This is a genomic window from Micromonospora sp. WMMA1949, assembly GCF_027460145.1.
Taxonomy (GTDB): Bacteria; Actinomycetota; Actinomycetes; order Mycobacteriales; family Micromonosporaceae; genus Micromonospora.
Genome location: NZ_JAPZBG010000001.1, coordinates 859301 through 1086965 on the forward strand (window position 1 = coordinate 859301; position 227665 = coordinate 1086965).

Sequence of the window (227665 nt, forward strand, 5' to 3'; positions counted from 1 at the left end):
TTTCGGCTGATCCGCCCGAGGGGCGGCCCCCTTACGTTCTCCGGAAAGGGGGACGCATGCTTGCTGGGATCTGGGCTGAGCCTCGCCCCACAGGTGCGCCGGTGCGGGTGTGGCGGGACTGGGCGCTGTCCTCGGCTCTTGTCGTGATCTCGGTCGTCGAGCTGCTGCTGCGCGACGACAGGGCATGGGCGCCGCTGCTGGTCGGTGTCAGCGTCGTGGTCGCGGCGTGCCTGCTGTATCGACGCACGCGACCGCTGGTCGCGGTAACCGTTGCCTTCGGAACCGTTCTCGCCTTCGACCTCGCGAGGATCGCGGTAATCGACGCCACCGGCCTGCTGGGCATCGCAGGGCTGCTCGTGTTGCCCTACGCCCTGCTGCGCTGGGGGGCAGGTCGCGAGGCTGCCCTCGGACTCGGCGTCATCCTCGTCTGGCTACCCGTCACCCTCGTCGCGGAGCAGACCTCACCCGCGGAGAAGGTCGCCGGTTACGGCTTCTTCCTGTGCTCGGCCGCGCTCGGAGCGGCGGTGCGCTACCGCGCCAGAAGCCACGACCGCGACGTCGAGCAGGTCCGGCTCCACCAGCGCAACGAACTCGCCCGCGAGCTGCACGACACGGTCGGCCATCACGTCTCGGCCATCGCCGTCCAGGCACAGGCAGGTCGCGCGCTGGCCGCCGCAGATCCGGAGCGCGCGCTGGCCACCCTGGTGACCATCGAGGAAGAGGCGTCCCGGACGCTCAGGGAGATGCGAGCCCTCGTGGGCGTGCTGCGCGACGGTACGGACGCCGATCTCGCCCCTCGGCGAGGAGTGCTGGACATCGAACGACTCGCTCGTCCCGGCGGCGAGGTGCTGGGCGTCCGCGTGCAGGTCTCCGGTGACGCCGAGGCCGTCGAGCCGGCAGTCGGCACCGCCCTCTACCTGATCGCCGCCGAGGCGGTCACCAACGCGACCCGCCACGCCCGCGGCGCCACCGGAGTCACCGTCGACGTCACCGCATCCCGCGACCAGGTGCACCTGCGGGTGCACGATGACGGCGAGGCGACCACAACCAGTTCCCCGCACGCCGGCTACGGGCTGCGCGGGATGGCCGAGCGGGTAAGCCTGCTCGGCGGCAGCCTCCGGGCGGGACCTGCCCCGGACGGCGGCTGGAGCGTCGACGCCTCGCTTCCTCGGACAGCGCGCGCGTCATGACCATCCGCGTGCTGGTCGCTGACGACCAGGACATCGTCAGGGCAGGGCTCTGCATGAGCGTTGCTTCCCAGGCGAACCGTGGCCGGCCTTCGGGAAGTCACTCCACACGTCGCCGGCGCGGCTGGTGCCCCCATGGCTACCCTGTTGACCGACCCTGACCCCCTGCGCGACGTCCTGCCGGTCGCCGAGGTGCTGGGTGCGGTGAGCCTAGCGTAGCGTCCATGTCGTGCTCCCGACCGAAGAGTGGCTGAGGGTCTCACTGGGAAGAGCGATCCTTAGGGCCTGTGCGGACGATGAGGTGCTGCTGCACCGCGATGCAAGTGAGCGGTCGATGATGTTTCGCGTCGGGCGCTACCTTGCACCTGAGGTCGAAGAGGGCTGGCCCGGCAGACTGTGGGTTGATCTTGAATATAACCGGTTGGCAGGGACAGAGAGGATCGCCAAGTCGGTGACCGGGTTGCTCGAGCCCAGATCGGACAACAAGGTGGAACGAGCGGCAGCCAGGAAGCGTTCGGTGCTGCCGGATCTCATCGTCCACGACCGCACTGGAAGGACGAGGGCTCATAACATCCTTGTCGTAGAGGCGAAAAAGCACCCAGCGAGTCAGAAGGCAGCCCATTTTGATCTAGAAAAGCTCTACGCGTACAAGCAGCAGCTGGATTACCAGCACGCTGTCTACGTCGAGCTCAACAAGGACCGACCACGCTGGCAGTGGATAGACATCCACAACGAGATGGTGATTGTTCCCATTCTGGCCTAGGCGCCGACCGGTCGGCGCCTGCAAGTTCTGGTTCCATCGCTGCTTGCCACCCGGCCGATCTTCCGATCGGATAGGCCCATGCCAGTGACCCGCGTTCCCTATCCATCGGCTCAGCCCGTCTACTCCGCCGTCGCGCGCTGGCGGGATCGCTGTCTGCTGGACGAGCGTTCGCTGTTTGCTGATCGAGTCGGGTCCAGCTTGGCGGACGCCCGAGTACTGATCCGGGACTTCGTTGAGCAGCCGGATGAAGGCAAGGACGACTTTCTCACTAAGTTGCAGGGGCAGATCGGCGGATCGCCGGCCACCGCGGTGCAGTTGGCGGCCGAACTGCTCTTCGTGCACCTTCTCATCGCCCGCGCTGACGCGGTGAGCGGATACCGCAAGCGGGAGATCGTGCAACGCGTCCTAGGGTTCGCCGCAGATACCGCCCCCCTGCCGAGCGAACTCGCGTCTGCCTTGGACGCTGGACTCGTGCGACCCGGACAAGCGTTCAACTCACGGCGCTGGCGCCAGTTTGGCTACCTCATCGAAGCGTTCGCTACCCTCAAAGAGCTTTCCCTCGGCGACCGACGATTGGCGCTGACCGACCCGGAGCGGTTCGTGGCCGCCCTCGACCAGATCGATGACCAAGGCGCCCTGATTCAGCGTCATGCGCTGGAACACCTGCTGTTCCCGGACGTGTTCCCTCCGGTGGTCAGCCGTGGCCATCGTGCCGACATCCTCCATCAGTGGCCTGAGCTGGCCGGGCCAGCGGACGCACCCGAGCCGGTACGCATGGCGCGCCTGGTAGCGCGTCTACAACCGAACATCACCTGGGGCGGTGCCGAGTGCGTCAACCTCTACCGCAGCCCTTACGTGTGGCAGTGGTCGGAGCCAACGCAACTGTGGAAGACGCTCATGCGGTGGGCGGAGCGGCTGCGCCAGCACGTGGATCTCGACGACATGGAGCGCCCGCAAAAGATCGCCACGGCCGAACGCACCGACCAGGCGGCAGATGCCCTGCGGGACGGCTCACCGCACTGGCCCGACCTGCTATGCAATGCTCTCAGTAAGGACACTAACCTGGTGGCCCGGCAAGCGCACCAGCCGTTCACCCGGTGGGTAGCGGCCGAGCCCGAACAGGCCGCCCAAGCGCTGCGCGAGCTATGGCGGGAGCCAAGCCCCTCGGCCATCGACCGGTTCCTCGCCCTTGTCCCGGACGCGGCCGCACACGGCACCGGAATCCGGTTGAGCATCGCCTCGTTCCTGCTCGGCTCGACTGACCCCAAGGTCTTTCCGCAATGGCGGGCTGCGACGGTGGATACCGCCTACCGTCTCGCCGGCTTCGCGAAGCCGCAGCCTACGGCGAGTGAGGGAGAGCGTTACGAGGTCTTCCTCAACTTCCTGGATCAGGTCAGGGACATCGCGCACCGGGGCGGGCTGGCGCTGCGGGACCGGCTGGACGCGGAGGGCCTGGTGTGGGCCCTGGTCCACTACGCGCCCAATGACGAGTGGACTACCGGCGAGCAGGAGGCTCTGACCGCCTGGCGTAGCGGCAAGGGGACGCCGCCTCCGCCACAATCGAGCACCATCGAAGAGACCGGGCATACGACAGACGCCGGGACCGGAGCCACGGCCGCCGGTCCAGCAACCGCCACCGCCGAGCACAACCCGACCGACTTGGCTGACCTCGCCCACGACCTGTACCTAGACGAGCCGTTCCTCGACGAAGTGGTTCAACTTCTGCGGGACAAGGGGCAGGTGATCTTCTACGGCCCGCCGGGCACCGGTAAGACCTTCGTCGCGCGGCGGCTTGCCGCTTGGCTGGCTGGCAACCCAGCCCGGGTCCGACTGGTCCAGTTCCACCCCTCATACGCCTACGAGGACTTCATCGAAGGGCTGCGCCCCCGTCCGGACCAACCCGGCTTTCACCTCGTCGACGGCCCCCTGGTGGAGATGGCCCGCGCCGCGGCCCGCGACCGCAGCCATGACTACGTACTGATCATCGATGAGCTCAACCGGGGGAACATCGCTCGCGTGTTCGGTGAGCTGTACTTCCTGCTCGAGTATCGGGACCAACCGGCCCGCCTGCTGTACTCCCACGATGACTTCCGGCTGCCGCCCAACCTGCACATCATCGGCACCATGAACAGCGCCGACCGATCTATCGCCCTGCTGGACACCGCCCTGCGCCGCCGGTTCTATTTCGTGCCCTTCCGTGCCGACCAGCCACCAACGTCCCAGGTACTGGCCAGCTATCTGACACGCAACCACCCCCACCTAACCTGGCTTGCATCTGCCGTCGACCGCGCCAACCAGATGCTCAACGACCCGGCGGCGGCCGTCGGGCCCAGCCATTTCATCCGCGACGACCTGGACGAAACCTGGATTCGCCGGGCCTGGGAACACTCTGTTCTGCCCACCCTCGAGGACCACTTCTATGGCCAAGAGCACCGGCTCGTCGAGTTTGACTTGGACCTGCTGCGAACGGAGGTAAATGCCCCAAGTGAGGACCCTCCGGCTTCGTGAGTGGACCACTACGCACGCCCTAGCCCTGACTGCACCCGAGCGCGACACCCTTCGCGCAGTCCTGCGCGCCACCATTCAACCCACAGCAGGCAGCACCGACCGCTACGACGTCACCCCGGGCAACACGATCGGCGCCGTTCTGGTCGGGGAGACCAACCTTTTGGTCGAACCGAAGATCCCGATCTCCCGGGTGCTGTTCCTGCTCGGCTACGCCGCCGACCCCGGTGCCTGGCGCCACGACGATGCCACTCTTGGCATTGCAAGCGATCTGGTCACCGGAGTCGTCGGCCTATTCACCACGCTCTGCGGCCGGGCACTACGGCGAGGCATGCTCACCGGCTACCACAGCGTCGAGGCCGACTTGCCCACCGTCCGCGGCCGCATCAACTTAGCCCACCAGCTCCGCGCTCGCCCCGGCCTGGACCTGCCGCTGGCCGTCCGATTCGACGAGCACGACGAGGACATTACCGAGAATCAACTGCTGCTCGCGGCCGCGCTCAAACTCCGTCACCTGCCCCTACGCGGCGACGCCATCCGACGGTCGCTGCACCGACTCATCGACAGCCTGCAGAACGTCACCGCCCTGACCTATCGCCCGACCGCTATACCCGCTGTGACCTGGACCCGGCTGAATCTTCACTACCGGCCCGCCGTAGAACTTGCCCGGCTGTTGCTGCGCATGCACGGCCCCGATCTCGCCTCCGGATCCACCGAGACCCCCGGCCTGACCATCGACATGGCCGTGCTGTTCGAGACATTCGTCCGCGCCGCCCTGCGAGACGCCCTCCACGCCAGCCCCGACCAATTTCCCTCGGGCGACGACTGCCCACCCCTGGCACTGGACGCGCAACGCCGCGTCCGGCTCAAGCCTGACCTGAGCTACTGGCCACGCGGCCAATGCGCCTTCATCGGTGACGTCAAGTACAAGCGGGACACTGGACCCGGGCAAAGCAGCGACCTGTACCAGCTCCTCGCCTACGCCACGGCTACCCAACTCTCAGCGGCCACCCTCATCTACGCGGACGGACCACCCGAACCCCACATCCATCAGATCCCCGCCGCCAAGGTGCACCTCTACGTCCAACATCTCGACCTCACCAAGCCACCGAAAGACCTACTCCAGCAGATTGAACATCTGAGTCTTTTCATTCCGGCCGTAGGAGAAGCGACCCATACTCCGACTGGCGGATGAGGGTTGGGGACCACTCAACTAGGCGGGACTTGGTTGCAGACAGGCGCGGTTCTGCGCTGCAGATGCCGTCCTTGAAGCCCATTGTCTTTCGTGGGCTCCCCCTGACACGATGCATGTGTGGTGTTAAGTGTGGGCGCGCTGCGCCGTGACATGAACGACCTCGCCGTTGAGACGTGGCGCAAGATCGAGACTGGCGACGAGCAAGGCCTGGCCTTCGGCGAAAACTCGTTGACCGACCACAATCTCTGGACGCTCGCTCAGAAGCATCCAGGCCTGAACGTGCATCGCTTCAGCCAGAATCGAGAGAAGGAGACGGGTGCAGACTGGGAGTGGTGGATCGGTTCTATGGCGCAAGGTTGGCTCTGCTTGCGCGTCCAAGCCAAGCGAGCCTATAGGCGCACCTACCCGGAGTTAGATCACGCCGGTAACGGTGACGACGATTACCAGTATGACACGCTCATCAATTCATGCGACTTGTTGAGGGGCGAGTATCCGCTCCATGTGTTCTATAATGGCTGGAAGCGGAAATACTTCGGACACGACAGTGGTTGGGCGGCTCCCGCCAAGTGGCGAGCATGTTCGGGCAATGCCGGACCGGGAAAGTGTTGGCACGCTCACCCTGTCCATTATGGATGCGCGGTTGCATCGTCATTCGCCGTGAAGGCGGTACATGATCTACGCTGCTCCAATCGCCGCATGGTGACAGCGCACCTCTCGTGGGCGCTGCCATGGTCATACCTTTTCGGACGCTCCCGCTTGGGGAGACGTGTACGCACGGGTGCGGCGGAGCCCAAAGTAGCGACGGCGACGCCGGAGTGGCTTGATTGGGTACAGGCTAACCTCGATTCGCTCGTTGACGAATTGCCCGCAGATGCCGATATGCGACCTCGCCTTCCTGGCTCGACACAGACCGACGATCGGCGCCAACGCCGCGCCGAGCAACTCCCGGCGTATGCCAATGCCGTTCGTCGAGGTACCGTTCAGGACTCTCTACAAGAGATCTCCTTTATGAGCCCCGTCGCCTCCTGCGTAATAGTTCTCGACATTGACGCCGAGGAACGGGGCGAGGCTGACAACCATACAGGGGGTTCTTTGGACTACGAAGCCTGGAAGGCTCGACAAGGCGATTTGGGATAACACCCAGCCGACGGACAGCGTATCGTGGGTGCGCGAGCGCAAGGAAATCTTGCGGCATGAGGGAGAACGCTAAACGCAAGCCCACTCTTCCGCCAGGACATATTCGTCGTAGGAAACGCGCTTCATCGGCTCGCCGGAGCCGTAGGGGGCGACTCTTCGCCGCGTCAGGGGATCGGTAGGGAGCACTGCCGCCTCCTCGTGCCGCAGGTGTCCGGGGGCGTGGATGCCCGATCACGGGGGATGCGCCGGGCACCCACGCCGGTGAGGACGGCCCACAGCGCGAACCGGGGGAATCGACCTCCTCGGAGACCTCCCATAGGTACCGTTGGGTAGTCAAGGGCTGACGTAGGTGGTCTACTCGTGTTGCCAACCGAGGGGAACATCGTGCCACCGCGTTACCGCTATGAGCAGATCGCCGACGACCTCGCCGAACGCATCGCCAACGGCGAGTTCCCGCCGGGCTCCAAGCTACCCAGCCGGCGAGAGTTGATCGAGCACTACGGGGTCACCGAGCCGGTGATCGACCGGGCTATGCAGGTGCTACGGATTAAGGGCATGACGGAGACGCTGCCGGGCGTCGGCGTCTTCGTCACCGAGTAGCCCCCTGAATCAGGCGGAGGCGACCCTGCCGACCGCAAATTTTCGCACTTGCCCGACGGCGCCTGCTCGCAACCGTGACCTCGCGCACCGGTCTGCTCTCGGCAATTGACGGCCGCCCTCCTGTAATCACTTCTACCAGCGTTGCCGTCGAGGGCCGCTATGCCATCTGCCATCGACACGGGGGTTCTCGCCGTCAGCAGAGAGCGCGATGATGTCTTCGTGAGTCCGCATCAGCGATATCTCCGCCCCAGAGCCACCTCCGCCCTGGTTGGCTTGATCACGGGCGTCGCCGTGGCATCCTTCTGGCACCAAAGGACGCGATCAACGCACAGCAGCCGCTGTTGCAGCTTCGACGCCTCGCCGCCAGGAAAGCCTACTGCGGGTGCCGCAGTTGAGACGACGAACCCCAAATCCGGTAACGAACCTCCGTTCGGTCCGCGTGTTGCCCAATTCAAATCTGAGCTTCGAGGAGACAACGAACGTCGCGTCCACGATGGCCCGGGACTGGCTCAACAAAATCGATCACCAGTTTGGCTCCAGCTAGTTCAGGTTATCGGCACAGTAGCCTCGCTACTCGTAGCCGGCTATGCAGCCTATGTCGCCGCTGGAGCGCTTAAGGAGCAACGTGAAGACCAGGGCCGCGCTCATGCGATTCAGGTTTCTTGGTGGGTCGGACCGCCTGAGGACACCAATACCCCATGGCCCGATCACCACGTCCTGTATGTGCAAAATCGATCACCCGTTCCCCTGATCTTCCCAACAGCCAATGTTGGACCAAAAGGTCCAGGAGAAAAGAAGTGGCTACCTCAGGTACCGCCGTGCACACTGCTCTCACTACCGGTGGAGGCCAGTACCATTTGGAACGTTAGCTTCACCGAGCAGGGCCGTTTGTGGCTGAGGACTAATACTGGTTTCCTTCGCCAAAAGAAGGCGCCGCAGATAGGGGAACGGTTCCCATGGAAAGGGACAATACCCGAGATGAGCCTCGGGAGTAAGTACAAGTTTCAACCGGCGCCAGATTGCGGGATAGGAAGATAATTTGCGACTATCTTGGACAAAGAAAAAGCATTATTCGCCTGCGGTCCACCCTGAACGACGTTGAGTTGAAGCGGAACATAGAGCCGCCGTCCCGCCACCAGCGGGATCGGCGTCCGACACCTGCTGTCACCGCATCTCAGGCTGCCATGGTTGGTGGTTGCTTGACGGCGTTTGACGGTGTCCTGTGCCCCTGTGTGCCCCAATCTGACGCACTCAGCCGCCCTCCAGCCGCTTGACCTCCGCGTCGACGTCGGCCAACACCTGCTCCAAGGTCGGGCACGCTGCGGCGTGCCATTCGCGTACGAACACATCGCCCGAGTCTCCTGAATGACTTCGGCATGCCATGCAGGCAGTCATGACAGGGCCAAATCGCGTATCCCTCTGCGAGTAGGTCGACGGACATAACTTGGAGCAGAGTAAGTGGTGTCTGGTCTCGGCTGCGGCGTCTTTGCCACCGTTCCTCCTCATACAGGTTAGGAGTATTGAGCCCTCTATTAGGGGTAGCCCCACTCCTCGTATAAATATTGCTCTAGGACTCTCTGACGCTTCTGCTTGAGCTCCTCAACACTCACCTTCTTTTCGCTAAGGTCCAGGGTTCGAAGAGGAAAGATCCAATGATTTAAGACGGTACTGAAGTCGTCCTTAGTAGCTGATGCTTCATCATATAGCTTGCCCTCAATCATCGACTCAAGAACTTGGCCGTTCATCCTGCGGACCTCTGACCAAAGCATGGAATCATCTATCGGCACGTCCTTCCATGCAGCAGAAACCACATCCAGGCCACCTCTGGAAGTTATACCCATGCTTGCTAAGCTCGATACCAGTTCAGGTAGCCTGGAGGACACCCAGCACATTGGATTTTCGCCTGGCCCCCACCAAATGAGGTCGTCCCCTGCTTCAACTAGATCCACGTACAAGACTCGCTCTCGCTCGGAGATCGGTTGATTGCGGAAGATCCAGTCCACATCGTTTGGCCCATCGAGGTAGTGCGATTCCCTCAACGAATTTATATATCCCCGAACCTCTCCGAGGCTGGCCGGACTCCCTTGATATGCGGACGCATACAGACAGCGCGCAAGGTGCGAATAGAACCAAGAAATCTGGGTGGACCAAGCCTTGCCGTTCCGTGGGTCGGTGCGCACTAAGTCCAGCAAGATCAGAACCTTCGCCGCTTCCTCCAAGTAAAAAGCCTCAACTATACCTGCGCCATGGGGTCGCTCAAGTCGCTCCAAGTGCTTCGCATCTTCGTATAGCCTAGCTACCTGCCGGGTTAAGGCTTCTAGGCCTTCAGCAATGAGGTCGAATCTTCTGTTTGCCGGGAGTTGCAAAATAGCTTTGAGTCGACGTGGCTCCATGACACTTCCTAATAGGTATAGACCCAAGGTCCACTAGCTCCGGCCGTCCATTGCAGCCCAGCGCCGCATTACAGGCTGCAAGATGTTCATCGGGCCGCTCGCGCTGATGATCGGGTCTTGGAAAATAATTTCTCCGTCCTCGCCTCGCGTAAACGGGATGATTTGCTCGTTAACTCTGCCAGATCGCGTAATTCCCACGATTTGCAAAGCTTCCTTCCTACCTGGCTGCTCACTGACCGGCTTGCCTTCCTGCCAGCCAGGTCCTCCCGGCAACCCAAGCCATATCTCGACGACCATTGTCAATCCATCAGCATTCAGCCGCTCAACCTCGTCCGCTACCAAGTTCATTGCGAGGAACTTGCCCTGTGGATGTTCAACAACAAGTGGGAGGATCGTAAGGACTTTTTCCCCCTTGAGAAGAGTGACGAACGTGGCATGGAACTTACTCGCAGAGAGCACACGCTTAGCCGCCTCTGCCAACCGCGGCACTCTCTCGATCGCGTCGCCATGCGCCCTAAAATCCCCGAACTTCGACTTTGCCAGTTCGAGAATGTCGTCGTTCTGCCTCAACATGACGTATCGAGGGCCAACATCCGCACCATTTGCTAGATTGATGTATGCGCTTCTAGTGTCATCCGATAGCCCCATGCATGGCGGGAATGGAACGAGGGATGCCGTGACGCAATCCGGCTCTCTGGCGGCCAGATCACATTCTCCGATGCCTGATCGATGGTGAGCCTCGGCGATGATCGACGCGATCCGACCATAAGCATAAGAAGTGGCCGCCAACAGTTCTCGATCAGGAAGAAGCCGGTCAACCCGCCGCCGCTGAATCGCCAGAAGCCCTTCGGGAGGCAACACTAGACTTCTTAGAACAGTCACCAGGATTTGTTGCGTCGTAAAGCGCGACGGAAGCGTCAATGTCTTCTCACGCTCTGTGAGCCAATCCAAGGTCACCTTCACTCTGGCCTCACTGTGCAATTCGAGGTCAGATTCCTTCACGATCCGGTTTCTCGCCTTCTGAACCCAACGAAGGACCGGATCACCTCCCACCTCTTTCTGCCACTCCCCATACCATTCCTGGAAGCCGTCTAGTTCTGCTTTTCTTTTCTGCAGCAACCAAGTCACGTTCCGAAGATTCTGGATCAAGGCATTCAGATTCATTCGGAAGTCTTCGGGACTCATATAGCCATCTGCCGTCCGATGCCAATGGACGTGACAATCCATGAGCCGCCGGTGAGCGTCGGGGATGGGACAGTGCGGGAGCATGCCCCACTCTACCCACAGATAACAGGTGCTGCGTCAAGCGAGAATTGACGCGTTAACGTCAAAAGCGCGACGGACTAGCCCTCACGACGAGGCCGTGGTGGGGATGCGGCGCGCGCACCCCGGGCAGGCCCCTGGCCTGCCGGCAACGCCGGCCCGAGGGGTCGCAGAGGCTCCGGGGTCAAGGGCGGCCCGCAGGGCCGTCGCGCAGCGACGCGAAGCGCCCTTGACCTTGGAGGGGCGGCCCGCACACTCCGCGCTGCATCCCCACCACGGCCGGCGGTGACCCGCGCTATGGCGCGGCGGTGCGACGGCCGCGGCGCCCCGGCCGGCTGCCAGCGCACCAGTTGCCCACCCCAACCGTCTGTCGTTCGGCGGCGGCCCTCCGGGCTTCCCCGCTCTCCGCGCCAGCTGCCGGCATCAGGCGTGATGGCCGCAGAGCGATAGCGGCGCGGCCGGCGCGCGCCCAGGCGGCGGCGCGTGCGGCCCGTCAAGGGCCGCCTTGATCGATGTAAGGAAAGTTCTCCCATCGGCCGGGCCGGCCGGGCCTCGCCCTGCAAAGATGACGGCATGGACCGCTTCGAGGGCCGGTGCTGGCTGGACTGGTGGGCGAACTCCTCCACTCTGCTCGGCAGTGTCGAGGTGGCCATCGTGATTGCCGCCGTCACCGGCGGCTGGGAGGCCGATGGTCGCCTGGTCAGCGCGAGCGACGAGGACCGCGAGGCGTTTGCGTTCCTCTGCGAACTCGATCCGGTCTTCACGCTGCGATTCGAAGACGGAAGCGTTCTCGCCGTCACCGTGCAACCCACGGACGGGCATCGCCGCTTCACCCTCACTGAGTACACCGGTCCGGTTCAGCGAGCGGTCGTCAACCGCATCGCTCTGTAGGCAAAACCGAACCTGATCGCTCGACGTCAGTTTCACGTGACGTTGACGTGTCGGTACCCGGTGCTACTCTGGCGCTCGTCGAGCACGCCAGCGCGGCTTTCCTGCCGGACCGCTGGACTCGACGTCGAAGATGCCGAGCGGCCGTCCTGCCGCTGATGCGGGCCACCTCCCCGCCGGCTCTCAATCGCACCGGCCGCCGTGCCGGTTCCCCGAATCCGCTGATCGGCCCAGCACGGTCCTCCTGCCGTCCACGATGGCCCGGATTCGCGCACCTCCACGGTGGGGCAGCCTGCGGCAACCCGCCGGATGCCGATATCCCAGGCTCCCCGCCCGTGCCCGGCCCATTACGTCCACGAGCGTGAAAGGACATGACCCATCGGCGGGAAGTGGTACCACCACGAATTCCGCCCTCCGGCGTGAGCCGCCCTCTCGGCGGTGCCAGGAGACACGACGAACACCACCACCAGCGGACATGCGTCCACGGCTGGTGGTGCTTCGTCTCCCGTCCCTGCCACCCCCGCACGAGGAGACCGCCATCTTCACCACCTATCGCCCCGGCCTCGCCGCCGGTCGTGACGTCCAGGTCCTGCACCGCGCTGCTACGCCGGGGTTCTCCGGCTGGCTGGAGCACACCCGCCCCGCCGGTGGCTGTGCTCGCCCTGTGCGCCTCACGGGCACCATCGCTGCCGTTGACCGGAACACCGGCCGAGTGCTGAGCGAGCAGCACACCGACGAGCTGCCCGACCGGACGCTCTACAAGGCGTGCGGTAACCGCCGCGAGTCGGTGTGCCCGGACTGCGCCTGGGTCTACCAGGGCGACGCCTACCAAGTCGTCTGTCGCGGCCTGACCGGCGGCAAGGGCGTTCCCGCCTCGGTCGGCCGGCACCCGGTCGTCTTCGCCACCTTCACCGCCCCGTCCTTCGGCCCGGTCCACCACCGCCACGTCCCAAACCACACCTGCCGCACCCGGCAGCGCTGCGACTGCCGCCCCGCACCGTGCCGCGCCCGCAGCAACGCCGGAGCCTGCCCGCACGGGCAGCCCGCGGCGTGCTTCGCCCGCCACGACGCCGACGATCCGCGGCTGGGCCAGCCGTTGTGCCTTGACTGCTACGACCACGCCCACCAGGTCGTCTGGAACTACTTCTCCGGCGAGCTGTGGCGGCGCACCAAGCAGGCCGCTGATCGCCACCTCGCCGCGCTCAGCCGCCAACGCGGCATCCCGAAGGTCGGCATCGTCACCGCCTCCGGCAAGGTTCGCTGGGTGCCGCCCGTGCGGGTGTCGCACGGCAAGGTCGCCGAAATGCAGCGCCGCGCAGCGGTGCACTTCCACGTCCTGCTGCGCCTCGACGGCGTCGACCCCGACGATCCGGACGCCCTCGTGCCGCCGCCGGACGGCATCACCGTCGACGACCTGGAAGACGCGATCCGCGCCGCCGCCCGGCAGATCACCGTCACCACACCCCCGCACCCCGACCAGCCGCAAGGCTGGCTGGTCGCCTGGGGCGAGCAGGTCGACGTCCGACGCATCAACAGCAGCGACGGCGAGCTGACCGACGGCAAGGTCGCCGCCTACCTCGCCAAGTACGCCACCAAGGCCACCGAAGCCACCGGCCACAGCTCCACCCGACTCACCCCCGCCACGGTTGACGACTACGCCGACCCCGGAGGCGACCATGTCGCCCGCCTCATCGACGCCTGCTGGCACCTCGGCCGCCCCACCCACACCGACACAACCGGCGGCGCCCCAACCGCCGACGACCGTCAAGCCAGCCTTGACGCCAAACCGAACGCTTACACCGGACTGCGCCGCTGGGCGCACATGCTCGGCTACGGCGGCCACTTCCTCACCAAAGCCCGCCGCTACTCCGTCACCTTCGGCCAACTCCGCGCCACCCGCACCACCTACCGCCGCGAAGAGGACGACGAACCGACCGACACCATCAGCGTCAGCACCCTCACCTACCTCGGCTCCGGCTGGCTCACCGAAGGCGACGCCCTACTCGCCAACACCGCCGCCCGCCAGCGACGCGAGAGCAGACGAGTCGGCCGAGAAGAACTCACCCACGAAACCTGGGTGGCCGCATGAGCCGACACCTGACCCCGCGCTGGTACTCCCCCGCTGAGGTCGCCGTGCTGCTCGGCTTCGGCATCTCCAAGGTCAAGATGAAGATCGCCACCGGCGAACTGCGCTCCATCAAGGACGGCAAATACCGCCGCATCCTCCCCGAATGGGTCGACGACTACATCCGCGAACAGGTCGAACGCCAGGAGGCCGCCTGATGCCCGGACGCACCCGAGCCAACGGCGAAGGCTCCATCTTCCCGTACCGCAACGGCTTCGCCGCGTACGTATGGGTCACCAAGCCCGACGGCCGGCGCACCCGCAAGTACGTCTACGGCAAGACCCGCGAAGCCGTCCACGACAAGTGGATCAAGCTGCATCAGCAGGCAAAGCAGGGTCCGGTGGCGACCAGCGTCCCCACGGTCGGCAGCTTCCTCACCTACTGGCTGACCGAGATCATCAAGCCGAACCGGGCACCCCTGACCTACGCCACCTACGAGACGTTCGTCCGCCTCTACATCTCCCCCGGCCTCGGAGCGAAGCGGCTCGACCGGCTCCAGTCCCGCGACGTGCAGACCTGGATCAACCAGGTCGCCCGCACCTGCCAGTGCTGCGCCCAGGGCAAGGACGCCGCCCGCCCCAAGCACAAGCGCCGCTGCTGCGCGGTCGGCCGCTGCTGCCAAGCCGTCCCGTCGACGCGGACGGTCAGCGACATCCGGGCCGCACTGCGGGCCGCCCTCACCCACGCCCAGGCCGAAGACCTCATCACCAAGAACCCGGCAGTGCCTCGCCACCGTCCGCCGCCGCCGAGGTAGGTCCTGGTCGAGCGACGAGGCACGGAAGTTCCTGGAATCCGCAAGAGCCGACGACGACCCGCTCTACGCCGCCTACGCCCTGGTCCTCGTCACCGGCCTCCGCAAGGGCGAAGCGCTGGGACTCACCTGGGCAGACGTCGACCTCGACGCCGGAGAACTGACCATCGGCCGCCAACTCCAACGCGTACGCGGACAGCTCCTGCACCGCGACACCAAGACCCAGGCGTCCGACGCGACCCTCCCCCTGCCCGACATCTGCCTCACGGCCCTGAAACTGCGAAGCGAACAACGCAACGAGGCTGAAGCAGCCGCCGGCAAGGCATGGCACGAAACCGGACTCGTCTTCACCACCCGCTACGGCACACCCATCGAGCCGCGCAACTTCCAACGCTCCTGGCAGACGCGATGCGACAAGGCGAACGTCAAGCCGATCACCGTCCACGACGCCAGACGTACCTGCGCCACCCTCCTGGCCGACCTCGACGTCCACCCCAGAGTCGCCATGCAGGTGCTGAGGCACGCCCGCTTCTCGGTAACGATGGAGATCTACACGCAGGTCTCATCGACAAAGACGAGAGACGCGCTCAAGCGCCTCGGCGAATCCCTGAGCCGCTGACGAGAACTGCTGTACAAAGCTGCTGTACGACAGCAGAAAGGCCACCTCCCGAAGCCGGGAAGTGGCCTTTGACCTGCGTGGGCGATACTGGGATCGAACCAGTGACCTCTTCGGTGTGAAGGAATGATCGCGAAGGTTTAGCCACGCCTCGCGTAAGTGCATCGCCTGCGTAAGAATCCTTGCCGTCCGTCGTCGTCCGCGAGAGTCCACACCGGTCGTCACCCAATTAGTCACCCACCTGTGCGTGGGCGTCGGCTACATCGGCTGGTCGAGATCCAGCGGAGGACCAAGAGCGGCGTCCAAGTCCGGGGGCGGACCGAGTGCGGTTTCTAGGTCGGGTAGCGGACCAAGCGCCGCATCCAGGTCTACGGGCGGGCCAAGCGCCGCGTCAAGATCTACCTCGGGACCCAGAGCTGCGTTCAGGTCGGGCATGTCAGGTTCGTTCCACATGCCTCTATGGTTACACAAAGTTAGCTCGTTGATCCACTCGGTGCGCGGCGGCTGTTGCCCCGCCCGCCTTCCTAGCCATCCCGTCGGCCTTCGTCCGCACACCGTGGATCAGGTGGGGCCTGCCCGGTCAAGGTGGAGCACCCTACGTCTGAACGACCTTGACCGGGCAGGCCCCGCCTGATCGGCTTGCCCCGGATGAAGGGTGCCGGGGTGGCGTCACCATCCCAGAGCGCCGGAGCGCCCCGCCGGAGGCACTGCCTGTGTCTCGTCTGCCATCACAGCCCCGGAACTGCCATCGACCATGGCGGCCCGGGGCTTCTTCGTATGTCGCGCCGTCGGCGGGCTATCACCGATCGCGCTGTGGCCGAAGGCCTAAGGCGCGAGCGGCGGGCCAACGGCCCGGCCCAGGTTCGGCGGCGCGCGCGGCCTGCGAAGCGGGCCGCCTTGAAGACGTATAGAAAGTTCTCACCGGCTACGTTCTCCCAAGACGCCAGCAAGTTGCATCCGATGAGGGGTAACTCTCGGGTCGGAGTTCTGATAAGAAGATTGCATGACCGACGGAATTCCCCTTAAGACACGCTTGCAGCCAGACCGCTACAACTGCGTCTGGCTGGTGCCCGACGAAAGCGGCCAGGTCAGGCGATTGGTCGGCGATTTGGAACTGTCCGCAGACCGTCCACCTGCGGGCAGTGCGTATGGGAACATCCCTTTGCGATTGGATCCCTCGCCGAGTGGAACGCGGTCTGCAGGTTTTCCACAGCAGCGCTCTTACCCAACATTACGCGGCGAGTTGCGAAATGGACTCGACGTTGTCTTAATCGAGGCAGAGACGTTTAGCATGAGTTTCGACGCCGCCTCGATCGATGGTCGAGCCGCCCTAGTTGGGTGGTGGCCAGCACCCCAGGAAACTCCCCTAGCTTTCGACGACATAAAGATTCAGGTCACAGGACTTGATGCAATTGCAGGCGTCGGGCCACTAAAGTCTTTCACCTTCCCTGCTGGCGGCCGGGCATTTTACGAGCACCCCTGGAAAGTCGAGGCAAACCCAGATAGCGAACAGACCTGGTCCGACGGCACCGCCACCATCGATCTCAGTTACGACGCTTCCTTGAGCATCGGGGATCCGTATTTCTACAGAATGTCGTTCAGCCCTGTGGTTCGAATAAAGCTGAGCGACCGCCTTACGTTCAACGAATGTCTAGAGAAATGGGTGGAACCTTTAAGGCGTCTGACATGTCTCGCAACGGGACGCGCGGAGAAAATCACATACCTGGCCATGGGTGTCCAGACGGAAGACCGATCGACCCGAGACGGACGTCTCCAGGTCTACGGGACGGGCATCACTCAGGATCCCTATGCGTCTCGAGAAAAAGACGTAAGGCAAAAGAGTCCGGCATTCGCCACCAAGCGCGATGGGATCTCTCTCCTGGGTCTCTTGCGCGGTTGGCAATCCCTACTCAATGAACAGCATCCACTCCTGGAAACGTACGGATCTTCGATCGGAATCCCTCAACAGCACCCACGCGCACGGTATTTGCTTTTGATTCAGGCGATGGAGGGTATGCATGGGTATGAGAACAAGGCCAAGAACGAAGCGCAGACTGCGGCTCACATGGCCAGGCGGGATGAGGCTCTCGGCTCCTTGCGCGAGGTTTCCGGGATCCCTCAGTCTGCAATGAGGTTCGTTCAGAGGTTCCTCGCCAAACGGCCTTTCTCTAATCTTGATACTTGCCTGCGGGAAGTTATTGAGTCGGTTCCCACTAATGTGATGCGCGAGCTTGACGATGCTGATCTGATCCGCTCGGTAGCAGCCGACTCCCGTAGTCCTCAAGGCACGCCCGGATCTCTCAGGATCATCCGTAACGATCTGGCGCATGGCACAAAGGGGTACCCCGTCTACTTACTGCATGAGGTCAGTCAGATTCTAGAGCGGGTTGTTCGCGCGCATTTGCTCCGCATCCTCGGCTGCGGGGAAGAAGTCCAAGCGCGCGTCGCGAGGGCTTCTCAGCATTAGGAGGCACGAGGGGATGCTGGATACTCGTCGGCGATAATGGAGAAGAGGAGAGAATCTCGCCATGCTCCGTTGGTAAAAACGTGGTGGCGAAGACGGCCTTCATACTGCATCCCCAGCCGCTCCGCGACCGCTACAGACGCTGCGTTGTCGGGTCCGATGGCAGCTGAGATCCTGTGAAGGCCGAGCTCACGAAAGCCGAACTGAAGCATTACCTGCGCTGCATCGGTGGCGTAGCCGTGGCCCCACTGGTCGGCACGGATGGCGTACCCGAGCTTCGCGGCCTTCACGCCGTCGAGGCCGAGCCTCGCGAAGCCGATCAGCTCGTCACCCGGCAGGGTTACCGCTAGGTAGTACTCGTTGCGGGGCTCTGTCTTGGCTCGGGCCACCGCTCCCTCGATCATCACTGTCGCGGCTTCAAGGTCGCGGTTGTCGAACGAGAGCCACTGGGTCACGCGCTCGTCGCCTACGAGGGCAAGAGAAGGGGCCGCGTCGTCGCTGCGGAATTCTCGCAGGATGACGGCGCGGCCCTTCAACGTCACGGGGTACATGCCCCGATCTTGCCCTACCTGGGAAGTGCCTTCAGCGGCGTGCTGGTGAAGTCCTCGATCTGCTGGAGCAGGTCACGCCCCTCGACCGACAGCCCAGCGCGGGTGATGGCCTGGTGCACGCGCTGCACCGAGTGGATGATCCCGTTGATGCGCTGGCTCGGCGGCAGTTCAAGCACCGGCCGGACGGCCTCGACGGCGCCCTCCAGATCCCGCGCGGCAATCCGTGCAATCGCCAGGTCTGAGTGTGATCCGGCCTGGTCACCGAAGGCCCAAGCGGGGTCGTTCGGGTTGGCGTAGGCGTTGACGGCGCGGGTGGAAAAGTCGACTGCCTGGTCCGCCTCGTTGGGCAACCAGGCAAGGGCGTCGGCGGCATAGTAGAGCGTGCGGGGTTGGTTGAACGTGCAGATGCCGCCCAACTCGTCGACCTCGTCCGGCTCGACGCGGCTCCACGCCTCCTCGGCTGCTCGGATCGCGCTGAGCGCCTTGGCGCTGTTGCCGAGCGCGGCGTAGCCGCGGGCTGCGCTGACCGGCAACCACACGGAGGTCGTACCGGCGGCGCTGGCGGCGATGCTGGTGCCCGCTTCCGCGTACCGGACGGCCTCGGCGTAGCGACCGGCCCAGTAGGCGACCATGGATTGCAGGCCCCGGAGCCAGGCTCTCAGCCCGTTGTGGTCGGCCTGGTCGGCGCAGAGCACGGCGGTACGCGCTTGCAGCATCGCGGCGTGAGGGTCGGCGAGGTCGTGGGACGCCTTGGCCAGGAGCCCGCTCGTGATGGCGGTGAGAAAGTGCAGTTGCCGAGCCTGCTGCGGCGTCTGCCTCCGCTCTAGGCGGTGTCTTCAAAGGATCTTGGTGTCGGATGATGTAGCGCGTGGGTCGTCGCTACGAGTTGTCTGACGTCGAGTGGGAAGCCCTGTCGAGGTATCTGCCGTCGGCGGTGACGGGTGGTCGGCCGCGGGTCGATGACCGGCGGGTGCTCAACGGGATCGTGTGGAAGATCCGGGCCGGGGCGGCGTGGCGTGATGTGCCGGCCCGGTACGGGTCGTGGCAGTCGATCTATACCCGTTTCCGCAGGTGGGCGCTCGATGGCACGTTCGAGCGGATGCTCGCCGGGATCCAGGCCGACGCGGACGCCGCCGGGGACATCGACTGGCTGGTGTCGGTCGACTCGACCATCGTGCGAGCCCACCAGCATGCCGCCGGCGCTAAAGGGGGCGCGGGGAATCGGACGAACCACAAGATCACGCCCTCGGTCGAAGTCGAGGTGGACTGACCACCAAGATTCACCTCGCCTGCGACGGCCTCGGGCGGACCCTGGCCTTCGTGCTCTCCGGCGGCAACGTCAACGACTGCACCCGCTTCATCCACGTCATGGCCGCCATCCGTGTCGAGCGACCAGGTCCCGGCCGGCCCCGGGTCCGCCCGGACCACGTCATTGCCGACAAGGGCTACAGCTCCAAGGCCATCCGGGCGGCCCTGCGCCGGCGCGGCATCCGGCACACCATCCCTGAGCGCGCCGACCAGCAGGCCAACCGTCGCCGGCGAGGCAGCCGCGGCGGCAGGCCACCGGCCTTCGACAAGCAGCTCTACAAGCGGCGCAACGTCGTCGAACGGTGCTTCAACCGGCTCAAGCAGTGCCGCAGCGTCGCCACCCGATACGACAAGACCGCGACCTCGTACCAGGCCACCGTCACCATCGCCGCCCTACTCCAATGGTTGTGAACCTTTGAAGACACGGCCTAGCAGAGCGAAGAGGGTGTCCTGGGTTTCGACCATGTCACCGAGTAGTTCAGTGAGCGGGCGCTGCGGGTAGGCCAGCGCCAGGCGCTGGACGTCGTCGCGGAGCTGCTCGACCGCTTCCGGGGTTGTGCTCTCGGCGGCGAGAAGGGTGAAGCGACGGGCTCGTTCGGCTGCCATTCTGATCAGACTCCTTTCGTTGCCGGGTGACGGCAGCACCAATGAGCCGTCGTCGGTAGCCGGCCGGGCTATGACAAGTTCCGGAGTCCAGGGCCGAAGGAGTTCTTCAAGCGGCATGCCGAACATCGCCTGTAGCGCTCGCCTGGTGGCGGGCGTTGCGCCGGCAGAACCCCGCTCACCTCTGGCCAGTCGGCCAAGGTGACGGGCGCTGATCGCGGCGGGCTCCTCAAGGCGGAGGAAGGCGTCGGCCATCTCCTCGTAGGTGCGCTCGCGTTGCTGGATGAGGTACTCCAGCATGGTTCGGGGCGCGCGGCGTGTGCTTGCCACCTGTCCCCCTCCTCGCTCTGGGCTCCTACGTCGACGGTCGCGCATCGCATGGCCGTCCCTCAACGGATGTCCTCCGGTTGTCCGCCGGAGGTCCGTCAGAGGTCCTGACCGGGGCCTCGATAGGTCCTGGCCGATAACGCCACTCTCAGTGTGAGCCAAAGAGGCACACCGTGACGAGCGGGTAGCGACGGGGAGGGCAGCGCCATGGCTAGTTCTCTGCTGATGCCAGCGATTGCCATGATCGTTGGGACGGCTCTGCTGAGCTTGCAGATCTACATCATGATCCGGATCAACCACGGCGCTACCCGAACCCGGCGGCGGGAGGTTCGTAAGACCAGCGGAAGCGGGGCGAGGGGCAGCATTCGCTACAGCGTCGGTGCTGCCCCGTCCCGTATCCTGAGCGGTGATGACTACGGCGACCGATCCCACCGAGCTGCCCGACGACTGGTGGACAGCGGCGGATTGCGCCGCCTACCTCGGGATCGCGCGCGGCACCTGGACGGCGTACGTGGCCCGGGAGCAGGCACCCGCCCCGGATCGGATGTTCGGCCGTTCCCCTGCCTGGCGACCCAAGACGGTCAAGGCCTGGGCGCAGTCGCGCCCGCGTCACGGCAAGTAGTTTCGATCCTTCCGCCTACAGCACCGGTGCTGTAGAGTCGCCTCCAATACAGCACCGGTGCTGTATGTAAGTGAAATAGGTGGCCCCAGCGAGTTGCACCTCGCTGAGGCCGGGCGCATCGGTTCCCCTGCGAAAGGACCACACGATGCCTGTTCAGCGTACCCGCGTCCCTGTACCTGCCGCCTCGGGTCACACCTTGGCGCGTGCGGCCTCCGTGCCCGTGCTCGGGCTTCCCGGCTCGCTCGCTGCTTCGACCCCGAATGAGGCCCCTGGACCGCGCCCCGTCGTCAATCTGTTCCCTGTCCCCGCTGCCGTTCCTGTTTCCGAGTCGTGCGCCGATCCGTTCAACCCGCGCTGTTCCTGCCCGGGCTGCTTGTCCCGCAACGCCGACGACGGCTTCGTCGTCACCAACTCGGGTCGGCGGTGATCGCGATGACTGTCACTGCGATCCGTTCGTTCCCGCGTCAGCCGGTGTCGGTTGATGTGGAGTCGCTGTCGCTGCGGGAGTTGGAGGTGGCGTTCTACGTCGCTGACTACCACCGCACGCCTGAGGAGATGGCGGCTGGTGGTGACGTGCTGCGCATGGTCGCCGCTGTCACGGCCGCCGTGAGCGATCTCGGGATCGACCTGATCCGTGATGTCGCGGACCTGTTCGAACAGGTCACCGTGCGCGGTGACATCGGTCTGCGGGACCGGCTGACCCCGGACCGCGCCCGGCTGTCCCACGCTCAGGGCACCGCCCGGTGCCTGCGCCGGTTGCTGACCGGTTCCGGCTCGGCGTTGGACACCGCTCGCACCGTCGAGCGCTGGCAGATGGCCTTGACCGGTGCCGAGTCTGAGGCGGTGGCGGCATGATGACCGTCGCCGTGATGCACCCGGCCCGGCAGCGTCGTCTGCTGCGTGGGTGGGAACCCGTTCAGCTCATCGGCCGCATGCGTATCGAGGCGGCCAGGGACGGCGTGATTCTGCCCAAGACGTACTTGCTGGTGCGTCTGCTGTTCCTGTGGGAGAACCACCGTCTCCCGCTGCCCGGCTACTACGCCGGTCTACTCACCCGCATTCTCGGTGAGCTACCCACCACCACCGACGCGCGGAGTGCCGCGTGACGGTGACCGCAACACCTGTGCTCCCGGGCGGCCTCGGTCGCCCGGGAGCACACCCCCACGTCTTCACCCGCCGGGCCGTCGATGCCGCCGACACGGGCAGGCTGCGCGCCCAGGACCCGAACTACTTTGCCTGGCTCGACCACGTGCGTCCGGCTGCCGCCTGCACCCGTCCGGTGCGGCTGACCGGCGAGTCGGCCACCGTCAACCCCGCCACCGGGGAACTACTGGCGCTCGCGTCGACTGAGGACATGCCGGACGGGCAGATCTACAAGCCGTGCGGCAACCGCCGCGCCGCCGTCTGCCCCTCCTGCGCCGAGGTCTACCGCCGTGACGCCTTCCAGCTCATCCGCGCCGGGCTGATCGGCGGCAAGGGCGTGCCCGCCGCTGTGGCCGGCCACCCGGCCGTGTTCGTCACGCTGACCGCCCCCTCGTTCGGGGCGGTGCACACCCGGCGTACCAGCAAGACCGGTCAGGCCATCCCGTGCCGCCCCCGCCGGGCCGAGACGCTGTGTCCGCACGGGGTGGATCTGCGCTGCGGCCGGTTGCACGCGGCCGATGAGAAGGCGCTCGGGACGCCGCTGTGCCTGGACTGCTACGACCACCACGCCCAGGTCGTCTTCAACCACGCGGCCGGGGAGCTGTGGCGGCGCACCACCATCGCCATCCGACGCGAGCTGGCCAAGACCGCCCGCGCGTTCGGGCTCCCCGCGGCCTCCTTCCGCCTCTCCTACGGCAAGGTCGCCGAGATGCAACGACGCGGCGTCGTGCACTACCACGTCATCATCCGCCTCGACGGCATCGAACCCGACTGCCCCGGCGCGATCGTCCCGCCCCCCGCACCGCTCGGCCTGCTCGACCTGGTCGCCGCCGTCGAGCACGCCGCCGCCTCCACCCGCTTCACCACCGACCCGCACCCGCACCAACCGTCAGGGTGGACCGTCGGCTGGGGTGACGAAGGCAAAGGCCGCTACGCCGACATCCGCCCGGTCCGCATCGCCGGGGACGGCGACATCACCGACGCCATGGTCGCCGCCTACCTCGCCAAGTACGCCACCAAAAGCACCGAAGCCACCGGCCACGCCTGCGGCCGACTCACCACCGACACCATCGACCTGTACGCCAACCCCGACGGCACCCACCCCGAACGCCTCATCGACGCCGCCTGGACCCTCGGCAGCGCACACGGCTGGACCCGGCTGCGGCGGTGGGCGCACATGCTCGGCTTCGGCGGCCACTTCCTCACCAAAAGCCGCCGCTACTCCGTCACCTTCCGCATCCTGCGCGACGCCCGCGTGGTGTGGCGCCGCACCGTCGAGCACGACCAGGACCAGGACGACGACGCCGAGACGACGGTGGTCATCAACACCCTGGCCTACACCGGCTCTGGCTGGCTCACCACCGGCGACGCGCTCCTGGCCAACACCGCCGCTGCCATGGCCCGCGAACGAGCAGAAGCCGCCCGCGAAGCCCTCCGCGAGATCCACGGCTGACACGTACGTGTCAACCAACCCACCCCTGCTTGACACGTAAGTGTCAACACCCGAGACCCCTCGTAGGAAGGACTCCCCGTTTGACCGCACCCGCCGTCGCGCCGGACAAGGCGCTGTACCGGATCACCGAGGCCATGCGACTGCTCAGCCTGTCCCGCACCGTGATCTACGAACAGATCCGCGCCGGTCGGCTACACACCGTCCGACAGGGCCGCACCCGCCTCGTTCCCGCTGCCGCGATCACCGCCTACGTCGACCTGCTCGAACTGGAAGCCATGAAAGGAGGCACCCGATGACCACCCGCCGCGCCCGAGGAGAAGGCGGCCTGCACTGGGACGAGTCCCGGCAACGCTGGATCGCCACCGTCACCGTCGGCTACACCCCGGCGGGCAAGCGCATCGTGCGCAAAGGCAGCGGCAAGACCAAGACCGAAGCCCGCACCAAACTGCGGGAGAAGATCCGCGACTACGAAGACGGGCTCGCCATCGCCGAGCACCACTACACCGTCACCGAAGCCGTCACCGACTGGCTCACCTACGGACTCAACGACCGATCCGCCGGCACGAAGACCAAGTACGAGATCCTGTGCCGCACCCACATCATCCCCGCGCTCGGCGCTCGGAAGCTCCGCGAGCTTGGCGCCCAGGACATCGACCGGTGGCTAGCCGACAAGGCCACCACCCTCAGCACTCGCACCCTCGGTGAACTTCACGGGTGCCTCAACCGCTCGGTCAAGCGAGCCATGGCCCGGGACAAGGTGAAGCGCAACGTCGTTGCGCTGTGCACCGTCCCGCGCGGCCAGGAGGGCAGGCCCTCCAAGTCACTCACTCTTGCCCAGGCTCACGCGGTGCTGAACGCAGCCGAGAGCACACGGCTACACGCCTATGTGGTGCTGTCGCTCCTCACCGGAGCGCGCACCGAGGAACTGCGTGCCCTGCGCTGGGATCACGTCGACCTGGACGGCCGACCCGATCTCGACCCGCCGTTGCCGCCTTCGGTGCAGGTGTGGCACTCCGTTCGGGCTGGCGGCGACACCAAGACGAAGAAGTCGCGACGGACGCTCGCCCTTCCCCAGCGGTGCGTCTCCGCGCTGCGGCTTCACCGAGAACAGCAGAACCGCGATCAGGTTAAGGCCGGAAAGGACTGGCAAGCACTCGGCCTGGTCTTCACGACGGCTGTCGGCACTGCCCTCGACGCGGCCAATGTCCGCCGGGCCTTCCGCCGCGTCGTCGCCCTGGCGGGCCTCGACCCGTCAGGCTGGACACCACGCGACCTACGGCACAGCTTCGTGTCGCTGCTGTCCGACAACGGCGTTCCGTTGGAGGCGATCGCTGACTTGTGCGGCCATGCCGGGACCACGGTGACCGAGAAGGTCTACCGGCACCAACTTCGGCCGGTTCTCCTCGGCGGGGCACAGGTCATGGATGCGATCTTCGGGCCTGCGGACCGATAGTCACTCAGTTAGTAACTCAGGAATGGAGAGAGGCCCGGATCATCAATGTGATCTGGGCCTCTACCTGCGTGGGCGATACTGGGATCGAACCAGTGACCTCTTCGGTGTGAACGAAGCGCTCTCCCGCTGAGCTAATCGCCCTCAGCGCGCATGACTCTACCCGATCACCTGCCCGGACCAAAAACCGGGCCTCAGTGCGTCGCGAGGTAGTGCAGCGCCTCCGCCACCACGTCGATGCCGAAGCTGTACTTGAGCGACAGCCACACCACCACCGACACGAACGCGAGCCCGACCGCCCCGAGCACGAACCGCACGCCCAGCGACTGCCTCTTCACCCATTGCGTCCAGGAGTTGACGTGCCGGCGGGTGAAGGCGAGCAGCCGTCGCGCCCAGTGGAACTCGACCGCCCAGACGCCGAGGCCGGCGATGACCAGCAGCCACCCGGGGCCGGGCAGTGGGATCAGCGCGATGCCGACCGTCACGACGATGGCGCCGAGGATGCCGATGAAGATCTTCAGGGCGACGCGGCCGGTGGGGTTGGCGCGGATGAGGTCGAGCGTGGTGTGCAGGCGCCCGCGCCAGCCCCGTCGCCGGCGGCGCTGCTCCATGAGAGCGCCTTGCGACCGCCCTTCCACCGGCACCTCGTACCCCCGACTTTCGGCTGCTCGGGCCGCACCTTTCGGCGATTCGGCCGTGGTCCGCGACGTCACCGAGGAGCCCCTCGTGACCATTTCCACCCCCAGTGTCGCGCGGGACCGTCACCCCTGCTCACGACTGGACGTTACCGGAGTAAGTCGACGACTGAACCACCCGTTGCCGGGCGGAACGACGCAGTGGGCGGAACCAGAAATCCTACGCCGGGCCGAGCGGTCCCGGAGGGGCTTTCGGAACCCCTTCCCACCACTGGGTGAAGTCAGCGTATGGCGGAGCGTAGCCAGGAGCAGCACCTGAGTATGGGAAAAGCGGGACACGCGCGTTCCGCAGCGGTGCCGGGGGGAGAACGTCCATGAGTGTCATCCGACCGACGACCGTAGAGGTCGAGACGTCGCTAAGGCTCGTCGCGCCTGACGCCACCGCCTTGCCGGTGCGTGCCAGTCTGCGTTACGACCCTGCTGACCCGTATGCGGTCCATGTCCTGTTCCATGCCGAGTCCGCCGGCGGCGAGGCGGTGAGCTGGTCGTTCGCTCGCGAACTGCTGGTCACCGGGCTCGACGAACCGGCCGGCATCGGTGATGTGCGGGTCTGGCCGTGGGCCACGCCGCGCGGCGACTTCGTCGCGCTCGCGCTGTCGTCCCCGGACGGCAACGCCCTGTTCGAGGTCCCGCGCAGCGTGCTGGTGCGCTTCCTGCGCCGGACCTACGTCGTCGTCCCGCGCGGCCGCGAGGCCGAGCACCTGGACGTCGACACCGCGGTGAACCGGCTGCTGGCCGGTCGCTGACACGGCGACACCCGGGGCCGCGCGGATCTGCCGAGTCCGCGCGGCCCCGGGCCGTCTGCAACCGGGGGTACGCGTCAGCCGCGCGTGGTGATCCCGCCGTCGACCGGGATGACCGCTCCGGTCAGGTACGCGCCTGCCCGCGACGCCAGGTAGATCGCCGTGCCCGCCATGTCCTCGGGGCGGCCGATCCGGCCCAGCGGCACCTGCTGCTCGATGGCCGCGCGCGACTCGGGGTCGTCCAGCGCGAACGCCATCATCTTGCTCTCGAACGGTCCGGGCGCGATCGCGTTGACGGTGATCTGCTCACCGGCGAGCTGGTGCGCGAGGCCACGGGTGAGCATGTGCACGGCCGCCTTGGTGGCCGAGTACGCGTACACCTCCATCCACGGCACCCGGATGCCGTCGATCGACCCGATGTTGATCACGCGGGCCGGGTCGTCGGCGTCCGCGGCGGCGCGCAGTTGCGGCAGCAGCGCGGTGGTGAGCCGGAAGACGGCCTTGACGTTCACCGCCCAGAGCTTGTCGAAGGCGCTCTCCGGGTACTCCTCCAGTGGCGCGCCCCAGGTGGCTCCGGCGTTGTTGACGAGCACGTGCAGCCGGTCGTGGCGTTCCCGCACGGCCTCGGCCAGCGCCAGCGCGCCCGCGTCGCTGCCCAGGTCGGCCGGGATCGCCTCGCAGTGGCCCTCGGCGGAGAGTTCCTTGGCGACCGATTCGCACACGTCCGCCTTGCGCGAGGAGATGATCACCTTGGCGCCGGCCCGGACGAAGCCGCGCGCGATCATCAGTCCGATCCCGCGTGAGCCGCCGGTGACCAGGACCGTCTTGCCGTCGACCGAGAACAGATCCGTCATGCCCATCCCATCGCCGTCGCCCGGCCGCGGGCCGGTCGGCCGGGGCCGCGTGGCCGGGTGCGCAACGCACGCCGGCCCGGGTCTTACCGATCGGTAACCTAACCGTCCGCCTCGGGTGCCGACAAGAGCGCCCCCGAGCGGGCGAAACCGTCGAGATGCAACGTGCGGGCGCTCCGGTTACCGTCGGGATGATGGTCACTACCGGTCAGCCCTCCCCGGCCACCCGCACCGGCCTGCCGGAGCTCCGCCCCGGCACCGACGAGATCGTCACCGGTGTGCTCGGCGACTTCCCCGCCGAGCCCGGCTGGCCCCGCCCGGTCCTGCTCGACCGTGATCTGCTGGTGCTGGTCACCCACGGCCACGGCACCGCCGAGCTGGACTTCCGGCCGGTCCCCTGCCGTCCGGGCACGCTGCTGCGCGCGCATCCCGGCCAGGCCCTGCGGTTCGTCGGCGCGCAGCTCGACGCGACTGTGGTGAGCTGGCGGCCGGAGGCGCTGCGCGGCCTCGACGTCGACCCGGACGCGGTGCCGGCCCACCGTCAGCTCGCCGGTGAGGACGAGGACGCGGTGATCAGCGAGGTGAGCCAGCTCGCCGTGGACGCCGACCGGCACGCGCTGGTGCCGGCCGCCGCGGCGCTGCTGCGCCACCAGCTCGCCGTCCTGCTGCTGCGGCTGAGCCTGCTGCCGCATCCGGGCAACGGCGCGACGCCCCGGGCCGAGACGGAGACGTTCCGGCGGTTGTGCCGCGAGGTGGAACGCGACTACCGGCACACCCGCCGGGTGGAGGACTACGCCGCCCGGCTCGGCTGTTCGGTGCGTACCCTGACCCGGGCCTGCCTGGCGGTGACCGGCCGCAGCGCCAAGCAGGTGATCGACGAGCGGGTCGCGTTGCAGGCGTGCCGGCTGCTGGCCGCCACCGACGAGTCGATCGCCGCGATCGGCCGGGAGCTGGGTTTTCCCGAGCCGACGAACTTCGGGCGCTTCTTCACCCGGGAGGTCGGGGTGAGCCCGGGGACGTTCCGGGCCGAGCGCGAGCGCCCGCTGCCCGTCCGTCTGGTGCGACCCCGGCCGCCCGCCGACTCCCCCGCCCCGACCGGCCAGGCATGATGGCACTGTGCAGATCTCCGCGCGCGGCGACTACGCGGTCCGGGCAGCCCTGAGCCTGGCCACCGCGTACCCCACCCTGCTGTCCACCCAGGCCATCGCGGCGGAGCAGGACATGCCGCGCAAGTTCCTCGAGGCGGTCCTGGCCGACCTGCGCCGGGCCGGGGTGGTCCGGGCCCAGCGCGGCGCCGAGGGCGGGTACACGCTGGCCCGGCCGCCGCGCGAGATCACCATCGGGCACGTGTTGCGCGCCGTCGACGGTCCGCTGGCCGGGGTACGCGGGCTGCGCCCCGAGGAGACCCGGTACGAGGGGGCGGCGGAGAACCTGCCCCGCCTCTGGGTGGCGGTGCGCGCCTCGGTGCGCCGGGTGGTCGACGAGGTGAGCCTGGACGAGCTGGTCAGCGGCCGGCTGCCGGCCCATGTGCGCAAGCTGACCGCCCAGCCGGACGCGTGGGAGCCCCGCTGATCACAGCGTGCTGACCACGTCGTCGTAGGACAGGCGCGGCAGTCGTTCCCGCCAGGCGTCCGGCGCCGGGCGGCCGAGGTTCATCAGCAGCAGCACCCGGTGCCGCCCGTCGGGGAAGAACTCCCGTTCCACCCCGGCCGCGTCGAACCCGGCCATCGGGCCGGCGGCCAGCCCGGCGGCCCGCACGCCGACGATCAGGTAGCCGATCTGGAGCGCGGCGTTGAACCGGGCCTGCGCCTCCCGGCCCGCCGGGTCACCGGTGAACCAGTCGCGGGCGCCGGGGCGGTGCGGGAACAGCTCGGGCAGCCGGTCGTGCCAGTCCACGTCGGCGGCGAGCACCGCGGTCAGCGGCGCGGTCGCCGTCTTGTCCCGGTTGCCGGTGCTGACGTACGGCAGCAGCCGCGCCCGAGCCTGCGCGGAGCGCAGCAGCAGCACCCGCAGCGGCTGGGCGTTCATCGCGGTCGGGCCGTACCGGACCAGGTCGTGGACGGCGCGGACGTGCTCGTCGCCGACCGGCTCGTCGGTGAACGCGTTTGCGGTGCGGGCCGCCCGGAACAGCAGGTCCTGGGTGGCCCGGTCGAGCGCGATCAACTCGTCGGCGGCGGTGGTCACCACGCCTCGGGCCAGTCGCCGAGCGCGCCGGCGCAGCGGTCGCCGTCGTGCAGCAGCGGGTCGCCGTCCTCGCCCGCGCCGAGGGCGAGCGGTTCGCCGAGCAGGATGGTGTGGTCGCCCGCGTCGAGCCGGCGTACCACCCGGCACAGCAGCACGGCGAGCGCGTCGCCGATCAGGGGCACGCCGAACGGCCCGGTGGTCCAGCCCGGGTGGGCGCTGAACCGGTCGATGCCGCTGGTGGCGAAGATCTGCGCGAGTTCCTGCTGCCCGGCGGCGAGCAGGTGCACGGCGACGTGCTCGGCCTGCTCGACGGTGGGCCAGGTCGAGGACGCGCGGCCGAGGCAGACCGAGACCAGCGGCGGGTCGAGCGACACCGAGGTGAACGCGGTGGCGGTGAATCCGGCCGGTGGCAGGTCCGCCCGCATCCGGTTGCCGCGCAGGCCGGGGGTGGTGACCACGGTGACCGTGGACGCCTGGCGGCGCAGCAGGCCGCGGAACGAGTCGACGTCGACCGGGCGCAGCTCGACGGTGGCGGCGCCGGGCCGGTCCAGGGTGGTCATGACGACACCAGCTCACGACGTGACGGTGCATGCACGTGGTCCACGAGAGCCTCCAGTCCAGGGGTAGCAGCTGCGGCGCTGTGTTCTCTCTCGGTACCCCCGGATGAGGGAAGCGATGCGGGGCGACCGGCACTCATGCTGCCGACCGCTCACCGCGCCGGTCAACGCTCTTCCAGAGAGTGAGACTTTCGTCGCTGGCATTGTTACTAACCGTCTCTACCAGCATCTACGACTCCTTAACACCTACCCGTTGAATAGAGATTCTGCCCGGTGGCAGTCCCACCGTCCAGAGCGGAGCGGGCAGGGTTTCGCGAATCGTTGATACGGGCATGTTCGATGCCGCGAAGGCATGCAGACGACTGCAGAGGCAGGGAGACGAAGGAGGCACCCCCGATGGGCGTCCAGTTCCGCAAGCGTAAGAAGTTCGGACCGCTGATCCTCCACTTCACCCAGAACGGCTTCTCGTCGTGGAGCATCAAGATCGGCCGTTGGTCCTGGAACTCGAACACCCGCGCCCACCGCGTGGACCTTCCGGGGCCGCTGTCGTGGAAGCAGGACAAGGCCTGAACTTCCCAGGCGACGAGCGGGGTGCCGGCTGACCGTCGGCACCCCGCTCGTCGTCTGCGCCAGGTTCGCGGTTCCGCCGGCCAGGGCGTCCCGGTGACCGGAGAATCGCCGCATGGCGGACGTGTTACTGCGGCGGTTGCGACGGCGGGCCCTGGCGGCCTGCGCGCTCATGCTGGTCGGCTACTTCCTGGTGCCGGTCGAGGCCGATCCGAACGGCCTGCGGCTGGCCCTGCGCTCGATCGGCACGGCGGTCCTGGTTGCCGTGATCGCGTTCCTGGTCACCGGCCAGGTCCGCCGCCAGCTCGTCAAGGACCAGCCGACCGGCCGGGACGAGGACCGGGCACTGACCCGGCTCGCGGTCGCGCTGATCGCCGGGCTGCTGGTCTTCGCGCTCGGCGACTACGTGGTGGCGAACACCCGGCCCGGCGAGTTCGTCGGCCTGCGGACCCGGGTCGACGCGCTCTACTTCGCGCTCGCGACGCTCACCACTGTCGGCTACGGCGACGTGCACGCCCAGGGGCAGATCGCCCGGGTGGCGGTGTGCGCGCAGATGGTGTTCAGCATCGGGGTGGTCGCCACCGGAGCGTCGATAGTGGTCAAGCAGATGACCCAGCGTGCGGGACGGCGCTGATCAGCACGTCCCCGCCGAGCCGGCCGTGCTCGGGGTCGCGGGTCACCGCGCCGGAGGCGAGCAGCGACGCCAGCGCCCGGTTGGCGTCGGCGGCCCGGTAGACGGTCGATGTGGCGGCGAAGCGGCGCAGCTCGGTGACCGTACGCGGGCCGGAGCGGGCCAGCTCGGCCAGCAGTTCCCGGCGCAGCGGGCCGGGGTCGGGGTCGAGGGAGATGTCGAGCAGCCGGCCCTGCGGGTCGGCCGGGTCGCGGTAGCGCACGCCCGCGTACTCGTCGACCGCCCAGAGCGCGTCCTTCACCGCCTCCAGCCCTCGGTCGGAGCCGGTGCCGTAGCCGAGCAGCCGCGCCGGGCCGTCCCCGTCGGGCACCAGCTCGACCTCGGTGACGAGCGGGAACCCGGCGCCGGTGAGCGCCGGGCGCAGCGACCGGCCGGGCTCGGTCACCAGCAGCAGCTCGGCCGGGCGTCCGGACGCGGCGGCGGCGAGCAGGGCCGGGTCCGGGTCCGGGTCGGCGCCGTCGGCCACCGTGAGCAGCGGCGCGCCGGCCGCACCGGCGGCCTTGAGCGCCACCGGCAGCCGGTCCGGGCTACCGGGGACCAGATGCACCGCGACGTCGGCGGGGAGCGCTGCCTCGGCGGCACCGAGCCGCGTCGGCAGGTCGGTGCCGTCGTCGGCCACCACCAGCACGGTCAGCTGCCGCCCGCGCAGCCGGTCGGCGAACTCGGCCACCACCCGCAGCGCCTCCTCCGCACCGGTGGCGTCACCTCCGGCGTACGCGAGCGCGAGCGTGGCCCGCCGCGCCCGGTGCAGCGCGGCGGGGAGCCAGTGGTCGAGCCGGCGGACGAGCAGTTCGCGCAGGACGGCGTCGGTGGACATGGTGCCGTTTCTACCGCACGGCGCGGCGGCCCGGCCGTGAACCCCGCTCAGACCGGGACGGAGATGCCCACGCCGCCGCGGGTCTGCCCGCCGTAGCGCTGCCGCTCGCGGTCGAGGTCGAGCCGCCCGATGCGGGTACGCGCGGCGAGCGCGGCGTCGTCGAGCAGGTCGGCCGGGACGATCCAGACGATCTCGAACTCCAGTCCGTCCGGGTCGCGGCCGTAGAGGCTCTTGGTGGTGCCGTGGTCGGACGCGCCGACCAGCGCCCCGGCGGCGGCCAGCCGCTCGGCGGTGGCGCCCAGCTCGTCGAGCGTGTCCAGTTCCCAGGCCAGGTGGTAGAGGCCGACGGTCGCCCGGCCGGCCTGGGACGCCCCGGCCGCCGCGCCGATCTCGAACAGGCCGAGGTCGTGGTCGTTTGTGGAGTCGGGCGCCTGGAGGAACGCGGCGCCGCGGAAGCCCTCGGGCGTCATCGGGACCCGGCGGAAGCCCAGCACGTCGCGGTAGAAGGCGACGCTGCGTTCCAGGTCACTGACGTAGAGGACGGCGTGGTTGAGTCGGTGGATGCCCATGCCACCGACCGTACCCCGGTTTTGTTGAGCGTTCAACTATCGGCGGTATGATGGGCGTCATGACCCGGTGGCTGGACCCCGACGAGCAGCGGACCTGGCGTGCCTTCCTGACCGCCTCCCGGGCGCTGATGGAGACGCTCGACCGCGAGCTGCAACGCGACGCGGGCATGCCGCACGCGTACTACGAGATCCTGGTCCGCCTCTCCGAGGCCCCGGACCGGCGGCTGCGGATGAGCGAGCTGGCCGAGCTGACCGGGTCCTCGCGCAGCCGGCTCTCGCACGCCGCCGCCCGGCTGGAGGCGTCCGGCTGGATCCGCCGCGAGGACTGCCCCACCGACCGGCGCGGGCAGATCGCCGTGCTCACCGACGAGGGCTTCGCGACCCTGGCCGCCGCCGCGCCCGGCCACGTCGAGGGGGTACGCCGGCACCTGTTCGACGCGCTCAGCCCGGCCCAGGTCGACCAGCTCCGCCGGATCAGCGAGACGCTCGCCGACCACCTGACGGATTCGGGACCAAACTGATCCACTCCGGGGCTTGTACATACCGTCGCCGGACGAGCACGATGGGGCGTGTCCTCCGGCTTCGCTGACCTGACCGTCCAGGCGCACCAACTGGTGTCCGAAGGCGACCTCACCGGCGCGGAGCGGCTGCTCGCCGACGCGCTCAGCGACGCCGATCCCCGCCCCGGCAACGCCTCCCCCGAGCTGGCCGAGGCGGCCGGCCTCCAGGCCCGGGTGCTGGTCGCACTGGGCGAGCCGCACTCCGCCCGCGGCTGGGCCGCGTTCGCTTACGCGGCGGCCACCCGGCTGTTCGGCCGCTCCGACGAGCGCACCGTCACCGCCGCCGCGACGCTCGCCGCGGTGCTGCACCGGGTCGGCAGCGACGCCCGGGCCGCCCGGCTCTATTCCGACGTGATCATCGAGCTGACCGCCCGCGACGGCCCGGAGTCGCAGCGGGTGCTGGCCGCGCACGCCGACCTGGCCACCGTGGAGTACGCGCGCGGCCAGTGCGAGGTGGCCCGTGACCGGTTGCAGGACGCCTGGGAGCTGCACCGGGAGGTCTACGGCGACGGCCACCCCAGCGGCATCAAGATGCTGGCGAAGCTCGGCGCGATGGAACGTGACTGCGGCCGGTACGCCGACTCGCACGAGCACCTGACGCTCGCCGAGGAACTGTGCCGCCTGCACCTGGACCCCGACGACCCGCTCGCCGCCCAGGTAGCCGGGCTGGCCCGGGCCGCCGCCGACCCGGACCACGTCTGCCCCGCGCCCGCCCCCGCCCCGGCGCCCGAGCCGCCGCCCGCCCGGACCACGCCGGTGGTGCCCGCCGCCCGGGTACCACCGCCCACCGAGGGCCCGCACGACCTGCCGCCGTACTCGCCGCCCGCGCTCGACGAACCCGTCGAGACGCCGCTCTACCACCCGCCCGGCCGGGCCGCCGAGACCGCGCACGTCCCGACACCGCGGACCGCGCCGGAGGCCGACGGGTTCGACGACTACCCGTGGCCGCCCGACGACCCGGCCGAGCAGCCGTGGCGCCCGGGCGCGGACCCGCTGCCGCCCACGGTGGTCGGGCTCACCGACGACGAGCCCGACGGCGTATGCCGGGTGCCGCCGCCCGCGCCCGAGGCGCCGTCGCGCTACCTGCCGGTGCACGTGCCCCGGCCACCGGCGGTCGAGCGGCGCACCCGGCCCTGGCTGCCGCTCGTGGTGCTCGGCGTGGCGGTGGCGCTGCTGCTCGGCACCATCGCGGTGATCGCCGGGGTGTCCCGGGTGGACGACGGCCGCGACACCCCGCCACCGGCCACCAGCGCGCCGCCGCCCGCCTCGGCCGCTCCCGCGCCGACCACGGCGGCGGCCGCCGCCCCGGGCACGCCGCCCGGGCGGTTCACGCTCACCGACCGGCGCGACAGCATCGTGCTGAGCTGGACGTACCCGGCCGGTGCGGAAGGGCCGGTGGTGGTCGCCGGGGGCCGCTCCGGGCAGCCGCAGGGCACGTTCGCGACGCTGCCCGCCGGCTCGGTCGACTACATCGCCTACGGGCTCGACCGCACCACCGACTACTGCTTCACGGTGGCGCTCGTGTGGTCCACCGACACCGTCGCCCGCACCGGGCCGGTCTGCACGAAACGCCGCTGACCGCTCAGTCCGCGTCCGGCTCGGCCAGCACCGGGAGCCGTACCGTCGCCCGCAGCCCCGGCGCGACGGCGCCGGGCGCCGCGTCGGCCAGCTCCACCGTGCCACCGGCCCGGCGCACCAGCTCACGCACGATGGCCAGGCCCAGGCCGGCGCCGCCCGCGTCGCGGGCCCGCGCGTCGTCGAGCCGGGTGAACCGCGCGAACACCCGCTCCCGGTCCGCCGCCGGGATGCCGGGCCCGTCGTCGGTCACCGTGATCAGGTGGTACGCCCCGTCCGGCCCGCTCACTGTCAGTTCCACGGTCGAGGAGGCGTGCCGCAGCGCGTTGTCCACCAGGTTCACCAGCACCCGGCGCAGCTCCCCCGCGTCCCCCTCGACCCAGCGCGGCACGTCCGGCGGCGTCAGCCGTACCGGCGGCGACGGGTAGCGTGCGGCCACGCCGCGCAGCAACTCACCCAGCTCGACCGGGCCGACCGGGGACGACCTGCCGTCCTGCTCGTCGAGGCGGGCCAGCAGCAGCAGGTCGTCCACCAGGCGGCTCAGCCGCTCGGTGTCGGCGAGCAGGTCGTCCGCGACCGCCGGCCAGTCGGTGTCGTCGCCGAGGCGGCGCGCCACCTCCAGCTCGGTGCGCATGTTCGTCAGCGGGCTGCGCAGCTCGTGCGCGGCGTCGGCGACGAACGCCCGCTGCCGGTCCCGGGACGCGGCCAGCCGGTCCAGCATGTCGTTGAGCGTGACCGCGAGCCGGTGGATCTCGTCCTGCCCGGCCGGTACGGGCAGCCGTTCCGCCCCGGCCCGCCCGGTGATCTCGGCGGCGCCGCTGCGCAACTGCTCGACCGGCCGCAACGTCGCGCCCACCACCCGCCAGGCCACCAGCCCGAGCCCCGCGACCAGCAGCGGGAAGCCCACCAGCAGCAGGTTGCGGACCACGCGCAGGCTGTGCCGCACGTCGGTGAGCGACTTGGCGACCAGCACCGTACGCGGCTCCTGCGGCGTGCCGGCCGGCACCGTGACCACCCGGACCGGGCCGGGCATCCCGGCGCGCCGGCCGTCCACCACCAGCCGCTGCCGCTGCCCGGGCCGCAGCTCGTCCGGGCCGAGCATCGGCACGAGGCGGTCCGCGTCGATCGAGGCGGCCCGGATCCGGCCCTGCGCGTCGACCACCTGCACCCGCAGCTGCCCGCCGGCCACCGGCAGCGGGTCCGGCAGCGCGTCCTCGGCGGTCAGCAGCGCTACCGCGTCGGCGGTACGCAGCGCCTCCTCGTCGACCGAGCGCTGCAGCGTCCAGCCCAGCGCGCCGACCAGCAGCGTCCCGCCGAACGCGAACCCGACCGCCAAGCCCAGCACGCCGAGCGCGAGCAGCCGGGCGCGCAGGCCCAGGCGCGGCAGCGGGCCGCGTACCCAGCTCACGTGGCCAGCCGGTAACCGGCGCCGCGTACCGTCTCCAGCCGCTCCCGGCCGATCTTGCGGCGCAGGTAGCCGACGTAGACCTCCACCGCGTTCGGCGCGGTGTCGACCGAGGCGTCCCAGACGTGGTCGAGCAGCTCGGTCTTGGAGACCACCTCGCCGGGGCGGCGCATCAGGTAGTCCAGCAGCGCGTACTCGCGGCTGGTCAGCACCACCTCGGTGTCGGCCCGGGTGACCCGGCGGCGGGCCGGATCGAGGCGCAGGTCGCCGACGGTGAGCACGGCCGGCCGCCGGGGCGCGCCACGGCGCAGCAGCGCCCGCAGCCGGGCCAGCAGCACCACGTACGAGAAGGGCTTGGTGAGGTAGTCGTCGGCGCCGCAGTCCAGCCCGTCGGCCTGGTCGTACTCGCCGTCCTTGGCCGACAGCATCAGCACCGGCAGCCAGCGCTGCTCGGCGCGCAGCCGGCGGACCACCTCGTAGCCGGAGAGGCCGGGCAGCATCACGTCGAGGATCATCGCGTCGTACTCGCCGTGCCGGGCCGCGTCCAGCCCCTCCGGGCCGGTGGCCGCCACGTCGACCACGAAACCCTCCGCCGACAGGCCCCGGCGCAGCGCCGCCGCGAGCCGCGTCTCGTCCTCCACCACCAGCAACCGCACCGGTCCAGGGTGCCACCATGGGGTCACCCGTAGGGGATCTCCTCAGCGTGGTCACAGCGACGGTCGCGCAGCATGGTGCGCAGGAGGTGCACACTATGTCCGTGATGAAGAACCGCGCCGTGCTGCGCTGGCTGGTCCCGGTGACCGCGGGGGTCGCCGTGATCGGCGGTGGCGCCGCCGTCGGCACGTTCGCCGCCGGCGCCGACCCGGCGCTGCCGCCGCGCAGCGCCGCCCAGCTCCTGGAAGACCTGCGCACGTCCCGCCTGGACGGGCTCTCCGGCACCGTGGTGCAGCGCGCCGACCTCGGCCTGCCGCCGATCGCCGCGCTCGCCGGCCAGGCCACCGGCAACGACCTGGCCGGCCTGGTCTCCGGTACGCACACGCTGCGCGTCTGGTACGGCGGCGAGGACCGGCAGCGGCTCGCGCTGGTCGACACGCTCGGCGAGCAGGACATCCTGCGCAACGGCCGCGACGTGTGGACCTGGAACAGCCGGGAGAACACCGCCACGCACCGGGTGCTGCCGGCCGACGCGCCGGACCGGGCCACCGTGCCGGCCACCCCGGCCGACGCCGCGGACCGGGCGCTGGAGGCGATCGACCCGACCACGGCGGTCACCGTCGGCCGCACCGCGACGGTGGCCGGGCGCAGCGCGTACGAGCTGGTGCTCACCCCGCGCGACAAGGCGTCCCTGGTCCACCAGGTGCGGATCGCGCTCGACGCGAAGGAGCACGTGCCACTGCGCCTGCAGGTGCTCGCCGACGGCCAGGACGAGCCGGCCTTCCAGGTGGCGTTCACCCAGGTCGACTTCCGCACGCCGGAGGCCGACCAGTTCCGGTTCAACCCGCCGCCCGGCGTGAAGGTCACCGAGGCGACCGAGGGCGAGCGGCCCGGACCGGCCGGTAAGCGGTTCGACCGCAAGGACGCCGAGAAGCCGGATGTGCGTACCGTCGGCACCGGCTGGACCACGGTGGTGGTCGCCAAGATCGGCGATGCGGCGACCGGCGACGGCGCGAAGCCCGGCGCGGACGCGCCGGACGCCCAGATGCTGGCCGGCGTGCTCGGCGACCTGCCGAAGGTCAGCGGCGACTGGGGCAGCGGCCGGCTGCTCAGCGGCAAGCTGTTCAGCGTGCTGCTGACCGACGACGGCCGGGTGATCGCCGGTCTGGTCACGCCGGAGCGGCTCTACGAGGCCGCAAAGGGCTGAGAACTGCCGTGCCCGGGGCTCGGTCGGCTGACGCCGGCCGGGCCCCGAGTCGTGTCCGGGCTTGGTCGGGTGGCGGCCGACGCGCTATCTTTCTCAGTTCAGGCACAAAAAAGGAATGGCTTCTGAATGCCATTCCTGCGGCAATTTTAGTCAATGAGGAGCCGGATTGTCAACGCACTCCGACGTGTCGGCTGACCTGCACCAGGACGACGAGATCGGCCGGGAGCAGGAATACGTCTCCATGCTGTACGACCGGCTGGACGGCATGCGGGAACAGGCCGCCCGGCGGCTCGACGAGGAGTTGCGCCACACCGGCGGCACACAGCAGGCCCGGTCGCAGCGCGACTCGACCGTGGCGATGTACGCCGACCAGGTCGAGCAGTTCTCCGCGGTGGAGAGCGGCCTGTGCTTCGGCCGCCTCGACGGAGACGACGGCGCGGTCCGCTACATCGGCCGGATCGGGATCTTCGACTCCTCCGGCGACTACGACCCGCTGCTGATGGACTGGCGCGCCCCGGCCGCCCGCCCGTTCTACCTGGCCACCGCCGCCAACCCGCAGGGCGTACGCCGCCGGCGCCACCTGCGCACCCGCGACCGGAAGGTGACCGGGCTCAACGACGAGGTGCTGGACATCGCCGCCGCCTCCCCCACCGCGCACGAGGAGCTGACCGGCGAGGCGTCGCTGCTCGCCGCGCTCAACGCCGGGCGGACCGGCCGGATGCGCGACATCGTCGAGACCATCCAGGCCGAGCAGGACCGGATCATCCGCGCCGACCTGCCCGGCGTGATGGTGGTGCAGGGCGGCCCCGGTACCGGCAAGACGGCGGTGGCGCTGCACCGGGCCGCGTACCTGCTCTACACCCACCGCCAGCAGCTCTCCACCCGAGGTGTGCTGCTGGTCGGCCCGAACGCCACGTTCCTGCGCTACATCTCCCAGGTGCTGCCCACGCTGGCCGAGACCGGCGTGCTGCTGCGTACCCAGGCCGACCTGTTCCCCGGCGTACACGCCCGCCGCGCGGAGCCGGCCACCACCGCGGCGCTGAAGGGCCGCGCGGTGCTCGCCGACGTGCTCGCTGCGGCGGTTCGGGACCGGCAGTGGGTGCCCGACGAGCCGGTCACCATCGAGCTGCCGCAGCGGGAGGTGCTGACGCTCGACCCGGAGACCGTGCGGCAGGCCCGCGACCGGGTACGCCGCACCGGCCGCCCGCACAACCTGGCCCGCGCCCTGTTCGACGTGGAGATCGTGCACGCGCTCGCCGACCAGGTGGCCGAGCGGATCGGCGCCGACCCGCTGGGCGGGGAGAACCTGCTCTCCGAGGCCGACCGCGCGGAGATCCGCCGCGAGCTACGTGAGGAGCCGGAGATCCGGGCCGCGCTGGACGAGCTGTGGCCGGTGCTCACCCCGCAACGCCTGCTCGCCGACCTGTACGCCTCGCCGGAGCGGATCGCCACCGCCGCGCCGATGCTCACCGACGCCGAGCGGGCCGCGCTGCACCGCGAGCCCGGCGGCTGGACGCCCGCCGACGTGCCGCTGCTGGACGAGGCCGCCGAGCTGCTCGGCGAGGACGAGCGCGCCGCCGTGGCGCGCCGGGAGCGGATCCGGGCGCTGGAACGCGAGTACGCCGAGGGCGTGCTGGAGATCTGGCGCGGCTCCCGCTCCATCGACGTGGAGGACGAGGCAGACGGCGGTGAGATCCTCGGCGTCACCGACCTGATCGACGCCGACCGGCTCTCCGAGCGGCAGGAGGAATCCGACCGGCTCACCACCGCCCAGCGCGCCGCCGCCGACCGGACCTGGGCGTTCGGGCACGTGATCGTGGACGAGGCACAGGAGCTGTCGCCGATGGCGTGGCGGCTGCTGATGCGCCGCTGCCCGAGCCGGTCGATGACGATCGTCGGCGACGTGGCGCAGACCGGGGCGCTCGCGGGCACGCCGTCGTGGGGCGAGGCCCTGGCGCCGTACGTGGCGGACCGGTGGCGGCTGGAGGAGCTGACGGTCAGCTACCGCACCCCGGCCGAGATCATGGCGGTCGCCGCCGACGTGCTCGCCGAGATCGACCCGGCGCTGCGGCCACCCCGCTCGGTACGCGCCACCGGCGTACCGCCGTGGGACCGGACCGTACCGGCGGACCGCCTGGTGGCCGAGCTTGTCGACGCGACCGCCCGGGAGGCCGCGTCGCTCGGCGACGGGCGGCTCGGCGTGCTGGTACCGACCGGCCGGGTGGCCGAGCTGGGTGGTGCGGTGGTGGCGGCGCTGCCGGAGGCGACGGTGGGCGAGCAGCCGGAGCTGGCGAACCGGGTGGTGGTGCTGACCACCGAGCAGGCGAAGGGCCTGGAGTTCGACTCGGTGCTGGTGGTCGACCCGGCCCGCATCGTCTCCGAGTCCCCGAGGGGCCACAGCGACCTCTACGTGGCCCTGACGAGAGCCACCCAGCGCCTGGGCATCCTCCGCACTCCTTAGCCCCCCCACCCACCGATCGACGCAGAAAGGGGGCGGCATCGGTGCCGCCCCCTCCGTCGTTCCGCCTCGGTCAGCCCGGGTTGGGCCGGTTGTCGGTGAAGTTGCCGACCTGGGCACCCGTGGACGAGTTGTCGCTCGTGGAGCCACCGGCCGGGGTGCTCAGGCCACCCGTACCGGCGTCACCGGTAGTCGTCGGCGCCACCTTGCCCGGGTGCTTCTCGGGCTGCCGGGCCAGCCGGCGCACACTCGCCGGACCCGCAGTACCACCGGTCGTGGTCACCGCGCCCTGGCCCCGGGTCGGTCCGCCGTCGCGCAGCACCGTCGGGTCGACGGGTACGTCCGCCGGGTCGTCCGGGTCGAGTTCCTGCCGCATCCGCTCGACGTCGGTCTGCGGCACCGTGACCTCGTCCAGCGCGCCCTCGCCGTACACGCCTCCGGCGACCCGCTGCTCGGCCCGCCGGGCGGCGTCCTGCCGCATGTCGTCCTCACGCACGTCAACCACCTCGCAGCTCTCTCGGGGTATCGGTATGGCGTGCCCGAGGGTGGGTGGCTGAAACCGGAACCGGCGGCGGGAGGCCGGGTTGGCACCCGGATGTCCGGTTCCTGAGCGGGGCGGTCATTCGACGACGACCGGCGGTTACCTTGTCTCCGGCGAGGGGTAGACCCAGGGTGCCCCCGCCACCGAGCGCGAACCGCGCCGTGGCCGACCTGCGGTAGCGGGGCGAGGGTATGCAGGTACGACTCATCAAATCCTGAGGAGGACCAGATGAGCACGCAGGCTGCATCCACCAGGCCGATGAACCGGCCGATGTCCGACGTCCAGAACCGGTCGAGCATGCAGGACACGTCGACCCGGCACATGCCGTCGATGCACGACGGCCACCGGGAGCAGATGCCGTCCCCGGGTACGGAGACGAAGCAGGCGTTCCTGACCACCGAGTTCTGGGTGTACGCCGCAGCTGTCGCACTCGTCGCGATCGCCGCGTTCTGGAAGGGCACCACCGCCAACGGCCTGAACATCAACAACCCGAACCAGGCCTGGTGGTACCTGACCGCGCTGACCGGCGCGTACCTGGTCAGCCGTGGCCTGTCGAAGGCGGGCAGCGCGCGCCGCTCCGGCAAGGAGCGCCGCGGACGTTGATCCGACGCCGCGCGAACGGCGACGCCCCCGGGATCCGTCCCGGGGGCGTCGTCGCGTGTGCTCACTCCTCGCCGAAGTCCCCGAAGTCGTCGCCGCCGCCGTCGAACGCGTCCTCGATCATCTCCCCGGCGATCATGCCGCCGGCGACACCCAGCGCGGCGCCCGCGACCACGCCGCCCATGCCCGGGCCGCGCCGCCCGTGGCCGGCGTAGCCATGACCCGGGTAGCCGTGGCCGCCTCCGTGCGGCATGCCGAAGCCCTGGGCCCGCATGCTGCCGTAGCGGCCGGTGGTCTCCCGCAGCCAGCCGTCGACGACCTGCACCCAGTCGGTACGGGCCGCGTCGGTGTGCGGGACCGAGTAACGGCCGATGACGTCGTGCCCGGCGCTGAGGAAGCCGCCGCGCTTGTCGCACTCCAGGATCACCTCGACGCCCTGCTGGCTGGTCACGAACGTCAGCTCGACCTCGGTGACCGTCTGCGCGTACTGCGGCGCGGCGAAGAACTCGATCTCCTGGTAGAACGGCAGCGTCTGCGGCACGCCGTAGATGTGGCCCCGCTCCAGGTCGGCGTTCTTGAACCGGAAGCCGAGCGCCTGGAACGCCTCCAGGATCCGCTCGTGGATCGGCAGCGGGTGCACCGACACCTGGTCCAGGTCCGACTTGTCGACCGCGCGGGCGACCGCCAGTTCGGTACGCAGACCCATCGTCATGCCGCGCAGGCGCTGGCCGTACACGTCGGTGATCGGGGTCTCCCACGGCACCGGCATCTGGAACGGGATCGACAGCTGCTGCTTCGGCGCCAGTTCGAACGCGCCGCTGACGGGCAGCCGGTGGAACTCCATGACGCCCGCGTACTCGTGGTCGCCGCCCTCGATCTCGACGCGGGTGACCAGGCCGAGGTTGATCTGCTCGATCCGCGCCGGGCTGTCGCCGCCGACCAGGTTCACGTGCCCGTCCAGGGTCAGGCCCGGCCGGGTGTTCGGGTTGGTGAGCACCGTGTCGACGCTCGGGCCACCCACGCCGAACGCGCTCAACATCTTCTTGAAGACCATCGGTCACTCCCGCTGAACGGCACTCCGACATGGACCGTCGGACGCTTCGTCAGGGCACCCTAAATGCCGCGACTGAGAAGTGGCTGTGAGGCACGCCGTGGGCTCAGCCTGAATCCACCGGGGTGTGGTCGGGGTAGGGCGTGTTGAACGAGTGAGGGTGCTTCCTGAGCAGGGAAAATCGTGGTTACCACACCAATGATTCACCTACGCAAGGAGCACCCTCGTGGTGTCAGCATCGCACAGCTTGGATCGGCTCGTTGTCAGCGCGGATGACGGTAATGCCGTGTCGGATGCGGGTCTGCTGGTGGCGGCGTCGTTGGGGCAGCGGCTGGGTCTGCCGGGGCTGTTGCGGGAGCATGTGACGGTGCCGGGCAGTCTGGGCGCACATCCGGACGACAAGTGCCTGACGGTGATCCACTCGCTGCTGGCCGGTGGGGACTGCATCGATGATGTGGCCGCGTTGCGGGCGGGGTCGACCCAGGCGGTTCTAGGTCACCGGGTGGCGGCGCCCTCGACGGTCGGGTCGTTTCTGCGGGCGTTCGGGTTCAATCACGCCCGGCAACTCGATGTGGTCGCCCGTCGGTTGCTGGCCCGGGCGGTGACCGTGGGGGCGTCACCTGGCCTGACCGAGTCGGTGACGGTGGACATCGACTCCACGCTGTGTGAGACGTTCGGGTTGGGCAAGGCCGGCGCGCGGGAGGTGATGCGCACTGGCCGGCGGGGCTATCACCCTCTGCTCGCGGTGATCGCCGGCACCGGCGACGTCGCGCACGCCCGGCTGCGAAGGGGCCGGTCCAACGACGCCACCGCCGCGCCGGTGTTCATCAAGGAGACCATCGGCCGTATGCGGGCCGCCGGCGCAGCCGGGGAACTGGTTCTGCGGATGGACTCCGGGTTCTACCTGCACGACGTGGTCGCCGCCTGCCGGGCCGCCGGGGTGCGGTTCTCCATCGGCGCCCGCATGATCGGCAACCTGAAGCACGTCATCCCCGCCATCGACGAGGACGCGTGGACCCCGATCGACTACTTCCTACCCGGCGCCGCCGTCACCGAGATCGCCTGGACCCCGTTCACCCAGGACACCCGCGGCCACGACCGACCCGACCCGGCCCCGGTCCGGCTGATCGTGCGCCGCACCCCCTGCACCGACGCGTTGGCCCGCAACACCGGCCGCGCCACCCAGCAGGCACTGTTCCCCGTCTACGACTACCACCCGTTCATCACCGACCGCGACGGACCGATGCTCGACCTGGAAGCCGACCACCGCCGCCACGCCGAAGTCGAACTGGCCATCCGCGACCTCAAACACGGCATGGGCCTGGCCCACCTGCCCACCAAAAGCTTCGGCGGCAACGCCGCCTGGCTGGTCCTGAACACCATCGCCCACAACCTGACCCGCTGGACCGCCCGCCTCGGCCTCGGCCTGCCCCGCGTCACGGCGAAGACCATCCGCCGCAAGATCTACACCGTCGGCGCACGCCTCACCCGCACCGCCCGCCGCCTCCACCTGCACCTACCCCGCGCCTGGCCCTGGGCCGACACGCTCCTCAACGCCCTGCACCGCATCCGCAGCCTGCCCCCACCCGCCGGCTGACCACACCAACACCGACCACCACGACCAGGACCACGGAGCAAGCCGGGCAGACCGGCAGACCTACCCTGCCCAGCACTCCCACCCATCAGCAACAGTCAATCCCACGCACCGACACGCCCATCTCACCAACCACCGGTGGATTCAGGCTCAGTCCGCCCGGACCACCACCAGTTCGCCGACCTGCTCGCCGAGTTGCCGGCGGGCCTCCGGCGGCAGGCCGCCGTCGGTGATCAGTACGTCGGCCTCCTCCAGCGGTGCGATGGTGGCGATGCCGATGGTCTCCCACTTGGTGTGGTCGGCCAGCACCACCAGCCGCCGGGCGGACCCGATCAGCCGCCGGTTCACCGCCGCCTCCAGCAGGTTGGGCGTGGTGAACCCGGTACGTGGGCTCATCCCGTGCACGCCGAGGAAGAGAAGGTCGACGTTGAGGGCGGCGATGGCCGCCTCGGCGACCGGGCCGGTCAGCGCGTCCGACGGGGTACGGATGCCACCGGTCAGCACCACCGTCTGGTCGGCGCGTGGGTTCTGGTAAAGCGCGTCGGCCACCGGGATGGAGTTGGTGACCACTGTCAGCCCGCGTACCTCGGCCAGCCGGGCGGCCAGCGCGGCGGTGGTGGTGCCGGCGGAGAGCGCGACCGCCATTCCCGGCTCGACCAGGTCGGCGGCCCGCTCCACGATGGCGCGTTTCTCGGCCTGCTGCCGGACGGACTTGGCGGCGAAGCCGGGCTCCTCGGTGGAGCCGGGCCCGGCCAGTGTCGCGCCGCCGTGCACCTTGTCGATGAGACCGCGGTCGGCGAGCACCTCCAGGTCGCGGCGGATCGTCATGTCGGACACCCCGAAGCGGCTGACCAGGTGCGAGACCCGGACGCCGCCGCGCTGGCGGATCAACTCCAGGATGGCGCTCTGCCGTTGCTGGGCGAGCATGGGTACCTCCTCGGCGCGAACGGCCACGTACCGGTCAGGCGGTCGCGGGCACCGGTGCGGGCTCCTCGCGGACCACCGCCACCTCACCCGCCGGCACCTCCAGGGTGCCGTCACACCTGACGCCGCCGAGCAGCTCGACGCCGCTGACCGCCAGCCGTGCCGGCTCGGTGGTGTGGTTGACCACGAACAGCCAGCTCCGGTCCGCCGAGCGGCGGCGGACCACCTCCACCCCGGGCGGCGCGCTCACCGGTGGACGGACGCCGGTCTCGTCGAGCAGGCGGGCCACCAGCCGGTCGGTGGCCTCGTCGTCGAGGCGGGTGCCGACGTACCAGGCGGCGCCCGCACCGACGGCGTTGCGGGTCAGCGCCGGCACGCCGGGCAGCGGCCCGTCGGTGTACGCGGCCAGCACCTCCGCGCCCTCGGCGTGCAGCCACTCGGTCCACACGTCGGCGTGGGCGCCGTCGTCGAGGCGTACCGTCTCGCCGTCGCGCAGCGGGAAGAACTCCTCGACGCGTACGCCGAGCAGGTCGCGGAACGCGCCGGGGTAGCCGCCGAGCCGGATGTGGTCGTGCTCGTCGACGATGCCGCTGAAGTAGGTGACCACAGCGGTGCCACCGGCCTCCACGAACCGGCGCAGCGCGTCGGCGTCGGCGTCGCGGACGAGGTAGAGCGTGGGCGCCAGGACGAGCCGGTAGCGGGACAGGTCGGCCGACGGGTGCACCACGTCGGCGGTGACCCCGGCCCGCCAGAGCGCGGCGTGCAGCGCCGACAACCGGTCGGTGTAGGTGACGTCGACGCTGGGATGGGAGTCGAGTTCGGCGCCCCACCACGCCTCGTAGTCGAACAGGATCGCCACGTCGGCGTCGACGCGGCTGCCGCGTACCTCGGCGAGCGCGCGCAGGTCGGCGCCGAGCCGGCAGACCTCGCGGAACACCTTGGTGTCCGGCCCGGCGTGCGGGACCAGCGCGGAGTGGAACTTCTCCGCGCCGGCCCGGGAGGCCCGCCACTGGAAGAACAGCACCCCGTCGGCGCCGCGCGCGACGTGGGCGAGGCTGTTGCGGCGCATCTGGCCGGGCGTCTTCGCCACATTGCGGGGCTGCCAGTTCACAGCGCTGGTGGAGTGCTCCATCAGCAGCCACGGCGCGCCACCGGCGACGCCCCGGGTGTGGTCGGCGGCCAACGCGAGGTTGACCTGCGGTTGCGGGTCGGCGGCGGTGAGGTAGTGGTCGTTGGCGACCACGTCCACGTCGGCGGCCCAGGAGTGGTAGTCCAGGTACTTGATGCCGGTGCCGATCATGAAGTTCGTGGTGACCGGTTGCGGGACGAGCCGGTTCAGCAGTTCCCGCTCGGCGCGCAGCTGGGCGCGTTGCTCGTCGGAGGAGAACCGCAGGAAGTCCAGTTGCTGCGTGGGGTTGGCGAACGTCGGCGCGGTACGTGGCGGGTTGATCTCGGCCCAGTCGTGGTAGCGCTGGCTCCAGAACGCGGTGCCCCAGGCCGCGTTGAGCGAGTCCAGGTCGCCGTAGCGCTCGCGCAGCCAGCCGCGGAACGCCTCGGCGCTGACGTCGCAGTAGCAGTGCACGTTGTGGCAGCCGAGTTCGTTGGAGACGTGCCAGAGCACGACCGCGGGGTGCCGCGCGTATCGCCGGGCGACGGCCTCGACCAGCGCGAGCGAGTGGTCCCGGAACACCGGCGAGCTGGGGCAGTACGCCTGCCGGCCGCCGGGCCAGAGCACCGTGCCGTCGGCCCGGCGGGGCAGCGTCTCCGGGTGCCGGTGTGCCAGCCACGGTGGCGGGCTGGCGGTGGCGGTGGCCAGGTCGACGCTGATACCGCCGTCGTGCAGCAGGTCGATCACCCGGTCCAGCCAGTCGAAGACGTACCGGCCGGGGGTGGGCTCGAGCAGGGCCCAGGAGAAGATGCCGACCGAGACCAGGTTGACCCCGGCCCGTCGCATGAGGTCGACGTCCTCGGCCCACGTCTGCTCAGGCCACTGCTCCGGGTTGTAGTCGGCGCCGTACCAGATGCCCTCACCGTGCCAGTTCCGCATGACAGCAGAGGTTGCCCCCGAACAGCACCCAAGTCAACACTTTCCAACATCGACTGAAGTTCCAACGTTTACCGGCTCTTTGCCCTGCCGCACCGGCAACAGCGACGCCTTTTTGCCCTCTTGACAGCGCCGCGCGAGGGGGTAGCTTCAAGCGCCACCGGCTGTTTTTGTTCGGACGTGTGGATTCTCGGTGGATCTGCGGCGGCCGACACGAACACCGCTCCCCGCCAACGATCACGGTCCATGAGCGCAGCGCACCTCTTCCACGCAGGAGGCACCATGTCCCGTCCCCGCTCGCAAGCCGAATACCTCGCCCGGCTCGTACCCCCGTCCGTCGCCGGCCTGAACCGGCGCTCGCTGCTCGCCGGCGCGGCCGGCGCGGGGGCGCTGCTCGGCACCGGTCTGCTCGCCGGCTGCGGCGACTCCGACTCCGGTTCCGGCGGCGACGCCAAGAGCGTCTCGCTCGGCTCGAACCAGTCGGACCCGAAGCCCAAGGACGTCGTCGCCAAGGTGATGGACGGCTTCAAGACGTCCGCCGGCGTGACCGTCAACATCAACACGGTCGACCACAACACGTTCCAGGAGAACATCAACAACTACCTGCAGGGCAAGCCGGACGACGTGTTCACCTGGTTCGCCGGCTACCGGATGCGGTTCTTCGCCGCCAAGGGCCTGGCCGGTGACCTCAGCGACGTGTGGGGCAAGCTCGACGGCTACTCCGACGCGTTCAAGAAGGCGTCCACAGGCGACGACGGCAAGCAGTACTTCGTGCCCGCGTCGTACTACCCGTGGGCCGTCTTCTACCGCAAGTCGGTGTGGCAGCAGCGCGGCTACGAGGTGCCCAAGACGCTCGACGACCTCAACACGCTCGGCGCGCAGATGAAGAAGGACGGCCTGAACCCGATCGCGTTCGCGGACAAGGACGGCTGGCCCGCGATGGGCACGTTCGACATCCTCAACCTGCGGATCAACGGCTACCAGTTCCACGTCGACCTGATGGCCGGCAAGGAGGCGTGGACCTCCGACAAGGTGAAGAAGGTCTTCGACACCTGGGCCGGGCTGCTCCCCCTGCACCAGCCGGACTCGCTCGGCCGCACCTGGCAGGAGGCCGCCCAGTCGCTGCAGCAGAAGAAGAGCGGCATGTACCTGCTCGGCCTGTTCGTCGGCCAGCAGTTCAGCGGCGCCGACCTGGAGGACCTGGACTTCTTCACGTTCCCCGAGGTCGACTCCACGATCGGCGCGAAGGCCCTGGACGCCCCGATCGACGGCTACATGATGGCCCGCAAGCCGAAGTCCAAGGACGCGGCGGAGAAGCTGCTGACGTACCTCGGCTCGAAGGAGGCGGCGGACATCACGGTCAAGAACGACCCGAGCACGCTCGTCGCCAACAGCGGCGCGGACACCGGCGCCTACACCGCGCTGCAGAAGAAGGCGGCCGAGCTGGTCGGCTCCGCCACCGAGATCGCCCAGTTCCTCGACCGCGACACGCGGCCGGACTTCGCCTCCACCGTGATGATCCCGGCGCTGCAGCAGTTCATCAAGGACCCGAAGGACATCAGCGGGCTGCTCACCAGCATCGAGAACCAGAAGAAGTCGATCTTCACCAGCTGACGGCGGAAGGGGGAAGGACATCATGTCCGACCTGCCCCTGATCCAAGCGGATCGCGCCGTGCCGCCGCCGGCCGCGACCACCACCAAGGGTGGTCGCGGCCGCCGGCTACGGCTCCTGTCCCGCACCGACCGCGTGGTCATCACGCTCATGGTGCTGGTACCCCTGCTGCTCGTCGCCGGCCTGGTCTGGCTGCCCGCGGTGGCGACGGTGCTGCTCTCCGGCACGAACTGGGACGGCATCGGCCCGATCTCCGAGATCGAGTGGGTCGGGGTCAAGAACTACGACGACGTGGTGAACATCTACCCGCCGTTCGTCCCCGCGGTGCAGAACAACCTGCTCTGGCTGGCCGCGCTGTTCGTGGTGGCCACCCCGTTCGGCATGTTCCTCGCCGTGCTGCTCGACAAGGAGATCCGCGGCAGCCGCTTCTACCAGACCGCGCTCTACCTGCCGGTGGTGCTGTCGCTGGCGCTCATCGGCTTCGTCTGGCAGCTCATCTACAGCCGCGACCAGGGGCTGCTCAACGGCGTGTTCGGCGGCGAGACCGACTGGTACGGCGACCCGAACGTCAACATCTGGGCCGTACTGGTGGCGGCCGGCTGGCGGCACGTCGGCTACATCATGCTGCTCTACCTGGCCGGCCTGAAGGGCGTCGACCCGTCGTTGCGCGAGGCCGCCGCGGTGGACGGCTCCTCGGAGACCAGCACGTTCTTCCGGGTCGTCTTCCCGGTGATGCGGCCGATCAACATCATCGTGCTGGTGGTGACGGTGATCGAGTCGCTGCGCGCGTTCGACCTGGTCTGGGTCATCAACAAGGGTCGCAACGGGCTGGAGCTGATCTCCGCGCTGGTCACCCAGAACGTGGTGGGCGAGGCGAGCCGGATCGGCTTCGGCTCGGCACTGGCGACGATCATGCTGGCCGTCTCGCTGGTCTTCATCACCATCTACCTCTGGACCGTGATGCGGGAGGACAAGCGATGACCGCCGTCTCCGCCGGCCGCCGCCGCCCCGTGCGGCCCGCCCGGGTCGCGCTGCACCTGTTCCTGGGTACGGTCGCCGTGGGCTGGCTGTTCCCGATCCTGTGGGCGGTGCTCACCTCGTTCCGCTCCTACGAGTACACCGCCGCCAACGGTTACGTGTCACTCGGCGGCTGGACGATCGACAACTACGTCACCGCCTGGCGTACCGCCGAGTTCGGCAAGCACTTCCTCAACTCGGCGTACATCACGATCCCGGCGGTGCTGCTCACGCTCTTTCTCGCCTCGTGCGTGGCGTTCGTGATCGCCCGGTTCAGCTGGAAGCTCAACATCGCGCTGCTCGGCCTGTTCACCGCGGCGAACCTGCTGCCGCAGCAGGCGCTGCTCATCCCGCTGTTCCGGATGTTCACCGAGATCCCGCTGCCGGCCTGGATGAGCGACTCGGAACTGCTCTACGACAGCTACTGGGGACTCATCCTGGTCAACGTCGCGTTCCAGTGCGGCTTCTGCGTGTTCGTGCTCAGCAACTACATGAAGGCGCTGCCGCACGAGCTGTACGAGGCCGCGATGGTCGACGGGGCGAACGTGTGGCGGCAGTACTGGCAGGTGACGATGCCGCTGTGCCGTCCGGCGCTGGCCGCCCTCGCCACGCTCGAGGTCACCTGGATCTACAACGAGTTCTTCTGGGCCACAGTGCTCATGCGGACCGGCGACAAGTTCCCGGTCACCAGTTCGCTGAACAACCTGCGCGGCGAGTTCTTCACCGACAACAACCTGGTCTCGGCCGGTTCCGTGCTGGTCGCGATCCCCACCCTGGTGATCTTCTTCCTGCTCCAGAAGCAGTTCGTCCGGGGTCTGACGCTGGGAGCCTCCAAGGGATGACGATCGTCCACCTGCGCCGCGCGCGGACCAGCCTGGTGCTCGACGCACGCGGCCCGGGGCTTCCCCGGGTCGTGCACTGGGGCGCCGACCTCGGCCCGCTGCCCGACGGGGATCTGCCCGCGCTCGTCGACGCCACGGTGCCGCCGGTGGTGCCGAGCAGCTTCGACGCGCCGACGGTGCTGTCGCTGCTGCCCGAGGCCAGTGCCGGGTGGAGTGGGCGGCCCGGTCTCGCCGGTCACCGCGACGGCCGGGACTGGTCGACGGCGTTCCGCCTCACCGGCCTCGACGTGCACGACGACCTCGCGGCGCCGCCGCCCCACCTGTTAGGAGGGGACCCTTCACATGCACCAGGCGTTAACAAGGGGCCCTTCCTTACCTCCGGGCGGGTGGTGGTGCGGGCGGCGGACCCGGGCGCCGGGCTGAGCCTGACCGTCGAGATCACGTTGGACGCGGCGGGTGTGCTGACCCTGCGGCACCGGCTGCGCAACGACGGCGACGGCCGGTACGAGCTACGGGAACTGACGCCCGTACTGCCGGTGCCGGCGGTCGCCACCGAACTGCTCGACCTGACCGGCCGCTGGTGCCGGGAACGCGCCCCGCAGCGGCACCCGTGGCCGATGGGCGCCTGGGTACGCGAGGGACGGCACGGCCGTACCGGCCACGACGCGACCCTGCTGCTGGTCGCGGGCACTGCTGGGTTCGGGTTCCGGCACGGCGAGGTGTGGGCGGTGCACACGGCGTGGAGCGGCGACCACGTCACCGCCGCCGAACGCCGCCCCACCGGTGAGTCCACCCTCGGCGGCGGCGAGCTGCTGGCACCCGGCGAGATCGTGCTCGGACCGGGTGAGGAGTACGCCACTCCCCTGCTCTACGCGGCGCACTCGGCCGACGGGCTGGACGGGCTCAGCGAAGCGCTGCACACCCACCTGCGGGCCCGTCCGTCGCACCCGCGCACGCCGCGGCCGGTGACGCTGAACGTGTGGGAGGCGGTCTACTTCGACCACGATCTGGACCGGCTGCGGACGCTCGCCGACCGGGCCGCCGAGGTCGGGGTGGAACGCTTCGTGCTGGACGACGGCTGGTTCCGCGGCCGGCGGCACGACCAGGCCGGGCTCGGCGACTGGTGGGTCGACGGCGAGGTCTGGCCGGACGGGTTGCAGCCGCTGATCGACCACGTACGCGGGCACGGCATGCAGTTCGGGCTCTGGGTGGAGCCGGAGATGGTCAACCCCGACTCCGACCTGTTCCGCGCCCATCCCGACTGGGTGCTCCAGGCGCCGGGCCGGCTGCCACCGCCGTGGCGCCACCAGCAGGTGCTCGACCTGGCCCACCCGGACGCGTACGCGTACCTGCTCGCACGGCTCGACGCGGTGCTGAGCGAACACGACGGGCTCGCGTACCTGAAGTGGGACCACAACCGCGACCTCACCGAGGCCGGGCACGCCGGGCGGCCGGGTGTGCACGGGCAGACCCTCGCGGTCTACCGGCTGCTGGACGAGCTGCGTGCCCGGCACCCGGAGGTCGAGATCGAGAGCTGCTCCTCCGGCGGCGCCCGGGTCGACCTGGAGATCCTGCGCCGTACCGACCGGGTCTGGGCCAGCGACTGCAACGACGCGCTGGAACGGCTGTCCATCCAGCGCTGGACCGGTCTGCTGCTGCCGCCGGAACTGATCGGCACGCACATCGGGCCGGAACGCTCGCACACCACGCACCGCGTGCACGACCTGAGCTTCCGCGCGGTGACCGCGCTGTTCGGCCACCACGGCATCGAGTGGGACATCAGCGCGATCGAGCCCGGCGAACGGGCCGAACTCGCCGCCTGGGTCGCGCTGCACAAGCGGCTGCGCCCGCTGCTGCACGGCGGCCGGGTGGTCCGGGTCGACCACCCGGACCCGGCCGTGCAGGCCCACGGCGTGGTCGCCCACGACAGCTCCCACGCGGTGTACGCGGTCAGCCGGCTCGCCACCTCCGCGGCCCAGGTGCCGGGCGCGGTACGGCTACCGGGGCTGGACCCGCAGCGGCGCTACCGGGTCCGCCCGCCCGCCGGAGTACCGGAGCCCGCACTGCTGGAGCTGTCCCCGCCGGGCTGGCTGGCCTGGCCCGGTGACGGCATCACGGTGACCGGTTCGGTGCTGGGGTCGGTCGGCCTGCAACTGCCCGCTCTCCACCCCGAACAGGCCCTGCTGCTGGAGGTGGTCGCGGCCTGACCCCGTCCACCCCGGTGATCAAGGAGTTCGTGTCGCCGCCGGCGTCCGAACGGGACACAAACTCCTTGATCAACCGGTTGGGGGGTCAGGCGGGGGTGCAGGTCACCGCGGGGGTGGAGTTGGTGCCCTGCCAGGTGCCGATGAAGCCGAAGCTGGTGCTCGCGCCCGCGCCGAGGCGGCCGTTGTAGTCGACGTTGCGGGCGGTGTACGCCGATCCGCTGTTGCTGACGCTCGCGTTCCACGCCTGGGTGACGGACTGGCCGTTGGCGTACGTCCAGCGGACCGTCCACCCGGTGATCGCGGCGGTTCCGGCGGTCACCTTGACCTCACCCTGGAAGCCGCCCTGCCACGAGTTGCCGACGGTGTAGGTGGCGGTGCAGCCACCGGACGGCGGGGGCGTGGTGGGCGGCGGCGGGGTCGGGCTGACGGTCGGGCTGGTCGTCGGGCTGACCGTGGGGCTGACAGTCGGGGTGACGGTCGGGGTGGTGCTCGCGTACACCGACGCTTCCCGGGAGGTGGCGGCGATGCCGTTGGCGCCGTTGAAGATCCGCTGACCCCAGCTGGTGAGCTGGGCCGGGTTGAACGCGGTCGTCATGTCCAGGTACTCCACGCCGCCGCCGTTGCCGCTCCACGACCAGCCGAGGTAGCCGATGCCGTTGGCCTGGGCGTACGCCATGATGGCGTCCTCGTCCGGGTTGCCGTCGGAGTGGTTGAAGCCGAACTCGCCGACCACGATGGGCAGCCCGGCGGTCCGGAACCGGCCCAGGTAGTCGCTGATCTCGGCGGCGGTGTCGAAGACGCCGTACATGTGGATGGAGAAGAGGGTGTTGCGCTGCGCGTCGGCGGCGAAGACGGTGCCCGCGTTGTCGCGCATGGTGAACGACCAGTCCTGGCCCCAGTTCGGCGCGTCCACCATGATCGTGTGGGTCAGCCCGGCGGCGCGCAGCCGCTTGATCGCGTTCGAGGTGTCGGTGGTCCAGGCGCTGTAACCCTGGTTGCCGAACGGTTCGTTGCCGATGTTCACGATGACGTACTTCTCCTGGCCCTTGAGCACGTCGGCGATGCTCAGCCAGTAGTCGGTGGCCTTCGCCAGCGAGGCGGCGGCGCCCTCCTCGCCGTACCCGGTGGTGTCGTGCACCTCCAGCACGCAGATCAGCCGGTTGGCCTTGCACAGCGAGATCACGTTCGCCACGTCGGCGGCGCTGTTCTTCGTCCACCGGTCGCCGCTGGCGAGCACCACCCGGACGGTGTTCGCGCCCAGTGCCTTGATGTCGGCAAACGAGCTGGTCTGCTGCGGGTACCAGGTGTGCGCGTGGTTGACCCCGCGCATGACGAACTCGACGCCGCCTGCGTCGTAGAGCCGACCGTTGGAGACGGAGAACCCGGTGGCGGCGTGGGCCGGCTGCCCGAGGGCGAAGACGGCGGCGAGGGCCGTCAGCAGGACGGCGCCCGCGACGGAGAGCAGTTTCTTCATGGCTGTCCTCAGGGGAAGGTCTCCCCCGTGCCCGAGCGGGGGTGCGGTGACGGTGACGAGGTGGTGGCGACTGAGCCCGGTAGTCGCCGCCCGGTTCCCGAACGGACGCAGGCATCAGCGTAGGGCGATGGAAGGCGGGAGGCAACCGGTTAAGCGGGATCGGCCGGGAGGCGACACCGCTTGACGTGCCCACCTGAACTGAACCGGTTAAGAGACGAATGCGAAAGCGGACAGCAGGGTTGACCCGCGCCGCGCGGGGTATCCGTGGACGATCCGCCCGGGAAGGAGACGTGCCATGGTCAACGTCGGTTACACCCTCATGTGCGAGCAGGCCGGCCCGAAACAACTGGTCGACCACGCCGTACGCGCCGAGGCCGCCGGCTTCGACCATCTGGTCATGTCCGACCACTACTACCCCTGGCTGGAGTCCCAGGGCCACTCCCCGTACGCCTGGTCGGTGCTCGGCGCGGTCGCCCACGCCACCAGCCGGGCCGAGCTGATGTCGTTCGTGACCTGCCCGATCCGGCGGTACCACCCGGCGGTGGTGGCGCAGAAGGCCAGCACCATCGGGGTGCTCTCGGACGGACGGTTCACGCTGGGCCTCGGCGCCGGGGAGAACCTGAACGAGCACGTGGTGGGCGGGTGGCCGCACGTGCAGCAGCGGCACGAGATGTTCGAGGAGGCGCTGCAGATCATCCGGCCGCTGCTCAACGGCGAGACGCTGACGTTCTCCGGCAACCACTTCGACGTGCCGGACGCGTACGTCTGGGACCGTCCGGAGCGGCCGGTGCCGATGGCGGTGGCCGCGTCCGGCCGGCAGTCGGCCACGCTGGCCGCCGAGTACGCCGACGCCATGATCGCCACCGACCCGCTGTCCCACCTGATCGACATGTACGAGGAAGCGGGCGGCGCGGGCCGGCCCCGCTACGGGCAGGTGGCCATCTGCTACGGCCCGGACGAGGACGAGTGCCGCAAGATCGTGCACGACCAGTTCCGCTGGTTCGGCCTGGGCTGGAAGGTCAACGCCGACCTGCCCGGCCCCGAGTCGTTCGACGCGGCCACCCAGTTCGTCCGCGAGGAGGACGTGGCCGAGGGCATCTCCTGCGGCCCGGACACCGACCGGCACGTCGAGGCGTTCAAGAAGTTCGTCGACGCGGGCTTCACCCACGTCGCGCTGGTCCAGGTGGGCGGCGACACCCAGCCGATGTTCCTCGACTGGGCCCAGGAGGAACTGCTGCCCCGGCTGCGCGAGCTGTGACCGTCGCACCGCTACCTCCCCCGCTGAGGAGTTGACGCCATGCGTATCGGGAACACCGAGATCCGTCCCGCCGGGGGCGGGCGCGGCTGCCTGCTGATGATCCTCTTCTCGATCGTCGCCTCGGTGGTGCTCACCGTGCTGCTCAACCTGGTCCTGTAGAACCCGGCCCGGCGCGCGCGACGGCGACCCCAGAATGGGGCATGCCCCTGCTGACCGCGCTGCCGCTGGCGCTGGAGATGGTCGCCGGGTCGAAGCTCGTCAGCGCCGTCGTCCTCGCCGCCGGCCGTCACCCGCGACGCAGTTCGGTGGCCTTCCTGGCCGGCGTCACGGTGGGCGTCCTCGGGCCGTTGACGCTCTGGTACGCGGCCTTCCGGGTGGTGCGGCACACCGCCGTGCACGGCATCGGGGTGGGCGGCAGCCGCCGGCTCATCGACTGGATCGTGCTGGGCCTGCTGGTCGTCCTCATGGTGGTCACGTTCCGCAGGCGGCGGCGCGACCGGCCGTCCGGATGGCTGCGCCGGTTGCAGGACCCGCGGCCCGCGTACGCCTTCGGTCTGGGGCTGCTGCTCGCCGTCGCCGTGCCGAGCGACGAGCTGGTCATGGCGTCGGTCGCGGGCAGCATGGCCGGGCACGGCCGGCCGTGGTGGCACCTGCTGCCGTTCGTGGCGCTCACCGTGCTGCTGCTGGCCCTGCCGCTGCTCACGCTGCTGATCTTCGGCGAGCGCGCGGAGCGGCTGCTGCCCGCCTTCCGGTCCTGGACCGACAGGCACTCCTGGCTGGTCAGCGAGGCCGTCATCGGAATCTTCGCAGCCTTCGTGGTGGCCGACCTGGCGGGGTCGTTCAGCCGGCCGTGAGGTCCACGTCGGCCAGCACCGGGTAGTGGTCGGACGCCGAGTCGGCGTCACCGTCGCGGACCACGCGGACCGCGCGGACCCGATCGGCGAGCGCCGGGGTGGCGAGCAGGTAGTCCAGCCGCATCCCGGCGAACTCGGCGCCGCCGTGCCGGGTCGGCACGGTCAGGCCGCCGGGTTCGTCGCCGCCGGAGCGCGGCCACAGGTCGACCAGCCCGGCGTCGAGCAGCCGGGCCACCGCGCGGGTGTCCACGGTACGGCCGTCGCGGCGCAGGTGCCGCCGCCGGTACGCCGTCGCCAGCCCGGCCAGCCGGGCGGTGTGGTCGACGGCGGGTTCCAGTGTGTTCAGGTCCCCGGCGAGCAGCGCCAGCTCTCCCCCGGTACGCCGCAGCGCGGCGGCGAGCCAGTCCGCCTCCATCCGCCGCCGCCCACCCGTGTACGGGTACAGGTGCGTGCTGAGCACGGTGAGCGGGCCCGCGCCGGTCGCGACCTGCACCCGGGCGGCGGCGTGGTGGAACGGGCGGCGGACCCGGCCGGCGCGCAGCACCCGCCACGGCGGGCGGACCAGCACCGCCACCGGCTGGCCGAAGCAGGAGCGGGCAAGGTACGCGGCCATCCCGAGCCGGTCGGCCAGCCCGCCCAGCGTGGCGTCCATGCCGCGCAGTTCCTGCAGCGCCAGCACGTCGGGGCGCTGCGCGGTGACGACCGAGACGATCCGGTCCCGGCGGTCGGTGCCGTCGCCGTCCCGCCCGCCGGTCCGGATGTTCCAGGTCATCACCCGCAGCATCGGCTCAGTCCGGCCGGGCGGCCTTGGCCAGCTCGTCGTCCAGCTCGTCCACCTGTTCGGACTCGATCGCCGGCTGGTTGCCCTCGGCCACGTCGGCGTTCGGCTTGATCACCCAGTACAGCAGCGACAGCCAGAGCGCGCCGAGCAGGATCGCGCCCATGAAGTCGGTCGGGTGGTGCATGCCCCGGTACATCCGGGAGGTGGCCACGCCGACCGGCATCAGCACGGCCATGCCCACGAACAGCCACCGCCACCACCTGTCGGTACGCGGGAACACGATGACCGCCATGGCGACCCAGAGGCAGATGGTCGCCGCGATGTGCCCGGACGGGAACGACGAGGTGGGCATCGGCCCGTCCAGGTTCTCCACCGGCGGCCGGGGCCGGTCCACCACGCGGGCGCTGGCCAGGAACAGGCTCAGCTCGCCGAACATCGCCAGCACCACGTACAGCACCGGGCGCCACCGCCGCCACACGGCCAGCACGATCGGGCAGAACACCAGCGAGACCAGCAGGATGGCGTGGGTGTCACCGAACTTGCTCCACCACCAGCTCAGCTCGGTGAGCACGTCGGTGTGCCGCTCGGCGAACCAGCGCGGCACCTCGGTGTCGAGCGTGTCGAAGAACGTGCCCTTGGCGTGGTAGCTGACGAACATGCCGAACGCGTAGAGCACACCGAAGACGAGCACCCAGCCGACCAGCAGCTCGGCCACCGCCGAGCGGGGGTGCTCCAGCACCTTCTCCTCGTCCGGCGCGAGCGCCAGGTCCTCGCCCGCCTCCGGCTCCAGCCCCTCGCGCAGCGGCGGCACCGGCCGGCCGCGCTCGCGCCGCCACAGCCGGAAGGCGTACGCGGTGACGCCCAGCCAGGCCGCGCCGAGCAGCCAGCCGCCGATCACGTCGGACACGAAGTGCACGCCCAGCGCGATCCGGGTCAGCCCGACCAGGAAGATCAGCAGGCCCGCGACGGCGATGGCGGGCTTGCGCCAGCGCGGCGACATGGCCGGCAGGAACACCAGCAGCAGCGCCCCGTACGCGACGAACGAGCCGAGCGCGTGACCACTGGGGAAGCTGTTGCCCGGCGCGCTGGCGATCGGCACGTCCACCACCGGGCGCAGCCGCCCGACCAGCGCCTTGAGCGACGGGTCGAGGATCAGCCCGCCGACGCCGGTGACGATCAGGTAGACCGCCAGCCGGGACTGGCGGCGGATCAGCAGGCCCACCACGGCGATGGTGATCAGCCAGATCAGCACCGGCCGTCCGCCCAGGTCGGTGATCGCCTGCAGCACGGTGACCAGCGGGCCGTGCGGCGCCACCAGGTCGTTGAACCACTCGGCCACCGCGTGGTCGGCGTCGCCCAGCGGGCTCCACCGGAACCGGACCAGCATGAGCAGCACGCCGAACCCGACTCCCGCGCCGGCCACGGCGAGCAGGCCCGCGAGGCTCCGTTCGGCGAAATGGCCCAGCGGCCGGCGCCCGGCTTCCTTGACCGCGGTCACACCGCACCTCCCTTGTTCTTCTGCGAGGCGCGCTGTACCCGATCGGCGTGTCCCGTACACGCCGCACCGGCGTGGCGTCAGAGCGAGGTCATGTCACCGGTGTCGAAAAGTTCCTCGCGTTGCGCCTCCGGCTCCCACAGGTCCGGCTTGGCGGGCTCCTCCACGCCGATGCGCATCGCTTCGAGCTGGGCCGCGAAGGCCAGCCCGCCGAACAGCGCGATCCCGGTGAGGTTGGCCCAGAGCAACAGGGCCATCATGCCGGTCAGCGCGCCGTAGGTCTGGCCGAATCCGCCGCTGTACTTGACGTAGGCGGCGAGCAGCAGGCTGGCCAGCCACCAGATCGCGATGGCGATGGACGCGCCGAAGAAGAGCCAGGACAGGCCGGGCTGGCGGCGCCGGGGCGCGTGCCGGAACAGCACGGCGACGGCGAGCACGGTGAGGCCGAGGCTCAGCGGCCAGCGGATCACGTCCCACCCGGCCATGGCGAGGTCGCCCCACTCGTAGTGCCGCCGTACCGACTCGCCCATCGCCCGGCCACCGACCAGGATCAGGAAGCCGGCCAGCGCGGGCACGCCGGCGACCACCGCGAGGACCGCGGCGCGCAGGTACTTCGCCAGCGCCGGGCGGTCCCGCTCGACGCCGTAGATCCGGTTGGCGCCCCGCTCGATCTGCGCCATCGTGGTGGTCAGCGCGACCAGCCCGGTGAGCAGGCCGAGCGTCAGGGCCAGCTCACCGGCGTCCTCGGTGCGCTCGCTGTCGGTCAGCAGGTCCTGCACCATGGCTTCGCTCTGGCCGGGCGTGATCGCCAGCACCGTGTCCGCGACGACCTTGCCGCCCTCGTCCACGCCCAGGTCGGTGATCAGACCGGTGAGCGCGATCAGGAACGGCACCACGGCCAGGCAGAGCTGCAACGCCAGCGCCCGCGAGTGGCTGAACCCGTCGCCGTAACGGAACCGGATGAACGCGTCCCGCAGCAGGCACCAGCCGCCGTGCCGGCGCAGTGTGTGCCAGGCGTCGTCGGCGGACAACTCGTTCTCGGTCATCAACCGGGTCTCGGGGACCAGCTTGGTGCTACTCACGCCGCGCCTCCTCGACCAGGTGCTCACCACGCTCGCCGACCGCCTCGGCGTCCTCCGCCAGGTCGGGGTGCTCCTCGGGACGCGGTACGCAGAGCCAGAGCGACTCCGGGCGGATGGTGGCCTTGAGCGAGCGGCCCGGCTCGATCAGGTCGCCGTCGAGCTGCCGGGGCTGCGCCCGGGTGCTGGTGATCTCGACCGACCGGGCCCGGAACACCTCCATCCCCGGCACCCGGTCCCGGCGGCGCAGCACCGCCCAGCCCATGGCGAGCCAGTGGCGCAGCGTACGCGGCGTCAGCACCGCCACGTCCAGCCAGCCGTCGTCCGGTTCGGCCTCGGTGAGCAGGCGTACCCCGCCCTGCAGGCGCCCCACGTTGGCGACCAGGACCGAGCGGGCCCGGCGGCGCAGCGGCGGCTTGCCGTCGATGCGCACCGACACCCGCATCGGCCGGTCGCGCAGGTGCCGGGCGGCGCCCACCACGTACGCGGGCCAGCCGATCCGCTTCTTGGTGGTCTCGGAGGTGGAGTCGAGCATCTGGGCGTCGAAGCCCATCCCGGCCATCACCGCGAAGCACTTGTCGCCGACCACGCCGACGTCGAGGCGGCGCATCCCGCGCTCGACGGCGACCTCCAGCCCGGCGGCCAGGTCGCCGGAGAGGCCGAGGTTGGCGGCCAGCAGGTTGCCGGTGCCCTGGGGCAGCACGGCCAGCGCCACATCGGTGCCGGCCAGCGCGGTCACGCAGGCCATCACCGTGCCGTCGCCGCCGCAGGCGAAGACGACCTCCGCGCCCGCCTTCACGGCCTGTTCCGCCTGCCCCCGGCCCGGGTCCTCGACTGTCGTCTCGTACCAGGTCGGGGCCGGCCACCCGGCGGCGGCGAGCGCGCCGTCCACGGTGCGGCGGAACTCGTCCAGGTCGGCCACCTTGACCGGGTTGACCACCACTGCCGAGCGCGGGGTGCGGTTCTCCGCGTTCACCGGGCGCTTGTCGTCTGCACCGTCCACGGCGTCAGTGTGCAGGACACGGGGCGTGACGGCGACCCGGCGCAGCGGGACGTTGCGAGGACCGCAAACAGGTTTGAAAACTCCGGTGGCCTCAGGCGGCCTCGCGCAGCGCCGCGTCGATGCGGCGTCGCAGGTCGTCGATGTCCGCGCCGGCCTCGGTCAGCACCAGCGCGGCCAGGCCGTTTCCCTCGCGGAGCAGGCCGAGCAGGATGTGTTCGGTGCCGATGTGCCGGTGGCGCAGCCGCAGCGCCTCGCGCAGCGACAGCTCCAGCACCTTCTTCGCCCGGGGCGAGAACGTGCCGTGGTGCGGCCGGCGACGCCACCACCGGCGCGGGCGCGGGGTCGCCTCGCGCAGCGCGTCGGGGCCGAAGGACTCCTCGATCCGGGCCACGATCGCGGCGAGGTCGATGCCGATCTCGCGCAGCGCCGCGGCGTCCGCCTCGCCGAGCCCGTCGACGCCCCGCGCGGCGTGGCGGACCACCGCGGCGCGCAGGGCGTCGGCCTCGATGCCGCCGGCCGCCAGCAGCCGGGCGGCCAGGCTGTCGCTGTCGGCCAGTACGCCGAGCAGCAGGTGCTCGGTGCCGACCGGCCGCCGCCCCTCGGCGCGGGCCTCGTCGAGCGCGTGGTGCACCACGGTGCGGGCCCGGTCGGTGAATCGTTCGAACATCACGCCTCCCAGCTGTCGCGTACCGCCGGTCGCCCGGCGTGCTTCTTGTGGACCGCCTGCCGGCTGACCTCGAGGGCGTCGGCGATCTCCTGCCACGACCAGCCCTGTCGCCGGGCGTTGTCGACCTGGATCACCTCGAGCCGCTCCAGCAGCCGGCGCAGGGCGAGCACGGCGCGCAGGCCGACCTTGGGGTCGGTGCTGCCGGCCGCCGCCGCGAGTTCCGTAGCCTGACTCATGCTGTCAATGTAGGTTGACAAGCACCCGCGTGTCAACCCCGGTTGACACGCGGCCCGGCACGCCGCCCCGGGGCGGGACTATGCCCGGGGCGGGGTGGTTCTGTTCGCGGTGGACGTCCGGTCGAACTCGTCGCGGTTGCGGACGATGTCGCTCTGGTGATCACGGACCCAGTGCACGAGCCCGCTCACGGCCTCACTCAGTGAGTGGCCGAGCGGCGTCAGGGCGTACACCACCCTCGGGGGCACTTCCGGGTACGCGGTCCTGGTCACGAGCCCGTCGCGGTTGAGGGCGCGCAGCGTCTGGCCAAGCATCCGCTGGGAGATGCCGGCGACCTGCTCGTGCAGCGCGGTGAAGCGCAGCGGGCCGGACGCCAGGGCCGTGATGGTCAGCAGCGTCCACTTGTCGCCCACCCGCGCCAGCACGTCGCGGACGAGCTCGATCGTCTGAACGCAGTCCGGCGCGATCCCGCGCTGCGCAAGTTCGGCACCAAGGACGCTTGCCATGCTCTTCCGTTCCTCGCGCGTCAGTAGCTGACTTCAAAGTGCGTATCGGGCAGCCGGACTAAATCCGTTGGACGCATGTTTCTTACTAATCGTAACTGGCGTGCGGTCACCCGTTCGTGGCCGTGACAGCGGGAGGACGGCATGGTCCGGCACGACACGTTCACGATCACGCGGCACCTCGACGGGCCGCCGGGCGAGGTCTTCACCGCCTTCGCCGACTCCACGATCAGGCGCCGATGGTTCCGGCTTCCCGGCAGCGGCGCCTCGTACGAGCACGACTTCCGGGTGGGCGGTGGCGAGACGGCACGCAGCATCTTCACCTCGCTGGACACGGCACCCGAGCGACTGGAATACCGGTCGCGGTACATCGACATCGCGGACGCGCGCCGGATCGTCTACGGCTACGAGGCCGTCGTCGACGACGAACTGCGATGGACCTCGCTGGTCACCATCCGGCTCGGCGCCGAGACGACCGGAACCCGCCTGGAGTGGACCGAACAGGTGACCTTTCTCAGATACACGGGGGACGGCAGTTCCGACCTCGCGCACCTGCGCGGCGCCAGCGTGCTGCGGCTGAACGGACTGGACGCCGCCCTGCAATTCGAATCGACGAGAACGGATAACTCATGACGAACATCGGGATCATCCTCGGCAGCACCCGCCCCGGCCGGGTCGGTCACCAGGTGGCCGAGTGGGTGGCGAAGCACGGCAGCCGGCACGACGGCGTCGACGTCGAGGTGGTGGACGTCAAGGACTACGACCTGCCGGTCTTCGACGAGCCGCAGTCACCGCTACTCGGCTCCTACACCCACCCTCACACGTGGCGCTGGAGCAAGAAGATCGCCGAGTTCGACGGATACGTCTTCGTCACTCCGGAGTACAACCGATCGATTCCCTCGGCGCTGAAGAACGCCATCGACTACCTCTACGGCGAGTGGAACAACAAGGCGGCCGGATTCGTCTCCTACGGCAGCAACGTCGGCGGCGCCCGCGCGGTGGAACACCTACGCCTCATCACGGCAGGTCTTCACCTGGCAGGCGTACGCACCCAGGTCAGCCTGTCACTCGCCACCGACTTCGCGGCATTCACCACGTTCACTCCTGGCGATCGCCACGACACCATGCTCCGCCAGCTCTTCACCGAGGTGGCCGTCTGGGCCGACGCGCTCGCGCCACTGCGCCGGCCCTGACCGCGCAGGCCGCTCACGACCACCGCCAGTACCAAAATGCGCCCTGAAGATTCCACACCCCGGCCCGTCCCGGTGTTAGGTTCCGCTGGTGTTCCGCCGCCGTCCGCTGGACCGGCCGGTCGAGTCCGCGCGCCGGCTCACCGCCGGCCGCCTCAGCCTGGAGATCGCCGGGGGCAGCGTGGTCGGGCACCGCTACCCGGAGAACTACGACGTGCTGCACGTCGACCCCGACCTGCCGCTCGCCGTGGTCTGCGACGGGATGGGCGACGGCGAGGGCAGCCGGGTCGCCGGCACGACCGCCGCGGAGACGTTCGTGGCGCAGGTCCGCGCCGGCTGGCCCGCCGTCGGCGCCGCCGCGCTGCGGACCGCCGTCGCCGAGACCCAACGGCGGGTACGCCAGGCCGGCGCCGCGCAGTCCGGCCTGACCGGGTGCACGCTCACCGCGCTCGTCATCGAGCCGGACAGCGATCAGGGCTGGCTGGTGCAGCTCGGCGACTCGCGGGCGTACCGGCTGCGCGACGGGCTGCTGGAACTGGTCACCGTCGACCACACCATGGCCTGGCTCGGGCTGCTGCACGGATGGTGGCCGGCCGACTCGCCGGAGGCGGCACGGGCGCGCTACCAGCTGCTGCGATACGTCGGCCACCCGGACCGGCCCGAGCCGGACCTGCTCGCCGTGCCGCTGCGCCGCGGCGACACCTGGCTGCTGTGCACCGACGGGATCAGCGACCAGCTCGGCTACCACCGGCTGCGGGACCTGCTCGCCGCTCGGCGCGACCCGGCGCGCACCGCCGAGGCCCTGCTCGCCGCCAGCCTGGACGAGGGCGGCGAGGACAACGCCACCGCCGTCGTGCTGCGCGTCCACCCGGCGCTGCCCGCCCCGCGCTGACCGCCAGTTCCGCCGACCCGCTCCGGCGCACCCGGTCCCGCGACTACGGTGGGTGAAAAGCACGGGTCGGGAGGTGAGCCGGGGTGGCCGCACCCAGCCACGGCGCGGTGGTGGTCGGCGTCGGCCGGTCCGAGGCCGACCTGGCGGTGGTCCGCACGGCCGCCGCCGAGGCCGCCGCCCACGACCGGCCGCTGCACCTGCTGCACGCGTTCAACTGGGCCGCGACGCCCGGCCCCGCCCCGGCCGGCGGCACCCGCACGGACGCGGAGAACGTGCTGGAGCACGCCGGGCAGGTCGTCGCCGAGTGCGCGCCGCAGGTGCCGGTCAGCGGCCGAATCGTCGAGGGCTCGCCGGTGGAGGCGCTGCTGCGGGTCGCCGACACCGCGTTCCTGATCGCGCTCGGTGACGGCGGCATGTCCGCCCACCCGGACCGCGTACCGCCCGACACGCCAGCGGTGGACGTGGCCGCCCGGGCCGGCTGCCCGGTGCTGGTCGGGCGCACCGAGCCGGCGCCGCCCGGGCCACTGCTCGTCGGCTTCGACGGGTCGCCCAGTTCGCAGGCCGCCCTCGGGTACGCCTTCGACTGCGCGCAACACCGGGGTGCCCGCCTGCTCGCCGTCCGGGTGATCGAGCCGGAGTCCGGCGACCGTGACGACGGGCGGCTGGAGGAGGCGGTCACCCGGCATGCCCGGCGGTATCCCCGCGTCGCCGCCGACTGCGAGACCGTCCACGGTGACCCGAAGTCCGTCCTGCTCGACCGGTCCCGCGCGGCGCAGATCGCGGTGGTGGCCGCCTGGGGAGACGGGCCGGTGGGGTCCACGCTGGGCGCGGTCAGCCAGTCCCTGCTCTACCACTCGCCGGCCCCGCTGATCGTCGTACGGGGCGTTGCCGCGGACTCCGGGGACGGGTCATGACGCCTGCGGGAGGCGGGACCAACGGCCCTGACCGGCGAGCCCCGAGGGGACGAGGCTGGACACGCCGGGGAAGAAGATGTGGTCCCCGAGTGGCAGCCGACTCCCAGCCACGAGAGGCTAAGGCAGCATGGACACCGCGGTGAACCTGCACAGCCCCCTGACCGAAGACGAGTTGCGTCGGCTGGACGCCTACTGGCGCGCGGCGAACTACCTGACCGTCGGCCAGATCTATCTGCTCGACAACCCGCTGCTGCGCGAACCACTCAAGCCCGAGCACGTCAAGCCGCGCCTGCTGGGCCACTGGGGCACCAGCCCCGGGCTCAACCTGCTCTACACGCACCTCAACCGGGTCATCGTGAACCGGGACCTGTCCGCCATCTTCGTCACCGGCCCCGGCCACGGCGGCCCGGCGCTGGTGGCGAACACCTGGCTGGAGGGCACCTACAGCGAGCTGTACCACCACATCCCCCGGGACGAGACCGGCATGCAGCGGCTGTTCCGGCAGTTCTCCTTCCCGGGCGGCATCCCGAGCCACGTGGCGCCGGAGGTGCCGGGTTCGATCCACGAGGGCGGCGAGCTGGGGTACGCGCTGAGCCACGCGTACGGCGCCGCGTTCGACAACCCGGACCTGCTCGTGGCCTGCGTGATCGGTGACGGCGAGGCGGAGACCGGCCCGCTGGCCGGGAGCTGGCTGTCGAACGTGTTCCTCAACCCGGCCCGCGACGGCGCGGTGCTGCCGATCCTGCACCTCAACGGCTACAAGATCGCCAACCCGACGGTGCTGGACCGGATCCCCGCCGAGGACCTGCGGGACATGATGCGCGGCTTCGGCTACGAGCCGTACCTGGTCGAGGGCGACGACCCGGCGACAGTGCACCAGCGGCTGGCCGGCACGCTCGACCGGGCGGTCGACGAGATCGCCGCGATCCAGCGCCGGGCCCGCTCCGGCGAGCACGTCGAGCGTCCCCGGTGGCCGATGATCATCCTGCGGACGCCGAAGGGCTGGACCGGTCCGTCCCGGGTCGACGGCAAGCAGGTCGAGGGCACGTTCCGCGCCCACCAGGTGCCGATCTCGCAGGTCCGGGACAACCCGGAGCACCTGGCCGAACTGGAGCGCTGGCTGCGCAGCTACCGGCCGGAGGAGCTGTTCGACGCCACCGGCGGTCCGGTCGCCGAGGTGGCCGAGCTGCCGCCGGCCGGTGACCGCCGGATGAGCGCCAACCCGGTCGCCAACGGCGGCAGCCTGCTGCGCAATCTGGAGCTGCCGGACTTCCGCGACTACGCGGTCGACGTCCCGACGCCCGGCGAGCCGATGGCCGGCGCGACAGGTGTGCTCGGTCCCTGGGTCCGCGACGTGATCGCCCGCAACCCGGAGACGTTCCGCCTGTTCGGCCCGGACGAGGTCGCCTCGAACCGGCTCGGCGCGGCGTTCGAGGTCACCGACCGCGCGTTCGTGGGCGCCGAGATCCCCGGCGACGACCACCTCTCCCCCGACGGCCGGGTGATGGAGGTGCTCTCCGAGCACCTGTGCCAGGGCTGGCTGGAGGGCTACCTGCTGACCGGCCGGCACGGCATCTTCACCAGCTACGAGGCGTTCATCCACATCGTCGACTCGATGGTCAACCAGCACGCCAAGTGGCTGAAGGTGACCCGGCACATCCCGTGGCGGGAGCCGGTGGCGTCGCTGAACTACCTGCTGTCCAGCCACGTGTGGCGCCAGGACCACAACGGCTTCTCGCACCAGGATCCGGGCTTCATCGACCACGTGGTCAACAAGAAGGCCGAGGTGGTCCGGGTCTACCTGCCGCCGGACGGCAACACGCTGTTGTCCACCATGGATCACTGCCTGCGCAGCCGGCACTACATCAACGTGGTGGTGGCCGGCAAGCAGCCCGCGCCGAACTGGCTGACCATGGACGAGGCGATCCAGCACTGCCGCCGCGGCCTGGGCATCTGGGACTGGGCCAGCAGCGACGAGGGCACCGAGCCGGACGTGGTGCTCGCCTGCGCCGGCGACGTGCCGACGCTGGAGACGCTCGCCGCCGTCGACCTGCTGCGCCGCCACCTGCCGGACCTGAAGGTCCGCGTCGTCAACGTGGTCGACCTGATGCGCCTGCAGCCGCCGTCGGAGCACCCGCACGGCCTGCCGGACAACGAGTTCGACACCATCTTCACCAGCGACAAGCCGGTCATCTTCGCCTACCACGGCTACCCGTGGCTGATCCACCGGCTCACCTACCGCCGGACCAACCATGAGAACCTGCACGTGCGCGGCTACAAGGAGGAGGGCACCACCACGACGCCGTTCGACATGGTGATGCTCAACGACCTGGACCGCTTCCACCTGGTCATCGACGTGATCGACCGGGTGCCGGGGCTGCGGTCGCGCGCCGCGCACCTGCGTCAGGACATGGTGGACGCCCGCCAGGCCTGCCGCGACTACACCCGCCGCTACGGCGAGGACGACCCCCGGGTCGCCGAGTGGCGCTGGATCCGCGAGAACGACCCGGCCGTGAGGAGTGGCGAATGAGCGGCGAGGAGATCCTGGTCGGCTACGACGGTTCCGCCGACGCGGTGATCGCCCTGAACTGGGCGCTGGACGAGGCGGGCCGCTCGGGACGGCCGGTACGCCTGGCGTACGTCTTCGAGTGGCTGACCGTGACCGGCTGGATCGGTCCCGGCGTGGCACCCGGCGTGTGGCCGGACGAGGCGGCCCGGCAGCAGGTCGACGAACTGGTCCGCAAGGCGGCGGCGGACGCCGCCGCCGACCGGCCGGGCCTGACCGTGCACGGCGAGGTGTTCGACGGCCCGCCCGCGCTGGTGCTCCAGGAGAGGTCCGCCGACGCCGGGATGCTGGTGCTCGGCAGCCGGGGCCACGGCGGCTTCGGCGGCCTGCTCGCCGGCTCCACGGCGGTCTCGGTCACCGCGCACGCCCACTGCCCGGTGGTGGTGGTCCGCGACGGCCAGGCCGCCACGTCCGGGCCGGTGGTGGTCGGCTCGGACGGCTCGGAGTCGGCGCTGCGGGCGCTCGGCTTCGCCGTCGAGCGGGCCGCCCAGCGAGACGTGCCGCTGCGGGTGCTGCGGGCCTGGGAGCCGCCGGGCGACAGGTGGGTGCCGCCGGACTTCGACCCGGAGCAGGTCGCCGCGAGCGAGCGCGCGGCCGCCGAGGCGGAGCTGGCGCCCTGGCGGGAGAGCTTCCCCGACGTGCCCGTCGAGATCGAGGCCGTCCCCGGCAGCGCGTCGGCGCTGCTGGTGGAGGCGAGCCGGTCGGCGCAGCTCGTGGTGGTCGGCAGCCGGGGCCGGGGCGGCCTGCGCGGCATGCTGCTCGGCTCGGTCAGCCAGCAGCTCATCCAGCACTCGCACTGCCCCGTCGCCGTGGTACGCGAGCGCTGACTCAGCGGCCGGTCGCGGTCGAGCCGTCCTCCGGGTTGAGCGAGAAGTAGTCCTCCTCCTCCTGGGCCAGGTGCAGGCGCAGCACCGCGTCCAGGCCGTAGAGCGCGGCGAGCAGGTCGGGCACCTCGTCACGGCGCAGCCGGCCGTCCGGCTGCGCCGTGAGGTGCCCGCCGATCCGCTCCACCAGCCGGACGATCTCCACGTGCGCCCGGCTCATCGTGGAGGTGGCCTCGTCGCTGCCGAGCGGACCGGCCAGCGCCGGGTAGAGCTGCCGGTCCTCGGCCGCCTCGTGCGGCAGCACCTCGTCGACCAGGCGCCGGTGCACCTCGCGCAGCGCCGGCAGGCACGCCGGGTCGTCCGGGCGGGTCGCCACCAGGTCGGCGGTGTCCCGCAGCTCTGCGAGCACGTCGCGGACGCCGCCGTGCTCGCTGGCGTACCTGTCGATCAGTTCGACGGTGTGCGCGGGCAGGTCCCGCCGCCGCAGGCCGCCGCCGAGCGCGCGCAGCGCGTTGAGGATCACCAGGACGTCGATGCCCTCCTGCAGGAACGCGCCGGCCACCGGGGGCAGCCGCCCCGCGGCCGCCACCAGCATCGCCAGCACCGCCAGTCCCATGCCGACGGTGGCGCTCTGCACCGCGATGCGGCGGGCGTACCGGGCGATCTCGACGGCGTCGGCGAGCCGGTCGAGGCGGTCCACGGTGAGCACCGCGTCGGCCACGTCCGCCGAGGCGGTCGCCCCGGTCGCGCCCATCGCCACGCCGACGTGCGCCTCGGCCAGCGCGGGCGCGTCGTTCACGCCGTCGCCGACCATCACGGTCACGGCGTGCGCAGACTCCTCGCGTACCCGCTCGGCCTTCTCCTGCGGCGAGCACCGCGCGATCACGTCGTCCACGCCCACGACCTGCGCGACCTGCCGGGCCGTGCCCGGACGGTCGCCGGTCACCATGACCAGCCGGGAAAGGCCCGCCTCGCGCAGCCGCCGCACGGTCCGGCGGGCGTCCGGGCGGACCGGGTCCTCCAGCAGGATCGCGCCGAGCGGCCCGTGGTCGTCGCTGACCCAGACCGCGGAACGCCCGGCCCGTTCGGCGCGCTCACCGAGCCGGCCCGCCCACTCCGGCGGCTCCCCGGCGAGCTGCCCGACGTGCACCATCCGCCCGTCGACGCGCCCGCTCACCCCGTGCCCCGGTTCCTCGGTGACCTGCGTCGGCTCGGCCAGCGGCAGCCCGCGCTCGCGGGCCTGCCGGACCAGCGCGGCGGCCAGCACGTGCGGGGAGAGCTGCTCGACCGAGGCGGCCAGCCGCAGCACCTCGTCCCGGTCGCCGCCCGGCGCCACCACCACCTCGGCCGCCCGGGGCCGCCCGGCGGTGAGCGTGCCGGTCTTGTCCAGCAGCAGCGTACGGGCGCGGCCGAGCTGTTCCAGCGACCCGCCGTCACGGACCAGCACGCCGCGCCGGGCCACCCGGGACAGCCCCGAGACCACGGCGATCGGGGTCGCCAGCAGCAGCGGGCACGGTGTCGCCACCACGAGCACCGCCACCGCCCTGGTGAACTCGCCGGACAGCAGCCACGCCAGCCCGGCCAGCACCAGCGTGAACGGCACGAACGCGGCGGCGTACCGGTCGGCCAGCCGTACCATCGGGGCCTTGCGGGCGGTGGCCTCACCGGCCAGGCGGACGATGCCCGCGTAGGTGCTCTCCGCCGCGTTGCGGCGGGCCCGCAGCCCGAAGCCGGCGCCCGCGTTGACGACACCGCTGGCGACCTGTTCGCCGGCCGCGCGGGTGACCAGCTGCGACTCGCCGGTGACCACCGACTCGTCCAGCGTGGCCGCCTCCTCGACCACTCCGTCCACCGGCACCACGTCGCCCGGCCCGACGACCAGGCGGTCCCCCACCTCGACGCGGTCCAGCGGCACCACCTCGATCCCGCCGTCCGGGGTACGCCGCCGCGCCTGCCGGGGTGCGCGTTCCAGCAGCGCCCGCAGGTCACGGGTGGCGCGACGCTGGGCGTACTCCTCCAGCGCCCGCCCGGTGGCGACCATCACCGCGATCACGGCGCCGGCCAGGTACTCCCGCACCAGCAGCGCGCCGAGCAGCGCCAGCACCGCGATGACGTCCACCCCGAACTGCCGCAGCCACAGCTGGCGCAGCGTCGTCCAGGCGGCGGGCACCAGGGCGACCACCGTGACCGCCGCCCAGACCAGCCGGGCGGCGTCGTGCGCGCCCGCGAACCACAGCGCCGCCCCGGCCAGCACGGCCACGGTGAGCAGCACCAGCGGCGCCCACTCGACCCGGGCCCACCGCCGGGCACGGGCCGGCTGCTCGGGTACGCACTCGCGTGGTTCGCTTCCCACGTGTGGATCGTCTCAGCCCGGACGTGGGACGGACAGGGCGATGCGGGTAATCCGGGGGATGGAACGGCGTCCCCACCCGCCCGTGGGGCACGATGGGGAAAACAGGAAAGGTCGTGACGATGAGCCACGAGACGCCGGCCGGCGATCGCCCGTTGACCACCGCGCTCGCGGAGGCCGCCGGAATGGCCGGCCACGCCCCCTCGGTGCACAACACGCAGCCGTGGCACTGGACGGTCCTGCCCGACGCGCTGGAGCTGCGGGTGGTCCGCGAACGGCACCTCAGCGCCATGGACCCGGAAGGGCACCTGCTGGTGGTGAGCTGCGGCGCCGCGCTGCACCACGCCCGGGTGGCGCTGGCCGCCGAGGGCTGGACCCCGGTGGTGGAACGGCTGCCCGACCCGGCCGAACCCGACCTGCTGGCCCGCATCACCACCCTCAAGCACACCGGCGCCGACCCCGACGCCATGCGCGTCGTGCAGTGCATGCAGGTGCGGCACACCGACCGGCGGCCGGTCAGCGACGAGCCGATCCCCACCGCCGCGCTCGACGACATCGAGCGGGCGGCCACGCTGGAAGGCGTGAACCTGCAACTGCTCGACGACACCCAGAAGATCCAGCTCGCCGGCGCCGCCCAGCAGGCCGCCGCCGTCGAGGCGGACAGCCCGGAGCTGCGCGAGGAACTGGCGTACTGGACCAGCCGGGCCGGCACCGGCACCGGGCTGCCGCCGGAGGTGCTGCCCGAGCAGGCCCCGCAGACGACCGTTCCGGCCCGCGACTTCGGCCGCGCCGGCTCGCTGCCGATCGGGCCCGGCCACGACAAGGCCGCCGTGTACGGGATCCTGTGGGGCTCCGACGACGAGACGATGAGCTGGCTGCGCGCCGGTGAGGCGCTCTCCGCCGCCTGGCTCACCGCCACCCGGCACGGGGTGTCGCTGGTGCCGCTGTCCGGTGTGGTGGAGGTCGAGGGCACCCGCGAGGTGCTGCGGCAGATGCTCTCCGGCCTGGGGTACCCGTACATCAGCATGCGGCTCGGGCTGGCCGACCCGAACCACGCCGGGCCGCCGCACACGCCCCGGCTGGACGTCGCGCAGACGGTCGACACCTCGGCGGTCCGCGACCGTCTCGCCTGACCGGTCTCGATCAGCGCGGCCACCGGGCGATACCATCGCCCGGTGGCCGCCGCACCCCAGTCCCCGCACGAGCACGTCGCGCCGTCGCTCGGGCTGACCCCGCTGTCCCGCGTCCGCCTGGACGAACTGCTCCAGGAGATGCTCGACCGCGTCGGCGAGGTGGTGACCAGCCGCGAGCGGCTACGGGCCCTGCTGGACGCCGTCGTCGGCATCGGGTCCGACCTCGATCTGCGCAGCACGCTGCAGCGGATCGTGCAGTCGGCGTGCGAGCTGGCCGGCGCCCGCTACGGCGCGCTCGGCGTGATCGGTCCCGACCGCATGCTGCACGACTTCATCGTCCACGGCATCAGCCCCGAACTACACGCCAAGATCGGCGAGCTGCCGCACGGCCGCGGCGTGCTGGGTCTGCTCATCGACGAGCCGAAGCCGGTCCGCATGCCGGACATCACCAAGCACCCGAAGTCGTACGGCTTCCCGCCGAACCACCCGCCCATGCACAGCTTCCTCGGCGTGCCGGTGCGCATCCGCGACCACGTCTGGGGCAACCTCTACCTGGCCGAGAAGCAGGGCGCGACCGAGTTCACCGAGGACGACGAGGAGATCGTGGTGGCGCTGGCCGCCGCGGCCGGCGTGGCGATCGAGAACGCCCGCCTCTACGCGCTGGCGCACCGGCGGGAACGCTGGCTCGCCGCCGCCGCGGAGATCACCTCGGTGCTGCTCGGCGAGGTACGCCGAACCGACGCGCTGACGCTCGTGGCCCGCCGCGCCCGCGAGGTCGCCGAGGCCGAACTGGCGCTCGTGCTGCTCTACGACGAGGACGAGGCCCAGTTCACCGTCGAGGTCGTCGACGGCGCCGATCCGGTCACCCGGGAACTGGTCGGCGCGGTGCTGCCGGCCGCCGAGACCAGCTTCGCCGCGTCCGCCACGTCGGGCCGGCACGACCAGGTGGAGAACCTCGCCGCCGCCGCGCCCTGGCCCCGGCCCGTGGTCGCCGGCCCGGCCGTGGTCTCCCCGCTCGCCGCCGCCGACACGCTGCACGGCGTCCTGGTGATCGGCTACCGGCCCGACCACGGACCCGCCGCCGACGACGACCTCGCCCTGCTGGCCAGCTTCGCCGGGCAGGCCGCGCTCGCCATGGAACGGGCCCGCGGACAGGAGGAGCGGGAACTGCTGGTGGTCCTGGAGGACCGCGAACGCATCGCCCGCGACCTGCACGACGTGGTGATCCAGCGGCTGTTCGCCACCGGCCTGCAACTGCAGAGCGGCGCGATGAACGCCCGCCCCGAGGCGGCCAAGCGGATCAACCAGGCCGTCGACGACCTGGACGCCACCATCCGCGACATCCGCCGCACCATCTTCGAGCTGCGCACCCCGATGAGCGCGGCGCTGCGCACCGAGATCCGCGAGGCGATCGAGGTGGCCGCCGAGTCGCTCGGCTACCGCCCCGACCTGGAACTGATCGGCCCGATCGACAGCGCCGTCCCGGACGACCTGCGCGGAGAACTCACCGCCGTGCTGCGCGAGGCGCTCTCCAACGCGGTACGCCACGCGCAGGCCGACCGGGTGTCGGTGCGCGTACGCGTCGACTCCGGCCGGGTCGAGATCACCGTCACCGACGACGGGATCGGCTGCGACCCGGAGGCGGCCCGCAGCGGGCTGGTCAACCTGCGGGAACGGGCCGAGCGGCTCGGCGGCGAGTTCTCGCTGCGCCGGGCCGAGCCGCGCGGCACCGAGGTGCGCTGGAGCGCCCCGCTCGACTGAGGCGGCGTCAGGTGTTCTTGCCGAGCAGGCGGGTGGCCAGCACCGCCGCCTGCGTACGCCGCTCCAGGCCGAGCTTCGCGAGCACGCTGGAGACGTAGTTCTTCACCGTCTTCTCGGCCAGGAACATCTTCCCGGCGATCTCCCGGTTGGTGAGCCCCTCCGCCACGTACTCCAGGATCCGCCGCTCCTGCTCGGTGAGCGACTTCAGCTCCCGGGGCTGCTCCACGCCGCTGCGAATGCGCTCCAGCACGCGGGTGGTGATCGCCGGGTCGAGCAGGGACTGCCCCGCCGCCACCCGGCGGACCGCGTCCACCAGATCGGTGCCGCGGATCTGCTTGAGCACGTACCCGGCGGCGCCCGCCATGATCGCCGCGAACAGCGCCTCGTCGTCCTCGTACGAGGTGAGGATCAGACCCTTGATCGAGGAGTCCACGGCGCGGACGTCCCGGCAGACGTCGATGCCGTTGCCGTCGGGCAGCCGGGCGTCGAGGATCGCCACGTCGGGGCGCAACGCCGGGATGCGGCGCGCCGCCTCCTGGGCCAGGCCGGACTCGCCGACCACCTCGATGTCGCCGCTGCTCTGGAGCAGGTCGGCAAGGCCACGACGGACGACCTCGTGGTCGTCGAGCAGGAACACCCGGATCATCCGTCCTTTCTACCCGCTTTCCCGCCCCCGTAGCACGGGTCGAAAGTCCCGTCCTGCCCGCGTCGGCCGGGACCGACGGCCGGGCCCAGGTGGGGACCTCCGGCCCTGCTCACCGCGCCGCCCGCTGACGCACCGTAGTGGTGTACCCGGCCGGGGAAGCCGGCGCCGCACGAGAGGGAGCACCACCATGACGACCGAATACACCGGCGAGCAGCTGCGGGCCGCGGTCGCCGACGCGGTCCGGGCGCCGTCGCTGCACAACACCCAGCCGTGGCGGTTCCGGCTCGTCGACGGCGGCATCGAGGTGTCCGTCGACCCGCTGCGCGGCCTGCCCGCCACCGACCCGACCGGCTGGGGCGCACGGATCGCCGCCGGGGCGGCCCTGTTCAACCTGCGGCTGGCGCTCGCCGTCGCGGGCACCCCGGCCACCGTGCGGCTGCGCCCGTACCCCGCCGACCCGGACGTCGTGGCCCGGCTGGTGCCGGACGTGCCGCGCCGCCCCACCCCGGTCGAGCAGAGCCTGTACGGGGCGATCAGCCACCGGTTCAGCAACCGCGCGCCGTTCTGGCCCGACCCGGTGCCGGCCGAGGCCCGCTGGCGGCTCGGCGAGGCGGCCCGCGCCGAGCAGTGCTGGCTGGAGCTGGTGATCGGCACCAGCGCCGTCAACGCGGTCGCCGAGGTCGCCCGCAGCGCCCACCGGGTGCTGGAACGCGACCCCGCGTACGTGGCCGAACGAGCCGAGTGGATCCGCTCCGAGCCGGCCCCGGACGGGGTGCCCACCGGCGCCGGCGGACCGCAGAGCGAACCGCAGGACCTGCTGCCCCAGCGCGGCTTCGGCGGCCGCAACCGCGCCCCCGGTCGCGACTTCGAACCGGAGCCGCTGGTCGCGGTGCTCGGCTCGGCCGGCAACACGTCCGCCGACCAGATCCTGGCCGGGCAGGCGCTGCAGCGGGTGCTGCTCACCGCCACCGACGCCGGGCTGAGCGTGTCGATGCTGTCCCAGCCGATCGAGGTGCCCGCCGCGCGCGAGGCGCTGCGGATGTCGCTGGGCCGGTTCGGCACCCCGCAGATGGTGATGCGGATCGGGTACGGCCAGCCGGGCCGCGCCACCCCGCGTCGCCCGGTCGAGGAGGTGCTGGACCTCCCGGTCGCGTCGGCCTGACCCGTACCCCTCCGCGGGTCAGGCCGGGCGTCCCGGCCCCTTGTGCCGGCTGCGCGCTCCGGCGCCGACTCAGGCCGGGAGCGTGGCCAGCAGGGCGGCTTCCCGCTCCGGCGCCAGGCCGACCGGGGCGCGCGCCGGGCGCCCCGCGCGGTCCGGCACGCGCCCCACCTCGCGCAGCCACCGCCAGGTGTCGGCGACCGTCTCGGTCACCGGCCGGCAGACCAGCCCCGCCGCGTACGCCCGCTCGACGTTGCGCTCCTGCAACCAGCGGTACTCGTGCCCCTGCGGAATCCACACCGGCAGGTCGTTCCACGGCTCCACCCCGGCCGCCAGAATCGGCTCCGGCGCCGTCCACCGCAGCGTCGCGGCCGACCCGGTCGCCGCCACCGCCGCGTCGAGCAGGTCACCCATCGTCGCGTGCCCGGTGCGACCCACCACGTTGTACGCCCCGCCGACGCCCTCGGCACCCCGGTCCAGCAGCCAGGTCGCCAGGTCGCGAACGTCCACGTACTGGATCGGCAGGTCACGCGGCCCCGGTGCCAGCACCTCGCCGCCCCGGGCGATCCGGTTCAGCCACCACGGCAACCGCCCGATGTCCTCCCCCGGCCCGAGGATCAGCCCGGCGCGCGCCAGCAGCGCCCGGTCACCGAACACCCGCGTCGCGGCGAGTTCCCCGCCGGCCTTGTTCGCCGGATAGTCACCGTCGTCGTCGGCGTCCGCGTCCGCCGCCACCGTCGGCGCCTCCTCGCCGGTGCCGAGCTCGACGGGTGGCGCGTACACCGAGCCGCTGGACACGTACACGTAGTGCGGCACGGCGTCGACGAGCGCCGACGCCGCGTCCCGTACCGCCCGGGGCGCGCCGTCCCACGTGTCCACCACCAGGTCCCACTCGCCGCCGGTGAGCGCGGCCAGCCCGTCCGGCGCGGTCCGGTCACCCCGCAACCGGTGTACGCCGTCCGGCACCCGCCCGTGTACGCCCCGGTTGAACACTGTCACCTGCCAGTCGCGGCGTACCGCCTCGGTCACCACGGCACCGCCGACAAAGCCCGTACCGCCAAGCATCAGGAGTCGCATGCGTCCCAGCGTGCCGCCCCGCGCCGCCCGGCAGGCCCCCGTTCACGGTAAGCAGATCTGCCAACGGCAGAACCACGGGTCAGCCCGGCACAGACGGGCGCGCGCCGCGCTGCGCGCGGCGAGCGGGATCTGCCGCGCCGTCCGCCCCCCTGCCCCGCCGATCTTGGAGTTGTGGTGCCACGAATTGCCCCGTTCAGCCCTCTTCGCGAGGTGCCACAACTCCAAGATCGCCGACCCTCGGGCCTTCACGGGGAGTTCTCGGGCCCCCGACCCGCCGAGTCCTTTAAAGCGCGCGCGATCTTGCACTTTGGTGCCCCGCAAACCGCGCGAATGGGACGTCCGGAGGGCGCAAACTGCAAGATCGCGTGGCCCGTCGGCGGCCGCTGCGCTCCCGTTCGGCGCACGCCCTGCCCGGTCGCGTCGATCATGAACTTGGCGGTGCTTGGTGTCCGTTTTGTCGCCGCCAACCTCATGATCAACCCTGTGGAGGGGTGTCTGGGGAGGGCTTCTCCGGGTGATCAAGGAGTTTGTGGGCTCAAGGGGGCCGGGAGGTGCCACAAACTCCTTGATCACGGGGTGCAGGGTGAGGTGCTCGGCTGGGCTCGGTGAGGGTTGGGCGGGTGTGGGGTGGGTGTCCGGTTCGGGGGTGGTGGGCGGCACTGTGGTGGCGGAATCGTGGGCGGGTGCCGGGCGTTGTAACCGGGTGAACGACCGAGCACCGGCTGCCGCCGAGCGAGGCGGTGCCGGCTGTGGGCACAGGCCCAGGGCCGCGGTCGTTGAGTACGTCTCCGACGGCGTGATCCCGCCCGGCTGGTCGTTGACGATGGTTGCGACGACGCGTCAGGGCCCCGGGAATCATCCTGGCCGACGGGTCGTTGAACATGGTTCCGACGACGTGAACCCTCCGCGCCGCACCCCCCGTTGGTGGCGTGAAGGCCCCGGGAATGATGCCGGGTGGCCGGTCGTTGGACATGCTTCCGGCGCCGCGTAGAGGCCCCCGCCCCGCGAGCAGCCGAGAGAATCCCCAAGACTTTTGAGCGCCTGACGGTGCCCACGCATCCCCCCGGGTGCGTCGACCCCCGAATGGAGCACACGTGATGAACACGATTCTGCGTAAGAGCGTTCTGGGTATTGCTGGTCTGGCTTTCACCGGTGGCGTGTTCGCCGGTCCGGTCGCCGCCCACGCGGCCGACACCACCGCGCACGCGAAGCCGGTCACGGCGACGGTGCAGGGTGACAAGCTGATCCCGCACGGTGTGCAGGGCGCCCAGTCGCGCATCGACCTGAACGACGAGCAGACCGCCAACGTGAAGGCGATCATCGCGGCGACGAAGAAGGCCGGCATGGACGAGCGTGCCGCGGTCGTGTCCATCGCCACCGCGTTGCAGGAGTCGAAGCTGGAGAACCTCGGCCACCTGGGTGACCGTAACGACCACGACTCGCAGGGCCTGTTCCAGCAGCGTCCGTCCAGCGGGTGGGGCACGGTGGAGCAGATCACCGACCCCGAGTACTCCACCACCGCGTTCCTGAAGGGTCTGAAGCAGGTCGACGGCTGGAAGGACATGCCGCTGACCAAGGCCGCCCAGACGGTGCAGGTGTCGGCCTACCCGGACCACTACGCCCAGTGGGAGCAGCAGGCCGCCGACCTGGTCGCCGAGCACTGGAACAAGTAAGACGAACAACTAAGAACGCAGCGAAAGGCCGGCACCCCGAACCAACGGGGTGCCGGCCTTTTCGCGTACCCGATGGGTCAGGCCGGGGGCAGGACGAACGTCCACGTGGTGGTGGTCGTGCTGGCCGCGGCGCCGGTGGCGGTGAGTCCGCCGTAACTGCCGGTCGGCACGCTGCTCGCCGAGTCGGCGAGCAGGCCGGTCACCCGGCCGCCGCCGGTCTGCGAGGTGTTGCTGCGCACCGCCACGCCCGCCGGTGGGGTGAGGGCGGTGGAGGTGCTGTCGCCGTGCAGCCAGTACGACACGGCCCAGCTCTGCGCGGCGGTCACCGGCGCGTACGGGGTAATCCGTGCGGCGGTACTCGCCGGATCGGTGGCCCTGGCGAACACGGGCGCGACCGGCGCCACTCCCCGGTACGCGGCCAGCACCAGGTTGCCCTTCGCCTGGCTGTCCAGTGTCACCCGGACCGCCGTGCCGGCGTCACCGGCGCTCGCGGTCTTCCACCAGGCCGTGGTGGTGGCGAAGCCACCGTCGAGCCGGTCGAGCCGGGTCCAGCCGGTCACCCCGGTCGGCTCACTGGTGCCGGTGTGCGTGTTCTGGCTGAGCACGAGCAGCAGCGTGTCACCCGCCTGCACGCCCGACGGGACGGTGACGGTGTGGCTGGTCCAGTTGGCGTTCGCGGTTGCCTGGCCGACGAACGAGATCCGCTCCGGTACGGGCGCGACAGTCACGTCGACGGTCGCGGTGCCGGTGGCGCCCCGGTCGTCGGTGACGGTGAGCGTGACGGGGTAGGTGCCGGCGGCCGCGTACGTGTGGGACGTGGTCGGCACGGAGGCCGTGCCTGTGGTGTCCCCATCGCCGAAGGTCCAGCTGTGGTTCTGGATCGCGCCGTCGGCGTCGGTGGATCCGGCGCCGGAGAACGTGCACACCAGCCCGGAGCAGGTCGGCGTCAGCGCGGCCACCGGCGCCTGGTTGGCCGGGCCGCCCGATCCCTTCAGGATCTTCACGTAGTCGATGTCGCCGGCGAAGTAGTCGCAGGTGACCTTCGTACCGTCGCACTGGCTCTTGCCGCCGACGGACAGCGGCCACGTGTTGGCGATGGTGCCGGTCGGCCCGTTGAGGCGGCTGGTCCGCACGCCGTCGACGTACATCTCCACGTACGCGGAGGTGCGGTTGCAGGTGATCGTGTGCCACTGGCCGTCGGAGATCGGCACGTCCGTGTAGCCGGTACGGGAGGCGCCGTCCGCGCCCCGGAACAGGCACTTCGGCTTGCCGTTCGGCGCCTCGAACTTCCAGTAGCCGCCGGCGGTGTTGCCCTGTCCCTTCTGGAGGATGTTCCCGAAGGAGTACGTGGTCCGGTAGCGGATGGTCACCGAGAAGTCCCCGGCGTCCGGGTTGAAGTCGGTGCTGTGCGGCACCAGGTCGACGTGGCCCGGGACGTACTCCTGGTCGGTGGGCAGGTGCGTGGCGAAGCGGTGGCCGGTCGCCCCGGCGTAGAGCGCGCCGGTGACCACCTCGTCGCCGATCGCGCCGTGGCGGCCGTTGCCGCTGTAGTCGGTCAGGACGGTCGACGACGCCGGCTCGTCCATGCTGAAGAACGCCACCGTCCTGGTCGCGGTGGCCTGCGCGGGCGCGGCCGAGACCGTCACCCCGGCCGCCGCGACGACAGTCGCCACCCCTAATCGGGCGGCCGTCCGCCGCCACCGTCCCCGCTCGATCGTTGTCATGTGACCGCCTCCCTGCGCATCGGGCATCACAGTGACACGCCTGGTGGCAGCGGCAGAATAATCCGCACGGTGGACCTGGGAGACCGATGTAGCCGGTGCGGGCTGTCCGGTGGGAGACGACCGCCTGTCGACCGGCGGCGTGGTGACTCTCGGTGGGCGATACTGGGTTTGAACCAGTGACCTCTTCCGTGTCAAGGAAGCGCGCTCCCACTGCGCCAATCGCCCGGGCAATCGCGAGCGGACGACGGGATTCGAACCCGCGACCCTCACCTTGGCAAGGTGATGCGCTACCAGCTGCGCTACGTCCGCGTGCCGCCGGATTCGCGCCGGCGACGGGGTGAACTCTACCCGATCCCAAGATCGCCGTGCGGCAGACCCCCGCCGCGCCGGATGGCCGTGTGGTTGCGCTGCTCGCCGCCGGGGTACTGAGGCCGGTGACAGCACAACCATCCCCCCGAAGGAGGCTGTCGTGGGTATCGGTACGAGCATTTTTCTGATCGCGGTCGGCGCGATCCTCACGTTCGCGCTCAACGCCAGCGTCGGCGGGGTCGACCTCGACGTCGTCGGCTGGATCCTGATGGCGGCCGGCGTCCTCGGCCTCATCATGACCACGCTGGTCTGGGGCCGCCGTCGCCAGGTGGTCACCACCACCGCCGAGCAGCCGGTGGAGTACCGCCGGGTCGAGGAGCGCCGGGACGTCGCCCCGCCGATGTGACAGCACCGGGGCCGACGGAGCTGATCGGTCCCGAATCGGGCCGGCCGGATCACCCGATCCGACCGGCCCGCTCTGCTACGGCCGCTCGCCGGCGGTCACGGCGCCATCGGTGGCCGCGGGGCCGGTGGCGGCGCCGTCGATGGCGGCGCGGTCGATGGCGGCGCGGTCGGTGGCGGCGCGCAGCCCGTACCAGCCGATCGCGGCCACCAGCGCCACCTGCACCAGGTAGCTCACGACGACCACCGCACGACCGGCGTCCTGCGGCACCAGCACGAACGCCACCACGTAGACGAGGGCGGCGATCACCAGCGGGCGGGGCATGGTGCGCCCGATCAGGATCCCGACGAGCGCCAGGACCATGCCGAGGACGATCGCCAGCTGGCTGCCGAGGATGGCCGGGAGCAGCCCGTCCAACTGGTCGTTGAACGTGTCGAACAACGCGCGTCCCTCCGGCTCGGGCAGGACGGACGGGTCGGCGGCGTAGGCGAACGGCAGCACCTCCGCGGTGATCGCCAGCGCGAACACCACCGCACCGAGGCCGGCCAGGAAGGCGCCCACCAGGTTCAGCACGCCCGCGCGGCCGCGGGCCAGCGCGACGATGAACACCGCCGCGGCGGTCCAGGAGACGGCGTACGCGGGCCCGCCCAGGTAGAGGTTCATCGGCCAGTACGCGGCCCCCAACTCGCGGACGTCGTCGTAGTGGATCGCGCCGTCGAACGGCGGCTCCCATAACATGAACAGGGTCCGCCCGGCCAGGGAGACGAGGAGCAGGACGAAGAGGGCGACGAGCGCGGCGCGGCGCAACTGCGGTACGGGCACGGTGAGAGCCTCCGTCGATTCAGGTGTCGCCCCACCGTGCCGGGAACCGGCCGCACGGGCATCGGCCTCAACACCTATCTTCGGGAAAGCACTGCTCAGCGCGGCTGTCGCGCGTGCTCCAGCCAGATCCGCGCCGCCCGTACCCGCCGGTTCGTGTCGCCGCCCGGGGTGAGGTCGAGCTTGACGAAGATGGCGCGCAGGTGGGCGTCGACGGTCCGCTCCGACACCACGAGCTGCGCCGCGATCCCCGCGTTGCTGGCGCCTTCGGCGAGCGCCGCGAGCACCTCGCGCTCGCGCGCCGTCAGGCCGCCGACCGATGCCGGGCCCGCCCCGGCCGACGCCGGGACGCGCACCGCCGCACCAGAGGCGCCCGGCGCGGTCTCCACTGCCACACCGGCCGGCTCAGCGACGTCCGCCGTACCCGCCGCGCTGCCCGCCTCCGTACCCTCCGCTCGGTCGTGCGTCGTCGCCGGCGCTGCCGGCGCGGCGGTCAGCAGCGCCGCCAGCCGGCCGGTTCCGGCCCACGCGCCGCCACCGACGACGACGGTCGTCGCCGACACGACCAGAGCGACCGAGGTCGGGCCGAGGGACGAGCTCGGAGCGGCCACGAGCGTGCCGGCCCCGACGACGAGCAGGGCCGCCGCGGCCAGGCCGGTCGCGCGCACCACGATGCCGACCCGGCGGGCCTCGGTGGCACCTCGGGCGGCGGTGACCGCGCAGGCGGCGGCGAACACGGCGGCGCCGGACAGGGCCACCAGGAAGGCGACCGAACCCAGCGACGGCTCGACGTCACCGGGGGCGCGTGCGATCGCGAGGAGCAGGCAGAAGACGACAGTCAGCGGTGCCGCGGTGGTGGCTGCGGCGGCCACACCGAGTCGCGCCCGCACGGTGTGGTGCGAGCCGAGGGCGGCCCGCCAGAGCGTCACCGGCAGCAGGAGCAGCGCCGCCACGCCCAGCACTGTGACGGCGGCGCCGACCGGGGCGAGCGCGGTACGCCAGGACTCCCCCGCGATGGTCGGCAGCCCGTCGAACGGCTCGCTCGCCGTCGTCAGCAGCGCGTTGGCGAGCGTGGCCGCCCCCAGGACGACGCCCACGTACCGGTGCGCCTTCGGGGTGGCCGCGCCGGTGCGGACGGCGGCCGAGGCGGTCAGTTGCAGAAGGGCGAGCGGCGGGATCCACGCCGAGTTCCACGCGGCGACCGCCGGCCCGGCCCATCGGTGGCCGGCCGCGACGGTGGCCACCGCCAGGACGGCGAGCCCGAGGTACGCCAGCAGCGACGCGGCGAGCCCGGTCGCCAGCCGCCCGGCGGCGCGGTGGCCCGACCGGGCGAGCCGGAGCGCGGCGACGGATACGGCCACGGCGGCGACGGCCAGGGCGAGAGCACCGATCGGATCGGTCGCGAAGCCGCCGTGACCGGCCGCGCCCAGGGCGGCGAGCGCGATGACGCACGTGCCCGCGGTGATCCCGGCGACGACGGGTAGGCCCAGCAACGCGGGCACCGGGCGGACGGAGGCGGTCATCCGCGGCTCCCCCGCCGGGCGGCGGCTCCGCGGATCGGATGCGCGGTCACCGGCACATTCAACCCGGTACCCCGCCCCGCGGTCGATGCCGCGCCGTCGGTTCAGCTGCGCATCAGCTCGTTCAGCGCGTCGAAGTCGAGCCCACCGGCGAGCGCGCCGTACGTCCCGGCGCCGAGCACCTCGGCCGCCGCCCGCTGGGCCACCGCGTAGGCGGCCTCGGCCACCGCCGGGCCGATGCTGACCCGGGCCACGCCGAGCCCGGCCAGTTCGGCGATCGGCGGTGCGCCCGGCCCGGCCAGCACGTTCAGCGGCGCCGGGATCGCCGCCGCCAACGCGGCCACCGTCTCCGGTTCCACGGTCCCGGGTACGAAGATCCCGTCCGCGCCTGCCGCCAGGTACGCCTCGGCGCGCGCGACCGTCTCGGGTACGCCACCTGCCCGGCGCAGGTAGGTGTCCACCCGCGCGTTGACGTACAGCGGGACGCCGGCGTGGTCGGCGGCGGCCCGGACGGCTTCGAGCCGGGCGACCTGCTCGTCGACAGGGCGCAGCGGTCCTCCGCCGTCGTGCCGGGAGTCCTCCACGTTGACGCCGACGGCCCCGGCCGCGAGCACGGCGGTGATCGTCTCGGCGACCTCGCCGGGGCTGTCGCCGTACCCGGATTCGATGTCGGCGGTGACCGGCACGCGGACCGCCTCGGTGACCCGGCGGATCACGTCGACGGCGGTGTCCCGGGCGAGCACGTCGCCGTCCGGGGCGCCGCGGCTCCACGCGACCCCGGCGCTGGTGGTGGCGACCGCCCGGGCGCCGGCCGCGGCGACGATCCGGGCGCTCAGCGCGTCCCAGGCGTTGACGAGGATCAGTGGGTCACCGGGTCGGTGCAGGTCACGGAACCGCTGTGCTCGGGTCTGCTGATCGTCCACCGGGCCAGTCTGGGTGGGCGGCCGGGCCGCGGCAATGGCCAGCGGGGCGGCACTGGACTGATCGACGACGACGAGAAAGGCCGTACCGAATGATCGGCACGGCCTTTTCCGCTGGTGGGCGATACTGGGTTTGAACCAGTGACCTCTTCCGTGTCAAGGAAGCGCGCTCCCACTGCGCCAATCGCCCTCGTCTACTGCGAGGTGGAGACGGGATTTGAACCCGTGTACACGGCTTTGCAGGCCGTTGCCTCGCCTCTCGGCCACTCCACCGAGGTTGCCCCCGAACTGCGTGGCGGCATCTCCGAGCGGACGACGGGATTCGAACCCGCGACCCTCACCTTGGCAAGGTGATGCGCTACCAGCTGCGCTACGTCCGCACGCCCCCGGTGTTATCCGGTGACGGATGAGAACTTTAGCCGAGCCCGGGAACGGTTGCCAAATCGGGTCCCCTTCCGGCGCGTCCGGATGTCGCCGGCGCCTCATGGCCTCGGCATCCTAGGAGCCTGGGTGGCTGCCCTCAGAGGGCCGACGGGCAGGGCCGCGACCTGCGGAATCCGCTCGGCGAGCCGAGTGTCCGGCATCCGACTGTGCTGCGGCCGACCGGCCGCCTCGGTAACTCCCTGTGGTCATACGGATGGGTTACCGTAACGCCGTGACGAGACGAGCCGCCGAGATCCGCCTGGACGCGCTGCTGCGTACGGCCTGCGAGGTGATCGCGGAAAGAGGGCTCGCCAACACCCGCACCGCCGACGTGGCCGAGGCCGCCGGGGTCAGCCAGGCGCTCGTCTTCTACCACTTCGCGACGAAGGACCGGCTGCTCGCGCAGGCCTTCGCGTACGCGGTCGAGCAGGATCTGGCCCGCCTCGACGCGGTACTGCGCTCCTCCGCCCCGCCGCTGGCGAAGCTGCGCCGGATGCTGCGCCTCTACGCGCCGACCGGCCGGGCCACCTCCTGGTCGATGTGGATCGACGGCTGGGCGGAGTCGCTGCGTACCCCGGAGTTGGAGAAGCTCTCCCGCCGCCTCGACCTGCGCTGGCGGCAGGACCTGGCCGCGGTGATCAGCGACGGGGTCGCCGAGGGCACCTTCGACTGCCCCGACCCGGCCGGCGCGGCCTGGCGGATCAGCGCGGTGATGGACGGGCTGGCGGTCCAGCTCTCGGTGCACGAGCGGGTGATCACCCGCCGGCAGATCGCCGAGTGGATCCGCCTGGTGGCCGCGCGCGAACTGGGCCTGGAGCCCAGCCAGCTCGACTGACCACCCACCCCGCGGCGCGTCAGTGCCAGCGAGGACGGGGGCGTTCGAAAGGTGGCGGGAGCGGCTCCGATTCGGCGTTCGCGGCGGCCGGGCGCAGCAGGCGGCGCATCCGCAGCAGCAGCCCGGCGCCGAGGAACAGCAGGAGGCCGCCGAGCAGGAACGCAGCCTGCACGATGCCGAATCCGCCGCTGTCCGCCACCGGCCGCCCGGCCACGCCACCGGGCGCCGGCGGTTCCACCACCGCGGCGTCGGTCGGTTCGTCAGTGGGCTCCTCGTCGGGCGCCTCGGAAGACGGCTCGTCGCTCGGTGTGGGCTCCGCGCTGCTCGGCGAGGGCGTCGGCTCACGCGCCTCCTCACCTACCACCTCACGGGAGGCGGTCCGCCGGGCCAGCAGCCGCAACTGCGGGTCGTACGCCTCGGCGGCGAAGCTCACCCGCCCGCGCCCGACATCCTCGGCGAACGCCACCCGGTAGCGGGCCGTCACGGTACGGCCGGGACAGAGCACACCCGGGTCGAGCTGCCGGTCGGTGAGCCGGGCGGTGTCTCCCTCGGTGCGGATCTCCAGCGGGAACGAGCCGCTGTCCTCCACCCGGTCCACCTTGAGCTGGTCCAGCCGCAGGCCCTGCACCCGCACCAGCATCGACCAGCGCACCTTGACACAGCCGCCCCCGTCGGAGCGGGACACCACGGCGGACAACGTCTCCACCCGATTCCCCGCGGTGAACTCGTCCGGCAGACCGCTCAGCTCGGTGGAGAAGGCCGCCGCCGCCCGCGCCGGCACGGCCCCGCCGTACCCGGTCCCGGCCACGAAGGTCAGCACCAGTCCGATCCGCAGCGCCTGCCGCCACCCGCTCACCACGCCTCCTCACCCTCGGTCGTGTCCACAGGCAACGCTAGGAGCGCGCCGGGCACGCCGGTAGACGGGCGTGTTCGCATCCAACGCCACAACACGAGGGCTGTTTCACCGAGCGTGGTGAACCGGTCACGACCCTGCCGCGACACGCCCGGGATGCGGGCCAGGAAGCCGGGTGGGACACAATTCTCCGGTGTCCGAGCTGTCCGCCGCGTTCGTCCGGCTGCACGCCCGCCTCGCCCCGGTGGCGTTCGTCCCCGAGGTGCTGCTGCACCAGGCCGACGAGCCGATCGGCCTGTGGGAGCTGACCGAGGGCGAGTTCCGCAGCGCCCAGCCGCCGCCGTTCTGGGCGTTCGCCTGGGCCGGCGGGCAGGGACTGGCCCGCTACGTCACCGATCACCCCGAGGTGGTCGCCGGCCGCCGGGTGCTCGACCTGGCCTCCGGCTCCGGCCTGGTCGCCGTCGCCGCCGCCCGCGCCGGCGCCGCCGCCGTCCGGGCGGTCGAGGTGGACGAGCGGGCCGTCGCGGCCGTCGCGCTCAATGCCGAGGCCAACGGGGTACGCGTCGACGCCGAACTCGGCGACATCCTCGACTCCGACGCGGGCGACGCCGAGGTGGTGCTGGCCGGGGACGTCTTCTACAGCGAGGCGATGGCCCGCCGGATGCTGCGCTTCCTGCTCCGGGCCGCCCGCGCCGGCGCCCGCGTCCTGGTGGGCGACCCGGGCCGGGCGTTCCTGCCCCGCGAACGGTTCCACGAGCTGGCCGCGTACGAGGTGCCGGTGTCCGAGGCGCTGGAGAGCGTACGGGTGAAGCACACCACCGTGTGGGAGCTGGACCCGAACCCGCCGGGTGCCCGCCGCTAGCGTTACCGCGTGCTGTTCCGGGGCTGGGGGGAGTCCGTCGACGGGCAGTGGCCCGACACGGCCACGGTCGTCGACCACGTCGGCGTGCCGCACCTGGTGGTGACCCGGCACGCGCTCGTACGCCAGGTCCTCACCGACCCGGTGACGTTCCGGCCGGACAACGCCCTCGACGCGGTCACGCCGATCCCGGTGGCCGCGCTGCGGGTGCTCGCCGGGCACCGGTTCCGGCTGCCGCCGACGCTGGCGAACAACGGCGGCGCCGGCCACCCGGAGATCCGGGGCATCGTCGCCGACGCGTTGCATCCGCACCGGGTGGTCGCCCAGCGTCAGTGGCTGACCGGGCTGGTCCGGGAGCGGGTGGCCGGGCTGGCCGCCGAGCTGGACGCGGGCCGCCCGGTCGACCTGTACGCGGGCCTCGCCGCCGACCTGCCGCTGCTGGTGCTGGCCCGCCTGGTCGAGCTGCCGGACGCCCCGGTCGGCGCGGTGAAGGACTTCGCCCGGGCCGCGCTGGAGCTGTTCTGGGCGCCGCTGGAGGAGTCCCGGCAGCTCGCGCTGGCCGCCGAGGTGGGCCGGTTCCACACCGTGCTGCGCGAGTTCGCCGCCACCGGGAGCGGGCTCGCCGCGCGGCTGCGCGAGGCCGGGCACTCCCCCGACGTGGTGGTCGGGGCGCTGTTCTTCCTGCTGGTCGCCGGTCAGGAGACCACCTCGCAGTTCCTCACCCTGCTGCTGCACCGGCTGTCCGGCGAACCGGCGGTACGGGCCGGGCTGCGCGCGGGCACCGTCGACGTGGACGACGTGGTCGAGGAGGGGCTGCGGCTGGAGCCGCCGATCGTCACCTGGCGACGGGTGGCAGGCGTCGACACCACGCTCGGCGAGGTGGCCGTACCGGCGGGCACCAGCGTGGTGGCGTGGCTGGGCCGCGCCGGCCGTGACCCGGTGGTGGTGGACGCGCCGGGCGAGTTCCGCCCCGGGCAGCGCGGCTCGCGGCGGCACCTGGCGTTCGGCGCCGGGCCGCACCGCTGCGTCGGCGCGCAGCTGGCCCGGATGGAGGCCGCCGTGGTGGTCGCCGAAGCCACCACGCTGCTCGACGGCGTGACGGTGGTGCGTCCACCGTGGTGCCCGGACAACCTCACCTTCCGGATGCCGGACGCGTTCGTGGTCCGTCGCGCCTGAGCCCTGCGGGTGTTAACAAGGGGCCCTTCCTCTACCGGAGGCGTTAAGAAGGGGCCCTTCCTTACGAAAGTCAGGGTGGGTGGCTGCCGTTCGACGGCGGCGGGGCGCCCCCGCCGGCCCATAGCGTCGCCGCATGATCACACTTCGTGCGTTGACGAAACGGTTCGGCGACGTGACAGCCGTCGACGACCTGACCGTCGAGATCCGCCCCGGGCAGGTCACCGGGTTCCTCGGCCCGAACGGCGCGGGCAAGTCCACCACCATGCGGATGGTGCTCGGCCTGGACCGGCCCACCGCCGGGCAGGCCCTGGTGAACGGCCGGGACTACCGCACGCTGCGGCACCCGCTGCACGAGGTGGGCGCGCTGCTCGACGCGACAGGCGTGCACCCGGCCCGCTCCGGCGTGGCGCACCTGCGGGCGATGGCGCGCAGCAACGGCGTACCGGCCCGGCGGGTGACCGAGGTGCTCGACCTGGTGGGCCTGGACGCCCGCGCCGCCGGCAAGCCCGGCCGGGCGCTGTCGCTGGGCATGGGTCAGCGGCTCGGCATCGCCGGCGCGCTGCTCGGCGACCCGCCGGTGCTGCTGCTCGACGAGCCGGTGAACGGGCTCGACCCGGACGGCGTGCGGTGGATCCGGGGCTTCACCCGCCGCCTCGCCGACGAGGGACGCACCGTCCTCGTCTCGAGCCACCTGATGAGCGAGATGCAGCAGACCGCCGACCGGGTCGTGGTGCTGGGGCGCGGCCGGCTGGTGGCCGACGCGCCGCTGGCCGAGCTGATCGCCGCCCGGCCCGCCGCGTCGGTCCGCGTACGCGGCCCCGAACCGGCCGCGCTCGCCGCCCTCGGCGACCGGCTGGCCGCCGAGGGCGCGACTGTCACCGCCGACGAGGGCGGGATGTCCGTCGCCGGCAGCACCGCCGGCCGGGTCGGCGACCTGGCGCACGAGATGGGGGTACGGCTGCACGAGCTGACCCCCGTCGCCCCCTCCCTGGAGGAGGCGTTCCTGGAGCTGACCGCCGACAGCGTGGAGTACGCCGCCGGCCCGACCGGAGGTGGCACCCGATGACCGCAGAGTCCACGCTCGACCCGGCCCGCCGGACCGCCCGGCCCGCCCCCGCCGGGCATCCGCTCGCCGGGGCGGTGGCCGCCGAGTGGACGAAGCTCTGGTCGGTGCGCTCCACCTGGTGGACGCTGCTCGCGGCGGTGCTGACCATGACGGCCACCAGCGCCCAGCTCGCCATCTACGCGCAGAACGCCAACACCGACGACGACCCGGCCAACAACCCGGGCGTGGTGAGCGTCGGCGAGATCGTGGCCGGGTCGCTGGAGCTGACCCAGTACGTGGTGCTGGCGCTCGGCCTGTTCGCGATCACCAGCGAGTTCACCACCGGCACGATCCGCACCACGCTGCGCTGCACCCCGTCGCGGGGCCGGGTGCTGGCGGCCAAGGCGGTGGTGGTGGGCGCTGTGACGTTCGGCCTCGGGCTGCTGCTCGGCACGGTCGGCGCGGTGACGGCCCGGCCGGTGCTGGGCGAGTGGGGCCGCGCCCCGCTGGGCGGGACGGTGGCCGACGTGGTCGCCGCCGCGGCGTACCTGGCGCTGATCGGTGTGCTGGCGCTCGGCCTGGCGGCGGCGCTGCGCGGCGCGGTGCTGGCCCTGACCGTGCTGTTCGCGTTGCTGATGATCGTTCCGCTGTCGTTGCAGGAGCCGGACATCACCGTGCTCACCCGGATCGCCGACGGGTTTCCCGGCGTCGCGGGCAACCACTTCCTGGCCGGGGACACCACGCCGTACCCGGCGGCCGTGGGTCTGCTGGTGCTCGCCGCCTGGGCCGCCGCCGCGCTGGCGCTGGGCCGGTGGGCGCTGGCCCGGCGCGACGCGTGAGCGGGGCGGGGCTGGTCAGCCGGTGGGCGGGACCAGCCCCGCCTCGTACGCGAGGATCGCCGCCTGCACCCGGTTGCGCACGTCCAGCCGGGTGAAGATGCTCGTCAGGTAGCTCTTCACGGTGCCCTCGACCAGGTGCAGCCGGCGGGCGATCTCGGCGTTCGACAGTCCCGCGCCGACCAGCGCCAGCACGTCGCGTTCCCGATCGGTCAGCCCGGCCAGCCGGTCCCTCGCGTACGGGCCACGGGCGAGCCGGCCGCCGCTCAGCTCGATCACCCGGCGCGCGACCCGGGGCGACAGGTACGCCCCGCCGTCGGCCACCGCACGCACCCCCGCCAGCAGTTCGCGCGGATCACCGGACTTGAGCAGGAACCCGGCGGCGCCGTGGCCGAGCGCGCGGGCGATCAGGTCGTCGTCGCCGAACGTGGTGAGCATGACCGCCGCCGTCTCCGGCACCAGCCGGCGGATCTGCGCGGCGGCGCTGAGCCCGTCGCAGCGGGGCATCCGGATGTCCAGCAGCGCCACCCGGGGCCGGTGCGCGCGGACCATCTCGACCGCGGCCAGGCCGTCGCCCGCCTCACCGACCACCTCGATGCCGGAGTCGGCGGCCAGGATCGCCCGGACCCCGGCCCGGACCAGTGCCTCGTCGTCGGCGAGCACCACTCGCAGTGGGCGGTCGTGGTCGTTGCTCATTGTTCGATCCGCTCCTTGCTGACCAGCCGCCCGTCGGCGAAGCAGAGCCGCCAGGTCGCCTGGGCGAACGGGAAGTTGCCGTCGGTGTAGAACTCGCAGCCCGGCACCGCGCCGGTCGCGGGCGGGTCGGCCTGGCGGCGGGGCAGCCCGAGCGCGTCACGCGGCTCACCGAGGCGCAGCCGTTCGTAGCCGGCCCGGTCCAGCACCGCGCCGGCGGTGGCGAGCGGGTAGTAGACGAGCGCCAGCACCAGGGCCAGCCCGGCGGGCGCTCCGATCGCCACGAGCAGACTTCGCCGCACCCGCCGCCGGGCCTCCCGCAGCCGCCGGGCCGCGTCCCCGTGTCCGTCCCGGCCGGGTACGCCGGCGCGTCCGGCGTCGAGCGGGTCGATCTCCGCGAGGTCGTCGCCGGGTCGCGGGGCGGTCGCCCCGGAACCGTCAGCCGGGCCGGTGACCGGCGGACCGGCGTCGGCGAGGGCCGGCGTCCCCGAGGCTCGGATCGGGCCGGCGACCGGTGAACCGGCGTCCGCGCGGCCGGGCGGTACAGGCGCCCCGTCGAGCGGGCCGGTGGCGAGCAGCCCGGCGTCCGGCCCGTCCAGCGGGACGTGTGCGGTGACCGCCCAGCCGCCGTCGCACGGGCCGGCGTCCAGCACGCCGCCGGCGAGGCGTACCCGCTCGCGCAGCGCCAGCAACCCGGAGCCGTGCGACGGCGGCCCGGGCAGCGGACCGGCCGGCGGCGGCGCGTTCACCACCGCGACAGTCACCACGCCGGCGTCGCGTGCCACAGCGACGGTGACCGGGGCCCCCGGGGCGTAGCGGGCGGCGTTGGTGAGCGCTTCCCGGACCACCCGGTGCACCGCGTGCGCGGGCAGCGGCGGCAGGTCCGCCTCGTCGGCGCGCAGGTCGACGGTCATCCCGGCGTCGCGCGCGCCGTCGACCACGTCGGCGACCGTCTCCCCCGGCGGCCGCAACGTGCGTTCCTCGCGCAGCACGCCGATCACGTCGTGCAGGCGTTCGGTGGCGGCGGCGACGCTGGCCCGCAGCTCACCGGCCGCCGCCCGGTGCGCCGGGGACAGGTCCGGCGCCAGTTCCAGCGCACCCGCCCGCAGCGCGATGAGGCTCAGATCGTGGCCGAGCGAGTCGTGCATGTCCTGCGCGATACGGGCCCGCTCGCGCAGGCGTACCCGCTCGGCCTCGGCCCGGCGCTGCGCCTGCGCGTGCCTCAGTCCGGCGTCGGCGAGCGCGCGGTGCTGCCGCCGCAGCCGGCCCAGCAGCCAGGGGAACACCCCGGCGAACAGCAGCACCGAGGCGAGCAGGAACCAGGTGGACGGCTCGGTGCCGAGCAGCCCCAGGTTGAGCACCGAGCCGGTGACCGCGATGGCGGCGAAGACGGCAGCGGCCGGTGCGGCCCGGTCGCTGCGCCGCCCGGCGAGGTAGCCGAAGACCGGGATGGCGAACACGACGTTGCCGTCGACGAGCGAGCCCGCCACCACCGCGAGCACCGCGACCAGCGGCCACCGGCGCCCGATCCACACCGCCGTGCCGAGCAGCGCCAGCGCGGCGGCCAGCGGCGGCAGCTCGCCGATCTGCGGCGGGGTGAGCCGGCCGTACGCCACCGGCGCCGCGAGCACGGCCCAGAGCAGCAGGTCACCGGCCCGGCGTTGTCGTTCGCGGGGTTCCACGGCGGTCACGCTACCCACGCCCGGCCGGGCCGGGCACCGACGAAAGTCAGGTCTCCTCGGCCCAGGCCCGCCAGTCGTCGAGCACGCCGTACAGGGCAGGGGTGAGCCAGCCGGGCGCGGACCGGCGGAACACGCCCGGGTCCATCCCGCCCGCACCGGCCGGCACCGCGCCGAGCAGGTTCGGCAGCAGCTCGGACAGGTTGAGCCAGTGCACCAGTTCCGGTTCGGTCGGCCAGGCGCCGATCACCACACCGGCCGGGACGGCCCGTCGTTCCAGCGCCTCCAGCGTCAGCGCGGTGTGGTTGAGCGTGCCGAGCCCGGCCCGCGCCACCACCACCGCGGGCGCGCCGAGCGACACCGCCAGGTCGGCCACCGTCCACGGCTCGCCGGACGGGCGCAACCCCATCGGTACGAGCAGCCCGCCCGCGCCCTCGACGAGCACCAGGTCGTGCTTGTCCGCCTCCTCGCGGATCGCGTCGACCGCGTTGTACAGCTCCAGCGGCGGCAGCTCCGCCACCCGGGCCGCGGCCAGCGGGGCCAGCGGATCGGGGAAGCTGGCCAACGTCCGGCCGGTCAGCGGGGCGGCCAGCCGGGTCACCGAGTCGACGTCGCCGGGCTCGCCTGTCGCCGTACCCGTCTGGCCGGGCTTGACCACGGCGACCCGCAGGCCGGCCGCCTGCGCGGCGGCGGCGACGGCGGCGGTCACCACTGTCTTGCCGACCTCGGTGTCGGTGCCGGTCACCAGCACCGGCCCGGTCCAGGCGTCGCCGAGGCTCATGGCGCACACTCCACGATCACGTCCAGGGCCCGGTCGAAGTCGGCCCGATCCACCCCGGCGCTGACGGTGAGCCGCAGCCGGGACCGGCTGTCCGGCGTGGACGGCGGACGGAAGCAGCCGACCGCCACGCCCCGGTCCCGGCAGGCGGCGGCCCAGGCGGTCGCCTCTTGCGGGCCGGGCGCGGTCACCGAAATCACGGCGCCGTCCGGGGCGGACACGGACAGCCCGGCCGCGCCGAGCCGGCGCACCGCCGCCGCGACCCGGTCGGCCAGCTCTGCGCGCAGCGCGTCACCGGCGCGGGCCAGGCGCACCGCGGCGCGGACCCCGGCCACCACGGCGGGCGGCGGCGCGGTGTCGAAGATGAACGTGCGGCCGGTCTCCACCAGGTGGCGGACGAACTCGGCCGGCCCGGCGACCACGCCACCGGCCCCGCCGAGCGCCTTGGACAGCGTCGCGGTGACCACCACGTCGGGTGCGCCGGCCAGCCCGGCGGCGGCGACCCCGCCGGCCCCGGCCGGGCCGGTGACGCCGAGCGCGTGCGCGTCGTCGACGAGCAGCAGCGCGCCGTGGCGGCGGGCCACCGCGTGCAGCTCCGCGAGCGGGGCCAGGTCACCGTCGACGGAGAAGACCGACTCGGTCACCACCACCGCCGGGCGGCCCGGCGCGGCGGCCAGCGCCGCAGCCACCGCCGCCACGTCCGCGTGCGGCGTCACGAGCGTCTCGGCGCCGGAGATCCGGCAGCCGTCGATCAGCGAGGCGTGGTTGTGGGCGTCGGAGACGAGCAGCGTACGCGGCTGCGTCAGTCCCCGGACGGCGGCGAGGTTGGCCAGGTAGCCGGAGGAGAAGACGAGCGCCCGGTCGACGCCGAGCCAGTCGGCCAGGTCGTCCTCGAGCGCGTGGTGGGCGTCGGTGGACCCGCGCACCAGGCGCGACCCGGTGGCACCCAGCCCGTACGCGGACAGGGCCGTCGCTGCGGCGGCGGTGACCTCGGGGTGGGTGGCCAGGCCGAGGTAGTCGTTGCCGGCCAGGTCGACCACGGCGTCGTCGGCGGTCCGGGGGCGCAGCGTGCGGGTCAGCCCCGCCCGGGCCCGCAGCTCGGCGCGGCGGTCCAGGGCCGCCAGCCAGTCCGCCACCGTGCCGTCCCCTCCCGCCGACTTCCCGCCCCCCGCCGGGCGCTTCCGCGGGGCGAAGTTACCACCCGCGCCGAGGGCCCCGGCGTGGCGCGGTCCCGGCTCGCCGGAGGGCCCGTGGCGGCGGTTTCCCGCGCTCACGGTGGCCTGTTAGGTTACGAGCCATGCCAGAGATCCTCGACCAGGCCCGCGAGCGGGTGCTGGGCAACGGCGTCGGCCTCGACGAGGCCGGCATCCTCGCGGTGCTGAACCTTCCCGACGAGCACCTGCCCGCCGCACTCCAGCTCGCCCACGAGGTCCGGATGCGCTGGTGCGGTCCGGAGGTCGAGGTCGAGGGCATCGTCTCGCTGAAGACCGGCGGCTGCCCGGAGGACTGCCACTTCTGCTCGCAGTCCGGCCTGTTCACCTCGCCGGTGCGCTCGGTCTGGCTGGACATCCCGGCGCTGGTCGAGGCCGCGAAGCAGACCGCCGCGACCGGGGCGACCGAGTTCTGCATCGTGGCCGCCGTGCGTGGCCCGGACGCCCGGCTGATGAAGCAGATGCGCGAGGGCGTCGCCGCCATCCGCGCCGAAGTCGACATCCAGGTCGCCGCCTCGCTCGGCATGCTCACCCAGGAGCAGGTCGACGAGCTGGTCGAGATGGGCGTGCACCGCTACAACCACAACCTGGAGACCTGCCGCTCCTACTTCCCGAACGTGGTCACCACGCACTCGTGGGAGGAGCGCTGGGAGACGCTGCGGATGGTCCGCGAGTCCGGCATGGAGGTCTGCTGCGGCGGCATCCTCGGCCTCGGCGAGACGGTCGAGCAGCGCGCCGAGTTCGCCGCCCAGCTCGCCGAGCTGGACCCGCACGAGGTGCCGCTGAACTTCCTCAACCCGCGCCCGGGCACGCCGCTGGGTGACCGCCCGGTGGTGGAGGGCAAGGACGCGCTGCGCGCCATCGCCGCGTTCCGGCTGGCCATGCCGCGCACCATCCTGCGGTACGCGGGCGGCCGCGAGCTGACCCTCGGTGACCTGGGCACCCGCGACGGCCTGCTCGGCGGCATCAACGCGGTGATCGTCGGCAACTACCTGACCACGCTGGGTCGCCCGGCCAACGCCGACCTGAAGCTGCTGGAGGACCTGAAGATGCCGGTGAAGGCGCTCTCGGCGACCCTGTGAGGCAGCGGTGACCGAATCCTCCCCCGCCACGGCCGCCCCCGTCGCGCTCTGGTGCGACAGGTGCGGCGAGTCGGTGGCGGCCGGGCCGCACCCGGCGTGCGAGGCGGCCCGGGCGTGGGAGCCACCGCGTTGGTGCGCGTCCTGCCGGCGGCGGATGAAGGTGCAGGTCGTACCGGCCGGCTGGTCGGCGGTCTGCGTCGAGCACGGCGAGCGGCGGGGCTGAGGCGTGTTGCGGGGGCGGGCGGTGACGTTGCGGCCGGTGACCGACGCCGACGTGCCCGCCCTGGCCGCGATCCGGGCCACCCCCGAGGTGCGCCGCTGGTGGCGCGGCGGTGACGACCTGGCCGAGTCGGTCCGCGCCGACCTGGCCGACGACGCGGTGACGATCTACGCGGTCGAGCACGACGGCAAGCTGGTCGGCGCGATCCAGTGGTACGCGGAAACCGACCCCGACTACCGCCACGCCAGCCTGGACGTCTTCCTCGACCCGGCGGTACGCGGCTCGGGGCTGGGCGGCGACGCGATCCGCACCCTGGTCCGGCACCTGATCGACGAGTACGGCCACCACCGGTTCACCATCGACCCGGCGGCGGCGAACACGGCGGCGATCCGGGCGTACGCGAAGGTGGGGTTCCGCCCGGTGGGCATCATGCGGCGCTACGAGCGCGGGGCGGACGGGCGCTGGCACGACGCGCTGCTGATGGACCTGCTCGCCGAGGACCTGGCCGGCTGAACGGACGGGCGTGCCCGGCACCGCACGGGTGCCGGGCACGCTCTGTTCGAACGGTGTGACGGTCAGCGCTGGAGGGTCAGCACACCCGGCCGCCACGGCAGCAGGTTGTAGTCGCCTCCCGCACTGGGGTTCTTGCCCTGGTACAGGAACTGCAGGTTGCAGGGGTCGATGGTCTTGGTCTGGTCGGGGTTGGTGCGGACCAGGTCACCGTGGCTGATGTCGTTGGTCCACGTCGCGCCGCTGTTGGCCTTGCCGGCGAAGGGGTTGCTCTCCGTGGCGGCCTGCGGGGTCCACGAGCCGTTCAGGCTGTTGGACGTGAACGACCGGAAGTATCGTCCCTGGCTCCCGATCGCCTCGACGATCATGAGGTACTGGTTCTGGCCGGCCACCTTGTAGACCTCGACGCCCTCGAACAGGTTGTTCGTCGAGTCGGTCATGATCGTCGTGTAGCTCGAGCCGAAGCTGCCCGGGAAGTTCCCGAGCGGCATGCTCGACCGGTAGATCTTGCCGTTGTCCCCGGCGAAGAACAGGTACATGTTCTGGTCGTCACCGATCAGGGTCTGGTCGATGACGCCGTACGGGGCGTCCGGCAGGGTGGCGGTGGACAGCGTCTGCGCCGAGGACCAGCCGTTGGCGTTCGTCGGGTCGCTCGACGTCTTGTAGCTGAACGAGGTCGGTCCCCACTGGTACGCCAGCACCCAGATGTTCTTCGGCGCGAAGTACAGCAGGGTGGGCGCCACGGTGCCCTGGCTCATTCCGTTCTGGCCGGCCGAGGCCATGTCGGACCAGTTCGTGAACGGGGTGAAGTTCATCGAGCTGTACTGGCCGCTGCTGTTGACGTACGACCCGTAGACCAGGTGCTTGCCGTTGTAGACCACGTTCGTGAAGTCCTTGAGCGAAACCCAGCCGTTCTGCGGGTTGGCCAGCGCGCCGGTAGACGACCACCGGTAGGTCGACGGGAGCGAACAGCCGCCCGGCGGGGGCGTGGTGGTGGCCGGCGGCGGTGTGGTCGGCGAGGTACCGCCACCGAAGTTGGTCCGCCACTGCTGGTTGGTCTGCCCGTGGCAGTCGTACAGCTGGACCTGCTGGCCGTTGCCGGTGCCCCAGACGTCGAGGCAGCGGCCGGACTGCACACCGCTGATGGTGCCGTTGGAGTTGATGTTCCACTGCTGGTTCGACTGGCCGTTGCAGTCGTAGATGATGATGCCGGTGCCGTTGCCGGTGGCCGCGCCGTTCGCGTCGAGGCACTTGGTGCCGTAGACCATCAGCTGCTTGCTGGAGGTGTACGTCCACCGCTGGTTCGACTGGTTGTTGCAGTCGTAGAGCTGCACCCGCGTGCCGTTGCTCTGCGAGGAGTTCGGCACGTCGATGCACCGGCCCGACTGCACGCCGACGATCTGGCCGGCGCCACCGCTGGGCGGCGGTCCCGTGGTCGGGGTCGTGGTCGGCCCGGAGGTCGGGGCGGCCGCGTTGAGCGCGTTGAGGACCGAGGTGTACGCGGCCTTCTTGTTGCCGCTGCCGTCGAACAGCAGCGGGTTCTCGTTGGAGCGCCACGAGTCGCTGTCACGCACGCCCCATACGGTGATGCCGATGCAGCGCGGCACGTTGATGCACGCCTGGGTCAGACCCGCGTACTGGCTGGTCGAGGAGTTGGTGACGTCGACCTCGGTCAGCGCGACGTCGACGCCGAGGGCGGCGAAGTTCTGCAGCGTGGTCTGGAAGTTGCTCGGCAGCGAGCTGCCGCCGGTGAAGTGGGTCTGCAACCCGACGCAGTCGATCGGCACACCACGGGACTTGAAGTCCCGGATCATGTTGTACACACCCTGCGTCTTGCCGTACGACCAGTTCTCGATGTTGTAGTCGTTGTAGCAGAGCTTCGTCGACGGGTCGGCCGCCCGCGCGGTGCGGAACGCCACCTCGATCCAGTCGTTACCGGTGCCCTGCAGGTTCGAGCTGCGGCGGCTGCCGTCCTCGTTGAACGCCTCGTTCACCACGTCCCACGCGGCCAGCTTGCCCCGGTAGTGGGCCATCACGCCGTTGATGTGGTCGATCATCGCCTGACGCAGGTTGCTGCCGCTGAGGCTCTGCATCCAACCCGGCTGCTGCGCGTGCCACGCCAGCGTGTGACCACGGACCTTCAGCCCGCGCTGCGTGGCCCAGTTGTAGATCTGGTCGCCCGAGTTGAAGTTGAACTGGCCCCGCTGGGGCTGCGTCGCGTCCGGCTTCATCTCGTTCTCGGCCGTGATCATGTTGAACTCACGCGCCGCGATGGTGCTGTACGTGGAGTCGTTCAGCCGGCCCGCCGCGATGGCCGTGCCGAAGTACCGGCCCGACTGCGCGGCGGCCGCGCCCAGCGTGCTCGCGGCGGCGTTCGCCGACGGCATCATGACCGCGACGGCGGCCACCGTCACGGCGCTGACCGCGCCGGCGAGCAACGCTCTGACCACGGGCGATCGCCGTCGCCGACTCCCGCCGCGATGAACTGATGGGCTCATTGCCATCTTGGCCTCCTTACTGGCCAACACCCAGGCCGTCGGGGCGGGACGACTGGACGTCTCGATAGGGGATCTAGCTCCGTCGATGCTTCCATCGCGCATCGACGGGGACAATGGTGTTTCGGAAAAGTTTCGGAACGTTTTGGCCGCGCGGGACGGGGTGTGGCGTGACCGGTCACCCGGGGTGCGGCACCGGCCACGCCACGCCACCTCGACGGTCAGGAGACCGTGCAGGCGGCCCCGTTGAGCGTGAAGCCCGTCGGCCTCGGGTTGGCGCCGGTGTGGGTGCCGTTGAAGCCGAAGCTCGTCGACGCCCCCGGTGCCAGCGCCCCGTTGTAGGACAGGTTCGACGCGGTCACCGCCGTGCCGGTCTGGGTCACGTTCGCCGACCAGGCCTGCCCGACCTTCTGCCCGGCGTTGCCGAAGGTGAACGCCAGCGTCCAGCCGTTGATCGCCGTGGTGCCGGTGTTGGCGACTGTGACGTTCGCGGTGAACCCGGTGTCCCAGGAGTTCGCCGTCCAGGTCACCGCACAGGCGCCGCCGGCAGGCGGCGCGGTGGTGGTCACCGTGACGCCGGGCGAGGCGGGCGAGACGTTTCCGGCCGCGTCCACCGCCACCACAGTGAACGTGTACGTGGTGGAGGCGGTCAGCCCGGTCACCGCCAGCGTGGTGCCGGTGGACGAGCCGACCAGGACGTTCCCGCCCCGGTAGACGCGGTAGCCGGTGACGCCCACCGCGTCGGTGGCCGGACCCCAGGTCAGGGTCAGTCCGGTCGCGCCGACCGCCGAGGCGGTGGGCGTGCCGGGCGCGGTCGGCGCTGTGGTGTCCGGCGCCGGGCCGGCCGGCGTGGTGACGCTGACCGCCGCCGACGACGCGGACCTGTTGCCGGCGCCGTCGAGGGCCCGCACGGTGAACTGGTACGTCCGCTCCGGCGTCAGCCCGGTCACGGCCAGGGTCGCCCCGGTGGAGGCGGTGACGACCGGGTCGGCGCCGGCCGAGGCACGGGTCACCTCGTACCCGGCCAGGCCGCTGCCGCCGGTGTCGGTGGACGCGGCCCAGCTCAGCGTGAGCCCGCTGGACGTGACGGCGGACGCGACGGGCGTGCCGGGCACCGAGGGCGCGGTGGTGTCCGGTGTGGCCGGTCCGGGCTCCTCGCCCCAGACGCGCACGCCGCCGGAGTAGAGCGGCACCTTGGGGTTGGGCCCGGCGGTGGCCTGGTACGACGGGTCGTTCGTCGGGTCCCAGGTGCCGCCCTCCGGCACCCCGATCTTGAACTGGACCTCCATCCGGTGCTGCGACTGACCGGCGGGCGCGATGGTGTAGCCGGTGCAGTCGACCTCGACGTACCAGATGTCGCCGGAGAACTGCTTCGCGGCCGACGGCGACGGGCAGCCCTGGGTGTAGCCGGGCGTGACGGTGACCGGTCCGGTGCCGTCGGGCCGGAAGAAGTACCGGAACTTACCGGTGGTCAGTGCCCGGGCCGGGAACGCCGACTTGTTGTAGATGATCGCCTTGAGCCCGGTGGCGCGCGGCTCGGCCTGCATCACTGTGGTCTCCACCGTCAGCTCGTCCATGTCGGGCGTCTCGGCGGACGGGAAGCCGGCGCGCGGGCTGCCGCCGTACTCGTTGGCGAGCCGGGCCAGCGCGGAGGTGAAGCCGGCGTTGTAGTCGGTCGCCACCTCGTTCATCACGTAGTCCGACCGGCTGTCGGTGTACGCGTCGTTCGCCGAGGACGGGCCGCCGACGAGCGCGCCGTAGAGCACGTGCCGGGTCTCGGTGGGTACGGTCTGGCTGTCCCACCAGGAGCCGTGCGCGGTGCGGTGGTGCGGGTTGCGCGGCGAGTTGGCGCCGAAGCCGATCTGGTAGCTGGAGTTGCGCGGGTTGTCGCCGAGCGCGTAGTTGATCTGCCGGACGGCGAAGTCGTGGTAGCGCGTCTTGCGCGTGGTGTCGGTGGTCTTGTCGCTGTAGACGAGCGCGGCGAACGCGGTGTTGGAGGCGTACCGCAGCGCGCCCCAGGAGTCGAGCACCGCCATCCCGCCCGGCGAGTACGGCACCCGCTGGCCGTTGACGCCCACGGTCCAGTAGTCCAGCCACCGGTTGGCGTCGTCGGCGTACTTCTGCTTGCCGGTCAGGTTGGCCAGCAGCACGTACGCGCCGAACTGCTTGTTGTCCCAGGCGATGGTCCACTTGTAGGAGCGGGTGGTGGACTGCGGTTCGGTGCCGAGCTTGTCGTACTCGCTCTCGGCCTTCGCCAGGTAGGTGGCGTCGCCGGTGGCCCGGTACAGCCAGATCGCGCCCCAGACCAGCTCGTCCTGGTAGCCGCTCCACGACTTGTAGAAGCTCGTCGCGTCGGTGATGCACTCGTGGTAGCTCTTCCGCACCGTGTCGGCGAACGTGTAGAGCTGCTTGGCGTGGCCGAGCAGCTTGTCCGCGTAGGTCGCGTCGGTGGGCCGGAACACCATCGACGAGGCGGCCATCGCGGCCGCCGTCTCCCCCGCCAGGTCCGCGCCGCCACAGCTCGCGTCGATCTTGTACGCGGGCCGCGCCATCGGCATCACCTCGGCCGGACCCCACCACTTGTGGTCGTCGTCGCCCTTGCCGACCTGTCCGTAGAGGACGTTCGGGGCGGGGTGCGCCTTGACGAAGTAGTCGTTGACGAAGCGCAGGTTGTTCAGCAGGTGGGTGAGCTGGCCGGAGGCGACGTACCCGTCGCGGTACTCGACCGCGCCCCACGCCAGCATGGTGGCGCTGAACGCCATCGGGAAGCCGAACTTCACGTGGTCGCCGGCGTCGTACCAGCCGCCGGTGAGGTCGACGCCGACATCGGCGCCGTCGGTCAGCGCGGAGTCGCCGCGCCAGGAGACCCGGTTCCAGGAGGGTTTGCGGCCCGACTGCTGCGCCTCGTAGAAGAACAGTGACTTCTGCAGCGCCTCGGCGTAGTTGAACGTGGCCGCGGCCTGCGGGGCGGCGGACGCGGGTGGCGGGGCGGCGACGGCCGTGGCCACGCCGACGGCCAGCGCGGCGCCGGCGGCGAACAGCCGGCGCAGCCGGGACCGGCCTGCGGGCGGCGGGATCGGACGGGGCATGGCGAGCTCCTGTGGCTGGCGCCGGGGCGGCAGCCGGAGCGGGGACGGGTTCGGGCTCCGGCTGCCGCGCGGCGGTGGTGGTGGGTGTCCACGAGAGATTCGGGAGCGCTCCCATGGACAATCGACAATGTAATGCGCCGTTCACCACAGGGGAAGAGCGCGCTGATCCGGGACACCCGGGCGTACTCACGGGTAACCATCGGGAGCTGGATCACACCATCGATTGATGTCGATATAGAGCGCGCTCTGTCCCAGCTCAGCGGCATGGTCGCGGACGCGGACGCGCCCCGGACGGCCCCGGCGGCGGCTCGGCCGTCCTGGCATACGAACGTACTGTTGCCCGGCCGTTCGGCCCCGCGGGACAGTACGCCTCACCTGCGGTGCCATCGATGCCGCCGCTCCCCGGACGACACTGAGGAGATCGCGATGGCTCTACGACTCGCCGAAGGCACCTCCTGGTCCGACACGCTCGCCCGGGCGGTCGCCGCCACGCCCGAGGCGTTCGGCACCGGCCCCGACGGCACTCCCACGCTGCACAACCTCGTCCAGGGCGACTGGCGCGCGCTCGGCACGCCCTCCCCCGTCCGCACCCCTGTGGACAACACCGTGCTGGTGCACCTCGCCCGGCTCGACGCCGAGACGGCCCGCGCCGCCGTCGCCCACGCCGCCGACGCGCACCGGGAGTGGGCACGGACCCCGCTGGCCGAGCGCATCGCCCGGGTCACCGACGCGCTCGACGCGCTCACCGCGCACCGCGACCTGCTCGCCCTGCTGCTGGTCTGGGAGATCGGCAAGCCGTGGCGGCTGGCCTGCGCCGACGTGGACCGCGCGCTGGACGGCGTGCGCTGGTACGTGCAGGAGATCGAGCGGATGCTCGCCGACGGGCGGGAGCCGCTGCCCGGCCCGGTCAGCAACATCGCCTCCTGGAACTACCCGATGAGCGTCCTGGTGCACGCCGAGCTGGTGCAGTTGCTCGCCGGCAACGCGGTCATCGCCAAGACGCCGTCGCAGGGCGGCGCGGTCTGCCTCACCGTCGCGCACGCGCTGATGCGCCGCGCCGGGCTGCCCGCCACGCTGCTGTCCGGCAGCGGCGAGGAACTGTCCGAGGTGCTCGTCCGCGCACCGGAGATCGGCGCGGTGGCGTTCGTCGGCGGGCGCTCCAACGGCGGCAAGGTCGCCGCCGCGCTGCTCGACTGCGACAAGCGGCACTTCATCGAGCAGGAGGGCCTCAACGCCTGGGGCATCTGGAACTTCTCCCAGTGGGACTCGCTCGCCGCCCACCTGCGCAAGGGCTTCGAGTACGGCAAGCAGCGCTGCACCGCGTACCCCCGGTTCGTGGTCCAGCGCGACCTGGTCGACGAGTTCCTCGACATGTACCTGCCGGTGGTCCGCTCGATCCGGTTCGGGCACCCGCTCGCCGTCGGTGACGACTGGTCGGCCGGCGACCCGCTGCCCGAGCTGGACTTCGGGCCGCTGATCAGCGCGGCGAAGGCCGACGAGCTGCGGCGCAAGGTCGACGAGGCGGTACGCGGCGGCGCCGTGCCGCTGCACCGCGGCAAGCTCGACGGCGCGCCGTTCCTGGACGGGCAGGACACGTCCGCGTACGTCGCCCCGGCCGTGCTGCTGGCCCCGCCCGGCCGCTCCCGCCTCATGCACGCCGAGCCGTTCGGCCCGGTGGACACGATCGTCGTGGTGGACACCACCGACGAGCTGCTGGCCCAGATGAACGCCTCCAACGGCGCGCTCGTCGCGTCCCTCGCGTGCGACGACGAGGAACTCGCCGGCAAGCTGGCGGTGGACCTCCAGGCGTTCAAGGTGGGCATCAACAAGCCGCGGTCCCGGGGCGACCGGGACGAGCCGTTCGGCGGCCGGGGCGCGTCCTGGAAGGGCGCGTTCGTCGGCGGCGACCTGCTCGTCCAGGCGGTCACCGTGGGCGGCGACGGCCGGCTCTACGGCAACTTCCCGGACTACAGCAGCTACCCGGCCACCTGATCCGCACAGACGGGCGGGGCCCCCGCATCGGGAGCCCCGCCGTGTCACCGTCCCCCGTATCGGAGGTCGGCCCCTGTGGCGCGTGACCGCGCCGGTTCCGGCCGCCGGGCCGTACCCCTCGGGTGTGCCGCGCCGTTGCGGCGCACCTCCGTGGTCCGGCCGGCGGCCGTCAGCTCAACTCGACCGCTGCGCCGGCACCGTCACCTCGGCCCGCACGACCGGATCCGCCGCCGGCCGCGCGGCCAGCGGCAGCGTCGCGGTGAGCACGCCGCCGTCGCGTTCCATCGCCACCGGCCGGTCGAGCCGGCGCAGCGTCCGCAGCATCGGCGTGTTCTCGGACTGCACGTGCAGCAGCACGGCGGCGTACCCGGCCCGGTCGGCGTGCCCGACCAGTCGGCGCAGCAGCGCCGAGCCGAGGCCCCGGCGCTGCCAGTCGTCGCGGACCAGCAGCGCCGCCTCGGCCTCGTCGCCCTCGCCGAGCAGGTTCGCCATCGCCACGACCGGCTCCGCCGCCCCGCCGGAGCCCGCCGTGGCGAGCAGTGTCACGCCCCGCGCCGGCTCCAGCAGCCGCCGCAACCGGGCCGGCGACGGGTCCGCCGCCCCGCTCAGGTAGCGCCGCTGCCGGCTGCGCGCCGAGCAGGCGGCATGCAGGTCGCGTACGCCGGGGATGTCCTCGGCGGTCGCGGCCCGCACCGAGACCTCGCCGCCGTCCGGCAGCACCAGCGTGATCCGGTCGGCGTCCCGGCGGGCGAGCGTCGCCGCCAGCTCGACCAGGGCCTGCGCGCGGGCGTACTCGGCCGGGGTGAAGCTGGGCTCCCGGCGGTGCAGTTCGTGGGCGCCGCCGGCCGGGTCGGCGAGCACCATCGTCGTGCCGCCCACCCCGCCCGGCGCGACGGCGGGTGTCGGACGCCAGGTCACCGTGTCGGCGCCGAGCAGCGTGCGCAGCACCTCGCCGGTCGACTCCGGATCACGGATCAGCCGCCCGGCGAGCCCGAGCACCCGGGTCGGCTCGTCGGCCAGCCCGCGCGCCCCGCTGCGCGCGACCCAGCAGTCCCGGCCCCGGCCCCGCTCCACGGCGGCCCGCAGCTCCGCCTCGGTCACCTGCTCGGGCGCGTCGACCAGGAAGTCGTCGACCGCCCCGGCCTCGGTGGTGTGCACCTGCACGCTGAGGATGTTGACCCCGCGCAACGCGAGGCTCGCCGTGAGCACCGACAGGTAGCCCGGCCGGTCGTCCACGGTGGCTCGGATCCGCCACAGCGCCATGGTTGTCTCCCTTCCTCAGCACCGACCATGCCGTCCGCCTGTTGCGGGCCCGTTGCCCCGGGGTGACGCGGGCCGACCGGTCAGGTGACGGTGGTCACTGGCGGCGTGCCGACCAGGTCCAGCCGGTCGCCGAGGATCACCGCGCTGGCGCGGACGAGCTGGGCGAGGCGGTCCACCTCGGTGGAGTGGAACCCGGCGGCGGCGAGCGGCTCGCTGTGGTCACGGGCGACCACGAGCACCAGCCCGGCCCGGCCGAACGGCGCCACCGCGTAGTGGTGCCCCTCCGGGCTGGTCATGGAGCGCGCCCGCAGCGGGGTCACCTCCGGCAGCCGCGGCGGTGACGGCGCCCGCCAGCTCGCGTGGCCGATCGCGGCGACGCCGGCCTCGCCGCTGCGCGAGGCCCAGTCCAGGGGTACGACGGCGGCCACCGCCCAGTCCGCGGCGAGCAGCCCCGGCACCGCGTCGACGAGCGTGGCCACCCCGTCGACCGGGTTCGCCGCCACCTGGGCGAGCAGTTCGGCGTCCTGCCCGGTGGTGGTGGGCGCGCCGATCGCCCGCCACACGCCGTCCACCCGGACGCCGGGGATCGCGGCCAGCCCGGCGAGCATCCGCTCCACCCGCGCCGCACCCGGCCAGACCACCGTGAAGTCGTCCACCGCCCGGCCGCCGAGCCGTTCCAGCACCACCACCTGCACGATGTCCGCGCCGGAGACGCCGAGTGTCCGGGCCACCTGGCCGAGCGTGCCCGGACGGTCCGGCAGGGTCACCCGAACTCTCAGCAGCATGTCTGATCCCCTCCGCTCGGCGGGCCGGCCGAGCGGCCGGCAGGCTGGGGCCCAGCCTGCCGGTTGACCATTTCGCCCCTGTTGCAGGGGCATGTCCCGCCGGGAAAACCCGACCTTGACAACAAAGCTGAGCTGCCATCAACTAATCGGATGACCGATCCGGCCGCCGATGTCGCCGCGCCCTCGACCGGTCCCGCCCCGCGCGGGCTCGACCTCGACCGGCTCGCCGCCCATCTGGCCGTCCACCGGCCGGACCTGAGCGGGCCGCTGTCGGCGCGGCTGATCGCCGGCGGCAAGTCCAACCTCACCTACCTGCTGCGCGCCGGTGACCGCGAGGTCGTGCTGCGCCGCCCTCCGCTGGGTCACGTGCTGGCCACCGCGCACGACATGGCCCGCGAGCACCGGGTGATCTCGGCGCTCGCGCCGACCGGCGTACCGGTGCCGGAGGCGCTGCTGCTCTGCGCCGACGAGAGCGTCATCGGCGCGCCGTTCTACCTGATGGCCAAGGTCGACGGCGAGGTCTACCGGCGGCGGGAGCAGACCGACGCGCTCACCTCCGCCCAGCGGCACGACCTCGCCATGGCGATGATGGACACGCTCGCCACGCTGCACCGGGTCGAGCCGGCCGAGGTGGGACTGGCCGACTTCGGCCGGCCGGAGGGCTACCTGGGCCGGCAGGTACGCCGCTGGGCCGGCCAGCTCGACCGGTCCCGCAGCCGGCCCCTGCCCGGCATCGACGAACTGCGCGACACCCTGGCCGCCAGCGTGCCCGAGGGCGCGAACGCGGGCCGGATCGTGCACGGCGACTACCGGCTGGACAACCTGCTCGCCGGCGTCGACCCGGTGGCGGTGCGGGCGGTGCTCGACTGGGAGATGGCCACGCTCGGCGACCCGCTGGCCGACCTCGGGCTGCTGCTGACGTACTGGGACGTGCTCGGCGACAGCGACCACGGCGAGGGCAACCCGGTCGCCGACGGCATCGGGCCGCGCGCCGGTTTCCCCACCGGCGCCGAGCTGATCGAGCGGTACGCCGGACGCAGCGACGTCGACGTCGGCCCGCTGCACTGGCACGTGGCGCTCGGCTGTTTCAAGCTCGCGGTGATCTGCGAGGGCATCCACTACCGGCACACGCTCGGGCAGACGCTGGGCGAGGGCTTCGACCGGATCGGCGACATGGTGGCGCCGCTCGTGGCACACGGGTTGCGCGCGGTGAGGGAGAACTAGATGGAGTTCGCGTACGACGACCGGACGGTCGAGCTGCGGCAGCGGCTGGAGGCGTTCCTCACCGAGTGCGTGTACCCGGCCGAGCCGGTGCACCACGAGCAGGTGGCCGCCGCCGGCGACCCGTGGGCCCGCCCGCCGGTGATGGAGGAGCTGAAGGCGCAGGCGCGGGAGCGCGGGCTGTGGAACCTGTTCCTGCCCGACGCGCGCTACGGCGCCGGCCTGACCAACCTCCAGTACGCGCCGCTGGCCGAGCTGACCGGGCGCAGCCCGCACCTGGCGCCGGAGGCGCTCAACTGCGCCGCGCCGGACACCGGCAACATGGAACTGCTCGCCGAGTTCGGCTCCGAGGCGCAGCGCAAGCAGTGGCTCATGCCGCTGCTCGCCGGGGAGATCCGGTCCGCGTTCTGCATGACCGAGCCGGAGGTGGCCTCCTCCGACGCGACGAACATCGGCACCCGGATCGTCCGCGACGGCGACCACTACGTCGTCAACGGCCGCAAATGGTGGTCGTCCGGGGCGATGGACCCGCGCTGCGAGATCTTCATCGTGATGGGCAAGACCGACCCGGACGCCGACCGGCACCGCCAGCAGAGCATGATCCTGGTCCCCCGGGACACCCCCGGCGTGACGGTACGGCGCGGCATGCGGGTCTTCGGCTACAGCGACGCCCCGCACGGCGGGCACGCCGAGATCGACTTCACCGACGTGCGGGTGCCGGTGGACAACCTGGTCGGCGAGGAGGGCACCGGGTTCGCCATCGCCCAGGCCCGGCTCGGCCCCGGCCGGATCCACCACTGCATGCGCCTGGTCGGCATGGCCGAACGGGCTCTGGAACTGCTCTGCCGCCGGGTGCTCGACCGGGTCGCGTTCGGCCGCCCGCTCGCCGAGCAGGGCGTGGTCCGCGAGTGGATCGCCGAGTCGCGGGTGCGGATCGAGCAGGCCCGCCTGCTGGTGCTCAAGACCGCGTGGCTGATGGACACCGTCGGCAACAAGGGCGCGCACACCGAGATCCAGGCCATCAAGATCGCCACCCCGCTGATGGCGGAGTGGGTGATCGACAAGGCCATCCAGGCGCACGGCGGGGCCGGGGTCAGCCAGGACACCCCGCTGGCCGAACTGTGGGCGGCGGCCCGCACGCTACGCCTGGCCGACGGTCCCGACGAGGTCCACCGCGCGTCGCTGGCCCGCCGCGAGCTGCGCCGCTATTCCTGAGCGGCGCCCCCGCCGGGGTGGGTCAGGCGGAGGCCCGGTGGATCAGCTCGGTGTCCAGCAGCACGTGCGGGGAGGGAACATCCTCGCCGCGGATGCGGGACACCAGCAGCCGGGCCATCTGCCGGCCCATCTCCTCCACCGGCTGGAACACGGTGGTCAGCGGCGGCTCGGCCTGACGCGCGATCGGGGCGTCGTCGAAGCCGATCACCGCCACGTCCTCGGGCACCCGGCGGCCGGCCTCGCGCAACGCGCGCAACGCGCCGAACGCCATCAGGTCGGAGGCGACGAACACCGCGTCCAGTTCCGGGCAGACGTCGAGCAGCCGGCGCATGGCCGCGGTGCCGCTGCCCTCGCTGAAGTCCCCGTACGCGATCAGGCCCGGGTCGACCCGGCCGCCGGCCGCGCGCACGGCCTCCTGGTAGCCGGAGAGCCGGGCCAGGCCGGCGCCCATGTCCTGCGGGCCCGCGATGGTCGCGACCCGGCGGCGGCCCTGGCGGAACAGGTGCTCCACCGCCTGCCGCGCGCCGCCGACGTTGTCCATGTCGACGAACCACGCCGGCTGCGCGTTCGGGTGCAGCATCCGCGCCGGCCGGCCGCCGAGCACCGTCGGCAGGCCGCGCTCCTCCAGCAGCGTGGGCAGCGGGTCCGCGTCGTGCAGCGACAGCAGGAGTACGCCGTCCACGTGCTGGTTGGTCAGGTGGTGCTCGACCCGTTCCCGCTCGATCGGCGACTGCACCATGGCCAGCCAGAGCTGCATGGGCGTCTCCACCAGCCCGGAGCTGACGCCCCGCACGATCGCGGCGAAGAACGGCTCGGTGAAGACCCGCTCCCCCGACTCGGACACGACCAGGGCCACCGAGTCGGTCCGCTGGGTGACCAGCGCACGGGCGGCACGGTTCGGCACGTACCCCAGCTCGGCGATGGCCTGCTGGACGGCGGCCCGGGCCTCCGGGCTGACCTGCGGCGAGCCGTTGACCACGCGGGAGACCGTGCCGCGCCCGACGCCGGCGCGGGCCGCGACCGCGTCGAGGGTCGGACGCCCGAGCGAGCGGGTGCGCTGCGTTGTCATCGTCTGTTGCTCCTCCGACGGTCGGGCGGACCCGGCACCGATTGAGGCGTCGGCGCCGGGCCGCCCGTTACTGGCTGGCCCAGCTTATTGTGCGGGCAGTCCGTTGCGTCGGATCACGTCGGCGTACCACCTGGCGCTGGACTTCGCGATCCGGGCCTGGCTGTCGTAGTCGACATAGACCATGCCGAACCGCTTCGTGTAGCCCCAGGCCCACTCGAAGTTGTCCAGGAGCGACCAGGCGAAGTAGCCCTTGAGCGGCACGCCGGCCTCGATCGCGGCGTGCGCCGCCCGCAGGTGCGCGGAGAAGTAGGCCAGCCGGTCCGGGTCGTCCACCCGGCCGTCGACGACCTCGTCGACGAACGCCGAGCCGTTCTCGGTGACGTAGAGCGGCAGGTCGGTGTACTCCCGGTGCACCCGCTCCAGCGTCTCCACCAGGCCCGGGGCGTCGATCTCCCAGTCCATGTCCGTCACCGGGACGCCCCGGGTGACGAACCGCACGTCCTCGCTGCCCGGCCAGCAGGACGGCGCCCGCCAGTAGGGCTCCGGCTCCGCGCCCTCGACGGGCGCGGCCACCACGTGCCGGCTGTAGTAGTTGATCCCGACCATGTCCAGCGGGGTGGAAATGGTCGCCAGGTCACCGTCGCGCACGTGCCCCATGTCGGTGACCTGACGCAGATCCGCGACCAGGTCCGCCGGGTACGCCCCGCGCAGCACCGGGTCCAGGAAGAACCGGTTGGCCAGCGCGTCGATCCGGCGGGCCGCGTCGGCGTCCGCCGCCGATTCGCTCGCCGGGGTGACCGGGTACAGGTTGACGGTGATGCCGAGCTGCGCCTCCGGGCGGGCCGCCCGGACCGCCTGCACGGCCAAGCCGTGGCCCAGCATCAGGTGGTGCCCGGCCCGGACCGCGTCCGCGCCGTCGTTACGGCCCGGAGCGTGCACGCCGGAGCCGTAACCGAGGAACGCCGAGCACCACGGCTCGTTCAGCGTGGTGAAGTACTTCACCCGGTCACCGAGCGCCTCGGCGACCAGGTGGGAGTACTCGGCGAAGCGGGCGGCGGTGTCCCGGGCCGGCCAGCCGCCCGCGTCCTCCAGCGGCTGCGGCAGGTCCCAGTGGTAGAGCGTCAGCCACGGCTCGATGCCGTGGCCGAGCAGTTCGTCGACCAGGCGGCGGTAGAAGTCCATGCCCTCCTGGTTGACCCCGCCGGTGCCGCCCGGCTGCACCCGCGGCCAGCTCACCGAGAAGCGGTACGACTGAAGGCCCAGATCGGCCATCAACCGCACGTCGTCCGGCATCCGGTGGTAGTGGTCGCACGCCACGTCGCCGGTGTGCCCGGCCACCGTCCGGCCCTCGGTGTGGCTGAAGGTGTCCCAGATCGACGGGGCACGGCCGCCCTCCGTCGCCGCGCCCTCGATCTGGTACGCGGCGGTGGCCGCGCCCCAGAGGAAGCCGGGCGGGAAGGTGAGGGCCGGACCGGCGTCGAGGACGCCGACGGCGGGCGGGCTTGCTGGGTTGCTCACGACTTGACGGCGCCTTCCATGATGCCGCCGATGATCTGGCGGCCGAACAGAACGAACACGACGAACAGGGGCAGGGTCGCGATCAACGTACCGGCGAAGATCTGCGAGTTGTCGGCGAAGTAGGCGGTGTTGAGGCTGCGCAGCGAGATCTGGACGGTCGGGTTGGACGGGTCCGCCAGCACCACGAACGGCCAGAAGAACTGGTTCCACTGCTCCATGAAGGTCAGCAGACCCAGCACGGCGGCGGCCGGACGCAGCGCGGGTGCCACCACGTGCCAGTACACCCGCCAGGTGGAGCAGCCGTCCACCCGGGCGGCCTCGATCAACTCGTTCGGTACCGCCTGCTCGGCGTACTGGCGCATCATGAAGATGCCGAAGCCGCCGATCAGGAACGGAACGGTCACCGACGGCATGGTGTTCAGCCAGTCGAGCTTGGCCATCAGGATGTACAGCGGCAGCACGCCGAGCTGGATCGGCACCATCATCGAGGTGAGGATGATCAGCAGTAGCGCGTTCTTGCCCCGGAAGCGCAGCTTGGCGAACGCGAAGCCGGCCAGCGAGCCGAAGAACACCGTCGCGACGGTGATCGTCCCGGAGACCAGGAACGAGTTCATCAGGCCCTTGACGATGTTGGCGTCGCTGTTGGCGAGCACCCGCTCGATGTTCTCCCCGAGCTTGCCGCCGGGCAGGAACGGCGGCGGCCAGGAGTTGGCCGCGTCGTTCGTCCGGCTGGCGATCACGATCATCCAGTAGAACGGGAACAGGGACAGCAGCACGCCGAAGATCAGGCCGATCATGGTGAGCGGGCTGGCCTTCCAGAGCCGCTCGGCCCGATGGGTGGTCTTCACCGGCGGGCTCTGCCGGGTGGGCGGGCGGACGGCGGTGGTCGTCATCTCGTCACCTCACTTGTCGGAGCTGATGCGGCGGGCGAGCAGGTAGTTGATCGCCGACATCAACGCGATGAGCACGAAGAGCACGAGCGCGACCGCTCCGGCGTAGCCCCACCGGAAGCGCTGGTTCATCACGTCGAGCAGGTACATCGTGATGGTCTGGAACTGCCCCTCCGAACCGCCGGAGAGGCCACCCGAGCCGCTGGTGAACAGCAGGGGCTCGGTGAACAGCTGGAGGCCGCCGATGGTGGAGATGATCAGCGTGAAGATGATCGTGGGGCGCAGCTGCGGGACCGTGATCGACCAGAACTGACGCCGCCGGGAGGCGCCGTCCAGCGCCGCGGCCTCGTACATGTCCTTGCTGATCGACTGCATGGCGGCCAGGTAGATCAGCGCGTTGTAGCCGACCCAGCGCCAGTCGACCATGGTGGAGATGGCGAACCAGGAGGCGAAGCGGTTCGCCCGCCAGTCGATCGGGTCCAGGCCGACGCTGTCGAGCAGCCAGTTGACCAGGCCGAAGTCCTTGGCGTAGATCATCGAGAAGATCAGCGCGACCACGGCGGTCGAGGTGATGATCGGCATCGCGATGGCCATCCGGAAGAACGTCTGCGCGCGCAGCTTCCGGTTGAGCGCGTTGGCGAGCATCAGCGCCAGCAGCAGCTGGGGCACCGTGGAGAGCAGGAACATGCCGAACGTGTTGACCACCGCGTTCCAGAACTGCGGGTCCTCGGTGATCAGTTCGACGAAGTTGTCCATCCCGACGAAGGAAATCGTCGAGTTCAGCGGCGACCGGTCGGTCAGCGCGATCCAGACCGTGTACGCGATCGGGTACACGCCGAACACGGCGAAGATCACGAAGAACGGCAGGACGTACAGGTACGGCGAGTACTTCAGGTCCAGCCGGGTCATGGAGGTGGCGCGGCGGCGGGTGTGCTTTGCGACGCGCGGCGCGCCGGGCTCGGGCGGCGCCGCGGCGTGCAGGTCGAGGCTCATGGGGAGTCCTTCTCCTCGGCCGGCGTCACCCGCCACACGGGCGACGCCGGACTCTGCGGGCACCGCGGGTGGCGCCGGCAGCCGGGCTGCCGACGCCACCCGCGGGCGGCTCAACCGGTCACTTACCGGCGGCCGCACCGTTCTTGAGGGCCGTCTGCCACTGCTCGCCGGCCGACTTGCCCTGCTCCACCGCGCGCAGGCTGTTCTCCACCGCGGTGCGGACCGCGTTGTTCTTCGGGCCGAGGTAGACCGGCTTCAGCTCGGTGGCGCCGGCGGCGAAGATCTTGCCGACCGGGGCCTTGCTGAAGTAGTCGTTGGTCGAGTCGGCCACGGCCGGGTCGGTGAGCGCCTGCGGGTTCGAGGGCAGGTTGCCGACCGCCTTGTACGCGCCGATCTGACCCTTGGCGCTGGTCAGGAACTTGGCCAGCTCCGCGGCCTCCTTCTGGTGCTTGCTCGACTTCGGCACGCCGAGGAAGGAGCCGCCCCAGTTGCCACCGGCGCCCGGCGCCTTGGCGATGTCCCACTTGCCGGCCGCCGCGTCACCGGCCTGGCCCTTGATGACACCGGTCATCCAGGCGGGGCAGGCGATGGTGGCGAAGGTGCCGTTCTTGAAGCCGGCGTTCCACTCGTTGGAGAACGACTGGAGGTTGTTGGACAGCCCGGCGGCGATCATCTTGGTGGTGAGGTCGTACGCCGTCTTCACGTCCGGGTTCTGGTCGATGACCATCTTGTTGCTCTTGTCGTAGTACGTGTAGCCGGTGCCCTGGCCCGCGATCTGCATCAGCACGACGTTGTAGAAGTTGGTCGCCGAGTCGACGAACTTGTGCTTCTTGTCGGCGGCAGCGAACTTCTGGCCGGTGGCGATGAACTCGTCCCAGGTCGGCCAGAGCGCGCCGACCTGCTCGCGGTCGGTGGGCAGCCCGGCGGCCTTGAACAGGTCGCTGCGGTAGCACAGCGCCATCGAGCCGACGTCGGTGCCGAGGCCCAGCACCTTGCCGTCGGGGGTGGTGCCCTGCTCCCACTTCCACGGCAGGAAGTTGCCCTTGAGGTCGTTCGCGCCGTGGTCGGCGAGGTTCACGAACTTGTCGGCCTGGGCGTAGAACTGGACGATGGTGCCCTCTTCCAGGGCCACCACGTCGCCGGCGCCGGAGCCGGCGGTGATCTGCTGGGTGAGGCGGGTGTTGTAGTCACCGAGGCCGAGGCCCTTGCCCCGCTCCTGAATCTTGACGTTCGGGTGCTCCGCCTCGTACTGCTTGTACAGCTCTTCGTAGCCGAAGCCCTGGTCGCCGAAGACGTCGACGACCAGCGTGACCGGGCCGCCGCCGCTGCCGCTGTCGCCGCTGTCCGAGTCGTCGCCGCAGGCGGCGGTGGTGCCGAGCACGACGACGGACGCGAGCGCGATGGCCGCGAAGCGCCGACGACGGATTGGGACGCTCATCCGAGACCCCTCTTTCGGTGGTGAGGCGATATCTGCTGTGTGGTGGGGGGTGCGTGTCGCGCGGGCCGGAGCGGGCAGGAACGAGATCCGCGCCACTCCCGGGAGCGCTCCCATGAGGTTGCCGGGAGGTGACAGGGGTGTCAATAGACCGTTGGGAGCGTTCCCATTTCGTTACCGCGCCCGCGCGCGGCCCCGGGCGGGAACCCCTCGGTCGCGGCGGTGGGCCGGCCCGATCAGCGGCGGTGAGGTGGCGCGATCAGGGGTGGGGTGGCGGTCGGCGGCGCGCGGGCGCGGTCAGCAGCAGCGGCGCAACAGGACGGTGGCGCGGTCCGGGTCGAACGCGGCCGCGTCGAACGCCGGGCCGGCCCACTCGCGCATCGTCACGTGTTCCGGGTGCGCCGGGTCGGCGAGCGCGGCCAGCAGGACCGCGTACCCGGCCGGACCACCCACGTCCTCCGGCGGGCAGGCCCGCTCCCCGTCCAGGCAGAGCGGATAGCGCTCGTCCGGGTCGGCGGCGCAGCAGTCCTCCACCACCAGGTCGTGCTCCCACCAGTCACCGAAGTCGTACGTGTAGCGGAAGCGGTCGCCCTTGCCCACGAGCGCGTCCAGCCGGACGTCCAGTTCGTCGCGCAGCGCCAGTTCGCCGCCCGGGTCGGGCTCGCCGTACTGCCGGCCGTCGACGTCGAACGAGTGCAGATGGCAGTCCCGCCAGCCCATCGCGTGCTGGATCACCCGGTGCAGACGGTCCAGGGTGTAGCCGCCGGGCACCAGCACCCGCCGCCACACCGGCGGCCGGACGCCGGCCAGCGACACCATGAGCTGGAAGATCTGACGCGACACGACGTCCCATCCTTCCTGGGCATAGGCTGCCTGCATGATCTGCCGAGCCTGCCGGGAACGGCGGCACGACGACTGTCCTGGCCGGAAGTGGTGCGACTGCCAGCACCGTACCCCCGAACCCACCCCTCCGGTCACGGGTCCGGCCGGCGAATGACCGTCGGAACCCCGATCGAACGGATCTGGCCCGCACCCGTTACCGGTGCGCTCACCGATCCGCAGCTCACCGCGCTCTACGCCCGGGCGGCCGGCCCGCACCTGCGGGTCAACTTCGTCGCCAGCGCCGACGGCGCGGTCACTCTGGACGGATACTCGGCCGGGCTCTCCGGCGAGCCCGACAAGCGGGTCTTCGGGCTACTGCGGATGCTCTGCGACGGTCTCGTGGTGGCCGCCGGCACGCTGCGCCACGAGGGCTACCGGGCGGTGCGGCTGAGCCCGGAACGCCGGGCCTGGCGGCGTGAGCAGGGGCTGGCCGAGTTCCCGACGCTGGTGGTCGTGTCCGGCTCGCTCGACCTCGACCCGGCGCAGGCCGCGTTCGCCGACGCCCCGGTCCGGCCGATCGTGCTCACCCACCCGGGCGCCGTACCGCCGCCGGGGTTGACCGACGTGGCCGACGTGATCCGCTGCGGCACCGACCCGGCCGACGACACCGGCCGCGCCGACGACACCGGCCGCGCCGACGGCAGCGGCCGGGCGGACGGCAGCGGCCGGGCGGACGGCGCCGGGCGGACTGGTGGCACCGGGCGGGTCGATCTCGTCGCCGGCCTGGCCGAGTTGCGCCGGCGCGGGCTCGACCAGTTGCTCTGCGAGGGCGGTCCGCACCTGTTCGGCGCGCTCACCGCCGCCGACCTGGTCGACGAGCTGTGCCTGACGGTGGCGCCGCTGCTCGCCGGCGCCGGCCCGGGGCGGATCACCGCCGGGGACGCCAGCGTCCCGCGCCACCTGCCGCTACGTCACGTGCTGGCCGCCGCCGACGGCGTGCTGATGCTCCGCTACGCCCGCGACCCCGCTCACCCGCAGCCCGCCGGCGCCGCCCCCACCGCCTGACCCGCACCCGGCACCCGGCACCCGGCACCCGGCACCCGGCACCCGGCACCCGGCACCCGCGATCTTGCACTTGGGGCCCTGATTGTGCCCGTTTTGCGCTGAACTGAGAGGGCCGGAACTGCAAGATCGTGTCAATTTCGGGGAGCAGCGCGGCTCGGACTGCCTGCTGTGGCCAGCTCCTCCCGTCTTGCGGGACGGCCGTTCCGTTGAGTGAGATCCGTAGAAATCTTGGCAGGAAAGGGCCCCCATGAGGGCCGTTTCCTGCCAAGATCTTCGCGGCTCTCCGGAGGCAGGACGGGAACTCCTGCTTTTCGAGACAAGCTCGGCTGGTTGGTCCGACTCGCTGCCGGGAGCGGACGGCAGTTCGCCAAGATCTCGGGTCAGCCCGGCAACGAGAGGCGGGTCCGGCCGACCGGCGCCTCGCGAGCAGTCGTCGTCAGGGGCAGCGTCCGCCACCTGCGCCGCCGACGCCCGCGCCACACGACGGGCCCGTAGCCGAAACAAGGAAAACGCACGCTCAGTGGTCGGGCGGATCCGGGTAGCTACCGTTCGGCGCACGGGTGACGTGGCGTCCGCCGCGTCGCGTGGCAACCTGTCGCATCCCTCGGGCAGGATGCACGACGTGCACCGCCAACGGTACGACCAGCCGACCGGAGACCGCCGATGACCGACGATCAGCTCGACGGGCCCGGCGAGGGTGTGGGCCGGGTGCTCGGCACCGCCGACGCCACCCCGCTCACCTTCTGGACGGCTGTGGCGCCGGGCAGCTACCTGCAACTCGACGACGTGGTGGTGACCCGCCGCGACCTGCCCGACCGTGAGCCCGTGACGATCGCCGGGGTGGTGACCCAGGTGCGCGCCCGGCACGAGGGGGCGCAGTTCGACTCCGACGTCTTCGCCATCGCCGACGGCACGCTGCCGGCGCAGGTGCAGGAGGCCGCCGAGGTCACCACCACGCGGGTCGACCCGGAGTTCTACGTGCCGCCCACGCCGGGCGCGGTGGTGCACCGGGCCGAGGGCGACGCGCGGGCGCGGGCGCTGCACTTCGACCGGATGGAGCGGCGGATCCCGATGGGGATGGGCCGCGACGGGGTGCCGGTCTACCTCAACGCCGACTTCCTCGACGGCACCCGGGGCGCGCACGTGTCGATCTCCGGCATCTCCGGTGTCGCCACCAAGACGAGCTTCGCCACGTTCCTGCTCTACTCGGTGTTCCGCTCCGGCGTGCTGGGCGGCGACGCGGTGAACGCTAAGGCGCTGATCTTCAACGTCAAGGGCGAGGATCTGCTGTTCCTCGACCACCCGAACAGCCGGCTCGACGACCCGACCCGGGCGGCGTACGCGAAGCTGGGCCTTGATGCGGGCGCGTTCCCGGACGTGCGGGTGTACGCCCCGCCGCGGGTCGGCGACTCCTCCGGCACGCCCGATGTGAGCAGCCGGCTCACCGGCGTGGACAGCTTCTACTGGACGCTGTCCGAGTTCTGCGCCGACCGGCTCCTGCCGTACGTGTTCGCCGACGCCGACGACGAGCGCCAGCAGTACACGATGGTGGTCCACTCGGTGGCCGCGCACCTGGCCCGCTACGCCCAGCCCGCCGACGGCGGGGTGAGCATCGACGGGGTGCGGCTCGGCTCGTACGCGGATCTGGTCGACCACGTCGTCGAGCAGCTCAACGACGACGAGACGCGCGGCGAGTGGGCGGGCAGCGCGGTCGGGCTGGGCACCGTGAACGCGTTCGCCCGCCGGTTGATCGGCAGCAAGAAGGATCTGGGCCGGCTGATCCGGGGCGATCTGGCGACGCGTCGCCCGCACTCGATCAACACGGCGGAGAGCGCCCAGGTGACAGTGGTCGACCTGCACAACCTGCCGGATCGCGCGCAGCGGTTCGTGGTCGGTGTGACGCTCAAGAGCGAGTTCGAGCGCAAGGAGAAGGCGGGCACCGCCAAGCCGCTGCTGTTCGTCGTGCTCGACGAGCTGAACAAGTACGCGCCGCGGGAGGGCTCGTCGCCGATCAAGGAGGTGCTGCTCGACATCGCCGAGCGGGGCCGCTCACTGGGTGTGATCCTGGTCGGCGCGCAGCAGACCGCCAGCGAGGTGGAACGGCGGATCGTCACCAACTCGGCGATCCGCGTGGTGGGCCGGCTCGACCCGGCCGAGGCGTCCCGCCCGGAGTACGGCTTCCTGCCGCCCGCCCAGCGGCAGCGGGCGCTGCTGGCCAAGCCGGGCACGATGTTCGTCAACCAGCCGGACATCCCGGTGCCGCTCTGCCTGGAGTTCCCGTTCCCGGCGTGGGCCACCCGGGTCTCGGAGGCGGGCCGCGCGCCCTCGGAGACGCTACGGTCGATCACTCAGGCCGCCGATCCGTTCGCGGTGGTCGGCTCCGGCTCCTCCGACGACGACATCCCGTTCTAGGCGGCACCCAGATGAAGATCCTGCACACCTCCGACTGGCACGTCGGCAAGGTCCTCAAGGGGCAGTCCCGGGCCGAGGAGCACAAGCAGGTCCTCGCCCAGGTCATCGACATCGCCCAGCGTGAGCGGCCCGACCTGGTGATCGTCGCCGGTGACCTGTACGACACAGCCGCGCCGACCCCGGAGGCGACCCGGCTGGTGACGCGGGCGCTCACCGCGTTGCGGCGTACCGGTGCCGACGTGGTGGCGATCGGCGGCAACCACGACAACGGCGCGGCGCTGGACGCGCTGCGCCCGTGGGCCGAGGCCGCCGGGATCACGCTGCGCGGCAGCGTCCGGGAGAACCCGGACGAGCACGTCGTCGACGGGGTCACCGCCGACGGCGAGCGCTGGCGGCTCGCCGCGTTGCCGTTCCTGTCCCAGCGGTACGCGGTGCGCGCGGTGGAGATGTACACGCTCACCCCGGCCGAGGCTAACCAGACGTACGCCGACCACCTGGGCCGGGTGCTGGACCGCCTCGCCGAGGGGTTCACCGAGCCGGACCGCGTGCACCTGGTGACCGCGCACCTCACAGTTGTCGGCGCGAGCACCGGCGGCGGCGAGCGGGACGCGCACACGGTGCTCGGGTACGCCGTACCGGCCACGGTCTTCCCGGGCAACGCGCACTACGTGGCGCTGGGTCACCTGCACCGCTCGCAGCGGGTCATCGGCCCGTGCCCGATCCGCTACAGCGGCAGCCCGCTGGCTGTCGACTTCGGCGAGCAGGAGAACGTCTGCTCGGTGACGATCGTGGAGGTGACAGCGACCACCGCCGCCCGCGTCCGGGAGGTGCCGGTGCCGGGCGCGGTGCCGCTGCGTACGGTACGCGGCACGCTCGCGCAGCTCGCCGAGATCGAGGCGCCGGAGGGCTGGCTGCGCGTCTACGTCCGGGAGCAGCCCCGGGCCGGGTTGCGCGAGGAGGTGCAGGAGCTGCTGTCCCGGGCGCTGGAGATCCGGATCGACCCGGAGATGGTGCCCGCGCCGGGCAGCGGGACCCGCACCGCCCAGCGGGCCGGGCGGTCGCCGGGCGAGTTGTTCGGCGACTACCTGGACAGCCGCGGGCACGCCGACGAGGGCGTCCGGGAACTCTTCGACGAGCTGCTCGAGGAGGTGGAGCACTGATGCGGCCGATGCGGCTGGACATGGCCGGGTTCACGGTGTTCCGCGACGAGACCACAGTCGACTTCACCGACGCCGACTTCTTCGCGCTGGTCGGGCCGACCGGTTCGGGTAAGTCGACGGTGCTCGACGCGATCTGCTTCGCGCTCTACGGCACGGTGCCGCGCTGGGGCGGCACTCGGGGGCTGGCGAACGCGCTGGCGCCGTCGGCGACCGAGGCGCGGGTCCGGCTGGTCTTCGAGTCCGCCGGGGACCGGTACGTGGCGACCCGGGTGGTGCGCCGCGACGGGCGGGGCACGGTGAAGACCGCGAACGCCGGCCTTCAGCTCATGCCGCCGGGGTTCGACGTCACCAAGCTCGACACCGGGCTCAGCCCGGAGGATCTGGGCGAGGTGGTGGCGGGCACCCCGGCCGAGATGGAGCAGGCGGTACTGGACGCGGTGGGTCTGCCGTACGAGCAGTTCACCTCCTGCGTGGTGCTGCCGCAGGGGCAGTTCGCCGACTTCCTGCACGCCAAGCCGGCCACCCGCCAGCAGATCCTGGTGAACCTGCTCGGGCTGGGCGTCTACGAGTCGGTGCAGAAGAAGGCGGTCGAGCGGGCCGGGCAGGCCGAGGCGAAGCTGGAGACCGTCGACAAGATGCTCGGCGGGCTCGCCGACGTCGACGACGAGAGTCTGACCGCCGCCCGGGAGCGGGTGGACGCGATGCGGGAACTGGCCGCAGCGGTCGCTGCCGCCGTACCCGAATGGGAGCGGGCCCGGGCCACGGCGGGTGAGCGGGCGGCGGCGCTGGCCGCCCTCGACGCCGAGCTGGGTGTGCTGGCCGGGGTCCGGCCGCCGGACGGCACCGCAGAGCTGGCGCGGGCGGTGACGGCGGCCCGGGTGGCCGCCGACGAGGCGGCCGGCGCGGTCGGGCTGGCCGAGGAGCGCGAGGAGAAGCTGCGCGGGGAGCTGGCCGCCGCCGGTGACGAGAGCGCGCTGCGGTTGCACCTGAAGGCGTACGCGGACCGGGACCGGCTGACCGCGGAGGCGGCGACTGTGCGCGCGGCGGTGGACGCGGCGCGGACCGAGCACGACGCGGCGGTGGCGGCGCTGGCGGCGGCGCGGGCGGACGCGCAGCGGGCCGAGACGGAGCTGGAGTCGGCGTTCCGCGCCCACGAGGACGCGAAGGCCGCCGACCAGGCGGTCGCGTTGCGGGCGCACCTGGTCGGCGGCGCGCCCTGCCCGGTGTGCGAGCAGACGGTCACCACGGTGCCGGCGGTGCCGGAGGGTTCGGCGGTGAGCCGGGCGACCGAGGCGGGCAAGGCGGCGCGCGCGGCGAGCGAGGCGGCCAAGCGGGTCGTGCAGGAACGCGACACCGCCGCGCGCGACCTGGACCGGGTGCTGCTGCGCGCCCGGACCCAGCACGACCAGCTCGGTGCGCGCCTGGCCGAGCTGGACGAGCAGCTCGCGGACGCGCCGGCGCCGGGGCGGCTGCGGGAGGCGCTGGCCGAGCACGCGCGGCTGCGGACCGCGCTGGAGGAGGCAGCCGGCGCGGTGCGGGCCGGCCGGGAGGCGGCCCGGCGGGCGCGGGGCGCACTGGACGCCGCGCAGGAGCGGCTGCGCCGGGCCTGGCGTGACTTCGACGCGGTACGCGACGGGCTGGCCCGGTTCGGGCCACCGGCCGCCGACCGGGACGACGTGGCGGCGGCGTGGACGGCGCTGGCCGGCTGGGCCGGTGAGCAGGCGCGGGCGCGGCGCGCGGACCGGGACGGGCTGGCCGACTCGGTGGAGGCGGCGCAGCGGGCCGCGGCCGAGGTCGCCGACGGGATCGCGGCGTTGTTCACCGCGGCCGGGCTGGACGCCCCGCAGGACGCGCCGCGCGACGTGGCGGTGGCGGTGGAGCGGGCCGAGGCGGAGTTGCGCCGCCTCGACGAGCGCCGTGAGCAGGCCGCCGAGCTGCGGGAACAGCGGGCCGGGCACGAGCGTGAGGCGCGGGTGGCGCGGGCGCTCGCCTCGCACCTGCGGGCGAACAACTTCGAGCGCTGGCTGCTCACCGAGGCGCTGGACCTGCTCGTCGACGGCGCGTCGCGGATCCTGCGGGAGCTGTCCGGCGGGCAGTACGACCTGGTGCACGACAAGGGTGAGTTCTTCGTGGTCGACCACCACGACGCCGGGCTGCGGCGCGGGGTGCGGACGCTGTCCGGCGGGGAGACGTTCCAGGCGTCGCTGGCGCTCGCGCTGGCGCTGTCCGAGCAGCTCGCCGGCATGTCCACCACCGCCGCGAGCCTGGAGTCGATCGTCCTGGACGAGGGCTTCGGCACGCTGGACGCGGCGACGCTGGACACGGTCGCGGCGACGCTGGAGAACCTGGCCGCCCGGGGCGACCGGATGGTCGGCGTGGTCACCCACGTGCCCGCGCTGGCCGAGCGCATCCCGGTCCGCTTCGAGGTCCGCAAGGACGCGCGGACGGCCCGCGTGGAACGGACCGGCCTGTGACCGGCACGCTCCGGCGGAGCGCCGCGTGACCGGGCCGTCGCCGGCGTTCTTCGTCGACGCGTGGGATCCGTCGTACGGCGCGTCGTTCGAGGCGGCGGGCGGGTCCGGGCCGGCCGCGCCGAGCAGCGCCCAGGTCGACGCCGACGTCGAACTGCCGGCCACCGACTGGCGGGCGATCGGCCCCCGCGCGGACGTACGGGCGCCGGACGTGGTGCTGCTGGTCGACGGGGTACGCCGGATCGACGCCAGCATCTGGACGGCCGAGGAGGACGGCGGCTCGTTCCCCGGCATCGCCGCCTCGTACGCGGCCGGGGTGGTCCGCTGCGACCTGGACCGGGGCGCCGCCGAGATGGCCGGCGCCCGGGTGGGCCGGGGACTGTTCACGGCGAGCCCGTCGGCGCAGGACGTGGTCGCCGGGACGGTCCGCTACCCGGTGCACCGGGTCAGCGGCACCGGTGAGCTGAGCAAGCTGCCCGCTGCGGTGCAGGCGCCGCTGACCGCGCTGGAGGTGGCCGTCTCCGACGCGGTACGCACCGACGGCGACCTGCTGGTGGTGGACGGCCCGCTGCGCAGCCGGCGCAACCTGCCGCGCACGCTCGGGTACATCAAGACGCAGCACAGCCAATACCTCGACGGGCGGCTCACCGCCGTGGTGATCGGGCTGGCGCCGGGTGAGCGCTGCCCGGTGTTCCGGCTGGGCACGGCGTGGGGCGGCTGGTCCTGGTATCTGCGGCTGCCGGTGCGCGCCGGCGCGCCCTGGGCGGGCATCGTGCGCGTGGAGTGCTCGGCCGACCTGACCGTGCCGGAGGCGATCGCGCTGGCCGACCTGTCGCTGGTGACGCTGCCCCGGTTCGCCTCCACCCCGTACAAGGATCCGCGCGCCCCGCAGAACCTGGTGCCGATCGCCGGGCTGGAACGCCGGCTGCGCGGGATGCTCGGCGACGCGCGGCTGCTGCACCGGAGGCTCACCGGCGCGGCGCGCGGGATGCGGCGCTGATGGGCCGCCGACGCGACGCCGATCGGGTGGTGGCCGACGTCGACACCGGGCGGGCCGAACTGGTGCCGGACGTCGACCGTCCGGGCTCGTGGACGCTGCTGCTGGACGGCGCGCCGCAGTCGCATGTGGACCTGACCGACCCTTCGCACCTGGAGTTCGAGTACGTCCGGCGGCTGGCCGCCGCGCTGGATCTGGTGGCGCCGGCCGGGGCGCCGCTGCGGGTGCTGCACCTGGGTGGCGGCGCGCTCACACTGCCCCGCTACGTGCAGGCCACCCGGCCCGGTTCGACGCAGCGGGTGTCCGAGGTGGACGGCGCGCTGGTGGAGCTGGTCCGTCGCGAGCTGCCCTGGCCGTCCGATCCGCGCCTGCGGGTACGGGTGGCCGACGCGCGGGCGACGCTGACGTCGAGCCGCGACGGCGCGTACGACGTGATCGTGGCCGACGTGTTCGCCGGTGCCCGTACCCCCGCTCATCTGACCTCGGTGGAGTACGCCGCCGAGGTGGCCCGCGTGCTCGCGCCCGGCGGCAGCTACCTGGCGAACGTGGCCGACGGCCCGCCGCTGCGGCACGCCCGGGCGCAGGTCGCCACGGTGCGGACCGTGCTGCCCCGGGCCTGCCTGGTCGGCGACGCGGCGGTGCTGCGCGGCCGGCGCTACGGCAACCTGGTGCTGGTGGCGTCCCGGGTGGAGCCGCCGGTGCCGGAGCTGACCCGGCGGGCGGCGGGCGACTGGTTCCCCGGCCGGGTGCTGGCCGGCCCGGAGCTGGACCGGTTCACCGGCGGCGCCGCGGTGGTCCACGACGCGGACGCCGTCGACTCCACTCCCCCGCCGCCGGGAATTTTTCGGTCAAGCGTTGATCCGATCGGCTGATCGCTGCGTATCCCCGGGCGGCCATGCCCGTGGGGGGCCGGCTGATGTCATTGGACAGCGGAGGTCTGCATGCATGCAGTGGCGGCCGGCTGGCACGGCGAGGTGGCGCGGCCTGAGTGGATGTTCGCCCGGGCACAACCACACTCGCGCGCCTCGCGTTCGGGCCGGGGGGTCGACGCCCGGTCCGCCGATCGCCAGAATGACCCGGTGCCGCCGCGACCCGCTCCCGGACGCCACCAGGCGACCTCCGCCGAGGCCAGCCACTCCGACCAGCTGATCCGCCTGCTCTACGCCGAGCACGCCGGCCCGCTGCTGATGTTCGTCATGCGGCTGACCGGCGGAGACCGGCAGCGTGCCGAGGACATCGTGCAGGAGACGCTGCTGCGGGCGTGGCGCAACGCGCACCGGCTCGGCGTGCAGGGCCAGGGCTCGCTGCGCCCGTGGCTGGTCACGGTGGCCCGGCGGATCGCCATCGACGAGCACCGCAGCGAGCAGGCCCGCCCGCCCGAGACGTACGACCGGGATCTGACCATGTTCGCCGAGTCGGACAGCACCGACCGGGTGCTGCGCACCATGACCGTCGCGGACGCGCTGCGTACGCTGAGCCAGTCGCACCGGGAGATCCTGGTGGCGACGTACTTCCGGGGACGCACCGTGCCGGAGGCGGCCGAGGAGCTGGGGCTTCCGCTGGGTACCGCCAAGTCGCGGGTCTACTACGCGCTGCGCGCGCTGCGCACGGCTCTGCAGGAGAGGGGGGTGACCGAATGAGCCGGGCCGACCACATGGACGTCGCCGCGTACGCGCTCGGCGTGCTGGACGCGCAGGACGCGGAGCGGTTCGAGGAGCATCTGGCCACCTGCTGGGCCTGCGCTGCGGAACTGGAGACGATGGTCCCGGTGGTGGGGCTGCTCTCCGGCATCGACGGCGAGGCGATGGCCGCGCTGGAGCAGACGCACACCGATCCGGCGCTGCTGGACCGGACGCTGATGGCGGTACGGCGGGACCGCCGTCGTACCCGGGTGCGGCAGTTGCTGGCGACAGCGGCGGCCGTGGTGGTGTTCGGCGGCGCGAGCGCGGCGGCGGCCGGGATGCTCGGTGACGATCCGGCGACGCCGCAGGCGGTGCCGACGCAGGCCGCGCCGAGCGTCGCGCCGAGCGGCGAGCCGGGCAACCCGAACGACCCGGGCGTCGGCGGGCCGGAGGAGATCGAGGGCGACCAGCACAACGCGACCGACCCGGGGACGGGCGTGCAGACCACGATGTGGCTGGCCCGCAAGGAGTACGGCACGCAGATCGGGGTGCAGCTGAGCCGCCTGCCGGGGCCGCGCACGTGCCGGCTGGTGGTGGTCCGCAAGAACGCCACGACCGAGGTGATCTCCACCTGGTCGGTGCCGGTCGGCGGCTACGGGACGAACCAGAACCAGCTTCCGCTGCAGCTGAGCGCGTCCACGTCGGCGCCGGTACGCGACATCGACAAGCTTCAGGTGCAGTCGGTCGACGCGAACGGGGTGGCCAGCACGCTGGTGACGGTGGACGACATCTGATCGGTGGTGCCGACGGCGCCGGGTGGCTGGACCGCCCGGCGCCGTCGTGTCGTGTCCGGGCCGACGGGCCCCCTCGTGCTGACGCACGCAGCGGGACGCCCATCGGTTCAATCGGTCCACTGTGAAATGTGCCACCGTTGCCGGTTCAACCTTGACAGTGCCGCGCCCGTACTACTCGGCGAACTGCCAAGAACGAGGAGGGCACGTGGCACACCACAAGCGGACGACCGTCATCGTCGCGAGCGCGATGGTCGCACTTACGGCCTGCGCCCCAGCAGGCTACAACGGGGCGAACTCGGGCGCGGCCGAGCCGGTCGCCGTCGCCGCGGCCGAACCCACCGCGGCGGCCGAACCGGAGGCGTCAGCGGCTCCCGAGGAGGAGCCGGTCGCGGACAAGGCGCCCCCGGCCAACGTGAAGATCACCGACGAGCTGGTCGGCAAGAAGCTGCCCCGGATGGGCCGCGTCGTCACCGACCAGGACGGCTGGGTGCTGTACCGGTTCGACAAGGACTCCGACGACCCGCCGCAGTCCAACTGCGTGGACAAGTGCGCCGAGGTCTGGCCGCCGTCGCTCACCGACGGCAACCCGAAGCTGCGCGGCGTCTCCGACGACAACGTCGGCACCATCACCCGCCAGGACGGCACGCGGCAGCTCACCATCGGCGGCTGGCCGGTCTACCGCTACATCGGCGACAAGAAGCCCGGCCAGTGGAAGGGCCAGGGCGTCGGCGGCACCTGGTTCGTGGTCGACCCGAACGGCAAGAAGAACCTGACCTGCCTGCCGACCGGCACGCCCAAGGCGGTCGCGCCGCCCGCGGCGGGCAGCTCGAACAGCTCCGGCGGCGGGTCGGACTACTCGTACTGACGCACCGGACACGGTGACCGGTCGCCGCCGGGGAGGGCGCGGCCGGTCACCGTCGCGAACCCGGGAGGCGGGCCGCACCGGCATCGGCCCGCCTCCCGGCACGCGGGGCGTGCCCGGCGTCACGGCCGGGTCGCGTGGCAGAGTGGCCTGGTGACCTCGCCCGACGCCCGCCGTACGCTGCGCCCGCCGGCCGGCTACCGCCTGGCCCCGTCGGTGCGGGCGCTCACGTTCAGCCCGTACGACCCGTGCGCGCGGATCGCCGCCGGCACGTTCTGGTGGGCCACCCGCACCCCGGACGGCCCGGCCACGCTGGCGCTGCGCCCGGAGTCCGGTGAGCTGACCGCCGAGGGGTACGGCCCGGGCGCCGGCTGGGTCGTCGAGCGGGCCGACCGGATCGCCGGTCTGTGCGACGACCTGACCGGGTTCGGCGCGCTCGCCGCCGCGCATCCGCTGGTGGCCCGCCTCGCGCACACGCACCACGGGCTGCGGATGCCGGCCACCGGCCAGGTCTTCCCCCGGCTGCTGCGGGCCGTCTTCGAGCAGAAGGTCACCGGCAAGGAGGCGTACCGGGCGTACGCCGCGACGGTGCGGCACTTCCGCGAGCCCGCGCCCGGCCCGCTGCAACCCCTGCTGCTGCCGCCGGAGCCAGCCGCGGTGGCGGCAGCGCCGTACTGGGTGTTCCACCCGTTCGGGGTGGAGCAGCGGCGCGCCGACACGCTGCGCCGCGCGGCGGCCGTCGCGGACCGGCTGGAACGCTGCGCCGACTCGGCCGAGGCCACCCGGCGGCTCACCGCGATCCCCGGCATCGGGCCGTGGACCGCCGCCGAGGTGGTGCGCGTCGCGTACGGGGACCCGGACGCGGTCAGCGTCGGCGACTACCACGTGCCGAACACCGTGGCCTGGGCGCTGGCCGGGGAGCCGCGCGGCGACGACGCCCGGATGCTGGCGCTGCTGGAGCCGTTCCGGGGGCACCGCGGCCGGGTGTGCGTGCTGCTGGAGGCGGCCGGCGTCCAGGCACCGAAGTACGGCCCGCGCGCCCCGATCCGTTCCTTCGCCCGCTACTGACCGCTCAGCGCCGCCGGCACAGCCGCCGCAGCGTCCGCCCCAGCCACCAGGCGTACGCCCGCTGGAACCCGAGCACGACCGGCCCGCCGGCCCGCACGTACCAGTGGGCGGGGCGGCTGAACGCGGTCACCTCGAACCAGACGCCGTCGGCGCCCCGGGTCACCAGGAACGCCTCCTCGCCGACCTCCGGGTGCCCGGGCAGCGTGCCGTAGCCGAACCCGGCCCGGTCCCGCTCGTCCACCGTCCAGACCACCTCGGTCGGGCCCCACAGCCGTACCGGGCCGACACCGAGCCCCGGCGTGACCCGTACCCCGGGTGCGGCGCGCGGCGCGTCCGCGCGCATCACCACGCCGGCCGCGCGGTGCAGCCGCCAGCCCAGTACCGCGTCCGCCGCCACCGGGAAACCACCGTCCGGCAGCCGGACCCGGTGGCGCAGGTGGTGGTAGCCGGCCGGCAGGCCGCCGTCGCGGGTCGCGCCCACCTCCGGGTACGTCAGCTCGGGCACGGCGGCCACCTCCTCGCTCTCGGGGAACACCCGCCAGGGTACGGCCGCCCCGCAGGGCTGTGGTGAGCTGAGCCGGTGACCGACGTGACCATCGCCCCCGCCGACCCCGCCGACGCCGGGGAGATCCTCACCGTGCAGCGTGCCGCTTACCTGGTGGAGGCGCAGCGCTACCGGGACGTGTTCCTGCCGCCGCTGACCGAGACGCTGGACGAGGTCCGGGCGGCGCTGGCCGGCCCGGACGTGGTGCTCGCCGCCCGGTGCGGCGCCCGCCTGGTCGGCTCGGTACGCGCCCGCGTAGACGGTGACACCGCCCACGTGGGCCGCCTCTCGGTGGCGCCGGACCAGCAGGGCCGGGGCGTCGGCGGACGGCTGCTGGACGCCGTCGAGCGGGCCTGCGCGGGCCGGGTGGCCCGGTTCGCGCTGTTCACCGGCGCGGACAGCGCGGCGAACCTGGCCCTGTACGCGCGGCGCGGCTACCAGGTGGTGGCGCACCGGCCGGACGAGAACGGCAACCGCCTCGCCGTGCTGGAGAAGACGGTCAGCCCTGCTCGCAGCGGCGCCTGAGCCCGTCCGCCTCCTGCCGCAGGTAGCGGCGCATGGTGGAGCCGCCGAGCAGTCCGACCAGCCAGGCCAGCGGACCGGTCTGCACCAGGATCAGCTCGGCCCGGGTGCGCCCGTCCTCCAGCGGGATCAGCCGGTGCTCACCCCGGGTGCGCACGCCGGGGCTCGCCGACTCCCAGGCGAACGAGTACGGCGGATAGATCTCCACGACCCGCCACACGGCCGGGCGCAGCCGGGGCTGCTCCAGCCGGGCCGTCGAGCCGAGGAGCAGCGGACCGGGCTCCAGCCGACGGGCGGCGGTGACCGACGGCGTCCACTCGGGCCAGCGATCGACGTCGCTCTGCACCTCCCAGACCCGGTCGACGTCGGCGGCGATGTCGACGGACTCGGCGAACCGCATGGGCTTCCCTCCCCCGTGGACGGTCCACTCAGCCTATGCCCGCGCCCCGCCCCGCCGCCGCCCCGCGCACCCACCCGTCGCCCGACACCCGTTCACCCGCCGCCCGGCCGTAGCCCGGCCGTCGCCCGCGATCTTGGAGTTGTGGCGCCCAGGATGTCCCGCTCGCCACCTTTGCGAGGTGCCACAACTCCAAGATCGGCGGGGCCGCCGGGGCGGCACCGGTCGGCGGGGCCGCCTGGGCGGCACCGGTCGGCGGGGAGCGGGGCCGCCGGGGCGGCGCGGTCAGGCGGCCTCGTGGAGGTCGGCCAGGGTGACCGGGGCGTACCGCTTCAGCAGGTGTTCCAGCTCGACGACCGAGCCGACCTCGCCGACGACGTTCGCGCCGCCGCCGTGCTCGGGCGGGTAGCGGTGCGCCAGCCGGTAGCGGTAGCGGCCGCGGATCAGCTCGACGCTGACCCGCCAGCGCCCGCAGCATCCGCAACTCCACTCCGGCACGCCGCGACGGTAGCTCTGACCTGCGGTTTCACCATCCGGGCGGCGGTGACGAAGGCACCCGGTACGGGATACGCCACCCGGCCACCGGCGGTGATCTGCCTCACCACTGTCGGTGCGGTCTGGTTGACTGGTCGCCGTGGACCTGCCGATCAACCCTCCGGTCGAGCCGATGCTCGCCAAGAGCGTGGCCGAGTTGCCCACCGACCACGGCCTGACCTACGAGCCGAAGTGGGACGGCTTCCGCTGCATCGTCTTCCGCGACGGCGACGAGGTCGAGCTGGCCAGCCGGGGCGGCAAGTCGATGACGCGCTACTTCCCGGAGGTCGTCGAGCAGGCGCGCCGCCAGCTCCCGGCCCGGTGCGCCGTCGACGGCGAGCTGATCGTGATCCGCCGGGACGGCCCGGGTGGGCAGCCGCGGCTCAACTTCGAGCTGCTGGCCCAGCGGATCCATCCGGCCGCCTCGCGGGTGAAGCTGCTGGCCGAGACCACCCCGGCCGACTTCGTCGCGTTCGACCTGCTGGCGGTCGACGACGAGCTGCTCACCGACCAGCCCTACCCGCAGCGCCGGAAGCGGCTGGAGCAGGCCCTGTCCGGGGTGCGCCCGCCGGTGCACGTGACCCAGGTGACCACCGACCCGGAGACGGCCCGCCGCTGGTTCGAGGTGTTCGAGGGCGCCGGGCTGGACGGGCTGATCGTCAAGCCGGCCGACCTGCCGTACGAGCCGGGCAAGCGGCTCATGTTGAAGGTCAAGCACGCGCGCACGATGGACGCGGTGGTGGCAGGGTTCCGCTGGCACAAGTCCGGTCCGGTGGTCGGCTCGCTGCTGCTCGGCCTCTACGACGACGACGGCGTCCTGCACCACATCGGCGTCAGCTCCTCGTTCACCATGGCCCGCCGCAAGGAACTGCTCGACGAGCTGGAGCCCTACCGCGACGTCGGCGACGGGCACCCGTGGGTGCACGGCGACCACGAGCGGGGCCAGCGCATCCCCGGCGGGGTGAGCCGGTGGACCGGCGGCAAGAACCTGGAGTGGGAGCCGCTGCGCCCGGCGCTCGTGGTCGAGGTGGCCTACGACGCGATGGAGGGCGACCGGCTGCGGCACACGGCCCGGTTCCTGCGCTGGCGACCCGACCGCGATCCCCGCTCCTGCGGCTACGGCCAGCTCGACCGCCCGATCCGTTACGACGTCGACGAGGTGCTGCGCGGCGATCCGGCGGCGACGGTCGGTGACACCAGCGGCCGGGCGTAGCCTGACGGTCGACACGATCATGGAAGGCGCCCACGTGACTCGCTTCCCCACCCGCCGGTTCCGGCCCGCTCTGGCCGCGTTCGTCGCGGCGGTGGTGCTCACCGCCGGCTGCACGCTGCCGGCGTTCGCCCCGCGTGCCGAGAGCGAGGGCGAGGCCGCCCCGCCGGGCACCGCCCCGCAGTGGCGGGCCTGCCCGGAGGTGCCGAACGAGCTGGTCGGCCGGGGTGCGCCGGACATGCGCTACGACTGCGCCCGGATCGCCGTGCCGCGCAACTGGGGCACCGGGGCCACCACCGGCGCGACCGCCGGGCCGGGCGCGGGCGAGACGTTCGAGATCGCGCTGATCCGGGCCCGTTCGACCAAGCAGCGCGACCGGATCGGCTCGCTGGTGGTCAACCCCGGCGGGCCGGGCGCCTCGGGTGTGGACACCGCCGTCTACCTGTCCTTCGCGGCGTTCGGCGGGTTGCCGACGTCGGTCACCGACCGGTTCGACATCGTCGGCTTCGACCCGCGCGGGGTGGCCCGGTCCAGCCCGGTCAAGTGCATCTCCGACGCCGACCTGGACGCCAGTTTCGGCTACGACCCCGACCCGGAGAGCCAGTCGTCGTTCGACGGCTTCGTCGGGCTCAACCGGCGCATCGGTGAGCGGTGCGGCGCGAAGTACGGCGACCAGCTCGCGCTCTACGGCACCGAGCAGGCCGCGCGAGACATGGACGCGGTCCGCGCGGCGGTCGGCGACGACAAGCTGACGTACCTCGGCTACTCCTACGGCACGCTGCTCGGCGCCACGTACGCCCAGCTCTACCCGCAGCGCGTACGCGCCCTGGTGCTCGACGGCGCGGTCGACCCGCAGCAGAAGCTGATCGCCGGGTCGGAGAGCCAGGCGAAGGGCTTCGAGCGGGCGTTCGACAACTTCACCAGGTGGTGCGCGGCGAACGCGGGCGGCTGCCCGATCGCCCCGGACGCCCGGGGTGCGGTCACCGACGCGATCGCCAAGGCGAAGGCCTCCCCGGTCCGCGCGCGGGACGGCCGCAAGGCCACCGCCGGCTGGGTCTTCTACGCGGTGATCTCCTCGCTCTACACCGAGCAGGGCTGGCAGGAGCTGGCCCGGGCGATCGACGACCTGCAGGGCGGCGACCCGGACGGCGTGTTCAAGCTGGCCGACTCGTACGCGGGCCGCGAGCCGGACGGCCACTACTCCAACCTGTTCGACGCCAACCTGGCGGTGAACTGCGCCGACGAGACCGAGAAGCCGTCGCGCGAGCAGGTCCGCTCGTTGCAGTCGCAGTGGCGGCAGAAATATCCGCTGTTCGGTCCCGCCCTGGCGGTGGGGATGCTGGGCTGCGTGGAGTGGCCCGGGGAGCGGGACCCGTACCCGACCGGCCGGGCCGACGGCGCGCCGCCGATCCTGGTCGTCGGCACCACGGGTGACCCGGCCACGCCGTACGAGCAGACGCCCGCCCTGGCCGCGATGCTGGGCGTGGGTCGGGTGCTCACCTGGGAGGGCGAGGGGCACACCGCGTACCCGCAGACGCCGTGCGTGACGTCGGCGGTCGACGCGTACCTGATCTCGCTGACCGTCCCCCGGGAAGGGCTGCGCTGCCCCGCCCGGTGACGGTCCGGCCGGAGGCCGACGAGCCGGCCGCCGGCCGGAGAACGCCGGCGGTCAGCCGGCGGCCGGGGGCGTCCAGCCCTCCGCGATGTGCCCGATGCGCACGCGCTGGGGGTGGTCGCCGACCGGGACGCTCGCGACCTTCTGCCCGGTCGCGAAGTTGATCGCGGTGACCCGGTCGGCGCCGGATTCGGAGATCACGCAGTCGCGGCCGTCCCCGCTGACGGTGGCCCAGTACGGCTTGCTCGCGGGCACCAGCGGGCCCTCGCGCAGCGTGGCCCGGTCCACCACGGTGGCGTAGTCGTCCATGGTGCCGGCGACGCAGATCCGGGTGCCGTCGGGGCTCATCGACAGGCCGTGGTGCCGGGAGTCGTTCACCCAGGTGGTGCGGTCCTCGCTGGTGGCCGGGTTCTTCGGCAGCGTGGCGACGCGGGTGACCCGGTCGGTGGCAACGTCGTACTCGACCACGCCGTTGAAGAAGGACACCTGGAAGTAGAGGCGGCTGCCGTCGGGGGTGAACACGGCGGGGCGGACCGCGTCGGAGAGGTCGCGGCGGCCGGCGGCGTCGAGCCGGTCCCGCATGTCGATCACCTTGACCACCTGGTACGTGGTGGTGTCGGCGACGGTGATCCGCCGGTCGCCCTTGGTCCAGTCGAGCCACGGCGCGTCCAGGTCGGTGTTGACCTCGCCGATGGACATGTTCCACAGCCGGGTGCCGCCGTCGGTGTAGATGTTCTCGTGCGGCTTGTCGCCGGCGCCGAACGAGCCGAGTTGCGCGCCGGTGCGGATGTCCAGCACGTGCACGGTGTTGGAGGTGGAGGCAGAGACCGCGACGCGGGTGCCGTCGGGCGAGACGGCCATGTGGTCGGCGCGGTAGCCGGAGACCGGGAACCGCCAGCGCAGCGCTCCGGTGGCGAGGTCGATCGAGACGACGTCGGCGAAGCTGGGCCGGGACACCACGAGCGCGGTGCCGTCCGGCGTGGTGTACATGTCGTCGATGAGCTGGTCGTGGCCCTCGCCGGGGCCTTGCCGGATGCCGAGGAAGAACGCCAGCCTGATCGGGTTGAGGTAGATCTCGCGCAGGCGCGCGGCGCGGTCCGGGATCACGTTGATCCGGCCGAGCCTGGCGTAGTCGCCGCGGGAGCGGATGACGTCGGCGGTGCCGTCCCAGTTGTTGCCGACGAACATCACCTCTTGGAGTGCCACGGCGGCGGTGGCCGGCGCCGGGGCCGCGACCAGTGGCGTCGGCGCGATCAGGGCGAGCGCGGCCAGCACGGCGAGGCCGGTGCGGCGGCGGGTACGGGACGGACGCTGTGGCACGGGGGTCATGGACGCCTCCTGGCAGCCGGTACGGCATCGACGTTTCTCAGTGGCGCGAACGGTGTTACCTTGCGGTAACAACCAGGAGAGCAACCGGCCGGCCGCCGGGGCTAGGGACCGGACGCCAACGCCCGCGCGGCCCGGTTGTGCCGCGGCGACAACGGGAGGGCGGCGGACGCCGATGATCCGGACCGGACACGCCCAGCGGTTCGGCGCGTTGCTGCGCGACCTGTCCGCCGATCCGGCCGCCGTCGACGAGGTGGCGCGGGCGGCCCGCGCGAACTCCCCCGAGGTGGCCCGGCTACCCGCCGACGAGGTACGCCGCCAGGTCGTCCTGCTGCTGACCAGCGGCCTGGGCGCGCTGGAACGCCGCGAGGACCCGGCCGTACGCGACTTCGCCGAGGCCCGGCGGCTGGGCGCGGACCGCGCGGCGCAGGGCGTCTCGGTGGCCGGTCTGCTGCGCGGGGTGCAGGCCGGGCGGGACCGGGCGGTGGAACTGGTGGTCCGGCATGGCCGGGCCACCGGCATCCCCGACGAGGTGCTGCTGGAGGGGCTGCTCACCATCGGCCGGTACGCCGCGGCGGTGGAGCGGGCGGTGGTCGACGGGCACCGCGACGCCGAGCGGGACCTGGCACGTACCGGCGCGGCGGCCCGGGCACACCTGCTGCGGCGGCTGCTGCGCGACGGCCCCGCCGGTCTGTCCCCGGGCGAGCTGACCCGGTTCGGGTTGCGGCCGGACGGGCGCTACCACTGCGTGGTGGCCGCGCCGCCCGACCCGGTCCGGGCGTACGCCCTGCATCGGCAGCTCACCGCACGCGGCGGCCTGCTCGGCACTGTCGACGACCGGCTCGCCGGGTTGCTTCCGCGACCGCCCGACGCGGCACCGGCCGACCTGCTGACGCTGGTGGCGCCCGCGCAGCCGCTGGCACGGGCCCCAGCCATGTACGCGCTCTGCCTGGCGGCGCTGGCCACGGCGGCGAACCGGCGGCTGCGCGGGCTGCGCCGGGTCACCGACCTGGCCGGGGAGACCGCGCTGGCGGCCCAGCCGCTGCTGGCGGAGCTGCTGCGCGGCACGCTGCTCGGCGCGCTCGAGCCGGCCGACGGCTTCCACCGGGAGCTGGCCGGCACCGCGCTCGCCTGGCTGCACCACGGCCAGCGGCTGGACCAGACGGCCGCCGCGCTGCACGTCCACCCGAACACGGTGCGCTACCGGCTGCGGCGGCTGCGGGAGCTGACCGGCGGGCCACCGGTCGAGGAGGGGGCGCGGTGCACGGTGCCGGAGACCGTGCACTGGTGGTGGGCGTTGCGGAGCTGGCTGGACGGGGACTGACGCCGCCGCACCACCTCGGCGTCGGACCAGCCGGACGCCCGGGCGGCACCGGCGCGAGGCGCTGTGCCAGGCTGACCGGGTGACCGAGGTGATCTTCCGGGAGGCGGTTCGCGCCGACCTGCCCGCCGTACTCGCGCTGCTCGCCGACGACGTGCTGGGGCGTACCCGTGACCTGCCCGAGGTGGACGAGGCGTACGAGCGCGCGTTCGCCGACCTCGACGCCGACCCGCGCAACGAGCTGATCGTCGCCGACGACGGCGGGGAGCTGATCGGCTGTTTCCAGCTCACGTACATCCCCGGGCTGGGCCGGCACGGTGCCGAACGGTGCCTGATCGAGTCGGTACGCGTCCGCTCCGACCGGCGCGGCCGTGGGCTGGGCGGGACGATGATGCGCTGGGCCATCGACCGGGCCCGGGAGCGCGGGTGCGCGCTGGTGCAGCTCACCACCGACAAGCAGCGCGCCGACGCGCACCGGTTCTACCGCGACCTGGGCTTCGTCGCCAGCCACGAGGGCATGAAGCTGGCGCTCTGACCGGCCGCGACCGGGGTCCGGGCCGCCACCGGAGGCGGCGGCCCGGACCCCGGGGTCAGTCCTCCGGCACCAGCCGGCCGTCGCGCAGCGTGAGCGTGCGGTCGGCCAGCTCGATCAGCGCCGGGTCGTGCGTGGCCACGAGCGCGGTCATGCCCCGGGCGTGCACCACCGCCCGGAGCAGGTCCATGATCGACCGGCCGGTCTCGGAGTCGAGCTGGCCGGTCGGCTCGTCGGCGATCAGCAGGTCCGGCTCGTTCGCCAGCGCCCGGGCCACCGCCACCCGCTGCTGCTGCCCGCCGGACAGCTCGTACGGGCGCTGCGCGGCGTGCCCGCCCAGCCCGACCAGTTCCAGCAGCACCGCCACCCGCTGCTCCCGCTCGGCCGCCGGCACCTTCGCCAGCCGCAGCGGCACCCCGACGTTCTCCGCCGCGGACAGGATCGGCACCAGGCCGAACGTCTGGAACACGAACCCGATCGTGCCCCGGCGCAACGCCAGCAGTTCCCGTTCGCCCGCCGCGGTGACGTCGTGCCCAGCCACCCGGATCTGCCCGGCGTCCGGCCGGTCCAGGCCGCCGACCAGGTTCAGCAGCGTGGTCTTGCCGGCGCCGGAGCGGCCCCGGACGGCGACCAGCTCACCGCGTCCCGCCGCGAACGAGACGTCCCGCACGGCGTGCACGGCGTGCTCCCCCTTGCCGAAGGTGCGGCTCACCCCCTCGACCCGGACCACGTCCTCGACGGCCGACGCCGGCACGGCCGGCAGCACCACTGTCTGGTCGGTCATCACTCACTCTCCTCGGCGTGCGTCCGGTCGCCGGGGCGCACCTCGACGTGGTCGGGTTCCAGGTTGAGCCGGACCCGGTCGCGCAGCGACAGCGCCTCCACGAACTGCGCCGGAAGCTGCATCCGGCCGGTGCGGTCCAGCACCGCGTACTCCTCGCTGACCATCTCGGTGCCGCCGTCGGCCGTGACGCGCGCGGTCCGGCGTACCTCGGAGGCGGTCCGGCCGTCGCGGATCGCGACGGTACGGCGGACCTGGCCGGCCACGGCGTGGTCGTGGGTGACCACGACGATGGTGACCCCCAGTTCGGCGTTGATGGTGCGCAGCGCGGCGAAGACCTCGGCGCCGGTGGCCTCGTCCAGCTCACCCGTCGGCTCGTCGGCGAAGAGGATCTCCGGATCGTTGGCGACGGCCACGGCGACCGCGCAGCGCTGCTGCTCGCCGCCACTCATCTGGCCCGGCCGCCGGTCCGCGCAGTAGCCGACACCCACCATGTCCAGCAGCTCACGGGCCCGTTCCCGCCGCTTGCGCCGCCCGCCGGCCCGCCCGGCCAGCTTCATCGGCAGCTCCACGTTCTCCAGCGCGGTCAGGTACGGCAGCAGGTTCCGGCCGGTCTGCTGCCAGATGAACCCGACCACGTCGCGCCGGTACGCCAGCCGCCGCTTGTTCGACAGCGACAGCAGGTCGTAGTCGGCGACCCGCGCGATACCCGCGGTCGGGGTGTCCAGGCCGGACAGGATGTTCAGCAGCGTCGACTTGCCGGAGCCGGAGGCACCGACGATCGCGACCAGTTCGCCCCGGTCGATGACCAGGTCGAGGCCCTGGAGCGCGACGACCTCGACGCCCTCGGTCTTGAAGATGCGCACCAGGCCGTCACAGACGATGTGCCCGCGCAGCCGGTCCCGTCCCCCGGCCCGCTCGGCGGCCCGCTCGGCCGCACGCTGTTGCAGGGACGCCAGGTCCGGTACGGACGCCTCGGCGGTCGCGGTCATCTCAGCTCTCCTCTCCGAGCCGCAGCACCTCACCGAGGCGCAACCGGCGGTTGTTCACGGCTTCCACGGCGATCGCGAAACCGAGGGCCAGCATGGCCAGGACCGACACCCCGGCCACCAGGCCGGGCTCGAAACTCGGGCGTACCTCCACGCCCCCGGTGAAGGCGGGCAGCCCGAGCACCGGCGTCAGCAGCAGCGGCAGCAACGCGCCGACCACCGCTCCGGTGAGCACCGACACCAGCACCAGCGGTGTCAGCTCCACCATCAGCAGTCCGCGCCACTGCCGGCGGGACAGGCCCATGGTGCGCAGCCGGGACAGCACCTGGCCGCGCGACCGGGCCCCGGCGAGCACCGCGAGCGCGAGGCCGAGCAGGCCCAGCGCGGCGCCGCCTCCGGCGCCGAGCACGAACCCGAACACCAGCAGCCCGTTGACACCGGTGCCGCCCAGGTCGGCGCGCACCGCCGCACGGGTCGTCACCTCCGGCGCGCGGGCCTTGTCCCCGGTGCCGACCCCGCCGATGCGCAGGTAGCGGTGCTGCCCCTCACGCGCGACCCGGTCCACCTCAGCGGCGTCCACGCCCGCGCCGGCCAGCACGAACCCGGTGGGCGCGAGCTGGTGCGGCGCGTCCGCCGGCAACGCCGGCCACGGCAGCACCACGAACCGGCGTACGCCCTTGTCGACGAGCGCGAACTCGTCGACGGTGGCGGCGGTGCGCACCGGCAGCCGGTTGCCCTGCACGTCCAGCCAGGCGGGGCGGTCGCCCTCGGCGTCGGCGAGCCCGGCGTCGGCCAGTTCCTCGGCCACCGCCGGGGACACCAGCGCCGGCAGCGGCGCGCTCCCGTCGGTGCGGTCCCGCACCGGGTCGGGCACGTCCACCGGTACGCCGGCCGCCCGCGCCACCTCGGCGAACCGCTCCCCGTCCACCAGCACCACGCGCAGCTCGGGGATCGGCGCGGGGCGTCCGGCACGGTCGGAGTAAGGACGTTCGGCCGGCACGGTGAGCAGCGGCGCGACGGCCCGTACCCCGGGCAGCGCGGCCAACTGGTCCGCCGTGTCCGGCGTGAAGCGCTCCCCACGTACCAGCAGGTCACCGGGCACGGCCTGGGCGGCGGCGGTGTCCCGGCCGGTCTCGATGCCGGTCGCCACCACGCCGCAGAACGCGGCGGTGGCGACGGCCAGCACCACCACGACCAGCGGCCCGGTGCTCGCGGCCCGGCCCGCGCGGGCCGTGCCGAGGAACGCGACGCTGCCGCGCGCCCGGGCGGCGAGGCGGCTGACCAGCCGCAACGGCCAGGGGTACGCGCGCAGCGCCACCAGCGCCGCCGCGATCGCCAGCAGCACCGGCACGGAGACCAGCAGCGGATCCACCGAACCGGCGGTGAGCCCGCGACGGCGCAGCAGGAACGCGCCGAGCACGGCGAGCCCGAGCACGACCACCTCGACGGTGAGCCGGACCGCAGGCGAGCGGCCGCCCAGGTCGGCGCGCCCACCGGCGCGGCGGCCGACGGCGAGCGCGGCGAGCGGCGGCAGCAGCGTGGCCAGGAGCCCGGCGATCAGCACCCAGAGCCACGGCGCACCGGTGCCGGGCAGCAGCCCGCCGAGCAGCCAGCCGATCCCGGCCGCAGCCGGCAGCACCAGCAGCGATTCGGCCAGGCCGCGGCGCAGCACCGCGCCGGTCGAGCCACCGCGGGCCCGGATGAGGTGGAACTCGGCGCGGCGGCGGCGCGCGGCCAGCCGGGCGGCGAGCAGCGTCAGCCCGGCCAGCGTGGCGAGCAGCCCTGCGGCGATGACCGCGAGCAGGGTACGCGCGGCGGCGAGCGAGTCGGCGAAGCGCCGCAGCGGGATGTCCGCGCCCTGGCTGAGGGTCATCTTGAGCTCAGTGGGCAGGGCCCGGTCCAGCCCGTCGACGCCGGCGATCAGCGCGTCGAGGCGGCCCGGTTCGAGCCGGTCCGGGGCGATCCGGTACCGCCAGCCGAAGGTCACCGGCCATTCGCGGGCGGTGATCGAGTTCAGGCCCGCGTCGGCGGTGTACGCGACGCCCACGAACGGATCGCCATCGCCTTCCGGCGGGCTGAGCTTCAGCATCGACGGCAGCGTGTCCCAGACACCGCCGGCCGGGTCGTTCGGCCGCCACACGCCGACCAGGTCGACCGGGCGGGAGTTGAGCACGTTGTTGTCGCGGTCCAGCAGCGAGAGGCGGAACCGGTCACCGGCCGCGACGCCCAGCCTGGTGGCGATCGTCTCGGCGAGCGTCACCTCGATCGCGCCGGCCGGGGTGACACCGCGTTCCGGCCACCGCCCGTCGACCAGGGTGGCCGCCTCCCGGATGCCGGTGCCGGCACGCAGGTGCAGGTCGATCAGCCCTTTGTCGTCGCTCAGCGTCGGACCGCGCAACCGCCCGGGGACGGTCTGCACCGCGAACCAGCGCTCGCCGATCGTGTCGCGCACCTCGGCGGGCATCTTCTCCTCGATCGCCGCGAGCAGGGCTCCCCGGCTGGCGACGACGGGCTGGTCCGAGGCCGACACGACGTCCGGTCCGGCGCTGTACGTGAGGTCGCGGCGGGCCACCGGCTGACCGGCCACGTACTCGGTGAGGCCCTGCCCGGTCAGCCGGTCGGCGACCCGGGGCACCCCGGTGATCAGCAGGGCGGTCACCAGGGTCAGGACGGCGAGCAGCAGGAACTGCCCCCCGTATGCGCGTACCCGGCGCGCGGCACCAGGAAGGCTCATCGTTCTCCTCCGATCCGGAGCTGCGCGGCGGCGACCCGCTGGCGGATGCCGGTGGTGATGAGGGCGGCGAAGGCGAGCGCGGCGAGCAGCAGCCCGGCGGCCGTCGCCCCGATCGGCACCCACGGCACGGTGAAGACCGCCTCGGGCACCGGCCGGCCGGCGGCCGGGGTGAGGATCACCAGCGGCACCATGGTGGCCGCGACGAGGGCGCCGACGAGCATCCCGACGCCGACGCCGATCGCGGCCAGGAACGTCTGTTCGGCGAGGTACGCGCGAGCCAGCAGCCCAGTGTTCGCGCCGAGCGTGTTGAACACGGCGAACTCGGTGAGCCGGCGCCGGGTGGTGGCCCAGACGTCCACCGCCAGGCCGACCAGAGCGAGCAGCACCGAGCCGAGCGCGGCGGCCAGCAGGCCGGTGCGCGCACCCTGCCAGTACGGATCCTCGGCGGCCTCCGCGGCCACCGCCCGCCGGTCCAGCAGCACCGTGCCGCCGGCCGAGGCGAGCGCGTCCGCGGCGGCGGTGTGCCCACCGGGCGTGGTGCCGAGCCACCACTCGGCCACCGGCCGGACGCCGCCGCTGCGTTCCAGGAGTTGTGTGGTGGCGGTGGGCAGGTCCAGCAGCAGCCCGTCGCCCCCGGTGCCGGGCACCGCGGCGACCTGGCCGACCACTGTGACCTCGAGCGTCACCTCGGCCACAGACAGCTTGACGGTGTCGCCGGTCTTGACGCTCATCGCGGCGGCCACGCCCGGGGTGAGGAGCACCGGCACCGGGCGGTCCGGCACCATCGGCACCAGCGCGAACCGGGACGAGGGGATCCGGGCGAACTGCAACAGTCCGGCGGGCACGTCGAAGCCCTGCGTCCCGTCGATCCGGGTCGGGCTCGCCTGGGCGGTGCCGCGCGGCCCGGCGCCCGGGTCGATCACCCGCCACGCCCCCTCCACCGGCAGTGGCAGGGCCGTCCCGGCGGCGTCGGTGAGCCGTAGCTGGTCCAGCAGAAGCCGGTACGAGCTGCCGGTGGCGTCGCCGCCGTCGGCCTCGAATCCGGCCAGGCGCAGCGGGGCGCCGCCGCTGTCCGGCAGTGGCACCGAGAAGCGCACCGGCTTCCCGTCGCCGTCCCCCTCGGCGAGCCGGACCCGCCAGGTGGCCCCGGCGTCGGTGGCGAACAACGCGGTCACCGCCACCCGGGGCCGGTCGTACATGCTCTCCACCGGGGTACGCACGGTGCCGGACAGCGTCTTCGCCCCCTCGGGCAGCACGCCGCCCACCGGCGCGGTCCGGCCGCCGGCCAGCCGGTCCAGCAGGGCGCCGGTGGAGGCGTCCCCGCCGGTGTCGTCGAGCCGGATCAGCCCCTTCGCGGCGGCCGCGTCCAGCGCTACCACGGTGGCCGGCCGGGCCTCGCGGCCCACCCGGACGTCGTCGCGCCAGGCGGGCAGCACCCGGTCCACGCCGGGCACGGCGGCCAGCTGGGCCGCCCGGTCCACGGGTGCGGTGCCGTCCCGCTCGGTCAGCCGCAGGTCCGCGCCGACGGTGTGCTGCGCCTGGTCCCGCTGCGACCGTTCCCACGAGGCGACCAGCGACCAGGCGAGCGTGCTGCCGCCGACGGCGAGCGCGAGCAGCAGCACCGGGCCGGCGTGCGGGCGGCGGCCCGCCTGCCACATGCCGAACATGGTGGCGTTCCACGTCCGCCAGTCGACGAGGCGTTCCGCGATCCGGGTGGTCGGCGGCAGCAGCCGCAGCGCGATCACCGCGCCGGCCAGCACGCCGATGGTGGGCGCGGCGGCCAGCAGCGGGTCGATGCCGAGGTTGCCGTTCGCGCCGGCGAGCGGCGAGGAGTACTGCCGCAACTGGGTCCAGGCGAGCACGGCGAGGGCCACCAGCGCGATGTCCACGCTCGCCCGCTGCACCGCCGCGCCCCGCGTGGGCCGGGACCGGGCGGCCATGTCGGCGACGTAGGTGCCGGCCCGGCGCATCGCCGGCAGCACCATGGCGAGCAGGCAGCCGACCGCCGCGCCGACCGCCACCACCCACACCCGGGCCAGGTCGCCGTCCGCCAGCCCCAGGTCCGCGCCCAGGTAGTGGATCGCCTGCCCGGTCAGCGCCGGGGCCAGCAGCAGCGCCGGCGCCACCACGAGCGTCGCCTCGCGTACGGCCAGCCCGGCGATCTGCCCCCGGGCGGCGCCCCGGGCCCGCAGCAGTGCGGTCTGCGACCGCCGGTCCTCGTTGAGCAGCGCCGCCACCAGGACCAGCGCGTACCCGCCGAGCACCACGATCAGCAGCAGCGGCGTGAGCAGCGCGGACCGGCCCACCAGGTCGGCCCGGCTGAGCCGGTCGACGAGCCGGTCCAGGTGGCTGACCTGCTGTGTCGAGGAGCCCAGGCCGGTGGCCTCGGGCAGCTTCCCGGTGATCTCGTCCAGCGCCGTGGTCACGGCGGGCAGCCGGGCCGGCTCGACCGCCACCAGGTCGGGGTCGACCACCCAGGCCGCCGAGGTGGAGCCAGGGAAGGTACGGGCGAAGTCGGCCGGGTCGAGCGCGAACGGCCCGTACGAGGTGATCTCCGCGTCGCCCTGGCTCTCCCCCACCCCCGGCGCGAGACGCCAGTACGCCTCGGACGCGTCCCGGGGCCGCCACGTGCCCACGACCACCACGGTGCCGGCGCGTTCGGCGCCCCGGTCGTACAGCGGCACCCGCTCCCCGACCTCCAGGCTCAGCTGCGCGGCCACCTTCTCCGGCAGCGTCACCTGCAACGGGTTGCTGCCCGGCACCGGCCACGCCCCGGCGGCCAGTTCGGCGTGCGCCGGGAGGTCGTCGAGCGTGGCCAGGTTGGCGAACATCGGGTCGTCGTCGGTACGGGCGGCGCCCACGTCCCCGGTCAGCTCCCGGCCGGTCCCGGAGCGGGTCGCGGCCACGGTGACCGGAGCGCCGCCGAGCCCGTTCGCGAACTGTTCCCGTACCGCCCGGTCCCGCTCGGCGAACGCGGCGGCGTCGGCGCCGCCGGAGCCGCTGATCAGCAGGCTGCGCTCCTCGGCCGGTGCGGCGTCGAGCACCGCCCGCGCGCCCGCCTCGACCGCCCGGCGGTTGTAGTCGGAGAGCCCGGTGACAAGCGCGACCGCGACAAGTGCCGCGACAGCGGCGGCGAGCAGCAGCCCACGGGCCTCTATCGCCCGCCTCCACACCAGCTTCATCCGACGTCCTCTCCTGGCCCCGGCGGGCCGACGCCGAGAGAGAGCAGTGAAGCCCCGGAAAAGGTTCGCGCCCGTTACATGATCGTTATCGGTCCCCCGGCACCCCCTCGTCGCACCCCCACCCGCCCTCCCCGTCGATCTTGGAGTTGTGGCACCTCGAATGCGCTCTATGCGGCTTTTGGGAACGACCACAACTCCAAGATCGACGGCGGTCACCGGCGCGGAGGGGAGGGCCCTGTCCACAGGGGCGGACGGGGAGGGCGGCGGGCGGGAAGGTGGGCGGGTGTGGCGGTACGGGGAGTTGCTGGCGGGTGGGACGAGCCGCGGGGCGGTCCGGCACCGGGTGGAAGCGGGACGGCTGTGCCGACTGTCCCGGGGCGTGTACGGCTGCACCGACGACGAGATCAACCGGTTGCGCGCCCTGTTCCGGCGATTGCCGCTGGGAACCGTCGCGGGGTTCCACACCGGTGCGCGACTGCACCGGTTCGGGGCCGTACCCGACGACCGGGTGCACGTGATCGTGCCACCCGGTGTGAGTGCCCGGCGGATCCGGGGCGTGGCGGCGCACCAGACGGTGCTGCCGGTGCCGGACGCGGTGGAGATCGCCGGCATCCCCTGCGCGCCTGCCGCCCGCTGCGCCGTGGATCTGGCCCGGGTGCTCCGGCGGGCGGACGCGCTGCCCGTGCTGGACCTCTGTCTCCGAGCCGGCGCCTGCCGCCGGAAGGACCTGCTGACCGAGGTGGCGTGGCACGCCGGCCTGCGGGGAGTACGACAAGCAGGGCAACTCGTCGCGCTCGCCGACCCGCGCTCGGAGTGCCGGCAGGAGAGCCAACTACGGCTGCTGCTGATCGACGGCGGGTTGCCGTCGCCGGAGCCGCAGCTGTGGGTTCCCGACCAGGACGGGACACCGATCTACCGCCTCGACCTGGGCTACCGCGACCGGCGCATCGGCCTGGAGTACGACGGCGCCTCCCACCTCGACCCCGGCCGGTTGCACCACGACCGCTCCCGGCTCAACTGGCTGGCCGAGCACGGCTGGCGCATACGGATCTACACCGCCACCGACCTCTACCGCCGCCCTCGGCACGTCGTGGCCTCGGTGCGGAGCATGCTCACCGCTCCCGCCTGAGCCGGCGGTACTCGATCACGGCCGCACCGCGCCGTGCGCGCGCCCGCCTGAAAGGGAGACGGCGTCAGGGGCGGGGGCGGTCGCGGTCCTTCGACGGCTGGACCCGCTTCGGCTCGCCGGGCATCTTCGGGTATTCCGGCGGGTACGGCATGTCGCCCAGCCCGTCGGCGGCGTCCCGCTCGGCCCACTCCAGCAGCGGCGTGATGTCCCACGGGGCGTCATCGATGCCGGCGTGCGGGTCGCCGCGCTCGGCGAACCGGGCCGGCACCGTGCCCAGGTGGAAGTCGTCCGGGTCGACCTCGGGCAGCTCGTCCCAGTCGACCGGAGTGGAGACGGTGGCGCGGGCGTTCGCCCGCAGCGAGTACGCGCAGGCGATGGTGCGGTCCCGTGCCATCTGGTTGAAGTCGACGAAGACGCGCTCGCCCCGTTCCTCCTTCCACCAGGCGGTGGTGACCAGCTCGGGGCGGCGGCGTTCCAGCTCCCGGGCCAGCGCGATGGTGGCCCGGCGCACCTCCACGAACGTCCAGCGCGGCTGGATGCGCAGGTAGACGTGCACGCCCCGGCCGCCGGAGGTCTTCGGCCAGCCGGGCACGCCCAGCTCGTCGAGCAGCCCGCGCAGCTCACCGGCGGCGGTCACCGCGTCGCCGAAGTCGGTGCCGGGCTGCGGATCGAGGTCGACGCGCAGCTCGTCGGGCCGGTCGGTGTCGGCGGCGCGCACCGGCCACGGGTGGAACACCACGGTGCCCATCTGCGCCGCCCAGGCCACGTGCGCCAGGTCGGCCGGGCACAGCTCGTCGGCCGGGCGGCCGCTGGGGAAGGCGATCCGCGCGGTGCGGACCCACGGCGGTACGCCCCGCTGCGGCACCCGCTTCTGGAAGAACATCTCCCCCTCGATGCCGTCGGGGAAGCGCTGGAGCGTGGTGGGCCGGTCGCGCAGGGCGCGCATGATCCCGTCGCCGACGGCGAGGTAGTAGCGGAAGACGTCGGCCTTGGTGAAGCCCCGCTGGGGGAAGATCACCCGATCGGGGCTGCTCAGCCGCACCGTGTGCCCGGCTACCTCGATCTCCTCGACCGCGCCCTTGCCCGCCATCACGCGACCATATGCGATGCCACCGACAGCCGACGTACCGTGAAGGGGTGAGTCTTTCCGACAACGAACTGCCCCGTACCGAGGACGAATGGCGCGTGCGGCTGAGCCCCGAGGAGTTCCGGGTGCTCCGCGAGGCCGGCACCGAGGCGCCCTGGACCGGTGAGTACGTCGACACCAAGACCCCCGGCGTCTACCACTGCCGGGCCTGCGGGCTGGAACTGTTCCGCAGCCAGGACAAGTTCGACTCGCACTGCGGCTGGCCGAGCTTCGACGACGCCATCCCGGGCGCGGTCAAGGAGATCCCGGACAACACGCTCGGCATGCGGCGCGTGGAGATCCGCTGCGCGCGCTGCGACAGCCACCTCGGGCACGTCTTCGAGGGTGAGGGCTTCACCCCGAAGGACACCCGGCACTGCGTCAACTCGATCTCGGTGCGGCTGGAGCCCAGCGCCGGCTGACGGCGGCGTCACAGCCGCAGCAGGCCGCCGGCCTCGTCCACCTGGTCGGCGGCCTCGTCGTCGAGCCACACTCCGCCGGTCGCGAGGTAGCGGAAGCGGTACTCCCCCGGCGTCAGCCGGACCGTCACGGTACGGGTGCCGTCGCGGCGCGGCACCAGTTCGTGCCGGCCGGGCTCCCAGCCGTTGAAGCAGCCGACCACGCTCACCGTGCCGGCCGGGGCGTCCCGGGGCAGCGAGAACGTCACCCGGGTCTGGTTACCGAAGAGCTTGTTGCGCTTGATCACGAATCCTCCGGGGATTTTCGGCGGTCACCGGGGTCAACGCTCGACACGCCGGGAGCGACTCGCCGTAGGGCCGGATCAGGTTCGCCGGTTCCGGTTGCTCGATGGTGTCGTCTGCGCAACTCTCGGATGACAGGTCCGTTTTCGGGGGGTTTCGCATGGCAACCTGCGAGGTTTGCGGTAACGACTACTGGATGGCGTTCGAGGTGCGCACGGTCGACGGATCGCGGCACACGTTCGACTGCTTCGAGTGCGCGGTGCACAAGATGGCGCCGATCTGCGAGCACTGCCAGATCAAGATCGTCGGGCACGGTGTCGAGGTCTCCGGCCGCTTCTTCTGCTGCGCCCACTGCGCCCGCGCCGTCGAGGGCGAGCAGGGAGCCGAGGTACGCGACGCGGTCGGCGCCCGCCCCGCCTGACGCGTACCGTCGCGGGGCGCCATCGGCGTCGATCTCCGGCTAGCATCCCTGCGGTGCCCCGACGGATGATCATCGTGGCGGCCCTGACCGCCGCCCTCGCCGGCTGCGGTTCCGCCACCGCGCCCGCCGCCACCACCGCTCCGGCCCTCGCCGCGCCCTCACCCACCGACGGCGGCGCCGCCGCGGCGCTGCGCGACCGGTACGCGGCGACCGGCAGCCTGGCCGGCCTGGCCGAGAAGCCCGAGAACGCCAGCGAGCAACTCGACTCCGACGGCGTCGCCTGTGGTCGCCCACTGCCCCTGCTCGACCGGCGGCTCGTCGTGTCGACCCGGGTCTTCGGCACGCCGGAGGGAACACCGGCCGACGAGTTCGTCGAGGTGGCCCAGGAGACGGTGGTCTACCCGGACGAGGCGACCGCCGCGGACGCGGTCCGGCAGATCTTCGGCGTGCTCCAGGCGTGCGAGCGCGACGAGGAGGCCGGCCAGGTCACCACCGGCCACACCGCCGGGAAGCTGCCCGCCGGGCTGGGCGTGCCGGGCCGGATGGTGTCGGCCACCATGACCCTGTCCGACGGCACCCGTTTCCCGCACCGTTACGGCTGCCTGCAGCAGGACCGGGTGACCCAGTGCGTCTGGGTCTGGACCCGCTCGGCGGCCGACACCGGCACCTGGTTCGAACGCGCCGTCACCGCCACCGCAGCCGGGCTGCGCGCGTCGAAGGGCTGAGCCGGCGCGCCGGTCCGGCGCGCGCCTGGGGTGCGCACGACCGGCCGCAGACGCGCCACCTAACCTGGGCCGATGCCCGTCGAGTCCCACCTGGCCGGTTTCGCCGACCTGGACACCAGCACCTTCCACGACCTGCTCCGGCTGCGCATCGACGTGTTCGTGGTCGAGCAGTCCTGCCCGTACCCGGAACTGGACGGCCGGGACGTCGAGCCCGGCACCCGCCATCTGTGGCTGACCAGCGACGGCGCCGTCGTGGCGTACCTGCGGATCCTGGCCGACCCCGGCGGCGTCGCACGGATCGGGCGGGTGGTGGTGGCGCCGGCGGCCCGCGGCGCGGGCCTGGCCGGCGCGCTGATGGCCGAGGCCTTGGCCGTGGTGGGTGACCGGCCGTGCGTGCTCGACGCGCAGACGCACCTCGTGGGCTTCTACGCGGGATTCGGTTTCGCGGTCGACGGCCCCGGTTACGTCGAGGACGGCATCCCGCACACCCCGATGCGCCGCGACCCAACTAATTGACGTTTGTCACTTTTTGTGGCAACGTGCGGGCGGAGCCGCCACGCGGGAGAGGGCAACTCCCGACAGTCCGGGCGTCGTGCACCGACACCCATCCGGAGGCTTTCCATGTCCACTCCGTACCGCCGCCCGTTACCGCTCGCGGCGGCGATCCTCGCCGTCTGCGCGGTGGTGGCGGCGCTGCTCACCACCGCGTTCTCCGGCCCGGCCTCGGCGCACGGGTCGGTTGTCGACCCGGCCTCGCGCGCCTACAGCTGCTGGCAGCGCTGGGGCGGTGACTTCCAGAACCCGGCCATGGCCACCCAGGACCCGATGTGCTGGCAGGCGTGGCAGGCCGACCCGAACGCCATGTGGAACTGGAACGGCCTGTTCCGCGAGGGCGTGGCCGGCAACCACCAGGGCGCCATCCCGGACGGGCAGCTGTGCAGCGGCGGCCGCACCCAGAGCGGCCGGTACAACGCGCTCGACACGGTCGGCGCCTGGAAGACCGTGCCGGTCACCAACAACTTCCGGGTCAAGTTCTTCGACCAGGCCAGCCACGGCGCCGATTACATCCGGGTGTACGTGACCAAGCAGGGTTTCAACGCGCTCACCTCGCCGCTGCGCTGGAGCGACCTGGAACTGGTCGGCCAGATCGGCAACACCCCGGCCAGCCAGTGGACGCGTGAGGTGGACGGCGTGTCCATCCAGATCCCGGCGAACGCGCCGGGCCGCACCGGCCGGCACATCGTCTACACGATCTGGCAGGCCAGCCACCTGGACCAGTCCTACTACCTGTGCAGTGACGTGGACTTCGGCGGGTCCGGCCCGACCACCCCGCCGACCAGCACCCCGCCCACCAGCACCCCGCCGACGAGCACGCCGCCCACGAGCACGCCGCCGAGCAGCCCGCCGCCGACCACGCCGAACCCGGCCGGTGGCTGCACCGCGACGTACGCGATCACCGGTACGTGGGGTGGCGGTTTCCAGGCCGACGTGAAGGTGACGAACAACAGCGGTTCGCCGATCCGCGGCTGGTCGGTGAGCTGGAACTACCAGAACGGCCAGCAGGTCAGCTCGGCGTGGAACGCCACCGTGAGTACGAGCGGAACGCTGGTGACGGCACGCAACGTGGCCTACAACGGCTCGCTCGCGCCGGGCGCGAGCACCTCGTTCGGCTTCACCGGCTCGGCCGGTGCGACGAACCCGGTGCCCAGCATCGTGTCCTGCACGACGACCTCCTGACGGCTGCCGTCCCGGTCGGGGCCCTGCTCGACACCCGTCGGGGTGTTAAGCGGGGCCCCTTCCTCTACCGCAGGCGTTAAGAAGGGGCCCTTCCTTTCACACCAGGCAGTTGACGATGTCGGCCACCGGGCGGCGGCGGCCGGTGTAGAACGGGATCTCCTCCCGTACGTGCCGGCGGGCGCCGGAGGCGCGCAGGTCCCGCATCAGGTCCACGATCCGGTGCAGCTCGTCGGCCTCGAAGGCGAGCATCCACTCGTAGTCGCCGAGCGCGAACGAGGCGACCGTGTTGGCCCGCACGTCCGGGTAGCCCCGGGCCATCTTGCCGTGCTCGGACAGCAGCTCCCGCCGCTCGGCGTCGGGCAGCAGGTACCACTCGTACGAGCGCACGAACGGGTAGACGCACAGGTAGGCGCGCGGCTGCTCGTCGGCCAGGAACGCCGGGATGTGGCTCTTGTTGAACTCGGCCGGGCGGTGCAGCGCCATCTGCGACCAGACCGGGGTGAGCGCCCGGCCCAGCGTGGTGCGACGGAACCGCAGGTACGCGTCCTGCAGCGCGTCGCTGGACGACGAATGCCACCAGATCATCAGGTCGGCGTCGGCGCGCAGCCCGGCCACGTCGTACGTGCCCCGGATCGTGACGTCCTTGCCGGCCAGCTCGGTGAAGAGCGACTCGACCTCGTCGACGACGTTCTCCCGCAGCGACGGCAGCGGGCTGGTGGCCCGGTACACCGACCACATCGTGTAGCGGATGGTCTCGTTGAGCTCCCGCAGCCGCGCCGCGTTGGTCTGCTCGGTCATGCTGCCGATCCTCCCAGTGCCGTGATGATCTCTTCGGCCGCCGTCTCGCCGGAGCGGACGCAGACCGGAATGCCGACGCCGTCGTAGCCGGCGCCGGCCACCGCCAGCGTCGGGTACGCGGCGCGCAGCGCCGTCCGGACCGCCGCCACCCGGGCGGTGTGCCCGGGCGTGTACTGCGGCAGCGCGCCACCCCATCGCTGCACGTGCCGGGCCACCGGGGCCGGCAGCGGCGCGCCGAGCACCGCCGACAGCTCCCGGTGCACCGTGTCGGCCAGGTCGTCGTCGGTGAGCTGCAGCGACGTCTCGTCGCCGTACCGGCCCACCGAGGCGCGCACCAGCGCCAGCCCGTCCGGCCGCCGCAGGTGCCCCCACTTCGTGGTGAAGAACGTGGACGCCTTGATCGTCAGCCCTTCGCCGGCCGGGACCAGGAAGCCGGACAGCTCCGGCAGGGCCGGGCCGGGCAGCGCGAGGGTGATCAGGGCGACGCTGGCGTAGTCGAGCGCGCCGACCGTGTCGGCCGCCTCGGGCGCGGCGGCGGCGAGCAGCCGGGCGGCCGGGCGGGCCGGCACCGCGAGCAGCACCGCGTCGGCCTCGACGTGCTCGGCGTCGCGGGTCGGCCCGACGGTGAGCCGCCAGCCGGACGGGGTGCGCCGCAGCTCGCGTACCGCCGCGCCCCGGCGGATCGTCGCCCCGCTCGCCGTCGCCGCCGCCTCGACGAGCGTGCTCAGCCCACCGGCCAGGGTGCCGAAGACGGGTGCGCCGGGCGCGCGCGGCGCGGCGGCCTGCGCGGCGCGTACCGCACCGACGAGCGTGTGCTCGGCCCGGGCCGCGCGGGCCAGCGCCGGCATCGTGGTCACAAGCGACAGGTCGTCGGCCCGCCCCGCGTACACGCCGCCGAGCATCGGGTCGACCAGCCGGTCCACCACCGCGTCACCGAGACGCTTGCGGACCAGCTCACCGACCGACGTGTCCTCGCCGTCGGCCAGCAGCGGGTGGCCCGCGTCGCGGTCGGCGTCCGCGGCCGGCGGCGCGACCGCCGCCACCTTGTCCAGATCCCCGGGTACGCCGACGAGCGTGCCGCCCGGCACCTGGTGCAACGTGCCGTCGACGAGCAGGGCGGCCTGCCCGACCGTCGGGTGCACGATCGACGCGTCCAGGCCGAGGCGCCGGGCCAGCGTGACCGCTGCCGACTCGCCACCGGCCGGGTCGCGCATCAGGAACGACTCCGCGCCGAACTCGACCGGCCCACCGGCGAGCTCACCGGTGAACAGCTTGCCGCCGAGGCGGCCGGACTGCTCGTACACGGTGACCTCGGTGCCCTCGGGGGCCCGGTCGCGCAACCGGACGGCGGCGGCCAGCCCGGTGATCCCGCCACCGACGATTGCCACCCGCCACGGTCGCACCACTGTCTCCTCCTAGCGCTCCGGTCGCGTGGTCAGCTCGTGCACCAGCGCGACCACCCGGGTCAGCACCTCGGGGTCGGTTTCCGGCAGGACGCCGTGACCGAGGTTGAACACGTGGCCGGGAGCGGCCCGGCCCTGCTCGACGATGCGCCGCACCTCGGTCTCCACCACCGGCCAGGGGGCGAGCAGCACGGTCGGGTCGAGGTTGCCCTGCACCGCCTTGTCCGGCCCGATCCGGCCGGTGGCGACGTCCAGCGGCGTACGCCAGTCCACGCCCACCACGTCGGCGCCGGCCTCGCCCATCGCGCCGAGCAGCTCACCGGTGCCCACCCCGAAGTGGATGCGCGGCACGCCGGCGCCGGCGAGCCCGCCCAGCACGTACGTCGAGTGCGGCAGCACGAAACGGCGGTAGTCGGCCTCGGAGAGCGCACCGGCCCACGAGTCGAACAGCTGCACCGCGGAGACGCCGGCGTCGATCTGCACCTGGAGGAACGCCAGCGTCACCTCGGCCAGCCGGGCGCACAGCGCGTGCCACAGGTCCGGGTCGCCGTACATCAGCGCCTTGGTCTTGGCGTGGGTCCGCGACGGCCCGCCCTCGACCAGGTAGCTGGCGAGCGTGAACGGCGCCCCGGCGAAGCCGATCAGCGGGGTGTCGCCCAGCTCGACGACGAGCCGGCGGACCGCCTCGTCCACGTACGACACCTCGTCGCGGCCGATCGGGGTGATCCGCTCGACGTCGGCGGCGGTACGGATCGGCTCGGCCACCACCGGGCCGGTGCCGGGCACGATGTCCAGGTCGATGCCGGCCGCGGCGACCGGCACCACGATGTCGCTGAACAGGATCGCCGCGTCGACGCCGTGCCGGCGCACCGGCTGGAGCGTGATCTCGGTGACCAGGTCGGGCCGGCGGCAGGACTCCAGCATCGGCACGTTCGCCCGGATCTCGCGGTACTCCGGCAGCGACCGGCCGGCCTGGCGCATGAACCAGACCGGGGTGTGCGGGCCCGGCTCGCGCCGGCAGGCGCGCACGAAGGGCGAGTCGGCCGGCCCGCCGCGGCGGGGTTCTCCGTCTCGGGCGGCAGTGCCCGTGGTGTCGGTGGTCATCGCGGCAATCGTGCCACGCCCCCGGCACGCGCCCGCGCTCACCGTCCGCATTTGTGACGTAGAAGGAAGGGCCCCCGCTTAACGCCTCCGGTAGAGGAAGGGCCCCTTCTTAACCGTCGATCAACCGGCGCGCCGTCACGCACCGCGCGGCGGGCGCGGCATAGGCTGCCCGCATGGCCCCCCCGATCGCGCTCCCGGAAACGTTCGCTCGCGCGGTCGCGGGGCTGCGATCGGTGACACCCCGCCCGGAGATCGTCCTCGAGGAGGTCGGCGCGCCGCAGCGGCTGGCCCCGTACGCGTTCGCGCTCTCCGCCGCCGTGATGCGCGACGACGACGAGGTGGCCACCGGCCGGCTGATCCTGCTGCACGACCCGGCCGGGCACGAGGCGTGGCAGGGCACGCTGCGCCTGGTCACGTACGTCACCGCCGAACTGGAGGTCGACCTGGCCAGCGATCCGCTGCTGCCCGGCGTCGGCTGGACCTGGCTGACCGACGCGCTGGACGCGCAGGGCGCCGGGCACCGGGCGATCGGCGGCACCGTCACCCAGACGCTGTCCACCCGCTTCGGCGAGCTGGCCGGCCCGCCCGCCGCCGGTGACATCGAGATCCGCGCCTCCTGGACACCGCTGCGCGCCGACCTGGGCCCGCACCTGCTCGGCTGGTGCACGCTGCTGGCCTCCACGGCCGGCCTGCCGCCGCCCGGCGTCACCGCGCTGCCCCGCCGCTCCGCCGGCGCCGCCTGACCGCCGCCCGTCGGCTCGCGAGGGCCGCGTACCGGCACACGGGTCGCCTCACGCGCGACGACCGTTGCGGCGGGCCGGGCGCGGTTCGCCGCCGGCGTACCCCCGGGGTTGACGCGCGAAGGCCGCCCCGCGCGTGCGGGACGGCCTCACGGCGGACGCCGGATCAGAGGTAGTTCTCGGCCTCGTCGCAGACCTTGTCCAGGCCCTTGTTCGCCGCCTCGAAGGCCGCCCGGTCGCCGCGCGACGCCGCCGCGATGGCGGTGGTCAGCTTGTCCAGGCAGCTCGCGATGACCTTCTTCTGCCGGGCCTGCTCGTCCCGGTCGTTCTTGGTGCCGGTCAGGTCCTGCTGGGTGTCCGACAGCCGATCCTGGACGGTCTTCAGCTCACCCTTGAGCTTCTCCATCTCCTGCTGGTTCGCCGAGATGGTGCCGTCGCGCTGGCTGACCAGCTGCCGGGACTTGTCCAGCTCGCCGTTCGTGGAGACGTACAGGAAGGTCATCACGCCGCCGAAGACGAGCAGCAACGCGGCGACGAGGCCGAGCACCAGCACAGCGACCTTCCGGCTGCCGCCGGCGGCCGGGGCGGCACCGGGCGGACCGTACGGGCCGGGCGGCCCGGACATCGGCGGCGGCCCGAAGCCGGGGCCGGACACCGGTGGAGCGGACGCTGGCGGGACCGACATCGGCTGCGCGTAACCAGGGCCGGAGACCGGCGGGACGGACACCGGCGGCGCCGACATCGGCTGTGCCGGCGGAGGCACCGGGGCGGCGCCCGGCGCGTAGCCCGGCTGTCCCGGCGCGGCGGGCGGATATCCGGCGTACCCGGGGGCGCCGTCGGGCGCGGCGGGCTGGTGCAGGGTCGGCGCGGGCTGGTTCGGGTCGTACTGCTGGGGCGCGGGCCGGCTGCCGTACACGTTGCCGTAGACCGTGCCCCCCGGCGCCGGGGGCGGGTTGTCGCCCCCGGCCGGTGGGTAGGACATGTCGTTCCTCCAGATGTGCTGGTCCCCCGCGGGGTGGCCCGATGGGCCGGGGTCGATGCGGTGCGGTCACCCACACCGGTGTGGGCGGCCGGTCAGCAGAGGCGGAACCGGTCGCAGGCGGTCTTGATCGGCACCGCGAGCCCGATGCCCTCGGCGTTGCGGGCCTTGGCCGTGGCGATGCCGACGACCTCCTTCGAGCCGTTGATGACCGGGCCGCCGGAGTTGCCCGGGTTGATCGGCGCGTCGAACTGGATCACCGGGCCACCGCCGCTCTCGTCCTCGCGGAACGCGCTGACCACGCCCGTGGTGACGCTGTCCTGCAACCCGAGCGGCGCGCCGACCACGATGATCTGCTGGCCGGACCGCACCGGGGCGCGGGCCGCGACCAGACCGGTGAACTTGGCCGTGGTCCGCAGCTGCGCCAGGTCCTTGTCCTTGTCGGTGGCGATGATCGTCGCCTCGAACCGCTGGTCCTTGCGCTCCAGGAACACCTTGCGCTCACCGGCGGTGAAGACCGACTCGACCACGTGGAAGTTCGTCAGCAGCGTGGTGCCGCCGCCGGAGGGGGCCTTGCCGACGGCGAACGCCGTACCGGTGAACTGCCCGGCCCGCACCCGGAACACGCTCGGCAGCACCGCGCCGGCCACCGCCTCCGGGTTGAAGGCCGCGTCGGCCTGCTTCTCCAGGCTGCCGGCGCGCTGCTCCAGGCCGTCGAGCCGGCTGGCGTCCGCGCCCTGCCCCTCGGCCATCCGCTTGTCGGCGGCGGCGAGCCGGTCGTCGAGCCGGTAGATCTGGTACGCCTGCACGCCGGTGACCAGCGCCAGCACCGCGGCCAGGGCCAGCGCCACCACCGCCAGGCGGCTGCGCCGGGCCGGCGGGCCGGCGGGCGGCGTGCCGAAGCCGGCCGGGCCGCCGGCGAGGGCCTGCTGACCCGGGTACGCCGAGGCGGGCGCGGACACGGGCTGGCCCGGGTAGGACGGCGCGGCGGGCCGGGGGTCCGGGTAGGACGACGAGCCCGGCCCGCCCGGATACGACGGCGACGCGGCCGGCTGACCCGGGTACGCCGGAGCGGACGCCCGGGAGGTCTGCGGCGGTACGGACCCGTAGGACGACGGCTGGGCCGTTCCGGTGCCGTAGGACGACTGCCCGGGCTGGGGGCCGTAGGACGACCCGCCCGGCCGGGCCGGGGTCGCGACGCCGGACGCGGCGGCATAGGGCGTGGACTGCGGCGGGCCCGACGGGTCCGGGTATCCCGCGGACGGCTGGCCGGCGCGTCCCGGCGGCGCCGGGCAGCCGGGCGCGCCGCCCCACTCGGCTCCACCGCCGAACGATCCGGGCGCCGGTGCCGGAGCGCCGGGCGGGGCGAAGCGCGGCGGCAGCGGCCCCGGCCGGTCGGCTGCCGTGTCGCCGCCGCCCTGACCCGGCGCGTCGTCGCCGGTTCCGTACCCGCCTGTCATGTTCGTCCGTCCTCCCCGTCGGCTTCACCGACGCCCCCCGGCCGCTGTGGCATCCGTACGCCGTTCGCGGCTCGATGGACCGTACCGGCGGGATCGGGCTTTGTCTTCCCCCTTGTCCGACCCTCTCACGGCCCCGCAACCCGCACCTTTCCGGTCACCCGGCGGCCGTCTCGCCGACACGCGCCCGACCGGCTGCGCACACCGGATCGTCCGGCCTACTAGGGTTGTCAGGTGACCGACGAACCACCCCTGCGCCGTCGGGCCGCCGAAAGCCGTACCGGAGAGGCGTCCGCCCGTCCGACGTCGGCCCTGCCGGAGCCGGCGGACGCGGGGCCCGAGACCGATCCGGGCGCGGCCGTCCCCCTGACCGCGCCGCGCGAGGGCACGCCCGCTCCGGTGGCCACACCTGCCGAGCTGGACGAGGTCGTGGCCCGCTTCGCGGCCGGCACCGGCCCGGTTGCCCTGGACGCCGAACGCGCCTCCGGCTACCGCTACAGCCAGCGCGCCTATCTGGTGCAGCTGCGCCGCGGCGGCGCCGGCACCGCGCTCATCGACCCGCTGCCACTGCCCGACCTGTCCGCCCTGGACACGGCGATCGCCGAGACCGAGTGGGTGCTGCACGCGGCCAGCCAGGATCTCGCCTGCCTGGCCGAGGTGGGGCTGCGCCCGCGCCGGTTGTTCGACACCGAACTGGCCGCCCGGCTGGCCGGATTCGAGCGGGTCGGCCTGGCCGCGCTGACCGAACAGCTGCTCGGCTTCAGCCTGGAGAAGCACCACTCGGCCGCCGACTGGTCGAGCCGGCCGCTGCCGGAGTCCTGGCTGACGTACGCGGCGCTGGACGTCGAACTGCTCGTGGATCTGCGCGACGCGCTGGACGAGGAGTTGCAGCGGCAGGGCAAGTCCGGCTGGGCGGCGGAGGAGTTCGACGCGCTGGTGCGCAACGGCGCCCGTCCGCCGCGCGTGCGCGCGGAGCCGTGGCGGCGCACGTCCGGCATCCATCGGGTACGCGGCGCGCGCGCCCAGGCCCGGGTGCGATCCCTCTGGTACGCGCGGGACCAGATCGCCTCCCGCCGGGACGCCGCGCCGGGGCGGGTGCTGCCCGACTCGGCCATCGTGGCCGCCGCCGAGCTGGACCCGAAGGACGAGAAGACACTGCTGACGCTCCCCGGGTTCGGAGGGCGGTCGGTGCGCCGGCTGGCGCGTACCTGGCTGGCGGCGCTCGACGACGCGCGCCAGTTGCCGGACGACGCGTTGCCGGTGAGCCCGGCCGTGGAGGGGCCGCCTCCGCCGCACCGCTGGGCCGAACGCGACCCGGTGGCGGCCGGCCGGCTGGCCCGTGCCCGGGAGGTGGTGGTCGGCGCCGCCGGGGCGCACCGGCTGCCGGCGGAGAACCTGATCGCACCGGACTCGATCCGCCGGCTGGCGTGGCAGCCGCCCGCGGAGATCACCGACGACACGGTGGCGGAGACGCTGCGCGGGTTCGGGGCCCGGGAGTGGCAGATCGGGCTGCTCCTGCCCGCTCTGACGGAGGCGTTGCGCACCCCGCAGCAGTGACGGCCGCGGGCGGGGTGTGAGGTGGGCCACGCGGGGGGTGGTGCCACGTCTGGTTACTGACGAGTAGCATCCGGGGGAAATGCCCGTGCCGAGGGAGGCTCCAAGTGCCCCGTGAAGTCCGGGATGTCGTCTTCGTCGACGGCGTCCGTACCCCGTTCGGCAAGGCGGGTGGGATGTACGCCAACACCCGCGCCGACGATCTGGTGATCCGCTGCATCCGCGAGCTGATGCGCCGCAACCCGCAACTGCCGCCGGAGAAGGTGGAGGAGGTGGCCATCGCCGCCACCACCCAGATCGGTGACCAGGGCCTGACCATCGGCCGCACCGCCGCCCTGCTGGCCGGCCTGCCCAAGACCGTGCCCGGCTTCGCCATCGACCGGATGTGCGCCGGCGCGATGACCGCCGTCACCACAGTGGCCAGCGGCATCGCCATGGGCGCGTACGACGTCGCCATCGCCGGCGGCGTCGAGCACATGGGCCGCCACCCGATGGGCGAGGGCGTCGACCCCAACCCGCGCATCGTCGCGGAGAAGCTCGTCGACCCGTCCGCCCTGGTGATGGGCTCCACCGCGGAGAACCTGCACGACCGCGTCCCGCACATCACCAAGGAGCGCACCGACGCGTTCGCGCTGGCGTCGCAGCAGAAGACCGCCAAGGCGTACGCCAACGGCAAGCTCCAGGGCGACCTGGTGCCGGTGGCGACCCGCGACCCGGAGACGGGCTGGGGTCTGGCCACCGTGGACGAGGCGCCCCGCGACACCTCGATGGAGAAGCTGGCGAGCCTGAAGACCCCGTTCCGGCCGCACGGCAAGGTCACCGCCGGTAACGCGGCCGGCCTGAACGACGGCGCCACCGCCGCGCTGCTGGTGGCCGAGGAGACCGCCCGCGAGCTGGGCCTGCCGGTCGGCATGCGCCTGGTGTCGTTCGGTTTCGTCGGCGTCGAGCCCGAGGTGATGGGCGTCGGCCCGATCCCGTCGACCGAGAAGGCGCTGCGCATCGCCGGCCTGAGCATCGACGACATCGGCCTGTTCGAGCTGAACGAGGCGTTCGCGGTGCAGGTGCTCGCCTTCCTCGACCACTTCGGCATCGCCGACGACGACCCGCGGGTCAACCCGTGGGGCGGCGCGATCGCCATCGGTCACCCGCTCGCGTCCTCCGGCGTCCGGCTGATGACCCAGCTCGCCCGCCAGTTCGCCGAGCACCCCGAGGTCCGCTACGGCCTCACCGCCATGTGCATCGGCATCGGCATGGGCGGCACCGTGATCTGGGAGAACCCGCACTGGGAGGGCAACAAGTGAGCGCGCTCGCCGCACCGAACGAGGTCGTCACCAAGGCGCTGCTGCGCCAGGTGTCCGTACCCGGGCTGGACCGGCCCGCCGCCCTCATCACCCTGGACAACGGCTTCGACCACACCAAGCCGAACACCTTCGGCCCGGCCGGCCTGACCAGCCTGGACGAGGCGATCACCGCCGCGCTGGCGGCGGAGCCGGCGTTCATCGCGGTCACCGGCAAGCCGTACATCTTCTGCGTGGGCGCCGACATCGTCGGCCTGCCCGCGCTGGAGAACCGCGAGCAGGCGCTGGAGATCGGGCGGCTGGGCCACCGGGTCTTCGCCCGGCTCAAGGACAGCGACGTCCCCACCTTCGCGTTCGTCAACGGCGCGGCGATGGGTGGCGGCCTGGAGCTGGCGCTGCACTGCCACTACCGGACCCTGTCGGCGGGCGCGGCGGCCCTCGCGCTGCCCGAGGTCTCGCTCGGCCTGATCCCCGGCTGGGGCGGTACGCAGCTGCTGCCGAACCTGATCGGCATCCCGGCCGCGACGCAGGTGATCATCCAGAACCCGCTGATGCAGAACAAGATGCTCAAGCCGAAGCAGGCTGCCGAGATGGGCATCGCGGACGTGCTGCTGGAGCCGGCCGACTTCGTGGAGCGGTCGCTGGAGTGGGCCGCCGGCGTGGTCCGGGGCGAGGTCGCCGTCACCCGTCCCGAGGTCGACAAGGACATGTGGGCGGGCGTGCTCTACTTCGCCCGGCAGACCCTGGACCAGCGGCTGCACGGCGCGGTCCCGTCCGCGTACAAGGCGCTGGACCTGCTGGAGACGGCGAAGGACGCCGACTTCGCCACCGGCACCGCGGCGGAGGACGAGGCCCTGGCGGACCTGGTCTTCTCCGAGGAGCTGCGCAGCGGCCTGTACGCCTTCGACCTGGTGCAGCGGCGGGCCAAGCGCCCGGCCGGCGCGCCGGACAAGGGCCTGGCCCGCCCGGTCACCAAGGTCGGCATCGTCGGTGCCGGTCTGATGGCCAGCCAGCTCGCGCTGCTGTTCGCCCGGCGGCTGCAGGTGCCGGTCGTGATGACCGACCTGGATCAGTCCCGGGTGGACAAGGGTGTCGGCTACGTGCACACCCAGATCGAGAAGGCCGTCAGCAAGGGCCGGATGGACAAGGGCACCGCGGCCAAGCTGTACGGCCTGGTCAGCGGCTCGGTCGACAAGTCCGTCTTCGCCGACGCCGACTTCGTCATCGAGGCCGTGTTCGAGGACCTGGGCGTCAAGAAGCAGGTCTGGGCCGAGCTGGAGAAGATCGTCAAGCCGGAGGCGGTGCTCGCCACCAACACCAGCTCGCTGTCCATCACCGCGATGGCCGCCGAGCTGGAGCACCCGGAGCGGGTGGTCGGCTTCCACTTCTTCAACCCGGTCGCGGTGCTGCCGCTGCTGGAGATCGTCCGCGGCGAGCGGACCGACGACGTCACGCTGGCCACCGCGTTCGCGGTCGGCAAGCAGCTCAAGAAGTCGTCGGTGCTGGTGAAGGACGCCCCCGCGTTCGTGGTGAACCGACTGCTGACCCGCTTCCTCGGCACCGTGTTCGCGGCCGTCGACCAGGGCACCCCGCTGGACGTGGCGAACAGCGCGCTGGACCCGCTGGGCCTGCCGATGCGCCCGCTGGCGCTGCTGCAGCTCGTCGGGCCGGCCGTGGCGTACCACGTCGGCGGCACCCTGCACGAGGCGTTCCCGGACCGGTTCGGCGTCAGCGAGAACCTCAAGCGGATCGCCGACTCGGGCCAGCCGATCGTGGTCGACGACCAGATCAACGACGAGGTGGCGAAGCTGCTGGTGGTCGGCGACGAGCCGCTCACCGCCGAGCAGGTCCGGCAGAACGCGCTGGACGCGCTGGCGCAGGAGATCCGGCTCATGCTCGACGAGGGCGTCGTCGCCGAGGCGCAGGACATCGACCTGTGCATGATCCTCGGTGCCGGCTGGCCGTTCCACCTGGGCGGCGTCACGCCGTACCTGGACCGGACCGGCACCTCCGAGCGGGTGACCGGAAAGCGGTTCCTGCCGCGCGGCGTGGCAAGCCTGCGCTGAGGCGACCGCACCGCATCGATCGCGGTGGTCGGGCTGTCCGTTCCGGACGGTGCGGCCACCGCGATCGGCGTTCGCGGCCCAGGTCACGGGTAGGTCGCGGTTTGGTGTCCCCGCCCTTGTGCGGACAGCGGGTTGTCGGTGGTCCTGGCTACGATCACGCGTCCAGTTTTCTCACAGGAGCTGCCTACATGTCCCAGCCGCCGTCCAGTCCCTACCCCGGCAACTACCCCTCCCCCCAGCAACAGCCCGGTGGCTACCAGCCGCCGCAGCAGCCGCAGTACGGCGGTGACTACCCGCAGGCTCCTCAGCAGCAGTACGGCGGCGACTACCCGCCGCAGCAGCAGTACGGCAGCCAGCTCGGTGCGCCGGTCCCGCCGAAGAAGAAGTCCGGCGCCGGCAAGGTCCTGCTGATCGTCCTCGCCGTGGTCCTGGTGCTCTGCGTCGGCGGCGGTGTCGCCGCCTACTTCGCCACGAAGGACACCGTCGACGAGGTGGTGACCGCCACCAAGACCCGCGTGGTCGAGCCGCAGACGCTCGGCGGTCGGGCGAAGGTCACCGACCCGCAGCTGCAGTCCGCCGCGGCGGAGATGAAGGCCCAGCTCAGCAAGGACGTGCCGGACGCGACCAGCACCGTCGGCGCCTTCTACGGCGACCCGGCCAAGAAGGACCTGGTCATGATCGCCGCGGTGTCCGGCGTCATCGCCGACCCGAAGAAGGAGCTGGCCGACGCCACCGCGGCGGTCACCCCGGACCTGGCCACCAAGGACTTCAAGACGGTCGACGCGGGCCCGCTGGGCGGCGACGCCAAGTGCTCCGACGGCAAGGCGTCGGACGTGCCGGTGGCGGTGTGCATCTGGGTCGACCGGGGCAGCCTCGGCATGGTGGTGGTCTACTTCAAGTCCGCGGCCGAGCTCCAGTCGGAGTTCGTGACCATGCGCGGCGAGATCGAGAAGCAGGACTGACACCTGTCACGCACCGGGCCCCCGCCGTCACGGCGGGGGCCCGGTGTCGTTTCCGGATCAGGCGGACGCGGCTCGTTCCGCGTGGCTCCGGCAGACGCAGAACTCGTTGCCCTCCGGGTCGGCCAGCACCACCCAGCCGGTCCCGTCCGGCCGGCGCCGGTCGGCCACCACCGTGGCGCCGAGGTCGCGCAGCCGCGCCACCTCCTCGTCCCGGGTGCCCTCGGCCGGGTGCAGGTCGATGTGGAAGGCACCCTTGCCGTGCCGCTCGCCCACCTGGACGAACAGCAGGTCGGGGCCGTCCCCGTCGGGTGCGACGAGGACCGCCTCCGGGTCGCCCGGGTGGTCGTCGTCGGCGAGCCGGCGGTCGAGCACGCGGGCCCACCAGCCGGCCAGGACGTACGGGTCGTCGGACTCGACGGTCACGCAGTGGATCTGTGCACTCACGGTGCTTCCTCCTGTGGGGAACGCGCCCCGGCACAGTGGGAACGTCAGCGGGGAACGCGGGGCGCGGGACTGTTCACGACGGACATCGACCACACCCCCTTCCACACTCGAGCTGACCCGGTTGATCATTCCACCGCCCCACGGCGCACACAACCCCACCCGCGCAAGGAAGGGCCCCTTGTTAACAGCGAGGTGTTAACAAGGGGCCCTTCCTCTACCGGAGGCGTTAAGAAGGTGCCCTTCCTTACGGGCCGACGAACACCGCCTTCGCGCGCCAGTCGACGCCGTCGACCCCCGGGCCGCTGCGCACCGTGAACGACGCCGACGGAACGGCGTTCGTCCAGTCGGTGGCGGACAGGTCACCGGTGTTGCGGTTCACCTTGTAGAGCGTGGTGCCGGCGACGAAGATCGCACCCGCGTCGGCGAACCCGCTCGCCCCGGCCACGGTGAACCGGTCGGCGCCGACCACGCCGCTGTCCGGCGTGAACCAGCGCCAGAACAGGCCGTTCTGCCCGGACAGCGAGTAGTAGAGCCGCCCGTCCCGGTAGAGCATGCCGGTCACGTTCGGGATCTCGGCGTAGAAGCCGGTGGTCGCGCCGACGTACGTCTGCCCGGTCGGTCCGGAGTTGGTGATCACGTTGTCCCAGTACGGGTCGTGGTACGGGTCCACCAGTTCCGGCGTGCCGAACGTGGTCCCGTCGAACGTGCGCCGGTACAGCGCGCCGTCGGCGCCGTAGAACACCGTCCCGCCGACCCAGAAGGCGCCACGCGCACCCGTCCAGACGGTCCCGTCCGGGTCCGCCACCGGGTCCGGCGCGCCGACGGCGCTCTGCCCGTCGTACGAGCGCACCTGCACCGGCGTGGCGCTGCCGGTGGGCGGGGGCCCGGTCTTGACGATCTCGACGGCGTTGACGAGCGGGTTCTCCCGCACGTGACGGAACTCGATGTCGATCGAGCCGTCGCTGACCACCGTGAACTCCCGCATGGTGCCCACGTTGTGCCCGGCGGCGGCGGACAGGTCGAGGTCGTCGAGGACGACTCCGCCTTCCAGCGCCACGTCGAAGATCCGGGTGCCGGCCGTGGAGGTGCCCGCGTACCGGTTGGCCATGTAGAGCCGCACGTGCACCTCGGTGCCGGTGGGCACCGGGAACTGCCACGCCATCTCCGCGCCGCCGGACGGGTCGTACCGCTCGTCGTTGTAGAGCTGGGCCGGGGTGCCGGCCGGCACCGTCGAGTCCAGGCTCGCGGGCGTCGTGTAGCTGGAGGCGCTGCTGCCGGAGTTGCGGTACGGGCTGGGGCTGGAGTTGGTGTCGGCCGACCAGTCCGGCCCGCCGTCGGTGGAGGCGACGGCCGAGCCGCCCGCGTTCACCCGGTACAGCACGTTCGTCGGCTGTGGCAGGCCGGCCTGGTAGACGTTGCCGGGCAGTGTCGCGGTGGTGGTCGGGTGCGGCGCCTTGCCGCCGGCCAGCGGGAAGAACGCGATCCGCTCCCGGCGGTACTGGAAGTTGCCGATCCAGAGCGTGTCGCCGCCGATCCAGAGCCCGGACTCGGTGACGAGCATCTCGGACGCGCCGATGCCGCGCGGGTGCCGGCCCGGGTTCCAGGACAGCGGCAGGCCGTTGACCGGGTCGAGCGCGGCGATGCTGGCCCGGCCGACCGCGCCGGCCCGGGCGTTGTCGGTGCCCGTGGTGTTGTTGAGCCAGCGGAGGTGACCGCCGACGTACACCGCCTGCTCGCTGATGCCGACGGACAGGAACGTGTCGCCGCCGCTGTAGTCGACCCACGTCGGCTGGAGGTTGGCACCGGTCGCGCCGGCCTCCCAGCGGGCCGCGGTGTCGCAGAGCGTGCCGCTGTAGGGGGCGCCGGTGGTGACCACCACGAAGTAGCTGTTGTCCGGGGAGAACGCGACGTCCCGGACGTACGAGTCGAACGACTGCCACTTGCAACGCGGCGTGTAGCGGGCCGTGTTCCAGTCCGCGACGGTGGCGGCGGTGGCACCGAGGTCGATCTTGACGATCTGGTCGTGCAGGACCCCGTCGGCGTTCTTGAAGTTGCCGATGACGACGAGCTGCGTGCCGTCCGGCGAGACGGCCAGCTTCTCCGCGCCCACGCCGGCCTTGGCGCCGCTGACGCCGTCCCAGTTGTGGTTCTCGGTCAGCGTCGTGGTGAGGTAGCTGTCGACCGCGCCGGTGGTGGCGTTGAGCGAGGCGAGCCCGCCGCGCGGGTTGGGGTTGCCGGCCGTGGTGAAGATGCCGCCGACCAGCAGCCGGTTGCCGACCAGCGCGATGTCCTTGACCAGCCCGTTGAACGCCGGCGGCGCGAAGCTGGTGACGACCGCCCCGGTGGCGACGTCGAGCAGGGCGACCTTGCGCCGGGTCACGCCGTTGACGGTGTTGAACTTGCCGGCCACGAAGACCGTGCCCGCCGTGGGGCCGGCGACGACCGCTGTCACCTCGTTGTCGAGCGTGGGTGCGAACGCCGTGTCCACCTGTCCGGTGGCCTTGTCGAAGGCGAGCAGGTAGTTCCGGGGGATGTCGACGTCGGAGTTGCGGTTCTGCACCCGGGTGAAGGAGCCGCCCGCGATGATCTTCGTGCCGGCGTCGTGGATCGCGTCGACCGAGCCGTCCTGCACGTCGGGTGAGGCGGCGGAGGGAACGGTGTGGACCACTTTGTCGTGGCCGGGCGCGGCGGCGGCCGCGGGCGTGGCCGGAGAGAGTCCGGCGACGGTGAGGGCGCCGGCGGTGAGGACCGCGAGAAGACGGCGGCGGCGCGGGGCCGAGTGGTGGGTCACGGGCAGCTCCGGTGGGTGAGCAGGGTGAGGCGTCGCTGCGCTTACTCTCGGTTGATCCCCGGCTCCGCGTCCAGCGTGAGCGGCGCATTCTGCCCGACCACCGTGCCGCCGGGACCGACCACCGTCGGGTCCGGCCAGGACAGCCGAGGCCGTCCGCACGAAAAGATGAGGGCGCCTCACCGGCCGGACGGGCCGGGTCGGCGTGTCAGGTGGCCGCCGGGTCGGCCGACGGAAGCGTGACTGTCACCTCCAGGCCGCCGCCGGGCTGGGCGACCGCCTTCACCGTGCCCCCGTGCGCGTCGCTGACGGCCCGCACGATCGACAGGCCGAGACCGGAGCCGCGCGCGCCGGTGCGTTCCTGGCCGCCGCGCCGGAACGGCTCGAACAGCCCGGGTACGTCGGCCGGGGCGACCTCGAAGCCGGTGTTCCCCACCACCAGCCAGGACCGTTCCCCGTCGGTGCCGGTGCGGATCCAGATCCGGCCGTGCAGGTGGTTGTAGCGCACCGCGTTCTCCACCAGGTTGCCGGCGAGCCGGTCGAGCAGGCCGGGGTCGCCGACCACCGGCGCCGGCCGCAGCGACGTGTGCACCTTCAGGCCGATGCGCTCCACCTCGCGGGAGACGGCTGACAGCGCGTTCGCCGTACCGATGGCGAGGTCCGACTCGGCGCGCCGGGCCAGCCGCCGGCCGGTCTGCGCCTCGCTGCGCGCCAGCACCAGCAGCGCGTCGACCAGGCCGTTGGCGCGCTCGGAGGCGTCGCGCACCACGCCGGCCATGCGGCGGTACTCGGCGAGGTCGGCGTCGTCGTCGCTGAGCGTCACGTCGATTTCGGTACGCATCACGGCCAGCGGGGTCCGCAGCTCGTGCGAGGCGTTCGCGACGAACCGTTTCTGCGCCTCGAACGCGCCGCTGATCCGGTCCAGCATCGCGTCGAACGTCTCGGCCAGTTCGGCCACCTCGTCGTCGGCACCGGACCAGCCGATCCGCTCGTCGAGCGTGGCCTCGCCGAGCCGACGGGCGGTGGCGGTGACCTGGTGCAGGGGGCGCAGCGCCCGCCCGGCCACCAGGTACGCCCCGGCCACCCCGACCACGCTGATCGCCGCCAGCGCGAGCAGCCCCTTGACCAGCAGTTCCTGTGACGCGGCGTCGACCAGTTGGCGCTGCCACTGCCCGGCGTCGAGGGTGCGCCCGTCGCTGAGCACCACTGTGGTGCCGGGCAGCAACTCGTCGGTGGGGCGCAGCGCGTCGCGGACCAGCAGCCAGGCCAGCAGCACCAGGATCGCCCCGGCGCCGACCAGCAGCACGCCGTTGAGCAGGGTCAGCCGCAGCCGCAGTGTCGGCCGTACCCGGCGCTCACTCCGCCCGCTCACTGCCGTACCCCGCCGATCCGGTAGCCCGCACCCACGACCGTGTCGATGAGCGGCGGGTCGCCGAGCTTCTTGCGCAGTGTCATCACGGTGACACGGACGATCGTGGTAAACGGGTCGGTGTTGGCGTCCCAGACCCGCTCCAGCAGTTCCTCGCTGGACACCACAGCGCCGCGCGCCTTCAGCAGCTCGGCGAGCACGCCGAACTCCTTGTTGGTGAGGTCCAGCGGCACGCCGCCCCGGCTCACCTCCCGGCGGGCCGGGTCGAGCACGAGGTCGGCCACCTCCAGCACCGGCGGCGCGGCCGGGGTGGCGCGACGGCCCAGCGCCTGCACCCGGGCCACCAGCTCGTCGAACGCGAACGGCTTGGCCAGGTAGTCGTCGGCGCCGAGCTGCAGCCCCTCCACCCGGTCGGCGACGGTGCCGCTGGCGGTCAGCATCAGCACCCGGGTCAGCGCGCCGGAGGCGGCCAGGTCGGCGCAGATCCGGTCGCCGTGCACGCCGGGCAGGTCGCGGTCCAGGATCACCACGTCGTAGCGGGTGACGAACGCCGCCTCGTGCCCGGCGTTGCCGTCGTAGGCGACGTCGACGGCCATCCCGCGCTTGCGCAGCCCGCGCGCGATCGCGTCGGCGAGGTTGCGCTCGTCCTCGACCACCAGTACCCGCATCCCGGCCTCCCACCTCGTGACCCCTGACAACCTAGTGCGGCGGGCAAAACCGGCCGCCGGAGGAGCCGATCTCCGGCGCGGCCGCCGCGCGGACAACGGTTGTCACTTTGCGTAGCCCCGAGGCCGCTTCAGGTTGCGTCACACACCGTGACCGGCGCTCACCGAGCCACCTCGAACGCCCAGCGATCCAGATCGCCTCGACCAGGAGAAACGGTCGACCGACGCGCACCGCCGGGTACACCCCCCCGCGCCCTTTGCTCTGCAGCCTCATGCGCAGCGGTAGCCGTGGGTCACCGCTGCGTCGATGGCTGCAGAGCAAAGGGGGCGCGGGGGTAACCCTGCCGGAGCGGGTTGCGACTACGTTCGGTCACGGCACGGCACGCCGGTGGGTTGCGGTCGGCGGCGCGGGCGACCGTTGCAGAAAACCTTCGGGTACGCGATGCTCGGCGGCGATGATCGACATGCGCACCAGCAACGGGCCGCGTCCACGCCGGGCGGGTTCCCGATGAGCGGCATGAGTGGCGCGAGCGGCCGCGACATCGCGTACCGCCGGTTCCACTTCCCGGCGGACCGGGACCGAGGTCGTGCGGACGGGCTGCGCGCCGGGCCGGACGGCCTGACGCTCGACGGCGATGCCGGCCGGGTCACGCACACCGACCCGCACTCCGGGACCACTGCCGAGTACGCCGCCGGCGCCTGGACCTCCCCCGTGACGCCCGCCGGCTTCGCCGTGACCGAGCTGGTGCCCTCCTGGACCGCCGACACCCCACCCGGGTGCTGGCTGCGGATCGAGCTGCGCGGCTGGGGCGACGGTACGGCCACCACCGGCTGGTACGAGCTGGGCCACTGGGCCGCCGACGACAGCACGGTGCACCGCGCCTCCGTACCCGGGCAGGAGGACGACCGGGCGCGGGTCGCCGCCGACACGCTGCGGGTGACCGGGACGACGGTGACCGGCTGGCAGGTCCGGGTGACCCTGTTGCGCCGGCTCGACGCGCCCGCCGGTCCGGTGCTGCGCACCGTGGGTGTGGTCGCCTCCACCGACCCGCCCGGCACCGCCGGCGCGCAGACCGCCGCCACCGGCGCGGACGCCGACGACACGCTTCGGCCGGGCGCCGCGTGGGGACGGGTGCTGGACGTGCCGCGCTACGCGCAGCGACTGCACGCCGCCGCCGGGGAGACCCGCTGGGGTGGCGGTGGCGACTCCTGGTGCAGCCCCACCTGCGTGGCGATGGTGCTCGACTTCTGGGGTGCCGGTCCCGCTCCCGACCGGTACGCCTGGGTGGCGCCGCCCGGCCCTCGCCCGCAGGTGGTCCACGCGGCCCGGCACTGCTACGACCACGCCTACGGCGGGCCCGGCAACTGGCCGTTCAACACCGCCTACGCGGCGACGCACGGGGTGGACGCCCTCGTCACCCGGCTGCGCTCGCTGGCCGAGGCGGAACGGTTCGTGGCCGCCGGCATCCCGCTGATCGTCTCGGCCGCGTTCACCGCCGGCCAGGTGCCCGGCCTGGACTACGACACCCGGGGACATCTCATGGTGCTGGCCGGCTTCACCGCCGGCGGCGACCCGGTGCTGAACGACCCGTACGCCCCGGACGACGAGCGGGTGCGCCGCACCGTGCCGCGCGCGCCGTTCGAGAACGCCTGGCAGGCGGGCAGCGGCGGGATCGCGTACGTGCTGCGGCCGGAGTCGACGCCGCTGCCGCCACCTCCCGCGCAGGCCAACTGGTGATCATCTGCCGACCGGCCAGATCGCCATGCCGCCGGTCGGACGCAGGCACACCAGTTCCGTACCCGTGTCGGCGCACTCGGACCACGCGCCGGGCAGGATCCCCCGGATCCGCACCTGCCCGGCCGCCACGTCCAGCGCGCCGACGAGCGTGCGGTCCTCGGTGAGCGTGCGCAGGCCGAGCAGCGGCCCGGACGGGAGGTCGCTGCCGGAGACGCGCCAGCGGCCCAGCCGGGCCAGCACGCGGCCGGTCGGGGGGTCCAGCGTCGACAGCTCCAGTTCCTCGCCGACCCCGCGCTCAGCGGCGATCAGCCGGTCACCGACCGGCCCCAGCCCGAGCCATCGCTCGTCGGTCCAGGCCGGGCGGCCGGTGGCCGGGTCGAGGGCCTGCGCGCCGCCCACCTGGTCGCGCAGGCACACCATCCCGGCGCAGTCGGCGAACCAGAGCCCGGCGCGGGAGCCGACCGGGAGGCTCCACCGCTCGTCGAGCCGGTCCAGGCCGTACCCGGTGACCGTGCCCCGGGCGTCCTCGACCAGCAGGAGGTCGGCCACGACCTGCGCGTACCGGTAGGCGGCGCGGTCGGCCGCGGGCGCCACCCGGCCGGTGTGCGCGACGGCGCCGGAGTCCGCGTCGTACACGGTCACCCGGCCCTGCGCGGTGACCAGCACGAGCTGCGTCACCCCGTGGTCGTCGCGGCGGTATCCCACCTCCTGCCCCGGCACGGGCAACGTCCACCGCACCGCGCCGGAGGCCGGGTCCACGGCCCGCACGGTGCCCGCACCGGGCGGGCGGGGGTTCTCCAGCAGCAGCCCGCCGGAGGCGGTCCGGACCGGGTAGCCGGGATGCCGCCAGCGCAGCGTGCCGGTCGCCGGGTCGAGCATCGCCGACACGGAGTCGCCGTCCCCGGCCGGGCTGCTCGTCACCAGCAGTCCCCCGGCCACGGCGGTGAGGCCGAGCACGTGGTCGCCGTCGGTGAGCGCGAACCGCCACGCGGGTTCCCCACCGGGCAGCCGGTACGCGGCGACCACCCGGCCACCCCGGCCGATCGCGCCCGGGCCGTCGGCCACCACCACCCGATCCGCCAGGACCACGAACGCCGCGCCCTGCGGGGCGGGCAGCCGGACCGGCTCGGGCCGTCGCGGCGGCCCGGCAGCAGCGGCGACCACGAGCAGCACCAGGCAGCCGAGCAGCGCCACCCGCGCCGTGGGGCCGGGCGGCCGGCGGGGCGGCGCGGGGGCCGGTTCGTCGGCGGACTCGCCGTGCCGCATCTCCCCCAGTTCGATCACCGGGCTCACGTCAGCCGCCGCACCATGTAGTCGCCGCCAGGCCGCCGGCAGACCAGCACTGTCACACCGGTGGTGCAGCCGGTGCCGGTGAACGTGCCCCGGGTCGAGGGCGGATCACCGGACAGGTTCAGCTCGGCCAGGAGTTGCCGGCCGCCGCCCAGCGGGCGTGTCGCCAGCAGCGGGCCGCCGGACTCGTGCTGCGGGACCAGGGTCCAGCCGCTGAGGTCGGCGATCAGTCGCCCGTCCTGCTGGTCGAGCACCGCCAGGCCGGCGTCGAGGTCGGTGTCGGGGACGCCGACGAGCAGCCGGCCGCCGCGCTCCGCCGACACGCCCGCCCACCGGTCCACGCTCCAGCGCACGGCGCCGCTCGCCGGGTCGAGCGCGGTCATCCCGCCGGCCAGCCCGACGGCGCAGAGCAGGGCGCCACAGCTCTCGACGTGGCCGACGAGCTTGCGCACGACGGTCCAGCGCGGCCGGAGGGTGTCCAGGTCGTACGCCTCGATGGCGCCGTCGCCGTCGCGGAACTCCAGCAGCAGTCCGCGGGCGATCTGCAACCGGCGCGGCCCGGGCCGTGGTATCGGGTGCAGGTCCCGGGCCACCAGTCGCGCGCCGGTGCGCGCGTCCACGACCACCGTCTGCCCGGTCGCCGGGGACAACACCATGCGTACCGGCCCGGTCGGTTCGAAGTCGAAACCCAGCGCGCCCGTCATCTGCGCCGTCCACACCGTACGGCCGTCGGCCGGGTCCACCTCCATGATCGACGTCCTGGTGTCGGAGACGGCCGACTGCATCAGCAGCACCCGGCCCACCGCGAACGCGATTCCGGGCCGGCGCCAGACGTCCGCGCCGGTGACCGCGTCGTACGTCACCGTCTGCCAGTCCGTGTCGTCGACGCTCCGGCCGGCCACGATCACCCGGCCGTCCTGCTCCCACACCGACACGACGGTGCCGGAGCCGGGCAGCGGGCTGCGCCATCGCTCCCGGTCGCCCCGGTACGCGACGACTTCCCGCCCGCCGCCGGCGCTCTCGCGATCCGGCCGCACCACGTACACCGCGTCGCCGGAGGCGAACACGGCCGATCCCAGCCCGCCGGGCAGTGTCCACTCGACCCGGGATCGCGGCGGCGCCGCGGCGGTGAGCGTGAGCAACGCCACCAGCAGCACCGCCAGGAGGCGGAACGGCCGTCCGACGGCGCGCGGAGGGCGGGGCGCCGGACCTGGCGGTGCCTCGTCGCGCAGCTCCCCCAGATCGATGACGGTCACGACCATCCCTCTCCCGCGCGCCGAGCCGCCGCCCGACCGTGACCGGCCGTGTGACGAACCGCCTGTACGATGGCGCGTCGTGGCCGTGCCCGTGGTGGACCCCTCGTTGAACCCCTCGTCCGTCGAGGCGGACGCCGTCGTGGCCGACCCGCCACGCCGCGCCCGTCGCCGGCCGGCCCGCGCCGACGTGCTGGCCATCGGAGCCTATGTGCTCCTCGGCGTTCTCGTCTGCCTCAACTACTGGGGCGACGTCGAGAACCGGGTCTCCTCGCACCTGCCCACCGACCACAGCTGGTTCGAGTGGCTGTTCGCGCACGGCGCGTACTCGGTGCAGCACCTGGAGAACCCGCTCTTCACCACCCGGCAGAACGCGCCGGACGGGGTGAACATGATGGCGAACACCTCGCTGCTCGGGGTGACGCTGCCGCTGGCGCCGCTGACGCTACTGCTCGGCCCGCAGGTGATGTACGCGCTCTACCTGGGCGCCGCGCTGTCCGCCACCGCCGCCACGTCGTACTGGGTGCTGTCCCGGCACCTGGTCCGGTCCCGGGCCGGGGCGTTCGTCGGCGGCGCGTTCCTCGGTTTCGCGCCGGGCATCGTGCACCACGCCAACGGTCAGCCCAACTTCGTGTCGAACTTCCTGCTGCCGCTGATCGTGGCCCGGGTGCTGCGGCTGGGCGAGCCGGGCCGCTGGCGGCGCAACGGGCTGGCGCTCGGGTTGCTGGTGGCGTACCAGATCTTCATCAACGAGGAGATGCTCCTGCTGACCGCGCTGGCCTGCCTGGTCGTCGTGGTGGCGTACGCGGTGCAGCGGCCCCGCGCGGCCCGCGAACGCGCCGGGTCGTTCCTGGCCGCGCTCGGTCTCGGCGGCGGCCTGGCGCTGCTGCTGACCGCGTACCCGATCTGGTTCCAGTTCAACGGCCCGCAGTCCTACCGCGGGTTGCAGGGCGGAGTCTTCCACAACTGGGGCGAGGACCTGGTCGCCTTCGTCACGTTCGCCCGGGACACGATCGCCGGTGACGAGGCGGTGGAGAAGACCATCGGGCTGACCGAGCAGAACACCTGGTTCGGCTGGCCGCTGGTGCTGGTGGCGCTGGCCGCGCTGGTGCTGCTGGTCCGCCGGTCGGTGCCGGCGCGGATCCTGGCCGTGCTGGTGGTGCTGTTCACGATCGCCTCGATCGGCCCGGTCGTCCGGTTCAACGGCGCGGAGACCGACATCGACGGCCCGTGGGCGTACGTGCCGGACGACCTGCCGCTGGTCGAGATGATGATGCCGACGCGGTTGAGCCTGGTCGTGGTGGCCGCCGTGGGTGTGCTGCTCGCCCTGGCGTGGGACACGCTCGCCGGTGCCGGCCGCCCGCCGGTGCCCGCCCCCCGCGCCGGCGACGACGACGGCGCGGCCGACGGCCACGACGGGACGGACCCGCGCGAGCGGCGCCGCCGGGTGCTTCGCCTGGCCGGGCTCGTCGCCATCGCCGCCGCCGTGGTGCCGCTGATCCCGCGTCCGCTGCCGGCCGAGCGGATCGACCCGCCGCCGCACTTCATCACCGCGGGCGGCTGGCGGCCGTACGTGCCGGAGGGCCGCACGCTCGTGCCGGTGCCCATTCCGAGCAACGTGCACGGGCTGCACACGCTGCGCTGGAGCGCGCTGACCGGGCACGAGTTCCCGATCCCGGGCGGCTACTTCATCGGCCCGAACGAGCGCGGCGAGGGCGTCTTCGGCGCCCCGAACCGCCCCACCAGCACGCTCATCTACTCCACGATGGACGCCAACGTGGTGCCGGAGATCACCGAGGAGAACCGCCGCCAGGCCGTGGAGGACCTGCGCTTCTGGCGGGCCTCGGTGGTGGTGCTCGGGTCCGGTCCGCGCGAGGCCGTGCTGCGCGACCTGATGGCCGAGCTGCTCGGCCCGCCGCAGCGGGTCGACGACGTGTGGATCTGGGACGTCCGCGACCGGGTGTGAGCCCGCCGGTCAGCCGACGAGCGGGCGGACGTCCCACAGGTACCCGCCCGGCACGTCCCGGCCGGGCCCGACGAGCGAGTCCACTGTGGCGCGTACCGGGTCGCCGGGTGACGAGTCGGCCTGCACCAGCGCCGCCGCCCGCCAGTGCCGCAGGTCGTCGACCGCCTGGCGGCGTTCCGTCTCGCCGACCGGCGGTACCCGGCCGGTCTCGGCGGCCCGGCGCAGCAGCAGCGACGTGGGCCGGTCCGGCGCGCCCCAGCGGGCGGCCGGGTCGTCCGCCGAGCGCGGGCCGATGAAGTAGCCGCCCGGCGCGTCGAACGCGAGCGCGGTGCGCGCCGACCAGAACATGGCCGGGCTGACCGCCGCCCCGGTCACCGGCGGCACCGGCACCAGCGTCCGGCCCGCCGGCACGTACTCCCGCCAGCCGCCGCCGGACACCACGGCCGGGACCGGCGCGACCGGCACCGTGCGGATCGGCGTCGGCGCCAGCGGCAGCAGCGCCGCGGCGACCGCGCCGGCCCACGGCGCCCAGGTACGGACGCCGCCGCGCCGGACCCGGTCCAGCGCCAGCGCCAGCAGCACCCCGAGCACGGGTACGCAGACCAGCGCGAACCGTGCCGGCACCACCAGGTCCAGCAGCGGCACCCCGGCGAGCAGGCGGTACGGGCCGGGCAGCCCGGTGTCGTGCCGGTTCACCACCATCGGGGAACCGAGCGACAGCAGCGCGAACAGCAGGCCGCACGCGGCGAGCGCGCGCACCAGCGGCCGCCGCCACAGCCGCACCACCACGAGTACGGCCAGCAGCGGCAGGAACGGGCCGAAGAACGAGTTCTGCTCGGTCGGGTTCGGCGACAGCAGCCCGGCGCGGCGGGCGTCCCCGGCGACGCTCTGCCGGGCGGTGGTGACGAACGAGACCACGTCCAGCCGGTAGCCCTCGGTGTGGAACGGCATCCCCCGGTAGTGGCCCGGCCCGGCGAACTGGAACCACAGCGGGTACGCCAGCAGCACGCCCGCCACCAGCGCGCCGATGCCCAGCCGGCGGGCCACCACCGGTGCCAGCCGGCGCGCGGCGGCCCGGTCGGCGAGCGCGTACGCCCCGGCGAACACCCCGGCGGCCAGCGCCAGGAAGACCAGCACCTCCTCGCCGAGGAACACCTGGTACGCGACGGCGAGCCCGAGCAGCACGCCGTCGCGCCGGACCCGGCCGGTGGCCGGGCGGAACACCAGCGCGAGGATCACCGGCACCAGGAACTGGGCGGCCATGTGCAGGTGCGCCCCGGCCTGCGCCACCATGCCCGGGGCGAAGCCGCAGAACAGGCCGCCCACCGCGGCGGCGGCCCGGGAGCGGACCAGCCGGCGGGCGAGCAGCGCGTACCAGGCGGTGGCGGTGCCGGCGAGGCTGAGCGTCACGGCGACCAGGAAGGCCGCCTGGGAGCCGAAGACGACGGTGACCGGGGTGAGCGGCACGCCCAGCCCGAGCACCGAGGTGTTCGCCATCAGGTTCACCCCGTCCGGGGCGTTCAGCGCGCCGCTCCAGAGCGGATTCTCGCCGCCGGTCACCGCGCGGGCGGCCCGGGCCAGCATCCACTCGAACAGCATCTGGTCGCCGGCCTGGTGGAACAGCCGTTCCGGCCGGCGCCACTGGCCGGTGGTGAGCAGGACGGCGAGACCGAGGTAGCCGCCCACCACGAGCACGTCGGCCGGGCGGGGCCGGCGGCGTCGGGGCGCGGGGGCGGGGACCGCCGGTTCGCTCAGGCGGACCGGCTGGTCAGTTTCCGCACGTCCCACAGCCACACGTCCAGCTCCTGCCGTCCGGGGCCGACCAGCTGCTCCACGGTGCGGCGCAGCGGCTCGGCGTTCTGCTCGTCACGCGGCAGCACCACCACCGCCGCGTTCCAGTGCCGCAGTTCGTCCAGGTAGCGACGGCGCTGCCGGTCGTCCAGCTTCGGCGTGCGGCCGGTGGACGATACCTCCCGCAGCATTTCGCCGATGCCGCTGGGGCGGCCGCCGAAGCGCCCGGGGTCGCCGGTGACGCCGTTGCGGGGCGCGAGGAAGTAGCCGCCGGGGATCTTGAAGTCGAGGTTGGTGCTCGCCGCCCAGCGCATCGGGTCGGTGTTGCCCATCGCGGGCACCGGCACGGAGACCAGCGTCTGGTCCGGCCCGACGTACTTGCGCCACCGGTCGGCGGTGATGAACTCCGGCACCGGCTCCCGCGTGGTCACCTGCAACGGCATCGGCGCGATCGGCAGCAGCGCGAGGACCAGGCCCGCGGCGGTGAGCTTGCGGGCGGTTCGCCGGTCCACGCCGCGCAGCGCCCAGGCGCGACGGACCGCGTACGCGAGCAGGATCGCCACCGTCACGCCGGTGATCAGGCCGAAGCGGGTCGGCACCACGGCGTCGAGCAGCGGCAGCCGTACCAGCCACTCCCACGGGCCGGTGGCGATCTCCCGGTCCCACCAGGAGATCCGCTCGCCGAGGGAGAGCACGGCGAAGAACAGCCCGGTGGCGGCGAGCGCACGGACGATCACGTCTCGTCGCAGCCACACCACGATGCCCACGACGAGCAGCGACAGGCTCCAGCCGAAGAACGCGTTCTCCTCCGAGTAGTTCGGCGCCAGGTTGACGTTGGCGCGTTCGTTGCCGCCGAACGTGGGCGAGCCGGGCGCGAAGAACGCGGCGATGTCGTTGCCGTAGTCGCGCACCGCGTCGCTGAGCCCGTGGTACGCCATCGGCCCGGCGAACTGCACCCACAGCGGGTACGCCAGCAGCGCCCCGGCCAGCACCGCGCAGACCGCCAGCCCGGTGCCGAGCGGCCGCCAGGCGGTCGTCCACCGCTCACGCTGCTGCACCACCACGGCGATCAGGAACACGCCCAGCGCCAGCGCGGTGAAGAGCAGGATCTCCTCGTTGATGAACGCCTGCGCGGTGACCAGCAGCGCCAGCAGCACGCCGTCGCGGACCGGCCGGGCCGAGCGGGTCAGCACCAACACCCGCCACACGATGAACGGCAGCAGGAACTGGCTGATGATGTTCGGGTGCCAGTTGGCGTGCGACAGCATGGCCGGTGAGAACCCGCAGAACCAGGCCGCCGCCGCGGCGGCCGGGCGGTGCCGGATCAGGTGCCGGGACAGCACCCGGTACCAGGCGGCGGCGGTGCCGGCCAGGCCGAGCGTGACCAGCGTGACGAAGGAGACCGCCGGTCCGAACAGGAGGGTCACCGGCACCATCGGGATGCCCAGCGCCAGGATGGCGGTGTTCGCCATCAGGTTGACGCCGTCGGGGTAGTTGAACTGCTCGGTGAAGAACGGGAACTCGCCGTGCAGCACCACCCGTACCGAGTGGGCCAGGAAGAACTGCACCTGCGCCGGGTCGCTGCTGTAGAGCGCGGCGACCCGTCCGGCCGGGTCGACCCAGATGCCGCTGGTGACCCAGATCGCGGCGAGCAGGAATCCGCCGTACACCGTGAGGTCGATCCGGCGGCGGGTCCACCGCCACCGGCGCGCGCGCCGCGCGCCCGGCGTGGCCGGCGCCTCCGGCTCGGTCGCCCGCTCCGGCGCGTCGGCGACGGTGAGCGGTGGTGGGTCCAGGGTGACGGCGCGGTGGCCCGTCGGGGCGGCGGCGGTCGGCGTCGAGGCGCCGCGGGTCTCGGCAGGCGTCACAGTCGGCGGAGTCTACCGGAGCCGGATATTGATACCCGAATCGCCCGTCACGTTCCGCAGTGGCCGATCGGCCGAAAGGGTGAGCCGGGCGCGGCCGGGCGACCGGTCGTCTCGTACCATGTGGGCTTCCGACCGACGACCGGCGAGGGGATCAGGGTGCTTTCAGCCCGCCGAGGCGCTACGACGGGCACCGCGCTGGCAGCTCTGCTGCTGGTCACGGCGGGTTGCGGACCGGTCGCCGAACGGCAGCCGGCGGACCTGCGGGTCGGCTACGACAGCCTGGACGGCACCCTCGCGGTGTGGCCGCCGCGCGGCAGCCTGGCCCGCGACGCCGCGGCCACCGCCGCGATCACCACGGCGGTACGCGACTGGCGCTCCCCGGTGGACGACCGGGTGCACGTGCCCACCTCCGGCATCCTCTTCTCCGGTCAGGTCGCCGGTTCGGCGCTCGCGCTCGTCGCCGCCGACGTGCCCGGCGACGCCGCCTCCTGGCTGCTGCAACTCGACCGGGACGGGCAGCGCTGGCGGGTCGTCCACGCCACCGAGTACACCGACCCCGGCTACCTGGTCTACTCCGACGTGCTGCCGGTGCGGGAGCCGGCCGGCCGCCGCTACCTCACCTCGGCCCGCGTCGAACGCCTGACCGGCCCCGACGGCAAGGTGCTCGGCGCCACCGACGGCGTCACCGACCCGGTCGCCGTACCGGACTGCCGGGCCGTCGAACTGACCGCGACGCTGCGGCCCACGCCGTCGCTGCCGCGCGGCCGGGCCGCGGACCGCGTCCTCGACCTGGGTACGGCCACCGAAGCGCCCCGCTACCCCCTGGTACGCGACGAGACGGGCGCCGGGAAGCGCGCGCTGACCGGATTGGACACCTGCGTGCTCGCCGGTGAGCGGGGCCCGTTCGGCAGCGTGCCGCGCCGCATCGGCGACCGCGAGGCGCCCCGCTCCGCGCCGGAGTCCTGGCCGATGGCGAAGATCGCGACGCGTTCGCTCGGCTCGGTGGCCCTCGGTGAGGGCGAGCCGGGCGAGTTGGAGCAGCTCAGCTGGGAGACCCCGGGCGGCACGATGACCGCCGTGGTCTACCGGCCCGCCGACGGCGGCACTCCGGTGGCCTCCCCGGCCGACCGGTCCACCACGCTCCAGGCGTACCACCTGCCGATGCCGGGCCGGCCGCTGGCGGTGCTGTCCTGGCGCACCCGGGACGCGTCGTTCTCCGCCCCGCCCGGCACGACGCGTCTGGTGGACCGTCCCGGCCTGGTGGTGGTCGAGCACACCGACCAGAGGCAGACGTTCAGCCTGGCCGGCACCGAAAAAACCTGGTACCGCTCCCTCCCCACCCCCTGATCGGCCCCCCGTGGTCGGCCTACCCCGTCGATCATGAACTTGACGGCGACAAACCGGACACAATCCCCGGCCAACCTCATGATCACCCCACCTCCCCGGTGATCAAGGAGTTTGTGTCACCCGGGCGGCCTCTCGCGCACCCGAACTCCTTGGTCAACGTGGACAGGCCCGCCCCAGCCCCGGCGATCTTGCAGTTTGGGCCCCTTGGATAGGGACGAAACGGGCAAGACGGGGGCGGGAAGTGCAAGATCGGCGGGGCCGGGAGGGCTGGGCCGCGCTACGGGTGGAGTAGGCGCATGCCCAGGTAGGGGGTTTGGGCTGGGCCGGGGCGGGACGTGCCCTCGGGGTGCCAACCGTGGCGGGTGTAGAACGCGCGGGCCCGGGTGTTGCGCTCCCACACCTCCAGTACGCCCAGCGCCAGCCCTTCGTCCCGCAGGTGACGCACGAACAGCGCGTGCAGCGCACTTCCCACGCCCCGCCCCCACACCTCCGGGTCGACGTGGATCTGGTAGAGCTGCGCCGTCGTCCGCGGGTCCAGATCGGGCGGGTGCGGCGGCCCCATGGCCAGCACGCCGGCCACGTCACCGTCCACGATGGCGACTCGCACCCGCTTGTGCGCCGAGATGATCGCCGCCGTCCAGCCCTCCCGCTGCTCCCGAGCCAGCTCCGGAGTGATGATCTCCCCGACCGGCAGCCCGCCGGCCCCGTAGTAGGCGACCCGCGCCCGGCTGTGCACCTCGACGATGCCCGAGAGATCCCCCGGCCCCGCCTCTCGTATCTCCACGAGTCCCTCCCTCCACGTCAAGCCCCGCGATCTTGCGATTGCGGCCCTCCCAGATCGGGCGAAGCCGACATCAGGAGGGCCGCAAGTGCAAGATCGACGCGCAGACCGGGCGACGAGCGGGGTCAGCTCTGGGCTCGGGCTCCGTTGGCGGCCGGGTCGACCGGGGCGGCGTCCAGGCCGGAGATCCAGCCGGTGACGTCGCGCGCCACGTCCTGCGCGGTCAGCCGCAGGTCGGCCAGGATCTGCGCGCGGGTGCCGTGCGGGTGCCAGTCGGCCGGTACGCCCATGTCCTTGACCGGTACGCGGACGTCCGCGTCGCGCATCGCCTGGGCCAGTGCCGAGCCGACGCCGCCGATGCGTACGCCGTCTTCGACGGTGACCACGAGCCGGTGCGCGGCGGCCAGCTCGACCAGTTCGGCCGGCACCGGGCGCACCCAGCGCGGGTCGACCACAGTCACGCCGTACCCCTGCTCGGCGACGCGGGCCGCGACCTCCACACCGAGGCCGGCGAACGAGCCGACCGCGACGAGCAGCACGTCGGTACGCGCCGACTCGGTCAGCACGTCGACCGGGCCGACCCGGCGTACGGCCGGCAGGTCGGCGGCGACGGTGCCGGTCGGGAAGCGCAGGATGGTCGGGCCGTCGTCCACGGCGACCGCCTCGCGCAGCTCCTCGCGCAGCGTGGCCGAGTCGCGGGGCGCGGCGATCCGCAGGCCGGGCACCACGCCGAACACGGACATGTCCCAGATGCCGTAGTGGCTGGGCCCGTCCGGGCCGGTGATGCCGGCGCGGTCCAGCACGAACGTGACGGGCAGCTTGTGCATCGCCACGTCCAGCAGGACCTGGTCGAACGCGCGGTTGAGGAACGTGGCGTAGACCGCGACGACCGGGTGCAGGCCACCCATGGCGAGGCCGGCCGCCGAGGTGGCGGCGTGCTGCTCGGCGATGCCCACGTCGTACACCCGCTCGGGGTACTTGCGGGCCAGCGTGGCGATGCCGGTGGGCTCGGCCATGGCGGCGGTGATGCCGACCACGTCGGGGCGCTCGTCGGCGATCGCGACCAGCTCGTCGGCGAAGACGTTGGTCCACTTCACCGACGGCACGGCGAGCAGCTTGCCGGTCTCGGCGTCGAACGCGCCGGGGCCGTGCAGGCAGTCGGCCTCGTCGTCCTCGGCGGGACGGTAGCCGTAGCCCTTGCGGGTGACCGCGTGGACGATCACCGGGCCGCCGAAGTTCTTCGCCGCGCGCAGCGCCGCCTCGACAGCCGGTACGTCGTGGCCGTCGACCGGGCCGACGTACTTGATGCCCAGGTCCTCGAACATGGCCTGCGGGGCGACCGCGTCCTTGATGCCCTTCTTGACCGCGTGCAGCACCTCGTACATCGGCTTGCCGACGAACGGGGTGTTGCCCAGCGCGTCCTTGACCGTGTCGAGCACCTTCTCGTAGCCGGGGTTGAGCCGCAGCGACGACAGGTGGTCGGCGAGGCCGCCGATGGTCGGCGAGTAGGACCGGCCGTTGTCGTTGACCACGATCACCAGCGGGTTGCCGGCGGTGGCGATGTTGTTCAGCGCCTCCCAGCACATGCCGCCGGTGAGCGCGCCGTCGCCGACCACGGCCACCACGGAGCGCTTCTCGCCGCGCAGCGCGTACGCCTTGGCGAGCCCGTCGGCGTACGACAGGGCGGTGGAGGCGTGCGAGTTCTCGATCAGGTCGTGCTCGCTCTCCGCCTGGCTGGGGTAGCCGGAGAGGCCACCGCGCTGGCGGAGCTTGTCGAAGCCCTCCTGCCGGCCGGTGAGGATCTTGTGCACGTACGCCTGGTGGCCGGTGTCGAAGAGCAGCCGGTCGCGCGGGGAGTCGAAGACCCGGTGCATCGCCAGGGTCAGCTCGACCACACCGAGGTTGGGGCCGACGTGGCCGCCGGTGCGGGAGACCTTGGCGATCAGGAAGTCACGGATCTCGGCGGCGAGGATGTCCAGCTGCTCGGCGGTCATCCGCTTCACGTCCTGCGGGCCGTGGACGGTGCCCAGCAGCCGACCGTGGTTGGCCGTGCCCTCTTCAACACTCATGACCGGAGAGTCTATCGGCCGTGCGACAGTCCGCAGCCCGGCCGTGCATCGACCCGGGTCAGGCGTCGACCACCAGCCGGCGGGGCGCGGGTGGGCGGGGCGCGGTGACGGACGGGCCCGCCGGGGTCCAGGAGCCGAGCACGGCGGCCCGGGACGCCCCGGTCACCGACGGCACCGCGCCTGGTAGCCCGTGCCAGGACAGCCAGCCGAGCAGCGCGAACGCGTACGCCTCCTTGGCCTGGGCCGGGACGCCCAGCTCGTCGGTGGTCCGCAGCCGCCAGCGCCCCTCCCCGAGCGCCGCCAGCCGCGCCCGGAGTGTGGGATTGCGCACTCCCCCGCCGGCGGCCACCACCTCGGTGACCCGGTGCCGGTCGCAGGCGTCCGCCACCGTGCGGGCGGTCAGCTCGGTGAGCGTGGCCAGCACGTCGTCGGCGGCCACCGGCTCGCCGATCGCGTCCAGCGCGGCGTCCAGGTAGCCGCCGTGGAACAGCTCCTTGCCTGTCGACTTGGGTGGCGGCGCGGCGTAGTACGGCTCGGCGAGCAGCTGGGCCAGCAGCCCTTCGTGCACCCGGCCGGCCGCGGCACGTGCCCCGTCGACGTCGCACGGCCGGTCCAGGAAGCGCCGGGCGGCGGCGTCCAGCAGCGCGTTGGCCGGGCCCACGTCGTACCCGAGGACGGGCGCGCCGGGCGCGACCACGGTGAGGTTCGCGATCCCGCCGAGGTTCAACGCGGCCCGCGCGCCGGTGCCGGCCGGGCCCCGCGCTGCGCGCGGGGAGGAGGCCGGGTCGAGCAGCAGCGCGTCGAACGCCGGGACGAGCGGCGCGCCCTGGCCGCCGGCCGCGACGTCCGCCGAGCGCAGGTCGTGCAGCACCGGTACGCCCACCCGGGCGGCCACCCGGGCCGGCGCGCCGAGCTGGAGCGTGCCGCGCACCCGGCCGTCCTCGACCCAGTGGAAGACCGTCTGCCCGGGCGACACGACCGCGTCGACGGCGCCTCCGGCCAGCTCGACGCCGGCCGCCGCCGCCTCGGCGAACACCTCGCCGAGCCGGTTGTCCAGCCGGCAGACCGCCTCGATCGTGGTGGCCGCCGGGGGTAGCAGCGCGCCGATCTCGGCCCGCAGGTCGTCCGGGTACGTCAGCTCCCGGTGCCCGAGCGGCCGCAGCCGCAGCGTGTCCCCGTCGGCGGTGAACTCGGCCGCCACCACGTCCACCCCGTCGTACGACGTGCCAGACATCAACCCGACGATCTTCATCGGGTCAGGCTAGCCAGGCAGGAACAGGCCCACCAGCTCCACATGCTGGGTCATCGGGAACAGGTCGTACCCGCGCAGCTCGGTCAGCCGCCACCCCGCGTCGGTGAACGTGCGCACGTCCCGGGCGAAGGCGGCCGGGTCGCAGGCCACGTAGGCGACGGCGCGCGGCCCGGCGGCCACCACAGCGCGCACCACTGGCGCTCCCGCGCCGGAGCGCGGCGGGTCGAGCACCACCAGGTCGACCGGTCCGGTGATCCGGCGCCGGGCCAGCGCGGTCTCCACCCGCGCCGCGACCACCTCGACGCCGCGCAGGTCGGCCAGGTTCTCCCGGGCCGCGGCGACGCCGTCCGGCGCCGACTCGACGAGCGTCACCCGGGCCCCGGCGACCCGTTCCGCGAGCGCGGCGGCGAACAGTCCCGCGCCGCCGTACAGGTCCCAGGCCGTCTCGCCCGGCTGCGGCTCGAGCAGGTCGAGGACCGCGCCGGTCAGCGCGTCCGCCGCGGCCGGGTGCACCTGCCAGAACCCGGAGGCGGGCAGCGTGAAGGCCCGCCCGGCCGCCGTCTCCCGGACCCGCTCCGGCCCGCTCACGGTCGCCGGAACCCCATCGGTGTACGCGACCACGGCGACGTCCCCGCCGGTGCTGGCGACCGTCTCCACCGCGTCGGCGTCCGGCCAGCGGGCGCCGGTGGGCGGGAGCACCGGCAGCTCCTGGATCGCCGGGTGCGCGATCAGGCACCGCTCGATCGGCACCACCTCGTGCGAGCGGTGCTTGAGCAGCCCGGCCCGGCCGGCCGCGTCGACCGCGTAGCGGACCCGGGAACGCCAGCCCAGCGGCCCGCCGGGCAGTGCCTCGACGCGTACGCCGAGCGCGTCCACCTGCTCGGCGGTGAGGCCGCCCAGCCGGGTGAGCTGTTCGCGCACCACTGCCAGCTTCCAGTCGAGCTGGGCGGCCGGGGCGACGTGCTGGAGGTCGCAGCCGCCGCACGCGCCGGGCCGGGCGTACGGGCACGGCGGCCTCACCCGGTCCGGCGAGGCGTCCAGGATCTCCACCGCGTCGGCGCGGGCGAAGCCCCGGTGCAGTTCGGTCACCTCGGCCACGACCCGCTCGCCGGGCAGCGCGTGCCGGACGAAGACCACCTGCCCGCCGACCCGGGCCACGCAGTGCCCGCCCGGCGCGACCGCGTCGACGGTCAGCTCGACCCGCTCGGCCTCCTCCAGCCCGGGCCGGTCCGCCGACGCGGGACCGGGGCGCTCCCCCGACGCGGGACCAGAGCGCTCCGCCGACGCGGGACCGGGGCGCTCGGCCGACGCGAGGCCGGGGCGCGAGGTCACCGGACCGGGACGCTTGTCGGCGCTCACGAGCGCTCCTCCCTTTCCCCGGAGGGCGTGGACGTCACCGGCGGCGGCAGCGTGCTCTGCGGCGCGACCCGGGGGCCGCGCGCCGGGCCGCGGCTCAGCGTGGCGTCCAGCCGGTCCAGGTTCTTGCCGGCGGTGGAGGCGAGCTGCCACGGCACGCTGGTCACCATCACACCCGGCTCGAACAGCAGCCGCCCCTTGAGCCGCAGCGCGCTCTGGTTGTGCAGCAGGTTCTCCCACCAGCGCCCCACCACGTACTCGGGAATGAAGACGGTGACCACGTCGCGGGGCGACTCCCGGCGCACCGACGCGACGAAGTTGAGAATCGGGCGGGTGATCTCCCGGTACGGGGAGTCGATCACGGTGAGCGGCACCGGCAGTTCCCGGCGCTCCCAGTCGGCCTGGAGGTCGCGGGTGTCCTGCTCGTCCACGTTCACGGTGACCGCGGTGAGCGTGTCCGGCCGGGTGGCCCGGGCGTACGCGACGGCCCGCAGCGTCGGCTTGTGCAGCTTGCTGACCAGCACGATGGCGTGGTTGCGGGCGGGCAGCACACCCCGCTGCTCGGTCGGCTCCAGTTCCTCGGCGATCCGGTCGTAGTGCCGGCGGATGCCGAGCATCACCACGTACATCATCGCCATCGCGACGATCGCGATCCACGCGCCGAGCAGGAACTTCGTGGCCAGCACGATGATCAGCACCACGCCGGTCATGACCATGCCGAACGTGTTGATCGCCCGGGAGCGGACCATCCGCCGGCGCGCCTCCGGGTCGCGCTCACGGCGCAGGTGCCGGTTCCAGTGCCGGATCATGCCGGCCTGGGAGAGCGTGAACGAGACGAACACCCCGACGATGTAGAGCTGGATGAGCTTGGTCACCTCGGCCTGGAAGCCGATGATCAGCACCACCGCGAAGACGGCCAGGAAGAGGATGCCGTTGGAGAACGCCAGCCGGTCGCCACGGGTGTGCAGCTGGCGCGGCAGGTAGCGGTCCTGCGCGAGGATCGAGCCGAGCACCGGGAAGCCGTTGAAGGCGGTGTTGGCGGCCAGGAACAGGATCAGCGCGGTCATCCCGGCGACCACGTAGAGCAGCACCGAGCCGCCGCCGAACACGGTCTCCCCGAGCTGCACGGTCACCGTCTTCTGCACGTAGTCGGCCGGGCCGGAGATGATCTGCGTCCTCGGGTCCTCGACGAACTGCAGGCCGGTGAGCCGGGACAGCCAGATGATGCCGACGAGCATGGTGACCGCGATGCCGCCGAGCAACAGCAGCGTGGTGGCCGCGTTCTTCGACTTCGGGCTCTTGAACGCCGGTACGCCGTTGGAGATCGCCTCCACGCCGGTGAGCGCCGCGCAGCCCGAGGAGAACGTCCGCAGCAGCAGGAACACCAGCGCGAACCCGGTGACGCTGTGCTCGGCCTGGATCTCCAGGCCGGCGCTCGGCGCGCGCAGGTCGTCGCCGAGCACGAAGACGCGGACCAGGCCGGTCAGCAGCATGCCGCCGATGACGATCACGAAGCCGTACGTGGGGATGGCGAAGGCGGTGCCGGACTCGCGCAGGCCGCGCAGGTTGATCGCGGTGAGCAGCACCACCGCGCTGACCGCGATGAGCACCTTGTGGGTGGCCACGAACGGCACCACCGAGCCGAGGTTGGCCACGCCCGAGGAGACCGAGACGGCGACCGTGAGCACGTAGTCGACGAGCAGCGCGCTCGCCACCGCGAGGCCGGCCTTGGGACCGAGGTTGACGGTGGCCACCTCGTAGTCGCCGCCGCCGGAGGGGTAGGCGTGCACGTTCTGCCGGTAGCTCGCCACCACCGTCAGCATGACCACGACGACCGCGAGCGCGACCCACGGTGAGAAGAAGAACGCCGAGGCGCCGGCGATGGACAGCGTCAGAAGGATCTCGTCCGGGGCGTACGCCACGCTGGAGAGCGCATCCGAGGCGAAGACCGGCAGCGCGATGCGCTTCGGCAGCAGGGTGTGCTGGAGGCGGTCGGACCGGAACGGTCGACCGAGGAGGAGTCGCTTCAGCAGCGAGGTGGGTCGGGCCACAACCGCCAAGCGTACGACCACCGGGTCCGGGGCGCGGGGGTGGTCGATCTCCGCCGTCGAAGGCCGCGCGGTACGGTTCGGTCCCCCGTCCGGCGGGGGGACGTGGCAGGCTCGCAGGCGACGGCTCGGCGGGCGGCGCCGTGGGAGGAGCGGACACCGTGCATGTGGTGATCATGGGCTGCGGCCGGGTCGGGTCGACCCTGGCCCACAGCCTGGAGGCGCGTGGGCACTCGGTGGCGGTGATCGACCAGGACGCGGACGCGTTCCGCCGTCTCGGGCCGGACTTCGCCGGCATCACCGTCACCGGCGCGGGCTTCGACGGCGAGGTGCTGCGCCAGGCCGGCATCGAGCGGGCCGACGCGTTCGCGGCGGTGTCCAGCGGCGACAACTCCAACATCATCTCGGCCCGGCTGGCCCGGGAGACGTTCGGCGTGTCCCGGGTCGCGGCCCGCATCTACGACCAGCGCCGCGCCCAGGTCTACGAGCGGCTCGGCATCCCCACCGTGGCGACCGTCCGGTGGACCGCCGACCGGATGCTGCGCCACCTGGTCCCCGAGGGCAACGTGGAGATCTTCCGCGACCCGACGAGCACCGTCTCGATCATCGAGGTGCCGGTGCACAAGGACTGGATCGGCCGGCCGCTGCGACAGCTTGAGCAGGCCGTCGGCGCCCGGGTGGCCTACCTGAACCGGTTCGGGATCGGCACGCTGCCCACCGCCTCCACGGTGATCCAGGAGGGCGACCAGGTCTACATGCTGGTGACCGACGACATCAACGGCCCGGTCACGTCGCTGGCGGCGGCGCCGCCGGAAGGGGGGCACTGAGCCATGCGGATCGCCATCGCCGGCGCCGGCAACGTGGGCCGCTCGATCGCCCAGGAGCTGATCGACAACGGCCACCAGGTGATGCTGATCGAGCGGCAGCCGAGGATGCTGCGGCCCGATCGGGTGCCGGCCGCGGACTGGGTGCTCGCCGACGCCTGCGAGCTGGCCAGCCTGGAGGAGGCCAACCTGGCCGGGTGCGACGTGGTGGTGGCGGCCACCGGCGACGACAAGGTCAACCTGGTGGTGTCGCTGCTGGCCAAGACCGAGTTCGCGGTGCCCCGCGTGGTGGCCCGGGTCAACCGGGCGGAGAACGAGTGGCTGTTCAACGAGCAGTGGGGCGTGGACGTCTCGGTGAGCAAGCCGCGGGTGATGGCGGCTCTGGTCGAGGAGGCGGTCACCGTCGGCGACCTGGTCCGGCTGATGACGTTCCGGCAGGGCGAGGCGAACCTCGTCGAGATCACCCTGCCGCCGACCGCGCCCTACGTGGGGCAGCCGATCCACGCGGTGCCGATCCCCCGGGACGCGGCGCTGGTGGCGATCGTGCGCGGCAAGCGGGTGCTGGTGCCCACCCCGGACGACCCGATCGAGGCCGGCGACGAGCTGGTGTTCGTCTGCACCGCCGCGGTGGAGGACGACGTGCGCACGGTGATCCTCGGTCCGCCCAGCGCGGACCGGCACCGGGACCGCGCCTGAGCCGGCGGCGTCAGGAACCGGGTAGCGGGGTGGGTGCCGGCTCCCGGGTGACCCGGCGCACCACCCAGACGGTGATCAGCAGCAGCAGCGCGTACGGCGGGTAGCCCAGGGCGAGCCGGGCCACGCCGAGCGCGGTGTCCTGGTGGGCCAGGTAGAGCCCGGCCTGCACGCCGACCTTGGCCAGCCACACCACGCCCCAGAGCACGGTGAGCTGCGTGAAGGTGCGTACCAGCTTCGGGTCGTCGCGCCACTCGGAGCGGCCCTTGGCGACCAGCACCGACCAGATCCAGCCGACCAGCGGCTGCCGGATCGCGGCCGAGAGCAGCAGCGCCAGGCCGTACCCGATGCCGTAGAGGATGCCGGGCAGGTAGAAGTCGCGCTCGTCGCCGGTACGCAGCGCCAGCAGCGCGCCGATGCCGACGCCGAACAGCCCGTTGACTGCGTGCCGCACGGGCTTGCGCTGGGCCAGCCGCAGCCCGGCGATCAGCAGCGCCACCGCCACCGAGGCGTACACGGCGGGGCGCAGCTCGCCGATCACGTTGGCGACCACGAAGACCACCACCGGGATGCTCGACTCGACCAGCCCGCGCCATCCGCCGAGCTGGTCGGCCATCTGCTCGGCGAGGCTGGGCAGCCGCTCCTCGTCCTGCGGGCCGAGGCCCGACGGGGTGTGCTGCTGTCCGGTCGTCACTTCGGCGACTCCAGCTCGTAGTACGGGTTGTAGATCACCTTGCGGTCGTCGCGCACCGCCACCCGGCCGCGCGCGGTCAGGTGCCGGCCCGGCTCGACCCCGGCGATGTGCCGGCGGCCCAGCCAGACCAGTGTCACCACGTCGTTGCCGTCGTAGAGGTCGGCCTCGAGCGTGGGCAGGTTCGTGCGGGGCGTGTAGACGACGGTGCGCAGCCGTCCGGCCACCGACACCACCTGACCCCTGTTGCACTGGTGGGCGGGCGTGCCGCCGGACTCGGCGCTCTCCCGGCGCAGCTCCTGCGCCTCGATCTCGGCCTCGCTCGCGGTGAGCCGGTGCAGGAGCCGCCGCAGCGACCCCCGGCTCTCGTCGGTCGTCATGACCTCCGCGTCACCCTCTCCACAGCGGGGCCCCGCGGGTGGCGGAACCGTCCCGCCAGCGTACGCGCAGTGGCCCGCCGGCGGGAGCGGCGTGGGACGCGTACCGCAGCCTGCGGACCGGACACACCGCGGGCCCGGCGCCGAACGACGCCGGGCCCGGGCACGTGTGGCTCAGACCTCCTGTGCGTCGGCGGCCTGCTGGTCGGCGACCTCGCGGGGCAGCCGCAGCGGCAGCGGCTCGCGCACCGGCTTGGCCTCCTGGCCGCGGTCGACGACCAGGCCGTCCAGGCAGGCCGCGAGCGGGCCGGCGGCGGCCGGGTCGGTGGCGGCCGCGCCCTGGAAGACGCCGCGCACCATCCAGCGCGGGCCGTCGATGCCGACGAAGCGCAGGTCGGTCGGCCCGTCCGGGGTACGCACGCGGGCGCGCAGCTCCGGGCCGTGCTCCCCCTCGACCTCCTGGGCGGTCGCGCCGTCGTTCACGAGCGACTGGCGGATCTCCTCGCGTACCTCGTCCCAGATGCCCTCGGAGCGGGGCGCGGCGAAGACGCCGAGCTGGAGCGCGTTCTGCCCGTGCACGAGCACGACCTGCTGGATCACGCCCTGCGGGTCGGCCTGGACCCGCACCTCGACGTCCGGCACCGCCGGGATCCGCAGGCTGCCCAGGTCGAGGCGAGGCGCGTCGGGGGCCTCGCTGACGTCGTACGGGCCGCGGTCCGGCGCCGACGAGGTCTCCTCGGCGTCGAGGACCCCATTGTCACGCGCCTCGTCGGCCCGCTTCCGGGAGAAGATCACTGCGCCCACCCTCCGCTGTTCACACTCACCCTGCCACCTCTTCGCTCTGCCCGCCGGACGGCGCCGGGACCAGCCCGGCGTGCCCGCCGGTGGACCCGTGCCCGCCGGTGCCACGCCGGGACCCGGGCAGCTCGGCCACCGGCCGGAACTCGGCCCGGGCGACCCGCTGGACCACCAGCTGGGCAATGCGGTCGCCCCGGCTGATCTTGGCCGGCGTGTCCCGATCGTGGTTGATCAGGTTGACCAGGATCTCACCCCGGTAGCCGGCGTCGACCGTACCGGGCGCGTTGAGCACCGTCACGCCGAGTCTGGCCGCGAGTCCGGATCGGGGGTGCACCAGCCCGACGTAGCCGTCCGGCAGCGCCACCGCCACGCCGGTGGGGACCAGGGCCCGGCCGCCGGGGGGCAGCTCGACGTCCGCGGCGGCCACCAGGTCCGCCCCGGCGTCGCCGGGATGGGCGTACGCCGGCAGTGGCAGCTCCGGGTCGAGCAGCCGTACGGGCACGGGTACGACGTCTGTCACGGTCATCCTCTTCCGTCCGGTCCTGCGGGGTGCCCCTGCCATCCTGCCGGTTGCCGGGCCGCCCGCGCGCCGTACCCTCGTCTGTGTGCGTCAGTCGTCATCTCCGGCCGCCCCGCCGGCCACCGCCGCGCCGTACGCGGAGCGCCTCGGCCTGCCCTGGTGGGCCTGGCCGGCCGGGCTGGCCGCGGCCGTCCTGCTCGCGGTCGAGCTCTGGATGGGCGCGACCGGGGTACGCGCCTGGCTGCCGTTCGTCCTGCTGATCCCCGCCGCGGTGGCCGCCCTGTGGTGGCTGGGCCGGATCCGGGTCGAGGTGCGTGACGGCGAGCTGCGGGTGGACGACGCCCGCCTCCCGGTGCGGTACGTCGCGGACGTGGTGCCGCTGGACGCGGCCGGACGGCGCGAGGTGCTCGGCGTCGGCTCCGACCCGTACGCCTTCGTGGTGCAGCGGCCGTGGATCGGCGGCGCGGTGCAGGTGGTCCTGGACGACCCGGACGACCCGACCCCGTTCTGGGTGGTCAGCACCCGGCACCCGGTCCAGCTGGCGTCCGCCCTGCTGGCCGCCCGCGACGCGGCCTGACCGCCCGGCGCGTCCCGGCTCTGCCTCTGCCCGGCGCTGCCCCGGGCCCGGCCGGCGCTGCCGGTCAGGACGGCTTGTCGGGCAGGGCACGCGCGGTACGCCGCAGGTCCTTGCACAGCTGCTCGCCGAGCGCGCGGGTGGCCCGGCGGTTGAGATAGCCGGCCACGGCGGCGCCGGTCAGGAACGGCCCGAGCGTGGTCAGGTTGCGCCCGAAGCGGCGCATCAGGCTGTCCCGCAGTTCCCGGCGGGCGGCGGTGCCGAGCACCGCGCTCACCCCGACACCGGGCATCATCGGGTTGATCCCCCGCTGGGTCGCCCAGGACTGCATCAGCGCCACGGCGCGGCCGGTGCCGCCGGCGGGCAGCGGCACCCGGTGGACCTCGTGCAGCTCGCCGATCAGCTTCAGCTCGATCGCCACCACCGCGACCGTCTCGGCGGCCAGCAGGACGGGGGCGGAGAGCAGGGTGGGCGTGACCGCCCACTCGACAGCGGCGACCCCGCCGCCCGCGGCGCCGACCCCGGCGGTGGCGCGGGACGCGTTCCGGACCAGCCGGTCGGCGAGCGCCTCGTCGTCCAGTCCGGGGAAGTGCCGCCGGAGCGTGGCGAGGTCGCGGATCGGCACATGCGGGGCGACCTCGGCGACCGTGTCGGTCATCCAGCGCACCGCCGCGCGGGGCTTGAACAGGTCGGTGATGCCCCGGGCGCGGGCCTGCCCGACCAGCCGGGTCAGCAGTTGCCGCCGGCGGGCGGGCGCGATGTCGTCGGCGGTCAGGGCGGCGACGGTGGCGCCGAGCTCATCGGCGTCCGGGCCGGAGGCGTGCGGACCGGAGGTGTTCGCGGCGGACGTGTCCGGGCCGGTCGGGCCGGGGCCGGTCGGGCCGGGCGTCGTGCCCGCGCCGGCCGCTCCCGTGTCCGGTCCCGCCGCCTTGCCGTCCGGGCCGGTCGGTGCCGGCCTCGCCGCCGGAGCCGGGATCCGGTCGGCGCCGGTCCCCTCGCTGCGCTCGCTCACCCGTCCGCCCTCCCGCTCCGCGCGGCGTGGCAGCCGCCCGTACGAGTCAAGCAGCTTCCGGCCGACCGCGCACGGCGGCGGCTCGAACAGCGGCGGCCCCGTCGAGGAGGCCGCCGCTGGTGTCCCCGGTCGGGATCAGACGCACTCGCGGCAGATCAGGTCGCCGTTGCGCTCGACCGCCAGCTGGCTGCGGTGGTGGACCAGGAAGCAGCGGGCGCACCGGAACTCGTCCTGCTGCATCGGGAGGACCTTGACCGTGAGCTCCTCGTCGGCCAGATCGGCGCCGGGCAGCTCGAAGCTCTCGGCCACCTCGGCCTCGTCGACGTCCACGGCGCCCGACTGTGAGTCGACCCGCCGGGCCTTGAGCTCTTCGAGGCTGTCCTCGCCGAGGTCGACCTCGTCGCGACGCGGGGCGTCGTAGTCGGTGGCCATCGGTTTCACTCTCCAATATCGATATTGTCGCTGCCGGTTGTAACGCCGGACGACGCCGTTTCGGTTCCCCTGACCGGCCACCATCTCTGTCGGGCACCCGACCCGACGAGCGGTGGGCCGGGCCCGCCGGTGCGAAATGCCCCCGGTGAGCGCGGAACCTTACCCCCCCTGTGGGCGAGGCATGTATACCGCCCTCGCGGGAGAGATGTACGCCTCTGCGCCCGAAGTTGTTCCCAATGTGACTCAGGCGACACGAAGATAGGGGTAGTCCTACCGGTTCACCGCGTGGCGCGCCGGTATGTCGGACTGTTTCCACGCCTGAGCCGGACAAGCGTTAACCTCAGCGGCGTACTGGACGGCCGACCGGTCGCGTTCCGGCCGCGTCGCCCGCCACCACCCAATCACTGTCCGGGGAGCGCCCAGGATGAGTTTTGCGCGAGTGCGGGCACTCGTTGTCGTCGGACTGCTGGCGGTCGTCGCCCTGGTCTTCGTGGTCATCGCCGTGGTGAAGGACACCCAGGGCACAGCGGGCACGGCGGCCTCCTGCCCGGACGGCTGGCCGCTTGTCGACCTGCGACTGCGGGAGCAGAAGGACGTCAAGATCAACGTCTACAACGCCACCGACGAGGCCGGCCGGGCCGGCAGCGTCGCGGATGACTTCCGCAACCGCAAGTTCCAGGTCAAGAAGGTCGGCAACGAGAAGAAGGCGTTCGACGGCGTGGCCCAGCTGCGGTTCGGGCCCAAGGCCGTGGGCTCGGCCCACCTGCTGCGCGCCTACTTCCTCAACGAGGCCAACCAGGCTTTCGACCCGAACCGCAAGGACGACGTGGTCGACGTGGTCCTGGGCAACCAGTTCCAGCAGCTCGCCACCACCACCGAGGTCAACCAGTCGCTCGGCGACCTGGGCGCGCCGCAGGCGCCGACCGAGACCTGCCCGATGCCGATCGAGAAGTAGGCGCCGGGCGGCCCGACGACGCGGGGCGGTCTCCCTCGGCGGGAGGCCGCCCCGTCGCGTGTCCGGCGCCGGGTCACGGCCCGCCGGAGGCGTCCAGGTCGACCAGCCGGGCGTGCAGCGGCCCGTGCAGCGCCGGCGGCGCGGCGAGCACCAGGTCCGGGCCGGGCGGGCGGCCGGACAGGCCGGTCACCAGCAGCCCCGCCTCCCGGGCGACCAGTCCGCCGGCGGCCAGGTCCCAGTCGGCCAGCCCCTTCTCGTAGTACGCGTCCACCCGCCCCTCGGCGGCCAGGCAGAGGTCGAGCGCGGCGGCGCCCATCCGGCGGATGTCCCGGATGTGCGGGATCAGCTCGGTCACCACCCGCGCCTGGTGTGCCCGGCGGCGGGCGTCGTAGCCGAACCCGGTGGCGACGAGCGCCTGCCCGAGATCGGTGGCGGTCGAGCCGTGCAGCCGCTGCCCGTCCCGCCAGGCGCCGCCGCCGAGCGTCGCGGTCCACTCCTCACCGGTGACGACGTTGCGGACCACCCCGGCGACCACCTCACCGGCCACCTCGGCGGCCAGCGACACGGCGTAGTAGGGCAGCCCGTACAGGTAGTTCACGGTTCCGTCGATCGGGTCGAGGATCCAGCGCACGCCGTCGGCGTCGGCGGGACCGGTCTCGCCCGAGCCGTACTCCTCGCCCAGCACCGCGTCGCCGGGCCGCCGCTGCCGCAGCGCGGCGATCACCTGCCGCTCCACCGCCCGGTCGGCGGCGGTGACCACGTCGGTCGCTGTGCTCTTGGTCGCGGCCACCGAGACGCCCTCGACCCGCATCCGGTACGCGGTGGCGGCGGCCTCCCGTGCCACGTCGACGGCGATCGTGAGCAACTCCCGCGCCGTGGGCGTCGAGGTGATCATGTTTCTCCCCTTCCCGCACGATCGGGACCGGCCGTCTCGCGCGCGGGTATCATCCTTACAAAGTCCACATCTGCGCCGAATCTGCGGTCCCGGACCGCAGGTCCGCCGTGCGGCGCGGGATGATCGCGGCAGACGGCGTTACAATTCACCCTGCCCACGCGCCACGGACCGCCAGCGACCGGACGGCCCGGGACACGGGGGTCCTCAACGACTCGCCCGGCGCGGCCGTCCCATGCTGCGCCGGACGACCCGGCCGTGCTCGCTCTTTCGCCTCCGGAAGGTCTTCGTGACAGATCCCCGCCAGACCGGCGCCGACGTTCGCTCGCTCACCGACACCCTGATCGCCCACGCGCAGAGCGCCGGCGGCCAGCTCACGTCGGCCCAGCTCGCGCGCACCGTCGAGTCCGCTGAGGTGACCCCGGCCCAGGCCAAGAAGATCCTCCGCGCGCTCTCCGACGCGGGCGTGACGGTGGTGGTCGACGGCTCGGCGAGCACCCGCCGCCGCGTCGCCGCCGCCCGGTCCGCCACTCCGGCCTCCCGCGCGACCACCGCCAAGACCACCAAGAAGGCCGCCGCGCCCGCCCCGAAGCAGGCGCCCGCAGCCGACGAGGCGCCCGCCCCGGCCCCCCGGAAGGCGACCGCGCGCAAGGCCACCACCGCCGACGTGGCGAAGGCCGCGGCCCCGGCGAAGGCCACCAAGGCGACCCGCGCCACCAAGGCCACGGTGGCGGCGAAGACCGCCGCGGCCAAGCCGGCCAAGGCCGGTGGCAAGGGCGAGGGCGCCGAGGGTGAGATCGACCCGGAGGAACTGGCCGCCGAGATCGAGGACGTGGTGGTCGAGGAGCCAGCCGAGCTGACCCAGGCCGCCGAGGCCGACGCGGCCAGCTCCGCCACCGACAACGACTTCGAGTGGGACGACGAGGAGTCCGAGGCGCTCAAGCAGGCGCGCCGGGACGCCGAGCTGACCGCCTCCGCCGACTCCGTGCGGGCGTACCTGAAGCAGATCGGCAAGGTGCCGCTGCTCAACGCCGAGCAGGAGGTCGAGCTGGCCAAGCGGATCGAGGCCGGCCTCTACGCCGCCGAGCGGCTGCGCGCCGCCGACGAGGGCGAGGAGAAGCTGGTCCGCGACCTCCAGCGCGACCTGATGTGGATCTCCCGGGACGGCGAGCGCGCCAAGAACCACCTGCTGGAGGCCAACCTCCGCCTGGTGGTCTCGCTGGCCAAGCGCTACACCGGTCGCGGCATGGCCTTCCTCGACCTCATCCAGGAAGGCAACCTCGGCCTCATCCGCGCCGTCGAGAAGTTCGACTACACCAAGGGCTACAAGTTCTCCACCTACGCCACCTGGTGGATCCGCCAGGCCATCACCCGCGCCATGGCCGACCAGGCCCGCACCATCCGCATCCCGGTGCACATGGTCGAGGTGATCAACAAGCTCGGCCGGATCCAGCGCGAGCTGCTCCAGGACCTGGGCCGCGAGCCCACCCCGGAGGAGCTGGCCAAGGAGATGGACATCACACCGGAGAAGGTGCTGGAGATCCAGCAGTACGCCCGGGAGCCCATCTCGCTCGACCAGACCATCGGCGACGAGGGTGACAGCCAGCTCGGTGACTTCATCGAGGACTCCGAGGCGGTCGTCGCTGTCGACGCGGTCTCGTTCTCGCTGCTGCAGGACCAGCTTCAGCAGGTCCTGCAGACCCTGTCCGAGCGTGAGGCGGGCGTGGTGCGCCTGCGTTTCGGCCTCACCGACGGCCAGCCGCGCACCCTGGACGAGATCGGCCAGGTGTACGGCGTGACCCGGGAACGCATCCGGCAGATCGAATCGAAGACCATGTCCAAGTTGCGGCACCCCTCGCGTTCCCAGGTGCTCCGCGACTACCTGGACTGACCGCGCACGTCAACAAATCGTGCCGGTTTGATCACCAGCCGTAGAACACTGATCGGTGATCGGTCGGTTGCCTGTTTGTGATCGTTGACGTGGCACCCTTGGTGCACGGCACACTGTCCTCCACGCCAGGTGTGACCTCGGTCCCCCGCGGGCACACAGGGAAGGCAGGGCCCGAGATGGGTGTTGCACGATAGGTGAGCAACCGAAGAGAGTGTTCATCGGTGACGACCAGAGGAGGAAGGCGATGACCCCGACCCTCACGCCGCCGCCCGAGACGGTGAGCCCCCCGGCCGCCGATGAACGGTGCGACCGCTGCAATGCTGCCGGCAAGCTCCGCATCACTCTGGCGGGTGGGAGCGAGCTGGTGTTCTGTGGGCACCACGCGAACAAGTACGCGGAGGATCTCGTCAAGATCACCGTGCGCTACGCGTCGGACCCGGAGTTCAGCTGGCGAGGCGCCGATCTGATGGCGAACTGAGGTCCGACAAGAAGTCCACAACCCGACATGACCGGCCGGAGGCACCCGCAAGGGGAGCCTCCGGCCGGTTTTTCGTGCGGGTGCGCCGGTGGTGCGGTGCCGGTGTCAAGAAGGGGCCCCTGCTCTACCGGAGGCGTTGACAGGGGGCCCTTCCTTACAGGGTCTGCACGGTGGCGATGCGCTCCTCGAGCTGCTCGATGGTGGCCTGCGCGCTGGGCGGGCCGCCGCAGATCCGGCGCAGCTCGGCGTGGATCTTCCCGTGCGGCTGGCCGGTGTGGTGGTGCCGGGCGGCCACCAGGGCGTTCAGTTGCCGCCGTAGCGCCACCCGGCGCTGGGCGGCACTCATCGGTGGGGGTGCCGCCGCCGGGGCCGCAGCGGCCGGCTCAGCGGTCCGCTGGGCGGCCCGGCGCTTCTGCGCGGCGAGTTGCTCGGCCTGCCGCTTGGTCAGCAGCAGCGACACCTGGTCGGCGGTGAGCAGCCCGGGCAGGCCCAGGTATTCCTCCTCCTCCGGCGTGCCGGCCTGGGCGGCGGTGCCGAACGAGGCCCCGTCGAAGATCACCTGGTCCAGCTCGGCGGTGGCGGAGAGCGCGGCGAAGCGCTTCTCCAGCTCCCCGCTGGCGCCGTCGTCGCGCTGGGCACGCTCCAACAGGTCGTCGTCGAAGCCCTCGCGGTCCTTCGGCTTGCCGAGCACGTGGTCCCGCTCGGCCTCCATCTCGCTGGCGAGCCCGAGCAGGTGCGGCACGCTCGGCAGGAAGACCGACGCGGTCTCGCCGGAGCGGCGGGCCCGGACGAACCGGCCGATCGCCTGCGCGAAGTACAGCGGGGTGCTGGCGCTCGTCGCGTACACGCCGACTGCCAGCCGGGGGATGTCGACGCCCTCGGACACCATCCGCACCGCGACCAGCCACCGTTGCTGCGAGGCGGCGAACGTCGCGATCCGCGCGGACGCGCCCTGGTCGTCGGAGAGCACCACGGCGGCCTTCTCACCGGTCACCTGCTCCAGCAGCCTCGCGTACGAGCGGGCCACCTGCTGGTCGCTGGCGATGACCAGGCCGCCCGCGTCGGGCATGCCGTTGGCGCGCAGCACGCTGAGCCGGGCGTCCGCGGCGCGCAGCACCTGCGGCATCCAGTCGCCGGCCGGGTCCAGCGCGGTACGCCACGCCTGGGCGATCAGGTCCTGCGTCATCGGCTCGCCGAGGCGGGCGGCCAGCTCCTCGCCGGCGTTGGTGCGCCACCGGGTCTCCCCCGAGTACGCCAGGAACAGCACCGGCCGGACCACGCCCTCGCGCAGCGCGTCGGAGTAGCCGTAGACCGAGTCGGCGCGGGAGCGCAGCAGCCCGTCGCCGCCGCGCTCGTAGCTGACGAACGGGATCGGGTTGTCGTCGGAGCGGAACGGCGTACCGGTGAGCATCAGCCGGCGTACCGCGGGCTCGAACGCCGCCTTCACGCCGTCGCCCCAGGTACGCGAGTCGCCGGCGTGGTGGATCTCGTCGAGGATGACCAGCGTGCGGCGGGTCATGGTGCGCCGCCGGTGCACCTGCGGTGCCATGCCGACCTGGGCGTAGGTGACCACCGCGCCGTGGAAGTCGGCGGCGGAGTGCAGGTCGGCGTTGCGGAACGCGGCGTCGAGCTGGATGCCGACCCGGGCGGCGGCCTGTGCCCACTGGGTCTTCAGGTGCTCGGTCGGCGCGACCACGGTGACCGCCTCGACGGTGCCGTCGGCGAGCAGCTCGGCGGCGATGCGCAGCGCGAACGTGGTCTTACCGGCGCCGGGCGTGGCGACCGCGGTGAAGTCCTCGGTGCGGCGGCGCAGGTATTCCACGAGCGCCTTGCGTTGCCACGCGCGCAGGGGCGGGAACGTGTCGAGCGTCGGCATCCGCGGTGGCACGCGTAGCTCCTCTCCGCCGCGGACGGCGGCGGGCCCGACCGGGGCCACGGGAGCCGCCGCCCATGAAAACGCCCTCGCGCATCCGGTGCCGCGAAGGCCGGTTCAGCATAACCAGCGCGGGCCGTACGCCCCACTCGACGCCACGCCTGTCACATCCGCCCACCCCGGCGGGAAGCGGGTCAGGGCAGTGGTCCGCGGGTGCCGGTGCGCGGCGGCCGCATCGTCGCCACCGGGGCGGACCAGCGGCGGCGCAGCGCGATCAGACGCAGCCCGATCACGAACAGCGCGGCTCCGGTCAGCGGCACGGCGGTGGCCTGTCCGCACGCCGACAGCAGCGCCACCGCGATCGAGCCGGCGAGCGCGGCCAGGGCGTAGATCTCGCGGCGCAGCACCACCGGGATCTCGCCGGTGAGCAGGTCGCGGCCGAGCCCGCCGCCGATCGCGGTGAGCATGCCGATCATGCAGGCGCCGACGGCCGGCACGGCGGCGTCGAGGGCCTTGAGCGTGCCGGTGACGGTGAACAGGCCGAGGCCGGCCGCGTCCAGCACCAGCACTGTGGTGCGCAGCCGGGCGAGCTGGGGGTGCAGCCAGAACACGGCGGTGGCGACGACGGCCGCGGTGGCGGCGTACCGCCAGTCGGCGAACGCCAGCGGGGGGACCTCGTCGATGGCGAGGTCGCGGAAGATTCCGCCGCCGAGCGCGGCGACCACGCCGACGAATACCACCCCGAACAGGTCGAGCCGTTTCGCCACCGCCGCGGAGGCGCCGGAGGCGGCGAAGACCGCCACGCCGGTGAGGTCAGCGAGGAGAAGTGCGGTGGAGGTGGTCACCGCCGCAGGTTACGTCCAGGGGCGGCGGAGCCGCCCGGGATCACTCGGCGTACGAGTCGTAGATCTCCTTGCACTTCGGGCACACCGGCGAGCCCGGCTTGGCCGCCTTGGTGACCGGGAACGTCTCGCCGCAGAGCGCGACCACGTAGGTGCCCATGACGGCACTCTCGGCGATCTTCTCCTTGCGGACGTAGTGGAACATCTCCGGACCAGTGTCCGCGTCCTTCAGCTCGGGACGCTCGAGAATCTCTGTGCTCACGACTCCACCTCCGGCGTTCCAGTTTTCCAGGTCGGTCCGCCCCGGTCCACCTGGGCCCCGGCCGGAAGCGGGCCGTACGGTAGCCGACGTGACCAACTTTCACATCAGTCTCGGTAGTGAGGTGGCCGACGCCCTGCGGGACGGCCGCCCGGTCGTCGCGTTGGAGAGCACGATCGTCTCGCACGGGCTGCCCCGCCCGGACAACCTGCGGGTGGCGCGCGAGATCGAGCAGGCGGTACGGGACGCGGGGGCGGTGCCGGCCACCATCGGCATGGTCGCCGGCGAGCTGCGGGTCGGGCTGGACGACGCCCAGCTCACCCGGCTCGCCACCGTCGACGGCGTGAGCAAGCTCTCGGTCCGCGACCTGGCCCCGGCGGCGGCCACCGGAGCGGACGGCGCCACCACCGTGGCGGCCACGAGCGCGGTCGCGGCGGCGGCCGGGATCGGCGTGTTCGCCACCGGTGGGCTCGGCGGCGTGCACCGGGAGGCGGCGCAGACGTTCGACGAGTCGGCCGACCTGGTCACGCTGGCCCGGACGCCGATCGCCGTGGTCTGCGCCGGGGTGAAGTCGATCCTCGACGTGGGCGCCACGCTGGAGCGGCTGGAGACGCTCGGGGTGGGCGTGGTCGGCTACCGCACCCGCCGCTTCCCCGGCTTCTACCTCACCGACGCGGGCTTCGACCTCGACTGGTCGGTCGAGTCGCCGGAGCAGGTGGCGGACGTGCTGGCCGCCCGCGCGGCGCACGGCGTGCACCACGGCGGCCTGGTGGTGGCCAACCCGCTGCCCGCCGACGAGCAGCTCGACCCGGCGCTGCACGACCGCACACTCGCCGAAGGGCTGGCCGCGCTGGCCCGGGAGGGGATCACCGGCAAGGCGGTCACCCCGTTCCTGCTGTCGCACTTCCACTCCGCCACCGAGGGCGCCAGCCTGGCGGTGAACGTCCGGATCATCCTGCGCAACGCCGACCTCGCGGCCCGGATCGCGGTCGCCGCAGCGACCCGCTCCACCGCCACCGCATGAGCGCCACGCCGCGGATAGTCGTCGTCGGCGACGTGATCACCGACGTGCTCGCGGTGCTGTCCGGGCCGCTCGCCACCGGCTCGGACACGGCGGCCGGGATCCGGTTCAGCGGCGGCGGCCAGGCGGCGAACACCGCGGCCTGGCTCGCCGGGCAGGGCGCCGCGGTGACGCTGGTCGCCGCCGTCGGCGACGACGAGACCGGCCGGGAGCGGGTGGCCGAGCTGACCCGGATCGGCGTGGACTGCGCGGTGGAGCGGCACGAGGGCTACCCGACCGGCACCGTCATCGTGCTCGTCCACGACGGGGAGCGCACGATGGTCAGCCAGCGGGGCGCGAACCTGCGGCTGACCGCCGGGCACGTGGAGGCGGCGCTGGCCGCCGCGCCCGACGCCGGGCATCTGCACCTGTCCGCGTACACCCTGTTGGACGTCGGGTCGCGCGGCGCCGGCCTGCGCGCGCTGGCCACGGCCCGCGAGCGCGGGCTGACCGTCAGCGTCGACGCGGCGTCCGCGGCGCCGCTGCGGCGCGTCGGCGGTGCGTTCCTGACCTGGGTACGCGACGTCGACCTGCTGCTGGTCAACACGGACGAGGCGACGGTGCTGGCCGGCGGGCTGGACCCGGCGGCGCAGGCGCGGGCGCTGACAGCGGTGGCGCACCGGGTGGTGGTCAAGCAGGGCGCCGCGGGCGCGGTCTGGGTGGAGCGCGGCGGCGTGGTGGAGTTCGCGCCCGCGCCCGGCGTGGACGTGGTGGACGTGACCGGGGCCGGGGACGCGTTCGCGGCCGGGCTGCTCACCGCGTGGCTGGACGGTGCCGACCCGCGGGCCGCGCTGGCCCGCGCCGGTGACCTGGGCGCGCTGGCCGTGACGACTGTGGGCGCCCGCCCGGCTCCCTGACGGCGGCGACCGGTCCGGGTGGTGCTCCGCCCGGGCCGGTCAGGGCTCGGCGTCGATGATCTTGTGGGGGTTCTCCTCGGCGGTGAGGGCGGTGGGCGCGGGCTCCTCGCGGCGCCGGTTCTGGAACCGGTTCGCCAGCCGGTGCTCCTCCTTGGGCGGCCGGTCGTTCGCCAGCAACACGGCGAGCCAGGGCACGAGCACCATGCCGAGCGCGCAGAGCGGCAGCCAGAGCCAGAGCAGCGGGGCCTTCGCGCCGACCAGGATCGCGCCGGCCACCAGACACGCGACCCGGATGGCCATCATCAGCACGTACCGCTTCTGCCGGCTGTTGAGCTGGTCGTCCTGGCTGCGCGGGGCGTCGGTGATCAGTATCGGCTGGTACGCCTGACGCTTCACCACGGACCTCCTACGAGGGGATAGGGCCATCCTGTCACTCCGGACGGATGATCGGCGAAAATCGTGACAGGCGGGTGCGTGTTACGCGCGTGGTACGCTTCGACCGTGGCCAACCGGTTCAGCTTCACCGACGAGGCGCTGGCGAACCTGCGGGTCTACGACGTCACACCCGGGGAAGTCTGGGAGGCCCTGCACAGCAGGCACCGGGTCATCCGGCATCTCGGCGACGACGTGATGGTGGTCTACGCCACCGAGCACCGCGGCCGGCGACTCGCCGTGCTGCTGGCCGAGGCCGAGGGCACCGACAACGACTGGGACATCCTCTCCGCCCGCGAACTGAGCGACGTCGAGGCCAAGCGCTACGACGAGGCGGTGCGGACCTCACGCCGACGAGGAGGCGGTCACGATGCACCGTGACGAGGCGACCAAGCGGTTCCACGCCGGAGGCGACGCGTTCGCCGACCTGATCGACGACACGTCACCGGCGCAGCTGCCCACCCCCGACACCGACGTGCCGATGGTCAGCCGGTCGGTCCGGCTCCCGCTGGAGACGTACGAGCGGGTCCGTGCCGCCGCCGACGCGCGCGGCATCGGGGTGACCACGCTGATGCGGCAATGGATCGAGGCCGGCCTGGCCGACCTGGACGACTCGGCCACCGTGTCGCTGGCCGACGTACGCCGCGCGCTGGCGTCACTGTCCCGCCCGACCGCCGCCTGACGGCTCACGCCTCGGGGCCGAACTCACCGGCCATCTCGCGGCCGATCGGCGAGGCGGAGGACTCCGGCGGCCGGTGCCAGGCGCGGCGGGCGTCGGCCAACGCGACGAGCGCCAGCACGACTGCGACCGCGCCGAGCGCGAACATCGCCGGCACGGCCGCCAGCGCGGGCAGGAGCAGCACCAGCACCAGCAGCCCGGCCAGCCGGGGGCGGGACACCCGGCCGAAGATCTCGTACTCGAACCGGGACCGGGCAGCCAGGAACAGCGCCGGGCCGCCCACCACGAAGACCAGCCAGTTCGGCTGGGCCGTGTCGTACGGGTGGGTGATGACCAGTTCGTAGCCGACCGCGGCACTGAGCACGCCGAGCACCATGAACAGGTGGGTCTGCGCCGCCGACTCGGCCAGCCGCCCCGGCGTGCCGGCCATCCGCAGCGCCTCCGCCAGCAGGTGACCGGCTCGGTGGAAATAGATGCGCCAGAGCAACGCGGTGATCGCGAACGAGATCGCGAACGAGACGGCGGCCTCGCCGGAGAACCCCTTTCCGCTGTACGTCACGCCGATCACCAGGATCGACTCGCCGAGCGCGATGAGGAAGATCTGCTGGTAGCGCTCGGCGAGGTGTTCCCCGGTCACGCGCCACTGCCGGATGCGCGACGCCCCGATCCTCGGCAGCGGCCAGCCCAGGAGCGTGCCGAGGTGGTCCACCGCCAGCGCGACCACCCACAGCGCCAGGCGTGGACCGGGCATCAGCGCGCCGGCGATCCAGAGCGGGGCGCTGGCCCCCGCCCAGGCGGCCAGCCGCAGCGGGACCAGGCGCCGGGGGTGCCGGCGCAACGCCATCGCGATCAGCAGCGGCCGGCCGACCATCACCACCACGTACGCGAGCGCGAACGGCAGCGCCCGCTCCTCCAGCGCGCGGGGCAGCGTCACGCCCAGCACCAGGCTGCCGAACATGGTGCCGACCACCACGGCCTGGATGACGACGCGCTCCGGCTCGTACCGGCTGGTGACCCAGGTGGTGATCGTCCAGACCTGCCACAGCACCATGAACAGCAGCAGGGTCTTGCCCACGCCGGCGGCCACCGCGCCGGGCGAGCCGTCGATGCCGTTGATCAGGCGCTGCGAGACCCGGGTCAGCGCGAACACGAAGACCAGGTCGAAGAAGAGCTCCAGGAAGGTGGCCCGGCCGGGACTGGACGCGGTACGCAGCAGCGCCCCGCCCCGCTGCTCGGTCATCGCCAGTCCCCCGTCCCCGTCCTGGCAACAAACGACAGGGGCGGCGCGCCGGTTGCGGCGGCGCTCGGCGGATCAGCCCTTCGCGGCCTTCGCCTCCGCCTTCATCCGCTGCTTGAACTCGCGGACACGGCGCAGCGACTCCGGATCGGTCACGTCCGCCACCGACCGGTGGGCGTCCGCGTCGCCGTAGTCACCCGCCGCCTCGCGCCAGCCGTCCGGGGTGATCCCGAACCGCTTGCCGAGCAGCGCGACGAAGATCTGCGCCTTCTGCCGGCCGAACCCGGGCAGCTCACCCACCCGGCGCAGCAGTTCCCGGCCGTCGGTCACGTCGGACCAGAGCCGGGCCGGATCGCCGTCGTAGCGCTCGACGAGCGCCCGGCACACCTCCTGCACGCGGGCCGCCATCGCCTTGGGGAACCGGTGCAGCGCGGGCGGCCGGGCGAAGATCTCCACCAGCGCGTCCGGGTCGTACCCGGCCAGTTCCGCGGCGTCCGGCTCGTGGCCGAGGCGCTGTGCCAGCACGTACGGGGAGGAGAACGCCTTCTCCATCGGCACCTGCTGGTCCAGCACCATCCCGAGGAGCAGGGCCAGCGGGCTGCGCGCCAGCAGTTCGTTCGCCTGCGGGTCGATGGGCAGTGACAGCGTCATGGGGACCATAGTGCCGCCCCACCCGCCCGGTACGGGCGCCGACTCCCCGACGACGTGACGCGGCCCGGCGGACCCCTGGGAGGTCCACCGGGCCGCGGCCCACGGAGTGGTCAGGTCACCCGTGTCGTCAGTTGACGACGAAGAGCAGCCGGTTCGGCGAGCCCGAGCCCGGGCTGGTCACCTTGCCGGTGGTGGCGTTGCTGGTCAGGTAGCTGGCCACCTGGGCCGGGGTGTAGGAGGTGTTCGCGGACAGCACGAGCGCCGCCGCGCCGGCCACATGCGGGGACGCCATCGACGTGCCGCTGATCGTGTTGGTCGAGGTGTCGCTGGTGCGCCACGCCGAGGTGATCGACGAGCCCGGAGCGAAGATGTCCACGCAGGAGCCGTAGTTGGAGTAGGAGGCACGGGCGTCGGTGCTGGTGGTGGCGCCCACCGTGATCGCCGCGCCGACCCGGGCCGGCGAGGAGTTGCACGCGTTGGCGCTGGAGTTGCCCGCCGCCAGCGCGTACGTGATGCCGGAGTTGATCGAGTTGGCCACCGCGTTGTCCAGCGTGCTGCTGGCGCCGCCGCCGAGACTCATGTTCGCCACGGCCGGCTTCACCGCGTTCGAGGTGACCCAGTTGACGCCGCTGATCACGCCGGCGGTGGTGCCGCTGCCGGAGCAGTTGAGCACCTTGACGGCCACCAGGCGCACGCCCTTGGCCACGCCGTACTTGGTGCCGCCGACGGTGCCGGCGACGTGCGTGCCGTGGCCGTTGCAGTCGGTGTTGTTGCTGTCGACCGTGTTGGTGCCCCAGGTGGCCCGGCCGCCGAAGTCGCTGTGCGTGGTGCGGATGCCCGTGTCGATGATGTAGGCGCGCACGTTGCTGGCGGTGTTCGGGTAGGTGAAGGTGCTGTTCAGCGGCAGGTTGCGCTGGTCGATCCGGTCCAGACCCCAGGTGGCCCCGGTCTGGGTGCCCTGGGTGGTCATGACGCGGTCCTGCTCGACGTACGCGACGGCCGGGTCGGCGGCGAGCCGGCGCGCCTGGGCGGGCGTCATCTTCGCGCTGTAGCCGGTGAGAGCGGAGCTCCACACCGTGCCGACGTTGCCGCCGTAGCGCTTGGCCAGGCCGGCGGCCCGGTCCGGCACGGCGGTACGGGCGGCGAGGGTGTTCGCGGTGCCGACCGCGTCGCCCTTGAGCACGACCACGTAGCTGCCGCTGACGGCGTCGGCGGCACCGGCGTACCGAATCTCCCCGGTGGGTGCGGCGAGAGCGGGCGTGGAGGCGGCGGCGGCGAAGGCCGCGGCGGCGGCCGTGACGGCGAGCGCACGCAGCGCGCGCCGCCGGGGAAGGGACACGTCGGGCATCGTCTGGCTCCCTACCGGGGCGGCCCGGTTTGTGTCCGGATCACCCCATCGACGGATGTTGGCAGGAATGCTAACCACGGATCGACGTACATGAAAGAGATAGTTGCCGATAGATGCGGTCGACGTTATGGATCGGCGGGTGCGCGTCACGCCGGAGGGCGCCCGGGGCAGGATGGGCACGTGGACCGTCACGACATGCTGCTCTCCCCCGCCGGGGTCGACGCGCTGCGCACCGCGCTGACGCTCGCCCGATTCACCGCCAACGGCATCGCCGAGCGCCTGGGCCCGCAGGCCACCGGCGCCGTGGCCCGCAACGACCATCGGGCCGCGCTGCGCGCCACCGAGGACCGGGACCGGCTGGCCACGCTGATCCGGGTGTTCATCTGCGACCAGACCGAGCCGGAGGCGGCGGTGGCCGCCGCGCTGGCCCCGCTCGCACTGGACGAGGCGCTGGCCGGGGGCATCGTGGAGCGGTACGGCGACGGCCTGCGCGCCGGAGTGGACCTGGAGCCGTACGGGGACGAGTGGTGGGTGCTCGCCGACGTGCCGGCCGCCGCGCGGCCCGGCCGCCCGCTGCACGCCGAGCACGTGCTGGGCATCGGCGGCGCCACCCAGACGCTGATCTCGGCCGCCGTGCGGCCGACCGTGGACACCGCGCTCGACCTGGGCACCGGCTCCGGCGTCCAGGCACTGCACCTGGGTACGCACGCCCGCCGGGTCACCGCCACCGACGTCTCCGAGCGGGCGCTGCGGTTCGCCGCCACCACCGCCGCGCTCAACGGGCAGGACTGGGAGCTGCTGCGCGGGGACATGGTCGCCCCGGTGGCCGGGCGCCGCTTCGACCTGGTGGTCAGCAACCCCCCGTTCGTGGTCGGCCCGGGCACCACCACCCACGTCTACCGGGACTCCGGGCGGGTCGGCGACGCGATCGGCGCGGAGCTGGCCGCCGCCGCGCCGGACCTGCTCACCGAGGGCGGCACCATGCAGTACCTGGCGAACTGGGTGCACGTCACCGGCGAGGACTGGGCCGAGCGGGTCACCGGCTGGTTCGCCGGCACCGGCCTGGACGCCTGGGTGATCCAGCGCGAGGTGGCCGACCCGATGGCGTACGTGAACCTCTGGCTCACCGACGTGGGCGAGAGCGCCGACCCGCAGCGGATGGCGGCCTGGCTGGACTGGTTCGACGCGCACAAGGTGGAGGCGATCGGCTTCGGCATCGTCTCGCTGCGCCGCTCCGGCCACGACCAGCCGGTCGTGCGGGTGGAGGACCTGCGCCAGCGGGTCGAGCCACCGCTGGGCGACCGGATCGGCGAGTGGTTCGCCCGGCAGGACTGGCTGCGCGCCCGGGACACCGAGGGCCTGCTGGCCGCCCGCTACCGCGCCGCCGACGGGCTCCAGCTGCGGCAGGAGGCCACCATGGGCGAGGACGGCTGGGCCGTCGACCGGCAGGTCCTGGCCATGCCACGCGGGCTGCGCTGGTCCGAGGAGATCGACCCGCTGGTGCTCGCCCTGGTCGGCGGCGCCGACGGCCGGCTGCCGCTGCGCGACCAGCTCGCCCTGCTCGCCGCCGCGCACGACGTGGCGCCGGACGAACTGGCCGAGGCGGCCGGGCCGATCGTGGCGCACCTGGTCGAGCGCGGCATCGTCGAGCCGGTGACCGACTGATGCGCGCGGTGGTGCAGACCGTCGGCCGGGCCCGTGTGACGGTCGACGACGAGGTGACCGGAGAGATCACCGACGGACTGCTGGTGCTGCTCGGCGTCACCCACACCGACACCCCGCAGGTGGCCGCCACGATGGCCCGCAAGCTGCACGAGCTGCGCATCCTCGACGACGAGCGCAGCGCCGCCGACGTCGGGGCGCCGCTGCTGGTGGTCAGCCAGTTCACGCTCTACGGCGACGCGCGCAAGGGCCGGCGGCCGAGCTGGACCGCCGCGGCGCCCGCCGAGGTGGCCGAACCCCTGGTGGACGCCGTGGTCGAGCAGTTGCGCGCCCGGGGCGCGAAGGTGGAGACCGGCCGGTTCCGCGCCCACATGCTCGTGGAGAGCGTCAACGTCGGTCCCCGTACCCTCGTGCTCGACCTCTGAGGAGGATCAGAAGAACAGCCCGCGGCGGGACAGCGACTGGCGCAGCCAGCCGTCGAGCTGGGCGGCCCAGTCGGTGCGGTCCGCCGTGGCGTGGTCCACCGTGAACCGGCCGAAGGCGTCCCGGCCCTCGGTGAACAGGCCACCTCGCTTGTCCAGCTCCAGCACCACGTGCACCTGGCGCGGATCGGTCACGAAGGTGACCTCCAGCTGGTTCATCGCGCCCGCGTACTGCGGCGCCGGGTAGAACTCGATCTCCTGGTAGAAGGGCAGCTGCTGGTGCAGGCCGTAGATGTGTCCACGCTCGACGTCGGCGCGGGCGAAGCGGAAGCCCAGCCGTAGCAGGGCCTCCAGCAGCCGCTCGTGGGCGGGCAGCGGGTGCACCGACACGGCGTCCATGTCGCCCTTGTCCACCGCCCGGGCCACCTCCAGCTCGGTACGCAGACCCATCGTCATGCCGTGCAGGTGCTGGCCGTACAGGTCGGTGAGCGGGGTCTCCCAGGGCACCTGGTAGCGGAACGGCACGTCGTGGCGCTGCCCCGGCTCCAGCCGGAACGGGCCGGTCATCTGGGCCCGGCCGAACTCCTGGTTGACGTCGTACTCGGTGTCGGAGCTCTCCACCTCGACCCGCGTGACCAGGCCGAGTGCGACGTAGCTCACGTCCACCGGGTGGTCGCCGCCGACCACCTGGATCCGGCCCTCCAGGACGCCGCCCGGGCGACAGTTCGGGTTGGCCAGCACCGTCTCCACCGACGGTCCGCCCACACCCATCGCCTGCATGAGCCGCTTGAAGACCACCACGTTCTCCGATCGTCAGTTTCGGGTCCGGCCCCGACGGCCGGTCGCTGGCACGGTAACCGCGCCGGGCAAGCGAAGGCCGGATTCCACACCGGATTCCTGTCGGTTCCCCGATCGCCTCACTCCCGTCTCACGCCCCGACCGCCAAGCTGTTTGTCATCGGCCAGCACCGCCTGGGCGGCACGGACCGGTAGGCACGTCGGACACGGGGAGAACAGAGATGACCCAGCAGATGATCGAGCACCAGGACATGGACGTCACCCTCACGGACCTCGACGCCACCGACGAGCGCGGCGTCTCCACCGACCTGGTCCGGGCGTACCTGAACGGCATCGGCCGCACCAAGCTGCTCACCGCGGCGCAGGAGGTCGAGCTGAGCAAGCGGATCGAGGCCGGCCTCTTCGCCGAGGAGAAGCTGGCCACCTGCACCCCCGTCTCCGCCGAGCTGCGCGCGGACCTGGCGCTGATCGCGGCCGAGGGCCGCGCCGCCAAGGACCACCTGCTGGAGGCCAACCTGCGGCTGGTGGTGAGCATCGCCAAGCGCTACACCGGCCGCGGCATGGCCTTCCTCGACCTCATCCAGGAAGGCAACCTCGGCCTCATCCGCGCCGTCGAGAAGTTCGACTACACCAAGGGCTACAAGTTCTCCACCTACGCCACCTGGTGGATCCGCCAGGCCATCACCCGCGCCATGGCCGACCAGGCCCGCACCATCCGCATCCCGGTGCACATGGTCGAGCAGGTGAACCGGATGGTGCGGGTACGCCGCGAGCTGTCGGTGTCGCTGGGCCGCGAGCCCACCGTGAGCGAGGTGGCGGTGGCGCTGGAGATCCCCGAGTTCCAGGTGATCGAACTGATCTCCTACGACCGGGAGCCGGTCAGCCTGGACCAGGCCGTCGGCGAGGACGGCGAGAGCGCGCTCGGCGACTTCGTCGCCGCCGTCGACCCGCGTACCGAACCGGGTGACGCCGCCACCAACGGCGAGCTGCGCAACGAGGTCCGGATCGTGCTGGCCACGCTGTCCCAGCGGGAGCAGGCGGTGATCCGGCTGCGCTTCGGCCTGGACGACGGCCGGCAGCGCACGCTGGACGAGGTCGGCCGCGAGTTCGGACTGTCCCGGGAGCGGATCCGGCAGATCGAGAAGGTCACGCTGCTGAAGCTGCGCGACCCGGAGCGGGCGAACCGCCTGGAGGCGTACGCCTGCTGATCCACCCCTGCCCCGACAGGCCCCGGCGGTTCGCCGGGGCCTGTCGTGCTTGACCCGGGCGCTCGCACCGTATAGAACCGAATGGTTACACAACCAGGAGGTTATGAAAGTGCCCCCGGATCTGCTCGACGCCACCTTCGCCGCGCTCGCCGACCCCACCCGGCGGGCCATCCTCGCCCGGCTGGCCGCCGGGGAGGCGACTGTCACCGAGCTGGCCGAGCCGTTCGCGATGAGCCAGCCGGCCGTCTCCAAGCACCTCAAGGTGCTCGAACGCGCCGGCCTGGTCACCCGGGGCCGGGACGCCCAGCGCCGCCCCTGCCGGCTCGACGCGCGGCCGCTGCGGGAGGCCGTCGCGTGGCTGGCGGACTACCGGGACTACTGGGCCGAGAGCTACGCGCGGCTGGACGAGGTGCTCGCCGAACTGACCGCCGAGGAGCAGCGGTGACCGGCCTGACCGTCAGCCTGCCCGGCGACCGGGAGATCCGGCTCAGCCGCGACTTCGCCGCTCCCCGCCACCTCGTGTTCGCCGCCTTCACCCGCCCCGAACTGCTGATGCGCTGGTGGGGCGCCCGGGGCTGGCACCTCGTCGAGTGCGAGGTGGACCTGCGGGTGGACGGGCGCTGGCGGTTCGTCTCCCGAGGGCCGGACGGCGACCTGATGGGTCAGGGCGGCACGTACCGGGAGGTCGACCCGCCCTCGCGACTGGTCTGCACCGAACTCTTCGACGACCAGTCCTATCCGGGCGAGACGCTCGTCCGCCACGACTTCACCGGCCCGGCGGACCGGACGACAGTCGTCACCCACCTGCGGTACGCCACCGCGCAGGGCCGCGACACCGTCCTGCGCTATCCGATGACCCGCGGCCTGGGCGAGGCGTTCGACCGGCTCGCGGCAGTGCTGCACACCGATTCGACGACAGGAGCGACAACATGAACTGGACGCTGGAAGTGGTGGTCGTACCGGTCTCCGACGTGGAGCGGGCCAAGGAGTTCTACACGCAGCGGCTCGGCTTCGTCCTCGACCACGACACCGATCTGGGTGGCGCGGGGCGGATCGTCCAACTCACACCCCCGGGCTCCGGCTGCTCGATCGTCCTCGGCCGGGGCGTCGTACCGGAGATGCCGCCGGGCTCGCTCAAGGGCGTGCAACTGGTCGTACCGGACCTGGAACGGGCGCACGCCGAACTGGTCGAGCGGGGCGTCGAGGTGAGCGAGATCCAGGTGCTGGGCCAGAACCCGCGTCCGGTGCCGCATCCGCTGGACAACGTCGGCTTCGTCTTCTTCCGCGACCCGGACGGCAACGAGTGGTCGGTGCAGCAGATCTCCGCTCGCGGTTGAGCGGTGCGGCGGGCGGCCGTCGCGCGGGCGGGCGGCCGTCGCGGGCGGGTGCTGTTAAGAGGGGGCCCTTTCTCTACCGCAGGCGTTAAGAAGGGGCCCTTCCTTACAACCGCCGGGGGCCGGTGTCGGGGCGGGCGGCCTCGGCGCCGGTGCGCACGGTGGCGTGCAGCACCGAGATGCCGTCCGGCCGGGCCAGCACCGGATTCAGCGTCAGCGACCGCACCCGGGGCTGCTCGTCGGCCAGCCGGCCGACCCGCACCAGCAGGTCGACCAGGGCCGCCCGGTCCACCGGCGCGGCGCCCCGGTGCCCGCGCAGCAGCGGCGCCGCCCGGGGCTCGTCGACCAGTTCGGCGGCGTCCCGGTCGGTCAGCGGAACCGCACGCCAGGCCCGGTCGCCCAGCAGCTCGGTCGCCACGCCGCCCAACCCGAACCCGACCACCGGCCCGAACGCCGGATCCTCCACCAGCTCCACCACGCACGCCACGCCGGGCGCGACCATCGGCTGCACCAGGACCTCCGCGCCGAACATCGGGGCCATCTCGGCGTACGCGCGGCGCAGCGCGGCGGCGTCGGCCAGGTCGAGGCGTACCGCGCCGAGGTCGAGACGGTGCCGCAGCCCGGGGGCTGCGGCCTTGAGCGCCACCGGCCAGCCGAGCCGCTCCCCCACCGCCGCCGCTTCCTCGGCCGAGCGGGCCGGCACCGAGTCCACCACGTCGATCCCGTACGCGCGCAGCAACGCCGCCGCGTCTGCCCCGTCCGGACGCAGCGCGGCGTGCCCGGCCGCCCGGTCCACATCGGCCAGTTCCGGCAGCACACCGGCGGGCCGGCGCAGCCAGTCCGCGTACGCGGTGACCCGGCCCAGCGCGCGTACCGCCTCCTCCACGCTCGGGTACGCGGGCACCCCGGCCGGCACCAGCCCGGCCAGGAACGTCGCGACCACCGGCTTACCGGTGACCCGCGCGTCGGGCAGCGCCGCCGCGAAGTCGGCCACCGGGTCGGCGAGCTGGCCCGGCAGCGGCGGCGCGAACACCGCCACCACGGCGTCCACCCGCTCGTCGGCCACCGCCTCACCGAGCGCGGCGGCGTACGCGGCGGCCCCGGCGCTCGGCCCGACGTCCCGCGGGTAGCCGTCGGCGACGGCGAGTCCCTGGGCGGCGCAGGCGGTGGCGGCCAGCCCGGTCAGCGCCGACGAGTTGCCCACCACCGCGACCCGCCGCCCGGCCGGCAGCGGCTGGTGGGCCAGCAGCACGCCCACGTCGAGCAGCTCGGAGACGGTGTCCACCCGGATCACCCCGGACTGGGCGAACAGCGCGCTCACCGCCGCCGCGTCCAGCGCGGGCGCCTCCCCCACGCCCGGCGGCCGGGCCAGCGAGGCGAGCGCCACCACCGGCTTGCTGCGGCCGATGCGCCGGGCCAGCCGGGCGAACTTGCGCGGGTTGCCGAACGTCTCCAGGTAGAGCGTGATGACGTCGGTGGCCGGGTCGTCCTGCCAGTACTGGAGCAGGTCGTTGCCGGACACGTCGGCCCGGTTGCCGGCCGAGACGAAGCTGGACAGGCCGAGCCCGCGCCGGGACGCCTCGGCCAGCAGCGCCACCCCGAACGCGCCGGACTGGCTGAACACGCCGACCCGGCCCGCGGCGGGCAGCACCGGGGCGAGCGTGGCGTTGAGGCGTACCGCCGGGTCGGTGTTGGCGACGCCGAGGCAGTTCGGGCCGACCACCCGCATGCCGGCCAGGTGCGCGGCGCGGACCAGCGCGCGCTGCGCCGCCGCGCCGGCCGGGCCGGACTCGGCGAACCCGGCCGAGATCACCACCAGCCCGTGCGCGCCCGCGCGTGCCGCGTCGCGGACCACGTCGGTCACCGCGTCCGGCGGGACCGCCACCACGGCCAGGTCGATGTCCTGGCCCGCGTCGGCGGCCGACGGGTACGCGGGCAGCCCCGCCACCGTCGCCGCGCTCGGGTGCACCGGCACGATCGCCCCGGCGAAGCCGCCGTCGCGGAGGTGCCCGAGCAGCGCCGCGCCGACGCCCTGGCCGGTGGTGCTGGCGCCGTAGACGGCGATGCCGCGTGGCGCGAGCAACCGGGCGATCGAGCGGGCCTCGGTGCGGTGCTCCCGGCCGCGCTGCACCTCCAGGGTCGCCTCGGTGGGCGCGATCGGAAAGCTCAGGTGCACCACGCCGTCGGCGTACTGGCGCTGGACCTGGTAGCCGAAGTCGGCGAAGACCCGCAGCATCGTCCCGTTGGCCGGGAGCACCTCGGCGACGAAGTGCACGATGCCGTGGCGCCCGGCCGCGTCGGCCAGATGTTCCAGCAGCACCGAGCCGATGCCCCGGCCCTGGTAGGCGTCCTCGACCACGAACGCCACCTCGGCCTCCGGCGAGGCGGGGCCGAGCCGCTCGTACCGGCCGACGGCGACGATCCGCTCGCCGGCGAGCACCACGAACGCCTCCCGGTCGCGGTGGTCGACGTTGACGAAACGCTTCAGGTCGCGTTCCGGGATGCGCGGGTACGGCGAGAAGTAGCGCAGGTATCGGGTGCGCTCCGAGAAGCGGCCGTGCATGGCCACGATCTCGGGTGCGTCCTCCGGTCGGATCGGTCGCAGCTGGACGGTCGTGCCGTCGCTGAGCAGCACGTCCACCGGTTGTTCGACGGTGGTCACCGGTCGGTCCTCCCCTTGCCGCCGGCTCAGTCGCGCGGGTCGTGCGGGTCGAGCCCGAGCAGCGGGAAGACGGCCTTGCGGGTGGCCGCGACGGCCCGGTCCACCGCATTCGGCTCGCCGCTGGGCTGCCACGGCAGGTACGACGGGTCCACGTCGTCGGTCATCCGCAACGGCACCTCGTGCCCGGGACGCCGCCGCGCGGCCAGGTCCCGCCAGCCGGGCGGGGTCAGCGTGGCCGGGTCGACCGGCTCGCCGGTGGCCACCGCGAGCAGGTGCGTCCAGGCCCGGGGCACCACCTCGACCAGCGCGTACCCGCCGCCGCCGGTGGCGACCCAGCGGCCGTCGCACAGCTCGTCGGCGAGCGCCCGCAGCGTGCGGTACGTGGCCGCCTGCCCGTCCACGGAGAGGTGCAGGTCCGCGAGGGGGTCCTTGCGGTGCCCGTCGGCGCCGCACTGGGTGACGAGCACCTGCGGCCGGTACGCGCGCAGCACCGACGGCACGACCGCGTGGAACGCCCGCTGCCAGCCGGCGTCGCCGACCCCGGGCGGCAGCGGCACGTTGACGGCGGTGCCCTCGGCGCCCGGGCCGCCGGTCTCGTCCGGGAACCCGGTGCCGGGGAACAACGCGAGCGGCGTCTCGTGCAGGCTGATCGTGAGCACCCGCGGGTCGCGGTAGAAGATCTCCTGCACGCCGTCGCCGTGGTGCACGTCGACGTCCACGTACGCGATTCGCTGCGCGCCGAGGTCGAGCAGCCGGGCGATGGCGACCGCCGGGTCGTTGTAGACGCAGAACCCGGCGGCCCGGGCGGGCATCGCGTGGTGCAGGCCGCCTGCGACGCTCACCGCGCGCCGGGCCTCGCCTCGCCACACCGCCTCGGCCGCGGCAGTGGTGGCGCCGGCGATCAGCGCGCTCGCCTCGTGCATCCCGTCGAAGACCGGATTGTCCGAAGTGCCGAGACCGAAGCCGGCGAACAGCGGGTCACGCGGCGCGGACCGGACCGCGTCCAGGTAGGCCGGATCGTGGACGCGGGTGAGCAGCGCGTCGTCGGCCGGCTCGGGCTTGACCAGCCGCACGCCGGGCCGGTCCAGCACACCCAGTTCGCGGGCGAGCGCCATGGTCAGCTCGACCCGGACCGGGTCGAGGGGATGGTCGCCCATGTCGTAGGCGAGGAGCGCCTCGTCCCACACCACAACCGTGTCGTCGGCCATGCGGCCATCGTCGCACGTGGGCCCGGGTGCGCCCACCTGACGTGCGCTCACCGGCCGGACGTGCCACCGGTCGCGACCGGACGGTCCGGGTCGGCCACCCACTCGCTCCACGAGCCGACGTACAACGCGGCGTCCGGGCGACCGGCCAGGTGCAACGCGAGCACCGCCTGCGCGGCGGTCACCCCGGAGCCGCAGTACGCGCCGACCGGCGCGTCCGCGTCCACCCCGGCGGCGGCGAACCGCTCCCGCAGTGCCCCGGCGCCGGGGAAGCGGCCCTGCGTGACGTACTCCGGGGCGGGCACGTTGACGGCGCCCGGCACGTGCCCGGCGACCGGGTCGACCGGCTCGTGCTCGCCCCGGTAGCGCGGCGCGGCCCGTACGTCCAGCAGCACGCCGGACTCGGCGGCGGCGAGCCGGGCGGCCTGCGCGGCGTCGAGCACCGGCAACGCGCCGGGTGCCACAGTCACGTCGCCGGGCGCCGGAGCGGGCGCGCTCGTGTCGACCGGCAGCCCGGCGGCCGTCCAGGCGGGGAAGCCGCCGTGCAGCACCCGCACCTGCCGGTGCCCGGCCCAGCGCAGCGTCCACCAGGCGCGGGCGGCGGACATGCCGTCGCCGCCGTCGTACACCACCACCGGATGACCCGCGCGGACGCCCGCGGCCCGCAGCGCGGCCTGCAACGCCGCCGGGTCCGGAAGCGGGTGCCGCCCGGCGGCGCCGGGCGGCCCGCACAGCTCGGTGTCCAGGTCGATGAAGACGGCGCCGGGCAGGTGGCCGGCGGTGTAGTCGTCGCGCCCGGGCGGGCCGGCCAGCCGCCAGCGGACGTCGAGCAGGGTCGGCGGGTCGGCGTGATCGAGTTCGGCGACGAGCCGGTCGGGCTCGACCAGCAGGTCTGCGGTGGCGGACATACGGTCCAGTCAACACCATCCGGCGCATCACCTCCGGCTTCGCCTGCGTCGATGGTCGGTGGTAACGGGTACCATCGGAGCCCAGGAGGCCGCAGACGTGAAGCACGACCTTGTTGACACCACCGAGATGTACCTGCGCACCATCCTCGAACTCGAGGAGGAGGGGGTGCCGCCGCTTCGTGCCCGCATCGCCGAGCGGCTGAAGCAGAGTGGCCCGACCGTCAGCCAGACCGTCGCCCGCATGGAGCGCGACGGCCTGCTCACCGTCGAGGGCGACCGGCACCTGACCCTCACGCCGCAGGGCCGCAACACCGCCGTGTCCGTGATGCGCAAGCACCGGCTGGCCGAGCTGCTGCTGGTCAACGTGATCGGGATGCCCTACGAGGAGGCCCACGAGGAGGCCTGCCGGTGGGAGCACGTGATGAGCGACGCGGTGGAGAAGCGGGTCTTCGACCTGCTCAACCGCCCGACCCGCTCGCCGTACGGCAACCCGATCCCGGGCCTGGAGGAGCTGGGCGACCCGGGCCTGGTGCCCGCCGACGCCGTCGAGGGTGAGCGCAACCTGGCCTTCCCCGGCCTGTCCGGCACCGTCGTGGTGCGGCGGATCTGCGAGAGCGTGCAGACCGACTCGGACGTGCTCCGCCAGTTGCACGCCGCCGGCGTCGACCCGGGTGCGACGGTGACTGTGGCGCAGGAACGCGACGCCGTCTCGATCGACCGCTCCGGTGACCGGGTCCGGCTGCCCCGCGAGGTGGCGTCCCGGGTGTTCGTCGCGGCCCGCTGACTCTCCGGCGGCCCTGACGTCCCGTCAGAGCTGCTATGGCGACCTTCGGTCAGAGCTGCCTTGTGTCGATCACCTTGGCCAGCGTGACCAGCTTGTCGGCCGTCTTGTCCGCCTCCGCCTTCGCGGTGCCGGGCGGGGCGGTCCAGCGCAGCGTGGCGAGCCGGCCCTCGGTGGCCAGCCAGCCGACCTCGGCGGCCGGTCCGGACTTCGCGGTCTTGGGCAGCGTGCGCCGGTAGGCGGCCTTGCCCAGCTTGCTGATCTTCGCCGCGCCGCTGGGCTGCACGTCCAGGGTGAACGTCGCAGCGTCGATCGACGTCTCCGTCACCGACAGCGTCAGCTCCGGCAGCACCGCCCTCGCCGCGCGGACCACACAGGTGTGGGTGTCGCCCCGCTCCGTGGCCGCCGCCACATCGAACGTGCCGCCGGTGTGCTCGGCGATCACCGCGAAGTCGAGCAGCCGGCACGCCCCGCCCGAGGACGCCGCCGCCACCGGGACCGGCGGGGGCGGAGCGGGCGGTCCGGACCCGGTCGGCGCCTCCTCGGCGCAGCCGGCGGCGAGCAGGACGGCCGGAACGGCCAGCCAGATTCGGGCGCGCACGGGAGACCTCCGCGGTCGGCGGCGGGTCCGACCCGCCGGAGTTCCGTCGGACACCGTACGGGGTGCCCCAGCGGGGACGGAAGCCCCTAATCGGCCACGTACGGACAGTGCCGGCAGCCTCGCCCGCAGCACGTGCCACGCCTCGCCAGGAAGCCCGCGCTGAGCACGAACAGCCCGGTCTCCGGGTCCAGGTAGCCGGCCTCCCCTGCGGCCAGGGCGGCGGCGTGCACGGCCAGGATCCGTTCCCGCTCCGGGTGGTCCGGCGACAGCCGCGACGGGTGCGGCTCGGTCAGGGGCCGGTCCGCCAGCTCGTCACGCACCGCTGAAGTCTACGGAGGGCACCGCACCGGACCCCGTGCCCGCCCCGGTCACGCGATCAGGTCGCCGGGCGAGCAGGAACGCCTGGGGCTGCCGCTCGCCGTCGGCCGGCGCGCGGACCGTCGTCGCCGTCACCGCGAACCCGGCCGCCGCGAGCTGCGCGGCCAGCCGCTGCGGCGACAGCCAGTAGACGTCGTACCCGACCCGGTGGCCGTATGCCTGCTCCCGGCGGTCGAGCCGGTCGCCGGCCTTCACCGCGAGCAGCAGGTGGCCGCCCGGGACGAGCACCCGGTGGAAGCCGGCGAACACCTCCGGCAGCAGGTCCGGTGGCAGGTGGATGACCGAGTACCAGGAGACCAGCCCGGCCAGCGACCCGTCCGGCACGGTCAGCTCGGTCAGCGAGCCGACCTCGAAGCGCAGGTCCGGGTACGTGCGCCGGGCCACCGCCACCATGCCGGGCGAGAGGTCGACCCCGCTGATGTCGAGGCCGAGCCGGTGCAGGTGGTCGGTGACACGGCCGGTGCCGCACCCCACCTCCAGCACGGGCCGGCCCGGCCCGACCGTCTCGGCGAACGCGGCCAGCAGGGCCCGGTCCAGCGGTGGTTCCACCACGTCGGGCAGCAGCCGCGCGTAGTCCTCGGCGACGGTGTCGTAGGCGGCGCGCGTCTCGACCAGCCAGGCAGGTTCGGTCACGCCCGCCGACCCTAGTCGCCGCCGGCCCGGCTCGCCCGACCTTGGTTGATCATGAAGTTGACGGCCGTCGCGCCCGGCGTGTCGCGCCGTCAACTTCATGATCGACGAGGACAGAACGGGTGGGTCAGCGGAACCAGGTGAGGGACTGGCCGTGGCCTGTCGTCCAGGCCACGGGGTGGCCGTCGAGGGCCAGGACGTTGTGGAAGCCGTCGGCGGGCGGCTCGGGCAATGCCGCGTGGGGCAGCACCGACGGGTCCTCGTTGGCGATCCAGTGGCCCGGCAGGCTCCGGACCAGCGCGGTGAACGCGTCCCGCCGTGGCGGCGGCACCTGGTAGAGCACCGAACTGTGGAACACCACGAGCGTCGCCCCGGCCGGGGCCTGCGCCGCCAGCCCCGGCAGGTCGTCGACCAGGTCACCGCGTACCAGCAGGGGCGGGTCGGCCGCCGCGATCGCCGCCGCGGCGCGCAGCCGCTCCCGGCGGTGCCGGTGTTCCGGCCAGATCAGCGCGTCCAGCCAGGCCACGTCGGCCGGGGCGGTGACGTCGAGCGGGTTCAAGTCCAGCCCGGCCCGCCACACCACCTCCGGGCGCCGCCGCGGCGGCTCGGCGCCGGTCAGGTCACAGTCGAGCACCGGCTCACCCCCGCCGAGATGCCGGTCGCCGTACCGGTAGGCGTACCGGTCCGGGTAGAGGCACAGCCCCGCGGACGCGCCGACCTCCAGCAACGCCAGCGGCTGCGGCAACGCGGCGAGCACCGGCAGCAGCACCGCGCAGCGCCCGGCCTCGTTCGTCTGCGTCGCCCGCACCCGCATCTGCGCCGCGACATCCGGCCAGTGCGCGATCACGTACGCGCGGAACGCCGCCGGGTCGTCCACCGGCCCGCCGCGCAACCGCACCACCCCGAACAGCAGGTTCGGCTGACGCTTCGCCGGCGGCAGCGTGTCGAGCAGGGCGAGCAGCTCCGGGTCACCGGCCACCGCCCGCGACAACCGCTCGTACGCCGGGGACACGCCGCGCGTCTCCCGCTCGGCGAAGACCCGATAGATGTCGGTCGTGCTCATCCCCCGAGCATTCCAGCTCGCGTACACGATGGGGTGTGACAGTGAGCACGCGCGAGCGCGGCAGGGAAGTCCCTGCCGCGCTCGCGTCTTCGGTCGTGCGTCAGCTGCAGCCGCTGGTGGAGCCGCAGCCCTCGCAGACGTAGCAGCTACCGGCGGGCCGCATCTTGGTGCCGCAGGTGAAGCAGAGCGGCGCGTCGGCGGCCTTGCCGATCACGGCCTCCAGCAGTTCGGTGCTGGAACCCACCGACGGCGCGGGCTTCACGGCCGCGGCGTCGGCCATCTCCTGCGCCGGCTGGGCGATCGGGCCGGTCTTCGGCTCGGGCGCCTCGACCGGGGCGGAGGCGGCCATCGCGGTGAGGTCCGCACCGCTCGCCTCCGCCTCCGCCTCGGCCGCGAGCTGGGCGGCCCGCTCCTTGGCGGTGAAGATGCCCAGCTCGGCGCGGCGGTCGTACGGCAGGAAGTCCAGCGCCAGGCGACGGAAGATGTAGTCCATCACCGAGGCGGCCATGCGCACGTCCGGGTCGTCGGTCATGCCGGCCGGCTCGAAGCGCATGTTGGTGAACTTGCTGACGTACGTCTCCAGCGGGACGCCGTACTGGAGACCGATGGAGATGGCCACCGAGAAGGCGTCCATCACGCCGGCCAGGGTCGAGCCCTGCTTCGACATCTTGAGGAAGACCTCGCCGAGGCCGTCGTCCGGGTAGGACGAGGCGGTGAGGTAGCCCTCCGCGCCGCCGACCGAGAACGAGATGGTCTCCGACGGGCGCTTCTTCGGCAGCCGCTTGCGCACCGGGCGGTACTCGACGACCTTCTCCACGACCTTCTCCGGCGCGGCGGCCGGGGCCTGGGCCTCGACGGCGCCCTTGCTCGGCTTGGCAGCCGACAGCGGCTGGCCGACCTTGCAGTTGTCCCGGTAGATCGCCAGCGCCTTCAGGCCGAGCTTCCAGCCCTCGAAGTAGATCTTCTCGACGTCCTCGACGGTGGCCTGCTCCGGCATGTTCACCGTCTTGGAGATGGCGCCGGAGATGAACGGCTGGACCGCCGCCATCATCCGCACGTGACCCATCGGCGCGATCGAGCGCTCGCCCATCGCGCAGTCGAAGACCGGGTAGTGCTCCGGCTTGAGGCCCGGGGCGTCCACCACGTGACCGTGGTCGGCGATGTGCTCGACGATCGCCTCGACCTGCTCCTCGGGGTAGCCGAGGCTGCGCAGGGCGCGCGGCACCGTCTGGTTCACGATCTGCATCGAGCCGCCGCCGACCAGCTTCTTGAACTTCACCAGGGCCAGGTCCGGCTCGACACCGGTGGTGTCGCAGTCCATCATCAGGCCGATGGTGCCGGTCGGGGCGAGCACGCTGGCCTGCGAGTTGCGCCAGCCGTGCTTGTCACCCAGCTTGTTGCCCAGCGTCCACTGCTTGGTCGCCTCGCGCTGCACGGCGGTCGCCACGGTGCCGGTCGGCTTGATCGCGTCGTTGGCGGCGGCGTGCTTGCGCATGACCCGCTTGTGCGGCTCGGCGTTGCGGGCGTAGCCGTCGTACGGGCCGACGATGCCGGCCAGCTCGGCGGACCGGCGGTAGGCGGTGCCGGTCATCAGCGAGGTGATCGCGGCGGACACCTCCCGGCCCTGCTCCGAGTCGTACGGCAGGCCGGAGGCCATCAGCAGCGCGCCCAGGTTGGCGTACCCGATGCCGAGCTGCCGGTAGGCGCGGGTGGTCTCACCGATCTTCTCGGTCGGGAAGTCGGCGAAGCAGATCGAGATGTCCATCGCGGTGATGACGAACTCGACCGACTTGACGAACTTCTCCACCTCGAAGCCGCCGTCGGCGCGGAGGAACTTCATCAGGTTCAGCGAGGCCAGGTTGCACGAGGAGTTGTCCAGGTGCAGGTACTCCGAGCACGGGTTCGACGCGGTGATCCGCCCGGTCTCCGGGCAGGTGTGCCAGTCGTTGATGGTGTCGTCGTACTGCAGGCCCGGGTCGGCGCACTCCCACGCGGCCTGGGAGATGGTGTGGAACAGCTTCTTGGCGTCGATCGTCTCGATGGTCTGCCCGTCGAGCCGGCCGCGCAGGTCGAAGCCGCCGCCGTTCTCCACAGCGGACATGAACTCGTCGGAGACGCGGACCGAGTTGTTGGCGTTCTGGTACTGCACGCTGACGATGTCGGCGCCGCCCAGGTCCATGTCGAACCCGGCGTCCCGCAGCGCGCGGATCTTGTCCTCCTCGCGCGCCTTGGTCGCCACGAACTCCTCGATGTCCGGGTGGTCCACGTCGAGGATGACCATCTTGGCCGCACGCCGGGTGGCGCCACCGGACTTGATGGTGCCGGCGGAGGCGTCCGCGCCGCGCATGAAGCTGACCGGGCCGGAGGCGGTGCCGCCGGAGGAGAGCAGTTCCTTCGAGGAACGGATGCGGGACAGGTTGACCCCGGCGCCCGAGCCGCCCTGGAAGATCCGGCCCTCCTCCTTGTACCAGTCGAGGATTGAGTCCATCGAGTCGTCGACGGAGAGGATGAAGCAGGCACTGACCTGCTGCGGCGACGGCGTACCGACGTTGAACCACACCGGCGAGTTGAAGCTGAACACCTGGTGCAGCAGCATCCAGGTCAGCTCGTGCGCGAACACCTCGGCGTCGGCCGGGGTGGCGAAGTAGCCGTACTCCTCACCGGCGGTGCGGTAGGTCTCGACCACCCGGTTGATCAGTTGCTTGAGCGACCACTCCCGCTCCGGGGTCCCCACCGCGCCCCGGAAGTACTTGGTGGTCACGATGTTCGCCGCGTTCACCGACCAGGACTCGGGGAACTCCACCCCGCGCTGCTCGAAGTTGATCGAGCCGTCCCGCCAGTTCGTCATGACGACGTCGCGGCGCTCCCAGGCGACCTCGTCGTAAGGATGCACCCCCTCGGTCGTCCAGACGCGCTCGATCTTCAGCCCCGCCCCGGCCTTGTTCCGTGACCTGCTGGTCGTCACGCCCTCGCCCCCCTCGTCGGCACGGTCACCCACCGCGCCTCGTGTACCTGTCAGAAACCCGAAAATGTCAGCTGATCGCGCCGGCGGCGTCCGCCGCACCGGCACCGGCGCCCTCCCGGGCGCGCGCGGCGGCCCGCAGCGACTCGATCTCGCGCTCGAAGTCGGCGAGCGAGTCGAAGGAGCGGTAGACGCTGGCGAACCGCATGTAGGCCACCTCGTCGAGGTCGCGCAGCGGGCCGAGGATGGCCAGGCCCACCTCGTGGCTGGGAATCTCGGCCGCCCCCTTGGCCCGCACGGTCTCCTCGACCTTCTGTGCCAGCAGCGCGATCGAGTCGTCGTCGACCGGCCGCCCCTGGCACGCCTTGCGCACCCCACCGATGATCTTCGTACGGCTGAACGGCTCGGTCACCCCGCTGCGCTTGACCACCGCGAGCACCGCCTCCTCGACGGTGGTGAACCGCTTGCCGCACTCCGGGCACGACCGTCGCCGCCGGATGAGCTGGCCGTCGTCGGCCTCCCGCGAGTCGACCACCCGGGAGTCGGCGTGCCGGCAGTACGGACACCGCATTCGCCCGACCTCCTGTCGTCGATCGCGGGCACACCTACCGGCTCGCGGGCACGCGTCGACACGGCGGAGCCATCGTCGGATGACCGTCGCCGAGTGCGCGGTGCGGGAGTGCGTTCGGTAGTGGAACCCAACCTGTAGGCAACTTACGCCCGTGTGACTACTACATCTAGGGGTCGACCGTATGCCGAACCCCAAGCGAGGTCAAGTTGGTCGGCGTGTCCGGCGCGTCATCCGCATCACGCCCGGCGCGCCGCCACCGAGGAGCCCAACGGACGGCCTCCCGTGCCGGTCACGGGCGGCCGGGATAGAACATCCGTTCGAGCGGCGTACCCTTCTATCAGAACACCAGTTCGGAAATCCAGGAATTCGGCGCGACACGCCGACAGCAGGTCGTACAGATGTTTGAAAATGGCCGATCTCACCTATACGGTCAGACCACACGCACCACGAGCCGACGAGGCACCCCAGCGCCGACCAGGGAGGGACGGACGTGACCGAGGACCGGGCCAGCCGGCAGAAGAACCCGCAGCCGAACGACGGGGCGGGTCCTCCGGCGACCCGTCGCCCCCGCACCGCCCGCAGCCGCACCGCCCCCGCGGCCGTGCGTCCGGTCACCCCGGTGGTGAGCAGCTTCCCCGACCCGGCGACGGTCGACCTGACCGCCCGGCAGCGACGGATCCTGGAGTTCATCCGCAACTGGGTCGAGCGCCACGGCTACCCGCCGAGCGTGCGCGAGATCGGCGAGGCGGTCGGGCTGGTGTCCCCGTCCAGCGTCGCCTACCAGCTCAAGGAGCTGGAGAAGAAGGGCTTCCTGCGCCGCGACCCGAACCGTCCGCGCGCCGTCGACGTCCGCGCGCCGGGCGAGGCCGACGACGAGGCGGCCCGCGCGCAGCGACCCGCCCCGGCGTACGTGCCGATGCTGGGCCGCATCGCCGCCGGTGGGCCGATCCTGGCCGAGCAGGCGGTGGAGGACATCTTCCCCCTCCCCCGCGAGCTGGTCGGCGAGGGCGAGGTCTTCATGCTCCAGGTCAAGGGCGACTCGATGCTCGACGCGGCGATCTGCGACGGCGACTGGGTGGTCGTCCGGCAGCAGCCGAACGCCGAGGTCGGCGACATCGTGGCCGCCATGCTCGACGGCGAGGCGACGGTGAAGACCTACCGGCGGCGCGACGGTCACGTCTGGCTGATGCCGCAGAACCCGGCCTTCGACCCGATCCCCGGTGACGACGCCACCATCATGGGCCGCGTGGTCGCGGTGCTGCGCCGCATCTGAGGCGACAACGACGAAGGGGGTGACCGATCGCCGGTCACCCCCTTCGTCGCGTGGTCTCAGTAGCGGTCGCCGCGGTACTCCCGGCCGCCGGACACCGGGCCGTACTGGCCGCGCTCGTCGTAGCCCTCGTCACGCCGGCCGCCACGCGGGTCCTGGCCGCGACGAGGCGGCTCGGCCCGGCCACCCTCCCCGCGCGGGGCGCCGCCGTTCGGCTGGCCCCGGTGCCCCGGCCCGCCGCCGTAGCCGCCGCCCCGGCCACCCCGGGGCGCACCGCCGGGACCGGCCTGGCCGCCACCGCCGTACACGCCGCCGCCCTGCCCGCCACCGCCGCGACCGCCGCCGGCCGGGGCGCCGCCGCCGTAGACACCGCCGCCCTGGGGACGGTCCGGGCCCGGAGGACGGCCGCCACCCTGGGGACGGCCACCACCCTGCGGGCCGCCGCTCTGGGGGCGGCCGCCGTACACGCCGCCGCCCGGCCGGCCACCGCCGCCGTAAACACCGCCCGACGGCGGCCGGTCGCCGTTGGCGCCGCCGTACACGCCGCCCTGGCCACCGCCGCCGTAGACCGCGCCGCGGGGCGGGACCTCCGGCCGTTCCGCCGACGGAAAGCCGTTGTTCACCGGGAACTCGCCACTGCGCTCGGGCTCGTCGGCCGGCGCCCTGGGCGCCGGCTTGCGCCGCGCCCGCAGGATGCCGAACACGCCCGCGCCGACCAGCAGCGCGCCGAGCACCCCGACGGCCGCGATCAGGTACGTGATCTCGTCGAGCGAGAGCCCGTCGATCCAGGACTTCTCGGCGGCCGCCTTGGTCTCGGCCTTGCCGCCGTTCGGCAGCGCCTCGGCGCCGGTGGTCGACGGGGTGTAGCTGAGGATGTCGATCGGGTCCGACTCGTCGAGCGTGCCGCCGTCGGAGACGGTGACGAACGTCTTGCCGTCCGGGGTGTAGGAGATCGCCTCGCCGAACGGGTCGGCGAGCGGCGTGACTCGGGGCTTGCCGGTGGTGATCGCCTTGACGATGTCGCCGCCGGCCACGTCGAACTCGAACGCGTCGGCGTACGTGCGCAGCACGACCTTGCTGCCGTCCGGTGAGCGGGCCGCGCCGGTGATCAACGCCCGGCCGGGCGAGCCGAGCTTGTTCTCGGTGCTCGTCTTCGGGAGCGTGACCTCGCCGACCTTCTTCATCGGGATCGGCTCGGTGTCGCCGCTCGCCTTCAGCTTCACCGTCGGGGTGTAGATCTCCGACTTGCCGGAGAGCTCCTTGGTGATCACCAGCGGCATGTTGTCGTCGCCGACGAGCAGGGCCTCCGCGTCGTGCGGTTCCTTGCCCGGGTAGCTGAGCCGGTGCAGCACCGGCTGCTTCGAACCGCTCACCGGCATCGTCCAGACCGCGACCCGCTCCCGGCGGGTCTTCTTCTCGATGTTGTCGCCGGTGTCGGCGATCCAGAGGGTCTTGCGGTCCGGGCTGAGCGCGAGGTCCTCGGTGTCGAGCGGCCCGTCACCGGAGTAACGGACCTCCTTGTCGACCTTGCACTTGGTGTCCAGGTAGAAGACCCGCTTGCGGCTGGGGTCGTCCGAGCCGTCGTTGATCACGACGTACCCGCTGCTGGTGGCGACGAGGCCGGACAACTCGCGGAGGCGACTGTCCTCGACCGTGCACTTCTTCTTGGGCGCTGCGGCCAGCACGGGGGCCGCGGCGGGAGCCGCCGGGGCCGGCCCGGCCGGCGCCACGACCGCGCCGACCAGGCCGAGCGCGAGCGTGACCGAGGAGACAACGTGCCGCATGACGCTCAGTGTCGCACGGCGCGGGTTTCCGGCGGGTGACGCCGGACGGCTCACCGCCCGGCGCCCACCCGCTCGTCACTGGTCAGCCGGTCACCCGCCCGGTACGGCGCGAGCTCGGCGGCCAGCCCCTCGCTGACCCGCACGTGCACCAGGGTGCCCTCGGGCAGGTGCGCGGTGCTCAGCACCTCACCCTGCCGGTGCACCCGGGAGACCAGGTCACCCCGGTCGTACGGGAGCACCGCGCGCACCTCGACGGCCGGCCGGGGCAGCCGCCGCTCGACCGCCTCGCGCAGCTCCTCGATGCCGCGCCCGCTGTGGGCGGAGACGAAGACCGCGTCCGGCCAGAGCCGCTTGAGGCGCAGCATCGTCTCCTCGTCGGTGGCGTCGGTCTTGTTCACCACCAGTAGTTCCGGCAGCCGGTCGGCGCCCACCTCGGCGAGCACCTCGCGGACCGCCCGGACCTGCTCCTCCGGATCCGGGTGGGTGCCGTCGACCACGTGCACGACCAGGTCCGCGTCGGCGACCTCCTCCAGCGTCGAGCGGAACGCCTCGACGATCTGGTGCGGCAGGTGCCGGACGAACCCGACCGTGTCGGACAGCGTGTAGAGCCGCCCGTCGGACGTGGTGGCCCGGCGGGTGGTCGGGTCCAGCGTGGCGAACAGCGCGTTCTCCACCAGCACACCCGCCCCGGTCAGGCGGTTGAGCAGGCTGGACTTGCCGGCGTTGGTGTAGCCGGCGATCGCCACCGCGGGCACCGCGTTACGGGTACGCCGGGCGCGCTTGGTCTGGCGTACCGTCGCCATGCTCTTGATCTCGCGGCGCAGCCGCGCGATGCGGTGGCGGATGCGCCGCCGGTCGGTCTCCAGCTTGGTCTCACCGGGACCGCGCAGGCCCACGCCGCCGCCGGCGCCACCGCCGCGGCCGCTACCACCGGTCTGCCGGGAGAGCGTCTCGCCCCAACCGCGCAGGCGCGGCAGCAGGTATTCGAGCTGGGCCAGCTCGACCTGCGCCTTGCCCTCCTTGCTCTTGGCGTGCTGGGCGAAGATGTCCAGGATCAGGGCGGTCCGGTCGACCACCTTGACCTTGGTGCGCTGCTCCAGGTTGCGCAGCTGCGACGGCGACAGCTCACCGTCGCAGATGATCGTGTCGGCGCCGGTGGACAGCACCACCGCGCCCAGGTCGTCGACCTTGCCGCGGCCGATGTACGTGGCCGGGTCGGGCCGGTGACGACGCTGGATCAGCCCTTCGAGCACCTGCGAGCCGGCCGTCTCGGCCAGCGCCGCCAGCTCGGTGAGGCTGTTGTCGGCGTCGGTCTGGGTGCCCTCGGTCCAGACCCCGACCAGGACGACCCGCTCCAGCCGGAGCTGGCGGTATTCGACCTCGGTGATGTCGGTGAGTTCGGTGGAGAGGCCGGGGACCCGCCGCAGCGCCTGCCGCTCCGACAGCTCGTACTCGCCTGTGGTGGCCTCGAGCTCGTCGTCCGTGTAGGGATGGAAGGTCTCCTGCTCGCGCAAACTGCGTCTCCTGTCCGTTTTGTGCATCGCCGAGAATTTTCGGCGCGTGACAGCAATCCTGACATGTGACAACGCCGGGCGCACCTGTGTTATGCCCGTGACGCTACCGACGGGTAGCGGGGGCGGATGCCGGGCGACCTGGGCGGGCGAGTAGAAATGCCAGTCGAGCCGCTCAGCGCCGACGGAGGAGTTTCTCGTGGCCAACACCCGACTGCCGAGTGCCGGATTCTCCATCACCATCCGGATCGCGGTACCCGCCGACGCCTCCTCCATCGGCCGCCTCACCACCGCCGCCGGCGAGGCCGGGGCCATCGTCACCGCGCTGGACGTGGTCGACTCCGACCCCGCCCACGTGATCGTCGACCTCACCTGCGACACCGCCGACGCCGGACACGCCGACCAGGTCGTCGACGCGCTCACCGCGCTCGACGGGGTGGACGTGCGCAAGGTCTCCGACCGCACCTTCCTGCTGCACCTCGGCGGCAAGATCGAGGTGACCCCGAAGGTCGCGCTGCGCACCCGCGACGAGCTGTCCCGCGCGTACACCCCGGGCGTGGCCCGGGTCTGCATGGCGATCGCGGAGAACCCGGCGGACGCCCGCCGGCTCACCATCAAGCGCAACACCGTCGCGGTGGTCAGTGACGGCACCGC

General features: G+C 72.6%; 204 protein-coding genes, 6 tRNA genes and 3 pseudogenes (1 of these 213 only partly in view). 105 read left to right on the forward strand and 108 right to left on the reverse strand.

Features of this window, described 5'->3' with window-relative positions; all coding sequences use genetic code 11:
* The first annotated feature begins 101 nt into the window (after positions 1–101).
* From O7607_RS03740 to O7607_RS03765, 6 genes are all read left to right on the forward strand, one after another.
* Positions 102–1190 (forward strand): sensor histidine kinase, encoded by a 1089-nt coding sequence (locus O7607_RS03740; protein ID WP_269701001.1) that lies wholly within the window; start codon positions 102–104, stop codon positions 1188–1190.
* 226 nt (positions 1191–1416) lie between these two features.
* Complete coding sequence (locus O7607_RS03745; protein WP_269701003.1) at positions 1417–1950, forward strand: hypothetical protein; 534 nt, start codon at positions 1417–1419, stop codon at positions 1948–1950.
* A 78-nt stretch (positions 1951–2028) separates the two neighbouring features.
* Complete coding sequence (locus O7607_RS03750) at positions 2029–4458, forward strand: McrB family protein (protein WP_269701005.1); 2430 nt, start codon at positions 2029–2031, stop codon at positions 4456–4458.
* Entirely contained in the window at positions 4436–5650 is a 1215-nt protein-coding gene (locus O7607_RS03755) for an McrC family protein (protein WP_269701007.1), read from the forward strand. The genes O7607_RS03750 and O7607_RS03755 overlap by 23 nt, the downstream gene beginning before the upstream one ends.
* A 117-nt stretch (positions 5651–5767) precedes the next feature.
* Positions 5768–6787 (forward strand): DUF6615 family protein, encoded by a 1020-nt coding sequence (locus O7607_RS03760; protein WP_269701009.1) that lies wholly within the window; start codon positions 5768–5770, stop codon positions 6785–6787.
* Positions 6788–7171: 384 nt separating this feature from the next.
* A complete protein-coding gene (locus O7607_RS03765; RefSeq protein WP_269701011.1) occupies positions 7172–7387 on the forward strand; it encodes a winged helix-turn-helix domain-containing protein in 216 nt (71 codons plus the stop codon).
* Positions 7388–8919: 1532 nt separating this feature from the next.
* Here the strand turns inward: O7607_RS03765 and O7607_RS03770 are convergent.
* Together O7607_RS03770 and O7607_RS03775 are read right to left on the reverse strand one after the other, a co-directional pair.
* Positions 8920–9780: a hypothetical protein gene (locus O7607_RS03770; RefSeq protein WP_269701014.1), complete on the reverse strand. Its 861-nt coding sequence runs from the start codon at positions 9778–9780 to the stop codon at positions 8920–8922.
* 33 nt (positions 9781–9813) lie between these two features.
* Complete coding sequence (locus O7607_RS03775) at positions 9814–10965, reverse strand: hypothetical protein (protein ID WP_269701016.1); 1152 nt, start codon at positions 10963–10965, stop codon at positions 9814–9816.
* Between the two features lie 651 nt (positions 10966–11616).
* On the opposite strand from O7607_RS03775, the gene O7607_RS03780 reads away from it, so the two are divergent.
* The 5 genes and pseudogenes from O7607_RS03780 (at position 11617) to O7607_RS03805 (ending at position 17890) form a co-directional block, all read left to right on the forward strand.
* Entirely contained in the window at positions 11617–11934 is a 318-nt protein-coding gene (locus O7607_RS03780) for a hypothetical protein (RefSeq protein WP_269701017.1), read from the forward strand.
* 472 nt (positions 11935–12406) lie between these two features.
* Positions 12407–14020 (forward strand): replication initiator, encoded by a 1614-nt coding sequence (locus O7607_RS03785; protein WP_269701018.1) that lies wholly within the window; start codon positions 12407–12409, stop codon positions 14018–14020.
* Positions 14017–14214, forward strand: a complete 198-nt coding sequence (locus O7607_RS03790) for an excisionase family DNA-binding protein (protein ID WP_089008620.1) — start codon at positions 14017–14019, stop codon at positions 14212–14214. Before O7607_RS03785 ends, O7607_RS03790 begins: the two co-directional genes overlap by 4 nt.
* Positions 14214–15426, forward strand: a pseudogene (locus tag O7607_RS30455) (tyrosine-type recombinase/integrase). The gene O7607_RS03790 and the pseudogene O7607_RS30455 overlap by 1 nt, the downstream one beginning before the upstream one ends.
* A 1000-nt stretch (positions 15427–16426) precedes the next feature.
* A complete protein-coding gene (locus O7607_RS03805) occupies positions 16427–17890 on the forward strand; it encodes a hypothetical protein (RefSeq protein WP_269701023.1) in 1464 nt (487 codons plus the stop codon).
* On the opposite strand, the gene O7607_RS03810 is transcribed toward O7607_RS03805, so the two are convergent.
* Both O7607_RS03810 and O7607_RS03815 read right to left on the reverse strand, forming a co-directional pair.
* Positions 17887–18438 carry a GNAT family N-acetyltransferase gene (locus O7607_RS03810; RefSeq protein WP_269701025.1) on the reverse strand — a complete coding sequence of 184 codons (552 nt, stop codon included), beginning with the start codon at positions 18436–18438 and terminating at the stop codon, positions 17887–17889. The two genes, O7607_RS03805 and O7607_RS03810, sit on opposite strands and share 4 nt — an antisense overlap.
* A 14-nt stretch (positions 18439–18452) precedes the next feature.
* Positions 18453–19154: an XRE family transcriptional regulator gene (locus tag O7607_RS03815; RefSeq protein WP_269701026.1), complete on the reverse strand. Its 702-nt coding sequence runs from the start codon at positions 19152–19154 to the stop codon at positions 18453–18455.
* Between the two features lie 152 nt (positions 19155–19306).
* Here O7607_RS03815 and O7607_RS03820 point away from each other — a divergent pair.
* A protein-coding gene (locus tag O7607_RS03820; RefSeq protein WP_269701028.1) for an IS5 family transposase occupies positions 19307–20157 on the forward strand; the annotation gives its coding sequence in 2 pieces (ribosomal slippage) (positions 19307–19642 and positions 19645–20157; 849 coding nt in all).
* On the opposite strand, the gene O7607_RS03825 is transcribed toward O7607_RS03820, so the two are convergent.
* Positions 20140–20679 carry a hypothetical protein gene (locus tag O7607_RS03825; protein ID WP_269701029.1) on the reverse strand — a complete coding sequence of 180 codons (540 nt, stop codon included), beginning with the start codon at positions 20677–20679 and terminating at the stop codon, positions 20140–20142. The genes O7607_RS03820 and O7607_RS03825 overlap by 18 nt on opposite strands.
* Positions 20680–21085: 406 nt before the next feature.
* Between O7607_RS03825 and O7607_RS03830 the strand changes: the two genes are divergently transcribed.
* From O7607_RS03830 to O7607_RS03855, 6 genes are all read left to right on the forward strand, one after another.
* Positions 21086–21298: a helix-turn-helix transcriptional regulator gene (locus O7607_RS03830; protein WP_269701030.1), complete on the forward strand. Its 213-nt coding sequence runs from the start codon at positions 21086–21088 to the stop codon at positions 21296–21298.
* A gap of 432 nt (positions 21299–21730) precedes the next feature.
* Complete coding sequence (locus tag O7607_RS03835) at positions 21731–22153, forward strand: hypothetical protein (protein WP_269701032.1); 423 nt, start codon at positions 21731–21733, stop codon at positions 22151–22153.
* The gene (locus O7607_RS03840; RefSeq protein ID WP_269701033.1) at positions 22150–22404 is read left to right on the forward strand and encodes a hypothetical protein; all 255 of its coding nucleotides are present in this window, start codon (positions 22150–22152) and stop codon (positions 22402–22404) included. Before O7607_RS03835 ends, O7607_RS03840 begins: the two co-directional genes overlap by 4 nt.
* The gene (locus tag O7607_RS03845; protein ID WP_442929454.1) at positions 22401–23894 is read left to right on the forward strand and encodes a replication initiator; all 1494 of its coding nucleotides are present in this window, start codon (positions 22401–22403) and stop codon (positions 23892–23894) included. Before O7607_RS03840 ends, O7607_RS03845 begins: the two co-directional genes overlap by 4 nt.
* Before the next feature lie 80 nt (positions 23895–23974).
* Positions 23975–24190 (forward strand): helix-turn-helix domain-containing protein, encoded by a 216-nt coding sequence (locus O7607_RS03850; protein WP_269701034.1) that lies wholly within the window; start codon positions 23975–23977, stop codon positions 24188–24190.
* The gene (locus O7607_RS03855; RefSeq protein WP_269701036.1) at positions 24187–25347 is read left to right on the forward strand and encodes a site-specific integrase; all 1161 of its coding nucleotides are present in this window, start codon (positions 24187–24189) and stop codon (positions 25345–25347) included. Before O7607_RS03850 ends, O7607_RS03855 begins: the two co-directional genes overlap by 4 nt.
* A gap of 69 nt (positions 25348–25416) precedes the next feature.
* Here the strand turns inward: O7607_RS03855 and O7607_RS03860 are convergent.
* Both O7607_RS03860 and O7607_RS03865 read right to left on the reverse strand, forming a co-directional pair.
* A tRNA-Val gene (locus tag O7607_RS03860) sits at positions 25417–25488 on the reverse strand.
* Between the two features lie 50 nt (positions 25489–25538).
* Positions 25539–26078, reverse strand: coding sequence for a TIGR02611 family protein (locus O7607_RS03865; RefSeq protein WP_269701038.1), 540 nt, complete (start codon positions 26076–26078; stop codon positions 25539–25541).
* Positions 26079–26353: 275 nt separating this feature from the next.
* On the opposite strand from O7607_RS03865, the gene O7607_RS03870 reads away from it, so the two are divergent.
* Positions 26354–26785, forward strand: a complete 432-nt coding sequence (locus O7607_RS03870; protein ID WP_007457244.1) for an SsgA family sporulation/cell division regulator — start codon at positions 26354–26356, stop codon at positions 26783–26785.
* A 74-nt stretch (positions 26786–26859) separates the two neighbouring features.
* On the opposite strand, the gene O7607_RS03875 is transcribed toward O7607_RS03870, so the two are convergent.
* Complete coding sequence (locus tag O7607_RS03875; RefSeq protein WP_128136100.1) at positions 26860–27636, reverse strand: glucose 1-dehydrogenase; 777 nt, start codon at positions 27634–27636, stop codon at positions 26860–26862.
* Positions 27637–27824: 188 nt separating this feature from the next.
* On the opposite strand from O7607_RS03875, the gene O7607_RS03880 reads away from it, so the two are divergent.
* Positions 27825–28742, forward strand: a complete 918-nt coding sequence (locus tag O7607_RS03880; protein ID WP_269701041.1) for a helix-turn-helix transcriptional regulator — start codon at positions 27825–27827, stop codon at positions 28740–28742.
* A gap of 7 nt (positions 28743–28749) precedes the next feature.
* Positions 28750–29205, forward strand: coding sequence for an RrF2 family transcriptional regulator (locus O7607_RS03885; RefSeq protein ID WP_013284925.1), 456 nt, complete (start codon positions 28750–28752; stop codon positions 29203–29205).
* On the opposite strand, the gene O7607_RS03890 is transcribed toward O7607_RS03885, so the two are convergent.
* Positions 29206–29817, reverse strand: a complete 612-nt coding sequence (locus O7607_RS03890; RefSeq protein WP_269701043.1) for a malonic semialdehyde reductase — start codon at positions 29815–29817, stop codon at positions 29206–29208.
* Positions 29814–30377 (reverse strand): flavin reductase family protein, encoded by a 564-nt coding sequence (locus O7607_RS03895; protein ID WP_269701045.1) that lies wholly within the window; start codon positions 30375–30377, stop codon positions 29814–29816. Before O7607_RS03895 ends, O7607_RS03890 begins: the two co-directional genes overlap by 4 nt.
* 393 nt (positions 30378–30770) lie before the next feature.
* Between O7607_RS03895 and O7607_RS03900 the strand changes: the two genes are divergently transcribed.
* Both O7607_RS03900 and O7607_RS03905 read left to right on the forward strand, forming a co-directional pair.
* Positions 30771–30944: a DUF4236 domain-containing protein gene (locus O7607_RS03900; protein WP_269701047.1), complete on the forward strand. Its 174-nt coding sequence runs from the start codon at positions 30771–30773 to the stop codon at positions 30942–30944.
* Between the two features lie 112 nt (positions 30945–31056).
* Positions 31057–31575, forward strand: a complete 519-nt coding sequence (locus tag O7607_RS03905; protein ID WP_269701048.1) for a potassium channel family protein — start codon at positions 31057–31059, stop codon at positions 31573–31575.
* On the opposite strand, the gene O7607_RS03910 is transcribed toward O7607_RS03905, so the two are convergent.
* Both O7607_RS03910 and O7607_RS03915 read right to left on the reverse strand, forming a co-directional pair.
* Positions 31541–32449 (reverse strand): hypothetical protein, encoded by a 909-nt coding sequence (locus tag O7607_RS03910; RefSeq protein ID WP_269701049.1) that lies wholly within the window; start codon positions 32447–32449, stop codon positions 31541–31543. The two genes, O7607_RS03905 and O7607_RS03910, sit on opposite strands and share 35 nt — an antisense overlap.
* A 47-nt stretch (positions 32450–32496) precedes the next feature.
* Entirely contained in the window at positions 32497–33018 is a 522-nt protein-coding gene (locus O7607_RS03915; RefSeq protein ID WP_269701050.1) for a VOC family protein, read from the reverse strand.
* A 50-nt stretch (positions 33019–33068) separates the two neighbouring features.
* On the opposite strand from O7607_RS03915, the gene O7607_RS03920 reads away from it, so the two are divergent.
* Together O7607_RS03920 and O7607_RS03925 are read left to right on the forward strand one after the other, a co-directional pair.
* Positions 33069–33539, forward strand: coding sequence for a MarR family winged helix-turn-helix transcriptional regulator (locus O7607_RS03920; RefSeq protein WP_269701051.1), 471 nt, complete (start codon positions 33069–33071; stop codon positions 33537–33539).
* 48 nt (positions 33540–33587) lie between these two features.
* On the forward strand, positions 33588–35156 hold the full coding sequence (locus O7607_RS03925; protein ID WP_269701052.1) for a tetratricopeptide repeat protein: 1569 nt from the start codon (positions 33588–33590) through the stop codon (positions 35154–35156).
* A gap of 4 nt (positions 35157–35160) precedes the next feature.
* Here O7607_RS03925 and O7607_RS03930 read toward each other — a convergent pair whose 3' ends face one another.
* Complete coding sequence (locus O7607_RS03930; RefSeq protein ID WP_269701053.1) at positions 35161–36561, reverse strand: sensor histidine kinase; 1401 nt, start codon at positions 36559–36561, stop codon at positions 35161–35163.
* Complete coding sequence (locus O7607_RS03935) at positions 36558–37214, reverse strand: response regulator transcription factor (RefSeq protein ID WP_269701054.1); 657 nt, start codon at positions 37212–37214, stop codon at positions 36558–36560. Before O7607_RS03935 ends, O7607_RS03930 begins: the two co-directional genes overlap by 4 nt.
* Before the next feature lie 95 nt (positions 37215–37309).
* On the opposite strand from O7607_RS03935, the gene O7607_RS03940 reads away from it, so the two are divergent.
* The gene (locus tag O7607_RS03940; protein WP_269701056.1) at positions 37310–38419 is read left to right on the forward strand and encodes a LolA family protein; all 1110 of its coding nucleotides are present in this window, start codon (positions 37310–37312) and stop codon (positions 38417–38419) included.
* A 241-nt stretch (positions 38420–38660) separates the two neighbouring features.
* Positions 38661–40880 (forward strand): HelD family protein, encoded by a 2220-nt coding sequence (locus O7607_RS03945; RefSeq protein WP_269706885.1) that lies wholly within the window; start codon positions 38661–38663, stop codon positions 40878–40880.
* A gap of 70 nt (positions 40881–40950) precedes the next feature.
* Here O7607_RS03945 and O7607_RS03950 read toward each other — a convergent pair whose 3' ends face one another.
* Positions 40951–41373 carry a hypothetical protein gene (locus O7607_RS03950; RefSeq protein ID WP_269701057.1) on the reverse strand — a complete coding sequence of 141 codons (423 nt, stop codon included), beginning with the start codon at positions 41371–41373 and terminating at the stop codon, positions 40951–40953.
* Between the two features lie 273 nt (positions 41374–41646).
* On the opposite strand from O7607_RS03950, the gene O7607_RS03955 reads away from it, so the two are divergent.
* On the forward strand, positions 41647–42021 hold the full coding sequence (locus O7607_RS03955; RefSeq protein ID WP_433495397.1) for a hypothetical protein: 375 nt from the start codon (positions 41647–41649) through the stop codon (positions 42019–42021).
* A gap of 61 nt (positions 42022–42082) precedes the next feature.
* Here O7607_RS03955 and O7607_RS03960 read toward each other — a convergent pair whose 3' ends face one another.
* The gene (locus O7607_RS03960; RefSeq protein WP_269701058.1) at positions 42083–43072 is read right to left on the reverse strand and encodes a sporulation protein; all 990 of its coding nucleotides are present in this window, start codon (positions 43070–43072) and stop codon (positions 42083–42085) included.
* Between the two features lie 226 nt (positions 43073–43298).
* Between O7607_RS03960 and O7607_RS03965 the strand changes: the two genes are divergently transcribed.
* A complete protein-coding gene (locus O7607_RS03965) occupies positions 43299–44666 on the forward strand; it encodes an IS1380 family transposase (protein ID WP_269706888.1) in 1368 nt (455 codons plus the stop codon).
* A 147-nt stretch (positions 44667–44813) separates the two neighbouring features.
* On the opposite strand, the gene O7607_RS03970 is transcribed toward O7607_RS03965, so the two are convergent.
* The gene (locus O7607_RS03970) at positions 44814–45590 is read right to left on the reverse strand and encodes a DeoR/GlpR family DNA-binding transcription regulator (protein WP_269701059.1); all 777 of its coding nucleotides are present in this window, start codon (positions 45588–45590) and stop codon (positions 44814–44816) included.
* Between the two features lie 34 nt (positions 45591–45624).
* Complete coding sequence (locus O7607_RS03975) at positions 45625–47634, reverse strand: beta-galactosidase (RefSeq protein WP_269701060.1); 2010 nt, start codon at positions 47632–47634, stop codon at positions 45625–45627.
* Positions 47635–47913: 279 nt separating this feature from the next.
* Between O7607_RS03975 and O7607_RS03980 the strand changes: the two genes are divergently transcribed.
* From O7607_RS03980 to O7607_RS03995, 4 genes are read left to right on the forward strand one after another with little or no spacing between them, the layout of a single operon-like run.
* Entirely contained in the window at positions 47914–49245 is a 1332-nt protein-coding gene (locus tag O7607_RS03980; protein WP_269701061.1) for an ABC transporter substrate-binding protein, read from the forward strand.
* A 22-nt stretch (positions 49246–49267) separates the two neighbouring features.
* A complete protein-coding gene (locus O7607_RS03985; protein WP_269701063.1) occupies positions 49268–50224 on the forward strand; it encodes a carbohydrate ABC transporter permease in 957 nt (318 codons plus the stop codon).
* Positions 50221–51102 carry a carbohydrate ABC transporter permease gene (locus O7607_RS03990; RefSeq protein WP_269701065.1) on the forward strand — a complete coding sequence of 294 codons (882 nt, stop codon included), beginning with the start codon at positions 50221–50223 and terminating at the stop codon, positions 51100–51102. Before O7607_RS03985 ends, O7607_RS03990 begins: the two co-directional genes overlap by 4 nt.
* Positions 51099–53309 carry an alpha-galactosidase gene (locus tag O7607_RS03995; RefSeq protein WP_269701067.1) on the forward strand — a complete coding sequence of 737 codons (2211 nt, stop codon included), beginning with the start codon at positions 51099–51101 and terminating at the stop codon, positions 53307–53309. Before O7607_RS03990 ends, O7607_RS03995 begins: the two co-directional genes overlap by 4 nt.
* An 85-nt stretch (positions 53310–53394) precedes the next feature.
* Here O7607_RS03995 and O7607_RS04000 read toward each other — a convergent pair whose 3' ends face one another.
* Positions 53395–54783: a cellulase family glycosylhydrolase gene (locus O7607_RS04000; protein WP_269701069.1), complete on the reverse strand. Its 1389-nt coding sequence runs from the start codon at positions 54781–54783 to the stop codon at positions 53395–53397.
* 295 nt (positions 54784–55078) lie between these two features.
* Between O7607_RS04000 and O7607_RS04005 the strand changes: the two genes are divergently transcribed.
* Both O7607_RS04005 and O7607_RS04010 read left to right on the forward strand, forming a co-directional pair.
* On the forward strand, positions 55079–56041 hold the full coding sequence (locus O7607_RS04005) for a TIGR03557 family F420-dependent LLM class oxidoreductase (RefSeq protein WP_269701070.1): 963 nt from the start codon (positions 55079–55081) through the stop codon (positions 56039–56041).
* Positions 56042–56241: 200 nt separating this feature from the next.
* Entirely contained in the window at positions 56242–56895 is a 654-nt protein-coding gene (locus O7607_RS04010) for a GAP family protein (protein ID WP_269701072.1), read from the forward strand.
* Here the strand turns inward: O7607_RS04010 and O7607_RS04015 are convergent.
* The 8 genes and pseudogenes from O7607_RS04015 to O7607_RS04045 form a co-directional block, all read right to left on the reverse strand.
* A complete protein-coding gene (locus tag O7607_RS04015) occupies positions 56882–57679 on the reverse strand; it encodes an endonuclease/exonuclease/phosphatase family protein (RefSeq protein ID WP_269701074.1) in 798 nt (265 codons plus the stop codon). The genes O7607_RS04010 and O7607_RS04015 overlap by 14 nt on opposite strands.
* Before the next feature lie 4 nt (positions 57680–57683).
* Positions 57684–59174 (reverse strand): phosphatase PAP2 family protein, encoded by a 1491-nt coding sequence (locus tag O7607_RS04020; protein ID WP_269701076.1) that lies wholly within the window; start codon positions 59172–59174, stop codon positions 57684–57686.
* Between the two features lie 77 nt (positions 59175–59251).
* Positions 59252–60253: a YihY/virulence factor BrkB family protein gene (locus tag O7607_RS04025; protein ID WP_269701078.1), complete on the reverse strand. Its 1002-nt coding sequence runs from the start codon at positions 60251–60253 to the stop codon at positions 59252–59254.
* Positions 60246–61253, reverse strand: a complete 1008-nt coding sequence (locus O7607_RS04030) for a diacylglycerol/lipid kinase family protein (RefSeq protein WP_269701080.1) — start codon at positions 61251–61253, stop codon at positions 60246–60248. The genes O7607_RS04025 and O7607_RS04030 overlap by 8 nt, the downstream gene beginning before the upstream one ends.
* Before the next feature lie 118 nt (positions 61254–61371).
* Positions 61372–61557 (reverse strand): annotated as a pseudogene (locus O7607_RS30545) (Clp protease N-terminal domain-containing protein); the annotation flags it as partial.
* Positions 61558–61737: 180 nt separating this feature from the next.
* Positions 61738–61920: pseudogene (locus tag O7607_RS30550) on the reverse strand (Clp protease N-terminal domain-containing protein); the annotation flags it as partial.
* Complete coding sequence (locus O7607_RS04040) at positions 61920–62156, reverse strand: HTH domain-containing protein (RefSeq protein WP_043325563.1); 237 nt, start codon at positions 62154–62156, stop codon at positions 61920–61922. The gene O7607_RS04040 and the pseudogene O7607_RS30550, both read right to left, overlap by 1 nt.
* A 78-nt stretch (positions 62157–62234) precedes the next feature.
* Positions 62235–62660: a winged helix-turn-helix transcriptional regulator gene (locus tag O7607_RS04045; RefSeq protein ID WP_269701085.1), complete on the reverse strand. Its 426-nt coding sequence runs from the start codon at positions 62658–62660 to the stop codon at positions 62235–62237.
* A 141-nt stretch (positions 62661–62801) separates the two neighbouring features.
* On the opposite strand from O7607_RS04045, the gene O7607_RS04050 reads away from it, so the two are divergent.
* From O7607_RS04050 to O7607_RS04075, 6 genes are all read left to right on the forward strand, one after another.
* Complete coding sequence (locus O7607_RS04050) at positions 62802–63290, forward strand: SRPBCC domain-containing protein (RefSeq protein WP_269701086.1); 489 nt, start codon at positions 62802–62804, stop codon at positions 63288–63290.
* Entirely contained in the window at positions 63287–63850 is a 564-nt protein-coding gene (locus O7607_RS04055; protein ID WP_269701087.1) for an NADPH-dependent FMN reductase, read from the forward strand. Before O7607_RS04050 ends, O7607_RS04055 begins: the two co-directional genes overlap by 4 nt.
* Positions 63851–63938: 88 nt before the next feature.
* The gene (locus O7607_RS04060) at positions 63939–64739 is read left to right on the forward strand and encodes a PP2C family protein-serine/threonine phosphatase (protein WP_269701088.1); all 801 of its coding nucleotides are present in this window, start codon (positions 63939–63941) and stop codon (positions 64737–64739) included.
* Positions 64740–64822: 83 nt separating this feature from the next.
* Positions 64823–65653, forward strand: coding sequence for a universal stress protein (locus O7607_RS04065; RefSeq protein ID WP_269701089.1), 831 nt, complete (start codon positions 64823–64825; stop codon positions 65651–65653).
* A 127-nt stretch (positions 65654–65780) separates the two neighbouring features.
* The gene (locus tag O7607_RS04070) at positions 65781–68183 is read left to right on the forward strand and encodes a phosphoketolase family protein (RefSeq protein ID WP_269701091.1); all 2403 of its coding nucleotides are present in this window, start codon (positions 65781–65783) and stop codon (positions 68181–68183) included.
* Entirely contained in the window at positions 68180–69046 is an 867-nt protein-coding gene (locus O7607_RS04075) for a universal stress protein (protein WP_269701092.1), read from the forward strand. The genes O7607_RS04070 and O7607_RS04075 overlap by 4 nt, the downstream gene beginning before the upstream one ends.
* A 1-nt stretch (position 69047) precedes the next feature.
* Here the strand turns inward: O7607_RS04075 and O7607_RS04085 are convergent, their stop codons facing one another.
* Positions 69048–71396 (reverse strand): heavy metal translocating P-type ATPase, encoded by a 2349-nt coding sequence (locus tag O7607_RS04085; protein ID WP_332367296.1) that lies wholly within the window; start codon positions 71394–71396, stop codon positions 69048–69050.
* Between the two features lie 119 nt (positions 71397–71515).
* On the opposite strand from O7607_RS04085, the gene O7607_RS04090 reads away from it, so the two are divergent.
* Both O7607_RS04090 and O7607_RS04095 read left to right on the forward strand, forming a co-directional pair.
* On the forward strand, positions 71516–72526 hold the full coding sequence (locus O7607_RS04090; protein ID WP_269701093.1) for an Acg family FMN-binding oxidoreductase: 1011 nt from the start codon (positions 71516–71518) through the stop codon (positions 72524–72526).
* 93 nt (positions 72527–72619) lie between these two features.
* On the forward strand, positions 72620–74287 hold the full coding sequence (locus tag O7607_RS04095; protein WP_433496108.1) for a GAF domain-containing protein: 1668 nt from the start codon (positions 72620–72622) through the stop codon (positions 74285–74287).
* Positions 74288–74294: 7 nt separating this feature from the next.
* On the opposite strand, the gene O7607_RS04100 is transcribed toward O7607_RS04095, so the two are convergent.
* A complete protein-coding gene (locus O7607_RS04100; RefSeq protein WP_013284884.1) occupies positions 74295–74933 on the reverse strand; it encodes a response regulator in 639 nt (212 codons plus the stop codon).
* A gap of 187 nt (positions 74934–75120) precedes the next feature.
* Here O7607_RS04100 and O7607_RS04105 point away from each other — a divergent pair, with 187 nt between their 5' ends.
* Entirely contained in the window at positions 75121–76095 is a 975-nt protein-coding gene (locus O7607_RS04105) for an Acg family FMN-binding oxidoreductase (protein ID WP_269701094.1), read from the forward strand.
* A gap of 69 nt (positions 76096–76164) precedes the next feature.
* Here the strand turns inward: O7607_RS04105 and O7607_RS04110 are convergent, their stop codons facing one another.
* A complete protein-coding gene (locus O7607_RS04110; RefSeq protein WP_269701095.1) occupies positions 76165–77169 on the reverse strand; it encodes an NAD-dependent epimerase/dehydratase family protein in 1005 nt (334 codons plus the stop codon).
* Positions 77170–78266: 1097 nt separating this feature from the next.
* Between O7607_RS04110 and O7607_RS04115 the strand changes: the two genes are divergently transcribed.
* Positions 78267–78842, forward strand: a complete 576-nt coding sequence (locus O7607_RS04115) for a hypothetical protein (protein ID WP_269701096.1) — start codon at positions 78267–78269, stop codon at positions 78840–78842.
* 77 nt (positions 78843–78919) lie between these two features.
* Here O7607_RS04115 and O7607_RS04120 read toward each other — a convergent pair whose 3' ends face one another.
* The 3 genes from O7607_RS04120 to O7607_RS04130 all read right to left on the reverse strand — a co-directional run bounded on the left by O7607_RS04120 (position 78920) and on the right by O7607_RS04130 (position 80875).
* Positions 78920–80566 (reverse strand): PKD domain-containing protein, encoded by a 1647-nt coding sequence (locus O7607_RS04120; RefSeq protein WP_269701097.1) that lies wholly within the window; start codon positions 80564–80566, stop codon positions 78920–78922.
* A 153-nt stretch (positions 80567–80719) separates the two neighbouring features.
* Positions 80720–80791 (reverse strand) — tRNA-Val (locus tag O7607_RS04125).
* Positions 80792–80802: 11 nt separating this feature from the next.
* A tRNA-Gly gene (locus O7607_RS04130) sits at positions 80803–80875 on the reverse strand.
* A 160-nt stretch (positions 80876–81035) separates the two neighbouring features.
* Between O7607_RS04130 and O7607_RS04135 the strand changes: the two genes are divergently transcribed.
* A complete protein-coding gene (locus O7607_RS04135) occupies positions 81036–81281 on the forward strand; it encodes a DUF6458 family protein (protein ID WP_013284878.1) in 246 nt (81 codons plus the stop codon).
* A 75-nt stretch (positions 81282–81356) separates the two neighbouring features.
* Here O7607_RS04135 and O7607_RS04140 read toward each other — a convergent pair whose 3' ends face one another.
* The 6 genes from O7607_RS04140 to O7607_RS04165 all read right to left on the reverse strand — a co-directional run bounded on the left by O7607_RS04140 (position 81357) and on the right by O7607_RS04165 (position 84917).
* Positions 81357–82100 (reverse strand): hypothetical protein, encoded by a 744-nt coding sequence (locus O7607_RS04140; RefSeq protein ID WP_269701098.1) that lies wholly within the window; start codon positions 82098–82100, stop codon positions 81357–81359.
* A 95-nt stretch (positions 82101–82195) separates the two neighbouring features.
* On the reverse strand, positions 82196–83620 hold the full coding sequence (locus O7607_RS04145) for a response regulator transcription factor (RefSeq protein ID WP_269701099.1): 1425 nt from the start codon (positions 83618–83620) through the stop codon (positions 82196–82198).
* Positions 83621–83721: 101 nt separating this feature from the next.
* Positions 83722–84540: an isocitrate lyase/PEP mutase family protein gene (locus O7607_RS04150; RefSeq protein WP_269701100.1), complete on the reverse strand. Its 819-nt coding sequence runs from the start codon at positions 84538–84540 to the stop codon at positions 83722–83724.
* Between the two features lie 112 nt (positions 84541–84652).
* Positions 84653–84727, reverse strand: a tRNA-Val gene (locus tag O7607_RS04155).
* A 12-nt stretch (positions 84728–84739) separates the two neighbouring features.
* Positions 84740–84810: transfer RNA gene (locus O7607_RS04160), tRNA-Cys, on the reverse strand.
* 34 nt (positions 84811–84844) lie between these two features.
* Positions 84845–84917, reverse strand: a tRNA-Gly gene (locus tag O7607_RS04165).
* A gap of 275 nt (positions 84918–85192) precedes the next feature.
* Here O7607_RS04165 and O7607_RS04170 point away from each other — a divergent pair.
* Positions 85193–85795 carry a TetR/AcrR family transcriptional regulator gene (locus O7607_RS04170; protein WP_269701101.1) on the forward strand — a complete coding sequence of 201 codons (603 nt, stop codon included), beginning with the start codon at positions 85193–85195 and terminating at the stop codon, positions 85793–85795.
* Between the two features lie 19 nt (positions 85796–85814).
* On the opposite strand, the gene O7607_RS04175 is transcribed toward O7607_RS04170, so the two are convergent.
* On the reverse strand, positions 85815–86651 hold the full coding sequence (locus tag O7607_RS04175; RefSeq protein ID WP_269701102.1) for a hypothetical protein: 837 nt from the start codon (positions 86649–86651) through the stop codon (positions 85815–85817).
* Between the two features lie 190 nt (positions 86652–86841).
* Here O7607_RS04175 and O7607_RS04180 point away from each other — a divergent pair, with 190 nt between their 5' ends.
* The 4 genes from O7607_RS04180 (at position 86842) to O7607_RS04195 (ending at position 90567) form a co-directional block, all read left to right on the forward strand.
* Positions 86842–87510 carry a class I SAM-dependent methyltransferase gene (locus O7607_RS04180; RefSeq protein ID WP_269701103.1) on the forward strand — a complete coding sequence of 223 codons (669 nt, stop codon included), beginning with the start codon at positions 86842–86844 and terminating at the stop codon, positions 87508–87510.
* A gap of 9 nt (positions 87511–87519) precedes the next feature.
* Positions 87520–88683: a cytochrome P450 gene (locus O7607_RS04185; protein WP_269701104.1), complete on the forward strand. Its 1164-nt coding sequence runs from the start codon at positions 87520–87522 to the stop codon at positions 88681–88683.
* A 133-nt stretch (positions 88684–88816) separates the two neighbouring features.
* Positions 88817–89749 (forward strand): ABC transporter ATP-binding protein, encoded by a 933-nt coding sequence (locus O7607_RS04190; protein ID WP_135239014.1) that lies wholly within the window; start codon positions 88817–88819, stop codon positions 89747–89749.
* Positions 89746–90567, forward strand: a complete 822-nt coding sequence (locus tag O7607_RS04195) for an ABC transporter permease (protein ID WP_269701105.1) — start codon at positions 89746–89748, stop codon at positions 90565–90567. Before O7607_RS04190 ends, O7607_RS04195 begins: the two co-directional genes overlap by 4 nt.
* Positions 90568–90582: 15 nt before the next feature.
* Here the strand turns inward: O7607_RS04195 and O7607_RS04200 are convergent, their stop codons facing one another.
* Genes O7607_RS04200 through O7607_RS04215 form a run of 4 tightly spaced genes read right to left on the reverse strand, consistent with a single transcriptional unit; the run spans position 90583 to position 94850 of the window.
* Entirely contained in the window at positions 90583–91260 is a 678-nt protein-coding gene (locus tag O7607_RS04200) for a response regulator (protein WP_269701106.1), read from the reverse strand.
* Positions 91257–92939: a sensor histidine kinase gene (locus tag O7607_RS04205; protein ID WP_269701107.1), complete on the reverse strand. Its 1683-nt coding sequence runs from the start codon at positions 92937–92939 to the stop codon at positions 91257–91259. The genes O7607_RS04200 and O7607_RS04205 overlap by 4 nt, the downstream gene beginning before the upstream one ends.
* Positions 92940–92985: 46 nt before the next feature.
* The gene (bioD, locus tag O7607_RS04210; RefSeq protein WP_269701108.1) at positions 92986–93717 is read right to left on the reverse strand and encodes a dethiobiotin synthase; all 732 of its coding nucleotides are present in this window, start codon (positions 93715–93717) and stop codon (positions 92986–92988) included.
* On the reverse strand, positions 93714–94850 hold the full coding sequence (locus tag O7607_RS04215) for an 8-amino-7-oxononanoate synthase (protein WP_269701109.1): 1137 nt from the start codon (positions 94848–94850) through the stop codon (positions 93714–93716). Before O7607_RS04215 ends, bioD begins: the two co-directional genes overlap by 4 nt.
* A 161-nt stretch (positions 94851–95011) precedes the next feature.
* On the opposite strand from O7607_RS04215, the gene bioB reads away from it, so the two are divergent.
* From bioB to O7607_RS04230, 3 genes are read left to right on the forward strand one after another with little or no spacing between them, the layout of a single operon-like run.
* A complete protein-coding gene (gene bioB / locus O7607_RS04220) occupies positions 95012–96007 on the forward strand; it encodes a biotin synthase BioB (RefSeq protein WP_269701110.1) in 996 nt (331 codons plus the stop codon).
* A gap of 7 nt (positions 96008–96014) precedes the next feature.
* Positions 96015–96230 carry a biotin synthase auxiliary protein BsaP gene (bsaP, locus tag O7607_RS04225; RefSeq protein WP_269701111.1) on the forward strand — a complete coding sequence of 72 codons (216 nt, stop codon included), beginning with the start codon at positions 96015–96017 and terminating at the stop codon, positions 96228–96230.
* A gap of 3 nt (positions 96231–96233) precedes the next feature.
* Complete coding sequence (locus tag O7607_RS04230) at positions 96234–96740, forward strand: GNAT family N-acetyltransferase (RefSeq protein WP_269701112.1); 507 nt, start codon at positions 96234–96236, stop codon at positions 96738–96740.
* Between the two features lie 62 nt (positions 96741–96802).
* On the opposite strand, the gene O7607_RS04235 is transcribed toward O7607_RS04230, so the two are convergent.
* Both O7607_RS04235 and O7607_RS04240 read right to left on the reverse strand, forming a co-directional pair.
* A complete protein-coding gene (locus tag O7607_RS04235) occupies positions 96803–99241 on the reverse strand; it encodes a non-reducing end alpha-L-arabinofuranosidase family hydrolase (RefSeq protein WP_269701114.1) in 2439 nt (812 codons plus the stop codon).
* Between the two features lie 212 nt (positions 99242–99453).
* The gene (locus O7607_RS04240) at positions 99454–102321 is read right to left on the reverse strand and encodes a glycoside hydrolase family 9 protein (protein ID WP_269701116.1); all 2868 of its coding nucleotides are present in this window, start codon (positions 102319–102321) and stop codon (positions 99454–99456) included.
* A gap of 426 nt (positions 102322–102747) precedes the next feature.
* On the opposite strand from O7607_RS04240, the gene O7607_RS04245 reads away from it, so the two are divergent.
* Positions 102748–104313, forward strand: coding sequence for an aldehyde dehydrogenase family protein (locus O7607_RS04245; protein WP_269701117.1), 1566 nt, complete (start codon positions 102748–102750; stop codon positions 104311–104313).
* A gap of 174 nt (positions 104314–104487) precedes the next feature.
* On the opposite strand, the gene O7607_RS04250 is transcribed toward O7607_RS04245, so the two are convergent.
* Positions 104488–105576, reverse strand: a complete 1089-nt coding sequence (locus O7607_RS04250; RefSeq protein ID WP_269701119.1) for a GNAT family N-acetyltransferase — start codon at positions 105574–105576, stop codon at positions 104488–104490.
* Positions 105577–105656: 80 nt separating this feature from the next.
* A complete protein-coding gene (locus tag O7607_RS04255) occupies positions 105657–106361 on the reverse strand; it encodes an amino acid-binding protein (protein ID WP_269701122.1) in 705 nt (234 codons plus the stop codon).
* 150 nt (positions 106362–106511) lie between these two features.
* Between O7607_RS04255 and O7607_RS04260 the strand changes: the two genes are divergently transcribed.
* Positions 106512–107585: a phosphotransferase family protein gene (locus O7607_RS04260; RefSeq protein ID WP_269701123.1), complete on the forward strand. Its 1074-nt coding sequence runs from the start codon at positions 106512–106514 to the stop codon at positions 107583–107585.
* Entirely contained in the window at positions 107586–108797 is a 1212-nt protein-coding gene (locus O7607_RS04265) for an acyl-CoA dehydrogenase family protein (RefSeq protein WP_269701124.1), read from the forward strand.
* Between the two features lie 22 nt (positions 108798–108819).
* Here the strand turns inward: O7607_RS04265 and O7607_RS04270 are convergent, their stop codons facing one another.
* The 6 genes from O7607_RS04270 to O7607_RS04295 form a co-directional block, all read right to left on the reverse strand.
* Positions 108820–109866: a LacI family DNA-binding transcriptional regulator gene (locus tag O7607_RS04270; RefSeq protein ID WP_269701125.1), complete on the reverse strand. Its 1047-nt coding sequence runs from the start codon at positions 109864–109866 to the stop codon at positions 108820–108822.
* 84 nt (positions 109867–109950) lie between these two features.
* Positions 109951–111384: a GH1 family beta-glucosidase gene (locus O7607_RS04275; RefSeq protein WP_269701127.1), complete on the reverse strand. Its 1434-nt coding sequence runs from the start codon at positions 111382–111384 to the stop codon at positions 109951–109953.
* On the reverse strand, positions 111381–112181 hold the full coding sequence (locus O7607_RS04280; protein WP_030274682.1) for a carbohydrate ABC transporter permease: 801 nt from the start codon (positions 112179–112181) through the stop codon (positions 111381–111383). The genes O7607_RS04275 and O7607_RS04280 overlap by 4 nt, the downstream gene beginning before the upstream one ends.
* Before the next feature lie 105 nt (positions 112182–112286).
* Entirely contained in the window at positions 112287–113267 is a 981-nt protein-coding gene (locus tag O7607_RS04285) for a carbohydrate ABC transporter permease (protein WP_269701128.1), read from the reverse strand.
* A gap of 118 nt (positions 113268–113385) precedes the next feature.
* Positions 113386–114705 (reverse strand): ABC transporter substrate-binding protein, encoded by a 1320-nt coding sequence (locus O7607_RS04290; protein WP_269701129.1) that lies wholly within the window; start codon positions 114703–114705, stop codon positions 113386–113388.
* A 294-nt stretch (positions 114706–114999) separates the two neighbouring features.
* Positions 115000–115545, reverse strand: coding sequence for a plasmid pRiA4b ORF-3 family protein (locus O7607_RS04295; RefSeq protein WP_269701130.1), 546 nt, complete (start codon positions 115543–115545; stop codon positions 115000–115002).
* Positions 115546–115695: 150 nt separating this feature from the next.
* Here O7607_RS04295 and O7607_RS04300 point away from each other — a divergent pair, with 150 nt between their 5' ends.
* From O7607_RS04300 to O7607_RS04345, 10 genes are all read left to right on the forward strand, one after another.
* The gene (locus O7607_RS04300; RefSeq protein WP_269701131.1) at positions 115696–116589 is read left to right on the forward strand and encodes a pyrimidine reductase family protein; all 894 of its coding nucleotides are present in this window, start codon (positions 115696–115698) and stop codon (positions 116587–116589) included.
* A gap of 663 nt (positions 116590–117252) precedes the next feature.
* On the forward strand, positions 117253–119001 hold the full coding sequence (locus O7607_RS04305) for an ATP-binding protein (protein WP_043325613.1): 1749 nt from the start codon (positions 117253–117255) through the stop codon (positions 118999–119001).
* Between the two features lie 11 nt (positions 119002–119012).
* Positions 119013–120161 (forward strand): exonuclease SbcCD subunit D, encoded by a 1149-nt coding sequence (locus O7607_RS04310; RefSeq protein WP_269701132.1) that lies wholly within the window; start codon positions 119013–119015, stop codon positions 120159–120161.
* Complete coding sequence (locus O7607_RS04315) at positions 120161–122635, forward strand: AAA family ATPase (RefSeq protein ID WP_269701134.1); 2475 nt, start codon at positions 120161–120163, stop codon at positions 122633–122635. Before O7607_RS04310 ends, O7607_RS04315 begins: the two co-directional genes overlap by 1 nt.
* 25 nt (positions 122636–122660) lie before the next feature.
* A complete protein-coding gene (locus O7607_RS04320; protein WP_269701135.1) occupies positions 122661–123632 on the forward strand; it encodes a hypothetical protein in 972 nt (323 codons plus the stop codon).
* Positions 123632–124501: a spermidine synthase gene (locus O7607_RS04325; protein WP_269701137.1), complete on the forward strand. Its 870-nt coding sequence runs from the start codon at positions 123632–123634 to the stop codon at positions 124499–124501. Before O7607_RS04320 ends, O7607_RS04325 begins: the two co-directional genes overlap by 1 nt.
* A gap of 69 nt (positions 124502–124570) precedes the next feature.
* On the forward strand, positions 124571–125269 hold the full coding sequence (locus tag O7607_RS04330; RefSeq protein ID WP_047893132.1) for a sigma-70 family RNA polymerase sigma factor: 699 nt from the start codon (positions 124571–124573) through the stop codon (positions 125267–125269).
* Complete coding sequence (locus O7607_RS04335) at positions 125266–126045, forward strand: anti-sigma factor family protein (RefSeq protein WP_269701138.1); 780 nt, start codon at positions 125266–125268, stop codon at positions 126043–126045. Before O7607_RS04330 ends, O7607_RS04335 begins: the two co-directional genes overlap by 4 nt.
* Before the next feature lie 205 nt (positions 126046–126250).
* Entirely contained in the window at positions 126251–126910 is a 660-nt protein-coding gene (locus O7607_RS04340; protein ID WP_269701139.1) for a COG4315 family predicted lipoprotein, read from the forward strand.
* A gap of 150 nt (positions 126911–127060) precedes the next feature.
* A complete protein-coding gene (locus O7607_RS04345) occupies positions 127061–127975 on the forward strand; it encodes a DNA-3-methyladenine glycosylase family protein (protein WP_269701140.1) in 915 nt (304 codons plus the stop codon).
* A 4-nt stretch (positions 127976–127979) separates the two neighbouring features.
* Here the strand turns inward: O7607_RS04345 and O7607_RS04350 are convergent, their stop codons facing one another.
* A complete protein-coding gene (locus O7607_RS04350) occupies positions 127980–128510 on the reverse strand; it encodes a DUF1990 family protein (protein WP_269701141.1) in 531 nt (176 codons plus the stop codon).
* A gap of 45 nt (positions 128511–128555) precedes the next feature.
* On the opposite strand from O7607_RS04350, the gene O7607_RS04355 reads away from it, so the two are divergent.
* Positions 128556–129044 carry a GNAT family N-acetyltransferase gene (locus O7607_RS04355; RefSeq protein WP_269701143.1) on the forward strand — a complete coding sequence of 163 codons (489 nt, stop codon included), beginning with the start codon at positions 128556–128558 and terminating at the stop codon, positions 129042–129044.
* Here the strand turns inward: O7607_RS04355 and O7607_RS04360 are convergent.
* Together O7607_RS04360 and O7607_RS04365 are read right to left on the reverse strand one after the other, a co-directional pair.
* On the reverse strand, positions 129019–129441 hold the full coding sequence (locus tag O7607_RS04360) for an SRPBCC family protein (protein WP_269701144.1): 423 nt from the start codon (positions 129439–129441) through the stop codon (positions 129019–129021). The genes O7607_RS04355 and O7607_RS04360 overlap by 26 nt on opposite strands.
* A 282-nt stretch (positions 129442–129723) precedes the next feature.
* Entirely contained in the window at positions 129724–129936 is a 213-nt protein-coding gene (locus tag O7607_RS04365) for a hypothetical protein (RefSeq protein ID WP_269701145.1), read from the reverse strand.
* Positions 129937–130072: 136 nt separating this feature from the next.
* Between O7607_RS04365 and O7607_RS04370 the strand changes: the two genes are divergently transcribed.
* Entirely contained in the window at positions 130073–131185 is a 1113-nt protein-coding gene (locus O7607_RS04370) for an ATP-dependent DNA ligase (protein ID WP_269701148.1), read from the forward strand.
* A 19-nt stretch (positions 131186–131204) separates the two neighbouring features.
* A complete protein-coding gene (locus tag O7607_RS04375; protein WP_269701150.1) occupies positions 131205–132800 on the forward strand; it encodes an alpha/beta hydrolase in 1596 nt (531 codons plus the stop codon).
* A gap of 51 nt (positions 132801–132851) precedes the next feature.
* On the opposite strand, the gene O7607_RS04380 is transcribed toward O7607_RS04375, so the two are convergent.
* On the reverse strand, positions 132852–134126 hold the full coding sequence (locus O7607_RS04380) for a YncE family protein (RefSeq protein WP_269701154.1): 1275 nt from the start codon (positions 134124–134126) through the stop codon (positions 132852–132854).
* Between the two features lie 172 nt (positions 134127–134298).
* On the opposite strand from O7607_RS04380, the gene O7607_RS04385 reads away from it, so the two are divergent.
* A complete protein-coding gene (locus O7607_RS04385; protein ID WP_269701156.1) occupies positions 134299–135447 on the forward strand; it encodes a helix-turn-helix domain-containing protein in 1149 nt (382 codons plus the stop codon).
* A gap of 79 nt (positions 135448–135526) precedes the next feature.
* Complete coding sequence (locus O7607_RS04390; RefSeq protein ID WP_269701157.1) at positions 135527–135979, forward strand: GNAT family N-acetyltransferase; 453 nt, start codon at positions 135527–135529, stop codon at positions 135977–135979.
* Between the two features lie 55 nt (positions 135980–136034).
* On the opposite strand, the gene O7607_RS04395 is transcribed toward O7607_RS04390, so the two are convergent.
* The 4 genes from O7607_RS04395 to O7607_RS04410 are packed head-to-tail and all read right to left on the reverse strand — an operon-like array spanning position 136035 to position 143662.
* Positions 136035–136760: an ABC transporter ATP-binding protein gene (locus O7607_RS04395; RefSeq protein WP_269701159.1), complete on the reverse strand. Its 726-nt coding sequence runs from the start codon at positions 136758–136760 to the stop codon at positions 136035–136037.
* Positions 136760–137749, reverse strand: a complete 990-nt coding sequence (locus O7607_RS04400) for an ABC transporter ATP-binding protein (RefSeq protein ID WP_269701160.1) — start codon at positions 137747–137749, stop codon at positions 136760–136762. Before O7607_RS04400 ends, O7607_RS04395 begins: the two co-directional genes overlap by 1 nt.
* A gap of 1 nt (position 137750) precedes the next feature.
* Positions 137751–140480: an FtsX-like permease family protein gene (locus O7607_RS04405; RefSeq protein WP_269701161.1), complete on the reverse strand. Its 2730-nt coding sequence runs from the start codon at positions 140478–140480 to the stop codon at positions 137751–137753.
* On the reverse strand, positions 140477–143662 hold the full coding sequence (locus O7607_RS04410; RefSeq protein WP_269701163.1) for an FtsX-like permease family protein: 3186 nt from the start codon (positions 143660–143662) through the stop codon (positions 140477–140479). The genes O7607_RS04405 and O7607_RS04410 overlap by 4 nt, the downstream gene beginning before the upstream one ends.
* Before the next feature lie 283 nt (positions 143663–143945).
* Between O7607_RS04410 and O7607_RS04415 the strand changes: the two genes are divergently transcribed.
* Positions 143946–144791: a hypothetical protein gene (locus O7607_RS04415; RefSeq protein WP_269701165.1), complete on the forward strand. Its 846-nt coding sequence runs from the start codon at positions 143946–143948 to the stop codon at positions 144789–144791.
* Between the two features lie 64 nt (positions 144792–144855).
* Here O7607_RS04415 and ligD read toward each other — a convergent pair whose 3' ends face one another.
* Entirely contained in the window at positions 144856–145881 is a 1026-nt protein-coding gene (gene ligD / locus O7607_RS04420) for a non-homologous end-joining DNA ligase (RefSeq protein WP_269701166.1), read from the reverse strand.
* Positions 145882–145928: 47 nt separating this feature from the next.
* On the opposite strand from ligD, the gene msrB reads away from it, so the two are divergent.
* Positions 145929–146339 (forward strand): peptide-methionine (R)-S-oxide reductase MsrB, encoded by a 411-nt coding sequence (gene msrB, locus O7607_RS04425; RefSeq protein ID WP_013284828.1) that lies wholly within the window; start codon positions 145929–145931, stop codon positions 146337–146339.
* An 8-nt stretch (positions 146340–146347) separates the two neighbouring features.
* Here the strand turns inward: msrB and O7607_RS04430 are convergent, their stop codons facing one another.
* Positions 146348–146623, reverse strand: a complete 276-nt coding sequence (locus O7607_RS04430; protein WP_269701167.1) for an isoamylase early set domain-containing protein — start codon at positions 146621–146623, stop codon at positions 146348–146350.
* Positions 146624–146778: 155 nt separating this feature from the next.
* Between O7607_RS04430 and O7607_RS04435 the strand changes: the two genes are divergently transcribed.
* The 4 genes from O7607_RS04435 (at position 146779) to O7607_RS04450 (ending at position 149501) form a co-directional block, all read left to right on the forward strand.
* A complete protein-coding gene (locus tag O7607_RS04435; protein WP_030503017.1) occupies positions 146779–147039 on the forward strand; it encodes a hypothetical protein in 261 nt (86 codons plus the stop codon).
* Positions 147040–147092: 53 nt separating this feature from the next.
* A complete protein-coding gene (locus O7607_RS04440; RefSeq protein ID WP_269701169.1) occupies positions 147093–147764 on the forward strand; it encodes a hypothetical protein in 672 nt (223 codons plus the stop codon).
* A gap of 72 nt (positions 147765–147836) precedes the next feature.
* Entirely contained in the window at positions 147837–148280 is a 444-nt protein-coding gene (locus O7607_RS04445; protein ID WP_269701170.1) for a GNAT family N-acetyltransferase, read from the forward strand.
* A 105-nt stretch (positions 148281–148385) separates the two neighbouring features.
* Positions 148386–149501, forward strand: a complete 1116-nt coding sequence (locus tag O7607_RS04450) for a lytic polysaccharide monooxygenase (protein WP_269701171.1) — start codon at positions 148386–148388, stop codon at positions 149499–149501.
* Between the two features lie 96 nt (positions 149502–149597).
* Here O7607_RS04450 and hemQ read toward each other — a convergent pair whose 3' ends face one another.
* Genes hemQ through hemE form a run of 3 tightly spaced genes read right to left on the reverse strand, consistent with a single transcriptional unit; the run spans position 149598 to position 152806 of the window.
* Positions 149598–150299 carry a hydrogen peroxide-dependent heme synthase gene (hemQ, locus tag O7607_RS04455; RefSeq protein ID WP_120570998.1) on the reverse strand — a complete coding sequence of 234 codons (702 nt, stop codon included), beginning with the start codon at positions 150297–150299 and terminating at the stop codon, positions 149598–149600.
* The gene (gene hemG / locus O7607_RS04460; RefSeq protein WP_269701173.1) at positions 150296–151705 is read right to left on the reverse strand and encodes a protoporphyrinogen oxidase; all 1410 of its coding nucleotides are present in this window, start codon (positions 151703–151705) and stop codon (positions 150296–150298) included. The genes hemQ and hemG overlap by 4 nt, the downstream gene beginning before the upstream one ends.
* A gap of 9 nt (positions 151706–151714) precedes the next feature.
* Positions 151715–152806, reverse strand: a complete 1092-nt coding sequence (hemE, locus tag O7607_RS04465) for a uroporphyrinogen decarboxylase (RefSeq protein WP_269701174.1) — start codon at positions 152804–152806, stop codon at positions 151715–151717.
* Positions 152807–152979: 173 nt separating this feature from the next.
* On the opposite strand from hemE, the gene O7607_RS04470 reads away from it, so the two are divergent.
* Positions 152980–153549 (forward strand): DUF3000 domain-containing protein, encoded by a 570-nt coding sequence (locus O7607_RS04470; protein ID WP_210898398.1) that lies wholly within the window; start codon positions 152980–152982, stop codon positions 153547–153549.
* Between the two features lie 163 nt (positions 153550–153712).
* On the opposite strand, the gene O7607_RS04475 is transcribed toward O7607_RS04470, so the two are convergent.
* Both O7607_RS04475 and O7607_RS04480 read right to left on the reverse strand, forming a co-directional pair.
* Positions 153713–154528, reverse strand: coding sequence for a hypothetical protein (locus O7607_RS04475; protein WP_269701176.1), 816 nt, complete (start codon positions 154526–154528; stop codon positions 153713–153715).
* Positions 154529–154620: 92 nt separating this feature from the next.
* Positions 154621–155985, reverse strand: coding sequence for a trypsin-like peptidase domain-containing protein (locus tag O7607_RS04480; protein ID WP_269701177.1), 1365 nt, complete (start codon positions 155983–155985; stop codon positions 154621–154623).
* Positions 155986–156216: 231 nt separating this feature from the next.
* Between O7607_RS04480 and O7607_RS04485 the strand changes: the two genes are divergently transcribed.
* The 4 genes from O7607_RS04485 to O7607_RS04500 all read left to right on the forward strand — a co-directional run bounded on the left by O7607_RS04485 (position 156217) and on the right by O7607_RS04500 (position 161862).
* Positions 156217–157539: a ribonuclease D gene (locus O7607_RS04485; RefSeq protein ID WP_269701179.1), complete on the forward strand. Its 1323-nt coding sequence runs from the start codon at positions 156217–156219 to the stop codon at positions 157537–157539.
* A 104-nt stretch (positions 157540–157643) separates the two neighbouring features.
* A complete protein-coding gene (locus O7607_RS04490) occupies positions 157644–158837 on the forward strand; it encodes a thiolase family protein (protein WP_269701180.1) in 1194 nt (397 codons plus the stop codon).
* Entirely contained in the window at positions 158834–160900 is a 2067-nt protein-coding gene (locus O7607_RS04495) for a 3-hydroxyacyl-CoA dehydrogenase NAD-binding domain-containing protein (RefSeq protein WP_269701182.1), read from the forward strand. Before O7607_RS04490 ends, O7607_RS04495 begins: the two co-directional genes overlap by 4 nt.
* Before the next feature lie 188 nt (positions 160901–161088).
* Positions 161089–161862 carry a hypothetical protein gene (locus tag O7607_RS04500; protein ID WP_269701184.1) on the forward strand — a complete coding sequence of 258 codons (774 nt, stop codon included), beginning with the start codon at positions 161089–161091 and terminating at the stop codon, positions 161860–161862.
* 57 nt (positions 161863–161919) lie between these two features.
* On the opposite strand, the gene O7607_RS04505 is transcribed toward O7607_RS04500, so the two are convergent.
* The 4 genes from O7607_RS04505 to O7607_RS04520 form a co-directional block, all read right to left on the reverse strand.
* The gene (locus tag O7607_RS04505) at positions 161920–162306 is read right to left on the reverse strand and encodes a VOC family protein (RefSeq protein ID WP_269701186.1); all 387 of its coding nucleotides are present in this window, start codon (positions 162304–162306) and stop codon (positions 161920–161922) included.
* A gap of 244 nt (positions 162307–162550) precedes the next feature.
* A complete protein-coding gene (locus tag O7607_RS04510) occupies positions 162551–165097 on the reverse strand; it encodes a malectin domain-containing carbohydrate-binding protein (RefSeq protein ID WP_269701188.1) in 2547 nt (848 codons plus the stop codon).
* Positions 165098–165302: 205 nt separating this feature from the next.
* Positions 165303–166466 carry a sensor histidine kinase gene (locus tag O7607_RS04515; RefSeq protein ID WP_269701190.1) on the reverse strand — a complete coding sequence of 388 codons (1164 nt, stop codon included), beginning with the start codon at positions 166464–166466 and terminating at the stop codon, positions 165303–165305.
* Positions 166463–167131 carry a response regulator transcription factor gene (locus tag O7607_RS04520; RefSeq protein ID WP_269701192.1) on the reverse strand — a complete coding sequence of 223 codons (669 nt, stop codon included), beginning with the start codon at positions 167129–167131 and terminating at the stop codon, positions 166463–166465. The genes O7607_RS04515 and O7607_RS04520 overlap by 4 nt, the downstream gene beginning before the upstream one ends.
* A gap of 514 nt (positions 167132–167645) precedes the next feature.
* On the opposite strand from O7607_RS04520, the gene O7607_RS04525 reads away from it, so the two are divergent.
* Positions 167646–168866 carry a peptidase C39 family protein gene (locus O7607_RS04525; protein WP_269701194.1) on the forward strand — a complete coding sequence of 407 codons (1221 nt, stop codon included), beginning with the start codon at positions 167646–167648 and terminating at the stop codon, positions 168864–168866.
* Here O7607_RS04525 and O7607_RS04530 read toward each other — a convergent pair whose 3' ends face one another.
* Together O7607_RS04530 and O7607_RS04535 are read right to left on the reverse strand one after the other, a co-directional pair.
* Entirely contained in the window at positions 168867–170159 is a 1293-nt protein-coding gene (locus O7607_RS04530; protein ID WP_269701195.1) for an outer membrane protein assembly factor BamB family protein, read from the reverse strand. It lies immediately after the preceding gene.
* Entirely contained in the window at positions 170156–171412 is a 1257-nt protein-coding gene (locus O7607_RS04535; RefSeq protein ID WP_269701197.1) for an outer membrane protein assembly factor BamB family protein, read from the reverse strand. The genes O7607_RS04530 and O7607_RS04535 overlap by 4 nt, the downstream gene beginning before the upstream one ends.
* 91 nt (positions 171413–171503) lie before the next feature.
* Between O7607_RS04535 and O7607_RS04540 the strand changes: the two genes are divergently transcribed.
* Positions 171504–173375: a hypothetical protein gene (locus O7607_RS04540; protein WP_442929517.1), complete on the forward strand. Its 1872-nt coding sequence runs from the start codon at positions 171504–171506 to the stop codon at positions 173373–173375.
* A 9-nt stretch (positions 173376–173384) separates the two neighbouring features.
* On the opposite strand, the gene O7607_RS04545 is transcribed toward O7607_RS04540, so the two are convergent.
* Positions 173385–175169: a hypothetical protein gene (locus tag O7607_RS04545; RefSeq protein ID WP_332367297.1), complete on the reverse strand. Its 1785-nt coding sequence runs from the start codon at positions 175167–175169 to the stop codon at positions 173385–173387.
* Positions 175127–177034 (reverse strand): hypothetical protein, encoded by a 1908-nt coding sequence (locus O7607_RS04550; RefSeq protein WP_269701201.1) that lies wholly within the window; start codon positions 177032–177034, stop codon positions 175127–175129. The genes O7607_RS04545 and O7607_RS04550 overlap by 43 nt, the downstream gene beginning before the upstream one ends.
* A 156-nt stretch (positions 177035–177190) precedes the next feature.
* On the opposite strand from O7607_RS04550, the gene O7607_RS04555 reads away from it, so the two are divergent.
* On the forward strand, positions 177191–178381 hold the full coding sequence (locus O7607_RS04555; RefSeq protein ID WP_269701202.1) for a hypothetical protein: 1191 nt from the start codon (positions 177191–177193) through the stop codon (positions 178379–178381).
* Between the two features lie 277 nt (positions 178382–178658).
* Here the strand turns inward: O7607_RS04555 and O7607_RS04560 are convergent, their stop codons facing one another.
* The 5 genes from O7607_RS04560 to O7607_RS04580 all read right to left on the reverse strand — a co-directional run bounded on the left by O7607_RS04560 (position 178659) and on the right by O7607_RS04580 (position 185890).
* Positions 178659–179165, reverse strand: a complete 507-nt coding sequence (locus O7607_RS04560) for a GNAT family N-acetyltransferase (RefSeq protein ID WP_269701203.1) — start codon at positions 179163–179165, stop codon at positions 178659–178661.
* 122 nt (positions 179166–179287) lie between these two features.
* The gene (gene dxs, locus O7607_RS04565) at positions 179288–181231 is read right to left on the reverse strand and encodes a 1-deoxy-D-xylulose-5-phosphate synthase (protein WP_269701204.1); all 1944 of its coding nucleotides are present in this window, start codon (positions 181229–181231) and stop codon (positions 179288–179290) included.
* A 58-nt stretch (positions 181232–181289) separates the two neighbouring features.
* On the reverse strand, positions 181290–182483 hold the full coding sequence (locus O7607_RS04570) for an anhydro-N-acetylmuramic acid kinase (protein ID WP_269701205.1): 1194 nt from the start codon (positions 182481–182483) through the stop codon (positions 181290–181292).
* A gap of 9 nt (positions 182484–182492) precedes the next feature.
* Positions 182493–183701 carry a class I SAM-dependent RNA methyltransferase gene (locus O7607_RS04575; protein ID WP_269706892.1) on the reverse strand — a complete coding sequence of 403 codons (1209 nt, stop codon included), beginning with the start codon at positions 183699–183701 and terminating at the stop codon, positions 182493–182495.
* Between the two features lie 137 nt (positions 183702–183838).
* Positions 183839–185890 carry an APC family permease gene (locus O7607_RS04580; RefSeq protein WP_269701206.1) on the reverse strand — a complete coding sequence of 684 codons (2052 nt, stop codon included), beginning with the start codon at positions 185888–185890 and terminating at the stop codon, positions 183839–183841.
* A 158-nt stretch (positions 185891–186048) separates the two neighbouring features.
* Here O7607_RS04580 and O7607_RS04585 point away from each other — a divergent pair, with 158 nt between their 5' ends.
* The gene (locus tag O7607_RS04585) at positions 186049–186714 is read left to right on the forward strand and encodes a potassium channel family protein (protein WP_269701207.1); all 666 of its coding nucleotides are present in this window, start codon (positions 186049–186051) and stop codon (positions 186712–186714) included.
* 3 nt (positions 186715–186717) lie between these two features.
* The gene (locus tag O7607_RS04590) at positions 186718–187407 is read left to right on the forward strand and encodes a potassium channel family protein (protein WP_269701209.1); all 690 of its coding nucleotides are present in this window, start codon (positions 186718–186720) and stop codon (positions 187405–187407) included.
* A 10-nt stretch (positions 187408–187417) separates the two neighbouring features.
* Here the strand turns inward: O7607_RS04590 and O7607_RS04595 are convergent, their stop codons facing one another.
* The 4 genes from O7607_RS04595 to dut form a co-directional block, all read right to left on the reverse strand.
* Complete coding sequence (locus tag O7607_RS04595; protein ID WP_269701210.1) at positions 187418–188098, reverse strand: DUF3159 domain-containing protein; 681 nt, start codon at positions 188096–188098, stop codon at positions 187418–187420.
* On the reverse strand, positions 188095–188475 hold the full coding sequence (locus tag O7607_RS04600) for an OB-fold nucleic acid binding domain-containing protein (RefSeq protein WP_269701211.1): 381 nt from the start codon (positions 188473–188475) through the stop codon (positions 188095–188097). Before O7607_RS04600 ends, O7607_RS04595 begins: the two co-directional genes overlap by 4 nt.
* 171 nt (positions 188476–188646) lie before the next feature.
* Entirely contained in the window at positions 188647–189267 is a 621-nt protein-coding gene (locus tag O7607_RS04605; protein WP_269701212.1) for a DUF3710 domain-containing protein, read from the reverse strand.
* Between the two features lie 25 nt (positions 189268–189292).
* A complete protein-coding gene (gene dut / locus O7607_RS04610) occupies positions 189293–189790 on the reverse strand; it encodes a dUTP diphosphatase (RefSeq protein ID WP_199733147.1) in 498 nt (165 codons plus the stop codon).
* An 85-nt stretch (positions 189791–189875) separates the two neighbouring features.
* Here dut and O7607_RS04615 point away from each other — a divergent pair, with 85 nt between their 5' ends.
* Positions 189876–190367 carry a DUF3093 domain-containing protein gene (locus O7607_RS04615; protein ID WP_269701213.1) on the forward strand — a complete coding sequence of 164 codons (492 nt, stop codon included), beginning with the start codon at positions 189876–189878 and terminating at the stop codon, positions 190365–190367.
* A gap of 64 nt (positions 190368–190431) precedes the next feature.
* On the opposite strand, the gene O7607_RS04620 is transcribed toward O7607_RS04615, so the two are convergent.
* A complete protein-coding gene (locus O7607_RS04620; protein WP_442929460.1) occupies positions 190432–191376 on the reverse strand; it encodes a hypothetical protein in 945 nt (314 codons plus the stop codon).
* A 135-nt stretch (positions 191377–191511) separates the two neighbouring features.
* Positions 191512–191808 carry a DUF4193 domain-containing protein gene (locus tag O7607_RS04625; RefSeq protein WP_013284790.1) on the reverse strand — a complete coding sequence of 99 codons (297 nt, stop codon included), beginning with the start codon at positions 191806–191808 and terminating at the stop codon, positions 191512–191514.
* A 439-nt stretch (positions 191809–192247) separates the two neighbouring features.
* Between O7607_RS04625 and O7607_RS04630 the strand changes: the two genes are divergently transcribed.
* A complete protein-coding gene (locus tag O7607_RS04630; RefSeq protein ID WP_269706894.1) occupies positions 192248–192763 on the forward strand; it encodes a LytR C-terminal domain-containing protein in 516 nt (171 codons plus the stop codon).
* Positions 192764–192836: 73 nt separating this feature from the next.
* On the opposite strand, the gene O7607_RS04635 is transcribed toward O7607_RS04630, so the two are convergent.
* On the reverse strand, positions 192837–193658 hold the full coding sequence (locus O7607_RS04635) for an inositol monophosphatase family protein (RefSeq protein WP_269701214.1): 822 nt from the start codon (positions 193656–193658) through the stop codon (positions 192837–192839).
* Between the two features lie 286 nt (positions 193659–193944).
* On the opposite strand from O7607_RS04635, the gene O7607_RS04640 reads away from it, so the two are divergent.
* Positions 193945–195546, forward strand: coding sequence for an RNA polymerase sigma factor (locus O7607_RS04640; RefSeq protein ID WP_269701215.1), 1602 nt, complete (start codon positions 193945–193947; stop codon positions 195544–195546).
* A gap of 244 nt (positions 195547–195790) precedes the next feature.
* Positions 195791–196024 (forward strand): DUF7455 domain-containing protein, encoded by a 234-nt coding sequence (locus O7607_RS04645; RefSeq protein WP_013284786.1) that lies wholly within the window; start codon positions 195791–195793, stop codon positions 196022–196024.
* Positions 196025–196178: 154 nt separating this feature from the next.
* Here the strand turns inward: O7607_RS04645 and O7607_RS04650 are convergent, their stop codons facing one another.
* The 3 genes from O7607_RS04650 to O7607_RS04660 form a co-directional block, all read right to left on the reverse strand.
* The gene (locus O7607_RS04650; protein ID WP_269701216.1) at positions 196179–197912 is read right to left on the reverse strand and encodes a DEAD/DEAH box helicase; all 1734 of its coding nucleotides are present in this window, start codon (positions 197910–197912) and stop codon (positions 196179–196181) included.
* A gap of 179 nt (positions 197913–198091) precedes the next feature.
* Entirely contained in the window at positions 198092–198742 is a 651-nt protein-coding gene (locus O7607_RS04655) for a trimeric intracellular cation channel family protein (protein WP_269701217.1), read from the reverse strand.
* 40 nt (positions 198743–198782) lie between these two features.
* Complete coding sequence (locus O7607_RS04660) at positions 198783–199001, reverse strand: DUF3039 domain-containing protein (RefSeq protein ID WP_018786007.1); 219 nt, start codon at positions 198999–199001, stop codon at positions 198783–198785.
* A gap of 88 nt (positions 199002–199089) precedes the next feature.
* Here O7607_RS04660 and O7607_RS04665 point away from each other — a divergent pair, with 88 nt between their 5' ends.
* A complete protein-coding gene (locus O7607_RS04665) occupies positions 199090–200022 on the forward strand; it encodes a pseudouridine-5'-phosphate glycosidase (protein ID WP_269701219.1) in 933 nt (310 codons plus the stop codon).
* Entirely contained in the window at positions 200019–200915 is an 897-nt protein-coding gene (locus O7607_RS04670; protein ID WP_269701220.1) for a carbohydrate kinase family protein, read from the forward strand. Before O7607_RS04665 ends, O7607_RS04670 begins: the two co-directional genes overlap by 4 nt.
* A gap of 39 nt (positions 200916–200954) precedes the next feature.
* Here the strand turns inward: O7607_RS04670 and O7607_RS04675 are convergent, their stop codons facing one another.
* A complete protein-coding gene (locus tag O7607_RS04675; RefSeq protein ID WP_013284780.1) occupies positions 200955–201311 on the reverse strand; it encodes a DUF3099 domain-containing protein in 357 nt (118 codons plus the stop codon).
* A gap of 105 nt (positions 201312–201416) precedes the next feature.
* Between O7607_RS04675 and O7607_RS04680 the strand changes: the two genes are divergently transcribed.
* Both O7607_RS04680 and O7607_RS04685 read left to right on the forward strand, forming a co-directional pair.
* Positions 201417–201728: a hypothetical protein gene (locus O7607_RS04680; RefSeq protein WP_269701221.1), complete on the forward strand. Its 312-nt coding sequence runs from the start codon at positions 201417–201419 to the stop codon at positions 201726–201728.
* The gene (locus O7607_RS04685) at positions 201718–202029 is read left to right on the forward strand and encodes a hypothetical protein (RefSeq protein ID WP_013284778.1); all 312 of its coding nucleotides are present in this window, start codon (positions 201718–201720) and stop codon (positions 202027–202029) included. The genes O7607_RS04680 and O7607_RS04685 overlap by 11 nt, the downstream gene beginning before the upstream one ends.
* A 4-nt stretch (positions 202030–202033) precedes the next feature.
* Here O7607_RS04685 and O7607_RS04690 read toward each other — a convergent pair whose 3' ends face one another.
* The 3 genes from O7607_RS04690 to O7607_RS04700 form a co-directional block, all read right to left on the reverse strand.
* Entirely contained in the window at positions 202034–203266 is a 1233-nt protein-coding gene (locus O7607_RS04690) for a low temperature requirement protein A (protein WP_269701222.1), read from the reverse strand.
* A 72-nt stretch (positions 203267–203338) separates the two neighbouring features.
* The gene (locus O7607_RS04695; RefSeq protein ID WP_013284776.1) at positions 203339–203923 is read right to left on the reverse strand and encodes an HhH-GPD-type base excision DNA repair protein; all 585 of its coding nucleotides are present in this window, start codon (positions 203921–203923) and stop codon (positions 203339–203341) included.
* Between the two features lie 118 nt (positions 203924–204041).
* Positions 204042–205262, reverse strand: a complete 1221-nt coding sequence (locus tag O7607_RS04700; RefSeq protein ID WP_269701223.1) for a S8 family peptidase — start codon at positions 205260–205262, stop codon at positions 204042–204044.
* Positions 205263–205442: 180 nt separating this feature from the next.
* Between O7607_RS04700 and O7607_RS04705 the strand changes: the two genes are divergently transcribed.
* A complete protein-coding gene (locus tag O7607_RS04705) occupies positions 205443–206927 on the forward strand; it encodes a DUF7782 domain-containing protein (RefSeq protein ID WP_269701224.1) in 1485 nt (494 codons plus the stop codon).
* Entirely contained in the window at positions 206927–207349 is a 423-nt protein-coding gene (dtd, locus tag O7607_RS04710) for a D-aminoacyl-tRNA deacylase (protein WP_069089362.1), read from the forward strand. The genes O7607_RS04705 and dtd overlap by 1 nt, the downstream gene beginning before the upstream one ends.
* Positions 207350–207355: 6 nt before the next feature.
* On the opposite strand, the gene O7607_RS04715 is transcribed toward dtd, so the two are convergent.
* Positions 207356–208144, reverse strand: coding sequence for a sporulation protein (locus O7607_RS04715; protein ID WP_269706895.1), 789 nt, complete (start codon positions 208142–208144; stop codon positions 207356–207358).
* Positions 208145–208364: 220 nt separating this feature from the next.
* Between O7607_RS04715 and sigB the strand changes: the two genes are divergently transcribed.
* From sigB to O7607_RS04735, 4 genes are all read left to right on the forward strand, one after another.
* The gene (gene sigB / locus O7607_RS04720; protein WP_043325701.1) at positions 208365–209351 is read left to right on the forward strand and encodes an RNA polymerase sigma factor SigB; all 987 of its coding nucleotides are present in this window, start codon (positions 208365–208367) and stop codon (positions 209349–209351) included.
* Between the two features lie 103 nt (positions 209352–209454).
* Positions 209455–209796, forward strand: a complete 342-nt coding sequence (locus tag O7607_RS04725) for an ArsR/SmtB family transcription factor (protein ID WP_269701225.1) — start codon at positions 209455–209457, stop codon at positions 209794–209796.
* A complete protein-coding gene (locus tag O7607_RS04730) occupies positions 209793–210284 on the forward strand; it encodes an SRPBCC family protein (RefSeq protein WP_269701226.1) in 492 nt (163 codons plus the stop codon). Before O7607_RS04725 ends, O7607_RS04730 begins: the two co-directional genes overlap by 4 nt.
* A complete protein-coding gene (locus tag O7607_RS04735) occupies positions 210281–210688 on the forward strand; it encodes a VOC family protein (protein WP_269701228.1) in 408 nt (135 codons plus the stop codon). The genes O7607_RS04730 and O7607_RS04735 overlap by 4 nt, the downstream gene beginning before the upstream one ends.
* 103 nt (positions 210689–210791) lie before the next feature.
* On the opposite strand, the gene O7607_RS04740 is transcribed toward O7607_RS04735, so the two are convergent.
* The 3 genes from O7607_RS04740 to O7607_RS04750 are packed head-to-tail and all read right to left on the reverse strand — an operon-like array spanning position 210792 to position 215460.
* Positions 210792–213347 carry a bifunctional acetate--CoA ligase family protein/GNAT family N-acetyltransferase gene (locus tag O7607_RS04740; protein ID WP_269701229.1) on the reverse strand — a complete coding sequence of 852 codons (2556 nt, stop codon included), beginning with the start codon at positions 213345–213347 and terminating at the stop codon, positions 210792–210794.
* A gap of 26 nt (positions 213348–213373) precedes the next feature.
* The gene (locus O7607_RS04745; RefSeq protein ID WP_269701231.1) at positions 213374–214555 is read right to left on the reverse strand and encodes an acetoin utilization protein AcuC; all 1182 of its coding nucleotides are present in this window, start codon (positions 214553–214555) and stop codon (positions 213374–213376) included.
* Positions 214556–214602: 47 nt separating this feature from the next.
* Positions 214603–215460: a sulfurtransferase gene (locus O7607_RS04750; RefSeq protein WP_269701233.1), complete on the reverse strand. Its 858-nt coding sequence runs from the start codon at positions 215458–215460 to the stop codon at positions 214603–214605.
* Between the two features lie 97 nt (positions 215461–215557).
* Here O7607_RS04750 and O7607_RS04755 point away from each other — a divergent pair, with 97 nt between their 5' ends.
* On the forward strand, positions 215558–216244 hold the full coding sequence (locus O7607_RS04755; protein WP_269701234.1) for a metal-dependent transcriptional regulator: 687 nt from the start codon (positions 215558–215560) through the stop codon (positions 216242–216244).
* Positions 216245–216293: 49 nt separating this feature from the next.
* Here the strand turns inward: O7607_RS04755 and O7607_RS04760 are convergent, their stop codons facing one another.
* From O7607_RS04760 to nrdR, 6 genes are all read right to left on the reverse strand, one after another.
* Entirely contained in the window at positions 216294–216842 is a 549-nt protein-coding gene (locus O7607_RS04760; RefSeq protein WP_269701235.1) for a hypothetical protein, read from the reverse strand.
* 86 nt (positions 216843–216928) lie between these two features.
* Positions 216929–217162 (reverse strand): DUF5522 domain-containing protein, encoded by a 234-nt coding sequence (locus O7607_RS04765; protein ID WP_269701237.1) that lies wholly within the window; start codon positions 217160–217162, stop codon positions 216929–216931.
* Complete coding sequence (locus tag O7607_RS04770; RefSeq protein WP_269701239.1) at positions 217155–217853, reverse strand: class I SAM-dependent DNA methyltransferase; 699 nt, start codon at positions 217851–217853, stop codon at positions 217155–217157. Before O7607_RS04770 ends, O7607_RS04765 begins: the two co-directional genes overlap by 8 nt.
* A 124-nt stretch (positions 217854–217977) precedes the next feature.
* A complete protein-coding gene (locus tag O7607_RS04775; RefSeq protein WP_269701240.1) occupies positions 217978–218913 on the reverse strand; it encodes a DUF2332 domain-containing protein in 936 nt (311 codons plus the stop codon).
* Positions 218914–219013: 100 nt separating this feature from the next.
* Positions 219014–221911: a vitamin B12-dependent ribonucleotide reductase gene (locus O7607_RS04780; protein ID WP_269701242.1), complete on the reverse strand. Its 2898-nt coding sequence runs from the start codon at positions 221909–221911 to the stop codon at positions 219014–219016.
* Between the two features lie 34 nt (positions 221912–221945).
* Complete coding sequence (gene nrdR, locus O7607_RS04785; RefSeq protein ID WP_269701244.1) at positions 221946–222446, reverse strand: transcriptional regulator NrdR; 501 nt, start codon at positions 222444–222446, stop codon at positions 221946–221948.
* Positions 222447–222936: 490 nt separating this feature from the next.
* Between nrdR and lexA the strand changes: the two genes are divergently transcribed.
* Positions 222937–223719: a transcriptional repressor LexA gene (gene lexA / locus O7607_RS04790; protein WP_013284750.1), complete on the forward strand. Its 783-nt coding sequence runs from the start codon at positions 222937–222939 to the stop codon at positions 223717–223719.
* Between the two features lie 56 nt (positions 223720–223775).
* On the opposite strand, the gene O7607_RS04795 is transcribed toward lexA, so the two are convergent.
* Positions 223776–225500, reverse strand: a complete 1725-nt coding sequence (locus tag O7607_RS04795; protein ID WP_269701245.1) for a hypothetical protein — start codon at positions 225498–225500, stop codon at positions 223776–223778.
* A gap of 50 nt (positions 225501–225550) precedes the next feature.
* On the reverse strand, positions 225551–227014 hold the full coding sequence (hflX, locus tag O7607_RS04800) for a GTPase HflX (protein WP_281578675.1): 1464 nt from the start codon (positions 227012–227014) through the stop codon (positions 225551–225553).
* A gap of 196 nt (positions 227015–227210) precedes the next feature.
* On the opposite strand from hflX, the gene O7607_RS04805 reads away from it, so the two are divergent.
* Positions 227211–227665, forward strand: the beginning of a protein-coding gene (locus tag O7607_RS04805) for an NAD-dependent malic enzyme (protein WP_262013573.1). Its footprint extends 1018 nt past the window's final position; only the first 455 of its 1473 coding nucleotides appear in the window; its start codon is at positions 227211–227213; its stop codon lies off the right edge, out of view.

What these genes read in the sequence shown, in the direction of transcription:
- O7607_RS04590 (WP_269701209.1), top strand. Translation starts at nt 186,718, where the DNA reads ATGCGGATCGCCATCGCCGGCGCCGGCAACGTGGGCCGCTCGATCGCC.
- O7607_RS04725 (WP_269701225.1), top strand. Translation starts at nt 209,455, where the DNA reads ATGAAAGTGCCCCCGGATCTGCTCGACGCCACCTTCGCCGCGCTCGCC.
- O7607_RS03990 (WP_269701065.1), top strand. Translation starts at nt 50,221, where the DNA reads ATGACCGCCGTCTCCGCCGGCCGCCGCCGCCCCGTGCGGCCCGCCCGG.
- O7607_RS03970 (WP_269701059.1), bottom strand. Translation starts at nt 45,590, where the DNA reads ATGCTCGCCCAGCAACGGCAGAGCGCCATCCTGGAGTTGATCCGCCAG.
- O7607_RS04400 (WP_269701160.1), bottom strand. Translation starts at nt 137,749, where the DNA reads ATGACCGCGACCGCCGAGGCGTCCGTACCGGACCTGGCGTCCCTGCAA.
- O7607_RS03875 (WP_128136100.1), bottom strand. Translation starts at nt 27,636, where the DNA reads ATGACGGATCTGTTCTCGGTCGACGGCAAGACGGTCCTGGTCACCGGC.
- O7607_RS03835 (WP_269701032.1), top strand. Translation starts at nt 21,731, where the DNA reads ATGACTGTCACTGCGATCCGTTCGTTCCCGCGTCAGCCGGTGTCGGTT.
- O7607_RS04070 (WP_269701091.1), top strand. Translation starts at nt 65,781, where the DNA reads ATGGACACCGCGGTGAACCTGCACAGCCCCCTGACCGAAGACGAGTTG.
- bioD (WP_269701108.1), bottom strand. Translation starts at nt 93,717, where the DNA reads ATGAGCCTCGGCGACGCCTGGACCGGGCCGGTGCTGGTGACCGGCACC.
- O7607_RS03980 (WP_269701061.1), top strand. Translation starts at nt 47,914, where the DNA reads ATGTCCCGTCCCCGCTCGCAAGCCGAATACCTCGCCCGGCTCGTACCC.
- O7607_RS04385 (WP_269701156.1), top strand. Translation starts at nt 134,299, where the DNA reads ATGATCCGGACCGGACACGCCCAGCGGTTCGGCGCGTTGCTGCGCGAC.
- O7607_RS04120 (WP_269701097.1), bottom strand. Translation starts at nt 80,566, where the DNA reads ATGACAACGATCGAGCGGGGACGGTGGCGGCGGACGGCCGCCCGATTA.
- O7607_RS03815 (WP_269701026.1), bottom strand. Translation starts at nt 19,154, where the DNA reads ATGCTGCAAGCGCGTACCGCCGTGCTCTGCGCCGACCAGGCCGACCAC.
- O7607_RS04360 (WP_269701144.1), bottom strand. Translation starts at nt 129,441, where the DNA reads ATGCGGTTCGCCGAGTCCGTCGACATCGCCGCCGACGTCGACCGGGTC.
- O7607_RS04315 (WP_269701134.1), top strand. Translation starts at nt 120,161, where the DNA reads ATGCGGCCGATGCGGCTGGACATGGCCGGGTTCACGGTGTTCCGCGAC.
- O7607_RS04045 (WP_269701085.1), bottom strand. Translation starts at nt 62,660, where the DNA reads ATGGCAAGCGTCCTTGGTGCCGAACTTGCGCAGCGCGGGATCGCGCCG.
- O7607_RS03750 (WP_269701005.1), top strand. Translation starts at nt 2,029, where the DNA reads ATGCCAGTGACCCGCGTTCCCTATCCATCGGCTCAGCCCGTCTACTCC.
- O7607_RS04700 (WP_269701223.1), bottom strand. Translation starts at nt 205,262, where the DNA reads ATGCCCGACGTGTCCCTTCCCCGGCGGCGCGCGCTGCGTGCGCTCGCC.
- O7607_RS04695 (WP_013284776.1), bottom strand. Translation starts at nt 203,923, where the DNA reads ATGGTCCCCATGACGCTGTCACTGCCCATCGACCCGCAGGCGAACGAA.
- O7607_RS03780 (WP_269701017.1), top strand. Translation starts at nt 11,617, where the DNA reads ATGGACCGCTTCGAGGGCCGGTGCTGGCTGGACTGGTGGGCGAACTCC.
- O7607_RS04520 (WP_269701192.1), bottom strand. Translation starts at nt 167,131, where the DNA reads ATGCGGGTACTGGTGGTCGAGGACGAGCGCAACCTCGCCGACGCGATC.
- O7607_RS04405 (WP_269701161.1), bottom strand. Translation starts at nt 140,480, where the DNA reads ATGAGCCTTCCTGGTGCCGCGCGCCGGGTACGCGCATACGGGGGGCAG.
- O7607_RS04480 (WP_269701177.1), bottom strand. Translation starts at nt 155,985, where the DNA reads ATGACAGGCGGGTACGGAACCGGCGACGACGCGCCGGGTCAGGGCGGC.
- O7607_RS04005 (WP_269701070.1), top strand. Translation starts at nt 55,079, where the DNA reads ATGGTCAACGTCGGTTACACCCTCATGTGCGAGCAGGCCGGCCCGAAA.
- O7607_RS03840 (WP_269701033.1), top strand. Translation starts at nt 22,150, where the DNA reads ATGATGACCGTCGCCGTGATGCACCCGGCCCGGCAGCGTCGTCTGCTG.
- O7607_RS04040 (WP_043325563.1), bottom strand. Translation starts at nt 62,156, where the DNA reads ATGAGTCAGGCTACGGAACTCGCGGCGGCGGCCGGCAGCACCGACCCC.
- O7607_RS03960 (WP_269701058.1), bottom strand. Translation starts at nt 43,072, where the DNA reads ATGGTCTTCAAGAAGATGTTGAGCGCGTTCGGCGTGGGTGGCCCGAGC.
- O7607_RS04115 (WP_269701096.1), top strand. Translation starts at nt 78,267, where the DNA reads ATGAACACGATTCTGCGTAAGAGCGTTCTGGGTATTGCTGGTCTGGCT.
- O7607_RS04190 (WP_135239014.1), top strand. Translation starts at nt 88,817, where the DNA reads ATGATCACACTTCGTGCGTTGACGAAACGGTTCGGCGACGTGACAGCC.
- O7607_RS04600 (WP_269701211.1), bottom strand. Translation starts at nt 188,475, where the DNA reads ATGACGACCGACGAGAGCCGGGGGTCGCTGCGGCGGCTCCTGCACCGG.
- sigB (WP_043325701.1), top strand. Translation starts at nt 208,365, where the DNA reads ATGACCCAGCAGATGATCGAGCACCAGGACATGGACGTCACCCTCACG.
- O7607_RS04010 (WP_269701072.1), top strand. Translation starts at nt 56,242, where the DNA reads ATGCCCCTGCTGACCGCGCTGCCGCTGGCGCTGGAGATGGTCGCCGGG.
- dtd (WP_069089362.1), top strand. Translation starts at nt 206,927, where the DNA reads ATGCGCGCGGTGGTGCAGACCGTCGGCCGGGCCCGTGTGACGGTCGAC.
- O7607_RS04670 (WP_269701220.1), top strand. Translation starts at nt 200,019, where the DNA reads ATGAGCGCCACGCCGCGGATAGTCGTCGTCGGCGACGTGATCACCGAC.
- O7607_RS04255 (WP_269701122.1), bottom strand. Translation starts at nt 106,361, where the DNA reads ATGCTGCTGAGAGTTCGGGTGACCCTGCCGGACCGTCCGGGCACGCTC.
- hemQ (WP_120570998.1), bottom strand. Translation starts at nt 150,299, where the DNA reads ATGACCGAGCAGACCAACGCGGCGCGGCTGCGGGAGCTCAACGAGACC.
- O7607_RS04300 (WP_269701131.1), top strand. Translation starts at nt 115,696, where the DNA reads ATGACCGTCGGAACCCCGATCGAACGGATCTGGCCCGCACCCGTTACC.
- O7607_RS04325 (WP_269701137.1), top strand. Translation starts at nt 123,632, where the DNA reads ATGGGCCGCCGACGCGACGCCGATCGGGTGGTGGCCGACGTCGACACC.
- nrdR (WP_269701244.1), bottom strand. Translation starts at nt 222,446, where the DNA reads ATGCGGTGTCCGTACTGCCGGCACGCCGACTCCCGGGTGGTCGACTCG.
- O7607_RS04110 (WP_269701095.1), bottom strand. Translation starts at nt 77,169, where the DNA reads ATGCGACTCCTGATGCTTGGCGGTACGGGCTTTGTCGGCGGTGCCGTG.
- O7607_RS04745 (WP_269701231.1), bottom strand. Translation starts at nt 214,555, where the DNA reads ATGGCCGACGACACGGTTGTGGTGTGGGACGAGGCGCTCCTCGCCTAC.
- O7607_RS04310 (WP_269701132.1), top strand. Translation starts at nt 119,013, where the DNA reads ATGAAGATCCTGCACACCTCCGACTGGCACGTCGGCAAGGTCCTCAAG.
- O7607_RS03830 (WP_269701030.1), top strand. Translation starts at nt 21,086, where the DNA reads ATGACTACGGCGACCGATCCCACCGAGCTGCCCGACGACTGGTGGACA.
- O7607_RS03895 (WP_269701045.1), bottom strand. Translation starts at nt 30,377, where the DNA reads ATGACCACCCTGGACCGGCCCGGCGCCGCCACCGTCGAGCTGCGCCCG.
- O7607_RS04500 (WP_269701184.1), top strand. Translation starts at nt 161,089, where the DNA reads ATGTCCCAGCCGCCGTCCAGTCCCTACCCCGGCAACTACCCCTCCCCC.
- O7607_RS03810 (WP_269701025.1), bottom strand. Translation starts at nt 18,438, where the DNA reads ATGTACCCCGTGACGTTGAAGGGCCGCGCCGTCATCCTGCGAGAATTC.
- O7607_RS04570 (WP_269701205.1), bottom strand. Translation starts at nt 182,483, where the DNA reads ATGAAGATCGTCGGGTTGATGTCTGGCACGTCGTACGACGGGGTGGAC.
- hemE (WP_269701174.1), bottom strand. Translation starts at nt 152,806, where the DNA reads ATGACCACCGACACCACGGGCACTGCCGCCCGAGACGGAGAACCCCGC.
- O7607_RS04200 (WP_269701106.1), bottom strand. Translation starts at nt 91,260, where the DNA reads ATGAGCAACGACCACGACCGCCCACTGCGAGTGGTGCTCGCCGACGAC.
- O7607_RS04235 (WP_269701114.1), bottom strand. Translation starts at nt 99,241, where the DNA reads ATGGCAATGAGCCCATCAGTTCATCGCGGCGGGAGTCGGCGACGGCGA.
- O7607_RS04330 (WP_047893132.1), top strand. Translation starts at nt 124,571, where the DNA reads ATGCATGCAGTGGCGGCCGGCTGGCACGGCGAGGTGGCGCGGCCTGAG.
- O7607_RS04735 (WP_269701228.1), top strand. Translation starts at nt 210,281, where the DNA reads ATGAACTGGACGCTGGAAGTGGTGGTCGTACCGGTCTCCGACGTGGAG.
- O7607_RS04265 (WP_269701124.1), top strand. Translation starts at nt 107,586, where the DNA reads ATGGAGTTCGCGTACGACGACCGGACGGTCGAGCTGCGGCAGCGGCTG.
- O7607_RS04775 (WP_269701240.1), bottom strand. Translation starts at nt 218,913, where the DNA reads ATGAGCACGACCGACATCTATCGGGTCTTCGCCGAGCGGGAGACGCGC.
- dxs (WP_269701204.1), bottom strand. Translation starts at nt 181,231, where the DNA reads ATGAGTGTTGAAGAGGGCACGGCCAACCACGGTCGGCTGCTGGGCACC.
- O7607_RS03905 (WP_269701048.1), top strand. Translation starts at nt 31,057, where the DNA reads ATGGCGGACGTGTTACTGCGGCGGTTGCGACGGCGGGCCCTGGCGGCC.
- O7607_RS04435 (WP_030503017.1), top strand. Translation starts at nt 146,779, where the DNA reads ATGGCAACCTGCGAGGTTTGCGGTAACGACTACTGGATGGCGTTCGAG.
- O7607_RS04145 (WP_269701099.1), bottom strand. Translation starts at nt 83,620, where the DNA reads ATGACCGCCTCCGTCCGCCCGGTGCCCGCGTTGCTGGGCCTACCCGTC.
- O7607_RS04410 (WP_269701163.1), bottom strand. Translation starts at nt 143,662, where the DNA reads ATGAAGCTGGTGTGGAGGCGGGCGATAGAGGCCCGTGGGCTGCTGCTC.
- O7607_RS03870 (WP_007457244.1), top strand. Translation starts at nt 26,354, where the DNA reads ATGAGTGTCATCCGACCGACGACCGTAGAGGTCGAGACGTCGCTAAGG.
- O7607_RS03985 (WP_269701063.1), top strand. Translation starts at nt 49,268, where the DNA reads ATGTCCGACCTGCCCCTGATCCAAGCGGATCGCGCCGTGCCGCCGCCG.
- O7607_RS04100 (WP_013284884.1), bottom strand. Translation starts at nt 74,933, where the DNA reads ATGATCCGGGTGTTCCTGCTCGACGACCACGAGGTCGTCCGTCGTGGC.
- O7607_RS03775 (WP_269701016.1), bottom strand. Translation starts at nt 10,965, where the DNA reads ATGAGTCCCGAAGACTTCCGAATGAATCTGAATGCCTTGATCCAGAAT.
- ligD (WP_269701166.1), bottom strand. Translation starts at nt 145,881, where the DNA reads ATGGCGGGCAAGGGCGCGGTCGAGGAGATCGAGGTAGCCGGGCACACG.
- O7607_RS03910 (WP_269701049.1), bottom strand. Translation starts at nt 32,449, where the DNA reads ATGTCCACCGACGCCGTCCTGCGCGAACTGCTCGTCCGCCGGCTCGAC.
- O7607_RS04090 (WP_269701093.1), top strand. Translation starts at nt 71,516, where the DNA reads ATGAGCCACGAGACGCCGGCCGGCGATCGCCCGTTGACCACCGCGCTC.
- O7607_RS04470 (WP_210898398.1), top strand. Translation starts at nt 152,980, where the DNA reads ATGGCCCCCCCGATCGCGCTCCCGGAAACGTTCGCTCGCGCGGTCGCG.
- O7607_RS04305 (WP_043325613.1), top strand. Translation starts at nt 117,253, where the DNA reads ATGACCGACGATCAGCTCGACGGGCCCGGCGAGGGTGTGGGCCGGGTG.
- O7607_RS04240 (WP_269701116.1), bottom strand. Translation starts at nt 102,321, where the DNA reads ATGCCCCGTCCGATCCCGCCGCCCGCAGGCCGGTCCCGGCTGCGCCGG.
- O7607_RS04250 (WP_269701119.1), bottom strand. Translation starts at nt 105,576, where the DNA reads ATGGCGCTGTGGCGGATCCGAGCCACCGTGGACGACCGGCCGGGCTAC.
- O7607_RS04050 (WP_269701086.1), top strand. Translation starts at nt 62,802, where the DNA reads ATGGTCCGGCACGACACGTTCACGATCACGCGGCACCTCGACGGGCCG.
- O7607_RS03955 (WP_433495397.1), top strand. Translation starts at nt 41,647, where the DNA reads ATGAGCACGCAGGCTGCATCCACCAGGCCGATGAACCGGCCGATGTCC.
- O7607_RS04260 (WP_269701123.1), top strand. Translation starts at nt 106,512, where the DNA reads ATGACCGATCCGGCCGCCGATGTCGCCGCGCCCTCGACCGGTCCCGCC.
- bioB (WP_269701110.1), top strand. Translation starts at nt 95,012, where the DNA reads ATGCCAGAGATCCTCGACCAGGCCCGCGAGCGGGTGCTGGGCAACGGC.
- O7607_RS04000 (WP_269701069.1), bottom strand. Translation starts at nt 54,783, where the DNA reads ATGAAGAAACTGCTCTCCGTCGCGGGCGCCGTCCTGCTGACGGCCCTC.
- O7607_RS03880 (WP_269701041.1), top strand. Translation starts at nt 27,825, where the DNA reads ATGATGGTCACTACCGGTCAGCCCTCCCCGGCCACCCGCACCGGCCTG.
- O7607_RS03805 (WP_269701023.1), top strand. Translation starts at nt 16,427, where the DNA reads ATGACCGACGGAATTCCCCTTAAGACACGCTTGCAGCCAGACCGCTAC.
- O7607_RS03865 (WP_269701038.1), bottom strand. Translation starts at nt 26,078, where the DNA reads ATGGTCACGAGGGGCTCCTCGGTGACGTCGCGGACCACGGCCGAATCG.
- O7607_RS03945 (WP_269706885.1), top strand. Translation starts at nt 38,661, where the DNA reads ATGCTGTACGACCGGCTGGACGGCATGCGGGAACAGGCCGCCCGGCGG.
- O7607_RS04335 (WP_269701138.1), top strand. Translation starts at nt 125,266, where the DNA reads ATGAGCCGGGCCGACCACATGGACGTCGCCGCGTACGCGCTCGGCGTG.
- O7607_RS04375 (WP_269701150.1), top strand. Translation starts at nt 131,205, where the DNA reads ATGGAAGGCGCCCACGTGACTCGCTTCCCCACCCGCCGGTTCCGGCCC.
- O7607_RS04475 (WP_269701176.1), bottom strand. Translation starts at nt 154,528, where the DNA reads ATGTCCTACCCACCGGCCGGGGGCGACAACCCGCCCCCGGCGCCGGGG.
- O7607_RS04075 (WP_269701092.1), top strand. Translation starts at nt 68,180, where the DNA reads ATGAGCGGCGAGGAGATCCTGGTCGGCTACGACGGTTCCGCCGACGCG.
- O7607_RS03790 (WP_089008620.1), top strand. Translation starts at nt 14,017, where the DNA reads ATGAGCCGACACCTGACCCCGCGCTGGTACTCCCCCGCTGAGGTCGCC.
- O7607_RS04270 (WP_269701125.1), bottom strand. Translation starts at nt 109,866, where the DNA reads ATGACAACGCAGCGCACCCGCTCGCTCGGGCGTCCGACCCTCGACGCG.
- O7607_RS03975 (WP_269701060.1), bottom strand. Translation starts at nt 47,634, where the DNA reads ATGCGGAACTGGCACGGTGAGGGCATCTGGTACGGCGCCGACTACAAC.
- O7607_RS03900 (WP_269701047.1), top strand. Translation starts at nt 30,771, where the DNA reads ATGGGCGTCCAGTTCCGCAAGCGTAAGAAGTTCGGACCGCTGATCCTC.
- O7607_RS04625 (WP_013284790.1), bottom strand. Translation starts at nt 191,808, where the DNA reads ATGGCCACCGACTACGACGCCCCGCGTCGCGACGAGGTCGACCTCGGC.
- O7607_RS04195 (WP_269701105.1), top strand. Translation starts at nt 89,746, where the DNA reads ATGACCGCAGAGTCCACGCTCGACCCGGCCCGCCGGACCGCCCGGCCC.
- O7607_RS04450 (WP_269701171.1), top strand. Translation starts at nt 148,386, where the DNA reads ATGTCCACTCCGTACCGCCGCCCGTTACCGCTCGCGGCGGCGATCCTC.
- O7607_RS04105 (WP_269701094.1), top strand. Translation starts at nt 75,121, where the DNA reads ATGACGACCGAATACACCGGCGAGCAGCTGCGGGCCGCGGTCGCCGAC.
- O7607_RS04395 (WP_269701159.1), bottom strand. Translation starts at nt 136,760, where the DNA reads ATGACCGACCAGACAGTGGTGCTGCCGGCCGTGCCGGCGTCGGCCGTC.
- O7607_RS04285 (WP_269701128.1), bottom strand. Translation starts at nt 113,267, where the DNA reads ATGAGCCTCGACCTGCACGCCGCGGCGCCGCCCGAGCCCGGCGCGCCG.
- O7607_RS04795 (WP_269701245.1), bottom strand. Translation starts at nt 225,500, where the DNA reads ATGCGGCACGTTGTCTCCTCGGTCACGCTCGCGCTCGGCCTGGTCGGC.
- O7607_RS04685 (WP_013284778.1), top strand. Translation starts at nt 201,718, where the DNA reads ATGCACCGTGACGAGGCGACCAAGCGGTTCCACGCCGGAGGCGACGCG.
- O7607_RS04645 (WP_013284786.1), top strand. Translation starts at nt 195,791, where the DNA reads ATGACCCCGACCCTCACGCCGCCGCCCGAGACGGTGAGCCCCCCGGCC.
- O7607_RS03770 (WP_269701014.1), bottom strand. Translation starts at nt 9,780, where the DNA reads ATGGAGCCACGTCGACTCAAAGCTATTTTGCAACTCCCGGCAAACAGA.
- O7607_RS04635 (WP_269701214.1), bottom strand. Translation starts at nt 193,658, where the DNA reads ATGATCACCTCGACGCCCACGGCGCGGGAGTTGCTCACGATCGCCGTC.
- O7607_RS04750 (WP_269701233.1), bottom strand. Translation starts at nt 215,460, where the DNA reads ATGTCCGCCACCGCAGACCTGCTGGTCGAGCCCGACCGGCTCGTCGCC.
- O7607_RS04245 (WP_269701117.1), top strand. Translation starts at nt 102,748, where the DNA reads ATGGCTCTACGACTCGCCGAAGGCACCTCCTGGTCCGACACGCTCGCC.
- O7607_RS03940 (WP_269701056.1), top strand. Translation starts at nt 37,310, where the DNA reads ATGTCCGTGATGAAGAACCGCGCCGTGCTGCGCTGGCTGGTCCCGGTG.
- O7607_RS04690 (WP_269701222.1), bottom strand. Translation starts at nt 203,266, where the DNA reads ATGACCGAGCAGCGGGGCGGGGCGCTGCTGCGTACCGCGTCCAGTCCC.
- O7607_RS04290 (WP_269701129.1), bottom strand. Translation starts at nt 114,705, where the DNA reads ATGAGCGTCCCAATCCGTCGTCGGCGCTTCGCGGCCATCGCGCTCGCG.
- O7607_RS03855 (WP_269701036.1), top strand. Translation starts at nt 24,187, where the DNA reads ATGACCACCCGCCGCGCCCGAGGAGAAGGCGGCCTGCACTGGGACGAG.
- O7607_RS03785 (WP_269701018.1), top strand. Translation starts at nt 12,407, where the DNA reads ATGCGTCCACGGCTGGTGGTGCTTCGTCTCCCGTCCCTGCCACCCCCG.
- O7607_RS03915 (WP_269701050.1), bottom strand. Translation starts at nt 33,018, where the DNA reads ATGGGCATCCACCGACTCAACCACGCCGTCCTCTACGTCAGTGACCTG.
- O7607_RS03920 (WP_269701051.1), top strand. Translation starts at nt 33,069, where the DNA reads ATGGGCGTCATGACCCGGTGGCTGGACCCCGACGAGCAGCGGACCTGG.
- O7607_RS04280 (WP_030274682.1), bottom strand. Translation starts at nt 112,181, where the DNA reads ATGATCGGCCTGATCTTCGGCGTGCTGCTGTCCCTGTTCCCGTTCTAC.
- O7607_RS04015 (WP_269701074.1), bottom strand. Translation starts at nt 57,679, where the DNA reads ATGCTGCGGGTGATGACCTGGAACATCCGGACCGGCGGGCGGGACGGC.
- O7607_RS04055 (WP_269701087.1), top strand. Translation starts at nt 63,287, where the DNA reads ATGACGAACATCGGGATCATCCTCGGCAGCACCCGCCCCGGCCGGGTC.
- O7607_RS04380 (WP_269701154.1), bottom strand. Translation starts at nt 134,126, where the DNA reads ATGACCCCCGTGCCACAGCGTCCGTCCCGTACCCGCCGCCGCACCGGC.
- O7607_RS04445 (WP_269701170.1), top strand. Translation starts at nt 147,837, where the DNA reads ATGCCCGTCGAGTCCCACCTGGCCGGTTTCGCCGACCTGGACACCAGC.
- O7607_RS03995 (WP_269701067.1), top strand. Translation starts at nt 51,099, where the DNA reads ATGACGATCGTCCACCTGCGCCGCGCGCGGACCAGCCTGGTGCTCGAC.
- O7607_RS04525 (WP_269701194.1), top strand. Translation starts at nt 167,646, where the DNA reads ATGAGTGGCGCGAGCGGCCGCGACATCGCGTACCGCCGGTTCCACTTC.